General features: G+C 62.8%; 208 protein-coding genes, 2 tRNA genes, 6 pseudogenes and 1 riboswitch (2 of these 217 running past the window's edge). Of the genes and pseudogenes, 120 read left to right on the top strand and 96 right to left on the bottom strand.

From position 1 onward, the window contains the following. Window positions 1-1401 (top strand): annotated as a pseudogene (locus EJ071_RS32460) (glycine--tRNA ligase subunit beta) (it extends 1175 nt beyond the left edge of the window). Between the two features lie 268 nt (window positions 1402-1669). Further along, entirely contained in the window at window positions 1670-1999 is a 330-nt protein-coding gene (locus EJ071_RS32455) for an ATPase (RefSeq protein WP_126101503.1), read from the top strand. A gap of 87 nt (window positions 2000-2086) precedes the next feature. On the opposite strand, the gene EJ071_RS32450 is transcribed toward EJ071_RS32455, so the two are convergent. After that, complete coding sequence (locus EJ071_RS32450; protein ID WP_126101502.1) at window positions 2087-2596, bottom strand: hypothetical protein; 510 nt, start codon at window positions 2594-2596, stop codon at window positions 2087-2089. Window positions 2597-2883: 287 nt separating this feature from the next. On the opposite strand from EJ071_RS32450, the gene EJ071_RS32445 reads away from it, so the two are divergent. The 3 genes from EJ071_RS32445 to EJ071_RS32435 all read left to right on the top strand — a co-directional run bounded on the left by EJ071_RS32445 (window position 2884) and on the right by EJ071_RS32435 (window position 6059). After that, on the top strand, window positions 2884-3846 hold the full coding sequence (locus EJ071_RS32445) for an L-threonylcarbamoyladenylate synthase (protein WP_189521585.1): 963 nt from the start codon (window positions 2884-2886) through the stop codon (window positions 3844-3846). An 18-nt stretch (window positions 3847-3864) separates the two neighbouring features. Further along, the gene (locus EJ071_RS32440) at window positions 3865-5307 is read left to right on the top strand and encodes an FAD-binding oxidoreductase (RefSeq protein WP_126101501.1); all 1443 of its coding nucleotides are present in this window, start codon (window positions 3865-3867) and stop codon (window positions 5305-5307) included. A 185-nt stretch (window positions 5308-5492) separates the two neighbouring features. Continuing rightward, entirely contained in the window at window positions 5493-6059 is a 567-nt protein-coding gene (locus tag EJ071_RS32435) for a DUF6101 family protein (RefSeq protein WP_126101500.1), read from the top strand. Between the two features lie 250 nt (window positions 6060-6309). On the opposite strand, the gene ubiA is transcribed toward EJ071_RS32435, so the two are convergent. Both ubiA and EJ071_RS32420 read right to left on the bottom strand, forming a co-directional pair. Next, window positions 6310-7293 (bottom strand): 4-hydroxybenzoate octaprenyltransferase, encoded by a 984-nt coding sequence (ubiA, locus tag EJ071_RS32425; RefSeq protein ID WP_126101498.1) that lies wholly within the window; start codon window positions 7291-7293, stop codon window positions 6310-6312. Window positions 7294-7344: 51 nt separating this feature from the next. Then, window positions 7345-8256, bottom strand: a complete 912-nt coding sequence (locus EJ071_RS32420; RefSeq protein WP_126101497.1) for a LysR family transcriptional regulator — start codon at window positions 8254-8256, stop codon at window positions 7345-7347. A 90-nt stretch (window positions 8257-8346) separates the two neighbouring features. Between EJ071_RS32420 and EJ071_RS32415 the strand changes: the two genes are divergently transcribed. The 3 genes from EJ071_RS32415 (at window position 8347) to EJ071_RS32405 (ending at window position 11354) form a co-directional block, all read left to right on the top strand. Further along, window positions 8347-9141 (top strand): phytanoyl-CoA dioxygenase family protein, encoded by a 795-nt coding sequence (locus EJ071_RS32415; RefSeq protein ID WP_126101496.1) that lies wholly within the window; start codon window positions 8347-8349, stop codon window positions 9139-9141. A 557-nt stretch (window positions 9142-9698) separates the two neighbouring features. Next, the gene (gene purD / locus EJ071_RS32410; protein WP_126101495.1) at window positions 9699-10982 is read left to right on the top strand and encodes a phosphoribosylamine--glycine ligase; all 1284 of its coding nucleotides are present in this window, start codon (window positions 9699-9701) and stop codon (window positions 10980-10982) included. A gap of 60 nt (window positions 10983-11042) precedes the next feature. Next, window positions 11043-11354, top strand: a complete 312-nt coding sequence (locus EJ071_RS32405; protein ID WP_126101494.1) for a hypothetical protein — start codon at window positions 11043-11045, stop codon at window positions 11352-11354. Between the two features lie 39 nt (window positions 11355-11393). Here EJ071_RS32405 and EJ071_RS32400 read toward each other — a convergent pair whose 3' ends face one another. The 6 genes from EJ071_RS32400 to EJ071_RS32375 all read right to left on the bottom strand — a co-directional run bounded on the left by EJ071_RS32400 (window position 11394) and on the right by EJ071_RS32375 (window position 20301). Next, window positions 11394-12764, bottom strand: a complete 1371-nt coding sequence (locus EJ071_RS32400; RefSeq protein WP_126101493.1) for an alpha-glucosidase/alpha-galactosidase — start codon at window positions 12762-12764, stop codon at window positions 11394-11396. Between the two features lie 20 nt (window positions 12765-12784). Further along, window positions 12785-14455, bottom strand: a complete 1671-nt coding sequence (locus tag EJ071_RS32395; RefSeq protein WP_126101492.1) for an ABC transporter ATP-binding protein — start codon at window positions 14453-14455, stop codon at window positions 12785-12787. Between the two features lie 9 nt (window positions 14456-14464). Further along, the gene (locus tag EJ071_RS32390; RefSeq protein WP_126101491.1) at window positions 14465-15604 is read right to left on the bottom strand and encodes an ABC transporter permease; all 1140 of its coding nucleotides are present in this window, start codon (window positions 15602-15604) and stop codon (window positions 14465-14467) included. Then, complete coding sequence (locus EJ071_RS32385) at window positions 15605-16612, bottom strand: ABC transporter permease (protein ID WP_126101490.1); 1008 nt, start codon at window positions 16610-16612, stop codon at window positions 15605-15607. A 113-nt stretch (window positions 16613-16725) separates the two neighbouring features. Continuing rightward, on the bottom strand, window positions 16726-18738 hold the full coding sequence (locus EJ071_RS32380; protein ID WP_126101489.1) for an ABC transporter substrate-binding protein: 2013 nt from the start codon (window positions 18736-18738) through the stop codon (window positions 16726-16728). 96 nt (window positions 18739-18834) lie between these two features. Further along, the gene (locus tag EJ071_RS32375; protein WP_126101488.1) at window positions 18835-20301 is read right to left on the bottom strand and encodes an alpha-glucosidase/alpha-galactosidase; all 1467 of its coding nucleotides are present in this window, start codon (window positions 20299-20301) and stop codon (window positions 18835-18837) included. A gap of 247 nt (window positions 20302-20548) precedes the next feature. Here EJ071_RS32375 and EJ071_RS32370 point away from each other — a divergent pair, with 247 nt between their 5' ends. Next, the gene (locus EJ071_RS32370; protein ID WP_126101487.1) at window positions 20549-21391 is read left to right on the top strand and encodes an AraC family transcriptional regulator; all 843 of its coding nucleotides are present in this window, start codon (window positions 20549-20551) and stop codon (window positions 21389-21391) included. A 15-nt stretch (window positions 21392-21406) separates the two neighbouring features. On the opposite strand, the gene EJ071_RS32365 is transcribed toward EJ071_RS32370, so the two are convergent. Then, entirely contained in the window at window positions 21407-22516 is a 1110-nt protein-coding gene (locus EJ071_RS32365) for a glycoside hydrolase family 25 protein (protein ID WP_126102810.1), read from the bottom strand. 128 nt (window positions 22517-22644) lie between these two features. Beyond that, the gene (locus EJ071_RS32360) at window positions 22645-22881 is read right to left on the bottom strand and encodes a hypothetical protein (protein ID WP_126101486.1); all 237 of its coding nucleotides are present in this window, start codon (window positions 22879-22881) and stop codon (window positions 22645-22647) included. A 379-nt stretch (window positions 22882-23260) separates the two neighbouring features. On the opposite strand from EJ071_RS32360, the gene EJ071_RS32355 reads away from it, so the two are divergent. The 3 genes from EJ071_RS32355 to EJ071_RS32345 all read left to right on the top strand — a co-directional run bounded on the left by EJ071_RS32355 (window position 23261) and on the right by EJ071_RS32345 (window position 27005). Then, entirely contained in the window at window positions 23261-24187 is a 927-nt protein-coding gene (locus tag EJ071_RS32355; RefSeq protein WP_245460373.1) for an IS110 family transposase, read from the top strand. A 265-nt stretch (window positions 24188-24452) separates the two neighbouring features. Next, a complete protein-coding gene (locus EJ071_RS32350) occupies window positions 24453-26222 on the top strand; it encodes an acyl-CoA dehydrogenase family protein (RefSeq protein ID WP_126101484.1) in 1770 nt (589 codons plus the stop codon). 27 nt (window positions 26223-26249) lie between these two features. Then, complete coding sequence (locus EJ071_RS32345) at window positions 26250-27005, top strand: crotonase/enoyl-CoA hydratase family protein (RefSeq protein WP_126101483.1); 756 nt, start codon at window positions 26250-26252, stop codon at window positions 27003-27005. A 6-nt stretch (window positions 27006-27011) separates the two neighbouring features. On the opposite strand, the gene EJ071_RS32340 is transcribed toward EJ071_RS32345, so the two are convergent. Continuing rightward, on the bottom strand, window positions 27012-27644 hold the full coding sequence (locus tag EJ071_RS32340; RefSeq protein ID WP_126101482.1) for a LysE family translocator: 633 nt from the start codon (window positions 27642-27644) through the stop codon (window positions 27012-27014). Between the two features lie 246 nt (window positions 27645-27890). On the opposite strand from EJ071_RS32340, the gene EJ071_RS32335 reads away from it, so the two are divergent. Genes EJ071_RS32335 through EJ071_RS32320 form a run of 4 tightly spaced genes read left to right on the top strand, consistent with a single transcriptional unit; the run spans window position 27891 to window position 30957 of the window. Beyond that, window positions 27891-29216 carry a hypothetical protein gene (locus EJ071_RS32335; protein WP_126101481.1) on the top strand — a complete coding sequence of 442 codons (1326 nt, stop codon included), beginning with the start codon at window positions 27891-27893 and terminating at the stop codon, window positions 29214-29216. After that, on the top strand, window positions 29209-29802 hold the full coding sequence (locus EJ071_RS32330) for a hypothetical protein (protein WP_126101480.1): 594 nt from the start codon (window positions 29209-29211) through the stop codon (window positions 29800-29802). The genes EJ071_RS32335 and EJ071_RS32330 overlap by 8 nt, the downstream gene beginning before the upstream one ends. Continuing rightward, window positions 29799-30377 carry a hypothetical protein gene (locus tag EJ071_RS32325; RefSeq protein ID WP_126101479.1) on the top strand — a complete coding sequence of 193 codons (579 nt, stop codon included), beginning with the start codon at window positions 29799-29801 and terminating at the stop codon, window positions 30375-30377. Before EJ071_RS32330 ends, EJ071_RS32325 begins: the two co-directional genes overlap by 4 nt. A gap of 10 nt (window positions 30378-30387) precedes the next feature. Next, window positions 30388-30957: a hypothetical protein gene (locus EJ071_RS32320; RefSeq protein ID WP_126101478.1), complete on the top strand. Its 570-nt coding sequence runs from the start codon at window positions 30388-30390 to the stop codon at window positions 30955-30957. Between the two features lie 99 nt (window positions 30958-31056). Here EJ071_RS32320 and pdxH read toward each other — a convergent pair whose 3' ends face one another. Further along, on the bottom strand, window positions 31057-31674 hold the full coding sequence (gene pdxH / locus EJ071_RS32315) for a pyridoxamine 5'-phosphate oxidase (RefSeq protein WP_126101477.1): 618 nt from the start codon (window positions 31672-31674) through the stop codon (window positions 31057-31059). A 40-nt stretch (window positions 31675-31714) separates the two neighbouring features. Between pdxH and EJ071_RS32310 the strand changes: the two genes are divergently transcribed. The 4 genes from EJ071_RS32310 to EJ071_RS32295 all read left to right on the top strand — a co-directional run bounded on the left by EJ071_RS32310 (window position 31715) and on the right by EJ071_RS32295 (window position 34802). Further along, window positions 31715-32179: an RT0821/Lpp0805 family surface protein gene (locus tag EJ071_RS32310; RefSeq protein WP_126101476.1), complete on the top strand. Its 465-nt coding sequence runs from the start codon at window positions 31715-31717 to the stop codon at window positions 32177-32179. 119 nt (window positions 32180-32298) lie between these two features. After that, window positions 32299-33231, top strand: coding sequence for a J domain-containing protein (locus EJ071_RS32305; RefSeq protein WP_126101475.1), 933 nt, complete (start codon window positions 32299-32301; stop codon window positions 33229-33231). Between the two features lie 108 nt (window positions 33232-33339). Further along, the gene (fabI, locus tag EJ071_RS32300) at window positions 33340-34158 is read left to right on the top strand and encodes an enoyl-ACP reductase FabI (protein WP_126101474.1); all 819 of its coding nucleotides are present in this window, start codon (window positions 33340-33342) and stop codon (window positions 34156-34158) included. Between the two features lie 56 nt (window positions 34159-34214). Continuing rightward, complete coding sequence (locus EJ071_RS32295; RefSeq protein ID WP_126101473.1) at window positions 34215-34802, top strand: histidine phosphatase family protein; 588 nt, start codon at window positions 34215-34217, stop codon at window positions 34800-34802. A gap of 291 nt (window positions 34803-35093) precedes the next feature. Here EJ071_RS32295 and EJ071_RS32290 read toward each other — a convergent pair whose 3' ends face one another. Then, a complete protein-coding gene (locus tag EJ071_RS32290) occupies window positions 35094-35348 on the bottom strand; it encodes a DUF1344 domain-containing protein (RefSeq protein WP_126101472.1) in 255 nt (84 codons plus the stop codon). A gap of 211 nt (window positions 35349-35559) precedes the next feature. Between EJ071_RS32290 and aroC the strand changes: the two genes are divergently transcribed. Together aroC and ribB are read left to right on the top strand one after the other, a co-directional pair. Next, window positions 35560-36675 (top strand): chorismate synthase, encoded by a 1116-nt coding sequence (gene aroC / locus EJ071_RS32285; protein ID WP_126101471.1) that lies wholly within the window; start codon window positions 35560-35562, stop codon window positions 36673-36675. A gap of 84 nt (window positions 36676-36759) precedes the next feature. Next, window positions 36760-37860, top strand: coding sequence for a 3,4-dihydroxy-2-butanone-4-phosphate synthase (gene ribB, locus EJ071_RS32280; protein ID WP_126101470.1), 1101 nt, complete (start codon window positions 36760-36762; stop codon window positions 37858-37860). A 350-nt stretch (window positions 37861-38210) separates the two neighbouring features. On the opposite strand, the gene EJ071_RS32275 is transcribed toward ribB, so the two are convergent. After that, window positions 38211-39431, bottom strand: a complete 1221-nt coding sequence (locus EJ071_RS32275; RefSeq protein ID WP_126101469.1) for an MFS transporter — start codon at window positions 39429-39431, stop codon at window positions 38211-38213. Window positions 39432-39552: 121 nt separating this feature from the next. Between EJ071_RS32275 and EJ071_RS32270 the strand changes: the two genes are divergently transcribed. Then, window positions 39553-40143 (top strand): TetR/AcrR family transcriptional regulator, encoded by a 591-nt coding sequence (locus EJ071_RS32270; protein WP_126101468.1) that lies wholly within the window; start codon window positions 39553-39555, stop codon window positions 40141-40143. Window positions 40144-40273: 130 nt separating this feature from the next. Further along, window positions 40274-41254, top strand: coding sequence for a hypothetical protein (locus EJ071_RS32265; RefSeq protein ID WP_126101467.1), 981 nt, complete (start codon window positions 40274-40276; stop codon window positions 41252-41254). 31 nt (window positions 41255-41285) lie between these two features. Here the strand turns inward: EJ071_RS32265 and bluB are convergent, their stop codons facing one another. Then, entirely contained in the window at window positions 41286-42023 is a 738-nt protein-coding gene (bluB, locus tag EJ071_RS32260; protein WP_126101466.1) for a 5,6-dimethylbenzimidazole synthase, read from the bottom strand. Window positions 42024-42066: 43 nt separating this feature from the next. Further along, window positions 42067-42245, bottom strand: a riboswitch (cobalamin riboswitch). A gap of 115 nt (window positions 42246-42360) precedes the next feature. On the opposite strand from bluB, the gene EJ071_RS32255 reads away from it, so the two are divergent. The 6 genes from EJ071_RS32255 (at window position 42361) to EJ071_RS32230 (ending at window position 47383) form a co-directional block, all read left to right on the top strand. Beyond that, window positions 42361-43287, top strand: a complete 927-nt coding sequence (locus tag EJ071_RS32255) for a histone deacetylase family protein (protein WP_126101465.1) — start codon at window positions 42361-42363, stop codon at window positions 43285-43287. Window positions 43288-43290: 3 nt separating this feature from the next. Next, window positions 43291-43542 (top strand): exodeoxyribonuclease VII small subunit, encoded by a 252-nt coding sequence (locus tag EJ071_RS32250; RefSeq protein WP_126101464.1) that lies wholly within the window; start codon window positions 43291-43293, stop codon window positions 43540-43542. Between the two features lie 100 nt (window positions 43543-43642). Further along, window positions 43643-43909: a DUF2277 domain-containing protein gene (locus EJ071_RS32245; RefSeq protein ID WP_126101463.1), complete on the top strand. Its 267-nt coding sequence runs from the start codon at window positions 43643-43645 to the stop codon at window positions 43907-43909. A gap of 9 nt (window positions 43910-43918) precedes the next feature. After that, window positions 43919-44839, top strand: coding sequence for a pirin family protein (locus EJ071_RS32240; protein ID WP_126101462.1), 921 nt, complete (start codon window positions 43919-43921; stop codon window positions 44837-44839). Between the two features lie 137 nt (window positions 44840-44976). Then, window positions 44977-46890 carry a 1-deoxy-D-xylulose-5-phosphate synthase gene (gene dxs / locus EJ071_RS32235; protein WP_126101461.1) on the top strand — a complete coding sequence of 638 codons (1914 nt, stop codon included), beginning with the start codon at window positions 44977-44979 and terminating at the stop codon, window positions 46888-46890. Window positions 46891-47098: 208 nt separating this feature from the next. Continuing rightward, entirely contained in the window at window positions 47099-47383 is a 285-nt protein-coding gene (locus tag EJ071_RS32230) for a hypothetical protein (RefSeq protein ID WP_126101460.1), read from the top strand. Here EJ071_RS32230 and EJ071_RS32225 read toward each other — a convergent pair. Continuing rightward, complete coding sequence (locus tag EJ071_RS32225; RefSeq protein ID WP_126101459.1) at window positions 47380-47781, bottom strand: GFA family protein; 402 nt, start codon at window positions 47779-47781, stop codon at window positions 47380-47382. The two genes, EJ071_RS32230 and EJ071_RS32225, sit on opposite strands and share 4 nt — an antisense overlap. A gap of 110 nt (window positions 47782-47891) precedes the next feature. On the opposite strand from EJ071_RS32225, the gene EJ071_RS32220 reads away from it, so the two are divergent. The 3 genes from EJ071_RS32220 to EJ071_RS32210 all read left to right on the top strand — a co-directional run bounded on the left by EJ071_RS32220 (window position 47892) and on the right by EJ071_RS32210 (window position 52765). After that, entirely contained in the window at window positions 47892-48665 is a 774-nt protein-coding gene (locus tag EJ071_RS32220) for a TlyA family RNA methyltransferase (protein WP_126101458.1), read from the top strand. Further along, window positions 48662-49903 (top strand): class I SAM-dependent RNA methyltransferase, encoded by a 1242-nt coding sequence (locus tag EJ071_RS32215; RefSeq protein ID WP_126101457.1) that lies wholly within the window; start codon window positions 48662-48664, stop codon window positions 49901-49903. The genes EJ071_RS32220 and EJ071_RS32215 overlap by 4 nt, the downstream gene beginning before the upstream one ends. A gap of 195 nt (window positions 49904-50098) precedes the next feature. Further along, complete coding sequence (locus tag EJ071_RS32210) at window positions 50099-52765, top strand: caspase domain-containing protein (protein ID WP_245460052.1); 2667 nt, start codon at window positions 50099-50101, stop codon at window positions 52763-52765. A gap of 265 nt (window positions 52766-53030) precedes the next feature. Here EJ071_RS32210 and EJ071_RS32205 read toward each other — a convergent pair whose 3' ends face one another. The 4 genes from EJ071_RS32205 to EJ071_RS32190 all read right to left on the bottom strand — a co-directional run bounded on the left by EJ071_RS32205 (window position 53031) and on the right by EJ071_RS32190 (window position 56221). Further along, window positions 53031-53696 carry a transglutaminase-like cysteine peptidase gene (locus EJ071_RS32205; RefSeq protein ID WP_189521314.1) on the bottom strand — a complete coding sequence of 222 codons (666 nt, stop codon included), beginning with the start codon at window positions 53694-53696 and terminating at the stop codon, window positions 53031-53033. Window positions 53697-53831: 135 nt separating this feature from the next. Then, the gene (locus tag EJ071_RS32200; RefSeq protein ID WP_126101455.1) at window positions 53832-54101 is read right to left on the bottom strand and encodes an AbrB/MazE/SpoVT family DNA-binding domain-containing protein; all 270 of its coding nucleotides are present in this window, start codon (window positions 54099-54101) and stop codon (window positions 53832-53834) included. Between the two features lie 34 nt (window positions 54102-54135). After that, window positions 54136-55548 carry a metalloprotease TldD gene (gene tldD / locus EJ071_RS32195; protein ID WP_126101454.1) on the bottom strand — a complete coding sequence of 471 codons (1413 nt, stop codon included), beginning with the start codon at window positions 55546-55548 and terminating at the stop codon, window positions 54136-54138. A gap of 130 nt (window positions 55549-55678) precedes the next feature. Next, window positions 55679-56221: an invasion associated locus B family protein gene (locus EJ071_RS32190; protein WP_126101453.1), complete on the bottom strand. Its 543-nt coding sequence runs from the start codon at window positions 56219-56221 to the stop codon at window positions 55679-55681. A 327-nt stretch (window positions 56222-56548) separates the two neighbouring features. On the opposite strand from EJ071_RS32190, the gene coxB reads away from it, so the two are divergent. From coxB to EJ071_RS32130, 12 genes are all read left to right on the top strand, one after another. Next, complete coding sequence (gene coxB, locus EJ071_RS32185) at window positions 56549-57433, top strand: cytochrome c oxidase subunit II (protein ID WP_126101452.1); 885 nt, start codon at window positions 56549-56551, stop codon at window positions 57431-57433. 38 nt (window positions 57434-57471) lie between these two features. Next, window positions 57472-59121: a cytochrome c oxidase subunit I gene (gene ctaD / locus EJ071_RS32180; protein WP_126101451.1), complete on the top strand. Its 1650-nt coding sequence runs from the start codon at window positions 57472-57474 to the stop codon at window positions 59119-59121. Window positions 59122-59191: 70 nt separating this feature from the next. Further along, window positions 59192-60136 carry a heme o synthase gene (locus EJ071_RS32175; protein WP_126101450.1) on the top strand — a complete coding sequence of 315 codons (945 nt, stop codon included), beginning with the start codon at window positions 59192-59194 and terminating at the stop codon, window positions 60134-60136. Continuing rightward, window positions 60133-60315 (top strand): hypothetical protein, encoded by a 183-nt coding sequence (locus tag EJ071_RS32170; protein WP_126101449.1) that lies wholly within the window; start codon window positions 60133-60135, stop codon window positions 60313-60315. The genes EJ071_RS32175 and EJ071_RS32170 overlap by 4 nt, the downstream gene beginning before the upstream one ends. A 7-nt stretch (window positions 60316-60322) precedes the next feature. Then, window positions 60323-60955: a cytochrome c oxidase assembly protein gene (locus EJ071_RS32165; protein ID WP_126101448.1), complete on the top strand. Its 633-nt coding sequence runs from the start codon at window positions 60323-60325 to the stop codon at window positions 60953-60955. A gap of 1 nt (window position 60956) precedes the next feature. Continuing rightward, window positions 60957-61838 (top strand): cytochrome c oxidase subunit 3, encoded by an 882-nt coding sequence (locus EJ071_RS32160; RefSeq protein WP_126101447.1) that lies wholly within the window; start codon window positions 60957-60959, stop codon window positions 61836-61838. An 86-nt stretch (window positions 61839-61924) separates the two neighbouring features. Next, window positions 61925-62356 (top strand): DUF983 domain-containing protein, encoded by a 432-nt coding sequence (locus tag EJ071_RS32155; protein WP_126101446.1) that lies wholly within the window; start codon window positions 61925-61927, stop codon window positions 62354-62356. After that, complete coding sequence (locus tag EJ071_RS32150) at window positions 62353-63108, top strand: SURF1 family protein (RefSeq protein ID WP_189521313.1); 756 nt, start codon at window positions 62353-62355, stop codon at window positions 63106-63108. Before EJ071_RS32155 ends, EJ071_RS32150 begins: the two co-directional genes overlap by 4 nt. A 138-nt stretch (window positions 63109-63246) precedes the next feature. Continuing rightward, window positions 63247-64251: a 4-hydroxy-3-methylbut-2-enyl diphosphate reductase gene (ispH, locus tag EJ071_RS32145; RefSeq protein ID WP_126101445.1), complete on the top strand. Its 1005-nt coding sequence runs from the start codon at window positions 63247-63249 to the stop codon at window positions 64249-64251. Between the two features lie 6 nt (window positions 64252-64257). Next, window positions 64258-65220, top strand: coding sequence for a homoserine kinase (locus EJ071_RS32140; RefSeq protein WP_126101444.1), 963 nt, complete (start codon window positions 64258-64260; stop codon window positions 65218-65220). Then, window positions 65217-65747: a ribonuclease HI gene (rnhA, locus tag EJ071_RS32135; protein ID WP_126101443.1), complete on the top strand. Its 531-nt coding sequence runs from the start codon at window positions 65217-65219 to the stop codon at window positions 65745-65747. Before EJ071_RS32140 ends, rnhA begins: the two co-directional genes overlap by 4 nt. 33 nt (window positions 65748-65780) lie before the next feature. After that, the gene (locus EJ071_RS32130; protein WP_126101442.1) at window positions 65781-66362 is read left to right on the top strand and encodes a histidine phosphatase family protein; all 582 of its coding nucleotides are present in this window, start codon (window positions 65781-65783) and stop codon (window positions 66360-66362) included. Here the strand turns inward: EJ071_RS32130 and EJ071_RS32125 are convergent. From EJ071_RS32125 to EJ071_RS32115, 3 genes are all read right to left on the bottom strand, one after another. After that, window positions 66359-66835, bottom strand: coding sequence for a DUF2938 domain-containing protein (locus tag EJ071_RS32125; RefSeq protein ID WP_126101441.1), 477 nt, complete (start codon window positions 66833-66835; stop codon window positions 66359-66361). The two genes, EJ071_RS32130 and EJ071_RS32125, sit on opposite strands and share 4 nt — an antisense overlap. Further along, window positions 66835-67317 carry a peroxiredoxin gene (locus EJ071_RS32120; RefSeq protein ID WP_126101440.1) on the bottom strand — a complete coding sequence of 161 codons (483 nt, stop codon included), beginning with the start codon at window positions 67315-67317 and terminating at the stop codon, window positions 66835-66837. Before EJ071_RS32120 ends, EJ071_RS32125 begins: the two co-directional genes overlap by 1 nt. Window positions 67318-67396: 79 nt before the next feature. Further along, window positions 67397-68203, bottom strand: a complete 807-nt coding sequence (locus EJ071_RS32115; RefSeq protein ID WP_126101439.1) for a protein-disulfide reductase DsbD domain-containing protein — start codon at window positions 68201-68203, stop codon at window positions 67397-67399. Window positions 68204-68330: 127 nt separating this feature from the next. Between EJ071_RS32115 and EJ071_RS32110 the strand changes: the two genes are divergently transcribed. After that, window positions 68331-68936, top strand: coding sequence for a YqgE/AlgH family protein (locus EJ071_RS32110; protein WP_126102807.1), 606 nt, complete (start codon window positions 68331-68333; stop codon window positions 68934-68936). 90 nt (window positions 68937-69026) lie between these two features. Here the strand turns inward: EJ071_RS32110 and EJ071_RS32105 are convergent, their stop codons facing one another. Genes EJ071_RS32105 through thrC form a run of 4 tightly spaced genes read right to left on the bottom strand, consistent with a single transcriptional unit; the run spans window position 69027 to window position 75235 of the window. Beyond that, a complete protein-coding gene (locus EJ071_RS32105; RefSeq protein WP_126101438.1) occupies window positions 69027-71915 on the bottom strand; it encodes an EAL domain-containing protein in 2889 nt (962 codons plus the stop codon). A gap of 3 nt (window positions 71916-71918) precedes the next feature. Beyond that, window positions 71919-72515, bottom strand: coding sequence for a GNAT family protein (locus EJ071_RS32100; RefSeq protein WP_126101437.1), 597 nt, complete (start codon window positions 72513-72515; stop codon window positions 71919-71921). A 15-nt stretch (window positions 72516-72530) separates the two neighbouring features. Further along, window positions 72531-73823, bottom strand: a complete 1293-nt coding sequence (locus tag EJ071_RS32095; RefSeq protein ID WP_126101436.1) for a pitrilysin family protein — start codon at window positions 73821-73823, stop codon at window positions 72531-72533. Between the two features lie 14 nt (window positions 73824-73837). Continuing rightward, window positions 73838-75235 carry a threonine synthase gene (gene thrC / locus EJ071_RS32090; RefSeq protein WP_126101435.1) on the bottom strand — a complete coding sequence of 466 codons (1398 nt, stop codon included), beginning with the start codon at window positions 75233-75235 and terminating at the stop codon, window positions 73838-73840. A gap of 128 nt (window positions 75236-75363) precedes the next feature. On the opposite strand from thrC, the gene EJ071_RS32085 reads away from it, so the two are divergent. Next, window positions 75364-76107: a hypothetical protein gene (locus tag EJ071_RS32085; RefSeq protein WP_126101434.1), complete on the top strand. Its 744-nt coding sequence runs from the start codon at window positions 75364-75366 to the stop codon at window positions 76105-76107. 30 nt (window positions 76108-76137) lie between these two features. On the opposite strand, the gene EJ071_RS32080 is transcribed toward EJ071_RS32085, so the two are convergent. Then, window positions 76138-76827 (bottom strand): HAD family phosphatase, encoded by a 690-nt coding sequence (locus EJ071_RS32080; RefSeq protein ID WP_126101433.1) that lies wholly within the window; start codon window positions 76825-76827, stop codon window positions 76138-76140. Window positions 76828-77116: 289 nt separating this feature from the next. Between EJ071_RS32080 and EJ071_RS32075 the strand changes: the two genes are divergently transcribed. After that, window positions 77117-78250 (top strand): site-specific DNA-methyltransferase, encoded by a 1134-nt coding sequence (locus EJ071_RS32075; protein ID WP_126101432.1) that lies wholly within the window; start codon window positions 77117-77119, stop codon window positions 78248-78250. Window positions 78251-78398: 148 nt separating this feature from the next. Here the strand turns inward: EJ071_RS32075 and EJ071_RS32070 are convergent, their stop codons facing one another. Further along, window positions 78399-79010 carry an HAD family phosphatase gene (locus tag EJ071_RS32070; RefSeq protein ID WP_126101431.1) on the bottom strand — a complete coding sequence of 204 codons (612 nt, stop codon included), beginning with the start codon at window positions 79008-79010 and terminating at the stop codon, window positions 78399-78401. A 10-nt stretch (window positions 79011-79020) separates the two neighbouring features. Continuing rightward, window positions 79021-80139: an A/G-specific adenine glycosylase gene (gene mutY / locus EJ071_RS32065; RefSeq protein WP_126101430.1), complete on the bottom strand. Its 1119-nt coding sequence runs from the start codon at window positions 80137-80139 to the stop codon at window positions 79021-79023. 32 nt (window positions 80140-80171) lie between these two features. On the opposite strand from mutY, the gene EJ071_RS32060 reads away from it, so the two are divergent. The 3 genes from EJ071_RS32060 to smc all read left to right on the top strand — a co-directional run bounded on the left by EJ071_RS32060 (window position 80172) and on the right by smc (window position 85117). Continuing rightward, window positions 80172-80672, top strand: a complete 501-nt coding sequence (locus EJ071_RS32060; RefSeq protein ID WP_126101429.1) for a DUF721 domain-containing protein — start codon at window positions 80172-80174, stop codon at window positions 80670-80672. Window positions 80673-80869: 197 nt separating this feature from the next. Next, window positions 80870-81598, top strand: coding sequence for a DsbA family protein (locus tag EJ071_RS32055; protein WP_126101428.1), 729 nt, complete (start codon window positions 80870-80872; stop codon window positions 81596-81598). A gap of 60 nt (window positions 81599-81658) precedes the next feature. Then, window positions 81659-85117, top strand: a complete 3459-nt coding sequence (gene smc, locus EJ071_RS32050) for a chromosome segregation protein SMC (protein WP_126101427.1) — start codon at window positions 81659-81661, stop codon at window positions 85115-85117. A gap of 28 nt (window positions 85118-85145) precedes the next feature. Here smc and EJ071_RS32045 read toward each other — a convergent pair whose 3' ends face one another. Beyond that, the gene (locus EJ071_RS32045) at window positions 85146-86858 is read right to left on the bottom strand and encodes an HAD family hydrolase (RefSeq protein WP_126101426.1); all 1713 of its coding nucleotides are present in this window, start codon (window positions 86856-86858) and stop codon (window positions 85146-85148) included. Between the two features lie 343 nt (window positions 86859-87201). Here EJ071_RS32045 and EJ071_RS32040 point away from each other — a divergent pair, with 343 nt between their 5' ends. After that, window positions 87202-87663, top strand: a complete 462-nt coding sequence (locus EJ071_RS32040; protein ID WP_245460051.1) for a DUF1772 domain-containing protein — start codon at window positions 87202-87204, stop codon at window positions 87661-87663. Between the two features lie 87 nt (window positions 87664-87750). Here the strand turns inward: EJ071_RS32040 and EJ071_RS32035 are convergent. Both EJ071_RS32035 and EJ071_RS32030 read right to left on the bottom strand, forming a co-directional pair. Beyond that, window positions 87751-87825, bottom strand: a tRNA-Gln gene (locus tag EJ071_RS32035). Between the two features lie 131 nt (window positions 87826-87956). Continuing rightward, the gene (locus EJ071_RS32030) at window positions 87957-88301 is read right to left on the bottom strand and encodes a VOC family protein (RefSeq protein WP_126101425.1); all 345 of its coding nucleotides are present in this window, start codon (window positions 88299-88301) and stop codon (window positions 87957-87959) included. A gap of 218 nt (window positions 88302-88519) precedes the next feature. Here EJ071_RS32030 and ppdK point away from each other — a divergent pair, with 218 nt between their 5' ends. From ppdK to EJ071_RS32015, 3 genes are all read left to right on the top strand, one after another. After that, on the top strand, window positions 88520-91204 hold the full coding sequence (ppdK, locus tag EJ071_RS32025) for a pyruvate, phosphate dikinase (RefSeq protein WP_126101424.1): 2685 nt from the start codon (window positions 88520-88522) through the stop codon (window positions 91202-91204). Window positions 91205-91325: 121 nt separating this feature from the next. Then, window positions 91326-92429, top strand: coding sequence for a glycosyltransferase family 9 protein (locus EJ071_RS32020; protein WP_126101423.1), 1104 nt, complete (start codon window positions 91326-91328; stop codon window positions 92427-92429). Window positions 92430-92685: 256 nt separating this feature from the next. Further along, window positions 92686-93426, top strand: a complete 741-nt coding sequence (locus EJ071_RS32015; RefSeq protein ID WP_126101422.1) for a polysaccharide deacetylase family protein — start codon at window positions 92686-92688, stop codon at window positions 93424-93426. A 310-nt stretch (window positions 93427-93736) separates the two neighbouring features. Here the strand turns inward: EJ071_RS32015 and EJ071_RS32010 are convergent, their stop codons facing one another. Together EJ071_RS32010 and EJ071_RS32005 are read right to left on the bottom strand one after the other, a co-directional pair. Next, on the bottom strand, window positions 93737-94126 hold the full coding sequence (locus EJ071_RS32010) for a DUF427 domain-containing protein (protein WP_126101421.1): 390 nt from the start codon (window positions 94124-94126) through the stop codon (window positions 93737-93739). Between the two features lie 113 nt (window positions 94127-94239). Next, complete coding sequence (locus tag EJ071_RS32005) at window positions 94240-94596, bottom strand: hypothetical protein (protein WP_126101420.1); 357 nt, start codon at window positions 94594-94596, stop codon at window positions 94240-94242. 193 nt (window positions 94597-94789) lie between these two features. Here EJ071_RS32005 and EJ071_RS32000 point away from each other — a divergent pair, with 193 nt between their 5' ends. Beyond that, entirely contained in the window at window positions 94790-96418 is a 1629-nt protein-coding gene (locus EJ071_RS32000; RefSeq protein WP_126101419.1) for a fatty-acid--CoA ligase, read from the top strand. A gap of 79 nt (window positions 96419-96497) precedes the next feature. Next, window positions 96498-97283 (top strand): DUF1499 domain-containing protein, encoded by a 786-nt coding sequence (locus tag EJ071_RS31995; protein WP_126102805.1) that lies wholly within the window; start codon window positions 96498-96500, stop codon window positions 97281-97283. Here the strand turns inward: EJ071_RS31995 and EJ071_RS31990 are convergent, their stop codons facing one another. Beyond that, a complete protein-coding gene (locus EJ071_RS31990) occupies window positions 97284-98192 on the bottom strand; it encodes an MBL fold metallo-hydrolase (protein ID WP_126101418.1) in 909 nt (302 codons plus the stop codon). 203 nt (window positions 98193-98395) lie between these two features. Here EJ071_RS31990 and EJ071_RS31985 point away from each other — a divergent pair, with 203 nt between their 5' ends. From EJ071_RS31985 to EJ071_RS31930, 12 genes are all read left to right on the top strand, one after another. Continuing rightward, complete coding sequence (locus tag EJ071_RS31985) at window positions 98396-98989, top strand: biotin transporter BioY (RefSeq protein ID WP_126101417.1); 594 nt, start codon at window positions 98396-98398, stop codon at window positions 98987-98989. A 429-nt stretch (window positions 98990-99418) separates the two neighbouring features. Then, complete coding sequence (locus EJ071_RS31980) at window positions 99419-100846, top strand: phosphomannomutase (protein WP_126101416.1); 1428 nt, start codon at window positions 99419-99421, stop codon at window positions 100844-100846. A gap of 6 nt (window positions 100847-100852) precedes the next feature. Further along, complete coding sequence (locus EJ071_RS31975) at window positions 100853-102265, top strand: mannose-1-phosphate guanylyltransferase/mannose-6-phosphate isomerase (RefSeq protein WP_126102804.1); 1413 nt, start codon at window positions 100853-100855, stop codon at window positions 102263-102265. A gap of 52 nt (window positions 102266-102317) precedes the next feature. Further along, window positions 102318-103307 (top strand): GDP-mannose 4,6-dehydratase, encoded by a 990-nt coding sequence (gene gmd / locus EJ071_RS31970; protein ID WP_126101415.1) that lies wholly within the window; start codon window positions 102318-102320, stop codon window positions 103305-103307. Continuing rightward, the gene (locus EJ071_RS31965; RefSeq protein WP_245460372.1) at window positions 103282-104286 is read left to right on the top strand and encodes a GDP-mannose 4,6-dehydratase; all 1005 of its coding nucleotides are present in this window, start codon (window positions 103282-103284) and stop codon (window positions 104284-104286) included. Before gmd ends, EJ071_RS31965 begins: the two co-directional genes overlap by 26 nt. A 28-nt stretch (window positions 104287-104314) precedes the next feature. Beyond that, complete coding sequence (locus EJ071_RS31960) at window positions 104315-105100, top strand: ABC transporter permease (RefSeq protein ID WP_126101414.1); 786 nt, start codon at window positions 104315-104317, stop codon at window positions 105098-105100. A 2-nt stretch (window positions 105101-105102) separates the two neighbouring features. Then, the gene (locus EJ071_RS31955) at window positions 105103-106338 is read left to right on the top strand and encodes an ABC transporter ATP-binding protein (protein ID WP_126101413.1); all 1236 of its coding nucleotides are present in this window, start codon (window positions 105103-105105) and stop codon (window positions 106336-106338) included. Then, window positions 106335-107195 carry an FkbM family methyltransferase gene (locus tag EJ071_RS31950; protein ID WP_126101412.1) on the top strand — a complete coding sequence of 287 codons (861 nt, stop codon included), beginning with the start codon at window positions 106335-106337 and terminating at the stop codon, window positions 107193-107195. Before EJ071_RS31955 ends, EJ071_RS31950 begins: the two co-directional genes overlap by 4 nt. Then, on the top strand, window positions 107195-108568 hold the full coding sequence (locus EJ071_RS31945) for an FkbM family methyltransferase (protein ID WP_126101411.1): 1374 nt from the start codon (window positions 107195-107197) through the stop codon (window positions 108566-108568). Before EJ071_RS31950 ends, EJ071_RS31945 begins: the two co-directional genes overlap by 1 nt. Window positions 108569-108665: 97 nt before the next feature. Beyond that, window positions 108666-112370: a glycosyltransferase gene (locus EJ071_RS31940; RefSeq protein ID WP_189521312.1), complete on the top strand. Its 3705-nt coding sequence runs from the start codon at window positions 108666-108668 to the stop codon at window positions 112368-112370. A 53-nt stretch (window positions 112371-112423) separates the two neighbouring features. Beyond that, a complete protein-coding gene (locus tag EJ071_RS31935) occupies window positions 112424-113548 on the top strand; it encodes a glycosyltransferase family 1 protein (protein WP_126101409.1) in 1125 nt (374 codons plus the stop codon). Next, complete coding sequence (locus tag EJ071_RS31930; RefSeq protein ID WP_126101408.1) at window positions 113545-114663, top strand: glycosyltransferase; 1119 nt, start codon at window positions 113545-113547, stop codon at window positions 114661-114663. The genes EJ071_RS31935 and EJ071_RS31930 overlap by 4 nt, the downstream gene beginning before the upstream one ends. An 8-nt stretch (window positions 114664-114671) precedes the next feature. Here the strand turns inward: EJ071_RS31930 and EJ071_RS31925 are convergent, their stop codons facing one another. From EJ071_RS31925 to EJ071_RS31890, 8 genes are all read right to left on the bottom strand, one after another. Further along, complete coding sequence (locus tag EJ071_RS31925; RefSeq protein ID WP_126101407.1) at window positions 114672-117011, bottom strand: YfhO family protein; 2340 nt, start codon at window positions 117009-117011, stop codon at window positions 114672-114674. Between the two features lie 35 nt (window positions 117012-117046). Continuing rightward, window positions 117047-117391 carry a hypothetical protein gene (locus tag EJ071_RS31920; RefSeq protein ID WP_126101406.1) on the bottom strand — a complete coding sequence of 115 codons (345 nt, stop codon included), beginning with the start codon at window positions 117389-117391 and terminating at the stop codon, window positions 117047-117049. Window positions 117392-117582: 191 nt separating this feature from the next. Next, on the bottom strand, window positions 117583-117945 hold the full coding sequence (locus tag EJ071_RS31915) for a hypothetical protein (RefSeq protein WP_126101405.1): 363 nt from the start codon (window positions 117943-117945) through the stop codon (window positions 117583-117585). Window positions 117946-117965: 20 nt separating this feature from the next. Next, window positions 117966-118865, bottom strand: a complete 900-nt coding sequence (locus EJ071_RS31910; protein WP_126101404.1) for a methyltransferase domain-containing protein — start codon at window positions 118863-118865, stop codon at window positions 117966-117968. A 16-nt stretch (window positions 118866-118881) separates the two neighbouring features. Continuing rightward, window positions 118882-120132: a polysaccharide biosynthesis protein gene (locus EJ071_RS31905; RefSeq protein WP_126101403.1), complete on the bottom strand. Its 1251-nt coding sequence runs from the start codon at window positions 120130-120132 to the stop codon at window positions 118882-118884. Between the two features lie 42 nt (window positions 120133-120174). Beyond that, a complete protein-coding gene (locus EJ071_RS31900; protein ID WP_126101402.1) occupies window positions 120175-121152 on the bottom strand; it encodes a glycosyltransferase family 2 protein in 978 nt (325 codons plus the stop codon). Continuing rightward, window positions 121149-122048: an NAD(P)-dependent oxidoreductase gene (locus tag EJ071_RS31895; protein ID WP_189521311.1), complete on the bottom strand. Its 900-nt coding sequence runs from the start codon at window positions 122046-122048 to the stop codon at window positions 121149-121151. The genes EJ071_RS31900 and EJ071_RS31895 overlap by 4 nt, the downstream gene beginning before the upstream one ends. Continuing rightward, window positions 122045-122752, bottom strand: coding sequence for a sugar phosphate nucleotidyltransferase (locus EJ071_RS31890; protein WP_126101400.1), 708 nt, complete (start codon window positions 122750-122752; stop codon window positions 122045-122047). The genes EJ071_RS31895 and EJ071_RS31890 overlap by 4 nt, the downstream gene beginning before the upstream one ends. Window positions 122753-123443: 691 nt before the next feature. Here EJ071_RS31890 and EJ071_RS31885 point away from each other — a divergent pair. Next, window positions 123444-125492, top strand: coding sequence for a nucleoside-diphosphate sugar epimerase/dehydratase (locus tag EJ071_RS31885; protein WP_189521310.1), 2049 nt, complete (start codon window positions 123444-123446; stop codon window positions 125490-125492). Window positions 125493-125575: 83 nt separating this feature from the next. Further along, window positions 125576-126073 carry a sugar transferase gene (locus tag EJ071_RS31880; RefSeq protein WP_126102801.1) on the top strand — a complete coding sequence of 166 codons (498 nt, stop codon included), beginning with the start codon at window positions 125576-125578 and terminating at the stop codon, window positions 126071-126073. A 60-nt stretch (window positions 126074-126133) separates the two neighbouring features. Here the strand turns inward: EJ071_RS31880 and EJ071_RS31875 are convergent, their stop codons facing one another. Beyond that, window positions 126134-127069, bottom strand: coding sequence for an NAD-dependent epimerase/dehydratase family protein (locus tag EJ071_RS31875; protein ID WP_126101399.1), 936 nt, complete (start codon window positions 127067-127069; stop codon window positions 126134-126136). After that, window positions 127066-128358, bottom strand: coding sequence for an O-antigen ligase (locus EJ071_RS31870; protein ID WP_126101398.1), 1293 nt, complete (start codon window positions 128356-128358; stop codon window positions 127066-127068). The genes EJ071_RS31875 and EJ071_RS31870 overlap by 4 nt, the downstream gene beginning before the upstream one ends. 450 nt (window positions 128359-128808) lie before the next feature. Between EJ071_RS31870 and cysD the strand changes: the two genes are divergently transcribed. From cysD to cysQ, 3 genes are read left to right on the top strand one after another with little or no spacing between them, the layout of a single operon-like run. Beyond that, on the top strand, window positions 128809-129714 hold the full coding sequence (gene cysD / locus EJ071_RS31865; RefSeq protein ID WP_126101397.1) for a sulfate adenylyltransferase subunit CysD: 906 nt from the start codon (window positions 128809-128811) through the stop codon (window positions 129712-129714). Between the two features lie 2 nt (window positions 129715-129716). After that, window positions 129717-131654 (top strand): sulfate adenylyltransferase subunit CysN, encoded by a 1938-nt coding sequence (cysN, locus tag EJ071_RS31860; protein WP_145965085.1) that lies wholly within the window; start codon window positions 129717-129719, stop codon window positions 131652-131654. A 10-nt stretch (window positions 131655-131664) separates the two neighbouring features. Beyond that, the gene (gene cysQ, locus EJ071_RS31855; protein WP_189521584.1) at window positions 131665-132450 is read left to right on the top strand and encodes a 3'(2'),5'-bisphosphate nucleotidase CysQ; all 786 of its coding nucleotides are present in this window, start codon (window positions 131665-131667) and stop codon (window positions 132448-132450) included. A gap of 162 nt (window positions 132451-132612) precedes the next feature. On the opposite strand, the gene EJ071_RS31850 is transcribed toward cysQ, so the two are convergent. The 4 genes from EJ071_RS31850 to EJ071_RS31835 all read right to left on the bottom strand — a co-directional run bounded on the left by EJ071_RS31850 (window position 132613) and on the right by EJ071_RS31835 (window position 136639). Then, on the bottom strand, window positions 132613-133755 hold the full coding sequence (locus EJ071_RS31850) for a DegT/DnrJ/EryC1/StrS aminotransferase family protein (RefSeq protein ID WP_126101394.1): 1143 nt from the start codon (window positions 133753-133755) through the stop codon (window positions 132613-132615). 288 nt (window positions 133756-134043) lie between these two features. Then, window positions 134044-134967, bottom strand: coding sequence for a carbohydrate kinase (locus EJ071_RS31845; RefSeq protein WP_126101393.1), 924 nt, complete (start codon window positions 134965-134967; stop codon window positions 134044-134046). Further along, a complete protein-coding gene (locus tag EJ071_RS31840; protein ID WP_126101392.1) occupies window positions 134964-135410 on the bottom strand; it encodes an RbsD/FucU domain-containing protein in 447 nt (148 codons plus the stop codon). The genes EJ071_RS31845 and EJ071_RS31840 overlap by 4 nt, the downstream gene beginning before the upstream one ends. Before the next feature lie 2 nt (window positions 135411-135412). Continuing rightward, on the bottom strand, window positions 135413-136639 hold the full coding sequence (locus EJ071_RS31835) for an ROK family transcriptional regulator (RefSeq protein ID WP_126101391.1): 1227 nt from the start codon (window positions 136637-136639) through the stop codon (window positions 135413-135415). 210 nt (window positions 136640-136849) lie between these two features. Here EJ071_RS31835 and EJ071_RS31830 point away from each other — a divergent pair, with 210 nt between their 5' ends. The 12 genes and pseudogenes from EJ071_RS31830 (at window position 136850) to EJ071_RS31775 (ending at window position 154634) form a co-directional block, all read left to right on the top strand. After that, complete coding sequence (locus tag EJ071_RS31830; protein WP_126101390.1) at window positions 136850-137884, top strand: sugar ABC transporter substrate-binding protein; 1035 nt, start codon at window positions 136850-136852, stop codon at window positions 137882-137884. A gap of 161 nt (window positions 137885-138045) precedes the next feature. After that, entirely contained in the window at window positions 138046-139110 is a 1065-nt protein-coding gene (locus EJ071_RS31825) for an ABC transporter permease (protein WP_126101389.1), read from the top strand. A 2-nt stretch (window positions 139111-139112) separates the two neighbouring features. Continuing rightward, complete coding sequence (locus EJ071_RS31820) at window positions 139113-139895, top strand: ATP-binding cassette domain-containing protein (RefSeq protein ID WP_126101388.1); 783 nt, start codon at window positions 139113-139115, stop codon at window positions 139893-139895. Window positions 139896-140040: 145 nt separating this feature from the next. Further along, window positions 140041-142503: a glycogen/starch/alpha-glucan phosphorylase gene (locus EJ071_RS31815; protein ID WP_126101387.1), complete on the top strand. Its 2463-nt coding sequence runs from the start codon at window positions 140041-140043 to the stop codon at window positions 142501-142503. A 310-nt stretch (window positions 142504-142813) separates the two neighbouring features. Further along, a pseudogene (glgB, locus tag EJ071_RS31810) lies at window positions 142814-145026 on the top strand (1,4-alpha-glucan branching protein GlgB). A gap of 61 nt (window positions 145027-145087) precedes the next feature. Beyond that, the gene (gene glgC / locus EJ071_RS31805) at window positions 145088-146353 is read left to right on the top strand and encodes a glucose-1-phosphate adenylyltransferase (RefSeq protein WP_126101386.1); all 1266 of its coding nucleotides are present in this window, start codon (window positions 145088-145090) and stop codon (window positions 146351-146353) included. A gap of 96 nt (window positions 146354-146449) precedes the next feature. After that, window positions 146450-147895 carry a glycogen synthase GlgA gene (gene glgA / locus EJ071_RS31800; protein ID WP_126101385.1) on the top strand — a complete coding sequence of 482 codons (1446 nt, stop codon included), beginning with the start codon at window positions 146450-146452 and terminating at the stop codon, window positions 147893-147895. 3 nt (window positions 147896-147898) lie between these two features. After that, the gene (locus tag EJ071_RS31795) at window positions 147899-149527 is read left to right on the top strand and encodes an alpha-D-glucose phosphate-specific phosphoglucomutase (RefSeq protein ID WP_126101384.1); all 1629 of its coding nucleotides are present in this window, start codon (window positions 147899-147901) and stop codon (window positions 149525-149527) included. A 271-nt stretch (window positions 149528-149798) separates the two neighbouring features. After that, entirely contained in the window at window positions 149799-150404 is a 606-nt protein-coding gene (locus tag EJ071_RS31790; RefSeq protein WP_245460050.1) for a nucleotidyltransferase domain-containing protein, read from the top strand. Between the two features lie 127 nt (window positions 150405-150531). Beyond that, the gene (locus EJ071_RS31785) at window positions 150532-150813 is read left to right on the top strand and encodes a hypothetical protein (RefSeq protein ID WP_245460049.1); all 282 of its coding nucleotides are present in this window, start codon (window positions 150532-150534) and stop codon (window positions 150811-150813) included. Between the two features lie 184 nt (window positions 150814-150997). Next, complete coding sequence (gene glgX / locus EJ071_RS31780; protein ID WP_126101381.1) at window positions 150998-152998, top strand: glycogen debranching protein GlgX; 2001 nt, start codon at window positions 150998-151000, stop codon at window positions 152996-152998. Beyond that, window positions 152991-154634 (top strand): alpha-glucosidase family protein, encoded by a 1644-nt coding sequence (locus EJ071_RS31775; protein WP_126101380.1) that lies wholly within the window; start codon window positions 152991-152993, stop codon window positions 154632-154634. The genes glgX and EJ071_RS31775 overlap by 8 nt, the downstream gene beginning before the upstream one ends. Before the next feature lie 7 nt (window positions 154635-154641). On the opposite strand, the gene EJ071_RS31770 is transcribed toward EJ071_RS31775, so the two are convergent. Continuing rightward, window positions 154642-156411 (bottom strand): pilus assembly protein TadG-related protein, encoded by a 1770-nt coding sequence (locus tag EJ071_RS31770; RefSeq protein ID WP_126101379.1) that lies wholly within the window; start codon window positions 156409-156411, stop codon window positions 154642-154644. Next, window positions 156408-156773 (bottom strand): TadE/TadG family type IV pilus assembly protein, encoded by a 366-nt coding sequence (locus EJ071_RS31765; protein ID WP_245460048.1) that lies wholly within the window; start codon window positions 156771-156773, stop codon window positions 156408-156410. The genes EJ071_RS31770 and EJ071_RS31765 overlap by 4 nt, the downstream gene beginning before the upstream one ends. A 371-nt stretch (window positions 156774-157144) precedes the next feature. Between EJ071_RS31765 and EJ071_RS31760 the strand changes: the two genes are divergently transcribed. The 4 genes from EJ071_RS31760 (at window position 157145) to EJ071_RS31745 (ending at window position 162589) form a co-directional block, all read left to right on the top strand. Next, window positions 157145-158737, top strand: coding sequence for a peptide ABC transporter substrate-binding protein (locus EJ071_RS31760; protein ID WP_126101377.1), 1593 nt, complete (start codon window positions 157145-157147; stop codon window positions 158735-158737). A gap of 174 nt (window positions 158738-158911) precedes the next feature. Then, entirely contained in the window at window positions 158912-159835 is a 924-nt protein-coding gene (locus EJ071_RS31755) for an ABC transporter permease subunit (RefSeq protein ID WP_126101376.1), read from the top strand. Then, window positions 159828-160952 (top strand): ABC transporter permease subunit, encoded by a 1125-nt coding sequence (locus tag EJ071_RS31750; RefSeq protein ID WP_126101375.1) that lies wholly within the window; start codon window positions 159828-159830, stop codon window positions 160950-160952. The genes EJ071_RS31755 and EJ071_RS31750 overlap by 8 nt, the downstream gene beginning before the upstream one ends. 17 nt (window positions 160953-160969) lie before the next feature. Beyond that, the gene (locus EJ071_RS31745; protein ID WP_126101374.1) at window positions 160970-162589 is read left to right on the top strand and encodes an ABC transporter ATP-binding protein; all 1620 of its coding nucleotides are present in this window, start codon (window positions 160970-160972) and stop codon (window positions 162587-162589) included. 23 nt (window positions 162590-162612) lie between these two features. Here EJ071_RS31745 and EJ071_RS31740 read toward each other — a convergent pair whose 3' ends face one another. The 19 genes and pseudogenes from EJ071_RS31740 to EJ071_RS31645 all read right to left on the bottom strand — a co-directional run bounded on the left by EJ071_RS31740 (window position 162613) and on the right by EJ071_RS31645 (window position 177702). Beyond that, window positions 162613-162948: a hypothetical protein gene (locus tag EJ071_RS31740; RefSeq protein WP_126101373.1), complete on the bottom strand. Its 336-nt coding sequence runs from the start codon at window positions 162946-162948 to the stop codon at window positions 162613-162615. Between the two features lie 134 nt (window positions 162949-163082). After that, window positions 163083-163511 carry a hypothetical protein gene (locus EJ071_RS31735; protein ID WP_126101372.1) on the bottom strand — a complete coding sequence of 143 codons (429 nt, stop codon included), beginning with the start codon at window positions 163509-163511 and terminating at the stop codon, window positions 163083-163085. A gap of 721 nt (window positions 163512-164232) precedes the next feature. Then, a complete protein-coding gene (locus tag EJ071_RS31730) occupies window positions 164233-164688 on the bottom strand; it encodes a CopG family transcriptional regulator (RefSeq protein ID WP_126101371.1) in 456 nt (151 codons plus the stop codon). 5 nt (window positions 164689-164693) lie between these two features. Next, window positions 164694-166664: pseudogene (locus EJ071_RS31725) on the bottom strand (conjugal transfer protein TraG). A gap of 22 nt (window positions 166665-166686) precedes the next feature. After that, window positions 166687-168426: a VirD2 family relaxase/mobilization nuclease gene (locus tag EJ071_RS31720; protein ID WP_126101370.1), complete on the bottom strand. Its 1740-nt coding sequence runs from the start codon at window positions 168424-168426 to the stop codon at window positions 166687-166689. A gap of 243 nt (window positions 168427-168669) precedes the next feature. Continuing rightward, window positions 168670-169335, bottom strand: coding sequence for a lytic transglycosylase domain-containing protein (locus EJ071_RS31715; RefSeq protein ID WP_245460047.1), 666 nt, complete (start codon window positions 169333-169335; stop codon window positions 168670-168672). A gap of 111 nt (window positions 169336-169446) precedes the next feature. Beyond that, a complete protein-coding gene (locus tag EJ071_RS31710; RefSeq protein WP_126101369.1) occupies window positions 169447-169782 on the bottom strand; it encodes a DUF736 domain-containing protein in 336 nt (111 codons plus the stop codon). 69 nt (window positions 169783-169851) lie between these two features. Then, a complete protein-coding gene (locus EJ071_RS31705; RefSeq protein WP_126101368.1) occupies window positions 169852-170394 on the bottom strand; it encodes a S26 family signal peptidase in 543 nt (180 codons plus the stop codon). Continuing rightward, complete coding sequence (locus tag EJ071_RS31700) at window positions 170391-170909, bottom strand: DUF2840 domain-containing protein (protein ID WP_126101367.1); 519 nt, start codon at window positions 170907-170909, stop codon at window positions 170391-170393. Before EJ071_RS31700 ends, EJ071_RS31705 begins: the two co-directional genes overlap by 4 nt. A gap of 95 nt (window positions 170910-171004) precedes the next feature. Beyond that, the gene (locus EJ071_RS31695; protein ID WP_126101366.1) at window positions 171005-171286 is read right to left on the bottom strand and encodes a helix-turn-helix domain-containing protein; all 282 of its coding nucleotides are present in this window, start codon (window positions 171284-171286) and stop codon (window positions 171005-171007) included. A gap of 127 nt (window positions 171287-171413) precedes the next feature. Continuing rightward, window positions 171414-171905 carry a DUF2285 domain-containing protein gene (locus EJ071_RS31690; protein ID WP_245460046.1) on the bottom strand — a complete coding sequence of 164 codons (492 nt, stop codon included), beginning with the start codon at window positions 171903-171905 and terminating at the stop codon, window positions 171414-171416. After that, entirely contained in the window at window positions 171892-172179 is a 288-nt protein-coding gene (locus EJ071_RS31685; protein WP_126101364.1) for a DUF6499 domain-containing protein, read from the bottom strand. Before EJ071_RS31685 ends, EJ071_RS31690 begins: the two co-directional genes overlap by 14 nt. A gap of 129 nt (window positions 172180-172308) precedes the next feature. Next, entirely contained in the window at window positions 172309-172563 is a 255-nt protein-coding gene (locus EJ071_RS31680; protein WP_126101363.1) for a DUF2285 domain-containing protein, read from the bottom strand. 184 nt (window positions 172564-172747) lie between these two features. Next, window positions 172748-173074 carry a DUF736 domain-containing protein gene (locus tag EJ071_RS31675; RefSeq protein WP_189521583.1) on the bottom strand — a complete coding sequence of 109 codons (327 nt, stop codon included), beginning with the start codon at window positions 173072-173074 and terminating at the stop codon, window positions 172748-172750. Window positions 173075-173645: 571 nt separating this feature from the next. Then, window positions 173646-173906, bottom strand: a pseudogene (locus EJ071_RS39745) (hypothetical protein). Between the two features lie 15 nt (window positions 173907-173921). Continuing rightward, a pseudogene (locus EJ071_RS39740) lies at window positions 173922-174188 on the bottom strand (prevent-host-death family protein). 205 nt (window positions 174189-174393) lie between these two features. Next, a complete protein-coding gene (locus EJ071_RS31655; protein WP_126102799.1) occupies window positions 174394-175329 on the bottom strand; it encodes a DUF2493 domain-containing protein in 936 nt (311 codons plus the stop codon). A 352-nt stretch (window positions 175330-175681) separates the two neighbouring features. Next, on the bottom strand, window positions 175682-176743 hold the full coding sequence (locus tag EJ071_RS31650; RefSeq protein WP_126101362.1) for a toprim domain-containing protein: 1062 nt from the start codon (window positions 176741-176743) through the stop codon (window positions 175682-175684). Beyond that, window positions 176743-177702 (bottom strand): zincin-like metallopeptidase domain-containing protein, encoded by a 960-nt coding sequence (locus tag EJ071_RS31645; protein WP_126101361.1) that lies wholly within the window; start codon window positions 177700-177702, stop codon window positions 176743-176745. Before EJ071_RS31645 ends, EJ071_RS31650 begins: the two co-directional genes overlap by 1 nt. 851 nt (window positions 177703-178553) lie before the next feature. Between EJ071_RS31645 and EJ071_RS31640 the strand changes: the two genes are divergently transcribed. Together EJ071_RS31640 and EJ071_RS31635 are read left to right on the top strand one after the other, a co-directional pair. Further along, the gene (locus EJ071_RS31640; RefSeq protein ID WP_126101360.1) at window positions 178554-179864 is read left to right on the top strand and encodes a tyrosine-type recombinase/integrase; all 1311 of its coding nucleotides are present in this window, start codon (window positions 178554-178556) and stop codon (window positions 179862-179864) included. A 278-nt stretch (window positions 179865-180142) separates the two neighbouring features. Further along, entirely contained in the window at window positions 180143-180340 is a 198-nt protein-coding gene (locus EJ071_RS31635; protein WP_126101359.1) for a DUF680 domain-containing protein, read from the top strand. Window positions 180341-180391: 51 nt separating this feature from the next. Here EJ071_RS31635 and EJ071_RS38850 read toward each other — a convergent pair whose 3' ends face one another. Genes EJ071_RS38850 through EJ071_RS31620 form a run of 3 tightly spaced genes read right to left on the bottom strand, consistent with a single transcriptional unit; the run spans window position 180392 to window position 182270 of the window. Then, window positions 180392-180664, bottom strand: a complete 273-nt coding sequence (locus tag EJ071_RS38850; protein WP_126101358.1) for a hypothetical protein — start codon at window positions 180662-180664, stop codon at window positions 180392-180394. Between the two features lie 41 nt (window positions 180665-180705). Beyond that, the gene (locus EJ071_RS31625; RefSeq protein ID WP_126101357.1) at window positions 180706-182016 is read right to left on the bottom strand and encodes a type II toxin-antitoxin system HipA family toxin; all 1311 of its coding nucleotides are present in this window, start codon (window positions 182014-182016) and stop codon (window positions 180706-180708) included. After that, on the bottom strand, window positions 182016-182270 hold the full coding sequence (locus EJ071_RS31620) for a helix-turn-helix transcriptional regulator (protein ID WP_126101356.1): 255 nt from the start codon (window positions 182268-182270) through the stop codon (window positions 182016-182018). The genes EJ071_RS31625 and EJ071_RS31620 overlap by 1 nt, the downstream gene beginning before the upstream one ends. Before the next feature lie 303 nt (window positions 182271-182573). On the opposite strand from EJ071_RS31620, the gene trbB reads away from it, so the two are divergent. The 11 genes from trbB to EJ071_RS31565 are packed head-to-tail and all read left to right on the top strand — an operon-like array spanning window position 182574 to window position 192223. Next, window positions 182574-183557 carry a P-type conjugative transfer ATPase TrbB gene (gene trbB / locus EJ071_RS31615; protein WP_126101355.1) on the top strand — a complete coding sequence of 328 codons (984 nt, stop codon included), beginning with the start codon at window positions 182574-182576 and terminating at the stop codon, window positions 183555-183557. Further along, window positions 183554-183886: a TrbC/VirB2 family protein gene (locus EJ071_RS31610; RefSeq protein WP_126101354.1), complete on the top strand. Its 333-nt coding sequence runs from the start codon at window positions 183554-183556 to the stop codon at window positions 183884-183886. The genes trbB and EJ071_RS31610 overlap by 4 nt, the downstream gene beginning before the upstream one ends. Then, window positions 183886-184167 (top strand): VirB3 family type IV secretion system protein, encoded by a 282-nt coding sequence (locus EJ071_RS31605; RefSeq protein ID WP_126095122.1) that lies wholly within the window; start codon window positions 183886-183888, stop codon window positions 184165-184167. The genes EJ071_RS31610 and EJ071_RS31605 overlap by 1 nt, the downstream gene beginning before the upstream one ends. A gap of 10 nt (window positions 184168-184177) precedes the next feature. Further along, on the top strand, window positions 184178-186634 hold the full coding sequence (gene trbE / locus EJ071_RS31600) for a conjugal transfer protein TrbE (RefSeq protein WP_126101353.1): 2457 nt from the start codon (window positions 184178-184180) through the stop codon (window positions 186632-186634). Further along, entirely contained in the window at window positions 186631-187389 is a 759-nt protein-coding gene (gene trbJ, locus EJ071_RS31595; protein WP_126101352.1) for a P-type conjugative transfer protein TrbJ, read from the top strand. Before trbE ends, trbJ begins: the two co-directional genes overlap by 4 nt. Before the next feature lie 11 nt (window positions 187390-187400). Beyond that, the gene (trbK-alt, locus tag EJ071_RS31590) at window positions 187401-187724 is read left to right on the top strand and encodes a putative entry exclusion protein TrbK-alt (protein ID WP_126101351.1); all 324 of its coding nucleotides are present in this window, start codon (window positions 187401-187403) and stop codon (window positions 187722-187724) included. Between the two features lie 2 nt (window positions 187725-187726). Next, window positions 187727-189103, top strand: coding sequence for a P-type conjugative transfer protein TrbL (trbL, locus tag EJ071_RS31585; protein ID WP_126101350.1), 1377 nt, complete (start codon window positions 187727-187729; stop codon window positions 189101-189103). 3 nt (window positions 189104-189106) lie between these two features. Further along, complete coding sequence (gene trbF, locus EJ071_RS31580; protein WP_126101349.1) at window positions 189107-189796, top strand: conjugal transfer protein TrbF; 690 nt, start codon at window positions 189107-189109, stop codon at window positions 189794-189796. After that, entirely contained in the window at window positions 189793-190854 is a 1062-nt protein-coding gene (gene trbG / locus EJ071_RS31575; protein ID WP_126101348.1) for a P-type conjugative transfer protein TrbG, read from the top strand. Before trbF ends, trbG begins: the two co-directional genes overlap by 4 nt. After that, a complete protein-coding gene (locus EJ071_RS31570; RefSeq protein ID WP_126101347.1) occupies window positions 190851-191996 on the top strand; it encodes a TrbI/VirB10 family protein in 1146 nt (381 codons plus the stop codon). Before trbG ends, EJ071_RS31570 begins: the two co-directional genes overlap by 4 nt. 2 nt (window positions 191997-191998) lie before the next feature. Continuing rightward, a complete protein-coding gene (locus EJ071_RS31565) occupies window positions 191999-192223 on the top strand; it encodes a DUF2274 domain-containing protein (RefSeq protein ID WP_126101346.1) in 225 nt (74 codons plus the stop codon). Here EJ071_RS31565 and EJ071_RS31560 read toward each other — a convergent pair. Further along, complete coding sequence (locus EJ071_RS31560; protein ID WP_126101345.1) at window positions 192220-193179, bottom strand: LysR family transcriptional regulator; 960 nt, start codon at window positions 193177-193179, stop codon at window positions 192220-192222. The two genes, EJ071_RS31565 and EJ071_RS31560, sit on opposite strands and share 4 nt — an antisense overlap. A 171-nt stretch (window positions 193180-193350) precedes the next feature. Here EJ071_RS31560 and EJ071_RS31555 point away from each other — a divergent pair, with 171 nt between their 5' ends. The 6 genes from EJ071_RS31555 to EJ071_RS31530 all read left to right on the top strand — a co-directional run bounded on the left by EJ071_RS31555 (window position 193351) and on the right by EJ071_RS31530 (window position 198193). Next, window positions 193351-193572: a helix-turn-helix transcriptional regulator gene (locus tag EJ071_RS31555; protein WP_126101344.1), complete on the top strand. Its 222-nt coding sequence runs from the start codon at window positions 193351-193353 to the stop codon at window positions 193570-193572. Between the two features lie 376 nt (window positions 193573-193948). Then, window positions 193949-194608: an ABC transporter permease subunit gene (locus EJ071_RS31550; RefSeq protein WP_126101343.1), complete on the top strand. Its 660-nt coding sequence runs from the start codon at window positions 193949-193951 to the stop codon at window positions 194606-194608. 14 nt (window positions 194609-194622) lie between these two features. Next, the gene (locus EJ071_RS31545) at window positions 194623-195372 is read left to right on the top strand and encodes an ABC transporter permease (RefSeq protein ID WP_126101342.1); all 750 of its coding nucleotides are present in this window, start codon (window positions 194623-194625) and stop codon (window positions 195370-195372) included. 52 nt (window positions 195373-195424) lie between these two features. After that, window positions 195425-196273, top strand: coding sequence for a transporter substrate-binding domain-containing protein (locus tag EJ071_RS31540; protein WP_126102798.1), 849 nt, complete (start codon window positions 195425-195427; stop codon window positions 196271-196273). 78 nt (window positions 196274-196351) lie between these two features. Next, complete coding sequence (locus EJ071_RS31535; RefSeq protein ID WP_126101341.1) at window positions 196352-197605, top strand: CapA family protein; 1254 nt, start codon at window positions 196352-196354, stop codon at window positions 197603-197605. A 78-nt stretch (window positions 197606-197683) separates the two neighbouring features. After that, window positions 197684-198193, top strand: coding sequence for a helix-turn-helix transcriptional regulator (locus EJ071_RS31530; RefSeq protein ID WP_189521308.1), 510 nt, complete (start codon window positions 197684-197686; stop codon window positions 198191-198193). Between the two features lie 125 nt (window positions 198194-198318). Here the strand turns inward: EJ071_RS31530 and EJ071_RS31525 are convergent, their stop codons facing one another. The 3 genes from EJ071_RS31525 to EJ071_RS31515 all read right to left on the bottom strand — a co-directional run bounded on the left by EJ071_RS31525 (window position 198319) and on the right by EJ071_RS31515 (window position 201758). Next, a complete protein-coding gene (locus tag EJ071_RS31525; protein WP_126101339.1) occupies window positions 198319-199731 on the bottom strand; it encodes a hypothetical protein in 1413 nt (470 codons plus the stop codon). Further along, complete coding sequence (locus tag EJ071_RS31520; protein WP_189521307.1) at window positions 199721-200839, bottom strand: MFS transporter; 1119 nt, start codon at window positions 200837-200839, stop codon at window positions 199721-199723. The genes EJ071_RS31525 and EJ071_RS31520 overlap by 11 nt, the downstream gene beginning before the upstream one ends. 193 nt (window positions 200840-201032) lie before the next feature. Beyond that, window positions 201033-201758, bottom strand: coding sequence for an AraC family transcriptional regulator (locus EJ071_RS31515; RefSeq protein ID WP_245460044.1), 726 nt, complete (start codon window positions 201756-201758; stop codon window positions 201033-201035). 434 nt (window positions 201759-202192) lie between these two features. On the opposite strand from EJ071_RS31515, the gene EJ071_RS31510 reads away from it, so the two are divergent. Together EJ071_RS31510 and EJ071_RS31505 are read left to right on the top strand one after the other, a co-directional pair. Continuing rightward, on the top strand, window positions 202193-203191 hold the full coding sequence (locus EJ071_RS31510) for a class I SAM-dependent methyltransferase (protein ID WP_126101336.1): 999 nt from the start codon (window positions 202193-202195) through the stop codon (window positions 203189-203191). Between the two features lie 103 nt (window positions 203192-203294). Then, on the top strand, window positions 203295-204257 hold the full coding sequence (locus tag EJ071_RS31505) for a LysR family transcriptional regulator (protein ID WP_189521306.1): 963 nt from the start codon (window positions 203295-203297) through the stop codon (window positions 204255-204257). 86 nt (window positions 204258-204343) lie between these two features. Here EJ071_RS31505 and EJ071_RS31500 read toward each other — a convergent pair. Beyond that, a pseudogene (locus EJ071_RS31500) lies at window positions 204344-204598 on the bottom strand (recombinase family protein); the annotation flags it as partial. Between the two features lie 77 nt (window positions 204599-204675). Here EJ071_RS31500 and EJ071_RS31495 point away from each other — a divergent pair. The 3 genes from EJ071_RS31495 to EJ071_RS38845 all read left to right on the top strand — a co-directional run bounded on the left by EJ071_RS31495 (window position 204676) and on the right by EJ071_RS38845 (window position 205872). After that, a complete protein-coding gene (locus tag EJ071_RS31495) occupies window positions 204676-204909 on the top strand; it encodes an AbrB/MazE/SpoVT family DNA-binding domain-containing protein (RefSeq protein WP_126101334.1) in 234 nt (77 codons plus the stop codon). Beyond that, entirely contained in the window at window positions 204906-205310 is a 405-nt protein-coding gene (locus EJ071_RS31490; protein WP_126101333.1) for a type II toxin-antitoxin system VapC family toxin, read from the top strand. Before EJ071_RS31495 ends, EJ071_RS31490 begins: the two co-directional genes overlap by 4 nt. A 403-nt stretch (window positions 205311-205713) precedes the next feature. Continuing rightward, entirely contained in the window at window positions 205714-205872 is a 159-nt protein-coding gene (locus tag EJ071_RS38845) for a hypothetical protein (protein ID WP_189521305.1), read from the top strand. 115 nt (window positions 205873-205987) lie between these two features. Here the strand turns inward: EJ071_RS38845 and EJ071_RS31485 are convergent, their stop codons facing one another. The 5 genes from EJ071_RS31485 to EJ071_RS31470 form a co-directional block, all read right to left on the bottom strand. Next, complete coding sequence (locus EJ071_RS31485) at window positions 205988-207307, bottom strand: tyrosine-type recombinase/integrase (RefSeq protein ID WP_126101332.1); 1320 nt, start codon at window positions 207305-207307, stop codon at window positions 205988-205990. A gap of 331 nt (window positions 207308-207638) precedes the next feature. Continuing rightward, entirely contained in the window at window positions 207639-207782 is a 144-nt protein-coding gene (locus tag EJ071_RS38840) for a hypothetical protein (protein WP_189521304.1), read from the bottom strand. A 79-nt stretch (window positions 207783-207861) separates the two neighbouring features. Then, window positions 207862-208233: a hypothetical protein gene (locus EJ071_RS31480; protein WP_126101331.1), complete on the bottom strand. Its 372-nt coding sequence runs from the start codon at window positions 208231-208233 to the stop codon at window positions 207862-207864. 108 nt (window positions 208234-208341) lie between these two features. Beyond that, window positions 208342-208418, bottom strand: a tRNA-Pro gene (locus EJ071_RS31475). Window positions 208419-208548: 130 nt separating this feature from the next. Continuing rightward, entirely contained in the window at window positions 208549-209430 is an 882-nt protein-coding gene (locus tag EJ071_RS31470; RefSeq protein WP_126101330.1) for an NmrA/HSCARG family protein, read from the bottom strand. 98 nt (window positions 209431-209528) lie between these two features. Here EJ071_RS31470 and EJ071_RS31465 point away from each other — a divergent pair, with 98 nt between their 5' ends. Both EJ071_RS31465 and EJ071_RS31460 read left to right on the top strand, forming a co-directional pair. Beyond that, entirely contained in the window at window positions 209529-210428 is a 900-nt protein-coding gene (locus EJ071_RS31465; protein ID WP_126101329.1) for a LysR family transcriptional regulator, read from the top strand. 47 nt (window positions 210429-210475) lie between these two features. Next, window positions 210476-212713: an AGE family epimerase/isomerase gene (locus tag EJ071_RS31460; protein ID WP_126101328.1), complete on the top strand. Its 2238-nt coding sequence runs from the start codon at window positions 210476-210478 to the stop codon at window positions 212711-212713. 223 nt (window positions 212714-212936) lie between these two features. Here EJ071_RS31460 and betB read toward each other — a convergent pair whose 3' ends face one another. Genes betB through betI form a run of 5 tightly spaced genes read right to left on the bottom strand, consistent with a single transcriptional unit; the run spans window position 212937 to window position 219231 of the window. After that, window positions 212937-214400, bottom strand: a complete 1464-nt coding sequence (gene betB, locus EJ071_RS31455; protein WP_126101327.1) for a betaine-aldehyde dehydrogenase — start codon at window positions 214398-214400, stop codon at window positions 212937-212939. Window positions 214401-214451: 51 nt separating this feature from the next. Further along, complete coding sequence (betA, locus tag EJ071_RS31450; RefSeq protein ID WP_126101326.1) at window positions 214452-216104, bottom strand: choline dehydrogenase; 1653 nt, start codon at window positions 216102-216104, stop codon at window positions 214452-214454. A 3-nt stretch (window positions 216105-216107) separates the two neighbouring features. After that, window positions 216108-217118, bottom strand: a complete 1011-nt coding sequence (locus EJ071_RS31445) for a threonine/serine dehydratase (RefSeq protein WP_189521303.1) — start codon at window positions 217116-217118, stop codon at window positions 216108-216110. Further along, window positions 217115-218644 carry a choline-sulfatase gene (gene betC, locus EJ071_RS31440; RefSeq protein ID WP_126101325.1) on the bottom strand — a complete coding sequence of 510 codons (1530 nt, stop codon included), beginning with the start codon at window positions 218642-218644 and terminating at the stop codon, window positions 217115-217117. Before betC ends, EJ071_RS31445 begins: the two co-directional genes overlap by 4 nt. Continuing rightward, entirely contained in the window at window positions 218641-219231 is a 591-nt protein-coding gene (gene betI, locus EJ071_RS31435; protein WP_126101324.1) for a transcriptional regulator BetI, read from the bottom strand. Before betI ends, betC begins: the two co-directional genes overlap by 4 nt. 187 nt (window positions 219232-219418) lie before the next feature. Between betI and EJ071_RS31430 the strand changes: the two genes are divergently transcribed. After that, window positions 219419-220585: an acetyl-CoA acetyltransferase gene (locus tag EJ071_RS31430; protein WP_126101323.1), complete on the top strand. Its 1167-nt coding sequence runs from the start codon at window positions 219419-219421 to the stop codon at window positions 220583-220585. Window positions 220586-220641: 56 nt separating this feature from the next. Further along, entirely contained in the window at window positions 220642-221646 is a 1005-nt protein-coding gene (locus EJ071_RS31425; protein WP_126101322.1) for an asparaginase, read from the top strand. Window positions 221647-221695: 49 nt separating this feature from the next. Here the strand turns inward: EJ071_RS31425 and EJ071_RS31420 are convergent, their stop codons facing one another. The 3 genes from EJ071_RS31420 to EJ071_RS31410 form a co-directional block, all read right to left on the bottom strand. After that, the gene (locus tag EJ071_RS31420; protein ID WP_126101321.1) at window positions 221696-222181 is read right to left on the bottom strand and encodes a GNAT family N-acetyltransferase; all 486 of its coding nucleotides are present in this window, start codon (window positions 222179-222181) and stop codon (window positions 221696-221698) included. Next, on the bottom strand, window positions 222181-222462 hold the full coding sequence (locus EJ071_RS31415; RefSeq protein WP_126101320.1) for a DUF1778 domain-containing protein: 282 nt from the start codon (window positions 222460-222462) through the stop codon (window positions 222181-222183). The genes EJ071_RS31420 and EJ071_RS31415 overlap by 1 nt, the downstream gene beginning before the upstream one ends. 179 nt (window positions 222463-222641) lie before the next feature. Continuing rightward, entirely contained in the window at window positions 222642-224018 is a 1377-nt protein-coding gene (locus tag EJ071_RS31410) for a TIGR03808 family TAT-translocated repetitive protein (RefSeq protein WP_126101319.1), read from the bottom strand. Between the two features lie 106 nt (window positions 224019-224124). Here EJ071_RS31410 and greA point away from each other — a divergent pair, with 106 nt between their 5' ends. Further along, window positions 224125-224607 (top strand): transcription elongation factor GreA, encoded by a 483-nt coding sequence (gene greA / locus EJ071_RS31405; protein WP_126101318.1) that lies wholly within the window; start codon window positions 224125-224127, stop codon window positions 224605-224607. A 380-nt stretch (window positions 224608-224987) separates the two neighbouring features. On the opposite strand, the gene EJ071_RS31400 is transcribed toward greA, so the two are convergent. From EJ071_RS31400 to EJ071_RS31390, 3 genes are read right to left on the bottom strand one after another with little or no spacing between them, the layout of a single operon-like run. After that, window positions 224988-225233, bottom strand: coding sequence for an AbrB/MazE/SpoVT family DNA-binding domain-containing protein (locus EJ071_RS31400; RefSeq protein ID WP_245460043.1), 246 nt, complete (start codon window positions 225231-225233; stop codon window positions 224988-224990). Between the two features lie 57 nt (window positions 225234-225290). Continuing rightward, window positions 225291-227414, bottom strand: a complete 2124-nt coding sequence (gene scpA / locus EJ071_RS31395; RefSeq protein ID WP_126101317.1) for a methylmalonyl-CoA mutase — start codon at window positions 227412-227414, stop codon at window positions 225291-225293. Then, window positions 227411-228853, bottom strand: coding sequence for a methylmalonyl-CoA mutase subunit beta (locus EJ071_RS31390; protein ID WP_126101316.1), 1443 nt, complete (start codon window positions 228851-228853; stop codon window positions 227411-227413). The genes scpA and EJ071_RS31390 overlap by 4 nt, the downstream gene beginning before the upstream one ends. Before the next feature lie 357 nt (window positions 228854-229210). Here EJ071_RS31390 and EJ071_RS31385 point away from each other — a divergent pair, with 357 nt between their 5' ends. After that, a protein-coding gene (locus tag EJ071_RS31385) for a helicase HerA-like C-terminal domain-containing protein (RefSeq protein WP_126101315.1) crosses the window boundary here: on the top strand, window positions 229211-230686 show its 5' portion. 48 nt of this gene lie beyond the right edge of the window; the window shows 1476 of its 1524 coding nt (coding positions 1-1476); its start codon is at window positions 229211-229213; the stop codon falls past the right edge of the window.

The raw sequence follows: 230686 nt of genomic DNA, 5'->3' as shown, positions 1-230686 counted from the left end.
CAGGACTCAGCGGCGAAGTTCGGCCTGGACCTGAAGAAGCCGCTCGACCAGCGCATGGCGCGCCTCGACCACCTCAACGTGACCTTCCACGCCAAGCTTGGCACCCAGGGCGCAAGGGTCGCGCGCATCAAGCGCCTGGCCGAGGAACTGGCGCCGACGGTCGCGAAGTCGATCTCCCCCCTTGAGGGGGAGATGGCCGGCAGGCCAGAGGGGGTCGCTTCGGCTGGCGCGGCGCATTCTGGCCTTGGGAAGAAAGAGGAAGTCGGCGCTCCACGCGAGACGACCCCCTCTGTCGCCTCCGGCGACATCTCCCCCTCGAGGGGGGAGATTACCGCGCTCGTCGCCCGCGCCGCCGTGCTCGCCAAGGCCGATCTGCAGACCGAGGTGGTCGGCGAGTTTCCCGAACTGCAAGGCGCCATGGGCCGCAAATACGCGCTGCTGCAGGGCGAGGATCCATCCGTCGCGGCAGCCGCCGAGGAGCACTACAAGCCGCAAGGCCCGTCCGACCGCGTGCCGACCGATCCGGTATCGGTTGCCGTCGCGCTTGCCGACAAGCTCGACACGCTCACCGGCTTCTGGGCCATCGACGAGAAGCCGACCGGCTCAAAGGACCCCTTCGCATTGCGTCGCGCAGCTCTTGGCGTGGTCAGGATTTTGGTCGAGAATGCCATCTCCTTTTCACTTCGGCAGCAATTAGCGAATGCGTTCTTTGGACTCACATTCAACGAAGGCGCTCGGTTTTCGGCGGTATGGAAAGCCGAAGACGGAGGCGAATTCACGACAGGAGTCGGCTCGGCCCTTGACCTTCTAGATAAACGCTTTGTCGGCCTCAGTTCAGAGGTGGCTGGCTTGAACCTGGAACGTCCGGCTCCAGAGTTGATTCCCGACCTGCTCGCCTTCTTCCACGACCGTCTGAAAGTCTACCTGCGCGACCAGGGCGCGCGGTACGACCTGATCGACGCCGTCATCACGCCGCAGTCAGACGACCTTCTGCAGATTGTCCGTCGCGTCGAGGCGCTGGGCTCTTTCCTCGACAGCGAGGACGGCAGGAACCTGCTTGCCGGCACCAAGCGCGCTGCCAACATCCTGGCTGCCGAGGAGAAGAAGAAAACATTGGTCGCCGATGGCGTTGAGCCAGCGCTATTCCGCGAAGACGCGGAAAAGAAACTGTTTGCAGCGGTGAATCAGGCCGAGAAGGAAGCTGGACAAGCGATTCAAAACGAAGATTTTTCCACCGCCATGCTGTCGCTTAGCGTTTTGCGTGAACCGGTTGATTCATTCTTTGAAGGCGTTCTCGTGAATGATGAGGACCAGGCCGTGCGCGCCAACCGCCTGGCGCTGCTTGCTCGCATCCGCGCCGCCACCGACCAGGTCGCCGATTTTTCAAAAATCGTCGGCTGACGGCCCAAAAATTGCCGATCCGAAGCTGCCGCGCCTCGTAAGGCGCGGGCGCGCTTCGACAATTTCATCGCCCGAAATTTAATGCGCCGGAGCCGGCTTACGGTCATATGAAGATGACCTCCACGTGGGAGAACCAATGCATGTCGCCCAGAAGTGTGCAGCGGTTCTGGGACAACGACATGCATCAAGCAAAGACTTAAAAGCGCGTCGCCTGAATCCGTTTCAGCGTGACGCGCATTAAGACGTTCCCCAACCATGGAGGCATGCCATGAATTCCGTTCACGATACCGAATTGACTGAAGAGACCCCGGCCGCCGCCGAGGGCATCGTATCCGCTTCCGAAGGCATCCTCGACCATGCCGCCGCCGCGGCGATCGAAGCCGCGGAGCCGTCTGAAGACGACGAGGAAGAATCCCGCGACGAAGACGCCGATGCGGAAGACACTGCCTCGGACGAAGACGAGGATGGCGAGGACGGCGACGAAGACGAAGACGAAGATGATGAAGACGCCGGCGAAGCCAAGGCATCGGCCGACGACGAGGATGAAGACGGCGAGGACGACGAGTCCGACGATGATGACAAGGAAGAAGCGGCCTGAGCCGTTCGCCGCTTGAAAGGAAAGAGGGACGACGCGGCAGGCGTCGCCCCTTCTTTGTCGGTCCTCACGGGCTGCCGCGTGGTCAGCCTACATTGCCTTGCTGAAGCGCGGCAATATCGGGGCTTCTTGCGGTTGAGCTTGTGGTTGGGCTTGCGGCTGCGTCTGGTCGTCTGGCGCCTCCGCCGTCGCGGCGGCCTTTTTGTCGGTCGCTTTGGTGTCGCCGTTGGGAGCAGCCGCGGCCGTGCCGTTCGGAGGTGTCGCCGCAGCCGGCGCGGTGTCGTTTGCCGGTGTCGCGGCCGCGGGCGCGGTGGACTTGGCTGAGGCGGTCGCCGCTGGCGTCGCGGGGGCGCCGCCGACGGTGCCGCCGCGAATGATCATCGGCGCCTGCGCGTGTCTCTGCCCGGATTTCTCCGGGATCGCGGCCACCTTCTCATCGGTGACGGCTGGCACCGGCTCGCCGAGCGCCACCACGGATGGCGTGGAAGCCGCGGAGACCTTGCCGGGCTCGATCGCGGCCGGCCTGACCACGGATGGCGTCGATGTCGAAACGCCGAGCACCACGATGGACGAAGCCTGCGCCGGACCGGCCGTCGCCAAAAGGCCGATACCGACCGTTGCCAGAGCGATTCCAGGAAATGTGTGTAACGGCTGGGCTCGGCGACTTCGCCGTAGCCAGCCATGCGGAATTGCGTCAAAGCAAGGCATACGCATCACGATAACTCCCCGAGCCCAACAACCGGAAATCCGCAGCCTAGTGACGGCCAATTGATGCCGGCTTGCATCGAAACTTAACATTTTAGGGATTGATAAATCGCCAATACCCGCCCTTGCCCCTCGTTCCATGCCGTATTACGGGACCGGCGTGTTCAGGAACGGTGGTGAATTTGGCTGAGATACTTGCCGTCGGCGAGGCGATGGAGCGGGCGCTGGCGCTGCTCGAAGGCGGCGATGTCGTCGCCATCCCGACCGAGACCGTCTACGGGCTGGCGGGCGACGCCACCAACGGCGTTGCCGTGGCGCGTATCTTCGAGGCCAAGGGCCGCCCACGCTTCAATCCGCTGATCGCCCATGTCGCCGATCTCGCCATGGCAAGCCGCATCGCCGACTTCGATCCGCTATCGGCGAAACTGGCCGAGACCTTCTGGCCGGGCCCGCTGACGCTGGTGCTGCCGCAGCGCGCGGAAAACGGCATCCATCCGCTGGTCACCGCGGGGCTGGACACCATCGCGCTGCGCATGCCCAGGGGCTTCGGCGGCGAGCTGATCGCGCGGCTCGGCCGGCCACTCGCCGCGCCCAGCGCCAATTCCTCCGGCAGGATCAGCGCCACGACGGCGGAAGCCGTGGCCGCCGATCTCGGCGAGAGGATCAGGCTGGTGGTCGATGGCGGCGCGACGCCGGTCGGTCTGGAATCGACCATCGTCAAGATCGAGGGCGGCAAGCTGACGCTGCTGAGGCCTGGCGGCATTGCCGCTGATGAGATCGAAGCCGTTGCCGGGATAAAACTGCTGCGCGGCGCCGCCGGCATCGAGGCGCCCGGCATGCTCGCCTCGCATTACGCGCCGGGCGCAGCGATGCGGCTCAACGTCGGCAAGATCGCCAGCGGCGAGGCGCTGCTCGCCTTCGGCCGAGATCGCGCCGAAGGCTGGCAGGATGCGGCCGCGGTGCGCAATCTTTCCGAGGCGGGCGATCTGCGCGAGGCGGCCACGAATCTGTTCGCCTATATGCAGGCGCTCGACCGCAGCGGTGCCGCCGTCATCGCCGTCGAGCCGATCCCGCAAGACGGCCTGGGCGAGGCGATCAACGACCGGCTCGTCCGCGCCGCCGCCCCGCGTGACAAGATCGCCTGAGCGCCATAGGTTCTGCGCATGAACGATCTGACCGACGACCAGCCCTTCGAGCTCGATCCCGCCCTTATCGACCGCTTCGCGGCCATCGTCGGCGAGAAATACGCGCTGCGCGATCAGCCTGATATCGCGCCCTACATCACCGAGCGGCGCGGCCTCTGGCATGGCCGGACATCCCTGGTGCTGAGGCCAGGCAGCGTCGAGGAAGTGAGCCGCATCATGCGGCTCGCGACCGAGACCGGAACGCCCGTTGTGCCGCAGAGCGGCAACACCGGCCTGGTCGGCGCCCAGGTGCCGGACAAGTCCGGGCACGACATCGTGCTGTCGTTGTCCAGGCTGAACCGCATCCGCGAGATCGATGTGCTGTCGAACACGGTCACCGCCGAGGCCGGCGTCATCCTGCAGACGCTGCAGGAAGCGGCCGACGCCGCCGGCCGGTTGTTTCCGCTGTCGCTTGCCGCGCAAGGCTCCTGCCAGATCGGCGGCAATCTTTCTTCGAACGCCGGCGGCACCGGCGTGCTTGCCTATGGCAATGCGCGCGAGCTCTGCCTCGGCGTCGAGGTGGTGCTGCCGACCGGCGAAGTGTTCGACGATCTGCGCAAGTTGAAGAAGGACAACACCGGCTACGATTTGAAGAACCTTTTCGTCGGCGCCGAAGGCACGCTCGGCGTCATCACCGCCGCGGTGCTGAAACTCTTTCCCAAGCCGAAGGGCAGGGAGGTCGCCTTTGCCGGCCTGTCTTCGGCTCAAGCGGCGCTTTCGCTGTTCACCTTGGCGATGGACCGCGCCGGCGCGGCGCTCACCGCCTTCGAGCTGATCGCCAAGAGGCCTTACGACTTCACGCTTCGGCACGGGCAAGGCGTCACGCGGCCGCTGGCCGACGACTGGCCATGGTATGTGCTGATGCAGGTTTCCTCCGGCCGCTCTGAAGAGGACGGCAGGGCGCTGATCGAGGAGATTCTTTCGGCCGGTCTCGAGCAAGGCATCGTCGGCGACGCGGTGGTCGCGGCCAGCCTTGCCCAGGGCGACGCCTTCTGGAATTTCCGCGAGACGCTGCCCGAGTGCCAGAAGCCGGAGGGCGCCTCGATCAAGCACGACATCTCGGTGCCGATCGCCGCGATCCCGGATTTCATCGAGGAGGCGGCTGTCGCGGTCGCGTCCGTCAGCCCCGGCGCGCGCGTCGTCTGCTTCGGCCACATGGGCGACGGCAATTTGCACTATAACATTTCGCGCCCCGAAGGCGGCGACGACGAAGCGTTCCTCGGTCTCTACCGCCCGATGAACAACGCCGTGCACGAGGTCGTGCGCTCCTTCCACGGATCGATATCGGCCGAGCACGGCATCGGCCAGTTGAAGCGCGACGAGCTGATCGCCACCGCGCCGCCGATGGCGATCGACCTGATGCGCCGCGTCAAGGCGGCATTCGATCCGGCCGGCATCATGAATCCCGGTAAGGTTATCTGATCCTTCCAACATCTGGGGGCTGGTCGCATTCCGATAACCATCGGCTCCGATCAGCAAAATTTAACCGACTTTCTTAAGCGCGGCGGTAAGAAGCGAGCGCTAATGTTTCTGCCCATAACGAGGCCGGAAAAACCGGCCCGGAGAGAACCGGAAAACGGCCCTCAGGAGAAACAGGAAGGCATTCGATGAACACTGGACTGAAGCCAGTCTGGGCGGGGCGCAACATGCGTCTCGACCCGTTTCGCCTGCCGCAAATGGTAAGCTATGCCACGCGCGACGACTATGGCGATGTCACCTTCACCATCGATCAGCGCGGCGCCGTCATCCGCCGTATGCTGGAGATGAGCAACCTGCCGGCGATCATCGCGCTGCCCGCCAATGCGTTCCGCGGCGTCGCCGCCCGCGCCATGGAAGATCCGGACGGCAACGTCACGGTGACGCTGGAACTTCTGCACAATGATCCGATGCTTTCGGTGCCGCTTCTGGTCGCCGACGATCTCGACGACGTCGCCGCCGACTGGCGAGCCTGGGCCGACGCCTATCGCCTGCCGATGCTTTTGATCGAGGCCGACGGCATTGCCCGCACGCTGGAAGAATCGCTCGGCGCCGCCATCAAGGCGCTGCCGCCGCAGGAACGCCGCAAGGGCCGTGTCTCCAACATGCGCCGTCCGCGCTTCCTCGCCCGCCGCAGGACCGGCAATCTCGGCCTGCGGCTCGTCATCGGCGGTGAGGAGATTATCGCGCGCGAGTAATAGTCGGCTTCTCACGCTGGCGATTGGCGAAACCGCCGATGACAGCCTTCTTCTCCCCGTCACTATACGGGGAGAAGTGCCCGGCAGGGCGATGAGGGGCGGCGCCGACCTGGCATTTTGGCCACCTCAAACTCGATCCCACGCACGAGCTATATCACCGCTGCAAATTTCACCTTGCCTCCAAGGTTGGCGCTGCCCCTCATCCGGCTGCCGCCATCTTCTCCCCGCATAGTGACGGGGAGAAGGAAGGCTACACCAGCGGCTTCAGCGCCACCCACAGCGCGCCGCCGATCAGTCCCAGAAAGATCAGCCAGCCGACCTGGTTGTTCGATTTGAACAGCTTCAGGCATTGGTCCGGATCGTTGATGTCGAGCCGGATGATCTGGCGCGCCATATGCGCGCCGGCGGCGATCAGTCCGGCTAGCGCCGGCATCGGCACCTGCGCCGAGGCGAAGGCGATGGCGAAGCAGACGAGGGTGCCGCCATAGAGCCCGACCAGCCAGGTCTTGGTGTTGTCGCCGAACAGCCGGGCCGTCGAGCGCACCCCGACGATGGCGTCGTCTTCCTTGTCCTGATGCGCATAGATAGTGTCGTAGCCGATCACCCACAGGATCGAGCCGATATAGAGCATGATGGCGGGGCCATCGAGATCGCCGAACTCGACCGCCCAGCCCATCAGCGCACCCCAGGAGAAGGCGAGCCCGAGCACGAATTGCGGCCAGTTGGTGATGCGTTTCATGAATGGATAGACGGCGACGATGGCGAGCGAGACGATGCCGAGCGGGATGGCGAAGCTGTTGAACTGCAAGAGCACCGCCAAGCCCACCAGCGCCTGGATGACTAGGAACGCCCATGCCTGGCGGCGCGTCACCTTGCCGGCCGGCAGCGGCCGCGAGCGGGTGCGCTCGACCTGGTTGTCGATGTCCTCGTCGACAATGTCGTTGTAAGTGCAGCCGGCCCCGCGCATGGCGACGGCGCCGACAAAGAACAGCAACAGGTACCAGGGTGCCGGCAGCAGCGTCAGCAGCGGATCCGTCGGGCGCGGATAGGCGCTTGCCGCAAGGGCCGCCGACCACCAGCAGGGCCATAAGAGCAATTGCCAGCCGATTGGCCGGTCCCAGCGCGCAAGCTGCGCGTAGGGCCACAGCCAGCGCGGCAGCACCCGGTAGACCCAATGGCCGCTCGGGGCATCGGCGACGCGGCCCTGGGCCGCTTTCGACTGGATGGGTTCCATTGTGCTGGAGTGGCAGCAGCGGCAGGCGGCGTCAAGCGGCCGCGTTGTCGCTCAAGCAGTGAAAACATCGTGACTGGCGAACCACGCTTTTGCGACCTCGATAAAGGCCAGCGCCGCCTTCGGCAGGCGCTGGCGCGTATCATGGGTCAGGATGATGCGCTGCATGGGAAGCGGATCGGAGAGCGGTTTGCAGACCAGCGGCAGGCCGTCATAGCTCCTGTCGCCATGCGGCCTGGTGTAGCTCACCGCCACGCCGAAGCCGTTGGCCACCATGGAACGCTGCAGCTCGAACGAGCTCGTCGATGACTGCGCGATGGGCGACAGGCCGCGGCTGAGGAAAAGATCGAGCATATGCTGCCAGCTGTGCGGCTGGTCGGTGCTGATCAGCGGATGGGCGGCGAGATCCGCCAGGCTGACGGTCCGCTTGTCCGCCAGCACGTGACCGGCCGGCAGCAGCGCGTGCGGCCGAAGCTCATGCAGAAGGACGCGCTTGAAATGCGCCGGCAGGCCGAGATCGTAGGTCAGGCCGAGATCGATGGCGCTGTCGGCCAGTCGTCGTCCGAGCGTCTCGAAGCTCTCGTCGCGGACAATGACGGCAACTGATGGACAGCGCTCGGAGAAAGAGCGGATCAGCGCCGGCGCGAAGTAGGGCGCCAGATCCTCGAAGCAGCCGAGCACCAGCTCGCCGCCGACATCGGCCTCGCGCGATCCGAGCGCGGCCAATTCATCCGCCTCGCCTAGAACCTGCCTGGCCTTCGCCACGGCGCTGCGGCCGAACGACGTCAGCGCGATGCCGCTCCCGCGCTGACGCACGAACAGTTTTTGGCCGAGCGCATCCTCGACATTGTCGATCGCTACCGAGATCGAAGGCTGCGACACATTCAGCGCCCTGGCGGCCATGGTGACGCTGCCATAGCGCGCCACGGCGACGAGATAGCGCAACTGCGTGAGAGTCAAAGCCATAGAGTAAAACTATAAGTGAGATGAGAAGTTATTATTTTACTCGATATTGGGCGCCTGCGATAGTCGGCCATCGATCCCACGGAGAGTGCGATGGCCAACCCAAAAATCGATGCCGGAACGATTGCCGACTACCAGCGCGACGGCGCGGTCTGCATCCGCGGCGCCTTCAAGGACTGGGTCGGCGTCATCGCAGACGGCATCGAGCGCAACATGCAGAACCGCAGCGCCACCGCCTCCGACATCGCCGGCGGCAAGGGCAGCTTCTTCGACGATTACTGCAACTGGGAGCGCATCCCGGAATTCGTCAGGATCGTGCGGGAATCGCCGGCCGCCGAACTGGCGGCAGCCGTCATGCTGTCGCGCAGCGCGCAATTCTTCCACGACCACGTTCTGGTCAAGGAGCCCGGCACGCAGAAGCCGACGCCCTGGCATCAGGACATTCCCTATTATTTCGTCGACGGCAGCCAGACGGTGAGCTTCTGGATTCCGATCGATCCGGTGAAGGAGGCGACGCTCAGGCTGATCGCCGGCTCGCATAGATGGGAAAAGATGGTCCTGCCGGTGCGCTGGCTGAACGACGCCAATTTCTATGCCGGCGAAGGCGACTATCTGCCGGTGCCCGATCCCGACAACGACCCTTCGATGAAAGTGCTTGAATGGGAGATGGAGCCGGGCGACGCCATCCTGTTCGATTTCCGCACCGCGCATGGGGCGCGCGGCAACATGACCTCGGCCAGGCGCCGGGCGCTGTCGCTGCGCTGGGTCGGTGACGACGCGCATTTTGTCGAGCGGCCGGGCCGCACCTCGCCGCCCTATCCGGGCCACGACATGAAGCCCGGCCAGAAACTGCGCGAGGACTGGTTCCCTATCGTCTTCCAGAGCTGAACGGCCCTGCCTCGTCATCCACGGGCGGAGCAAGGAGCGTAGCGACGCAGCGCAGACCCGAGGATCCATGCCGTAACCTTGAAGCGTCGCTACGGTGCAGAATTCTGCTCCGTCGCTGTGCCGGGGAATTAGTTCCTCTGCACAGGGATTTTGACCAGTCGGCTCTGTTTGCGTTGGCAGATGGCATGCGTTGGACTTTGGCCGAAACGCTCTTCGCGATCGTCATTCTAGGGCGGAGCAGGAGCGAAGCTCCGTCGCGCAGACCCTAGAATCCATGCCGTTACCTTAGCCAAGGAGCGCAACGGAGCAAAATTCTGCACCGTGGCGGCGCTTCCAAGTCACGGCATGGATTCTATGGTCTGCGCGCGTCGCTTCGCTCCTTGCTCCGCCATAGAATGACGAGGTTGGGGAAGGGCTAGCCGAACGCGGGACTTATCTTATCCCTCTTGATGCGGGCCATGTTCCCGTGTGCAATCGCCACCAAAACGCCAAGACGCCTTGACCCGTCGCTCGCGGACCAATAGCGGGTTCAGGGAGACGATCAGCAAGAGGTGGCCATGAACGTTCTTCTTCTCGGCTCGGGCGGCCGCGAACATGCGCTTGCCTGGAAGATCGCCGCCTCGCCGCTGCTGACGAAGCTTTATGCCTCGCCCGGCAATCCCGGCATCGGCGGCGTCGCCGAACTGGTCAAGCTGGATATGTCCGACCATTCCACTGTGGCCGCCTTCTGCCAGGAAAAGAAGATCGATCTCGTCGTGGTCGGTCCGGAAGGCCCGCTGGTGGCCGGCATTGCCGATGACCTGCGCGCCTGGGGCATCCGCGTCTTCGGCCCGTCCAAGGCGGCGGCGCGGCTCGAGGGCTCGAAAGGTTTCACCAAGGACCTGTGCGCGAAATTCAACATCCCGACCGCCGCCTATGGCCGCTTCGGCGACCTCGCCTCGGCCAGGGCCCATGTCGAGAAGACGGGCGCGCCGATCGTCATCAAGGCCGACGGGCTCGCTGCCGGCAAGGGCGTCACCATCGCCATGACGCTGGAAGAGGCGCTCGCCGCGCTCGAGGCCTGTTTCGAAGGCGCTTTTGGCGCCGCCGGCGCCGAGGTGGTCGTCGAGGAGTATCTGACCGGCGAGGAGGCGAGCTTCTTCTGCCTGTGCGATGGCACCACCGCGCTGCCCTTCGGCACGGCGCAGGACCACAAGCGCGTAGGCGACGGCGATACCGGTCCGAACACCGGCGGCATGGGCGCCTATTCGCCGGCGCCGGTGATGACGGCGGAAATGACCGAGCGCACCATGCGCGAGATCGTCGAGCCGACCATGCGCGGCATGACCAATATCGGCTCGCCTTTCGCCGGCATCCTGTTCGCCGGACTGATGATCACCGACCAGGGCCCGAAGCTGATCGAATACAATACCCGCTTCGGCGATCCAGAGTGCCAGGTGCTGATGATGCGGCTGAAGGACGATCTGCTGGTCCTGCTCAATGCCGCCGTCGACGGCCAACTCGCGCATATGTCGGCGCGCTGGAGCGGCGAGGCGGCGCTCACCGTGGTGATGGCGGCGAGGGGCTATCCGGGAACGCCGGAGAAGGGCTCGGTCATCCGCGGCCTGGAGCAGGCGGAAGGCGAGGGGGCGGAGATCTTTCACGCCGGCACCGCCATCAATGGCGGCGCGCTGGTCGCCAATGGCGGCCGCGTGCTCAACGTCACGGCAACCGGCGCCACCGTCGCGGAGGCCCAGAAGAAGGCTTATGCGGCGGTCGACCGTATCGACTGGCCGCAGGGCTTCTTCCGCCACGACATCGGCTGGCGCGCCATCGAGCGCGAGAAGGCCGGCGCCAAGTGAATGAAAGTCTGACGCTTTTACCCAATACTCAACACGGTCATACGAGCAAGGACGCCACGGATGATTGCCGATGAAGAACTCGATCTACTACGATTGCTGCCCACCGCAGGCGACCGTTGTTGGGCGTTCAACGCCTTGCCGCAAGTGAAGCAAGAAAAATGGCGCATCTATCGACGTATCAAGTTCCTGAGCGACCATCTCGGCATCAATCCTGAGAATGCGAAGATCGAAACTTACGGCTATTTCTACAACCGAGGGAATCGCGAGGCGGCCAAGCTCAACGCGCACCCGAAGGAGGGCAAGGGCGACATATACGCCCGCCCAGACAAGTCAATGAAGCTGGTCGACGACAAGACCGTCATCGACTTCTGATCGGCCTGAAGCGGGCCGCTGACGCCGGAACTTCGCTGATCAGGCGGCCTTGCTCCTGCCGCCCTTGCGCGCCCAGGCCGGCAGCCAGTCGCCGTGAGCGGCGATGAGGTCGTCGACCAGTGACCAGATCTGGTCGAGGTCGAGCTCGGCCGCCGTGTGCGGGTCCATCATCGCCGCGTGGTAGATGTGCTCGCGGTTTTCGCTCATCAGCGCCCGCACCGTCAGTTCCTGAACGTTGACGTTGGTGCGGATCAGCGCCGTGAGCTGCGGCGGCAGCTCGCCGATATAGGTCGGCTGGATGCCGGAGGCATCGACCAGGCACGGCACTTCCGCCGCGCAGTCGAAAGGCAGCGAGGTGATGCAGCCATTGTTGCGGACATTGCCGTAGATCACCGACGGCTCGCCGGTCCACACCGAATTCATGATCGAGGAGGCGTATTCCTTGGATTGCTCGACCTCGATGCGGTCGGCCGAGCGATAGGCCTCCGCTTGGCCCTTCCAGCGCTCGATCTGCTCGATGCAGCGTTTTGGATATTCGTCGAGCGGAATGCCGTATTTCTCGATCAGGTCGCCGCGCCCGTCCTTGATGAAATAGGGCGTGTATTCGGCGAAATGCTCCGAGCTTTCGGTGACGAAATAGCCGAGCCGGGTCAGCATCTCGTAGCGCACCTTGTTCGGGCAGCGCGGGTTCCAGCCCGGCTTCGGCGCCCGCCCTTCGCGATAGGCGCGGACGAGATCCGGATAGAGGTCGCGATAGGACCCGTCCGGCTGGCGATGCTCGAACTTGAGATAGAAGGCCATGTGATTGATGCCGGCCGAGCGGTAGCGGATCTCCTCATAGGGAAGGTCGAGATCGTGCGCCAATTCCATCGCCGTGCCCTGCACCGAATGGCAGAGCCCGACCTGCCTGATCGTGGGGTACTTCTCGGCGATCGCCCAGGTGTTGATCGCCATCGGGTTGACATATTGCAGCATGATCGCTTCCGGGCAGACGGCGAGCATGTCCTCGCAGATCTTCCACAGATGCGGCACGGTCCTTAAGCCCCGCATGATGCCGCCGACGCCGAGCGTATCGGCGATCGTCTGGCGCAGGCCGTATTTCTTCGGCACCTCGAAATCGGTGACGGTGCAAGGCTCGTAGCCGCCGATCTGGAAGGCGACGACGACGAAGTCGGCGCCGGAGAGCGCCTTGCGCTGGTCGGAATAGGTCTCGGCCTTGGCCTTCACGCCGAGCGTCGCGATCAGCTTGTTGACGACGATGGCGCTTTCTTCCAGACGTTGCGGGTTGATGTCCATCAGCGCGATCGTCGCGCCCGACAGCGCCGGCCGCTGCAGCACGTCGCCGACGATGTTCTTCATGAACACCGTCGAGCCGGCGCCGATGAAGGTGATCTTGGGGTTTCTTGCCACTGTGAGCCTCCGGCACTTTTCTAAGCCACGTCGAAAGCGGCCCTGACAAGCCGTTCGGTGTAGGCGGTCTTGGGATTGGTGAGGACCTCGTCGACGGGGCCCTGCTCGACGATCTTGCCGTGCTGCATGACGATGACGCGGTGACACAGCGCCCGCACCACCTTGAGGTCGTGCGAGATGAAGAGATAGCTCAGGCCGCGCTCGTCCTGCAGCTTGCGCAACAGGTCGATGATCTGCGCTTGCACCGAAAGGTCGAGCGCCGATGTCGGCTCGTCGAGCAGGATGAATTCCGGCTCCAGCGCGATGGCCCGCGCGATCGCGATGCGCTGCCGCTGGCCGCCGGAGAATTCATGCGGAAACCGCGACAGGATATCGCCGGGCATGCCGGCGCTGACCAGCGCTTCGCGCACCCGCTCGATGCGCTCGCGCCGTGTCGCGCCTAACCTGTTGACCACCAGCCCTTCCTCGATGATCTGGCCGATCGTCATGCGCGGGTTGAGCGAAGAGAACGGATCCTGGAAGACGATCTGCATGCGCGAGCGCAGCGGCCGCATCTCGGCCCGCGACAGGCTCTCGATCGGCTTGCCGTCGAAGCGGATTTCGCCGCGCTTGGCGTCAAGCAGCCGAAGCAGCGCCTGGCCGAAGGTGGTCTTGCCGGAGCCGGATTCGCCGACCAGTCCGAGCGTCTCGTGGCGGCAAAGCTTCAGGTCGAGGTCGTCGACGGCGACCAGTTCGCGCCAGTCGGGCTTGAGGAAGTTGCCGTGGCGCAGCGTGAAGCAGACGCGCACGCCATTGGCCTCCAGGATGGTGCCGGAGCCCTCGGGCAGCGCTTTCGGCCGTCCGCGCGGCTCGGAGGCGAGCAGCCGCTGCGTATAAGGGTGCTGCGGATCGGCGAAGAGCCGTTCGGTGACGTTGTGCTCGCGCATCTCGCCATGCTGCATGACGTAGACGTAGTCGGAGAACTTGCGCACCACGGTCAGGTCGTGCGTGATCAGGATCACCGCCATCCGCAGTTCCTTCTGCAGGTTGCGGATCAGGTTCAGTATCTGCGCCTGCACCGTGACGTCGAGCGCCGTCGTCGGTTCGTCGGCGATCAGCACGTCGGGCTCGTTGGCCAAAGCCATGGCGATCATCACGCGCTGGCGCTGTCCGCCGGAGAGCTGATGCGGATATTGCTTGAGCCGCGCTTCCGGCTCGGGGATTTGGACATGCCGCAAAAGTTCGAGCGCCCGCGCCCAGGCTTGCCTGCGGCTCACCTTGCGATGCACCCTGATCGCCTCGACGATCTGGCTGCCGACCGTGTAGATCGGGTTCAGCGAGCTCATCGGCTCCTGGAAGATCATCGAGATGCGGTTGCCGCGCAGCTTGCGCCGGGCGCGCTCGGAGAATTTCAGGACGTTCTGCCCGTGATAGTCGACGCTCGACCGCGCCGAGACCGTCGCCCGCCGCGACAGCAGCCCCATCACGGTGCGCGCCGTCACCGATTTGCCGGAGCCGGATTCGCCGACGATCGCGATCGTCTCGCCGCGATAGAGCTGGAACGAGACGTCCTTGACCGCCTCGACGATGCCGTGCTCGACCTTGAAGGCGACCTCGATGTTGCGGGCGTCGATGACGGGCTGGTCATGGCGGCCATTGTGATCGTGCCTGACGGCTGGAGCGAAGGATTCGGCTAGCGCGACGGTTGTCATCCAACCACCTCAATAAGGATCGACGGCATCGCGCAGGCCGTCGCCCAGCGCGTTGAAGGCAAAGACGGTGACGAGCACGAAGCCGACCGGCGACAGGATCCAGGGATAGGTGCCGATGACCGAGTAGGTCGCGGTGTCCTGCAGCATCAGGCCCCAGGAGATCAGCGGCGGCTTCACCGCAAAGCCGAGGAAGCCGAGGAAGGATTCCAGAAGCACCACAGTCGGGATCGCCAGCGTCACGGCGACGATCACGTGGCTCATCACATTGGGGAAGATGTGCTGCATGATGATGCGCCGGTCGGTGGCGCCGACCGCCATGGCGGCGCGCACATAGTCGATCCGCGCCAGCGCCAGCGTCTTGCCGCGCACCTCGCGCGACATCTGCGCCCAGCCCAGCGCCGACATGACGATGATGACGAAGGCGAGGAAGACGTTGGTCGGCGCGGTGACCGGTATCAGCGTCGTCAGCGCGAGATAGAGCGGCAGTTGCGGGAAGGCGAGCACAAGCTCGACGAAGCGCTGCGTCCAGACGTCGAACCGGCCGCCGAAATAGCCGGAGGCCATGCCGACGCTGGTGCCGATGACGGTGATGATGAAGACGACGGTGAGCGCGATCATCAGCGAGACGCGCGAGCCATGGATGGCGCGCGACAGCACGTCGCGGCCGAACTTGTCGGTGCCGAGGAAATGTACCGGCTGGCCGTCCATCGAGCCGAAGAAGTGCCGGTTCGCCGGGACGAGCCCGAGGAGCTTGTAGGGCGCGCCCTCGACGAAGAAGCCGAGCAGGCGCGGATGGTCATAGTCGGGGCCGAGGATCGGCTGGAAGGTCACCGGGTCGAGGTCGGTCGATTCTGCCAGCGCATAGATCCTGGGACGCGCGATGAAATTGCCGTCCTTGTCGTGGAAGCTTGGCACCTCCGGCGGCGCGAAGGCGATATCGGTCGCCTTAGGGTCCAGAGGCGCCAGGAATTCCGCGAAGACCGCCATCAAAAGCAGCAGCACGACCAGGCAAAGTCCGGCCATGCCGGTCCAGGAGCGCTTCAGCCGGCGCCAGACCAGCGCGATGTAGCTTTCATTGCCGTGCGCGGGCTCAGCAACGGCGACGCCTTCGGCCGGCATTGGTGGGGGTGAGGGATCGCGCGCCAGCATCTAACGCTCTCCGAACTGGCGCACGCGCGGATCGAGCAAGGCGAGCAGCATGTCGGCGATTATGTTGCCGACGATCAGCGTTGCCGACAGCACCATCATGAAGGTGGCCGTCACATAGACGTCGCCCACCGCCATCGACCCGACGATCGCGGGGCCGACGGTCGGCAGCGCGAAGATGATCGCAGTCTCGATCTCGCCGGTCAGCATGTAGGGCAGCACCACGCCCTGATACATGACCAAAGGGTGCAGCGCGTTTGGCACGGCATGGCGCATGACGACGGCGCCGCCGGTCAGACCCTTGGCCTTTGCCGTCTCGACATATTGGGCGTTGAGCGTGTCGAGCAGGTTGCCGCGCATGACGCGCATATTGTAGGCGAGCCCGCCGAAGGTCGCGATCGCCACGACCGGCCAGACATGCTTGACGAGGTCGACGAATTTCGCCCACGACCATGGCGCGCCGCCATATTGCGGCGAGAAGAACGAGCCGATCTCCGACACGTTGAACTGGAAGACCAAGAGATAGACGATGATCAGCGCCATCAGGAAGCGCGGCACCGTCATGCCGAGGAAGGAGATGGCCGAAAGTGTGGAGTCGATCCAGGAATATTGCCGGGTCGCCGCCCATATGCCGAAGCTTATGCCGAGCACCGAGGCGAGCAGGTGGCAGACCAGCGCCAGAAGCAGCGTGCGCGGCAAGCGCTCGCCGACCACGTCGGCAACCGGCTTGTTGTAATAGAGGCTATAGCCGAAATCGCCGCGGGTGACGATGCCGCCGATCCAGTTGAGATACTGGACGGGCAGCGGCTTATCGAGGCCATGCTCCTTCCGATAGGCCTGCGCCTGCGCTTCGGCCTCGGCGTAGGAGGCTCCGCCCTGGTTGATCAACTGCGAGCGGATATAGTCGGCATAGTCGCCGGGCGGCGCCTGGATGATGGCGAAAGTGACGAGGCTCAAGATGGCGAGGACGGGAAGCGCCGACACTATGCGCATGAGCAGGAATCGCAGCATGGACGGTCCGCTTCCTTTGTCTGGCCGGTCGCTCCCTCGGGTGCGTTCGGAGGTTCTATTTGTCCGGCCGCGCCGCGGCGCGGCCGGACGTCTCTTCGTCAGGGAGGTAAACCTTACATCGGACCCTTGTCACCCGGTTTGCCGGGGAGCTCTTCCGGGTACAATTCATACTTGGCCTGCTTGTCGGCCGCGACGAAGATGCGTTCGCGGACGATCGAATCCTCGGCCCAGTTGAACATGAAGATCGGCGTTCCCTGCGGGATGTTCGAGAAGCGCTTGTTGATGATCAGCGCGCCCGGATATTCCGTCAGGCCGACATTGTAGACGTTTTCCGTCGAGATCTTCTGGAATTGCCTCATCAGATCCGCGCGCTGGTCGTTGTCCTGCGTCGTGACGAACTTGTTGACAATGTCGACGAGGTCCTTCTCGAACGGCATCAGATCGACTTCGCCGCTTTCCGGCGCGCGATGGTTCCAGCTGGTTTTCGGGCCGACGGGAGCGAGTTGCTCCGTGTTCTGCACGACTGAGGTGAGCTCCTGGTCGTTGCGCCGGATCAGCCAGTCGAAGCGGCCGGAATATTGGATCGCGTCGCGCTGCGTGCCGTTGACCCCGTTGAGCACGACCCTCAAGCCCAGTTTCTCCATCTGCGCCACGACGCCTTCGGCAAGGCTCTTGTCGGTGGTGTAGTCGTTGTTGACCAGCATCACGATCTCGACATTCTTGCCGCCGGCGGTGCCGGCCAGGAAGTTCACGAAGGGATAGTAGACGGTCGACTTGCGGTCATAGAAGCTGGTGCCGGAGGAGAAGCCGCCGGGATAGATGGCGGTGAACGGTCCCTTGACCAGCGAATCGCCGAGCGCCTTGCGGTCGACCGCCATAGTGACGGCCTTGCGGAAATCCTCGTTGCGGTTCAATTCGCGGATCGCCTGGCCGCGCTCGTCCGGGTTGCCCCAGCCATTGGCGGAAAAGTTCATACGCAGATTGTAGCCGATCAGTCGCGGGCCGAAGGCGAGGCGCGCAGGTGCATTCTTGTCAGCCGCGCGCTTCAGCGAGGCGACGAAATTCTCCGGTTGTTCGAGGTTGGAAAAGTCGCCCGAACCCGCCACAGCCTGCACGTCTCGATCGGCCCAGGTCGAGAGCTTGTATTGCAGCTCGTTGAGATAGGGCAGCTGGTTGCCCTTCTCGTCGACCTTCCAATAGTAGGGGTTGCGGCGCATCACGATGATGTCGTCCGGCCGGTATTCGACCGGCACCCAGGCGCCCATTACCGGCAGGTTCATGTATTCCGGCGGGAAGGCGTTCTTGAACTGGTCGTAGGTGTTCTTCGAATATTTCGGATGCTGCGGCTTGAGGATATGCGCCGGGCCGGGGCAGAAGGTGCCGTAGGCCATCGCGTAGAGATACTGTCGCGGGAAGGCCTCCTTGAAGGTCCACTCGACGGTGTAGTCGTCGACTTTCTTGAGCGTCGTGCCAACGCCGAAGGTTTCCGGTGTCGCGCCGTTGAGCGGCGAGACGTTCGGATCGACCACTTCGTCGTCCCAGTAGAACATGACGTCGTCGGCGTTGAAGGGCACCCCGTCCGACCATTTGGCGCCTTCGATCAGATGCATGGTCAGCTTGTGGCCGTCGCTCGACCAGTCCCAGCTCTTGGCAAGGTTCGGCAGCGGCTCGGTGTCCTTCGCCTCGACCTGGAACAGCGGCGCCGTGCGCGTCAGGCATTCGGAGAGGCCGATATCGATGCCGCCCCAGCCTTGCGTCTGGCCGGCGCCGTAGTTCCAGCCCTCCGGCCGGCCGCCGATGACATGGCGCATCGTATCGCCATAGACGCCCGTGCCGTCCGTCATGTTGGCGGTTTTGAAGACCAGCGGCTCCTTCGGCAGCCTGTCCTTCACGGGCGGCAGCTTGCCGGTCTTGACGTATTTCTCCGTCACCCAGTCCGGCTCGTGATATTCGGGCAGCGCCTTGAACTCCAGGATGGAGTCGCGCGCCACATAGTGGATCTTGCCCTCGGCCGGAAACGTCGCCGGCTCGGGCGGGATCGTCGGCTCGGATGCGAAGGCGTGTGCCGGAACGGCAACGCTCAGCGCCAGTCCGGCGGCAAAGCCAATTTTGCGTAAGGTCCTCATCGTCTCCTCCCAGTTGTTTGGACGCCTGCTGCTGCCCGCCTCTTGTTCTGGACGGCTGATTTGGCGGACGTGCCTCCTGCACGTGCGCCTGCCATCTCAGCCGGCCTGTTTGAGTGCCGCCTTTTCGGCGCGCAATTCCTCGATCGAGCGTACGCTTCGCCGCGCCGCGCCCGCCCATTCGCGTGTCTTGACCTTGGATTTCGAAAGCCGCTCCTTTGCTGCCGGAACGGCATCTGCGTATTGGGGCAGCCAGGCGGCCTGGGCGACGACCATCTCGTCCACCATCTGCCAGACCTCCTCCGGCGTCGACACCGCGCCGACCAGCGGGTCGTGCAGCACCGCGAGCTTCAAGAGGTCGATGTCGCCGGCGATCGCGGCATGCACCGCCATTCTCTGCACGTTGATCGAGGCCATGCAGGTGGCCGCGCACGCCTCCGGCAGCGTGATGCCCGCGGCCATGTTGATGCCGAAGCGGTCGACGAAGCCGGGCGATTCGATGATGGCGTCCTGCGGCAGGTTGGCGATCACGCCGTTGTTCTTGACGTTGAAATGGCCGCGATAGACGCGGTTGGTCTCCAGCGCCTCGAGGATGTGGCTGGCATGCTCGTTGGAGCGCTTGGCCGGGTCGATCGGCTTCGACGCCGCTTCGAGGAATTGCGGATATTCCGTCTCGAACCAGTTGCGGGTTTCGGTCGAGTAGCGCAGATAGCCGCCCGTCTCGCCATGGATCCAGTCCGACATGTCGATCCAGCGCGTGATCTCGTCGGGGCGCTTGCGGTACCAGGGCAGATATTCGGATAGGTGGCCGTTGCTTTCGGTCGAATAGACCCCGAAACGCTTCAGCACGTCGATGCGAAGCTTCTCCTGTTTCGAATAGACCGGATGGGCCTCGAAGGCGGCGACCAGCTCGTCCTTGCCGATCGGCCGGCCGTTCAGCCGCAACTCGATGAACCAGGTCTGGTGGTTGATGCCGGAACAGACATAGTCGAGCTCCTTGGGCGACTTGGCGCCGAGCACTTCGGCGATCTGTTCGGCGCCGTGCTGGACGCCGTGACAGAGCCCGACCGTGTCGACCTTGCCGTATTCGATTGCTGCCCAGGTGTTCATCGCCATCGGGTTGGCGTAGTTGAGGAACCTGGCGCCGGTTTCCGCGACCTCGCCTATGTCCTTGCAGAAGTCGAGGATCACCGGAATGTTGCGCTGGCCGTAGAGGATGCCGCCAGCGCAGATCGTGTCGCCGACGCATTGGTCGATGCCATATTTCAGCGGGATGCGGATGTCGTCGGCATAGGCTTCGAGGCCACCGACGCGCACGCAGCTGATGATGTAGCGCGCCCCCTCCAGCGCCTGGCGGCGGTTCGTGGTCGCCGTCACTTTGGTCGGCAAATTGTTCGCTTCCACGATCCTGTCGAGGATCGCCTTGATCATCCCGAGATTGTGCTCGCTGACATCGGTCAGCGCGAATTCGATGTCCTTGAACTCCGGGACGCATAGAATGTCGGTGAACAGCTTCTTGGTGAATCCGACGCTGCCGGCGCCGATAATAGCGATTTTGAAGCTCATCACCTTCACCTCGATCCAATCAAATGCTAGGCAAGGAGCAGCAAGGGAGGATATGGCCGCCGCCCAACGGCGTGCGTGCCATTCAAGCCGGAAATCCGGCTTTTTCTCCTCCCGCCCGCTCCTCGACCGCGGGTCTTTCGCGTTCTGAGAAGCCGGATTATGCGCTTATTCGCCGGCGCGGCCAGAGAAGGATTATGCTTTCGAGGGTAATTTTGTGCTGCGAGACCTGATCGCCAATGGAAAGTTGATGCGCACGATCTCGCTGCCGCGCGGCCGCCAGCGCCTGCATGCCATGCCGACCAGCACCGGCTATGAGGTGCGCGAGGACGAGACCTATGACTGGGACGGGCGAAGGCGTGGCCAGACGCCGTTCACCGTGCTCCAGCACACGATCAGCGGCACCGGGCAGTTGCGCTACGAGGGCCGCAACTATCGCCTGCAGGCGAACGACACGCTGCTGGTGCTGGTGCCGCACAACCATCGCTACTGGTTGGCCAAGGGCGACCGCTGGGAATATTTCTGGATTTCGATGAACGGCGAAGAGGCGCTGCGCATCCACAAATCCATCTTAAGCGTCTCCGGTCCCGTGTTCCGGCTGCAGCCGGCGACCATCGATCACCTAGCAGATTGCAGTCTCCGCCTCATCAAGGGTGCCGCTTCGCCCGGCGCCGCCTCTGCGGTCGCCTACGAGGCGGCGATGGCGCTCTACGACGATGTCTTCGGCTCGCACGCTTTCGCGGAAAAGCAAAGCGCCATGCAGCCGGTCATCGACCACATCAACGCCAATCTCGACAAGCCGCTGCCGGTGACGGAGCTGGTCGAGATCAGCGGCCTCAGCCGCGCCCATTTCTCGCGCTGCTTTGCCGAGAGCGAGGGCTTGCCGCCGGCCGAATTCGTGTTGCAGCAAAGGCTGCAGCGCGCGGCGAAGTTGCTGACCAAAGCCGATTTCCTGCCGGTCAAGGAAGTCGCGATGCTGTGCGGCTTCGAGGACGCGAATTACTTCTCCAAGGTGTTTCGCCGTTGCTACGGCATCACGCCGACGCAGTTTCGCACGACCGGCATGTATGCCAGCCTGGGCAACCATCGCTGATGGTATCTAGAATGATCAGCGGCGGGACCGATCGGGTGTCGTCGATGCGGTGCTGACCGGGTCGGCAGCGGCGAAGGCTGCGTCAAGCTGTTCAGGCGTGCGCTGCCCGGCCCGCTTCCAGGCGACATATTGGACGATGCCGAAACCTGGGCGCTGCGGCACCGTCTTCACCACCGGCATGCGGAAACCGTCGCGGAATTTGTTCCAGCGCGCGCCGAGGACCGCGACCAGTTCCTCGACGGTCGGCGGCGTCGCGACATCGGCGTAGGTGATGGTGACCTTGCCGGCGAGGCCCGCTTCGCGCGGGATCGGCACCGGGATCGAGGCGAGGTAATCCGGCGGCACATCGATCAGCCCGCCGACGGCCCATTGCCGGCGCAATTCTTCCGCCTTCATCGGCGCGACGCTGACGTCGATATCGTTGGGCGTGCCCGGCACGCGATAGGGGCACCTGAAGCGGCCGCAATTCGCCTTCGCGGAAAACTGCCAGAGCGCGTAGCCCTGCCAGTTGCCCATCGGGAAATGCACCTCGATGTCCGGCTTGTAGCGCGCGTACCAGAGCGGCAGCCGTGACAAGAGCCGGTAAGTGTAGCGGTTGTCGGCGATGTACTGGGCGGTCTTGCCGTTCGAGTAGAGCACCGGGAAGCGGCCGAGCCGCCTGTGCACCTGACGCACGAATTCTTCCGCGTCCTCGAGCGACATCCATTGCGTCGGGTCGATGCCCTCGATGTCGAGGGCAATCAAATCGTCCGGCGCCGGCTCGGCGAAATCGACGAAATTGTTGGCCTGCTCGACAGGATTGCCGGGACGGGCAAGGTGATAGGCGCCCCATTTCAGGCCGAGCGCCTTGGCCACCACCTTGCGCGTCTGGAACAGCTCGCGCGTCACCGCGTATCGCTTCCACAGTGCCTTGCAGAGTTTGATGTCGGTCTCGCCGCCGAAGCAGAAATAGGGCGGCGGCAGCCCGTCGGAGGCCTTGTTGATGAAGCCGACGACGCGCTTGTCGGTGGCAAGCTGCGCCCAGTCGATTGCGTTGTACTCGTAGGCGTCGATCACCAGCGCCCGGTCGGCATTCTTCCACGGCTCGGAGAAATCCGAGGCCTTTGCCGCCGTGCCCAGCGCCATCGCCGCTGCGAGAAGCGCCAGGCGGCGAAGAGGGCGCGCCGGCTTTTTCAATCAGGGTGTCCCCACTGACCAGGGGACGATCCTGAACCGCTATGGTTAAGGAATTGCTTTCAAAGCCGATCGGGTGCTCAGCGCCGGAACAGCGACTGCACCTCGAATGGATCGGGCGCCGGCTCCTGCGGCAGCGTGCCGTCGGCGGCGCGCTTCTTGTGATGCGCCAGCGAGCATTGCGGCGAGCACAATATGCCGCGATCGGTCCAGTAGGCCGGTCCATGCTCGATCTTGCCCTCGTGGTACCAGAACCCCGTGGCCCGGTAAGGGAGGCCGCATTCGATGCAGCGATAGACTTCAGGTATGGCAAGCATGGGAGTTCCCAGTGCACGATGTCTCTCTGGTCTGCCAACGGCAGATAATACCAGTCGGATGTAGTCCGTTATCGCAGAAATTTCGAGAGATTGGATTGTACCCTTCAGTAGCAATCAGCAGCCTTGAAAATTAGCGAAAGCCTTCGCGATTTCGTCATCCACGGGCGGAGCAAGGAGCGAAGCGACGCGCGCAGACCCGAGGATCCTGTGTGTTGGTTCTGGTGTATGGTTGAAGTGGGAAGGAGACCGAGTGGATCCTGGTCGTCCTTTCGGACAGGCCGTGGCATGGCCCGGTCCCTTCCCACCGGTGAACCATCAACCTGAACAGTTGCACGGGGCTGTTCCAAGCAGACCCCGCACCACAGGAAGAGGCGTGGACATGATAATGCAGAACTATGTCGGCTGCGACATCTCAAAGCAGTGGCTGGACTTTTTTGATGAGGCAAGCGGCCGTTTCCGGCGCATCGACAATCAGGCCGACGCGATCGCGGCCTATGTGGCGGGCCTTGATCCCAGTCGGGACTTTGTCGTCATGGAGGCGACGGGGGTGCATGACCGGCTGCTGCGCCATGCGCTGGCCAAGGCCGGCGTGCCGTTCTCGCGGCACAACCCGGCCCATACCCACCACTATGCCAAGTCGACGAGACGGCGCGCCAAGACCGATCCTCTCGATACCAGGATGCTGAGCGACTACGGCCGTCGCTATCACCCTGAGGCCGAGCCGGCGCCGAGCGAAGAAGTCGAGCGGCTTCAATCGCTTGCCGGCCACCGCGATCACCTGGTCAATATGCGGGCAACGGCGAAGAAGCACCTCGCCGAGGCCTTCAATGAGATCGTCATTGCCGATCTGGAAGAAACGATCGCTCACTTCGACACGCGCATCAAGGCGCTCGAGAGCCTGATTGCCGAAGTCATTCGTCAAAACCAGGGCACCGCTCGCGACCATGCGCTGATGGTCTCCGTGCCCGGTGTCTCCAAGGTCGGCGCGCTCTCGCTGCTGGCGCTCCTGCCCGAGCTCGGCCAGCGCTCACCCAAGGCGATCGCCGCGCTCGTCGGCCTTGCCCCGTTCGACAACAAGAGCGGCAAGCTCACACGCAGGAGCCAGATCCAGGGCGGGCGATCACGCGTGCGCCGCGCCCTCTACATGGCAGCCCTCACAGCCATCAGAACCTGTGACCGGTTCAAGTCCTTCTATACCGCACTTGCCGCCCGATCAGGCTCCAAGAAACTTGCTATCATCGCCGTAGCAAGGAAGCTCCTGGTCGTCCTCAACGCCATCATCCGCGACAAAACCGCATTCGCATGAACACAGTTGCCATTCCGTAACGTTGAGGCGGTTTCCACGGTCCAGAATTGTGCTCCGCTGCACCCTTCGCCCGAGGTCACGGAATGGATCCTCGGGTCTACGCGTCCGCTTCGCTCCCGCTCCGCCCGTGGATGACGAAGTTGCAAAATCCGCGTGACAAAGTTTGACGTTTACGTAAAAAGAAGGTGTTGGGCCGGCCCAAAGGCGCATGGCCTCGCTTTGGCTACGCGACTACCATCGGCCGGAACGGAGGAGGAGCAGCAAAATGTATCGCGCACCGGTCGAGGACATCGCCTTCACGCTGAAGCATGTGGCCGGCCTGAAGCCGGCATTGGACGCCGGCACCTTCGGCGATCTCGGCGAGGACCTTGTCGACGCGATCCTTTCCGAGGCCGGTCGCTTCGCCAGCGAGGAGGTGGCGCCGCTCTACAAGATCGGCGACGAGCATGGCGCGGTGCTGAAGCACGCTTCCGTCACCACGCCGCCCGGCTGGAAGGAGCTTTACCGCCGCTGGATCGACGGTGGCTGGAACGCGCTGTCGGGGCCGGAGGAATTCGGCGGCCAGGGCCTGCCCACAATGCTCGCCGTCGCCGCGCTCGAAATGTGGAACTCTGCCGCCATGGCCTTCGGCATCGGCCCGACGCTCACCATGGGCGCGGTGGAAGCCCTCGACAAGCATGCGTCGGAGGATCTCAAGGCGAAGTATCTCGCCAAGCTTGTCTCCGGCGAGTGGATGGGCACGATGAACCTGACCGAGCCGCAGGCCGGTTCGGACCTCGCGGCGCTGCGCACCCGCGCCGAGCCCGCCGGCGACGGCACCTACCGCATCTTCGGCCAGAAGATTTTCATCACCTATGGCGAGCACGATTTCACCGACAACATCGTGCATCTGGTGCTGGCCAGGCTGCCCGACGCGCCGGCCGGCACGCGCGGCATCTCGCTGTTCCTGGTGCCGAAATTCCTGGTCAATGACGACGGCTCGCTCGGCGCCCGCAACGACGTCTTCTGTTCCGGTCTCGAGCACAAGCTCGGCATCCACGCATCTCCGACCTGCACCATGATCTACGGCGACGGTTTTGAGGGCGCGGCCCCGGGCGCGATCGGCTGGCTGGTCGGCGAGGAGAACAAGGGTCTCGCCTGCATGTTCACCATGATGAACAACGCCCGCCTTGCCGTCGGCATGCAGGGCGTGGCGGTGGCCGAGACGGCGACGCAGAAGGCGATCGCCTATGCCAATGAGCGCCTCCAGGGCAAGGCCTCGGATTATGCCGGCTCAGGCATGGCGCCGATCGTCCATCACCCGGACGTGCAGCGCAATCTTTTGACCATGCGGGCGCTGACCCAGATCGCGCGCGCCATCGCCTATTCCTGTGGGCACGCCATCGACAGGGCGCGCGTCGCCGAGGGCGAGGCCGCCGCCACCTGGCGCGACCGCGCCAATCTGCTGACGCCGCTGGCGAAAGCCTTTTCGACCGATGTCGGCGTCGAGGTTGCATCGCTTGGGCTGCAGGTGCATGGCGGCATGGGCTTCATCGAGGAAACCGGTGCGGCGGCGCTTTATCGCGATGCCCGCATCGCCCCGATCTATGAAGGCACCAACGGCATCCAGGCGATCGACCTCGTCTCGCGAAAACTGCCGCTCGGCGGCGGCGAGCATGTGCATCGCTACATCGGCGAACTGAAGGCGATGGCCGACGCGGTGCGCACCTCCAACATCGAGGGTTTTGGGCGCACCGCCGACAATCTCGATCGTGCGCTCGCCGATCTCGACGAAGCGACCCGCTTCCTGCAACGGCTTCTTGCCGACGGCAAGAGCGATACCGCGATGGCCGGCGCAACGCCCTATCTGCGCCTGATCTCACTTGCCGCCGGCGGCGCCTATCTGGCGCAGGGCGGGCTGGCCGACCGCGGCCGAGTTCCGCTTTGCCGCTTCTTTGCCGAAAACCTGCTTGGCGAGACGCGTGCCCTGAAGGAGCGCGTCATCGACGGCGCCGATAGCCTCGCCGCGGCCGGCAAGATGCTGATCTCCGCCTGAACATCCTGGCATTCGAAGGAACCGACCGTGACCGACCATATCCTCATCGAGCGCCGGGGCGCCGTGCAGATCATCCGCATGAACCGGCCGGACAAGAAGAACGCGCTAACGCGCGCCATGTACGCGAAAATGTCGGCCGCTCTTGCCGAAGGCGACGCCGATCCGGCGGTCCGCGTCCATGTCTTCCTCGGCGTCCCCGGCGCCTTTTCCGCCGGCAACGATCTCGCCGACTTCCTCGTCATCGCCGGCGGCGGCGAGGGCGGCAACGAGGTCTGGGATTTTCTCATGGCGCTGGCCAAGGCGGAGAAGCCGATGGTCTCGGGCGTCGACGGCATCGCGGTCGGTATCGGCACCACGCTCAATTTGCATTGCGACCTGACCTTCGCCACGCCGCGCACGCTCTTCCGCACGCCCTTCGTCGACCTCGGCCTGGTGCCTGAAGCCGGCTCGAGCCTGCTGGCGCCGCAAATCCTCGGCCTACAGGGCGCCTTCGCGCTGCTGGGTCTCGGCGAAGGCTTTTTGGCCGAGCGCGCCAAGGCCGCCGGCCTGATCTACGAGGTGGTCGCGGAAGAGGCGCTGGAAGGCGCGGTGCTGGCGGCCGCCAACGAAATCGCCGCCAAGCCGCCGCAGGCGCTGAAGATCGCCCGCGACCTGATGCGTGAGCCGCGCGAGGAATTGATCGCCCGCATCAAGGTCGAAAGCGAGCATTTCCGTGAGCGGCTGAAGTCGGACGAGGCGCGCGCCGCGCTCACCGCCTTCATGACGCGAAAGAAGGCGAGCTGAGGGGATCTAGCGCTGCTCGGCCGCGATTCGAATGCCAAGGGCAATCAGCAGCGTGCCGCTGATTGCTTCGACGGCGCGGCGCACATTCGGCCGGCGCAGCCAGTCGCCGGCCTTGGCGATGATGGTCGCATAGATGGTCAGCCAGGCGAAGGTGATCAGCGCAAAGACGATGCCGAGCAGCAAAAGCGACAGGAAGGACGGCTGACCGGCCGGCACGAATTGCGGCAACAGGCTGGGGAAGAACACCGCTATCTTCGGATTGCTGAGATCGCTGACGAAGCCCTGCCGGAACGCGGCAACCGGGGCGAGCCGCATATGCGGCATGGTCGGTGACCGCGCATGTTGGCTTTGCGCCGGCCAGATTGCTTCACGCAGTGCTTGCATGCCGAGATAGATCAGATAGGCGGCGCCGGCATATTTGACGGCTAGGAAAAGCGGCTCGGAAGCCGTGAGCAAGGCGACCAAACCAGCGCTTGTCGCCAGTGCCCAGATCGTCAGCCCGCAGCCGACACCAAGCGCAGTCAAGATTCCCGCAGAACGGCCGCCGAGCAAGGTGTTGCGGATGGTGATCGCGGTATCCGGACCGGGTGTGACGATCACCACGATAGAGACGCCAAGGAATGCCAGGAAGATTGCCATGCCGAACCTCCGAAGGCCTGAAGCCTTTGCGACAGTATGGCCGGAAATGGCACCAAGCGTAAGGCGAGGCGGCCGGCCAATTTCGCCTAAAGGTTGGTGCAGGGGTGTCAAAGCAATCCGGTTTGCCCTATGTCTCGACGACGCGTGGCGGGGGCTCGTGGAATGGAGGGGACATGATCCGACACGCTGCCGCCGAACCCGCCAGAGCGGTTGGAGGACGTTCACTGACGCATTGAACGCCTCGACATGCTTGCCGATGCCGCAAAGCCGCTGGTGCTGACATTCAGGCTCTGGTGGCGCTTCTGGCCGCAACTGGTCGCCATGGTGCTGTTGGGCATCGTGTTCGGCGACCTGTTCATGCAGATCGCCGCGCGTACCGCCCTTGTCAACCACATGGCGGGGCTCGCCTTGCTGACGCTTGTCGCGCTGACCCAGCTCATCGTCACCGTCGCCATGTTCCAGACGCTGCTGCCGGCTCTGCCGGCGACACGTGCCGCGCAGCAGGCGGCGCGTGGCGAAAGCACAGGCGAACCTCGGACCGGCGGCGCGCGGCTGGCGCGCATGGTCACCGTCGCGCTGCTGCCCTTCTTCGCCTATTACGCCGCCTGGGGCTTTCTCGGCGACACCGTGCGGCAGTATTCGCGCGTCGCGCTCGACATGGCGCCCTTCGGCGAAGGGGCGGGCAACGTTCTCGACGTGCTCGATTCGCGCTGGCTGATCTTTTCGGTCGTGATCTCCTGGCTGATCCGGCGCTTCGCCATCATGATGCAGGCGCGCGGCGCATCGCGCTCCTTCTGGCAGATCGTCGTGGTTATCTGCGAGACCAACTGGATCTTCATCGGTCTCTACGTGATCTCGCGCTGGAAGGACGAGGCCGTCGGCTGGATCATGAGCCGCAACATTTTTTCCGTCCTGCAGGCCGCCGCTGAAGGGATCGCCAATCCGATCGCAAGCGCCTTTGCCGCTCAGTTGGTTCCCGTCGAGGTCACGTCCATCGACACGACCGCGAGGCTGGTCAACCTGTTCTTCTACATGCTCCTGCCGGTGATCTGGCTGGTGCTCGCCGCGCTGATCTACGGCTACGACGTGCGCGACGACAAGGAGCTGATGCGCATGCATCGGCGCATCGTGCATTTTGGCGAGCGCTACCGCGCCATTCCGAAATTCCTGCGCGACTTCGTCGAGCATTTCATCTCCGGCTACCGCTCTCGCTATTTGCCGATCGCCAACGGCATGCGCATCACGCTGAGCTCGGGCGTGGTGCTGATCGTCACGCTGATCGTCGGCTACCGGCTGATCGACTGGTTGGCGGCCTGGGCATGGCTCGGCATGACGCGTCTCATCGGCCCGCATGAGCTCGATGTCTGGCAGGTGCTGTCCGAGGGCGTCTCGCTGCTGTTCGGCAGCCCGTTCCAGGACTCATCGACCGGCATTCTCGTCGAGCCGTTCAGGATCTGCTTCCTCGCCGCGATCCTCGAAACGGCCTTCGCGCTGCCGAAGCGCCGGACCGGCGAAGACGCTCGACCGGCGGGCTCCCCCGGCGGTGCGGAAGTAGGGGCCTACAATGCTTGAGAATGCCGGTTCCCGCCTGAAAGCCTGGCTGGTGGCCGGCATCGGCACCGCGGCGGCGATTGCCGTCGCCGGCGTCATGGGCGCATTCGGCGTAAGGCACGAGCCGCTGCCTGTCCTGGCGCCGGCCAGCCAGATTGAAACGGGCGAATGGCTGCTGAGACCGCTCAAGGCTTATGCCGCCGAAGGTGATAACCTCTACGGCGTGCCGCTCAAGCCCGGCGCGAAGGCGCTCGTCCTCGAGGTCGAGATGACCAACCGGACGGCCAGATCGACAAAGGACTATTTCGACGTCCTGCAGGCAAACCAGGCAACGATCGATCCGGCGGCGAAACCCTTCATCGCGCTGATGCGCGATTCCACGCTGTCGCCGGAACTGCACCCCGGCTTGCCGGAACGCATGGCCTATATCTGGCAACTGCCGGACGGAGCGGCGCCGCCGGCGAAACTCGACCTGACCGTCATCCGCAAGACGTACAAGCAGCGCGACAATCTCTATGGCCTGCCGGGCTGGTTCAATCCGGCGCCGATCGGCACGCTGAAGCTGCCTGTTGGCAGCGGGCCCGACACAGCGGATATCCAGCCATGATGCGCAAGCTCGCCAACATCGTGCTGCTGCTCGCCGCTGTCTCGCTCTGCTACGGCCTGCAGGTCTCGAAGCCGCATTATGGCGACCTGATCGGACCGATCCCTGCGCGTGGCGATCTGGGTGACACGGTCGTCGGGCGAAGCTTCGAGGTGCGCGCCGAAAAGGTGGAATTCGCCCGCAAGCTGAAAGTGGACAGGTTCGGTGACAGCAAGGTTCTGACCACCGGCGGCATCTGGGCCGTAGTCACGGTGGAGTTTGCGGCGCAGGCGCAATCGACGACGGTGGCGGTCGCGTCCTGGCGCGGAGCGACCGGCCTGACCTACGACCAGACCGAGCGGCTGTCCTTCGCCGATGGGCTCCTTCCGGTGGCCATCGATCCCGGCCTGCCGAAAAAGGCGAGGCTGATCTTCGAGTTGCGGCCGGATGAGGTGAGCGATGCCACTTTGCTGATTTCGGAAAAGCTGATGTCCGCGCTCGACTCGCAAGCCGAAATATCGCTCGGGCCGGTCGCCATTGGACCCGACGGCTTGCCGCCCGGCACGGTCGGCATGCTGGATATGGCTGAGCCGATCTGAGAGGTATCGAATGACGGCACAGGTTCTGGATCCCGAGAGCGGGACGAGCGAGCGGAAATGGCGCCGCCGCGGCCTTTGGTCGCTTGTTCTGCTCATCCCGCTGAGCCTGGCCATTGAGTCCTATGACAACGTCAAGGCGCTGCTTGGCGACAACGACCTCTTCCCGCGCCGCGTTGCCTGGGGCGAGAGCGCCCGTTTCGGCGGCAGCGACTGGAAGCTGACGGATCTGCGCGGCGCTTTCGGGATGTCGAAGCTGCCGCCCGATTCGGTGCCGGTGCTGGCCGACTTCCAGGTGAGGATCGGCGATCCCGATCTGCAGCGCCGATGGCTCGGCTGCAAGGTGATGCTGATTGATAAGGACGGCCGACGCTGGCTTCCGACATCCATCGCGTCGCTGAAAACCACGGACAACGTGCAGACCTGCACCTCGGCGACCTTCTCCGGCGCCAAGAGCGGCGACACGCTCAATCTGCGCGAGACGTTTCTGGTCCCGAAGGAGGCGACCAAATCAATACGCCCGGCCGTCGGTGTCGCCAGCGAGCGGCCGCATTTCCTGCTGTTCCAGCTGGAAAAAGATTAAGGCATGTCTCCCGAAAGTGGGACCGGTTTCGGGACAAAGACATGCGTAAAATCAAAAACCTGAAGCGCACGGAGCGAATCTGAAAGATCGCGACGCGCTTTAGGGGTACAGCCGCGTCTTGTCCCAGCCGCCCTTGGCGTTGCGCGAGAAAACGATGCGGTCATGCAGCCGGAACGGGCGGTCGTGCCAGAACTCGATCGTCTGCGGCAGGATGCGGAAGCCCGACCAGTGTTTCGGCCGCGGGATCTCGCCGATCGCGTAGCGCGCCGTGTACTCGGCCACCGCCTTCTCCAGCGCGAAGCGGCTTTCCAGCGGCCGCGACTGTTTCGAGGCCCAGGCGCCGATGCGGCTGCCGCGCGGCCGCGTCGCGTAGTAGGCGTCGGCCTCGGCGTCGCTGACGATCTCCACCGGCCCGCGCACGCGCACCTGGCGGCGCAGCGATTTCCAGTGGAAGCACATCGCCGCCTTCATGCTGCCAAGAATCTCGCGGCCCTTGGCGCTCTCGAAATTCGTGTAGAAGACAAACCCCTTTTCGTCGAACCCCTTGAGCAGCACCATCCGCACATCCGGCATGCCGTCGGCATCGACGGTTGCCAGCGCCACGCCGTTGGGGTCGTTTGGCTCGCTCTTGGTGGCATCCGCCAGCCATGCGGCAAAGAGCCGGAACGGCTCCGCCGCCTCGGTGAAGTCACTGCTTGTTAACTCGGTTTCGTTCATAGTTTTCCAAATTTTTAACATTGCGGGAGGAGTTCGCCGATTGTCGCGTATCGCGCAAGCTTTTGACAGCGGGCAATGGAGCGTTATCGCTTCGGCCAGTGCCAAGGCTGCGCTGCTGACGTTGGCGCTCCCCCTTGCAGGTTGCGGTGCCGGCGGCTTCAGCCTCGAGAAAGCGGAGGTCGACCGCTCGATCATCACCTCCAGCGCGCCTTACTCGCCAGTCCAGCCGGCAAGCAGCGACAAGGATTCGGACCAGACTACCATCGGCAACGCTGTCTCCTCCGCCGACATCCAGGAACTCGGCGGCCAGGCCGTGCCATGGGCCAACGCCGGCACCGGCTCGCGCGGCGCGATCACCGAGCTGGTGGAACTCAAGGATGGCGGCCTCAGCTGCCGTCGCTTCACCGCCACGCGCGAGAGCTTCGACGGCGTCGCCTTGTACCGGGGCGAGCTTTGCATGGCTGGCGCCGGCGGCTGGCGCATGCAAGAATTCAAGGCGCTCTGATTTAGTTCGGGGCGCTCTGATTTTCGCTCGCCGATCCCACTTGCGCTACTGGAATTTCTTCCTATCCGAGCGCATATAGGGGGCAACCGTGGACCCATTCTCTCTTTCAGGCAGGAAGTATGCGCGACCCCTATGAGGTGCTGGGCGTTGCCAGGAACGCATCGGCCAAGGACATAAAATCGGCGTACCGCAAGCTCGCCAAGCAGCATCATCCGGACCAGAATCCGAATGATCCGAAGGCGAAGGAGCGTTTTGCCGCCGCCAACCAGGCTTACGAGATCGTCGGCGACGAGAAGACGCGCGCCGCTTACGATCGCGGCGAGATCGACGCCGACGGCAAGCCGAGATTCCAGGGCTTCGAGGGCACGGCCGGCGGCGGCGATCCTTTCGCCGGGTTCCGCCGTCAGCAGGGCCCTGGCGGCGCGCCGCATTTTGAATTCCGCACCGGCCGTCCGGGCGGCGATCCGTTCGACGGCAACAGCGACATTTTCAGCCAGATCTTCGGCGATGCCTTTTCGGGCGCCCGCGGCGCCGGCCGCGGCGACCGCCGCCAGCCGGTCCAGGCGCCGGACCTGAACGTCACGCTGGACATCAGCGTCGAGGAGGCGGCCACCGCCGAGAAGGTGACCGCGATGTTCCCCGATGGCCGCAAGATGGCGGTCAAGCTTCCTGTCTATGTCGAGGACGGGCAGACCATCCGGCTCAAGGGCCAGGGCGAGCAGGGGCCTGGGCAACCCGGCGACGCGCTGGTCAAGATCCACATCCGCCGCCATCCGCGTTATCGCATCGAGGGCCGCGACCTGCATGTCGACCTGCCCGTCGATCTGGCCGACGCCGTGCTTGGCGCCAAAGTGGCGGTCGAAACGCCGACCGGCAAGCTCGCGGTCAACGTTCCGGCATGGTCGAGTTCCGACAAGGTGCTGCGCCTGAAGGGCAGGGGTTTGCCGGAAAAAGCCGGCGGCCACGGCGACCTCTACGCCCATGTGCGGCTGATGCTGCCGGAGGGTGGAGATGCCGATCTCGAAGCCCTGATGCGCAACCGAAAAGGCTGATCGAGGCGATTTTCTCGTCAGGCCAGTCTGTTTTCGACGCTTGAAGGGGCCTTGTGCCTGTGCGATAGGGCTCCACACGAAGCAGACATTCTTGCGGAGAACGCGCACATGGCGGGTGGACAGGGCCTGATGGCCGGTAAGCGGGGCCTTATTCTCGGCGTCGCGAACAATCGGTCGATCGCTTTCGGCATCGCCAAGGCTTGCGTCGATCATGGCGCCGAAATCGCGCTGACCTATCAGGGCGAGGCCTTCAAGAAGCGCGTCGAGCCGTTGGCGGCCGAGCTCAACGCGCATGTCGCCGGCCATTGCGACGTCACCGATCCGGAAAGCCTCGACGCCGTCTTCGCCGACATTGCCAAGCACTGGGGCAAGATCGATTTCCTCGTCCATGCCATCGCTTTCTCCGACAAGGACGAGCTCACCGGCCGTTATGTCGAGACGACGCGCGACAATTTCCTGCGCACCATGGACATTTCGGTGTTTTCCTTCACCACCATCGCCAAGCGCGCTGAACCGCTGATGAGCGAAGGCGGCTCGCTTTTGACGCTGACCTATTACGGCGCCGAGAAGGTGATGCCGCACTACAACGTCATGGGCGTTGCCAAGGCGGCGCTCGAGGCCAGCGTGCGCTATCTCGCCGTCGACCTCGGCGCCAAGAAGATCCGCGTCAATGCGATCTCGGCCGGCCCGATCAAGACGCTCGCCGCCTCAGGCATCGGCGACTTCCGCTACATCCTCAAGTGGAACGAGTACAACGCACCGCTCAAGCAGACGGTGACGCAGGAAGAAGTCGGCGATTCCGGCGTCTACTTCCTGTCGGACCTGTCGCGCGGCGTGACAGGTGAGGTCCACCATGTCGATTCCGGCTACCATGTCGTCGGCATGAAGGCGGTCGACGCGCCGGACATCTCCACCGTCAAGGACTAACTCTCTCCACCTTTTCCTTCTCCGCCCAGGCCGTGGCCCGACCTCCGGGAGATCCGATGTATCCGCTCGTCTACATCGTGCGCCACGGCCGGACGCAGTGGAATGCCGAGGGTCGGCTGCAGGGCCAGGCCGACACCGACATGAATGCGCTTGGCCGCGAGCAGGCGACGCATAATGGCGGTCGGCTGGCAGCGCTCGTCAGAAATCCTGCGGATTTCGACTTTGTCGCCAGCCCGATGCGGCGCACGCGCGAGACGATGGAGCTGATGCGCGCCGCGATGGGGCTCGATCCGCTCGCTTACCGGACAGAACCGCGTCTGGTGGAATTGAGTTTCGGCGACTGGCAGGGCTTTACTTTCGCCGAGCTCGAGGCCCGGCATCCTGGCTCAACGCATGGCCGCCGCGCCGCCAAATGGGATTTCCAGCCGCCGGGCGAGGGCGCGGAAAGCTACGAAATGCTACTCGAGCGGATCAAGCCGTGGTTCGACGCGCTTGACCGGCAGACCGTCTGCGTCACCCATGGCGGCGTCATGCGCTGCCTGTTTCGCTTTGTCGAAGGGATGTCCAACAAGGAAGCGGCCAGTCTCGAGATCCCGCAGGACCGTCTGCTCCGGCTGAAGGGCCGGAGCCTGGAGTGGTTGTGAAGCAGACGCCTCAACCTCGTCATCCTAGGGCGAAGCAGGAGCGAAGCTCCGTCGCGGAGACCCTAGGATCCATGCCGTGACCTAGGCCAAATGGCAAAAGCGGCGCAGAACAGAGATCGTTTTGCACCGCGGCAAAGCTCCGACGCAACGGCATGGATTCTAGGGTCTGCGCGCGTCGCTCCGCTCCTTGCTTCGCCCTAGAATGACGAAGCTTTCGGCGTTCCGGCCAATTTCTAAAGTGGTCCTTACCGGCGCACTGCGTTGGCCGAAACCTCGCGGCGCAGGGTAATTCTAGTCGCTGTCCGGCAATTGCATATCGGTCACGACGTTCTCGCCATTGGTCACGTCGTATGCGATCACGATATCCATGCCGGGCTTCAGCGCGTCGAGATCGGTCTCGGCGTTGAGCTTGTAGGACTTTCCGTCGTCAAGCGTCAGTGTCAGCGTGTCCTTGTCGACCTTCTTGATCAGGCCTTCGGTCTGGCCGGCGAACGCGGCTGTGGAAATCATGAGCATGGCGCCAACAGCGCCAATCAGGGTACGCATCGTCGTCCTCTTTGGTCATTGCGCCGGCATGAGCAACGGCGGATCCTCAACGGCGGATGGAAGAGAGCAGAAACCAACCGAATGTGTCAAAACTAAATCCGCCAGATCACGGATTGCTGCATCCGATCACCGTTTGACCGCTGTGGAAAACGCCAATAGAAGGCACCCTTGAACCGGCGAACCGGCTCCGCCGCCGGGCAGGGCGTTTTCCATGTCTCACAACACATTCGGCCATCTTTTCCGCGTCACCACCTGGGGTGAAAGCCACGGCGCCGCGCTCGGCTGCGTCGTCGACGGCTGCCCGCCCGGCATCCGCTTCAAGCGCGAGGATATCCAGGCCGAGCTCGACAGGCGCCGCCCCGGCCAGTCGCGTTTCGTCACCCAGCGGCGTGAGCCGGACGAGGTGAAGATCCTCTCCGGCTTCATCCTCGACGAGGACGGCGAGACGATGATCACCACCGGCACGCCTATCTCGATGCTGATCGAGAATGTCGACCAGCGCTCCAAGGACTACGGCGAGATTGCCCGCCAGTACCGGCCGGGCCATGCCGACTACACCTATGACGTCAAATACGGGTTGCGCGACCATCGCGGCGGAGGCCGCTCCTCGGCACGCGAGACCGCCGCGCGGGTGGCGGCAGGCGCTCTCGCCCGCAAAGTGGTGCCTGGCATGGTGGTGCGCGGCGCGCTGGTCTCGATGGGCGAAAAATCCATCGACCGCGCCAACTGGAACTGGAATTTCGTCGGCGATGCCGAAAACCCGTTCTTCACCCCCGATCCAGCCTCGGTTCCCGTATTCGCCGCCTATCTCGACGGCGTCCGCAAGGCCGGATCCTCGGTCGGCGCGGTGATCGAGATCGTCGCCGACGGCGTGCCGGCCGGTCTCGGCGCGCCGATCTACGCCAAGCTCGACCAGGACATCGCCTCCGGCCTGATGTCGATCAACGCGGTCAAGGGCGTCGAGATCGGCAACGGCTTCGAGGCGGCGCGCATCACCGGCGAGCAGAACGCCGACGAGATGCGGATCGGCAATGACGGCAAGCCGGTGTTTTTGTCCAACAACGCGGGCGGCATTCTGGGCGGCATCTCGACCGGCCAGGCGATTATTGCCCGCTTCGCCGTCAAGCCGACCTCCTCGATCCTGACGCCGCGGAAATCGATCGACAAGGACGGCAAAGACGTCGAGGTCATGACCAAGGGCCGGCATGACCCGTGCGTCGGCATCCGCGCCGTGCCGATCGGCGAGGCCATGGTTGCCTGCGCGATTGCGGACCACTATTTGCGGCATAGAGGACAGACGGGGAAGGGAATAGGCAGTAGGGATTAGGCAGTAGGCGTCCCGACTTTTTTCTCCCTACTGCCTACTGCCTACTGCCTAATTCCTATTCCCTGCGAGCGAAGCGAGCGCACCATGCCATACGACCAGAAGAAGATCGTCGAAGCGATCCGCGCCTTCGAGCGCGGCGAGATCGTCGTCGTCATGGATGATGACGGGCGCGAGAACGAGGGCGACCTGATCGTCGCCGCCGTCCATTGCACGCCGGAAAAGATGGCCTTTATCGTGCGCAACACGTCGGGCATCGTCTGCACGCCGATGCTGCGCGAGGATGCGAGGCGGCTGAACCTGGCGCCGATGGTGGCGGACAACGATTCCGCCCACACCACGGCCTTCACCGTCAGCGTCGACTTCAAGCACGGCACCACGACCGGCATTTCGGCCGATGACCGCACGCTTACCGTGCGCAATCTCGCCAATGGCAATGTCGGCGCCTCCGATTTCGTGCGCCCCGGCCACATCTTCCCGCTGATCGCGCGCGAAGGCGGCGTGCTGATGCGCTCGGGCCATACCGAAGCCGCAGTCGATCTCTGCAAGCTCGCCGGCCTGCCGCCGGTCGGCGTCATCTCCGAGCTGGTCAACGACGACGGCACGGTCAAGCGCGGGCCCGAGGTTCAGGCTTTCGCCGAGCAGCATGGCCTGAAGCAAGTGTCGGTCGCCGACCTCATCGCCTACCGGCAGCGCAAGGAAACGCTGGTCGAGCGCGTCGCCTGCTCGGACATCGATACGCCCGGCGGCAAGGCGCAGGTCTTCACCTACACGCTGCCCTGGGATTCCATGCATCACGTCGCGGTCGTCTTCGGCGACATACGCGACGGCGAGGAAGTGCCGGTTCGGCTGCATTCGGAAGATGTCGTGACCGACGTCTTCGGCACCAGCCACCGGCTGGATACCATCATGAAGGCGATGGGAGAGCGCAAGCGCGGCGTCATCGTCTATCTGCGTGAAGGCTCGGTCGGCGTCGCCCATCAGGAGCGCAAGCGGCCGCAGAGCGGCGATCGCGAGGATCATGAGGAAGCCCGCCGTCGCGAGAACGAATGGCGCGAGATCGGCCTCGGCGCCCAGATCCTCAAGGACCTCGGCATTTCCTCGATCAACCTGATCGCCTCGCGCGAGCGCCACTATGTCGGCCTCGAAGGGTTTGGCATTCATATCGCCAAGACCGAGATTCTTTAGGCCGTCGAGGGATTGACGCGCCGGAGGTCCTACGGCAGCCCGCCGGCGTTGCTGGCTGACCGAAGCCTCCGCGACGTAGGCGATTGGCCGAAGCCTCTGCGAAGTCGTCATCCACGGGCGGAGCAAGGAGCGAAGCGACGCGCGAAGACCCGAGGATCCATTCCGTGACTTCGAAGCGTTGCGACGGTTCAGAATTCTGCTCCTCTGCGCTTTACGATCAAGGTAACGGAATGGATCCTCGGGTCTGCGCTCCGCTTCGCGTCGCTCCGCCCGTGGATGACGAAGTCCCGGAGGCCACGGCCAACTTCCGACCTCTGCAATGATCATCGGATGGCTGTACGCTCGTACCGTCACTCAGCGGGCATTACCGCTTCACCCCTATCCACGTCGCAGTCTTTCGTCGCCAGCCGGCATTGGCCGGCGAGCACGGCGGCCAAAGCAATGGCGCCTGCCGCGACCGACACAAAGAACCCGTTCTGCGGTCCAAAAGTGTCGACCACCCAGCCGGCGGCGAAGGAGCCCAGCGCCATGCCGATTCCGATCCCGGTCGTCACCCAGGTGACGCCTTCGGTCAGCATCGCCGCCGGTACATGGCGCTCGATCAGGCCGAAGGCGGTGATGAAGGTCGGCGAGATCGCCACACCGCTGACGAAGACGGCGAGCGCCAGCGTCGGCACCGTATCGGCAAAGAGCAGCGGCAGCGTGGTGAGCGCGATAACGGCGACCGCGATCGCCAGTTGCCGCTGCAGCGGCGCCTTCAGGTTGAGCGCCCCGACGATGATGCCGAGCACGAAGGACCCCAGCGCATAGACGCCGATGACGATGCTCGCCGCCTCAGGCTGGCCTAGCTCTTTGGTGATGGCCACCGTGGTGACTTCCGTGGTCGCGAAGGTCGCGCCGACGAAGATCAGGGCAAAGGTGATGATCTGGACCGGCCGCAAGCGGATCGCCGAACCGGCCGCGCCATGCTCCGCCGGACGTACTGGCGGCTCCGTCGAACGCTGCAGCAGGAATGCCGCCGAGCCGAGAGCGAGCAGCAGCGTGCTCACCAGCATGCCGGCTTCCGGAAACAGCGCGGCGCTCAGGCCGACTGAGAGCGACGCGCCGGCGACATAGACCAATTCGTCCGCCGCCGATTCGAAGGCGAAGGCGGTGTTGAGCTCGGGGCGATTGCGGAAAATCTCGGTCCAGCGCGCCCTGACCAGCGCCGGAATGCTGGGCATGGCGGCGGCAAGCAGCGCGGACAGGAACAAGGTCCACACCGGCCAGTGCTGGTTCGCCGCCGCGATCAGGGTCGCGAAGGAAAGCACCGAAACAAGGGTCGTGGGCACGGCAACCCGGCTTTGGCCGAGCCGGTCCACGAGCCGCGAGATCTGCGGCGACAGGAAGGCGTTGACCAGCGCGTAGGTCGCCGAAACGGCGCCGGCCAGCCAGTATTCACCATGCGTCTGCGACAGCATCGCCACGATGCCGATCGGCGCCATGGCGATCGGCAGCCGTGCGATGAAGGCCGCCGCGGCAAAGCCTTTCGTGCCGGGAGCCTGGAAGATTTCCGAATAGGGGTTTCGCATGGTCCTGCTCCTCGACAAGGGAAGGCGCCGCAATTACATACGCAGCGTATGAACGTCAGATAGTTCATACGTCGTGTATGTCAATTGGCATACGTTGCGTATGTGAATAGGGCCAGAAGCAATGCACCGACCCCGCAAGGAGATGATCGCCGAGACGCGCGCCAAGCTGATCGCAGCCGCCCGCCACGCCTTCGGCACGATCGGCTACGCCGAGGCCTCGATGGACGATTTCACTGCCTCGGCTGGCCTGACGCGCGGCGCGCTCTATCATCACTTCGGCGACAAGAAGGGGCTGCTGCAGGCGGTGATCGCCGAGATCGACGGCGAGATGGCTGCGCGGGTGAACGAAGTTGCCGCGCGGGCGCCGACGCGATGGCAGCACTTCGTCGATGAATGCACCACCTATATCGAGATGGCGCTGGAGCCGGAGATCCAGCGCATCATGTTCCGCGACGGCCCGGCGGTGCTGGGCGATCCGGCGCAGTGGCCGAACGCCAACGCCTGCACGGCTTCAATGACCGATCACCTGACCAAGCTGCAGGAAGAGGGAGTCGTCGTTCCCGACCTCGACCCCGAGACCGCGGCGCGGCTGATCAACGGCGCCAGCAGCCAGGCCTCGCAACGCATCGCCAATTCGGACGAGCCGGAAGCGACATCGAAACAGGTGGTGGCGGCGTTCAAGCAACTGCTCGAAGGCTTGAAAAGTAAGTAGCATCCGGCAGGCGGATGAGGGGCAGCAACTTCTTCAATAATTGTCCCCCGCTCAAAATCGCGCCGACATTGACAATGGCAGGGGTGAGCGCATCCTTCCCGGCCATTCTCTGAGGCGGGGAGTCGGGGCCATGTGGGACTTCAGCATCGGCCGGTCGGTGTCCATCATGATGCGGACATGGCCGTTCATCGTCTTTCGTATGATCGTCTATTTCGGCATCACGGTCGCCTACATCATGGCGACCGGCACCGGCGCCAGCGTCGGCTATGGCGTCGGACACATCTCGACCGATCCCGACGGGCCGATGTCGTTTGCCTTATGGGGCGGCGTCGTCGGCTTCGGCGTCGTCTCGATCGCCGTCTACTGGATCCGCGAATACATCCTCTATGTGCTCAAGGCCGGCCACATCGCCGTCATGGTCCATCTGATCGACGGCCACGACGTTCCCGACGGCCAGAACCAGATCGCCTATGCGAAGGAGGTTGTCACCCAGCGCTTCGCCGAGGCCAACATCCTTTTCGTCGTCGACCAGCTGGTGAAGGGCGCCATCCGCGCCATCACCGGACTGCTCGGCGGCATCGCCGCCTTCCTGCCCATTCCAGGCTTGAGCGGCCTCGTCAGCTTCATCAACACAGTGATCCGCCTGTCGCTGACCTATGTCGACGAGATCATCCTCGGCTACAACATCCGCATCAATTCCAACTCGCCTTTCGAGACCGCCAGGCAAGGCGTCGTGCTCTACGCGCAGAACGGCAAGCACATGGTCAAGAACGCCGTCTGGCTGGCGGTGATCATGTGGGGTGTGTCCTTCGTCATCTTCCTGCTGATGCTGGCCCCGGCAGCCGCCATCCTCTGGGTCATGCCCGGTCAGCTCGCCGGCTGGGCCTTTGTGCTGGCAATCGTCTTTGCCTGGGCCTTCAAGGCGGCCTTCATCGAACCCTTCGCCATCGCTTCGCTGATGCAGGTGTATTTCGACACCATCGAGGGCCAGGTGCCCAATCCGGAGTGGGATCTGCGGCTGGCAGAGGCCTCGTCGAAATTCAGGGAGCTTCGCGACAAGGCCCTCGGCTCCTTCGGCGGCTCGCGCTGGGATGCGCCCCGGGCTGCTTGATCAGCAGCCTGACCTACGAAGGACAGCATGATCACGGCTTCGGCAGCTCTATGCCACGAAGCTTTGCAATCGCCGACTTGAGCGGCGCCTCGCCGGCGCCGCAAAAGGTCTCGCTCATCACCAGCTCGGGCAGCGACAGGCGCCGGCCCCAGCCATGCGCTTCGAGATCCGGCCGCGGCGCGAATTCCGAGACGCGGCCGACGCAGAGATAGGCGATCGGCGTGACATGCTCGGGAATCGACAAAAGCCGCTTCAGCGCCTCTGTCTCGATGATGCTCACCCAGCCGACGCCGACGCCCTCGGCCCGCGCCGCGAGCCAGAAGTTCTGCACCGCGCAGACGGTGCTGTAGAGGTCCATTTCCGGATTGTGCCAGCGCCCGAGCGGCGAGTTCTTCGAGCGCTGCCGGTCGCAGGTGACGCAGAGGTTGAGGGCGCTTTCGCAGATGCCCTCCAGCTTCAGCTTGCGGTAGAGCGCCTGCCGTTCTGCCTCGATCGCCGGCAATTCCAGCTCACGCGCGGCAAGGAACAGGTCGCGCACCTGCCGCCGCCGCTCGGAATCGCGGATGACGATGAAGTTCCATGGCTGCATATAGCCGACCGATGGCGCGTGGTGCGCGGCCGTCAGCAATCGCGCCAGCACGGCATCGTCGAGTTCGTCCGAAACGAAATGGCTGCGCACGTCCCGCCTGGTGAACATCGCCCGGTAGACGGCGTCGCGCGCCAATTGGTCAAAGTCATCGCCGCCGGTGGCGGCCGCTTGTGCCTGCATCGCTTTTTCCCTTGGCGATAAGCAGTCCTCCGCCTGACCATGCGGACGACCATGTCTGCCGGGCCGGTCTTCTGGCTTGGGATCGTCCCGCGTCCGGCGCCTTCCCGTCTGAGACAGTGGCTTTTGCCGGCGCGGTCCCCCTTACAGCGTTGGGCACGCCACGGAGTTCAACCGTGTTCCCGATTCTCCCGCGTTGCGGGCACCAGGCAGCGGCGCGACCTTATCGCGAAGCTTCGGCCGCGCCAATGCCGTCGGCGACATATCAAGACGCGATTTTCCCCAGCCATTCGGCGCTGAAACATGGCCATCCGGGCTAGGCATGCCTAGATTAGGCGCCATGACCACCCGTCTCTATACCCATCCGGTATTCCTGGAACACCTGACGCCGCCCGGCCACCCCGAGCGGCCGGACCGTTTGCGCGCCATCGAGCGCGTGCTGGACGACGAGGCTTTTTCGGCGCTCGACCGCGTCAAGGCGCCGGAAGGCGACGAGGCGACCATCCTTTATGCGCATCCGGCGGATTTTGTCGCCCGCATCCGTGCGGCCATCCCCGCGAGCGGCATCGTTTCGATCGATGCCGATACCAGCGCCAGCCCGAAGAGCTGGGAGGCCGCAGTGACCGCGATCGGCGCCGCCAATGCCGCGGTCGACGACGTCTTCGAAGGCCGAGCCGCCAATGTCTTCGTTGCCGCGCGTCCGCCCGGCCACCATGCCGAGAAAACGACCGCAATGGGCTTTTGCCTGTTCAACACCGCGGCGATCGCCGCCCGCCATGCGCAGAAGAAGCATCAGGCCGAGCGCGTCGCCATCGTCGACTGGGACGTGCATCACGGCAACGGCACGCAGGACATTTTCTGGGACGATCCGTCGGTCCTCTATTGCTCGACCCACCAGATGCCGCTTTATCCCGGCACCGGCGCCAAGAGCGAAACCGGCGCCGGCAACATCGTCAACGCGCCGCTTGCGCCGAGCAGCGGCAGCGAGACGTTTCGCGACGCGTTCCTGTCGCGCGTGCTGCCCTCTGTCGATGCGTTCGCCCCCGACCTGATCATCATTTCCGCCGGGTTCGATGCACACCATCGCGATCCGCTGGCCGAGATCAACCTGACCGAGGATGATTTCGACTGGGCGACCGGCCAGCTGATGGACCGCGCCGGGCGCCACAGCGGCAATCGGCTCGTCAGCCTGCTGGAGGGCGGCTACGATCTGCAGGGACTGGCATTTTCGGTCGCCGCCCATGTCGGGCGGCTGATGAAGGGATGAATTATGGCTGATGAAGCTAACCAGGACGTCAAGGCGATGAGCTTCGAACAGGCGCTCGACGCGCTGGAGAAGATCGTCGATGATCTGGAGCGCGGCGATGTCCCGCTCGACCAGTCGATCCGCATCTACGAGCGCGGCGAGGCGCTGAAGGCGCATTGCGATCGGCTGCTCAAGGCGGCCGAGGACAAGGTCGAGAAGATCAGGCTCTCGCGCGACGGCAAGCCGGTGGGAACGGAGCCGCTCGACGCCGAGTAAGCTGTATTGATATTCAGGTGAGGCCGGCCTGACCTGAATCTCAACACACCTTGGTGCATAATCTCGACGGCGGGAAACGATAGACAGGAGGCAAGCAAGCATGTGCCGCAACATCAAGACCCTGTTCAACTTCGAGCCGCCGGCGACCGACGACGAGGTCCATGACGCGGCGCTGCAGTTCGTGCGCAAGCTGAGCGGCTCGACCAAGCCGTCCAAGCGCAACGAGCATGCCTTCCACCACGCCGTCGAGGCGATCGCCGCCGCCGCGCGCGAGCTCATCGATTCGCTTGAGACGACGCAGGAGCCGCGCAATCGCGAGGAGGAGGCCGCCAAGGCGAAGGCCAGGTCCGCGCTCCGCTTCGCCTGAGGTCGTGACATGAGCTTCTTCCCGGGCAACGATCCCGAGGCCGGCGACGCCTTCGCCTGCGACCAGATCGAATTGATGGTCATCCCCAACGCCAAAGACATTGGCGGCTTCGAGGTCCGCCGGGCCTTGCCGACCGCAAAACGCAGGCTGGTCGGACCGTTCATCTTCTTCGACCGCATGGGGCCGGCGATCCTGCGCGCCGGCCACGCGATCGACGTGCGCCCGCATCCGCATATCGGGCTTTCCACCGTCACCTATCTGTTCGACGGCAGGATCAGGCATCGCGATTCGCTCGGCACCGAAATGGTGATCGCGCCCGGCGACGTGAACCTGATGACCGCCGGCCGCGGTATCGTTCATTCCGAGCGCACGCCCGAGGAATTGCGCGGCGCGCCGATGTCGATCTCCGGCCTGCAGACTTGGCTGGCGCTGCCGGATAGCCAGGAAGAGATCGCCCCGGTGTTCGCGAACACATCGGTGATCCGCCTGCCCGCGATCGATGCCGAAGGCGTCAGCGGCCGCGTCGTCATCGGCGAATTTTCCGGGCTGCGCTCGCCGGTCGAGACCGCCTCGGAGACGCTTTATGCCGATCTGCGGCTGGCGGCTGGCGCAAGCGTGAAAATCCCCGCCGATGCCGAGGAACGCGCCATCTATACGCTGGAAGGCGAGGTTTCGATCGCCGGAGATCGTTTTCCGGCTGAGCGGCTTCTGGTGTTCAAACCGGGCGAGGAAATCGTCGTCTCGTCCGAGCGCGGCGCGCATTTCATGCTGTTCGGCGGAGCGTCGCTGGGTTCCAAGCGTTATATCTGGTGGAATTTCGTTTCGTCCTCGAAGGAACGCATCGAGCAGGCCAAAGAAGAATGGAAGACGGGCCGCTTTGATATCGTTCCTGGCGATGAGGAAGAATTCATTCCGCTGCCAGAAGGTTAGAGCAGGATGGACGTCCTGCGCCAACCGCGTCACTGCACGCATTTACTGGCGCCCGTCAGCCATTCTGCGTAAGTATCTAAAGCGCATATTTTTGAAGGTTAACCCAAGGTTAAGTACATGAACAGGCCCGTCCCAAAGTGAACCCGAAGCCTGACACGCCGCTCCTCGACAAGGTCCGCATTCCTGCGGATTTGCGGGCGCTCGAGGAAAGCGAGCTGCCGCAGCTGGCGAGCGAACTGCGCACCGAGTTGATCGACGCCGTGTCGCACACGGGCGGCCATCTTGGCGCCGGGCTGGGCGTGGTCGAGCTGACGGTTGCGCTGCACTACGTCTTCAACACGCCGCAGGACCGGCTGATCTGGGATGTCGGCCATCAGGCCTATCCGCACAAGATCCTGACCGGCCGCCGCGACCGCATCCGCACGCTTCGCCAGGAGGGCGGCCTCTCCGGCTTCACCCGGCGGGCCGAGAGCGAATACGACCCCTTCGGCGCTGCGCATTCCTCGACCTCGATTTCCGCCGGTCTCGGCATGGCCATGGGCCGCGACCTTTCGGGCGGCCGCAACAACGTCATCGCCGTCATCGGCGACGGCGCCATGTCCGCCGGCATGGCCTATGAGGCGATGAACAATGCCGGCGCGCTCAATGCCCGCCTCATCGTCATCCTCAACGACAACGATATGTCGATCGCCCCGCCGACCGGCGCGATGAGCGCCTATCTGGCCCGGCTCGCCTCCGGCAAGGCCTATCTCGGCCTGCGCGATTTCGGCAAGAAGCTGACCTCCTATCTCGGCAAGCGCGCCGACAGCGCCATCACGCGCGCCGTCGAGCACGCGCGCGGCTATGTCACTGGCGGCACGCTGTTCGAGGAAATGGGCTTTTTCCACATCGGCCCGATCGACGGACACAATCTGGAGCACCTGATCCCGGTGCTGAGGAACGTTCGCGACAATGCCGACGGCCCGGTGCTGATCCATGTCGTGACCCAGAAGGGCAAGGGCTACGCGCCGGCGGAAGCCGCCGCCGACAAATATCACGGCGTCAACAAGTTCGACGTCATCACCGGCGCGCAGGCCAAGGCGCCGGCCAACGCGCCGAGCTACACCAAGGTCTTCGCCGAAAGCCTGATCCAGGAGGCGCGCGAGGACGACCGCATTGTGGCGATCACCGCCGCCATGCCGAGCGGCACCGGCCTCGACCTCTTCGGCGAGGTGTTCCCGACCAGGACCTTCGACGTCGGCATCGCCGAACAGCACGCGGTGACCTTCGCCGCTGGGCTCGCGACCGAAGGCTACAAGCCCTTCGCCGCTATCTATTCGACCTTCCTGCAGCGCGCCTACGACCAGGTCGTGCATGACGTGGCGATCCAGAAACTGCCGGTGCGTTTCCCGATCGACCGCGCCGGCTTCGTCGGCGCCGATGGCGCCACCCATTGCGGCGCCTTCGACACCACCTTCCTGGCCTCGCTGCCTGGCTTCGTGGTCATGGCCGCCGCCGACGAGGCGGAGCTACGCCATATGGTGCGCACCGCAGCCGACTACGATGGCGGCCCGATCGCCTTCCGCTATCCGCGCGGCAATGGCGTCGGCGTCGACATGCCTGAGCGCGGCTCGGTGCTTGAAATCGGCAAGGGCCGCATCCTGAAGGAAGGCACCAAGGTGGCGCTTCTCTCCTTCGGCACGCGGCTGCAGGATTGCCTGCTGGCGGCGGAAGAGCTCGGCGCGGCGGGCCTTTCCACCACCGTCGCCGACGCCCGCTTCGCCAAGCCGCTGGACGAGGATCTCATCCGCCGCCTCGCGCGCTCGCACGAGGTGCTGGTGACCGTGGAGGAAGGCGCGGTCGGTGGCTTCGCCAGCCAGGTGCTGCATTTCCTCGCCCATGAAGGGCTCTTGGAAAACGGCCTCAAGGTCCGCCCGCTGATCCTGCCCGATGAATTCACCGATCACGCCAAGCCCGAAAAGATGTATGCCGACGCGGGCCTCGACACCGCCGGCATCGTGCGCACCGTCTTCGCCGCCCTTGGCCATGGCGTTCAGGCGCAGCGCGCCTGAATCGAAATCTCAACGTGCTGAAGCTCTTTGCCGGCTTCGGAAGCAATTCCAGTAAAAATGTTAGGCGGTTTTACGTCCCTAATTGCGTTAAGCTGGAATCGTAACTATTTGTTAACGCTTCTGTTTTGCGGTTCGGTTACCGTATCTTTTGGCCGATTTTCAACGGCGCCCTGGTAAGACCTTGGTCTGAGGCAGGGAGATAAGAACAATGAAATCGTTGCTTTGCGGCATGGCCCTTTCAATGGCCGTGGCCGCGCCGGTGGCAGCCGAAACGCGTTATGACCGCAACCTCGAAAAGGCAGTGGTCGACATCGTCGCCGGCAAGATCGGCAAGATCCGCGGCGGCTTTTCCTACAGGCAGGTTCCTCAACTCGTGGTGCTGCCGGACGCCGCACCGGCCGCGCCCGTTTCGGTTGAGCCGCGCAAGCAGGCTTCCAACAATGACGGCCTGATGCCGGCCGTCGAGCGCCCGGTCTCGCGGACGGTTTTCTAAAACCACATATCGCGCACGCAGCGGCCGTCGCGCGGCAGGTCGTCGAATGTTTCGAGACCGTCGAAATGGTCGATCGGCAGGTCGGCGACGGCCTCCGGCGGCGCCAGCCTGACATTGACGGCAATACGGGTACGGCCACTGGAGCTGGAGCGCAAACCGCGCCAGGCGAGCACGCAGGCGCATTTCGGGCAGAACAGGATTTCGAGCGCGGGCTCGGTCACTTCGGCACGCCTATAGGAACTCACCGGTCCCGCAACGCGGATGCGCTCGTCGACATAGTCGTAGGCCCAGAGCGTGCCATAGCGGCGGCAAAGCGTGCAGTTGCAGGCCGTGATCGGGCCCGGATCGCCTTCCAGGGTCCAGTGGGCAGCGCCACAATGGCAGGTTCCCTTCAGCATCGCGTCCTCCCAAGGTGAAACGGCTTTTCGCCTCCGCATTCTGCCGCGTCATGCGCCATATTCAACACGCTGCCATTGCCTTCGCGGCTTGGTTTCGCCAATGAAGGCCGATGAACTCTCCGTTGCCAGCCAGCCAGCGCCAGCGGCTCGACGAATTGCTCGTCGAGCGCGGCCTGTTCGCCAGCCGTTCGCGCGCCCGCGACGCGATCGAGCGCGGCACGGTCACCGTCGACGGTGCTGTTGCCCGCAAGCCCGGCCAATCCGTCGTGCCGGACTGCCTCGTCGCCATCGACGATCCCGCGCAGGCCTATGTGTCGCGCGCGGCGCTGAAGCTGATTGCCGGCCTCGATCATTTCGGGCTCGATGCCTCGGGCAGCGAAGCGCTCGACATCGGCGCCTCGACCGGCGGCTTCACCCAGGTGCTGCTCGAGCGCGGCGCTGCCCATGTCACGGCGATCGATGTCGGCCATGGCCAGATCCATCCCGACATTGCCGGCGATCCTCGTGTGACGGTGATCGAAGGGCTGAACGCCCGCGACCTGACCGCCGCCGATCTCGGCGGCCATATCCCGGATTTCCTCGTCTGCGACGTCAGCTTCATCTCGCTGAAGCTGGCGCTGCCGCCGGCGCTCGCCTTGGCGGGCGAGGGCGCCAGGGCGCTGCTTTTGGTCAAGCCGCAATTCGAAGCCGGCCGCGAAGCCATCGGCAAGGGCGGGCTGCTCAAGGACCCAGGCGATGCCGAGCATGTTGCCGTCGATTTGCGCGACTGGCTTGCCGCTGTGTCGGGCTGGCGCGTGCTCGGGCTGCACCCGTCGCCGATCGCAGGCGGCGATGGCAATCGCGAATTCCTGCTTGCCGCGATCAAGGACGCGGGGTCGAAATGAGCGCGCGCTTCACTATCGCCAGGCTTGGCGCGCAGGGCGACGGCATCGCCGCTGCCGACGGCGGCGAGGTCTTCATCCCGTTCACGCTGCCGGGCGAGACGGTCACCGCGGCGCGCCAGAAGGATCGCGCGGCACTGATGTCGGTTCTGGAAGCCTCGCCGCTCCGGGTCGAGCCGCCCTGCCGGCATTTCACCGAATGCGGCGGCTGCGCGCTGCAGCATTTCGAGGCCGAGGCCTATCGCAAATGGAAGCGCGAGCGGGTGGTGCAGGCGCTGAAGGCCAAGGGCATCGCCTGCGAGATCGAGGCGCTGGCGCCATGCGCGCCGCACACCCGGCGCCGCGTCGTCTTCAGCGCCCGGCGTACCGATGCCGGCATGCTGCTCGGCTTCGTGCGCGCGCTTTCTTCCGAGATCATCCCGATCGAGGAATGCCCGATCTCGCTGCCGGCGATCGTTGCGTCGCTCAGTCGCCTGCGGCGGCTGGCCGATCTGGTTTGCGCGACGCCGAAAGCCTTCCATATGACGGTCACCGTCACGGCGTCCGGCCTCGACGTCGCCGTCCAGGATGCCGGCAAGCTTGGCGAGAACCAGCGCCGCATCGCCTCCAATTTCGTGATGGCCGAGGGTTTGGCGAGGCTTTCCGTAGATGGCGAGATCATCGTCGAGCCGAAGAAGCCGGTGGTGCAGTTTGGATCGGTCGCCGTCGCCGTCCCGCCGGGCGCCTTCCTGCAGGCGACGGAGGCCGCCGAGCAGGCGATGGCCGGTCTCGTCGGCCAGCACCTTTCGCGGGCGAAGAAGGTCGCCGACCTGTTTGCCGGCTGTGGCAGCTTCGCGCTCAGGCTCGCGGCGAAGTCGGAGGTCCATGCGGTGGAGGGAGACGCGCCGGCGCTCGCGGCGCTCGACCGCGCCTTCCGTTTCGCCAGCGGCCTCAAGCGGGTAACCAGCGAGCGCCGTGACCTCTTCCGGCGGCCGCTGACCTTCAAGGAATTGAACGGCTTCGACGCTCTGGTCTTCGATCCGCCGCGTGCCGGCGCCGAGGATCAGTCGAAGCAGATCGCCCGTTCGGACGTGCCGCTGGTCGCTGCCGTGTCCTGCAATCCGGTGACGCTGGCGCGCGACCTGCGCATTCTCCTCGACGGCGGCTATCAACTGAAGAGCGTGACGCCGATCGACCAGTTCCTGTGGTCGCCGCATGTCGAGGCCGTCGCGCTGCTGGAGAAACCGAGACGACGCCGGTAGTTCACAACCGGTGGTTCGCGGAAATTTTCTGAAGCCTCTGTTCTTTCGGCGAAATTGCGCCCTAAAGGCGCCTTTATGCGGGCTCTTAATTTTGCGCTTTAGGGAAACATTCCTGCCTCTGCGGCGTTACTAATATGAGCGGATGGCGATAACGGACGGCGGATTGCAGTGCAGACGCTTCGGAAGTTCATAAGCTTGGTCGTCGTTCTCATCGCGTTCGCCGCCGTGTCTGCGACGGGTGCGCTCGCGCAGGAGCAAAAACGCCTCGCTTTCGTCATCGGCAACGGCGCCTATCAGTCCGGCCAGCTCGCGACTGCCGCCAATGACGCCGGCCTGATCGCGCAAACTTTGCAGGCGGCAGGATTCGACGTGGTCGGCGCGCGTGATGTCGATCAGGACTCGTTGCGCGGTGCGCTGCGCGACTTCCTCGGCAAGGTTTCTGCCGCCGGTCCCGACGCGGTCGTCTTCGTCTATCTCGCCGGCCACGGCGTGCAGTTCGAGGGCGAGAATTACTTCCTACCAGTCGATGCCCAGATCGCCAGTCCGGCGGACGTGCCGCTTCAGGCGATGCGGCTCTCCGATGTCACCAGGTCGCTGGCCGGATTACCGACGAAGGTAAACATCGTCGTGCTCGACGCGGCGCGGCCCAATGCCTTCCCGAAGATGAGCCAGCCTCTGGCCGGTGGCCTCGCGCTGGTCGATCCCGACCCGAACATGCTGATTGCGTTCAACGCGGCTCCGGGAACGGTCGCGCCGGAAGGCAAGGGCCCCTACGACGCCTATGCTCAGGCCCTCGCCGAGATGATCCGCGAAGGCGGCTTGTCGCTCGACGAAGTCTTCGACCGCACACGTCTGCGCGTCAACGAGGTGACGCAAGGCGCGGAAGTGCCGTGGAACGCCTCGAAGATCACCACGTCGTTCGTTTTCTTCGATCGTGCTGCGGACGCGCCCGCGCCCAGGGTTTCGGAGGCCGAATCCCGGTCCAACCGGACCAGAGCGATCCGTGATTTCAACGCTCGTGACGCTTATGTCGCGGCTCTCGACCGCGACACGATGCGCGGCTACGAGGATTTCCTCGTCGCCTATCCACACGATCCGATGGCTAAGCGCGTGCGCGCTATCATCGCTGCGCGGCGCGAGGCGATCACCTGGCGCGAGACCTGGCTGCAGGACACGCCCGAAGCCTACTGGTCCTACCTGGAGCGCTACCCGCATGGCCCGCATGCGTGGGACGCGCGCCGGCGGCTTGAACATTTCGATGCTGCCCTGGAGCCGCCGGAGGAGTTCACCGTCATTGTCTATGATGTGTCGCCGCCGCCGGAGGAGGAAATCATCTATGTCGATAGGCCGGTGCTCTATTTCGACGATCCCGATTTCGACTTCGAGCCGCCGCCGCCGATCACTGTGATCTTCCTGCCGCCGCCGCCGCCGGAATTCGTCGTGCTTGAGCCACCGCCGCCGCCGGTCGACATCTTCGTGCTGCCGACGCCGGTGTTCGTGCCGATACCCGTGTTCATCAACCCACCGCGCCACATCGTGCGGCCGCCGAACGACATCATCTTCAACAACATCCACAACACGACCGTCATCAACAACATCAATACGACGATCAAAAACGAGACCATCAATCGGGCGGCGCAGCCTAGCGCCGGTATCCAGGTGGACCGCAGAACAGGCCAGAAGACGATGGAAGGCGCCGTTGGTGCCCGCGCGGATGCGCTGGCGGCCAAGGTCGCGTTGCCGCCGCTTCTGCAGAAGAGGGCGGCCAAGGTCCGTCAGGCCCCATCCAATCAGCAACAGGGCGCCTTGCCGCCGAAGCCTGGCCAGCGTGTTATCCAGCGCCAGCAGCCTGGCACAGCGACTCCGCAGCCGGAGACCCTGTCCAGAACCGGCAAGCTCTCAACCGATCACGCCTTGCCCGGAGCCAATGGCAAGAGGCTGCCGCTCGTCAACGGCAAGCCGGCGCTGAATGGCGAGAATTTGCCAAGCAACAAGTCCAGGAAGCAGCTCGGTAAGCAAGGCATAGTAGGCGGCAACCAGGAGGCGACGGGAAATGCCGGTGCCACCGTGACCGGAGAGCAGGACACCGGTCAGCGGAAGGGCAAAAAGCTCCGCAAGCTGCCCACCGTCAACGGCATGCCGGCCGACAACGGGCAGAACGCGCAGGAGAAGTTCAGGCAGAACAATCCCAAGGCATTATCCGATCGCAACAATGGCAAGCCGAGGAAGCTGACGCGCAAGGATTTGTCCGCAGGCCAGTCCGTTGTCGAACCGAACGATCAAGGTTCGGCCGGCGCACGCGAAAGGGGCAGGAAGTTCCGCAAGCTGCCTGCCGTCAACGAGATGCCGGCCGAGAACCGGCCGAGCGTGCGCGAGCGACTCAGGAGGAACAATCCCGACGTGTTCTCCGATGAAAATCAGGGCTCCGCCAACGCCAAGAGCAGGAAGTTCCGCAGGCTGCCGACCGTCAACGGTGAGCCGGCCGACAACGAGCCGAGCATCCAGAAGCGGCTCAGGAGGAACAATCCGACCGTGTTCTCCGACGAGAATCAGGGCTCGGTCAGCGGAAACGACAGGCGCAGGATGTTGCGCCGGCTGCAGAACGAAGAAGGGGCCGGCGGCCCGGAGGTCAACGTCCAGCGCAACTTCAAGGTCAACAGGCCGAACGAGAATGCGCAGCGCCAGTTCAGGCAGGAAAGGCCTGACGAGCAGGTGCTGCGGCGGCAGAGATCGGAGCCACGGCCGGAATTCCGTTCGCAGCCGAGACCGCAGATGCAAGAACGGCGTCTCCCGCAGGAGCAACCGCAGCTCAAGAAGAAGCCTTCTTGCGGACAGCAGGGCGAGCCGGCCTGCAACCAGTAGGCTGGCGCGGTCGGACCTGCGCCTTACCTTTGCGAACCGATTTTTCGGCCATGAACTTGCAAGGCAGGGGCGCCGGTCTGTAGCGCGTATCAACCGTCAAAAGCGGAATGTCTAGGCTAAAGCAGGTCGCGTGAAAAAGGATTCACGCGACCTTGCTTTAGGTTCTTGATTTTAGGCATGTCTTCGTCCCGAAACCGGGCCCACTTTCGGGAGATATGCTTTAGGCTCTCGCAGGCCGCTCAGCCTGCACGCCTGGCGGCGTCCGTCAGGTTTTCGGCGTGCCGCCGCGCTGGTTGATCGACACCCAGATGTTCGGGTTCTGCTGCGACTGGCGTTTCAGGAAATAATAGCCGGTCGCGTTCCAGGGCCTGATTTCATCGACCAGATTGTCGAGCACGAGATCGCCCTTATCCGTCTTCACCGTCAGTATGGTGTGACCCTCATTGTTGAGGTCGCGCACCACGGTCATCAGCAGCGCCTGCCTGGGAAACCCCGCTTCCATGAGAAGCTTGCGCTTGTAGAGCGCGTAAATCTTGCAGTCGCCCTTGCCGTCCACCGGATAGTCCCAGTGGTCCATCATCGTGCCCCAGTGATCGTAATTGCTGACGGGCTTGATGGCGCGGTTCGCCTTTTGGTTTATCCGCTTGAGGGTGCGCAGGTTCTGCGCGGTCAGCTTGACGTGAGCGGCCGGCAAAGCCGCCACCTTGCATTCTTTCGGCCGGCGGCCGCAGAAATCGAGCCAGCCATAGGGAACGCTGGTGCGCCCCCCGACCGAGGCGGAGCGAACGCTATCTGCGGAAGACTGAGTCGATGGCCGCTTGAACAGTGTCGACTGCGCCGCTGCCGTGTCTACGGATAGCGACGTCGTACCAATCAACGAAACGAGGCCGAGGAGGAAAGAAGAGGTCAGGACGCCAGGGAAACGCAGCACTGCCAACACCGCAACGAGAAGACTGGTGACGAGTTAACGCGGAAACGGCGGTCCAATCAATTGAACAATTAATAATTTCCTAACATGATCGTGTTCGCGTCCGACGAGGCCGCTACGCCTCTTCAAGGATTGGCATCAATCGCGAGCGTGGCGCCGCTGCGCTTCGGCAAGGACGCCGGCGTCCATTTCTTCCAGCGTCTTCGCACCATGCGGCAGGACGCCAAACACGTCCTCCGGCCGCGTCGGCGCAAAGGCCGGCACCGGCCTCAAAAGAACGCCCTCTGGCGTGTCTTCGACCTGCAGGTGCGTGCCAGCAGCCCAGCCCCTTCGTTCCCGTATGGCGCTGGGCAGGGTCACCTGTCCCTTGGTCGAGACGGTCGTAGTGAGTTTTTTGGAGCCGGTCATTTGGGCTTGATAATACCGAAACGGCCCCCATGCCTCAAACCCTGGTGCCGCCCACCGTCATCTGGTTCATCCTCAGATGCGGCTGGCCGACGCCGACAGGCACGCCCTGTCCAGCCTTGCCGCACATGCCGATGCCGTTGTCGAGCTTCATGTCGTTGCCGACCATGGTGACGCGATGCATGGCATCCGGCCCATTGCCGATCAGCATCGCACCCTTGATCGGCTGCGTCACCTTGCCGTCCTCGATCATGTAGGCCTCGGTGCAGCCGAACACGAATTTTCCCGAGGTGATGTCGACCTGGCCGCCGCCGAAGGAGACGGCATAGATGCCGTTCTTGACCGAGGCGATGATCTCTTCCGGCGGCATGTCGCCCGCGGTCATGTAGGTGTTGGTCATGCGCGGCATCGGCTGATGCGCGTAGCCCTCGCGGCGGCCGTTGCCCGTCGCCTTCATGCCCATCAGACGAGCGTTCTGGCGGTCCTGCATGTAGCCGACCAGTCTGCCGTCCTCGATCAGCACGTTGCGCGCCGAAGGTGTTCCTTCGTCGTCGACGGTGAGCGAGCCGCGCCGCTCGGCGATCGTGCCGTCATCGACCACGGTGACGCCCTTTGCCGCGACCTGCTGACCCATAAGGCCGGCGAAGGCCGAGGTCTTCTTGCGGTTGAAGTCTCCTTCCAGCCCATGGCCGACCGCCTCGTGCAGCATCACGCCCGGCCAGCCGCTGGAAAGCACGATGTCGAAAGTGCCCGCCGGCGCCGGTACGGCCTCGAGATTGACCAGCGCCTGCCTCAGCGCCTCGCCCGCGGCGTGCTTCCAACTCTCCTCGGTGAGGAACTCGCCAAAGCTCTTGCGGCCGCCCATGCCGTAGGAGCCGCTCTCCTGCCGGTCGCCGTCGCCGACCACCACCGAGACGTTGATCCTGACCAGTGGGCGGATATCGCGCACCACCTGGCCGTCGCCGCGCACGATCTCGACATGCTGCCAGGAGGCCGCGAGCGAAGCCGTCACCTGGCGTACGCGCGGATCGGCGGCGCGCAGCCAGGCGTCGATCTCCTGCAACAGCTTGGCCTTGGCCTCGAAACTGGGCGAAGGGATGGGGTTCTCGTCGCCATAGAGGTGGCGATTGGTGCGGGCGGGCGCCGCGGCGAGCGTACCGGAGTAACCGCCCTTGACCGCCGAGACGGCATCGGCCGCGCGCAGCAGCGAGGCTTCGGAAAGATCGCTGGAATGGGCATAGCCGCTGGCTTCGCCTGCGACGGCGCGCAAGCCAAAACCCTGGTCGGTGTTGAAATTGGCCGTCTTCAGCCGGCCGTTGTCGAACATCAGCGCTTCGCTCTCGCTGTATTCGAGAAACAGTTCGCCGTCGTCGGCGCCCTTGATGGTGTCGGCGACGATCTCTTTGACGCGGTCGTCGGAAATGTCGAATTGGCCGATCAGGCTGTTCATGGCAGGGCTGTCCGCTGGCGGTTTCGTCTTTCCCCGATGTAGGGGCGAAGACAGGTCAAGACAATCGCCGCCGTTCACACGGGATCGTCGTCGCCGCGGGCCGGCTGACGACCGCATTGCAACGCAGGGCTCAGGGCAGGGCGGCGAAGCCTTCGGCGAATCCCTTCAGATCGACGGGAATGCCGATGCCTTCCTCCGGCGTCTGGAACACGATGAAGGTGGCCGAGGTGCCGCTCTTCAGCGTGTCGAGCAGCGGCTTCTCGAGGATCACTTCCGCATAGCAGCCGTCCTGGAAGCAGCGCACGAAATAGGCGCGGCCGATGTCCTTGCCGTCGACATTGAGGCCAAGCCCGTTGGGCAAGAGCACGCCGAGCGGCGCCAGCACCCGCAGGATCTCGGCCTTGTTGTCGGCGGTGCGCAGCACCACCACCGAAAGCCCCATTTCCGGACGGTCCTCGGCGACGACGTTCTGCATCATCACGCATTGCTCGGAGGTCGCGCCGGCCGGCGTGTCGCAGATGATCGACCACGCTCCATGCGTCGACTTGACCGTGCCGCTGGGCGGCGCGGCGGTCTGAGGCGGCGCGGCGCTCGCCACGCCGGTCAGGCCGGCGCCAAGCAAGGCGGCAAGGAAGACGACCTTCGCCAAGGGTCTCGAAAGCCAGGAAGTCATGACGGCTCCATTGCGAATCAGGGCACTTTAAGCTGCGCCAAGGCCAAGTAAAGGACGAGACCGTCGCCGGCCCGCCCAGATACCGGCAATTACGCGCTTTTCCAGAGCAAATTCGCCCGAATTGCGACCGCCCCGCGCGCACCGCCCCGATGGCCGGGGATGCCCTTTAGGTTGCGCGCAAAAATGCCGCACAGTTTCGCCCGCTCCTTCCTTGCGGAGGGAATTAGAGTATGGTTTGAACCAGCTAGGGACTGACCGGGATTCCCAATCCCGGCGTCGTTCGTTATTGGTGCGATCCGATTGCAGGAAGTGGGAGACGAGAGGGCGATGAGAAAATTCATGGCAAGCGCCAGGCTTCTGGCAGGTGCCGCGGCTGCTGGCGCGCTCCTCTCCGGCGTGCCCGCCTATGCGGATCAGCCGCAGCCTTGGGAGACCGCCTTCCAGGCGCCCGCGACCGAAATGATGCGGCAGATCGAGTGGTTCGGGAACTACACGATGTGGTTCGTCGTCCCGATCACGGTCCTGGTGCTGGCGCTGCTTGCCGTTTGCGTCCTGAGGTTCCGCGCCAGCGTGAACCCGGTTCCTTCCAGGACCAGTCACAACACGCTGATCGAGGTGATCTGGACGGTCGGGCCGGTGATCGTGCTGTTGCTCATCGCTATCCCCTCCTTCCAGCTGCTCACCGCGCAGTACACGCCTCCGGAAGAAGCCAAGCTCACCGTCAAGGCGACCGGCAACCAATGGAACTGGGACTACGAATACCAGATCGACAAGAGCTTCTCCTTCAACTCGGCCGTTCTCCAGGATGCTGACCGCGCCAAGGCCGGCAAGGAAGACCGCAATCTTTATCCGCGCCTGCTCGCCGTCGACAACGAGTTGGTGGTGCCGGTCAATACGACGACCCGCGTGCTGATCACCGCCACCGACGTCATCCATTCCTTCGCCGTTCCGTCCTTCGGCATCAAGATGGACGCCGTGCCCGGCCGCACCAACGAGACCTGGTTCAAGGCGGAGAAGGAAGGTCTCTACTATGGCCAGTGCTCGCAGCTCTGCGGCAAGGATCACGCCTTCATGCCGATCGCGGTCCGCGTCGTCTCCGACGCGCAGTTCAAGACCTGGCTGGAGACGGCCAAGACCGACGTGCCTGCCGCCAACAAGGCGCTGATGGCCGCGATCGATGGTACCAACAAGGTAGCGGCCGCCGGCAACTGACGCCGCGGGTTAGCAAGATTTAGGGAACGGAGCGGAATATGGCAGAGGCTGCAGCTCACGACCACCACGACCACAGGCCGCATGGCTGGGTCCGCTGGGTGTACTCGACCAACCACAAGGACATCGGCACGCTCTACCTGATCTTCGCGATCATGGCCGGCATTGTCGGCGGCGCGCTTTCGGTCGCCATCCGCATGGAGCTGCAGGAGCCGGGCATCCAGATCTTCAGCGGTCTGGCGCAGATGGTCTACGGCATGCAGGGCGATGCCGCCATCGACGGCGGCAAGAGCATGTACAATGCCTTCGGCGCCGCGCACGGCCTGATCATGATCTTCTTCATGGTGATGCCGGCGCTCATCGGCGGCTTCGCCAACTGGATGGTGCCGATCATGATCGGCGCGCCGGACATGGCCTTCCCGCGCATGAACAACATCTCCTTCTGGCTGCTGCCGCCGGCCTTCCTGCTGCTGCTCGGCTCGATGTTCGTGCCGAGCGCACCGGGCGCATTCGGCGTCGGCGGCGGCTGGACGATCTACCCGCCGCTCTCGACCTCCGGCCAGCCTGGCCCCGCGATGGACCTGGCGATTCTGTCGATTCACATCGCCGGCGCCTCGTCGATCCTCGGCGCGATCAACTTCATCACCACCATCTTCAACATGCGCGCGCCTGGCATGACCATGCACAAGATGCCGCTGTTCGCCTGGGCGGTGCTGATCACGGCCTTCCTGCTGCTCTTGTCGCTGCCGGTTCTGGCTGGTGGCATCACCATGCTGCTCACCGACCGCAACTTCGGCACCTCCTTCTTCGTGCCGGACAATGGCGGTGATCCGCTGCTCTTCCAGCACCTGTTCTGGTTCTTCGGCCACCCCGAGGTGTACATCCTGATCCTGCCGGGCTTCGGCATCATCAGCCACATCGTCTCGACCTTCTCGAAGAAACCCGTCTTCGGCTATCTCGGCATGGCCTACGCCATGGTCGCGATCGGCGCTGTCGGCTTCATCGTCTGGGCGCACCACATGTACACGACCGGCCTGTCGCTCGACACGCAGCGCTATTTCGTGTTCGCCACCATGGTCATCGCGGTGCCGACCGGCGTGAAGATCTTCTCCTGGATCGCCACGATGTGGGGCGGCTCGATCTCCTTCAAGCCGCCGATGCTGTGGGCCCTGGGCTTCATCTTCCTGTTCACGATCGGCGGCGTCACCGGCGTCCAGCTCGCCAATGCCGGCCTCGACCGCTCGCTGCACGACACCTATTTCGTGATCGCCCACTTCCACTACGTGCTGTCGCTGGGCGCGGTGTTCGCCATCTTCGCCGGCTGGTACTACTGGTTCCCGAAGATGACCGGCTACATGTACTCGCCGGTGATCGCCAACACCCACTTCTGGGTCACCTTCGTCGGCGTCAACCTGATCTTCTTCCCGCAGCACTTCCTCGGTCTCGCTGGCATGCCGCGCCGCACCGTCGACTATCCGGATGCGTTCGCGGGCTGGAACATGGTCTCGTCCTACGGCTCCTACATCGCGGCCGTCGGCGTGGCGATCTTCCTTTATGGCGTGTTCGAGGCCTTCCAGAAGAAGCGCGTCGCTGGCGCCAATCCGTGGGGCGAGGGTGCCACCACGCTCGAATGGCAGCTGCCTTCACCGCCGCCGTTCCACCAGTGGGAACAGCTGCCGAAGATCAAGTAAGCAGCGATGCATGCGAGGCCGCCGGTGAGCCGGCGGTCTTGGTCAACGGAATGATGGACTTTAAGTACGCATGGCCCTTGCCGACGACAGATTGATGGAGAAAGCGGGCTTTCACATGTCGGAAGCGACCGCGGGCGATTTCTTCGCCCTCCTGAAGCCGCGCGTCATGTCGCTGGTCGTCTTCACGGCCTTTGTCGGCATGGTCGCGGCGCCGGTGGCCATCAATCCGCTGTTGGCGGTGATAGCCATCCTGGCAATCGCCATCGGCGCAGGCGCCTCGGGCGCGCTCAACATGTGGTACGACGCCGACATCGACGCGGTGATGACCAGGACCGCCGGCCGTCCGGTGCCGGCGGGCCGCGTCACGCCCGGCGAGGCGCTGAGCTTCGGCCTGGTGCTCTCCGTTCTGTCGGTGATGACGCTTGGCGTGCTGGTCAACTGGCTGTCTGCGGCGCTTCTTGCCTTCACCATCTTCTTCTATGCCGTAGTCTACACGATGTGGCTGAAGCGCTGGACGCCGCAGAATATCGTCATCGGTGGCGCCGCCGGCGCCATCCCGCCGGTGATCGGCTGGGCGGCGGTGACCGGATCGGTCAGCCTCGAAAGCCTGATCCTGTTCCTCATCATCTTCCTCTGGACGCCGCCGCATTTCTGGGCGCTGGCGCTGTTCAAGTCCGATGATTACGCCCGCGCCGGCATTCCGATGATGCCGAACGTTGCCGGACCTGCCTCCACGCGTCGCCAGATATTTGCCTATGCGCTGATCCTCGCGCCGGTTGGCGTGCTGCCCTGGCTGCTCGGCTATACCACCGCTGCCTATGGCGCCGTATCTGCCGTGCTGGGCGCGGGCTTCGTCTGGTATGCCTGGAAGGTGCTGTGGATGAGCGACATCGACCGCGCGATGAAGCCGGCCAAGGCGCTGTTCGGCTATTCGCTGCTCTATCTCTTCGCAATCTTCGCCGCCTATCTCGTCGACAGCGTGGTCGGGCGCGCCCTCATGACGGGGGGAGCATGATCGTGGCCGACAAGAACCTCGAACTGGTCACCTTGACCGAGCGCCAGCGGAAGGCGCGGCGCAACCGCTCCGTCGCCATCGGCGTGGCGCTGGCCGCGCTGGTCATCATCTTCTACGTCGCGACCATCGTGAAGTTCGGCCACAATGCTTCTGGCCTCACGCCTACGAACTTGATGTGAGGCGGCGATGAGCGGCGAGATCACCACCAGGCCCGTCAGGAAGAACAGCAACCGCGTCGTCGTGGCGGTCTGCCTGGCTTTCTTCACCGGCATGGTCGGCATGGCCTACGCGGCGGTGCCGCTTTACAAGATGTTCTGCCAGGCCACCGGCTATGGCGGTACGACGCAACGCGCCGAGAAGCAATATGCCGGCCGCGTGCTCGACCGTGACATCACCATCCGCTTCGACGCCAACACCAACGGCATTCCGTGGCAGTTCGAGCCCGTCGCCCGCTCGGTGACGATCAAGATCGGCGAGACCACGCAGGCGCATTACAGCGCGACCAACAAGTTCGACCGCCCCATCACCGGCCGCGCCTCCTTCAATGTGCAGCCGGAAATGGCAGGCGCCTATTTCAACAAGGTGGAGTGCTTCTGCTTCACCGACACGACGCTGAAGCCCGGCGAGACGCTGGACATGCCGGTCGTGTTCTATGTCGATCCAGACATCGTCAACGTGCCGGAACTGAAGGACTTGAAGACCATCACCTTGTCCTACACGATGTTCCCGGTCGAAAAGAAACAGCCGGTCGCGTCGTCGGCGCCGGCCGCTGGCAGCAGCAACAAAGTTCCAGATTCCGAAGCAAGCCTCGGGGGTTGATATGGCAGACGCGCACGCAAAACCGAACCACGACTACCATCTCGTCAATCCGAGCCCCTGGCCTTTCCTGGGCTCGATCGGCGCGCTGGTCACGGCCATCGGCGGCGTCTGCCTGATGCAGTATCTGAAGGCGGGCAACTTCCCGATCTTCGGCCACAACATCGCCAATCCGTGGCTGTTCTTCATCGGCCTGATCATCGTGCTCTACACGATGTTCGCCTGGTGGTCGGACACCATCAAGGAAGCGCATGAGGGCCACCACACGCGCGTCGTGTCGCTGCACCTGCGCTACGGCATGATCATGTTCATCGCCTCCGAGGTGATGTTCTTCGTCGCCTGGTTCTGGGCCTTCTTCGACGCCAGCCTGTTCCCCGGCGAGGCGGCGCAATATGCCCGCACCACCTTCACCGGCGGCGTCTGGCCGCCGAAGGGCCTGGAGGTTCTCGACCCCTTCCACCTGCCGCTCTACAACACCATCATCCTGCTCCTGTCGGGCACGACGGTGACCTGGGCGCACCACTCGCTCATCCATGGCGACCGCAAGGGCCTGATCAACGGCCTGGTGCTGACCGTCGGTCTTGGCATGCTGTTCACCATGGTGCAGGCCTACGAGTACATGCACGCTCCGTTCGGCTTCAAGGATTCGATCTACGGCGCCACCTTCTTCATGGCGACCGGCTTCCACGGCTTCCACGTCATCATCGGTACCATCTTCCTGCTCGTCTGCCTGGTGCGCGCGATGCGCGGCGACTTCACCCCAAAGCAGCATTTCGGGTTCGAGGCGGCCGCCTGGTACTGGCACTTCGTCGACGTGGTCTGGCTGTTCCTGTTCAGCGCGGTCTATGTCTGGGCCTCGAACGGCGCCATGATCGAAGCCCATTAATATCAACGGCTTTCGGAATCCCAATAAGGCGGCTGCGGCGACGTGGCCGCCTTATCTTTTTGAGTGAAAGGGTCTAGGGTGCGGACATGAGCGAAGACAAGGCGATCGAAGATAGGGCGATCGAAGACAAGGCGATCGCAGACAAGGCGATCTGGCCCCCCATCGACCCGGTTTCGGCCGGACTGCACGGCCGCTGCCCGCGCTGCGGCGAGGGCAAGCTGTTCTCCGGCTTCCTCACCGTCGGCAAGCGCTGCTACAATTGCGGCCTCGACTATTCCTTCGCCGATGCCGGCGACGGCCCGGCTGTCTTCGTCATCCTGATCATCGGCTTCATCGTCGTCGGCCTGGCGCTGTGGATGGAAGTGACGCTCAGCCCGCCGCTCTGGCTGCATTTCATCTTGTGGATACCGCTGGCGCTGGTGCTGTGCCTGACGGCGCTGCGCCTCATCAAGGGCGTGCTGATCACACTGCAATATTCGAAGAAGGCCGCGGAAGGCAGGCTGGACAGCGGCCAATGAGCGAAGCGACCAGTTCGGCTGCCGGCCGTTCGCGGCCGCGCAACGCCTTGCTGCTTGGGCTCGGCCTTGTCCTGTTCGCCATTCTCCTCGGTCTCGGCACCTGGCAGGTCCAGCGCCTGCACTGGAAAGAAGGGCTGATCGAGACCATCGACAGGCGCACCCATGCGGCGCCTCGGCCGCTGGCCGATGTCGAGAGAGAGCTCGCCGCCACGCATGATGTCGACTACACGCCGGTGACGGTGACCGGTATTTTGCTGCACCAGGGCGAGCGGCATTTCTTCTCGACCTGGGAAGGCGATACCGGCTTCAACGTCTACACGCCCCTGCGGCTCGACGACGGCCGTTTCGTGCTCGTCAACCGCGGCTTCGTTCCCTACGATCTCAAGGATCCGGCCAAGCGCCGGCAGGGCGAGGTCGCCGGCAAGGTGACGGTGACCGGGCTCGCCCGCAATCCGCTGCCGGAAAAGCCCTCGATGATGCTGCCCGACAACGATGTCGCCAAGAACATCTTCTACTGGAAGGACCGCGACGTCATGGCCTCGACCGCGGGCTTGCCTGCCGGCGCCGTGCTGGTGCCGTTCTTCATCGACGCCGACAAGACGCCGAACCCCGGCGGCCTGCCGGTCGGCGGCGTCACCATCATCGATCTGCCGAACAACCATCTGCAATATGCCGTCACCTGGTACGGCCTTGCCGCCGCCCTTGCCGCCGTGCTCATCCTCAGGCTCCGCCGCACGGCGAAAGAAGGGTGAACGCCGCCGCTCTTGACAGGGCAGGGGTGCACGTCTCATTTCGCCTACATCAAAGAGATAGAGCATGATGTCGTCCGAAAACCGCTTCACACTTTTCGGCATCATGCTCTTGATTCCGATTGAACCGGTTTCGCATTCATGACCGAGAAAAAGCCACCGCTGACCATCAGGCTCTGCCAGCCGCGCGGCTTCTGCGCCGGCGTCGACCGCGCCATCCAGATCGTCGTGCTGGCGCTGAAGAAGTACGGCGCGCCGGTCTATGTCCGCCACGAGATCGTGCACAACCGCTATGTGGTCGAGGGGCTGCAGAGCCTGGGCGCCGTGTTTATCGAGGAACTATCCGAGATCCCGCCCGAGCATCGGCGGTCACCGGTCGTCTTTTCCGCGCATGGCGTGCCGAAATCGGTGCCGGCCGATGCCGAGGCGCGCAACCTCTTCTATCTCGACGCCACCTGTCCGCTGGTGTCGAAGGTGCACAAGCAGGCCATGCGCCACCAGCGGCTCGGCCGCCACGTGCTCTTGATCGGCCATGCCGGCCACCCGGAGGTGATCGGCACGATGGGCCAACTGCCGGAAGGTGCTGTGACCCTGATAGAAACCGAGGCGGACGCGGCGCGCTTTGTGCCGGTGGACCCGGCGGCGCTTGGCTTCGTCACCCAGACGACATTGTCGGTCGAGGACACCGCCGGCATCATCCGGGCGCTTGAGCAGCGCTTCCCCGAATTGCATGCGCCCGCGGCCGAATCGATCTGCTATGCCACCACCAACCGCCAGGAGGCGGTGAAGGAAACGGCCGCCGGCGCCGACCTCTTCCTCGTCGTCGGCGCGCCGAACTCGTCCAACTCGCGGCGCCTTGTCGAAGTGGCGGAACGCGCCGGTGCCGCGATGTCGCTTCTCGTGCAGCGGGCTTCCGAAATTCCGTGGGATGAGATCGGCGAGATTTCGACGCTCGGCCTGTCGGCCGGCGCCTCGGCGCCGGAAATCATCGTCGACGAGATCATCGACGCGTTCCGGCAGCGCTTCGACGTCACCATCGATCTGGCCATCACGGCCACCGAAACGGAGGATTTTCCGGTGATGCGGGTGTTGCGCGATGTCGAACTGACGGCGGCCGACATGGCCTTCGTCAATGGAGCCGCGTAAACCCAAATGGCTGTCTACACCGACGTCAACGAAAACGAGCTCAGCACGTTCCTGAAAGCCTATCCGGTGGGCGAGCTCTTGTCCTACAAGGGCATCGCCGAGGGCACCGAGAACTCGAATTTCCTCGTCCACGCCTCCACCGGCTCCTACATCCTGACGCTCTACGAGAAGCGCGTCGACAAGGCCGATCTGCCCTTTTTCCTCGGCCTGATGGGCCATCTGGCGCGAAAGGGCATTTCCTGCCCGCTTCCGGTCACCGCGCATGACGGCACCGTCATCGGCACGCTCGCCGGCCGCCCCGCCGTCATCATCACCTTCCTCGAGGGCCTCTCGCTCAGGCGCCCGACCGCGGCCCATTGCGCCGAGGTCGGCAAGGCTCTGGCCGCGCTCCATCTCGCCGGCCGGGATTTTCCGATGAAGCGGCCGAACGCTCTTGCCATCGATGGCTGGCGCAAGCTCTGGGCCGCATCGCGCGACCGCGCCGACGAGGTCGAGCCGGGGCTGGCGGCCGAGGTCGATGCCGACTTCGCCGACTTCGAGCGCAACTGGCCGGCCGGCCTGCCGCAAGGCATCATCCATGCCGATCTCTTTCCGGACAATGTCTTCTTCCTTGGCGAGAAGCTGTCCGGCCTGATCGACTTCTATTTCGCCTGCGACGACCTCTACGCCTATGATGTCGCCACCTGTCTCAACGCCTGGTGCTTCGAGAAGGATTTTTCCTTCAACCTCACCAAAGGCACGGCGCTGCTTGCCGGCTACAAGTCGGTGCGGCCGTTGGAGAGCGAGGAAAAGGCGGCGCTGCCGATGCTGGCGCGCGGCTCGGCGCTGCGCTTCATGCTGACCAGGCTCTATGACTGGCTGACCATTCCCAATGGCGGCCTGGTGATGAAGCGCGATCCGACCGAATATATCCGCCGCATGCGTTTCCACCGCGCGATCAAATCTCCTTCCGAATACGGACTGACATGAGCAAGCAAGTCGAGATCTTCACCGACGGCGCCTGCTCCGGCAATCCCGGACCTGGCGGCTGGGGCGCAGTGCTGCGCTACAACGGCGTCACCAAGGAGCTGTCTGGCGGCGAGGCGGAGACCACCAACAACCGCATGGAGCTGCTTGCGGCAATCACGGCGCTGAATGCGCTGAAGGAACCCTGCACGGTCGACCTCTACACCGACAGCAAATACGTCATGGACGGCATTTCCAAATGGATCCATGGCTGGAAGAAGAACGGCTGGAAGACCGGCGACAAGAAGCCGGTCAAGAACGGCGAGCTCTGGCAGGCGCTCGATGAGGCCAACAGGCGCCACAAGGTTATCTGGCACTGGGTGAAAGGCCATGCCGGCCACCCCGAGAACGAGCACGCCGACGAACTGGCGCGGCAAGGCATGGCGCCGTTCAAGAAAGGGCCGGTCAAACCTGTTGCTGCTTCGCAGCCGGTTACGCGCGCAAAGCAACCGCCGGTCGCAAAGGCGCGGCGCTCGACCCAGAGCTATTGATCTCCGCAGCTCTCTGACCGGAGGAGTTCTGTCGTGCCGATCGCCTACTACATCACGCACCCCCAGGTTCAGATCGACGCCAGCATCCCGGTGCCGGAGTGGGGCCTTTCCGACACCGGCAGAGCGAGAGCATTTGCAATGCTCGATCAGCCTTGGGTCGGGTCGATCCGGCGCATCGTGTCGTCGGGTGAACGCAAGGCAATCGAAACCGCCGAAATCCTGGCAAAGCATCTCCGTCTTGCGGTCGAGGTGAGGGAACGCATGCATGAGAATGACCGGTCGGCAACCGGCTTCCTGCCCCCACCAGAATTCGAAGCGGTCGCGGACCAGTTCTTCGCCAATCCGAACGAAAGCATCCGAGGATGGGAGCGAGCTGTCGATGCGCAAGGTCGTATTGTGAGCGAAGTCGAGGTGACGCTCGCAACCAATGACGGCAACGACATCGCTTTCGTCGGCCATGGAGGAGTGGGAACGCTCTTGCTGCTTCATCTCAGCGGACGGGAGATCAGCCGCGAAGCGGATCAACCGGGCGGCGGCAATTATTTCGCTTACGATGTCGGCGCACGGCGGATCATCCACGGATGGCGGCCGATCGACAGCCAGAGCTCTGACTAACGGACCAGTAGCGCCGTTGAGAACAGGCCGAGCGCGAACACCGTGTGCGAGGCGAGGTTGAGCGTGCGGACCAGCATCGGGTTGGGCAGTTTGGACGCAGCCCAGCCGGCGCCCATGCCGGGCGCCAGCAGGAACCAGCCGGCGCCGACGGTGACGATACCGAGGATGAAGGCCGGCAGGAAGGTCGGCGCGGCAAGCCAGCCCGCTCCCGCAAGCACGACCAGGATGACGCCGTAAAGCATGCCGACGAGATAGTGGAACGCCCAGCCCAGCGCCTTCTCATGCGCATAGGGCGCGGCCTTCCCGATGTCGTCGTGGAACACCTTCTCCGGCAGGTGCCGCACCCAGCGTCCGACCAGGCCCCAATTCGGCCTGGGCAGGCCGAAGGCCTTGTTGAGTAAAATCGCCCAGACGTCCATGAAGACCGTGGCGCCGATGCCGATCGCGACGGCGCGCCAGACGATGTCGAGCATCAGAGTTGCTCGAGGATCTTGGCCGCGCCGCTCTCGTCGACACCCGGCTTGGTTTCCACGTTGAGCGCCGTAACCTTGCCGTCGTCGACGATCATCGAAAAGCGCTTCGAGCGCAGCCCCATCCCGTTTGCGGAGAGATCGTTGTCGAGCCCGACCGATTTGGCGAAATCGCCGCTTCCGTCGGCGAGATAAAGGATCTTGCCTTCGCCGCCGGTGAAGCGCGCCCAGGCGCCCATGACATGGACGTCATTGACCGAGACGACCGCGATGGTGTCGACGCCGCGCGCCAGGATGGCGTCGTGGTTCTCGAGGTAGCCGGGCAGGTGGTTGTTGCTGCAGGTCGGCGTGAAGGCGCCTGGCACGCCGAACAGCACGACCTTCTTTCCGGCAAAGATTTCGGCGCCTGTGATCGGCTTCGCGCCGTCGGCGGTCATGATCTTGAATGTCGCCTGGGGCAGTTTTTCGCCAACCGAAATGGTCATGGGTTCCTCGCTTGGGAGATTGGAAGGATCTGTGCGTATCGGACCGAGCTGCTTTCCGCAATCACCGAGCGAGCCTGGATCAAGGGAAAGGCAGCACCCCGTCGACCGAACCCTCGGCGCTGGTCAGCGTGTAGTAGAGCCCGCCATCCGTGGGCGTCGCCGACGGCCGGTCGAGGATCGGCACAGTGAAGACGACCTTGCCGTCCTTCTCGCTCCGCACCGGCGCGCCGAACATGTAGTCGCGCTCGCCGGCGATGAAGAAATCGACGGAATCCGGATCGCCTGGCGAATGCGCCTCGACGACAAGGGTTTCGTGGTCGCCGGGCAGCACGCGGACGCCGAAATCCGGCCGCGCGGGAGAGGGAAGCGTTGCAAGCGCCGTTTTCACCAGTGCTGCGTCCGTGGCGTTGTCCGGATCGGACGCCGGATCGACGCTGAGCCGCGTCTGCACCGGAATGCAGATCGTCTCGCATATTCCGAGAAAGACGTTTGCATCGATGGTCGCCGGCTGGTCGGGCGCCGACAGCGTGAAGGTCACCGGCAGCGACACCGGGCGGTCGTAGCCGGACCATTTGCCATAGCCGTCGTCGTGGCGCTGCGGCGGCGGAAACGACAGCCTTGCGTCGGCGATGTTGGTGCTGGCCGAGATATCGAGCTGCGGCGGCACGCCGGCGTCGCCGGGGTCGCGCCAATAGGTTTTCCAGCCGGGCTTCAGCGCGATGTCGAGCACGCCGTGGATCTTGCCCGCCTCGTCCGGCTTGCCGCTGGTCACCAGCCGCACTCTGCCGCCTTCGCTGTTGTACCAGGCCGAGGACGATGCCTCGGCAGGCAGGCCCGCACCCAGGCCGATGACGGCGCCGAGCGCCACAATGTTCAGGTATCGCATGGCGGTGATTTGATCGCCCGTTCTTGGCCGCGCAATGATTTCATGTTCCAGCCGGTATCATATTTGCGTGACATCCGGCAGCCTCACCATCTTTTCGGCGCGGCGGAAACGCGTTACGCTCAGCCTCATGGACCTATTGCGCCACAAGAAGAGGGCCGGGCGCGGCTTTCTCGACGATCAGTTCCTGATTGCCATGCCCGGCATGAAGGACGACCGTTTCACGCGCTCGGTCATCTATATCTGCGCCCACAGCGACGAGGGCGCGATGGGCCTGATCATCAACCAGACGCAGCAGATGCTGTTCCCGGACCTTCTGGTGCAGCTTGGCATCATGAACGAGCAGGAGGCGATCCGCCTGCCGGCGCATGCCCGCGACTTCGTCGTGCGCAATGGCGGGCCGGTCGATCGCAGCCGCGGCTTCGTGCTGCATTCCGGCGACTATCGCGTGGAATCCTCGCTCAGCGTCTCCGACGACATTTGCCTGACCGCCACGGTCGACATCTTGCGTGCCATCTCGACGGGCCGCGGACCGCGGCACGCGCTGATGGCGCTCGGTTATGCCGGCTGGGGTGCCGGCCAGCTCGAAAGCGAGATCGCCGAGAATGGCTGGCTGACCTGCCCGGCCACGACCGAGCTTTTGTTCGACGCCGACATCGAGCGCAAATACGACCGCATCCTCGCCTCGATCGGCATCGACCTCGCCCACCTCAGCGCCGCCGCCGGCCACGCTTAGGCGCCGCGTCGCTTCGCTCCTTGCTCCGCCCTAGGATGACGAGTTGGTAGGGCCCCCGCCAGTCTGTAAGCGCTGATGTGCTACGCCAACCTAAGCCTGCGTCAGAGGATACTGCTCCCGCAGCGTCTTCAGCACCTGGTCGCCGGGCATCGGCGCGCCGAACATGAAGCTCTGGACATATTCGCAGCCCATCTGGCGCAGCTCCAGCGCGTCGCTCTCGTCGGAAATGCCTTCGGCGACGACCGACAGGCCGAGCTCATGCGCCATGTTGACCATGGATTTGAGCAGCACCGCCCGCTTCGGCGTCGCGTCGTCGACGAAGCTCTTGTCGATCTTGATCGTGTCGAAGGGGAAGCGCGTCAGATAGGACAGCGAGGAATAGCCGGTGCCGAAATCGTCGAGCGATAGCCCGATGCCGAGCTGCTTGAGCTTGGTCAGCACATGCGCGGTCTGCTCGGGGTTGTCCATCACCAGGGATTCGGTGAGCTCGAGCCGGAAGCAGCGCGGTTTCAGATTGGCGCGCGCGATGACCGAGCGCACGTCGCTGACGAGATCGCGGCGGATGAGCTGCCGGCTGGAGAGATTGACCGAGACCGATAGCGGCGCGTCGCCGATCTGCTTCTGCCAGGCCGCCAGGTCCTCGGCGGCCTGCTGCATGGCAAACAGGCCGAGCTGCACGATCAGCCCGCAATTTTCGGCCACCGGGATGAAATCCCCCGGCGGGATCATGCCGCGCCGCGGGTGATCCCAGCGCAGCAGCGCCTCGAAGCCGGCGACGCTGCCGTCCTCCAGCCGCACGATCGGCTGGTAGGCAAGGGTGAATTCGCGTCGCTCGATGGCGCGGCGAAGGTCGGATTCGAACTGCAGCCGGTCGGTGCCGACGGTGCGGAAGGCCGGCCGGAACGGCTCGATCCTGTCGCCGCCGAAGCGCTTGGCCTGGTGCATGGCGAGCTCGGCGTCCTTGACCATGTCCTCGGACGAGGTCTGCGCCGTCGTCCAGGTGATCAGGCCGATCGAGGCGGTCAGCACGATCTCGCGCTTGGCGAAGGTGATCGGATTGTTGATCGCATGTTTCACGGCGTCGGCCATTGCGGCGATGCGGGCCGGATCCTGCTCGGAAAGCAGCATCAGCGCGAACTGGTCGCCGGCAAAGCGCGACAGCGAATCCTTGGGCTTGAGCAAACGGTGCAGCCGGCGCGCGATGGTGAGCAGAATGGTGTCGCCGGCCGAGATGCCGAGACCGTCATTGACCTGCTTGAAGCGGTCGATGTCGATGACGAAGACGGTCGGGCGCACCTTGTCCTCGGTGCGGGCGATCGAGATGATCGCCTCCAGCCGGTTCATGAACAGCTCGCGGTTCGGCAGGCCGGTGAGGTTGTCGTGCACGGCGTCGTGCAGCAGCCTCTCCTCGGACTTCTTCTGCTCGGTCACGTCGACCATGGTGCCGACGCAGCGGATCACTTCGCCGTCCGAGCCGATCACCGGCCGTGCGCGCAGCGAGAACCAGTGATAGTGGCCGTCGGCGCCGCGCAGGCGGAAGTTCTGTGCCACCCGGCCTCGGCGGTGCTCAAGCACCACGTCGAGCGTGGTGCGGAAGGTGTCGCGGTCGTCGGCATGCAGCACCGGCAGCCAGTTGCGCGCCGCGCCCGACAGGCTGTTGGGGGCAAGCCCGAGCTGAATGCTGATGTCGGGCTTGGTCACCACGCGGTCGCGCAGCACGTCCCAGTCCCACACGATGTCGCCCGACCCGGCGACGGCGAGCGCCTGGCGCTCGAGATCCGAGAACAGGCCCTGGTGCAGCGCGCCGCCGGCAAAGGCGTGCTGCATGACGGTGAAGCCGATCAAAAGGATGATCAGGATCAGGCCGCCGCCCAGCGCCGGCTGGGCGATGTCGTTGTCCAGCATGCCGGTGATGGCCATCCACGAGCCGCATAGCCACAAGAGCACCATCACCCAGCTCGGGACCAGCATGATCGCGCGGTCATAACCGCGAATGCCGAGGAAGATGATGAGGCCAAGGCCGGTGAGCGCGGTGGCGGCGAACGAGATGCGGGCGATGCCGGCGGCCACCGCCGGATCGACGATGGCCACACCGGCAATCAAGAGCAGCCCGAGGATCCAGACCAGGGCGCCATAGCTGAAATGGCCGTGCCATCGGTTGAGATTGAGATAGGCGAACAGGAACACCACGAAGGTTGCGGCCAGAGCCACCTCGGTGCCGGCACGCCACATCTGTTCGTTGCCGGGCGAGATCTCGATGACCTTGTTGAGGAAGCCGAAATCGACGCAGATGTAGGCAAGCACCGCCCAGGCGAGCGCGGCGGTTGCCGGGAACATCGAGGTTCCCTTGACCACGAACAGGATCGTCAGGAACAGCGCCAGAAGCCCGGCGATGCCGATGACGATGCCGCGAAACAGCGTGTAGGAATTGACCGAGTCCTTGTAGGATTCCGGATCCCAAAGATAGACCTGCGGCAGCTTCGGCGAGGCAAGCTCGGCGATGAAGGTGACGACCGTTCCGGGGTTCAGCGTCACCCGGAAGACGTCGGCGTCCGGGCTGGTCTGGCGGTCGAGCGCGAAGCCTTCGCTGGGTGTGATCGCCGCGATGCGGGTCGAGCCGAGGTCCGGCCAGAAGATGCCGGAATTCACCAGGCGGAAATGCGGCGCGACGATCAGCCGGTCGAGCTGCTGGTCGGTGGTGTTGGCGAGCGCGAACACCGCCCAGTCGCCGGTCGAGCGCGCGTCATTGGCCTCGACCTCGATACGCCGCACGATGCCGTCGGGCCCGGGCGCGGTCGAGACCTGGAAATTCTCGCCCTGGTTCCGGTAGATCTCGACGGCGCCCGAAAGGTCGAGCGCCTTGTCGTCGCGGGCGATCTTGATCGGCTCGACGGCAAGCGCCGGCGCGGCCGCCGATAGGGTGACGACGACCGCAAGGATGAGGGCGAACAGCGACGCGATTCGCGAAAAATTCGTCACATATCAGCCCTTCGTTCCATCACCCGGCGGATCGTCCGCGATCCGGGCGTAGAGGTAGTGATCCTGCCAGACGCCGTTGATCCTGAGGTAGGATCGCAAAAGTCCTTCGCGCCGGAATCCGGCTTTTTCAAGCACGCGGATCGATCGGGCGTTTTCGGGAATACAGGCAGCCTCGATCCGGTGCAACCTCAGCGTATCGAACGCAAAACGCGACACCAGCTTGACGGCGTCGGTCATCAGCCCGCGGCCGCCGAAGCGCTCGCCGATCCAGTAGCCGATGTGGCCGCTTTGCGCGACGCCGTGGCGGATGTTGCCGAGCGTGATGCCGCCGGCCAGCTTGCCGCTGGACTTCTCGAAGATGAAGAAGGCGATGGCCGTGCCTTGCGCATAATCCTCGCGGTAGCGGCCGATGCGCAGCCGCCAGGCGGTGCGGTCGAGCTCGTCCGGTTGCCAGCGCGGCTCCCATGGCTCCAGGAAGGCGCGGCTTTCGCCGCGCAGCGTCGACCATTCGCGGTAGTCGTTGGTCAGCGGCACGCGCAGCGTGACCTTTTCGCCCTTCAGTGCCGGCAGGTCGCGGCGAAAGAAAGGGAGCGCGAACATGGCGCGTGACGAAGTTTAGACGGCGAGCCTGCGGGCCGTCGTCTGCGGACCCGCAAGCGAATCGAGGATCGCCTCGTAGGGCGCCAGCGTGCCGACGGGGCCGACCGCAGTCAGCGTTGGCTTGGTCGAGAACAGCCGCGAGGAGAGGTCGGTCAGCCGGTCGACGGTCAGCGCCGCCAGCCGCTCCATCAGCTCCTCCTTGGCGATCGGCCGCCCGAACAGGAGCAGCTGCCTGGCGATCTGCGAGGCGCGGCTTGCCGGGCTCTCGGCCGACATGATCAGGCCGGCGCGATATTGCGCGCGCGCCCGGTCGAGCTCTTCCTGCTGGATGCTTTCGCCGGCCTTCTGCAATTCGTCGATGATCACCGGCACCAGCTTGGCGATATCGCTCTGCCCGGTCGCGGCGTGCACGCCGAAAATGCCGGTGTCGGAGAAGCCCCAGTGGAAGGCATAGACCGAATAGCACAGGCCGCGCTTCTCGCGCACTTCCTGGAACAGCCGCGACGACATGCCGCCGCCGAGGATCATCGACAGCACCTGCGAGGCGTAGAAGTCGCGCACATGATAGGCGCGGCCCTCGAAGCCGAGCACGATCTGCGCGTCCATCAGGTCGCGGTCCTCACGGAAGTCGCCGCCGACATATTGCGCATATTGCGGAATGTTGCTGGAGGCCTTGGCGCGGAAGCCGCCGAGCTGTTTTTCGACCTCACGCACGAAATTGTCGTGCTTGATGTCACCGGCGGCCACGATCACCATGCGCTCGGCGCCGTACTGCCGTTCGATGAAATCGTGCAACTGCCTGGAGGTGAAGGATTTGACCGTCTCCGGCGTGCCGAGGATCGAGCGGCCGATGGTCTGGTGGCGGAAGGCGGTTTCGGTGAAACGGTCGAAGACGATGTCGTCGGGTGTGTCGTGCGCGGCGCCGATCTCCTGCAGGATCACATGCTGCTCGCGCTCCAGCTCCTCGGGGTCGAATTCCGATTCCTGCAGGATGTCGGCCAGGATATCGACGGCCAGCGGCACGTCGTCGGAGAGCACCCTGGCGTAGTAGGAGGTCGTTTCGACGCTGGTGGCGGCGTTGATCTCGCCGCCGACATTCTCGATTTCCGAGGCGATCTGGAAGGCGCTGCGCCGCTTCGTTCCCTTGAACGCCATATGCTCGAGCAGATGGGCCATGCCATGCTCTTCATCGCGTTCATTGCGGGCGCCCGACTTTACCCAGGCACCAAGGGCAACGGATTCGAGACTTGGAAGGGTTTCGGTGGCGACTGTCAGGCCGTTCGACAGACGGCTTACCTCAACACCCATATGGCAACTACTCCCTAACGGGCCGCCCGCGTGTGGCGGCTCACGTAATCTTCCACCATTTTCAGCTCGGATGGAAGTATCGTGTATTTTTCGTCGGCTGTCATCAAGCCACCTAGCCATGCGGGCAGGGCAGGTGAAATGCCGCTGGCAGCCTCGACCGCTGCCGGGAACTTCGCCGGATGCGCGGTTCCGAGCACCACCATGGGGACAGTGCCGGAATCGTGAGAGGCCGCCACATGCACGGCGGCGGCCGTATGCGGATCGAGCAGATAGCTGGTTTTTTCAAGCATCTTGCGGATGGTTGCGGCGACCTCGTCGACGCTGGCGCGGCCGGCGTCGAACTCGGCGCGGATCCTCGCCATTTCGCCGGCCTCGATGGTGAAGGCGCCGGATTGCTTCAGCCCGTTCATGTAGCGCCTGACCGTTGCGGCATCGCGGCTAGCTGCCTCGAACAGCAGGCGCTCGAAGTTCGACGACACCTGGATGTCCATCGACGGCGAAGTGGTGGCGAACACGCCCTTGGTGCGATATTCGCCGCTCGACAGCGTGCGCGCCAATATGTCGTTGTCGTTGGTGGCGATGATCAGCCGCTCGACCGGCAGCCCCATGCGCTTGGCGGCGTAGCCTGCGAAAATGTCGCCGAAATTGCCGGTCGGCACGGTGAAGGACACCGGCCGCTCGGGCGCGCCGAGCGACAGCGCCGAGGAGAAGTAATAGACGATCTGGGCCATGATGCGGGCCCAGTTGATCGAATTGACGCCCGACAGCGACACACGGTCGCGGAAGGCGTGGTCGTTGAACATGTCCTTCACCAGGCCCTGGCAATCGTCGAAATTGCCTTCGATCGACAGCGCATGGACGTTCGTAGCAGCCGACGTCGTCATCTGCCGCTGCTGCACCGGCGAGACCTTGCCGTTGGGGAAAAGGATGAAGATGTCGGTGCGGTCGCGGCCGGCGAAGGCATCTATTGCCGCGCCGCCGGTGTCGCCGGAGGTGGCGCCGACGATGGTGGCGCGCTGGCCCCGTTCGGCAAGCACATGGTCCATCAGCCGCGCCAGCAGCTGCATCGCCACGTCCTTGAAGGCGAGCGTCGGGCCGTGGAAGAGCTCGAGGACGAAGCTGTTGGCGCCGGTCTGCACCAGCGGGCACACCGCATCGTGCCGGAAAGTCGCATAGGCCTCGCGCACCAGCCGCTCGAAGACGGGTGCCGCGATCTCGCCGCCGAGGAAGGGCGTGAGCACGCGGATGGCAAGGTCGGGATAGGCGAGGCCGCGCATGGCGCGGATGTCGGCGGCCGAAAATTGCGGCCACTCGCGCGGCACGTAAAGCCCGCCGTCGCGCGCCAGACCGGCCAGCACCGCGTCGGAAAATCCAAGCATGGGCGCATCCCCGCGGGTACTCACATATTGCATCGTAAAAGACCCATTGCTGCCGGCCGCGTCATCCACGGCAAATTGCTTAATTTTCCGAGCCGGCTCAGTCGCATTTTTGCCGTGGCGTTGATATACGTCACCGGCTTTGTGAGAGGGAAGAGCAGTTCATGGCGTTTAATTCGGTCAACCGTCGTTTTGTCGCGGGTCTGGCGCTTGCCGGCTTTATGCTTGCCGCCGCCGGCTGCCAATCGAGCGACAACGGCATTCTGAACTTCGGCTTCGGCAAGAAGGACCCGACCGCGCCGCCGCCGCCGCAGGACCCCAAGGTGCTCGCCAGCCAGCTGCGCGCCTACTGCCCGAAGGTGACGCTGCGCGACGGCACCGCCTTCTTCAACACCTACGCCAAGGGCACGGCCGCCAAGCCGAAGAAAAAGAAGGCTGACGCTGCCGCGGACGCCGACGCGGCAGCCGCCGCGGCCGCGCAGACCGGACCCGACGGCGCGCCGGTCGATCCCAATCGCGATCCCGCCAAGGTCATCTACCAGGCCTCGATTACCGACGTGACGCGCGACTGCACACACGAAAACGGCCAACTGACAATGAAGATCGCGGTCGCCGGCAAGGTCGTGCCAGGCCCGATGTTCGCGCCGGGCACCGTCACCATGCCGATCCGCGTCGCGGTCCAGCACGGGCCTGACGTGCTCTATTCGCAGCTCCACCAGTACCAGGTGCAGGTCACCGACCCGTCTGCGGCCACGCAGTTCGTCTTCACAGACGCCAATGTCGTGGTGCCGGAGCCCAGCGCGACCGACTACCAGGCCTATGCCGGCTATGACGAGAACGCGCCGGCAGTCACGGACAAGTCGAAGGGCAAAAGGAAGAAGCGGGTCGCCGCAGCGGCGACGAACTAGCCGAGGGTTAGCTAGAGTTTCCAACGAACCCTAAGCGTCTTCCGACCATTCCGACAAAGCCGCGATCGTGCTGTTCAGCTCCGCCCAGCGGCGGATGACCGTCTCGGCGCCGGCTTCGGTCAGCGCGTCGGCATGGCCGGGATAGCTGTGTCCGGCGCCGGTGAAGCCGATGACGCGCATGCCGGCCGCCCTGGCGCCGGTGACGCCGTGCACGGAATCCTCGATGACGAAAGTGTTCTTCGGGTTGGCGCCCAGCTTTTCGGCGGCATAGAGGAACACGTCCGGCGCCGGCTTTGTCTTCTTGCTGGGGATGTCGAGCCCTGAAAAGATGCGGCCGGCGAAGAACGGCAAAAGCCGCACCTTCTCCAGCATGAACTCGATCCGCTCGGTGCGGGAATTGGAGCAGACGGCGCGCGGCGCGGTGACGGCCGCCACCGCCTCGTGGGCGCCGTCGATGACGCGCACGTCGGCGCGCAGCTTGCGGTCGACGAGCTCCTCGGCGCGGTCGATCAGCGAGGCCTGGAACGGAATGTGGGACTTCTCTTCGAGCCGCAGCATGATGTCCTTGAAGGTCAGCCCGGCATAGGTCTCGAAAATCTCCTCCGCCGAGATCTCGAACCCGGCCGACGTCAGAAGCTCGGCCTCGACGCGCGCGGCGACGATTTCGGAATCGACGAGCACGCCGTCGCAATCGAAGATGACAAGGTCTGGCTGGGGCATGGCAATCCGGAAATTGGCAGGGAACATGGCCTGACTGGCTTAGAGCATGATGCCGAAAAGTGTGGAGCGGTTTTCGGACGACATCATGCTCTATTTCTTTGATTTGGAGCCGGATTCAGATTTCAAGTCGAACAGACCTGAAATCATCCGGCTCTAGGCGGCGCGGCATACACCAATGGGCCGGTCTTCGCAAACCGCCGGCGCAGGCTCGCTCGGCCTTCACCGAATGTTTACGCTGATCGGTAACCATAACAGCCAGTAAACCGTAACGCGTGCTTTGGGTGTTTCGATGTCTGCCGTGCGTCTTCTCGACGAGCTTTCCCACGCTCCCCAGCCGTCCGAATGGCTGGACACGATCCTGAAAGGCGACTGCGTCGCGGCCCTCGACAGGCTGCCGGAAAAGTCGATCGACGTCATCTTCGCCGACCCGCCCTACAATTTGCAGCTCGACGGCGACCTGCACCGGCCCGACCAGTCCAAGGTCGACGCCGTCGACGACGACTGGGACCGGTTCGAGAGCTTTGAGGCCTATGACGCCTTCACCCGCGCCTGGCTGCTGGCGGCGCGCCGCGTGCTGAAGCCCAACGGCACGATCTGGGTCATCGGTTCCTATCACAACATTTTTCGCGTTGGCGCCCGCATGCAGGACCTCGGCTTCTGGATCCTGAACGACGTCGTCTGGCGCAAGACCAACCCGATGCCGAACTTCCGCGGCCGCCGTTTCCAGAATGCGCATGAGACGATGATCTGGGCCTCGCGCGACCAGAAGGGCAAAAGCTACACCTTCAACTACGAAGCGCTGAAGGCCTCGAACGACGATCTGCAAATGCGCTCCGACTGGCTGTTCCCGATCTGCACCGGCGGCGAGCGCCTGAAGGACGACAACGGCAACAAGCTGCATCCGACGCAGAAGCCGGAAGCGCTGCTTGCCCGCATCATGATGGCTTCGACCAAGCCGGGCGATGTTGTGCTCGATCCCTTCTTCGGCTCCGGCACCACGGGCGCCGTCGCCAAGCGCCTCGGCCGCCATTTCGTCGGCATCGAGCGCGAGCAGGCCTATATCGACGCCGCCAATGAGCGCATCGCGGCCGTTCGTCCGCTGGAGGACGCCGATCTCACCGTGCTTTCCGGCAAGCGCGCCGAGCCGCGCGTCGCCTTCATCAGCCTGATCGATACCGGCCTGATGGCCCCGGGCGCCACGCTCTACGACGCCAAGAAGCGATGGGCCGCAAAGGTGCGCGCCGACGGCACGCTGGCCATCGGCGACAGCGCCGGCTCGATCCACAAGATCGGCGCCGAGGTGCAGGGGCTGGATGCCTGCAACGGCTGGACCTTCTGGCATTATGAGCGCAGCGGCGGCCTCACCCCGATCGATGAATTGCGCCGTATTGCCCGTCTCGGCATGGAGCGGGCAGGGGCCTGATCCGCCAGAGCAATTCCAGGAAAAGTGCACGGCGGTTTTCCGTCCGGAATTACGGAAGAACAATATTCAAGAGCGGTTCGGCGATCCCATGGAATCGCCGAACCGCTCTTGAATCAAGACTTCAACGGATCGCCTCAAGCGATTCAGATCAGGCCGCAATCCCGAACCGCTCAAGGTCCGCTTTAAGCGTCTTGGCGTCGGTGAACAGCACCGCCTGCCAGCCGGCGGCCTTGGCGCCGTCGACATTCTTTTGGCTGTCGTCGATGAACAGCGTAGCCGATGGCTCAAGGCCGAACGCGGCCACGTGATGATCGTAGATGGCGCGGTCGGGCTTGATCTGGCGGATGTCTGCCGACACCGTGACGCCGCGCGGTCGGCTGAGAAAGTCGAAGCGCTGCCTGGCTTCGGCAAGCGTGTCGGCGGCGAAGTTGGTCAGCAAGGTCACATCGTGGCCGGTCTCGATCAGGCCGAGCATGATGGCGACGCTGTCCTCATAGGCATGCGGCACCATCTCATGCCAATGGCGGCGGAAATTGCGGATGTTTTCCGCGTGAGCGGGGTACTCGGCAATCAGCAGCGCTTCCGCTTCTTGCCATGTGCGGCCGCGATCCTGCTCGATGTTCCAGTCATGCGTGCAGACGTTGTCGAAGAACCACTTGCGCTCCTCGGCATCCGGAATGAGGCGGCTGAACGGGATATTCGGGTCATAGTGTAGCAGCACCCTGCCGATGTCGAAGACGATGTGGCGGATTTCGGTCATGCCTGTCCTTTCAATGAGCGCGTTGTTTCCTGGTCGCGCCCGGTATCGCCGCCTCGATTACCTTTTTCATGACGGTTGGCAGCGCTTCACCGGAAATTTCATGGGCCAGCGACCAGAAATGCCCATCCGGGGCACCACCCTCGATGTGGGCATGGAAGACGTCGAGTTCGAGCGCGAAATGGGTGAAGACATGGCCAATCCGCCCGGCGCGTCGCCAGCCGGCCGGGAAGGGCGCGGCGTCTTCCGTGGTCGCTCCGTCCGCCCGCGCCGTCCAGGCCGTGGTCGGCACCTCCGTCATGCCGCCGAGCAGGCCCTTTTCCGGCCGCTTGCGCAACAGAATGGCGCCGTCGCCGCGCTCGGCGACGAAGGCGGCACCGCGCCTGAGCGGCTTGTCGTCCTTCGGCAGGCGTACGGGAAAACGCTCCGGGTCGCCTGCGAGCATGGCGCTGCAATCCTCGCGCAGCGGGCACAGCATGCAGCGCGGCCGCTTCGGCGTGCAGATCGTCGCGCCAAGGTCCATCGTCGCCTGGGCGAAGTCGCCGGGTCTCGTCTCAGGCACCAGTTTCTCGACCAGCGCGCGGATTTCGGGTTTCGCCTCGCCGAGCGGCGTCTCTATCGAATAGAGCCGCGAGATGACGCGCTCGACATTGCCGTCGACGACGGCGGCCGGACGGTCGAAGGCGATCGCCGCGATCGCCGCCGCCGTGTAGGCGCCGATCCCCGGCAATTCCTTCAGCCCGGCCTCGGTGTCGGGAAAGCGGCCGCCTCGCTGCGCCACGAGGTCGGCGCAGGCCTTCAGGTTGCGCGCCCGGGAATAATAGCCGAGCCCGGCCCAGGCCTTCATGACGTCCTCGACGGGCGCGGCGGCCAGCCCTTCGACGGTCGGCCATTTTTCCAGGAAAGAGCGGAAATGGGCCTTCACCGCCTCGACCGTGGTCTGCTGCAGCATCACCTCGGACAGCCAGACGCGATAAGGGTCAGGCCTTGTCCCCCGCGCGAACGCGCCCGGCGTCACGCGCCAGGGCAGGTCGCGGTGATGCGCGTCGTACCAGCCAAGCAGGCTGGCGGCGACGCTGCTGTCTCCGGATACGGCCTTGTCGGCCTTGCGGGTCTGGTCTTGCGGTGCCATTGATCGGGTGAACCGGGGATTGGAGAACGCACATGGCAGGGAAAAGGCCCTTCGGCAATCCCGTTCCGGTGAGCGACCTCGCGACCGAGATCCTCGATCCGGTGCTGAAGAAGCGCGCCGGCATCTCGATCGGGCTGGTGCAATCCTGGGAAGAGATCGCCGGACCGCGCCTGGCCAGCCACTCGCGTCCGGAAAAGATCCAGTGGCCGCGCCGCCTGCATGAGGACGATCCCTTCGAGCCGGCGACGCTGATCGTCGCCTGCGAAGGCATGGCGGCGCTGCATTTGCAGCACGAGGCCGGCGAGGTCATCAACCGCGTCAACGCTTTTCTGGGCTTCAACGCCATCGGCCGCATCAAGATCTTGCAGAAGCCGGTCCTTTCGGCAAAGGCCCGGCCCAAACCGGCGCCTCGACCGCTGAGCGAGGCCGAGAAATCGAAGCTGGCGCGCACGGTCGGCAAGATCGAGGACGATGGCTTGCGCGCCTCGCTCGAGCGGCTCGGGGCGACCATCCTGGGACAAAAAAGGCCATGAGCATGTCTTCCGAAAGTGGGCGACGGTTTCGGAAAAGGCATACGCCGTGCTGCAAAATTGTCGCCAATATCGCGTATTCGTGATCGTCCCCGAATAATTTGGCGATTGGATTGGGGACGGCGATGCCTTAATTCGCGCCAACTCTCGCCTTTTCTAGCCCTTGCATTGCAAAATCCAACCGATATCAGGTGATTCGCATGAACCGTTCTTTGTCCCGCAGGAACCTTTTGACTTGGCTGGCCGCCGTTCCGGCGGTGGCGTTGCTTGCCGCATGCAGCGACTCGGGCGAGGACGCAAAGGCGGCCGATGTGAAGCCTGCCAATCCGTCGACGCCGGCCAAGCCTGCGTCGCCGGCTGCCGTCCAGGTGCCGGAAGCGCAGGGCACGGTCGACATGGCGGAGCTGCTGAAGCCCGGCGCGTTGCCCGACAAGCAACTCGGCAAGGACGATGCCAAGGTCACCATCGTCGAATATGCCTCGATGACTTGCCCGCATTGCGCGCATTTCAATGAGGCAACCTTCCCGCAGTTGAAGTCGAAATACATCGACACCGGCAAGGCGCGCTACATCCTGCGCGAATTCCCGTTCGACCCGAGCGCCGAGGCCGGCTTCATGCTGGCGCGCTGCGCCAAGGACAACTACTTCGCCATGGTCGACGTGCTGTTCAAGCAGCAGCCGAGCTGGGTTGGCGTTAGCAACACCAAGGAAGCGCTGTTGCAGATCTCCAAGCTTGCCGGTTTTACACAGGAGTCCTTCGAGGCCTGCTTGACGGACCAGAAACTTCTGGACGATGTGAGAGCAGTCCAGAAACGCGGAGCGGACGAGTTCAAGGTCGACTCGACGCCGACCTTCTTCATCAACGGAAAGACCTACAAAGGGGCGATGTCGATTGAGGAAATGTCGGCCATCATCGACCCTCTGCTCTGACGTCCAGGCCGCGCCGAAGCGGCCTAGCTTCGGCGCGTTCGCCTGTATGGGGCGGCGCGAATGAAGTTTTCGCGCCTTCGCCTCCTCGGTTTCAAGTCCTTCGTCGAGCCCGGTGAGTTCGTCATCGAACGCGGGTTGACCGGCATCGTTGGGCCGAACGGCTGCGGCAAGTCGAACCTCGTCGAGGCGCTGCGCTGGGTGATGGGCGAAAGCTCCTACAAGAACATGCGCGCGTCCGGCATGGACGACGTGATCTTTTCAGGCTCCGGCGCGCGGCCGGCACGAAACACCGCCGAAGTCACGCTTTTTCTCGACAATAGCGACCGCACGGCGCCCGCCGCCTTCAACGATGCCGATGAATTGCAGGTGTCGCGCCGCATCGAGCGCGAGGCCGGCTCGCTCTATCGCATCAACGGCAAGGAGGCCCGCGCCAAGGACGTGCAGCTGCTCTTCGCCGACCAGTCGACCGGCGCCCGCTCGCCCTCCATGGTCGGGCAGGGCCGCATCGGCGAGCTGATCCAGGCCAAGCCCCAGGCCCGCCGCGCCCTCCTCGAAGAGGCCGCCGGCATCTCCGGCCTGCACACGCGCCGCCATGAAGCCGAGCTGAGGCTGAAGGCGGCGGAGCAGAACCTCGAGCGGCTGGACGACGTCGTCGGCGAGCTGGAAAGCCAGATCGAGAGCCTGAAGCGCCAGGCGCGCCAGGCCTCCCGCTTCAAGAACCTGTCGGCCGACATCCGCAAGGCCGAAGCGACGCTACTGCACTTGCGCTGGACATTGGCCAAGACCCAGGAAGGCGAGGCGCGCTCGGCGTTGGCTATTGCCACCACGCTGGTCGGCGACCGCGCCGCAGCGCAAATGGCGGCCGCCAGGGAGCAGGGCATCGCCGCGCACCGGCTGCCCGACCTGCGCGACGCGGAAGCCGCCGCGGCCGCCGCTTTCCAGCGCCTGTCGATCGCCAAGACGCAGATCGAGGAGGAAGCCGGCCGCATCCGCTCGCGCCAGGCGGAGCTGGAACGCCGGCTGCAACAGCTCGACGCCGACATCGCCCGCGAGGAGCGGATGGTGCGCGACAACGCCGATATCCTGGAGCGCCTGCGCGCCGAGGAGGCCGAGATCAACTCGGAAAACGCCGGCGCCGCCGAGCGCGAAGCCACCACGCGCGCCGCCTTCGAGCAGGCCGGCGCGACGCTGTCGCAAAGCGAGGCAAAGCTCGCCGCGCTGACCGCCGAACGGGCCGAGGCGGCCGCCTCGCGCCACCAGATCGAGCGCACTTTGCGCGAGACCGCCGAGCGCCGCGACCGCTTCGCCCGCCAGCTCGCCGAGGTCGACCGCGAGCTCTCCGACATCGTCGCGCGCATTTCCGGCCTGCCCGATCCGGCCGAGAAGCGGCTGCTGGTCGAGGACGCGCTGGCCCGCCTCGAAGAGAGCGAGGCCGGCGCCATCGCCGCCGAGCAGGCCGTCGCCGAAGCGCGCGCCACCGAAAGCGCCGCTCGTCCGCCGCTGCAGGACGCCAAGGCTGAGTTGCAGCGCATCGAGACCGAAGCGCGCACGCTGGCCAAGATCCTCAACGCCGCGAGCGGCGATCTTTTCCCCTCGGTGCTCGAGCAGATCAGCGTCGAGCGCGGCTATGAGACTGCATTGGGTGCGGCGCTGGGCGAGGACCTCGATATCCCGCTCGACCGCAGCGCCCCGGTGCACTGGGGCGAGAGCGCGGTCCAGCCCGGCGATGCGGCGCTGCCCGAAGGCGTGAAGAGCCTTGCCAGCGTGGTGCGCGCGCCGGCGCAGCTTGCCCGCCGCTTGGCGCAGATCGGCATTGTCGATGCCGCCGACGGCCGCCGGCTTCAAGCGTTGCTGACGCCTGGACAGCGGCTGGTGAGCCGCGACGGTGCGCTCTGGCGCTGGGACGGCTTGACGGCCAGCGCCGACGCGCCGACCGCCGCCGCGCAGCGGCTGGCGCAGAAGAACCGTTTGGCCGAGCTCGATGCCGAGGCGGTGCAGGCGACCCGCGTCGTGCGCGAGGCCGAGGAGGCGCTGGCGCGCGCCGAGCAGGCGATGCGGCAGGCGAGCGAAGCCGAGCGCAACGCGCGCCAGGCCGGCCGCGATGCCCAGCACGGGCTGGACGCCGCGCGCAATGCGCTGGCCGAGGCCGAGAAGGCCGGCGGCGAATTGGCGAGCCGGCGCGCCGCTCTAGAGGAGGCGCGCGCGCGCATCGTCGACAGCCACGAGGAAACACAAGCCACGTTCCTCGAAGCCGAGGAAATGCTGAAGGACGCACCCGATCTCGGCGACCTGCAGCTCCAACTCGAACAGGCTTCAGCCAATGTCGCGCGCGACCGCGCCACGCTCGCCGACGCGCGCGCCGTGCATGAGGGCCTGCGGCGCGAGGCCGAGGCGCGCATACGCAGGCTCGACGCGATCGGCGCCGAGCGCAGGAACTGGCTGGAGCGCGCCGAGAACGCCTCGACGCAGATCGCCGCACTTGGCGAGCGCAAGGCCGAGGCCGAAGCCGAGCGCGAGAGGCTGGCCGATGCGCCCGACGAGATCGACGCCAAGCGCCGCGCGCTGCTTTCGCAGCTTTCCGAGGCCGAGGCGCTGCGCCAGGCGGCCGGCGACCGGCTGCAGGAAGCGGAGAACAAGCAGGCCGAGCTCGACAAGGCGGCGACCGCCGCAATCCAGTCGCTTGCCGAAGCGCGTGAGACCCGCGTCCGCGCCGAGGAGCGGCTGACGGCGGCGGACGAACGGCGCGCCGAGGTCGAGGCACGCATCCAGGAAGCGCTGAACACGCCGCCGCATCTCGTCATCAAGCATACCGGCCTCGAAGCCGACGATCCGATGCCCGACATGGCCGAGATCGAGCGCCAGCTCGACCGGCTGAAGATCGAACGCGAGCGGCTCGGCGCCGTCAATCTGCGCGCCGAGGAAGAACAGAAGGAGCTGTCCGACAGGTTGGAGACGATCGTTTCCGAGCGCGAGGACATCATCGAGGCCATCCGCAAGCTGCGCCAGGCGATCCAGAGCCTCAACCGCGAAGGCCGCGAGCGGCTGCTGTCGGCCTTCGAGGTGGTGAACGGCCATTTCCAGCGGCTGTTCTCGCACCTCTTCGGCGGCGGCACGGCCGAATTGCAGCTGATCGAGTCGGAAGATCCGCTGGAGGCGGGGCTCGAAATCCTCGCCCGCCCGCCCGGCAAGAAGCCGCAGACAATGACGCTGCTTTCCGGCGGTGAGCAGGCGTTGACGGCGATGTCGCTGATCTTTGCGGTCTTCCTCACCAATCCGGCGCCGATCTGCGTGCTCGACGAGGTCGACGCGCCGCTCGACGACCACAATGTCGAGCGCTTCTGCAACCTGATGGAAGAGATGGCGAAGACCACCGAGACGCGCTTCGTCATCATCACCCACAACCCGATCACCATGGCGCGCATGGACCGCCTGTTCGGCGTCACCATGGCCGAGCAGGGCGTCAGCCAGCTGGTCTCGGTCGACCTGCAGGCTGCCGAAGCGATGCGCGAGGCGAGCTGAGGCAACGCGCCCGTCCGGATCGACTAAGTTACTTCTCCGGTGCCGTGGCCGGCGCGGTGTAGCGGCGGCGCACAGCCTCCAGCACGCGCTTGCGGCTTTCCTCGGGCGAGAGACGCTTGTCCTTCTCGGCCTCGGCCGTCTCGCGCGCCAGCTCCTTGTCCCTGATCTGTTGGCGGAACCATTTGGAATAGTCGCCGGCGCGCAGATGGTATTCCCAGGTTTTGTCGTCGATGCCTTCCGCCATCCGGGCGAAGATGATCAGATTGTGCGCCCTCAGATTCATCGCCTTCTTCGGTCCGGTAAAATAGAAGCTGCCGGCCTCGTCGAGCTCGCCTTCTGCATATTTGCGGCTGTGCCGCTTCAGCGATTGGTCGGGCTCGATCGCCTTGACGGTGAAAGGCTTCTTGTCGTCCTGCGGCCGCCACAACAGCACACGATCGCCCTTCGGCGTGGGGATATTCTTGGGCGCCTCCAGTCCGGCCTCCTTGCAGAAGGTCTTGATGACGCCCTTCGCCTTTGGGCCGAGGGCAATGACCGCCGTCACCAGGCGCAAGGCGCCCGTCGAGATCGCCTCCGGATGCACTGTGATCAGCACCGTGCCCGGCAGCTCGAGCGAAAGCACCGCGCGGGTGTCCTCGCGCTTTTTGGGCAAGAGATGGTGCGCCTCGTCGATGATCAGCCAATTCGGCCTTGCCGTGCGGTAGCGGACGCTGCCCAGGCCTGGCAGCAACTCCGCAAAGAAATCGGGCCGCTCGTCGACCTTCAGCGCCAGCCCGTTGACCACGATGTTGTTGTCCGGCTTGTCGATCAGCTCCAGCAACTGGTCCTTGCTCGGCGCGCTTGAGGCATCGCCGAGCGGCACCGCGCCCTGCAGCCCGTCATAGTCGCCTTCCGGATCGAAGATGCAGAACTGCAAACCTTTTTCGACGAGCCGCTCGGTCAGCGCCGTGGCCAATGTGGATTTGCCGATGCCGGAGCTTCCGGCAATGAGAACGGTCTCGACGGGCGACAGATAGATCTTCTTGCCATGGGCCGTTCCCAACAGGACGCCGCGTGAGCGCTTTCGAGCGATCAGATGGTCGAGCTTGATCAGCTTGCGGATCAGGTCCTCGACGCCCTTGCCGCGCGCGCCTTTGGTGACGAAGTCGGCTGTTTCCTTCACCGCCGGCAAGGCGTTGGCGACGGCGACGCTCAAGCCCGCGGCCCTGAGGAAGGCATGGTCGTTTTCGGCATCGCCAACGGCCACCACATTGTTCGGCGACAGTTTGAGATCGGTAAGCGCGGCCCCCAGTCCCGTCGCCTTGTTGATGCCTGAGGGCAGGATCATCACAGCGCCCTTGTTGAAGATGATTTCCAGCTCCAGCCCGAGTTTCTTGATGACGTCGAGCACCGTGGCCTGGTGGGGTTCCCAGGTGGCGACGATCGAACGGCCGACCGACAGCGGCTTGACGCCGCGTCTCTTCAGCCTGTCGACAAGATCGGCGGACGGGGAGGGCGAAATCGTGCGCTCCTCTTCGCTGGCAGGCGTGTAGATCAGCGCGCCGTTTTCGGCCACGACCTTGTCGAACATGCCGATCTCCGGGAACACTTCCTTGAGGTCGGGCAATTCGCGGCCGGTGACCAGGATCAGCTTGCGGCCGGATCGCTTCAGCTTTTCCAGTGCCGAGAGCGTGCTTGCGGCGACCAGGCCGTTATGCGCCAGCGTGCCATCGTAGTCGGTGGCCAATGCCATGAAATACATCGGATGGTCCTCTCCGCTGGCGATCGCTCGTCTGGAACGAACAACGCCTGTCGGCGCAAAAGGTTTAAGCCGATGGTTTGCTTCGAAACGACCGGGCGTTCGGCCCTGCGCACGGCGCATCCAGCGCGCCATGTGCGACTGGTGCGGGACGCCTGCGGGCGAGACCTCTTCCGGCATTGCTCCCCGGCAGGCCCTACTTGCTCGATGGAACCTCGCCAGCGCGCCTACGTTCGGTCTGGAGCGTCGCTCGAAATCGTCGAGGCCGCCTCGCGGAGCCGCAATGAGAGGCCCATCCATGTATGTTTTCCTGGAGGTCCTGACCGTTATCCTCGTGGCGAGCGCGATGGCCATGGCGCTCGCCCATGCGCTGGAACTGCCGGGCAAAATGCGGCTCGGCAGGCAAGAGTATTTTGTCGTGCAGCAAATCTATTATCCGGGTTTCACGATCGGAGGCGGCATCGCCGAGGTCGGCGGGATCGTTGCGACGTTTGCGCTGATGCTGACGTCGGGCGGCGCTGTCCGGTTCTGGCTGACCGCCGGCGCTTTGGTTGCGCTCCTCGCCATGCAGCTTGTCTTCTGGCTCATAACCCAGCCGATCAACAAACACTGGCTGCAAGAGGTGGAATTGACCGCGCCGGCGAAGCGCTTCTTCGCAACCGAAGGCAGTGACGGAACCCCGCTCGCGCCAACCGAAGAGTGGACAGCGCTTCGCAACCGGTGGGAACTCTCGCACGTTCTCCGCGCGGCGTTGGCGATGCTGAGCCTGATCCTGCTGACCACGGCAATCGCCGTCCAAGGCGCTTGACGTTCGGCCGGGCCTTCGATCAACCCGCACGAATCTTCAAGGCAACGCGCGGCCAATCATCGGTCGTGGTAAATCTTCGTTGGAGGATGGCTGGGGCGCCAGGATTCGAACCTGGGAATGTCGGTACCAAAAACCGATGCCTTACCACTTGGCGACGCCCCAGCAGGCGGGCCGTGCCCGCTGCGCGCGGCCTTATAGGACGAGCCGCTGGAAAGCTCAATGGTAGGAATAGGGGAATAAGGCAGTAGGGCAGTCCATGGCGCTGTTCCCTACTTCTCTACTCCCATACTGCCCTATTCGCCCCAGACGGCGAGCTCGTTGCCGGCCGGGTCGGTGAAATGGAACCGCCTGCCGCCGGGAAAGGAGAAGATCGGCTTGACGATCGCGCCGCCGGCATTCTCGACCGCGTTGAGCGTCTCCTCGAGATTTTCGGAATAGAGCACGGGCAGCGGTTTGGCCGGCGCCTCGCCGGCGTCGGCCTGGAAGCCGCCGTCGAGCCCTTCGGCAAAGGCGGAGTAGGTCGGTCCGTAGTCGGTGAACGACCAGGAAAACGCCGCGCTGTAGAAGGATTTGACGCTGTCCAGCGTCCCGCCGGTGGCCGGCAGTTCCAGATAGTCGAGTTTTCCGTTGAGTTTCATTGCGCTACTCCATTCTGTTCTTGTTATGTTCTATATCGCGACGCCGATACCGGCAAGTCTTTTTGACGCAGCTTTTGCTTAATCGATTGTAGCGGCGGCGCTTGCTTTGCCGACACCTTGCCTTTCGCACTGCAGCATCCTATCGCTCGGATCGGAAGGGCGGGGAACCGGGCCTTGGTCCGGGTGTTGTCTATCTTCCAAGGACCTGGAGGGCGAGCATGACCAAGTGGGTTTACACCTTCGGCGACGGCGCCGCCGAAGGCCGTGCCGGCGACCGCAACCTTCTCGGCGGCAAGGGCGCCAACCTGGCCGAGATGTGCAGCCTCGGCCTGCCGGTGCCGCCGGGCTTCACCATCACCACCGATGTCTGCAACGCCTATTACGCCAACGGCCGCACCTATCCGGCAGCGCTCGAGACGGATGTCCTGTCGGCGCTCGACCATATCGGCAAGATCACCGGGCGCCGTTTCGGCGACCCGTCCAAGCTGCTCCTGGTCTCCGTGCGCTCCGGCGCCCGCGCCTCGATGCCCGGCATGATGGACACCGTGCTCAATCTCGGTCTCAACGACGAGACCGTCGAGGCGCTGGCGGCCGATTCCGGCGATGCGCGCTTTGCCTATGACAGCTACCGCCGCTTCATCCAGATGTATTCCGACGTGGTCATGGGCCTCGACCACGAGGTATTCGAGGAAATCCTCGAGGACCGGAAGGCGAGCCTCGGCCATGAGCTCGACACCGAGCTTTCGGCCATCGAATGGCAGGACGTGATCGGGCTGTACAAGGCCAAGGTCGAGGAGGAGCTCGGCAAGCCGTTCCCGCAGGAGCCGCGCGAGCAGCTCTGGGGCGCGATCGGCGCGGTGTTTTCGAGCTGGATGAACAACCGCGCCATCACTTACCGGCGCCTGCACGACATCCCGGAAAGCTGGGGCACCGCGGTCAATGTCCAGGCCATGGTGTTCGGCAATATGGGCGATACCTCCGCCACCGGCGTCGCCTTCACCCGCAATCCCTCGACCGGCGAGAAGCAGCTTTACGGCGAATTCCTCGTCAATGCGCAGGGCGAGGACGTGGTGGCCGGCATCCGCACGCCGCAGAACATCACCGAGGCGGCGCGCATTAACGCCGGCTCCGACAAGCCGTCGCTGCAGAAGCTGATGCCGGACGCCTTCCAGGCTTTCGTCGACATCTCCGACCGGCTGGAAAAGCACTACCGCGACATGCAGGACCTCGAATTCACCATCGAGCGCGGCAAATTGTGGATGCTGCAGACCCGCTCCGGCAAGCGCACCGCCAAGGCGGCGCTGAAGATTGCCGTCGAGATGGCCAAGGACGGGCTGATCACGAAAGAGGAGGCGGTCGCCCGCATCGATCCCGCCTCGCTCGACCAGCTCCTGCACCCGACCATCGATCCGAAGGCCGCGCGCGATGTCATAGGCATGGGCCTGCCTGCCTCTCCCGGAGCCGCCACCGGCGAGATCGTCTTCTCCTCCGGCGATGCCGAGGACGCCAAGGCGCAGGGGCGCAAAGTCATCCTGGTGCGCATCGAGACCAGTCCCGAGGACATTCACGGCATGCATGCCGCCGAAGGCATCCTCACCACGCGCGGCGGTATGACCAGCCACGCCGCCGTAGTCGCGCGCGGCATGGGCAAGCCCTGCGTGTCGGGCGCCGGCTCGCTGCGCGTCGACTACAAGGCCGGCACGCTGATCTCGATGGGCCAGACCTTCCACAAGGGCGACATCATCACCATCGACGGCGGCAACGGCCAGGTCCTGAAGGGCGCGGTCGCCATGCTGCAGCCGGAACTGTCGGGCGACTTCGCCGCCATCATGGAATGGGCCGACGCCGCCCGCCGCATGAAGGTGCGCACCAACGCCGAAACGCCGCTCGACGCGCGCATGGCGCGCTCCTTCGGCGCCGAAGGCATCGGGCTTTGCCGCACCGAGCACATGTTCTTCGAGGGCGACCGCATCGTCGCCATGCGCGAGATGATCCTGGCCGACACCGAGAAGGATAGACGCTCGGCGCTCGACAAGCTCCTGCCGATGCAGCGCTCCGATTTCCTCGAGCTGTTCGAGATCATGGCCGGACTGCCGGTGACGATCCGCCTGCTCGACCCGCCGCTGCACGAATTCCTGCCCAAGACGGAAGCCGAGCTCGCCGAGGTCGCCTCCGCCATGAACGTATCGGCCGACAAGCTCAGGCAGCGCACCGAGGCGCTGCATGAGTTCAACCCGATGCTCGGCCATCGCGGCTGCCGGCTTGCCGTCTCCTATCCGGAGATCGCCGAGATGCAGGCGCGCGCCATTTTCGAGGCGGCGGCCGAAGCCGGCCGCAAGGCCGGCGCGCTTGTCGTGCCCGAAATCATGGTGCCGCTGGTCGGCCTGGTGAAGGAGCTGCAATACGTCAAGGCGCGCATCGACGCGGTCGCGCAAAGCGTCATGCAGGAAACCGGCACGAAGATCGACTATCTCACAGGCACGATGATTGAGCTCCCCCGCGCGGCCATCCGCGCCCATGTCATTGCCGAAGCAGCCGAATTCTTTTCCTTCGGCACCAACGATCTGACGCAGACGACCTTCGGCATCTCGCGCGACGACGCCGCCTCCTTCCTCGAGACCTACCGGCAGAAGGGCATCATCGAGCAGGATCCGTTCGTTTCGCTCGATGTCGACGGCGTCGGCGAGCTGGTGCGGATCGCGGCGGAAAAGGGCAAGGCGACGCGGCCCGGGATCAAGCTCGGCATCTGCGGTGAACATGGCGGCGACCCGGCCTCGATCCGCTTTTGCGAGGAGGTCGGCCTCGACTATGTGTCGTGCTCGCCCTACCGCGTGCCGATCGCCAGGCTGGCCGCCGCCCAGGCCGCCGTGCAGGCCGCGAAGGACAAGGCAAAGCGCGCCTGAGCGGCGCGCGACACCTTACGATTTTGTATGGAAACTCACGCGAACGTGCGCGTGACGGTTCCCAATCCCGACATCGTTGCCCGGCAGTTTCTGGTTCCGAATTCCTTGGTGCCAGAAACAGATGCTGCAGATTTCCCCCACCTCTTTCCGGTCGATCCTGATCCTGCAGACCAAATTCGTCGGCGACATCGTGCTCGCCTCGGCATTGGCCAAGAACCTGCAGCTCGAATATCCAGGCGTCAGCATCGTCTTCCTCTGTGAGGCGCGCTTCGCCGGCTTCCTCACGGCGCACGGCATCGCGGCCGAAGTCGTCACCTTCCGCCGTGCCATGATGCGCGGCACGCCGCTGCAGCGCGGGCGCGAGCTGTTCCGGATGGTGCGCGAGTTGCGGCAACAGCGCTTCGACATGGCCATCGACATAACCGACTCGAAAACCTCGCGGATCCTTTCCGGCTTGGTCGATGCCCCGGTCCGGCTGGGTTACCACCCGACGGAACGGCGCATGCGCTGGTATGAACGCCAGCCTGCCAATGTCAGGATGAGGCCCTACGCTTTCGGCGAGCGGCACTATCTCCACCGTTATCTGTCGCCGCTCGAGGCGCTTGGCGTGGACCTGCGGGTCAGGGCGCCGGCCATCCGCCCGCTGCCCCTCGAAACGACCCGGGTCCTCGCTGTGCTGGGCAAATATCGTCTGCGGCCCCATGGCTTCGTGGCGGTGCATGCCGGAGCAAGCTTCCCCGGGCGCCGCTGGCAGCCCGAGCGCTTTGCCGCCACGATCGACCGGATATCGATGGAAACCGGTCTGGACGCCGTTCTGGTCGGCGGTCCCGACGAAAACGAGGCGACGGACAAGATCATGGCGGCCGCGAAAACGCCGGTCGTCAATCTGGTCGGCGCGCTCCCGCTCGAAACGCTGTTGGCGCTGCTCAAGGAGGCCAGGTTGTTCGTCGGCAATGAGAGCGGCCCGATGCATATGGCGGCGGCGGCCGGCACTCCCGTCGTCGGCCTGTTCGGCCTGACCGATCCGGTTCAGTGGGGGCCCGTCGGCGTTCCCAGCATCTCGTTGCGCCCGCCGATGCCTTGCGATTGCGTCGGTGGCGACTTGTGCCGGCGCATCGATCCGAGCAAGGCATGCTGTGTGTGGCGCCTGGACGTGGATTGCGTGGTCGATGCGGTGCGGGAACTTCTGGCGCGGACCGAGATGGCGCTGGAGCAGGCAGTCTAACGCATGTCGTGCAAAAGTGCGCAGCGGTTTTGCGAAAACGACATGCATAAAAACAAAGACTTAAAGCGCGTCGCCTGAATCCGTTTCGGCGCGACGCGCTTTAATGCATCGCAGCGACATACTTAAAAACAGCCGGCCCACGCAAATTGTCGCGTGCTTGCTTTTCGGGTGCGAGCCGTCCCGATTTTCGCCTAGATGCGGGTCTTGTTGACGCCAGCTTGCGGCTGAGTGGCTCGACATGCGGGGCTTGGAAATAATGACGTATTTGTTTCGGAAATCTCTTTGCGCGCTCGCTTTGTCGTTCGCGCTGGTCTCAGTTGGCAATGCCGCGGCGCTGGTCGAGCCGACATTGCATCTGAAGCTGCAACGGGGCGGCGGGCGCGTAGCGCTCACGCTGGACGCCTGTGGCGGCAAGACCGATACGCGCATTCTCTCGGCGCTGGTCGAGAATAGCATCCCCGCGACCATCTTCGTCACCGGCATCTGGCTGAAGCGCAACGCCGCCGCTGTCGAGATCCTGCGCGCGCATCCGGACCTGTTCGAACTCGAAAATCACGGCGGCCGCCATATCCCGGCGGTCGACACGCCGCGCAAGATCTACGGCATCAGCAGCGCCGGCAGCCCCGATGCCGTCCAGGCCGAGGTCGAGTCCGGCGCCGCAGCCCTCGCCAGCGCCGGCGGCCCGGCGCCGAAATGGTTTCGCGGCGCCACCGCCGAATACAGCCCGTCGGCGATCGCCATGATCCGCAAGTTGGGCTTCAAGATCGCCGGCTTTTCCGTCAACGGCGACGGCGGCTCGCTGCTCGGCGCCAAGGAAACCGCGCGGCGCATCGCCGCCGCCAAGGATGGCGACGTCATCATCGCTCACATCAACCAGCCGACCCATGCGGCGGGTGAAGGCGTCATCCAGGGCCTGCTTGCCCTGAAGCAGAAGGGCATGACCTTCGTTCGCCTGGACGATGCTGAGGACGTCGGTAACGACGGCACCACGGATTAATTCTCTGGCGGAGAAGCCTAGAGTTGTAGGCATGTCCTAAACTTCGGAAATTGGCCGAGACGCCCATCGCTTCGTCTTCGAGGCGAACACGATGCGAGCGGACGGCGGCGGGCAGACCCGAGGATCCATTCCGTGACTTCGACGCGCCGCAGCGGTTCAGAATTCTGCTCCGCTGCACTCTACGATCCAGGTAACGGCATGGATCCCAGGGTCTCCGCGACGGAGCTTCGCTCCTGCTACGCCCTGGGATGACGACGCTGGGAGGCTTCGGCTAATCCCGGATGTCTGCTGTGGCTCCCGCCGCTGTCGCTCAATCCGCCACGGCTTCGACCGTCACCTTGCTCGTGTAGAACGCGCCGTGATCGCGGATCTCGAGCGTTTCGTCAAACGGCTGCTCATAGGCCCACATCGCGTCCTTGCCGCTTTCGCCGGCCGTCAGGACACTCCAGTAGCTCGCATCGCCCTTGTAGGGACAATGCGTCGAATGATCGGTCCTGGCGAGTTTGGTGAAATCGATGTCGTCGAAGGGAATGTAGAAAACCGCCGGGTAGGGTGGTTCCGACAATAGCCTGGCGCGGGTCGACCTGGCGACGACGACATCGCCGGCGCGCACCGTGACGGCGCCGCGGTAAGGTTCGATCGTCATCACCTTGTCTGGATTGCGTTGAAAGCCGGGGGCGGGGTTGGCGCGCTTGTCCATGACGGTTCTCCTTACTCTACCATAAGATGTGGCGGATGAGCGCCTCGCGCAAGACCGAGCCATGGCGCGAAATCGCGCCCCGGACGAAATAATGTTCCAACCGATGCTGGCGGTCAGGCAGCGGCCTTGAACGCGTCCATGAGGCCCGCATAGGCAGCGGCGATGCCGGCGACCGGATTGGTGCTTCTGGCCGCTGTCTCGACCTTCAGCGCGCCGCCTGTGGTCGGCAGCGTCAGCAGCAGGAACTGGCGGTTGCCGCCGTCGCCGACGCATGCGGCCGCGACATGCTGGGCCTCGCCTTCATTCTCGACGCACATTCTGAACAACAGCGTTCCGCCGACGGCCTCCAGAGCGCCGCCGACGACTTCGGCAAACTCGTCGTCGGAAACGGTTTTGGAGTCCGGCGTCAGATCGTCCAGACTTTCGGCAAGCGTGCTTTCGAGGGCTTTGTCGTCGAGCTGCGCGTCCATGCGAACCTCTCCATCCGCCAATCTCACCCAGCCCATTAATGAAACTTAACGCCGACGATGGCCGGATTATGGCGGGTTTCACGGTTCGTTCGATCCAAACACCGCCTTGGACTTATGGTGGCTGGACAATCCGCCGGATCATTCCACAATGCGTGAAACAATGACGCGAAAGCGCGAAAGGGGAGGAGCCGAGATGCTCGGACTGATGCAGGAATGGCCGTTGCTCTGCCACAAGCTGATCGATCACGCCGAACGCCAGCATGGTGGGCGCGAGATCGTATCGCGCTCGATCGAAGGCCCGATCGTGCGCACGACTTTTGCCGGCATCCGTCGTCGGGCGCTCAAGGTGGCGCAGCGGCTGGAGCGTGACGGCTTCGGGCTCGGCGACCGCATCGCCACGCTTGCCTGGAACACTGCCCGCCATATCGAGGCCTGGTACGGCATCATGGGCATCGGCGCGATCTACCACACGCTCAATCCGCGGCTCTTTCCCGAGCAGATCGCCTGGATCATGAACGACGCCGAGGACAGGGCGATCTTCGTAGACCTGACATTCGTGCCGCTGCTGGAAAAAATCGCCCACGGGATCAAGTCGCTCAGACAAGTGATCGTGCTGACCGATCGTGCGCATATGCCGCAAACCTCCGTGCCGAATGCTGTCGCCTATGAGGAATGGCTGGCCGAGGCCGACGGCGCCTTCGCCTGGAAGAGCTTCGACGAGAACACCGCCGCCGGCATGTGCTACACCTCCGGTACGACCGGTGACCCGAAAGGCGTCCTCTACAGCCACCGCTCGAACGTGCTGCACGCCATGATCGCCGCCATGCCCGATGCTATGGGTGTTTCGACGCGCGACGTCGTTCTGCCCGTGGTGCCGATGTTTCATGCCAATGCCTGGGGTCTCGGCCAGACCGCGCCGATGATCGGCGCCAAGCTCGTCATGCCCGGCTGCAAGATGGACGGCGCCTCGATCTATGAACTGCTCGACACCGAAAAGGTCACCTTCAGCGCGGCGGTGCCGACGGTGTGGATGATGCTGCTGCAATATCTCGAGGAGACCGGCAAGAAATTGCCTTATCTCAACAAGGTCGTCATCGGCGGCTCGTCCTGCCCGCGCGCCATCACTGCAAAATTCCAGGACAAATACGAGGTTCAGGTCGTGCATGCCTGGGGCATGACCGAAATGTCGCCGCTCGGCACGCTGTGCACCATGAAGCCGGAATATGAAGGGCTGACGGGCGATGCCCGGCTCGATATCCAGGGCAAGCAGGGCCATCCTCCCTTCGGGGTCGAAATGAAGGTGACCGACGACGATGACAATGCGCTGCCCTGGGACGGCAAGACCTTCGGGCGCCTCAAGGTGCGCGGCCCGGCAATCGCGCGCGCCTATTACGGCGGCGTCGGCGCCGAGCAGTTCGACGCCGACGGCTGGTTCGACACCGGCGATGTCGCCCATATCGACGCCAGCGGCTATATGCAGATCACCGACCGCGCCAAGGATGTCATCAAATCGGGCGGCGAATGGATCTCCACCATCGATCTCGAGAACCTCGCCGTCGGCCATCCCGATGTGGCGGAGGCGGCGGCCATCGGCGTGCCGCATTCCAAATGGGGCGAGCGGCCTTTGCTGGTCGTCGTGCGCAAGCCGGGCAAGGAGCCGAGCAAGAGCGACATCCTCGCCTTCATGAGCGGCAAGGTGGCCAAATGGTGGATGCCCGACGATGTCGCCTTCGTCGGCGAAATTCCCCACACGGCCACCGGCAAGATCCAGAAGACCATCTTGCGCCAGCAATTCAGGGAGTATCGGCTGCCGACGGATTGAGGAATATATTCAATCGGCGATTCCACCGAACGCTGAACTGCGCTAACTCTCGGCGCGGGTTGGGGTGATACGGCAGATGATGGCTACAATTCCTGAACGGCAGACGTCGAGCGCGGCCGGCTGGTCGCGGCGGATCGGGGCATTCTCGCTCGTCCTTTTGCTGACCGTCCTTGCCGGCTACCGGCTCGACCTTGTCGACACGCCGCCTTTCCTGTGGGTGCTGGCGCTCGTCGCGCTGCTTGCGGCGCTCGCGCTGCTGCTCGCCGGGCTTGCCCTGTCGAAACTGTGGAATTTCGGCGATCGCGGCGGCCGCGATCTTAGCATCGGCGCGCTGCTGGCGCTGCTGGTGCTTGCCCCTTTCGGCATCGCCGCCTACTGGGCGACGATCTATCCGCCGCTGCGCGACATCTCGACAGACCTCGACGACCCGCCGGTGCTCGACGCCGGTGACCGGACGGGTGACATGAACGCGCTGTCGCCGCCGACCCCCGGCGAGCAGGCCTTGCAGGCGGAGGCCTATCCGCTGGTCACCGGGCGCAGCTACAACCTGCCCTTCGAAACCGTGGTCGATGCGGTCGAGACCGTGCTCGACCGGCGCGACTGGCAGCTGACCGCGCCCTATCCCGATATCAGCGGGCAGAACCAGGCGACGATCAACGCGGTCGCGCGGGGCTTTGTGCTCGGGCTGCCGGCCGACGTCGCCATCCGCGTCGCCGACGACGGCGAGCAGGTCATCGTCGACATGCGCTCGGCTTCGCGCTACGGCCGCTACGACCTCGGCGACAATGCCGCCCGCATCACCGATTTCCTCGGTGAGCTCGACCAGGAGGTCGCCGGCCAGGTCGGCGCGGCGCCGGCCGAGTGATTAACCGGCAGGGCTGAAGATGCCGTCGATCGCCGGATCGCCTTCGGTGGCGACGAGGCCGCGGGCCACCAGGTCCTCGAGATGGGCAAGCACCGAGAGGCCGGCGGCGCCGTGCAGCCGCGGATCGGTGTCGCGATAGATCGCCGCGACCATATCTTGAATCCTCCGATCGCCGCTGCGGATGCGCTCCAGGATCGCCCGCTCGCGCATCTTGCGATGCGTCTTCAGCCCGCGCATGAACTTTCGCGGCGCGGTGACCGGCCCGCCATGGCCGGGCAACAGCAAACGGTCGCCGCGCTCGATCAGCCTGTCGAGCGACTTCATATAGTCGGCCATAGCGCCGTCCGGCGGCGCGACGATGGAGGTTGCCCAGGTCATGACATGGTCGGCCGAAAACAGGACGCCGGTCCCTTCGAGCGCAAAGGCCGCGTGGTTGGCGGTATGGCCTGGCGTCAGCACCGTTCGGATCGTCCAGCCGTCGCCATGGATAAGGCTGCCGTCGGCCAGCGCGACATCGGGCGCGAAGCCGAGGTCGGCGCTGGCGTCGAGCGGGTTGACCTCGCCGATGCGCAGCGGCCGCGCCGGCCGGTGCGGACCTTCGGCGAGCACGGTGGCGCCGGTGCGCTCTTTCAGCCGCGCCGCGAGCGGCGAATGGTCGCGATGGGTATGGCTGACGAAGATGTGGCTGACTGGCCTGCCGCCGATCGCCGTGAGCAGCGTTTCGAGATGCGCATCACCATCCGGCCCCGGATCGATCACGGCAAGCGTGTCGCGGCCGACGAGATAGCTGTTGGTGCCGTGGAAGGTGAACGGGCTTGGATTTCTGGCGGTGATGCGCAGAACGTCGGGCGCCACCGTGACCGACTGGCCATAGGCGGGATCGAAGCGTGTGTCGAATTCAAGTGCCATGCCGGGTCCTGCTGCTCGTGCGGCAAAATGATTGCCGCATCCTCCGGAAGCCAATATAGGAAAATCAATGCATGTCGCCCAAAAGTGCGCAGCGGTTTTGGGAGAACGACATGCATCAAGATAAAATTTTTAAGCGCGTCGCCTGAATCCGTTTCTCCGCGACGCGCTTCAAAGTCAGCAAATCAGCCACAACGGGGAAGACCATGGCAACTGCAACCACGATGCGTCCGCTCGTTTCTCTCGCTCTGCCCGACCAGGGCGCGGCCCGGCTCGCCACGCAGCTCTTTCTGGCGCTTGTCGGAACTCTGCTCCTCACGCTGTCGGCGAAGACGAAAGTGGTGCTCGGCCCGGTCGACATCTCGCTGCAGACGCTTGCCGTCCTGCTGATCGCCTCGGCCTTCGGCATGCGCCTCGCCGTCGCGACGCTCCTTCTCTACCTCGCCGAAGGTGCTTTTGGTTTGCCGGTCTTCCAGGGCACGCCGGAGAAGGGCGTCGGCATCGCTTACATGCTGGGCTCCACCGGCGGCTATCTCGCCGGCTTCGTGGTGATGGCGGCGATCGCCGGCTGGGCCGCCGATCGCGGCTGGGACCGTCATCCGGTGAAGCTGTTCGGCGCCATGCTCGCCGCCGAGATCGTCATGATGGCGATGGGCTTTGCCTGGCTTGCGGTCCTCATCGGACCGGAAAAGTCTTGGCAGTTCGGTGTCGCGCCCTTCATCGCCGGCGATCTGATCAAGGTGGCTTTGGCCGCCAGCCTGGTGCCGGCCGTCTGGGCGCTGCTGCCGAAGCGGCCCTGAAAAATCCGCTCGAACGGAACCAGCAAAGCCGGCGCTCACCCGCCGGCTTTTTGTTTGGACGGTGTTGACGCTTCGGTGCCCGCCATCTGGCCGAAACCAGCGGGACGGCTGTGCGCTGGTTCAGCCGGAGATTGACAAGCCAGTTCGCGAAACCTAAGCACGGGCAGCTTGCGGGGCCGGGGGGTTCGGCAACTCAAGGAGACCTTCTTGAAAGGAACTATCCTTGCTGGAGACAGAGGAACGCTCCTTTGTCCGGTAGTATTAGAGAAATCTAACGAAATACTCAGCCAGCCGCTTAAGTGGCTTTGCTCTGTAGGGACGCGTTGTTCGATGCTCCACGCACGCGCCACGCTGCCGCAGGCTGTGTAAAGTGATGTCGGTTTGCCTGACTTGCGCCGGGCCGACTTTCTCCGGAAAGGATGGCCAAGCGTGACTTTGAAGTTCGGCACCAGTGGACTGCGCGGTCTCGTCAGCGAGCTTCGGGGGCCGCCGGCATTTATCTACACAGCCGCTTTCGTGCGCATGCTCCAGGATCGGGGCTCGTTGAAGGAAGGCTCGAAGGTCTATGTCGGGCGTGATCTTCGCGCCTCCAGCCCCGAGATCGCGCAGCTTGTTCATGCGGCGGTAGCCGGGGCCGGGCTGGTGCCGGTCGACTGCGGAGCGTTGCCTACGCCTGCGCTCGCGCTTTATGCCAACAGCGAGAATGCGCCGGCAATCATGGTCACCGGCAGTCACATTCCCGAAGACAGAAACGGGCTCAAATTCTACCGGGCGGACGGCGAGATCGACAAGCGCGATGAGGGCGACATTGTCCAAATCCACGCGGGCATGAAGGATACGGTCCCCCCACGCTCGCCGGTTGAACCCGCACGGTTGGGCGCCGAGCCGTCGCGCCGCTACGCCGAACGGTTTCTTGGCTTCTTTGAGAAGGGCAGCCTTTCTGGGCTGCGCGTCGGCGTCTACCAGCATTCGTCCGTGGCGAGAGACATCATTGTCGACATTCTTCGCGGGCTTGGGGCCGAAACGATACCTCTGGGCAGGGCCGACCATTTCATTCCGGTCGACACCGAAGCGCTCAGGCCGGAGGATGTGGCGCTACTCAAGGACTGGGCCGCGGCAGAGCGGTTCGACGCGATCGTGTCAACGGATGGCGACAGCGACAGGCCGCTCATTGCGGACAACGACGGCATTTTCGTACGCGGCGATCTGGTCGGCGCAATCACTGCAAATGTCCTGGGCGCCGACTGCGTCGTCACACCGGTCACGTCCAATTCGGCCCTGGAACATTGCGGGCATTTCGCAAGGGTTCTTCGCACGCGCGTAGGGTCGCCCTACGTCATTGAAGGTATCGGCACAGCTCTCGCCGAGGGCGCAAGACGTGTCGTCGGGTTCGAGGCGAATGGCGGCGTTCTCCTGGGTTCGACCGTCGAGAAGGACGGGCGCAGCCTTCCGGCCTTGCGAACGCGGGATTCGCTATTGCCGATTCTGTGCGCTCTTTCGGCGATTGCGACGACCGGCCGCCCGCTCGCTCGGATCGCGGCCGACTTTCGCTTTCTTGCCGGCGCAAGCGGTCGGCTCGAAGGCGTGCCGAGCGAGAACAGCGCGTCCTTTCTCGGCAAGCTGGCAACTGACGCGGCCTATGCCGACAAAAGCTTCGCGGTTCTCGGCGGCGTCGCGAATATTGACAACCGTGACGGTGTGCGTATCACCGCCCGCAACGCAGAAGTTGTGCACTTCCGCGCGTCGGGCAATGCTCCCGAATTGCGGTGCTACGTCGAAGCGGAAGCGCAATCCCGCGCGGACGAATTGCTGGGTTGGGGCCTCGCCCTCGGCCGAGCTCAAATCTTGGAAAGTTGAAGTTTGATCAACATCGTTCCCGTCATCATAAGCGGCGGTGTCGGTTCCCGGCTCTGGCCGATTTCCCGCGCGCTGCATCCAAAACCCTTTATCCCGCTGCCGGAGGGCGGGACGCTCATCCGCAAGACCTTCGCCCGCGCCGTGGAGATCGAAGGCGTCGACCATGTCGTGACGGTCACCAACCGGGATCTGTTGTTTCTCACGGCGGATGAATATGCGGAGGTAGCCGCGCCAGGCGTGAAGAACACGTTCCTGCTGGAGCCGTTCGGCCGCGACACCGCGGCCGCGGTCGCGCTCGCGGCATTGCATGTCGCGCGTGAGAACCCGGACGCCATTCTCGTCGTGCTTCCCGCGGATCACCTGATATTGGATCAGGCCGGCTTCCGCGCCAGCGTGGCGAAAGCGGCGGCGCTTGCGGCTTCGGGCCGGATCGTCACGTTCGGCGTGAAGCCTGACCGCCCTGAAACAGGTTTTGGCTATGTCGAGGCCGAAGGGGATAAGGTCCTCCGGTTCGTGGAAAAGCCGAATGCGGCGACCGCTGGCCAATTCATCGCCAGCGGCCGTTTCTTCTGGAACTCGGGCATGTTCTGTTTTGCCGCCCGCTCGATGCTCGAAGCCATGCAGGACCTGTGCCCGGATGTCTTGTCCAGTGCGCGCGCGGCACTCGAGAAAGGCAGGGCAAGCGATGCGAGGGACCGGCTTACCGTTGAGGTGGACAGGGACAGCTTCGCTGCTGTTCCCGCCGTTTCCATCGATTATGCCGTGATGGAGAAGGCAGGGAACGTCGGTTTCGTCCCCTGCGGTTTCGATTGGTCGGACATCGGCTCATGGTCCGTGCTGTCGGAGCTTGTTTCGGCCGACGACAGGGGCAACCGCGCCACCGGCGAAGCAATCCTGCACGACGCCGCGAACTGCTATGTGCACAGCGAGGACCGGCTGGTCGGTCTCGTTGGCGTCTCGGACCTTTTGATCGTCGACACGCCGGACGCGCTTCTGGTCGCGCACAAGGACAAGGCGCAGGAAGTGAAGGACCTCTACAACCGCCTCAAGGCGGACGGACACGAGACCGCGACGCTGCATCGCACCGTGCATCGCCCCTGGGGCACCTACACCGTCCTGGAGGAGGGGCATCGCTTCAAGATCAAGCGGATCGAGGTAAAGCCGAACGCCCGCCTCAGCCTTCAGGCGCATCATCACCGCTCCGAACACTGGGTGGTGGTGAGCGGGACGGCGAAGGTCGTCAACGGCGAGAGCGAAATCCTGCTCACGACCAACCAGTCCACCTATATCCCCTGCGGCCACAAGCATCGCCTGGAAAACCCGGGTATCCTGCCGCTCGTCATGATCGAGGTGCAAAGTGGGGAATATCTGGGCGAAGACGACATCGTGCGATTCGACGATGTTTATGGACGCGCCTGACGATTCATTGGCCGGCAAGGCGGGCAATCATCAGTTACATCGAGAGCATTAGATGACAAAGACAGCATTGATAACCGGCATCACCGGGCAGGACGGCGCCTATCTGGCGGAGCTTTTGCTTGAAAAGGGCTACGAGGTCCACGGGCTTGCGCGACGATCCAGCACGGCCGACGTCAACACGACGCGCCTGAAGTGGCTGGGCATCGAGAAGGACGTCCGGATCGTCGACGGCAACCTGACGGACCTGTCCGGCCTGGCGCGGACGATGCGCGACGTAAGGCCGGACGAAGTCTACAACCTTGCCGCTCAATCCTTCGTCAAATCCTCATGGCAGCAGCCGATCCTGACCGGCAACGTCACCGGCATGGGTGTGACCAACGTGCTCGAGGCGCTGCGCCTCGAAATCCCCGAGGCGCGTTTCTATCAGGCCTCGTCGTCGGAAATGTACGGCCTTATCCAGGAGCCGATGCAGTCGGAGGCCACGCCCTTCTACCCGCGCTCCCCTTATGCGGTCGCGAAGCTCTATGGTCACTGGATCACGGTCAATTATCGCGAGAGCTTCGGCCTGCATGCCTCGAGCGGCATCCTGTTCAATCACGAATCGCCGCTTCGCGGCATCGAGTTCGTGACCCGCAAGGTCACCGACGCGGTCGCGCGCATCAAGAAGGGCATGGCCACGGAATTGCGGCTCGGCAACATCGACGCCAAGCGCGACTGGGGCCATTCGAAGGATTATGTCCGCGCCATGTGGCTGATGCTGCAGCAGGACCAGCCGGACGACTATGTCGTCGCCACCGGCAGGACGACGACCGTGCGCGACATGTGCCGCATTGCCTTCGAGCATGTGGGGCTGAAGATGGACGACCACCTTGTGATCGATCCCGATCTGTTCAGGCCGGCGGAAGTCGAGGTGCTGCTGGGAAATCCGGCCAAGGCCAAGGCAAAGCTGGGATGGGAGGCGACGATCTCGCTGGAAGAGATGATTTGCGAAATGGTGGATGCGGATCTTGAGCGGCATGCCAACCCGCCGAGACGCGGGTGAGCGGAAAGCCCTTTTTGCCAACATGGTCGGTACGTTGACGCATCGCATCCTGATAACCGGCGCCGGCGGGTTTGTCGGCACGGCACTGTTGCAGTTGCTGGAGCGGGAGCACGCAGGCTGCAAGGTGTTCGCGCTCGGCCATGGCGAGGGGCGGCGAAACCCGATCGATCTGCGGGATCGGGAAGCGATCGATGATGCCGTCCGCGAAATCCAACCCACCGCGCTTGTTCATCTGGCCGCGGTCGCGGCTCCTTCCGATGCACGCAACGAGCCGCGGCATGCCTGGGACGTCAATGTGACGGGGACGATGAATCTGGCCGAATCCGTGATGCGCCATGCTCCGGAGACCAGGTTCGTGTACGTTGGCAGCTCGGAAGCCTACGGAGCCTCTTTCCAGAACGCGGCTGGTCCCCTGACGGAAAACGCCCCGCTCCGGCCGGTGAACGTTTATGGCGCCACCAAAGCGGCAGCCGACCTGATGATCGGGCAGATGTCCTATGATGGCTTGCGCGCCATTCGCTTTCGCCCGTTCAATCACACCGGCCCTGGCCAGTCCGACACCTATGTGGTCTCCGATTTCGCGCGCCAGGTCGCCGAAATCCTGTCGGGCAAGCGCGAGCCGGTCATTCATGTCGGAAATCTGGAGGCCGAGCGCGACTTTCTCGACGTTCGTGACGTCGTGCGCGCCTATGCGATCGCCGCGGTCTCAAGTCCGGATTCCGGGCCCAATTGTGTCTACAATATCGCGTCCGGACAACCTCGGAGGATCCGGGATATTCTGGACTTGCTTATCTCGCTGTCGGGCATCGACATCGAGGTGCGCGCGGACCCGGAAAGGCTCCGGCCGAACGAGATCCCCGTTGCATGCGGTGATGCATCAAAGGCACGCGAAAGGCTAAACTGGACGCCTTTGGTGCCATTCGAGCAGACAATTGCCGAAGTTCTCGGCTATTGGCAGCGGATGAGCAGCGCCCGCTGACGCTGTCGGCGCGCAAAAGGTCGAACATATGTTCCGAAGCCTCTGGCAATATCGCCATTTCATCTTCTCCTCGATCAGGGGCGACCTGAAAGGGCGCTTCGTGCGGTCGCGACTTGGCGGTCTCTGGTTCATTCTTCACCCGCTTGCGCAGGCGCTCATCTTCTCGATCGTGCTTTCGGAAGTGCTCAAGGCTCGGCTTCCCGACACGGACAGTCCCGCCGCCTATCCAATCTATCTCCTGTCCGGCATGGCCGCATGGACGCTATTCAGCGAGATCCTCACCCGCAGCATGACCGTTTTTATCGAGCAGGCGCCGGTGATGAAGAAAATCGCCTTTCCGCGCCTATGCCTGCCGGTTATCGTCGGAGGGACGGCGCTGATTAATCATCTGCTGCTGCTGGTCGCGCTCTTCGTCATCTTCATTTTCCTTGGACATGTGCCAGGCCGCGCATTGATTCTGCTGCCGATCGGGATCGTGCTGATCGCGGCAATCGGGTTCGGTCTCGGTGTCATCCTCGGGGTCGTGAATGTGTTCATTCGCGATATCGCGCAGGTCATGGCGATCTTGCTCCAGCTCTGGTACTGGCTGACGCCGATTGTCTACCCGGCCAACGTGCTGCCGGAACAATACCGGTTCATGCTCGGCCTCAATCCGATCGCACCGCTGGTTGGGCTCTACCAGGACGCGCTGTTGTTCAACCGCTGGCCGGACCCTGAAAGCCTGATCATGCCGGCCGTTCTGGGGCTGCTTAGCATGGCCTTCGCCATGGTGTTCTTCCGCCGCGCAAGCCCCGAACTCGTCGACGCGTTGTAGCCATGATCCTGCTTTCCGTCAGCCACCTGTCGAAACGCTATGCGAACTATGCCAGTAGTCTGGAGAGATTTGCTGGCTGGTTCGGAGCGCCTGTCACGCCGACTGAGGAATTCTGGCCGGTCAAGGACATCTCCTTTTCCCTTTCGGCGGGAGAAGCGCTCGGCTTGATAGGGCAGAACGGCGCCGGCAAGAGCACGCTTTTGAAGCTTATCACCGGGACGGTGCGGCCGACCCAAGGAGCGGCCCATGTCTTCGGCCGCGTCAGCGCCATCCTGGAACTCGGCCTCGGTTTTAATCCAGAGTTCACCGGGCGACAGAATGCTTATCATGCCGGCGGGCTGATGGGCCTTTCGCAGACGCGCCTGGGCGAATTGATGCCGGGTATCGAGGACTTCGCCGAGATTGGCGAGTTCTTCGACCAGCCGGTTCGAACCTATTCGAGCGGCATGCAGGCGCGGTTGGCCTTCGCGCTGGCCACCGCCGAACGGCCGGACGTGCTGATTGTCGACGAGGTGCTTTCGGTCGGCGATAGCTATTTCCAGCACAAGAGCTTCGATCGTATCCGCAGCTTCAAGGCCGCAGGCACGTCGATCATTCTCGTCACCCATAGTCTGGGCGATGTGAGGGCACTCTGCGACAGGGTGATCCTACTGGACAAGGGGCATGTCCTAAAGGACGGTCGGCCCGACGAGGTAGTCGACTATTACAACGCCCTGATCGCGGCCAAGGAGAACGAAAAATTGACCGTAGAGCAGCTACGAGAAAAAGACGGCTGGGCGTTCACTAGGTCGGGGACGTTTCAGGTCAGGGCGTCGGCGCTGGAACTTCTCGACGCGGAGAGCCGAGAGCCAGTAAAGGTCGCGCAGGTAGGACAGTCTCTGGTATTGAGGCTGATGGCGAAAGCAGAGGCGGATGTTTCTCGCCTGGTACTGGGCTTCATGCTGCGTGACCGCACTGGCCATGTAGTTTGGGGCAGCAACACCTGGCACACGCAGCAGCTGCTTCAGAACATCAAGGCAGGCCGAGAGATTGAATTCCAGTTGCCTTTCACCTGTGCCCTGGGGCAGGGCTCTTATTCCTTCTCGCTGTCGCTCGCCAGTTCGGACACACACCTAGAGAACAATTACGAGTGGCAGGACAATGCGCTGGTGTTCGACGTAATAAATGCGACCCAGCCAGTCTTCATCGGAACGTCCGCGCTTGACGCTCGGTTCATCATCAACGGGGCTGGGGCATGAACGAACTCGAGCGTTCCATAATGACGAGCAGTTGCATCGATTGCGACAGCATCGCGAAAGTGCAGGAAGCAGGACGCATTCTCGACACGCCGAATGGCCCGATTCAGGTTATGCATAACGGCCTGCGGGTAAAGGCGGGCGGATATCACGGCGACTGGATGGCGCAGATCATCCGCGCTCTGCAGGGGCATCACGAGCCGCAGGAAGAACTCGTCTTTCACCACATGCTACGCTACGTGCGCCACAATTCACTGATTGTGGAGCTCGGTGCCTTCTGGTGCTATTACACGATGTGGTATCTGCATGAAATCGCCAATGCATCGGCGATCTGCATTGAGCCGGATCCAAACAATCTTCAACTGGGCAAGGACAATGCGAGCCTGAACCGGCTAGAAGATCGTATCAGCTTTCACAACGGCTGTGTCGGCGGCGAAAGCCTCGAAAGCGTAGAGTTGCGCTGTGAGTCGGACGGACGAATTCGCGCGTTGCCCTGTTTCGATATGGCTGCGGTATCCAAGTTGGCGAATGGGCGGACTATCGAGATCCTGCACATGGACGTACAAGGGGCAGAGTTGCCTTTCATTCGCTCGATGGCAGCAACGGTGGAAAGCAAGCAGGTGCGGTTTGTGGTCGTATCGACACACCATAGCAGCATTTCCGGTTCGCGAACGACGCATGCCGATTGCAGGGAAGCGTTGCTGGATTTCGGAGCCGTCATCCTGGCCGAGCACGACGTGCAGCAGTCCTACAGCGGCGATGGACTGATTGCGGCGAGTTTCTTTCCTGAGGACCGGCGCATCGAGCTTCCGCCCGTGTCGCTAAACAAGGCCACTCTTTCATTGTTTCCTGAACGCTGATGTTCACCTCATACGCACAAAATTTCGAAGATGTGATCCTTTGGCGTGCCCTTAAGCATGTAGAGAACGGTTTCTATATTGACATCGGTGCCCAAGATCCGGTGGAGGATTCGGTAAGTCTCTCCTTCTATGAGCAAGGTTGGCGTGGGGTGCACGTGGAGCCAACATCCCACTATGCCGCCAAATTGCGCGCTGCGCGAGCTGATGAGGAGGTGATCGAGGCAGCGATCGGAGCAGGAACAGGTATCCTGACTTTCAATGAATTTTCGGGAACGGGTCTCAGTACCGGGGATTCCGCCATTGCCAAACAGCATGCCGAAGCCGGACTTGAGATGAAAGAGATTCCGGTGCCAGTTGTCGCCCTCCAGCACCTTCTGGATCGCCACGCCGATAGGGAGGTTCACTGGCTCAAGATCGATGTCGAGGGCATGGAATCGACGGTTATAGAAAGCTGGGGTTCTTCCCCGGTGCGCCCATGGATCGTCGTGGTGGAAAGCACCTTGCCGCGTTCGAACGAGAAAAGCCACCAGAAGTGGGACCCCCACCTGAAGGGGCTTGGTTATGAATTTGTCTACTTCGACGGCTTGAATCGCTTTTATGTCAGCGAAGAACATTCAGAGTTGAAAGTGTCATTCGGGCCCGGCCCAAATTTCTTCGACGAGTTCGTTTTTCCCGCTTCCAGCACATCTCACATGCTTGCTCCCATGAGGCAGCAATTGAGTATGCGCGATGCCAAAATCGATCTCCTTCATCAGCATATCGCGGATGCGGATATCGCGAACACGGAACAACTGACCCTCAAAGAAACCACGATCCACGAGCGTGATATCGAAATCGAACGGCTTCGTCGGCGTATCGCGGACGCAGGTATCGCAAATACTAGGCAGTTGGCTGATAAAGAAGCTGCCATCCAGGAGCGAGATGCCGAAATCGCCCGCCTGAGCGAAAGCATCACGACGCTGATCGAACAAGTCGAACAGTTGGCGGCCCTGACAGACGCCTTTCGGAGTTCGACCTCGTGGAAACTTACCGCACCATTCCGTGGTCTGAAAGTCACTGCATCGCTCCTGGCACAATCACCTCGGGCATTTGCCAATTGGCTGATACCGCATGCCCGCCTCTGGATTAGACGAAGACCTTTGGCCAAACGGATTTTGGTTCGCAGCCTACGGGCAGTTCCGCCATTACACCATGCTATATCCAAAGCGGTTAGCGAAGCTCAATTAGCGATTTCGCCGGACGATTTCGACCATCGGACGGCACGAATAAGCACTCTGACAACTTTATCCTTGAATAACGAGTCTCAACGGATTCAAAGACATTATAGTCTCCTGCAGTCTCTGTTAATTAGAAACAAAACAAGGAAAGGTTGAGAGCGTATTAATGCGATTAGTAATAGACTTGCAAGGCGCTCAAACCGCTAGTGCGAAGCGCGGCATCGGCAGGTATACTCTGGCGCTGGCTGAAGCAATGGTGCGGAGCCGTGGCCAAAATGAAGTTTTTGTGGCGCTTAACGCGAACTTTCCTGAACGCCTATCAGAGCTGAAGTCGCTCTTTGGCGAAATTATGCAACCTGAAAATATTGTTGCGTGGAATACGGATCTTCCTGTCGCGTCGCGCGATAAGAGAAATATATTTCGGCAAAGAAGCGGCGAGATTATACGAGAAGCTTTTCTTTCCTCGCTTAAGCCAGATTTCATCCACGCTGCGAGTCTATTTGAGGGAGTAATAGATGACGCTGTAACTTCTGTTGGCCTTCTTTCTAGTGGCGATTTGACTGCTGTTACGCTTTATGATTTAATTCCTTTGACAAACAGAGAGGCCTATTTAGCTAACCCTTTGATTTATGCTGAATATATGGATAAGATCGAGCATTTGAAGAAGGCAGGGTTGCTATTTTCGATTTCCGAGTCATCGAAGCGCGAGGCGATCGATTTTCTTGGAATAGGTCAGCATAAAATATTTAATATATCCGCCGCTGCCAGCGAGAAATTTAAAGTTTTAAAAATTGGTGAGAGAGAACGGCGGCATATCCTGTCCACGTATGGGATTCAAAGTGAGTTCGTGCTTTATGCGGGCGCTCTTGATCCGAGAAAAAATGTTGAGCGTCTATGCAAAGCCTACGCAATGCTGTCGCTCGAGGTAAGGAGACAACACCAACTGGTTCTGGTCTGCGCAGCCGGCGAACGTGAAGTAAATTCTATTTATAGTATTGCAGAAGAATACGGTTTGAGACGCAACGAAATACTTACGATAAGTAACATTCCAGACTCAGATCTAATTCTTCTCTACAATATGTGCAAGGTGTTCTGCCTTCCCTCGATGCACGAGGGTTTCGGGCTTCCCGCACTGGAAGCTATGCAATGTGGCGCGCCTGTGATCGGTTCGGATCGAACCAGCATTCCGGAAGTAATCGGACGCACCGATGCCCTCTTTGATCCATCCAGCGAGCGCGACATTGCCCGGATGTTAACGCTTGTTCTGACCGACGACGGTTTCAGAGGCGAACTTATGCGACATGGCGTGATGAGGGCAAAAGAGTTCAGTTGGGCCAAGAGCGCACAATTGGCGTGGGATGCTCTGCAAGAGCACCACGAACGCCGAGTTCGACAAGAGAGCGCCGCGCCTCGGCCTCGACTTGCATACATATCTCCGCTTCCGGGCGACCGGACGGGCATTGCAGACTACAGCGGCGAGCTTCTGCCCGCATTGGCGGAGCATTACGAAGTCGATGCGATTGTCCTTAGCAAGCCAGCCGCAAGCGTTCCGGCGAGTTTTTCAGAAATGACAATAGAGGATTTTGAAACATTCAAATCTAACTATGGTGATTACGAAAGAGTCATTTATCAGATTGGTAACTCTGTTTTTCACACACACATGCTTGACTCTATAGCGGCCTATCCAGGCGTCATAACTCTGCACGATTTCTTCCTGAGCGGCGTTAGTGCGCATTTGGAACTTGCCGCCGGACGGAAAAATTACTGGAAGAAAAGAATATATGAATCTCACGGATATTCGGCGCTAACGGATTACCAATACGGCAATCACCAAAAATTGCTTGCGGAGTTTCCTGCGAACGCTGCCCTAATCATGGATTCGCTCGGCACAATTGTGCACAGTGATCATGCGATCAGTTTTGCAAGCCATTTCTACGATCGATCGTTCTACAGATCGTGGAGAGTAATTCCACAAATGCACAGCCTACCAGGGGCGGCCGATCGACTTTCCATACGCGCCAAACATGGCTTCGGGGCAAACGATTTCCTATGCTGCTGCTTCGGAATGATGGCAGACACCAAGCTTAACCACCGTCTTCTTCTGGCTTGGCTTGAGGCTGAAATGGATAAAAAGGGTGATTGCCATCTCATTTTCGTGGGAGAGATGGACGGTGGCGAATATGGAGATTATATTTCAAATCTAAAAGAAAAATTCAGAAATAAAGCTAACTTGATAATTACCGGTTTCTGCGATCGGGATGTATATGAAGAGTATTTGGCTATTACTGATATCGCAGTTCAACTGAGAGCCAAATCTAGAGGAGAGTCATCTCGGGCGATATTGGATTGCATGGCATACGGTATACCTAGTATTGCTAATTCGCATGGGTCGATGGCTGAGTTGCCGAGCAATTGTGTTTTCATGCTTGCCGATCAATTTTCTGACACAGACTTAGCGGATGCGATTGTCCGGCTACGCTCCGATCAACAATTGAGAAACAAACTCGGAGCGGCGGCAAGGGCCTACGTAGAGAGCAATTTAGCGCCAAGACGCATCGCCGAGCGTTATAGGGACGCCATCGAAGAATTCTATGCGTCTGGACCCGAAGGGCTGAAGCTCAGAGCTTTGAAGGCATTCGCACTGATGGAGTGCGCCAACGTGTCGGAACAAGATTGGTTACGGGCAATTAAACTACTGGATCAGAATCTGCCATCCTTGAGACCGCAAAGGCAGTTGCTCGTTGACGTTTCCGCCAATGTGCTGACACATCTGCACAGCGGAATTGAACGGGTAGTCCGAAATCAGCTGATAGAGTTATTGCGCAGCCCGCCGAGGGGTTTTCGGGTGGAGCCTATTTACCTATTCGGAGATGGAGACGAAATCCACTATCGCTATGCTCGAGCGTTCACGTCGCGGTTGCTGGGTCTGGGTGAAATAGGCGTAGACGACGACCCGGTGGACGTAGGCAAAGGAGATATTTTCTTTGGAGCGGACTATGCGCCAGTGAAAAGCGCTCAGGCGGCAAAAAGAGGCATCTACAGCTACTGGCGGTCTCGTGGGGTGTCGATACGATTTCAGGTATATGACTTGCTGCCGATAAAAAGCCCCGAATTCTTTCCGGAGTTTCTGGGAGCTGTGCATGAAAAATGGTTGAGCGCAGTAAGCCGAAATTCAGATCAGTTGATATGTATATCGAGGGCTGTTGCCGTCGACGTGTTGGGCTGGCTCGATGATGAAGCTGATATTCACGCGGATAGACCCTTGGTAAGTCATTTGCACCTCGGCGCAGATTTTGACCGTAAACCTGCGGCACGGCCGAAATTTGGCAAGCGACTTAATGAATTTCTCCGCATGCTGGAGCGGCATCAAACGTTTTTGATGGTTGGCACAGTTGAGCCCCGTAAGGGTCACGCCGATGTGTTAAGCGCGTTCGAATATCTGTGGAATACGAACGAAGAGCTACTGTTGGTTATCGTGGGTACAGAAGGGTGGAAAGGCGTCCCCGATGATCAGCGCAGAACGCTTCCTTCATTGATCGAAAGACTGCGCACTCATCCTCGACTCGGTAAGAATCTTTTTTGGCTCGAGGATGTAAGCGATGCCTATTTGGACCAGTTGTACCGTTCGAGCACCTGCCTTATTGCGGCGTCCGAGGGAGAAGGCTTTGGATTGCCTATCATTGAAGCGGCTCAACATGGATGCCCCGTCTTGGCCCGTGACATCCCGGTGTTTCGAGAAGTTGCCGGATCCGGCGCTGCATATTTTTCCTGCGATGACGACAAAGGTCTCGAAGGCGCGATAAGGAATTGGCTGGACCTACGTCAGCGAGACGAACATCCGAAGCCCGAACAGATAGCGTGGATGAGTTGGTCGCAGAATGTTGAGGAACTAAAGTCTATTCTCTTGACGGAGACCCAGCCTATTGGGCCGGACGGGCCGATAGCGACGCTGGATTAGCTCTTGATTTCGTCTTCCGGAATCCGTTGCTTAAATCATTTCCGGAGAGAATCTTGAAAATAGGCATCGATGGCAGAAACCTAGCATCGGCCACCGATGGAATCGGCCGGTTCGTCCATAATGCGATCCAGGCTCTGGCGGCGCAGGGCGCTGACGTGATGGTTTATGCGCCGGATTCGATCAGCGCGAGCTATGATATTCCGTCTGGCGTTTCCATGCAGCTTGCCGGCTTCAAGGGGCCTCTCGCCAGAACCTTCTGGGGACAGTCGGTGCTGCCCTCCCTGGCGTTGCGCGATCGCGTAGAGGTCCTCTGGGGGCCCTCGCATCGGCTACCTTTCGTTCTCGATCGCAGGATCGCACGGGTGGTTACGGTCCACGACCTCGTCTGGCTGCATGCGGCCGAGACCATGCGAACCCGGACCTGGATGGGCGACCGCCTGCTGATGAAGCCGGCGTTGAAGGCCGCCGATGCCGTTGCCGCCGATTCGACGGCCACGGCGACCGCATTGACGCGCGTATTCCCCTGGCTGAGATCGCCGGTCAGCACGGTCGCGCCCGGCACGGCCGCGCTGCCGGCTCCAGGCGATGCTTCGAGCTTGGAGCCGCTCGGTGTAACCAGGCCCTACGCCCTTTTTGTCGGCACGCTCGAGCCGCGCAAGAACCTCGCCAATCTGATTGCGGCCTATAGCCTGCTGCCGGCCGGTGCTCGCTCCGGCTGCGACCTAGTTATCGTCGGCGGCAAGGGATGGAAGCAGACGGGCCTCGTCGACCAGGTGCGCGGCGACGGGCTCGAGACGAGCATCAAGTTCACGGGGTTCGTCGACGACAGCGTGCTCGCCACTCTATATGCAAACTGCCTTTTCTTGGCGATGCCGTCGCTTTATGAAGGCTTCGGCTTCCCGATCGTCGAGGCCCAGTCATTCGGCAAACCGGTGCTGACGTCGAACACGTCGTCGATGCCTGAAGTCGCCGGAAACAGCGCGGTCCTCGTCGACCCGAACGATCCCGCGGCGATCGCCGTGGCATTCGAACGCCTTTGTAGCGACGCGGAATTCCGCAACAGAATCGCCGCCGGCGCGCGTAACAATGCCGGACGATTTACCTGGGAGAATCACGCCAGGGGCATGCTGCAAATCTTCGAGCAGGCCATCCGGCTAAGACGAAAGTTCCGTGCTTGAAAGTCCTGCATTTCTTCAAGACGTACTGGCCGGATACCTTCGGCGGCGTAGAGCGGACGATCCACGCCATCGCCGAGAGCACGGCCGGGCACGGCGTCGAAACGCAGGTGCTCTCGTTGAGCCGCGCGCCGGAAGAAAACACGCAATGCCTCGACGGGCATGTGGCCCAAAAAGCCAGGCTGGATTTAGAGCTGGCGTCGACCGGGTTCTCGCGCGAGGTTTTTCGCAAGTTCGGTGCGCTCGCCAGGCAAGCCGACCTGGTCCACTACCACTTTCCATGGCCGTTCATGGATGTCGTGCATTTTCAGTCCCGCCATGGCAAGCCGGCTGTCGTCACCTATCATTCCGACATCGTCAAGCAGCGGCTCATCCTGCCCTTCTACCGGCCCTTGATGATGCGCTTCCTGGGGGATGTCGACGCGATCGTTGCGACATCGCCGAACTATCTCGAGTCGAGTCCTGTTCTCAGGGCATTCAGGGCCAAATCGAAGGTCATCCCCATCGGCATCGAGGAGGGCATTTATCCGACGCCAAGCGAGGCCGACGACGCCTGGTGCCGATCGACGGTCACGGAGCCCTTCGTGCTGTTCGTCGGTGTGCTGCGTTACTACAAGGGACTGGATGTTTTGATCCAGGCTGCCTCTCAGGCGCGGTGCAAGATCGTCATCGCAGGGTCGGGGCCAGTCAAGCAGGAACTTAGGCAACAGGCCGCGACACTGCGCCTCGATAATGTGCTTTTTGTTGGTGAGACAGCCGAACCACGCAAGATGGCTCTGCTCCGCAACTGCCTCGGCTTCGTTTTTCCTTCGAACCAGAGATCGGAAGCCTTCGGTCTTTCGCTGGTCGAGGCGGCCATGTGCGGCAAACCGTTGATTTCTTGCGAAATCGGAACGGGCACAAGCTACGTCAACAAGGCCGGCCAGACCGGGCTTGTCGTTCCTCCGTCGGACCCGATGCGGCTAGCCGAAGCAATCAACCGGTTCGTCGATTCGCCGGTCGAAGTGGCGAAGTGGGGCAAGGCTGCTCGAGATCGGTACGCTCGCCTCTTTACCGCCGACAGAATGGGGAAGTCTTACGCCGATCTCTACCATCAGCTCGATAGCCGCCGACCCTGAAAGGCGGGCTAGCTCTCATCAACAGGCGCATTCTCTCTACCCTCCCCAGACTGCAAGCTCGTTCTGGACTGAGTCGACGAAGCGCTCGCTCTGGGGAACAAGTAATCGACATGCCTACCTCTGACAAAAAAACAGCCTCCGAGGATCAGCAGGGCGATAAGACTGATCAGCCCGCCCAGCTTCAGGCTAAGAGGGTCTAGTACGAGGGTTACCTCGCTCGTACCCGCCGGTACGACGACGCCCTGAAATGCGGCGTTAGCGCGATAGAGCGGCATCTTTTGCCCGTTCACGTAGGCCACCCAGCCAGGGTGGTATGAGTGGCTCAGAAACAGAAATGACCGGGAGGGCGCGTCTACCCGCAGGGAAAGACGCGCACCGTCCTCTGAAATCGGCGTGACCTTCCCTCTTTGCCCGACCGAAGCTGGAACTGAGTCCAGCTTCGGCGCGAGCCCGTCAACCAGTGCTACAGTGTCCGGGTCGAATGGCTGCCCATTGGGGAACATACCGGTGCGCACGGTCTGCGCGGCAACGTCCGTAGGAACCGATCGGACCTCGCTGACGAGCCAGGCGAGCCCACCGGGTTCCGTTCGGAGTTTTGCGACTGACAGGTCTTCGTCCATCTTGCGAATGGTTGCGGAGCTTCCCAGCTTCAGCGCGTTGGGGTTCAGCGGATACACCGTGCCGTTCTCCGCGTTCGTCAGCTCGAGCTTCCGCACACTCAGAATTCCGCCGTGATTTCCCAGAAAGCGCAGCGACAGCCGCCGTACGTCGATCGGACCGGATGTCGCTAGCGGCAATTCCGCTTGGTACACGTGGCCGCTAAAGCCTCCCGCGTTGAATGAACTCTCGATCGGCGCCCGCGCATGCTTGATTACGTCTCGCACGTCGGAGCGGTCGTGTGCCCATTCCGACGTATCACGTCCTGCGAGGAGAGCGACTTCGCCGCCTTTTTCCTCTGGCGTGACGTCAACAGTGAGGACCGGATCGCCATCGGGACGGGTTACCGAGCAAGACATGTTCGAGATAACTCGGATTCCCGTTGCTCGTACCGGGGCTGGAAGATCAAACTGCAGGATCGCGTCGGGTGCTTCCGCAGCACACGAGCCAAATTGGAGGCTGCCTGACATATCGCGGTTGAAAACGACGTGAGTTATCCCGAGCACGCGCTGCAGACTGGGATTTGGGACGTCCTGAATGGCGCCCGCCGTATCGATTCCGGTTGCCTCTTGGTAGGCTTTCGGCTCCAGAGGACCATAGCCGCTGACCGAGGGTATCCCGTATAGGGCGTTTCGTATCGGATGAAGGTCATCGTCAACGAACGTCTCGGGCATCGCCAAAAGGCGCCCGTTCGAACTCAACAAATCGTCCCGTAACGCATTCAAACTAGTCGATGCTGGCTTTTGAACTGGCGAGAGCCGCCATTCGTAATTCCAGCCGAAGAGACCGACATCGACAACTATCGCAGCAATCAGCAGGATCGCTCGAAAATAGCGGCCGCCCAGCTTGTTCCATGACAAGAGGAGGCAAATCATTGCGATGAGGCTTGCAAATGGGGGCAAAATGGCCCCCTTGATGATTGCCCGGGGCTCCACACCGGAATCGCGAAGCGCCTGCGCCCAAGACGCTGATGAAAGCGTCAACAGTCCGGCCCCGATTGCGAGCCCAAGCGTGATCCCGCCGGCCAACGCAATATGGCGGCTTTTGAGTTCGCCATGCTGCAGGCGAGCTATCGCCATGCCGGCCAGAACAGCGATCGCAAAAGTGAAAACTATTGCGCTTCGGGCGCTGGCGCGAAAGCTGTTGACGATGGGAATCTGATAAAAGAGATGGCCAAGGTGATTTTCACCGACCGTGGCCAGTAGAATTGAGGCGACTACTGCCGCAAGCCAGAAGACAGCACCATCATTGCGTTTCCGCGCTAGCAGCCCACAAGCAGCCAAGAACAGGGTCCCCAGGCCGGCATAGGTCGCGAGCTCGGTCTGATTGAATCCTCCGAAGTAGGCTATGGGGCCGTTTGTTGCACCCCCATAGAGATATGGGAAAAACAACGTGGCGATCTGCCGAAGCGGTAATGAATACGTGACGAACTCCCCATAGCTCCACGCATCGGAACGTGCGCTAAGTTCGCGAAATTCCAGGAGCGGCAAGAGCTGAACGGCGCATGCAGCCACGCCCAACACAACCAGACCTGCATAAGTGGTGGCCAGCCCGATGGCAGTGGTGGAATCGTCGGCACAGGTGACCCACAGATTACGCAAGGCCAAGCCGCCGGCCAGCAGCATGGCGTAGACAAAAATCTGAGGATGGCCGCTCAGAAGGCACAGAGCGACTGTAAGGGCGCCAGTCACGAACCGGGCTGCCGTCCTGCGCTCGGCCAGCGCCTCTATTGACCAGACGATAAGCGGCAGCCACCCGCGTTTATGATGGACGTATGGCCAAGATGCCCCATCATAAAGCTACCGGTGCCGTAGATTATGCCTGCTGCTAGAGCGGCGGCAACCGACCGCGTCTTCCAGTGAACGTAGCCAAAGGTGAACGAACTTGCGGCCACATACGCAAAGATGATGAACGCGTTGTAGTTTCGAAAAAACCAACGCGGTGGGTACCAAAGGAAGAACTGTGGATCGGCGAAGACCGGGTAGCCTGAGAGGATGTTTGCTTCCCACAAGCGCCACGGGATGGTAACAGCCGGATAATAAAAGACATATCCGTCGCCCGGGGCAAGCACTCTTCCCTCTAGGAGGGCCGGTGAAAAAACAAGACATAGAAGAACGCGTAGAAAAGCACTGCCGATAGAAAAGGCAGGTACGCGGCGGAACCCGTATTGATGCCCGGGCGAGGCGGTATTCTTTCGGCACCCGCGACTTCAGACTTTTGCAACAGATTCTCCTGCGAATCTTGACCCACCGGGATCACGATTCAAGCTCGAACGACAAGGACGATACCTGCAAAAATCAAGGCAATCCCACCGAGCTTCGCTAGTGACAGTGTTTCCCCGAGTAGAAATGATGCCGCCAAGCTGGAAAAGACCAGCGTCAGACCAATGGCTGTCGGGTATGCTAAAGTCAGATCATAACGTGCTAAGATAAACATCCATATCAGGAAGCTAACTACGTATAGCGCGGCTCCAGAAATTACTAGAATCGCCGGCAATCCTAAAAAAATCCCTTCACTCCAATTGGTTCTCGCAACCGGAAGCCACATTTTAACCACAAGCAAGCTTGTAACGCTCGAAAAAGCATACGCGCTGAACAAAAGAATATCTGTCAGTGGTATTCGCAAGCGCATTCTCCCGCTTTTCTCTAACGTCGCTGCGCTATAATATACATTATATCAAACAGGTTGATCGTGATCGAAAAGTTGAATAGGCCTATTTTCTGCAAAGCCGCGTAGATCGCAGGGCGTTTCATGCGCAGAACGAAAATGTAATACAATACTGAACGGAATTTCCGCGAGTTACCTGGATGGCTCGCATGAATTACGTCGAAACCGTGACGATTCAGGAGCTTGGTGATGGTCGCTGTTGAAAAGTAGTGAAGGTGCGTCGGGGGATGGATCATCCGCCATTTTTTGCCTCGCAATCTTGCGTTCAGGCTTTGGATGTCGCCAGTGGTCAAGGCAAGAATGCCGCCGGTGCGCAGATCTCTCGCCGCCTTGGAAACAAAGAGATCCGGACGTTTTAGGTGCTCTATCGTGTCCCACATGGCAATGATATCGACGGGCCGGGGGAGATCGAATTTGAGATAGTCGCCACAAACCGCGTCAACGCCTCTCTCGCCCTGCGCAGAACGAACCGCATCGGCGGAGATGTCGATTCCGGATGCCCGCCTCACAACGGGTGCGACCTCTTGTAAGAAGAAACCGTAGGCGCAACCTATTTCGAAAAGCTCCTTGTCGGCCAAGTCGGATACAAGCGAGCGCAATGTGGAAATTCGATTTCGAAAGTTAAGACGAAGGCTTTCTTCTTCCGCGATGTAGTCCAAATACTCATTGCCGTGGAAATAGTCCTCGCCGTAAATGGTCGCGAGTTCTTCATCGGATATGTCGAGATTTGCGGCCACAAAACCGCACGCCTTGCAGCGAACCAGACCGGGAAACCTGCTCTCCTCGTAACGGCCGCCGCAGACCAGGCACATTTTCGGTACCTGTGTCCCCGTTGCGACACGCTGTGAAGAATGTTGCTCGTCCAAAGATGGGGTCATCGTCCCATACGCCCAATCATAACCGCTGGTCCAAGTTGCGGCCTGTCTCGATATGTCGAAAGTTGGCCAAAACGCTCGCAAAGATACGAACGACCTCTTCCTTTCCGGTTGCGGGATTGGGGTCGTTGACCAGTTCCTCAAGCTTTTCGAATAAGTGACGACCTACCGCGGGCGTCTGCACGTGGCGGAGGGCAGCGAGGGACGGGAGGCCGATCTCAACCGCTTTTTCTCCGTGGCCAAGAAATTCCTCGTAAGGTTTCTCTCCGCTCGTATCGAGCGGAGTCAGCAGAACCGGCCAGCGATCCCGCGCAGCGGCGGAATCGACCGCGTTGCGCGCCTGGTCTTCGTCCTCGTAGAATTCGGGTTCAAACCCGAAGTGCGCTAGAAACCGTGCCGCGATATTCTCCAGGGGTTGGAGATGGACCTCCGCCTCCATATGCGGGAATACGATGTGTCCGTCAGGGGCGAGAAACGTTGCGAGCACACAGATCTCTGCAGCCTCGGCCTGCGTGACAAAGTAGCGGCGGGTGTCCCTGGGAACGGCAATCGGCTGGCGGGCAGCAAGCCGAAGCCCGAAGTTCTGGAGTAGACTACCGTTCGAGAAGGCGACATTGGCAAAGCGGGCCGAGGTAGTTCGCCCATTTTCAGGAGCACCGACGGCAAAGATTAGGTCTTCCATCAACCGCTTGCTAGCGCCCATCAGGCTGGTTGGGTTGGCCGCCTTGTCCGTCGATACAGCAAAATATGTCGAGGCGTGACCGTAACGCTTCAGCCACTCCTTGAAACGGGCGTGGCGGACCAAGTTCGTATCTATCATTTGGAGAAGGGAGAAAATATCCTTTTCCGACCTGACATGCTTCAATGCTGCGAAGTTAAGGACCGCATCGTAGGCGCGCATGTCCGCCAACAGACGCGCGGCAATCGGGCTTCCATAATCTAGCGGGAAGGTACGAAAATCCAAGCCGTCAGCTATGCCCTCTCGCCTTCCACGGAGATTCCGGACCAACTCGGCGAGATAATTTTCGCTATGATCGACTACATGGATTGCCGCGGGTTGGAAGCGCGTAAGCAAGGCGGTTGTGGCCGAACCGATAGAACCGCCGCCGCCGATCACGAGAATGCGCCGACCTGAGATCCGATCGAGCAATTTCGAGGAACTCGCGGAGATATCGTTGGCAAAAAGCGACTCGCTTCGACCTGTGACGAGCGTGTCGAGGTCGGCGGCGGCCGGGTTGCGCGGAAGGCGAATGGGGAATGCGATGGGCATGCCTACGAGAGTCCTTGATGTATGAGAGTCCTTGATGTCACATTAGCCATGGCGGTCGCCGACGGCAGCTGAATCGAAGCCAGATACGCGGCCAATATGTCGCGAGACAATATAACGAGGACGATTCTTCACTTCGTCGAATATCAAGCTAATGTACTCTCCAAGGACTCCAAGGAAAAAAAGTTGAACTCCACCGATAAAGATAACGGCAGCAAACAAAGAGCTCCATCCTGGGACATCCACCGTTTTCGTGAAGTAAAAAGCGATTTGGAGTGCACCTACGATCAGGCTCAGCACCGACAATATCAATCCGGCGCCAACGCAAAAGCGCAGAGGTACCTTTGAAAAGGAACAGACGCCATTTAGCGCGAAATTGAGCAACGTGGAGAGGCGATATTTTGATTGGCCCTGGGTGCGAACGGCCGGCACAAACGGAACATAGTCAACCCGGAATCCGACCCATCCGACCAGTCCGCGCAGGAAAGGATTATGTTCGCGAACCTCGTTTCGGAAGATCTCGACAACACGGCGTGACAGCAGTCGGTAGTCCGCCGCGCCGACTTGCAATCCGACGCCGCCCAGCTTTTGGAACAACCTATAGAACCAGCGCGATGTCGTCCTTTTCAGCATATGTATTTCGCCGGGGTCTTGACGTAGGGTCTGAACAATATCGGCTCCGTCCGCCCATCGCCGAATGAGGTCTGGGATAAGCTCGGGCGGATGCTGAAGGTCGCTATCAAGCATGATCACCGCTTCGGCTTCGCTGCAGTCTATCCCTGCCACCAACGCAGCTTGATGTCCAAATCTCCGCGACATGACGAGAAGTTCAATGCGCTCGTCAGCCTCTGCGATCGCTTTCAAAATGGCCTCTGTCCGATCGCCTGAAGGGTCAAGCACATATCGCACGCGAAATCGATGGTCGCCTCCATGGCAGTTCAGCACGTCCATCAGCCGCTCATGAAATGAGCTGATCGCCTCTTCTTCCCGGAATACCGGACAGATTATGTCGATTCTTTTCATGGCTGCCCCATACTCTCAATTAGCTTCCGCAGACCAGTTACGAGAGATATATGCGGTTCCCAGCCGGTGGCAGATCTCAACGCAGTAGTATCCGCTACGACGCAGTCGATTTCGTTTCTCCGCCGCTGCTCGATCGATCGGTACGGCTTCTCCACCCCAGCGGCCGCCATGGCCGCCTGTATGATCTCCTCGACCGAGTAAGCAAAACCGCTGCCGATGTTGAAAACGGAGCCTGACGGTGCGGTTGAGGTCGCCAAGATCGCATCGATCACGTCATCGATATAGATGTAGTCCCGCTTTGGCGCCAAGTCTTTTACCTCGACAGTTGGTTGCCCACGATCGAGTATTTGCCCCACTATGAAAGGCACGAGAAAATCGGGGCTTTGTAGAGGGCCATATGTATTAAAGAGCCGGAGTGTGACACAGGATACGCCGTAGTATTGAACGAAGAAGTCACAAACCTCCTCGGCGATCCGCTTCGAAAAAGCATACGGATTGTTGGCGCTGACAGGGTGATCCTCGGCAATCGGCAGATGCCGGGGCAGGCCATAAATGTAAGCGCTGAGAAACGTAATGGCGCAGCCATGTCGCCGGCACTGATCGAGCACGCGCATCGTGCCCAACGCGTTCGTCTCGAAGAAGTTGAGCGGCTGCTCCCAAGCACTGGGCACGCCAGTCAATCCAGCCAAATGGAATATCCTGTCCACTCCCTCCAACGGCAATTCGTCGCGGCAGACGTCGAAACCCCGACTGCGCGAGAGTTCGAGTACCTCCACGCCTGCCGTTTGTAGCCGTTGGACGAGGTGACTGCCGACAAAACCGCTGGCACCCGTTACGGCGACGCGCTTCCATCTGCGTGCCGGCTCGACACTGGACTGCGGGACGCTTGTGATCACAAGTCGAGCACCTTTGACAAATTGGGCCAGTCCTCTGTGGCCTTTTGATAGTCTTCCGGCCGGCCGATATCCAACCAGTAGCCCTCATGTTGCCGGACAGCTATCGGCAGGTCGGATGCCAGGAACCGGAGGACGAGATCATCAAAACCGTACGGTTGATCCTCGGGAATTCTGGCAATCACGGAATGGTTCAAGCAATAGACGCCCATACTCACCAGATAGGGAATGCTGGGCTTTTCCTCGAAACCACGGAGTTCTCCGGACTCCCGTACATGCAAGACGCCGTAATCAATCCGCTGCTCTCGCCTCGCGGCGGATATCATGAACAGGGAGCGATCTTCAACGTGCTGCCGATAGAATGCGCCATAGTCCATGTCGGTCAGAATGTCCCCATTCATCACAAGAAAGTTCTCGGGCAAATCAGGGATGAGCCTCAATGGAGCCATTGTCCCTAGAGGGCGGGTTTCCAGCGAGTAATCAATCTCGACCCCCCATTTCGAACCATCGCCAAAGTAAGCGCGCAGGATGTCGGCCTGATGATTGACGGCGAAAGTCAAGTGATCAAAACCGCTTCGGGCAAGCTGCCGGACGATAATCTCCAAGATCGGAGTATCGACGATCGGCATCAAAGGCTTTGGCAATGATACGGTGTAAGGCCGCAGTCGGGTGCCACGCCCCCCCGCCAAAATTACAGCTCTTGCCATCCGCGTCCCTCTGCAATCCTAGACCCTCCGCAATTCCAACAGAGCGATCCCTGCAGACTGCGAATTCCGGCGCGGTCTATATCGTCTGATCCCTACTGGCAAGGTTGCCTCCATACCGGGGAGACGAAGAGACGGTCATAGCGATTGGAGGCTCCATCATGATCGTGAACTTGCTGGTCGGTAGCGCCCGGTAAAGGCCTTTCTTGATTCAGTTCACCCGTCCAGCTCTTGCTAGCATTGTTCATCTGCAATCAGCTTTGCCATAAATGGAAGTGCAAGCTCGGGCCGGATAGCGGGCTCTGTGGGTGGCGCGACGCAGTAGCGGAAAACCGCACGTTGGAAGCTCCGTTGTGATGCTTTTGCGCATCAACGTTCCTTCTTGGCCACGGTTGTGCTCCTTCAGATGTCGTTTGACGCCCATCGTTCCATCCGGAAAGCGAGTTTGGCAGCCCAGTCGCAAGGGCATTGATGTCATAGTCGGAGAATTTGATATCAATTCTCCCTGATCCGACCTCGCGACGTGGTCTAGATCAAAATGGCCCCAAAAAACATCTGGCGATCCACCCAACTCCGCGCTAATGCGGTAGGCGGGTGATGGGGTCGGGTATTTGCAATTCAGAGTGGTTGCGGACAATGGTCGATCCTGCGCCGTTCTGATAGTATTCCCGCGCCTGGAGTTCAGTACTACCCAATGACCGCCTATGTAGAAGCCGTATCGGGAATCCGACCGAAGATGCGGCGCGCCATCATCATGGTTCAGGACTTGATCATGGTCCTGATCGCGGTGACGCTCAGCCTCACGCTCTCGCAGTCGCGGCTTTCGTTCGATGCGTTCTCCTCCGGCGGGCTGGTCTGTTGGGCGGTCATCGTGCTCGCAGCCCATCTGTTGTTCCGCGCTAGCGGCCTCTACAGCACCGTTTGGCGCTTTGCCTCCACGCCCGACTTCTTCAACATCCTGAAGGGCTGCGGCAGCCTGACTATCGTCCTCTATCTGGCCGCGGTTGCCTTCCGTTCCTTCTATCAGCCGGTCGCCGGCCTCAACGAGCGCCAGTTCATCGTCTTCTTCCTGGTTTCCTTCACCATCATTTCGGCGCCCAGGCTCTACTATCGCTTTCTTCGTGACGGCGCGTCCTGGCGCATCCTGCGCCGCGCCGCCAGCGACGCTTCGATCAAGCAGGCGCTGTTTATCGGCCGGTTGAGCGAGGCCGACGTGATCGTGCGCTTCACGCGCACGTCAGCGCCGGTCGAATACGCCATCGCCGGCATCATGGCGACCGAGAGCGATGCGCCGCTCGGCACGCAGATCCAGGGCGTCCCGGTCGTGGCGCTCCGGCCGCGGCTGGTCGAGGTGCTGGAGGAATATGTCAAGGGCACGGAAAACCTCGACCTTTTGATCTTCGGCAACGGGGTCGAGCGCGAGATCGAGGACTATGCCGAGCTGGTTCGCGTCGCCCGCCACAGCGGCATCGCCGTCGTCCAGTTTTCCGGCCTTTCGGAGCTGGGGCAGGGCGGCAAGCTGGTTCTCGATGCCGTCGAGATGGAAACCATCATGCGCCGTTCGGCGGTCGCCACCGACACGGCGCGCATCAGCGCCTTCGTCGGCGGCAAGCGCGTGCTGGTCACCGGCGGCGCCGGCTCCATCGGTCGCATCCTGGTCAAGCGCGCGCTGGAGCTCGGCGCCGAGGCGGTGCTGGTGGCCGACAATTCCGAGTTCGGCATTTTCCAGCTCGATCAGCTGATCGACGAAAAAGACCGCGGCCGCCTGACCAGCCGCATCGTCGACGTCACCGACAAGCCGCACATGATGCACCTCGTCAGCGAGTTCAAGCCCGCCATCCTCTTTCACGCCGCGGCGCTGAAGCACGTGCCGCTCTTGGAAGAGAACTGGGAAGCGGCGATCGAGACGAATGTCTTCGGCACGCTCGCCTGCGCCGAGGTCGCGGCCGAATGCGGCGTGCCGCAGTTCCTGCTGATTTCCAGCGACAAGGCCGTCGACCCGACCTCGGTGCTCGGCGTCACCAAGCGCGCGGCTGAGCAGATCGTCTCCTCGCTGCATGAAACCCACGCCGCGCCATTCCATGCCGGGGAGTTGAACGGGCACCAGGCCGGCGCGCATCACGTCCATCACGTGGGCGCGCATCGTCCCGGCACCAAATTCATCGCCGTGCGCTTCGGCAACGTCTTCGGTTCCAACGGCTCGGTGGCGACCATCTTCCAGGCGCAGATCAAGGCCGGCGGGCCGGTCACCATCACCGACCGCCGGATGACACGCTATTTCATGACGGTTGCCGAGGCGGTCGACCTCGTCATCATGTCGGCCGCCGATGCCGAGCAGCGCCAGGGCAGGGACGACTACGCCATCTACATGCTCGACATGGGCAAGCCCGTGCCGATCCTCGAAGTCGCCGAGACCATGATCCGCATGGCCGGCAAAAGCCCCTACACCGACATTGCGATCCGCTTCACCGGCATCAGGCCCGGCGAGAAGCTGCACGAGACGCTGCATGGCGAGAACGAAGAGGTCGTCAAGCTCGACACCGCTAAGATCTTCGGCCTCAGGACCGACGTCGTGGAATGGCCGAGGATCGAGGCCGCGCTGCCGGCGCTGGTGGCCGCCATGCGGGATCGGGACAAGGCTGCCGCGCTTGCGATCCTAGCCGGGCTCTACCGGGCGGAGGAAGGCATCGGCGGCGCGCCGCGCGAGCACGCGGTGCCGAAAACGGCCGGACAGATCGGCTAATAGATGTTGCGCAAAATGCGCTGCATTGGCGCCGGATCTGAGCCGTGACGACAAAGCGGGCTTTCGACCTGACTGTCGCGACCATGATGCTGGCGGTGACGTCGCCTGTCGTGCTCACCGCCATGCTGGCGATCAGGGCGACATCGCCCGGGCCGGCCATCTTCTCGCAGCCGCGCCTCGGGCGCGGAGGCGCTGTCTTTGCCTGCCACAAGCTGCGCACCATGCATCGCGACACCCCGTCCTTGCCCACGCATGAGGCGCCGGTCAGTTCGGTCACCGCGGTCGGCAAGCTGCTGCGCCGGACCAAGATCGACGAACTGCCGCAGCTCTGGAACGTGCTCAAAGGCGAGATGAGCCTTGTCGGCCCCCGGCCATGCCTGCCGACGCAGGCGGAACTGATCGGGTACCGGCAACGGCTGGGTGTGCTGGCAGCACTTCCGGGCATCACCGGGCTGGCGCAGATCAAGGGCATCGACATGTCCGACCCAAAGCTCTGCGCCGAGACCGACGCGGCCTACCTGAAGGCCGCTTCGATCGGCCTCGATCTGCGCATATTGGCGGGCACGTTCTACCGTGCCTAATGCATGTCGCCCAAAAGTGTGTAGAGGTCTTGGGACAACGACATGCATCGAAATGAAAATTTAAGGCGCGCTGCGCTTTAACCGACGCGCCAATTCGCGAAGCCGGTCGACGGTATCGGTTTCCGCCGTCCAGCCTTCCGACACGAGCAGCGACGAATCGCAGATCTGGGTCGCGGTCAGGGCCTGCCATGAAGCCGGCCTGCCAAGCAGCGTTGTCGCCAGCCGCAGCGGCAGCGCTGGCACCGGAACAAGGCGCTGCGGGCGGCCGAAACCCTGCCGGGCCGCGGTGATGATTTGCGACATCGCAAGAGGGGCAGCATTGCCCGCGACATAGGCTGGGCGGAGCGGTCCCCGGTGGTTCAGAAGATGCAGCACCGCGCCTGCGGCCGTCTCGGAAGAGATCAGCGAACGCACACCCGCAAGCGCGCCGGCCGGCAGCGGCAGGCCCGTGTCGGCAAGCCGCATCAGCTCCGCCATGCTGCCCCTCATGCCCTCGCCGTAGACGGGCGGCAGGCGCAGCGCCGTGGCATCCGGCCGTCCGGCGTAAGCCTCGAGTATCCTGATCTCGCCTTCGCGCTTGGAGCGGCCATAGGCGCATTGCGGGGCAGGGGGCGTCGCCTCATCGATCGTGCCGCTGAAGCCGGGACCGGCCACGGCCCGGATCGAGGAAAGATAGATGAAGCGCACGCCGGTTGATGCGGCCGCTGCCTTGGCCAGTCGCCCGGTCAGCGTCGCATTGGTGGCACGATAGTCTGCTTCGCCGGCGTCCCGGTCGTTGTTCAGCGCTGCGCAGTGGACGACGTGACTCACATCGCGCATCAGCGCCAGGAAGGCCGCGTCCGGTGCATCTGTGCCGGGCAGCGGAAGCGCATCGCCGGCTGCCGGCAGTCTTTCTGGCTGGCGGGAAACGATGCGTATGTCGAATCTGGCCTGGCGCAGCCGGTCGATCACCTGGCGTCCGATCAGCCCGGTCGCGCCGGTGACCAGCACCTTCATGATCGCTGGCCGGCGGCCGATGAAGTGGCGGCGGCGCTCTCGGCGATCGGCGACACCGTTCGTCCGCAAGCCAGGTAGGTTCCGGAAACTAGGAATACCATCAGCGTCGAATCGAGAAGGTCCTGGCCGACCAGGATGCCGGTCAGTCCACCGATGAGATAGGTGATGACCGTGACGATGATCATCGTTGCGCCGAACCATTCCGCCGGGTCGGCGCTGAGGCGCAGCGTCTTTGCCGCATTCCGGGCTGCGACCACGAATATGGCCGCGAGGGACAGCGCTCCCAACAAACCGGCCTGCACCGCCGCGGTCAGAAAGCCGTCGTGATAGTGGTTGTAACCTGCGGTCATGCCGAATTGATCGTGGAAACCCTGTTTCATCAGCGCCCGGCTGCCCGAGATGCCGTGGCCGAAAATCGGCATCTCACGGAAAGCGCCGACCCCGATCTCCCACATCGCCACGCGCAGGCCGATCGCAGTCGAGTGATCGCCCTTGGTCGTCAATGCGTCCAAGTCGCTGAACAGGAAGTCGGCGCGGTCCATGATGACGGGGAAGCCGATGGCCGCGACGAGCAGGCAGGCCGCACCTGCGATCAAAGCCAAACGCGTCAGATTGGCGCCGGCGAAGCGGCGGCGGTTGATCAGCAGGACGGCGATGGCGGCGATCGGCAGGGCAACCCAGATGATGCGCGATCCGGAAAGGAGGATCGCCGCCACCCCAGCGAGCGCCGCACCGGCGAGCGCCTTCCAGCCCTTCACGATCCCTGAGAGCGCGCCGGCAAGGCACATCATGGCGGCAAGACAGGTGACCGTCGCGAACACGATCGCATTTCCGGCGCCGCCCTCGGCCCGCATGCCGACCCAGTGATACTGAACGACGGCGATCGCCAGCGCGCCGCAACATGCCGCGGCACTTGCAAGCACGGCTATGCGCGCAAGGGTGAGCTTGTCAGTGATGCTCCAGGTCGAATAGGAAAACGGGAAGAACAGAAAGGTGATCAGCGGCAGGAAGTATTTCAGATCCGCCCCGAGCGCACCGTTGACGATCGAAGCGAGGACCATGGCCACGCAATAGGCATAGATCGCCACCGTCATGGCGAGCATCGGCCCGTCGATGTTGAATCGCCGCCGCCCGAAGGCGAGCAGGAAAACGGACCACAGCCCGCCGCCGTTGAAGACGAAGCTCACCACCGATCCCAGCACAGGCGGCGAGAAGAAGCAGATGATCGAGAAGTAGATGTTGATCTGTTTCGGCGCGAGGTGGCGCCGGAGCGATGTAAACGGGTTCAATGCCTTGCTTCGCAATCTTCCAGGTTGTGCGCAGACCCGCGGCGGTGGCAGTTGCCCTCGACCCCGTTCTGTCGCGCCTCGCCCCGTTTCCCGCGCCGGTATAGCGTCTGGCGCCGATCTCCGATAGGGCGGCCGAAGGATGTTCAGTCAAAAATCGCCGACGTGGTCGAAAGCCGTTGGAAAGTCAATCTAGCCGATCGAGGCAACAGGTTTGTTCGGCGCCTCTCCATTGCTCAGCTTGTCTGGGAGGATTTTCCGTCTAATCTGGCTTACTTGGAAAATTCATTCCCGAACCGCAGTGCCCGGCGCGCGTCTTGCATTGTTATGGATAATGGCGATCTGCTAGAACGCCCGCCAGAATGTCCAGGGCTTGACGGGCTGTTTGAGGGAAACCGCGCCAATCGCCTGCAGCAAGGTTCTGGCCAGGCACGAAAGAACGCTCAACAGTCCATGAACATCGCGCTCACCCATCTGCAGCGGCTCGAGGCCGAATCCATCCACATCTTCCGCGAGGTTGCGGCCTCGTTCTCCAAGCCGGTGATGCTCTATTCGGTCGGCAAGGATTCCTCGGTGCTGATGCATCTGGCCATGAAGGCCTTCTATCCGGCCAAGCCGCCATTTCCCTTCCTGCATGTCGACACGACCTGGAAGTTCCGCGAGATGATCGCCTTTCGCGACCAGATGGCGCAGAAGCTAGGCTTCGACCTGCTCGTCCATGTCAACGAGGACGGCGTACGCGACAACATCAATCCGTTCGATCACGGCTCCAACACCCACACCCATGTGATGAAGACGGTAGCGCTGCGCCAGGCGCTCGACAAATACGGCTTCGACGCGGCCTTCGGCGGCGCCCGCCGTGACGAGGAGAAGTCGCGCGCCAAGGAGCGTATCTTTTCCTTCCGCAACGCGCAGCATGCCTGGGACCCGAAGAACCAGCGGCCGGAAATGTGGAAGATCTTCAACACCCGCATCGCGCCGGGCGAGTCGATCCGCGTCTTTCCGCTGTCCAACTGGACCGAGCTCGACATCTGGCAGTATATTTTGCAGGAAAATATCCCGATCGTGCCGCTCTATTTCGCCAAGGAACGGCCGGTTGTCGAACGCGACGGCATGCTCATCATGAAGGATGACGATCGCATGCAACTGCGCCCCGGCGAAACGGTCGAGAACCGTCTCGTGCGCTTCCGCACGCTGGGCTGCTATCCGCTGACGGGTGCCATCGAATCGGATGCCGATACGCTGGAAGCCATTGTCGGCGAGATGCTGACCGCCCGCACATCCGAGCGCCAGGGCCGCCTCATCGACCGCGACGAGGCCGGCTCCATGGAAAAAAAGAAGCGCGAGGGGTATTTCTGAGCATGCGTCACATCCTGGCCAAGAGCCTCGCCCCGACCGACTCGATCCGCGACTACATGACCGCGCAGGAAAAGAAGTCGCTACTGCGCTTCCTCACCTGTGGCTCGGTCGACGACGGCAAGTCGACGCTGATCGGCCGGCTGCTTTCCGACACCAAGCAGATTTTCGAGGACCAGCTCGCCGCGCTCGAGCGCGATTCGCGCAAGCACGGCACCACCGGCGAAGACGTCGACTTCGCGCTCCTGGTCGACGGGCTGGAGGCCGAGCGCGAGCAGGGCATCACCATCGACGTCGCCTACCGCTTCTTCGCCACGCCGAAGCGCAAGTTCATCGTAGCCGACACGCCCGGCCACGAGCAGTACACGCGCAACATGGCGACCGGCGCCTCGACCGCCGATCTTGCCATCGTGCTGATCGACGCGCGCCAGGGCGTTCTGCGCCAGACGCGCCGCCATTCGATCATCGCTTCGCTGCTCGGCATCCGGCACATCGTGCTTGCCGTCAACAAGATCGACCTCGTCGGCTTCGACAAGACCGTCTTCGACAGCATCGTGGCGGATTACACTGACTTCGCGAAAGGGCTGGGCTTCACAAGCATCATGCCGATCCCGATGTCGGCGCGTTTTGGCGACAACGTCACCACGCGCTCCGAGAGCACACCCTGGTATTCCGGGCCGTCGCTGATCGAGCACCTGGAAGCCGTGTCGGTCGACGAGGCGGCCGTCGAACTGCCGTTCCGCTTCCCGGTCCAGTATGTAAACCGTCCGAACCTCGATTTTCGCGGCTTTGCCGGCACCATCGCCTCGGGCACGGTTTCTGAAGGTGACGAGGTCGTGGTCGCCAAGTCGGGCAGGGCCTCCCGCGTCAAGCGCATCGTCGCGCATGGGGGCGATCTTGAGCGGGCGGTTGCCGGCCAGGCCATCACGCTCGTCCTGGAGGACGAGGTCGAGGTGTCGCGCGGCAACATGCTGGTGTCGCCCGCGATGCGTCCGCAGGTCGCCGACCAGTTCGCCGCCAACATCGTCTGGTTCGACGAACAGGCGCTGCTGCCGGGCCGTTCCTATATCCTGCGAACTGAAACCGACCAGGTCAGCGCCACCGTCACCGAACTGAAGTACCGGGTCAACGTCAACGATTTCGCGCACGAGGCGGCGAAGTCGCTCGACCTCAACGAGGTCGGCGTCTGCAATCTCTCGACGCGGGCGCCGATCGCCTTCGATCCCTTCGCCGAGAACCGCACCGCCGGCGCCTTCATCCTGATCGATCGCATCAGCAATGCCACCGTCGGCGCCGGTATGATCCTGCATTCGCTGCGCCGTGCCGAAAACATCCACTGGCAGTCGCTCGATGTCGGCAAGCGCGGCCGCAGCGACCTGAAGAACCAGCGCTCGGCCGTGTTCTGGTTCACCGGCCTGTCCGGCTCGGGCAAGTCGACCATCGCAAATCTCTTCGAGAAGAAGCTGTTCGCGTCCGGCCGTCACACCTATATTCTCGACGGCGACAATGTCCGCCACGGCCTCAACCGCGATCTCGGCTTCACCGACGCCGATCGCGTCGAGAACATCCGCCGCGTTGCCGAGGTGGCGAAGCTGATGGCCGATGCCGGCCTGATCGTCATCGTCTCCTTCATCTCGCCCTTCAGCGCCGAGCGGCGCATGGCGCGTGAGCTGATGGGCGAGGGCGAGTTCGTCGAAGTGTTCGTCGACACGCCGTTCGAGGAATGCGCCCGCCGTGACCCGAAGGGCCTTTACGCGCGCGCATTGAGCGGCGAGATCAAGAATTTCACCGGCGTCGATTCCCCCTATGAGGCGCCGGAGAATCCCGAAATCCACCTCGAGACTCTCGGCAAGAGCCCGCAGGAGATGGCGGAAGCCCTGGAACACTGGCTGAACGAGCGCGACATTGCCGAAGAGCAGTATGACAGTGGCGGCGGTATCTGACGACGAGGCCATGCTCGGGGTCTTCGAGCGCCTGGCGTTAGACGCCGGGCGCGAGGTCATGCGCGTCTTCCACGAGGGCTGCGCGGTCGACAAGAAGTCCGATTCTTCGCCAGTGACCGAAGCCGATCGCGAAAGCGAGAAGATCATCCTCGCCGGCCTGCGCTCCGCTTATCCTGACATCCCTTGCGTGGCCGAGGAGGAGGTTGCGGCGGGCATCGCCACCCCCGACCTCGGCGGCGCTTTCTTCCTGATCGATCCGCTCGACGGCACCAAGGAATTCGTCAACCGCCGCACCGATTTCACCGTCAACATCGCGCTCGTGCGCCATGGCGTGCCGGAAGTCGGCGTCGTCTTCGCGCCTTGCACCGGGCGTTTTTTCTCCGGCCGGCCGGGCAAGGCGGAAGCGATCGAAGTGGATGGCGACTATCGCATTGTCGGCCGACGGCCGATTGCCGTGCGGGCATCGGGCACGCCGCTCGCCGTCGTCGCCAGCCGCTCGCACAACACGCCGGAGACCGACGCCTTCATCCGCGATCTCGGCGCCGCCGAGATCGTCTCCATAGGCTCGTCGCTGAAATTCTGCCTGCTCGCCGCCGCCGAGGCCGACGTCTATCCGCGTTTCGGCCGCACTATGGAATGGGACACCGCGGCCGGCGATGCGGTGCTGCGCGCCGCCGGCGGCATGACGCGCACGCTGGATGGCGAGCCGCTCGTCTACGGCAAGCGCAACCAGGCCAGCGACACCGATTTCGCCAACCCGCATTTCATTGCTACGGGCAAGAGCGTTGCTGTTTAATCTCCCCCCTTGAGGGGGAGATGTCGCCGAAGGCGACAGAGGGGGTCGCCTCAACTGGCGCGACGCCATTCGTGCAGCCGTCGCGCTGAAAACGAAGTCGGCGCTTCACGCGCAGCGACCCCCTCTGGCCTGCCGGCCATCTCCCCCTCAAGGGGGAGATCATCAAGCCGCCGCGACGTGCGCGGAGTTCGAGCCGATATAGTTGCGGATCACCTCGATGATCCGGTCCTGGTTGGCTTCGCTCAGATAGGCGTGCATCGGCAGGCACAGGATCTGTTTCGGCAGCTTTTCCGAAACGGCGAGGCCGGCCGGCGTGCGCGGATAGTCGCGATAGGCGACCTGCTCATGCAGCGGCTTCACATAGTAGATGACCGACGGGATGCCCTTTTCGCCGAGATGGGCCTTCAGCCCGTCGCGCTTCGGCGTCTCGATGGCGTATTGCGCCCAGGCCGAGCGGCCGTGGCCGAGGTTGCGCGATGCCTTGACGATGTCGCCAAGCCCTTTGGCATAGCGGTCGGCGACTGCTTGGCGGGCCACCATCTCTTCCTCGAGGATGGCGAGCTTCTCGATCAGGATCGCCGCCTGCAGCGTGTCGAGGCGCGAATTGATGCCGACGCGGACGTTGTCGTATTGCGTCTCGCCCTTGCCGTGGAAGGCGAAGGATCTGAGCTTGTCGGCCAGCGCAGCGTCATTGGTGAACATCGCGCCGCCGTCGCCATAGCAGCCGAGGGGCTTCGCCGGGTAAAAGCTGGTCGAGCCGACATGGCCGAAGGCGCCGCACATTTTGCCGTCGGCGGAGCCGCCCATCGACTGGGCCGCGTCCTCGATCACCAGCAGGTTTTCGCGCTTGGCGATCGCCATGATCGCCTCGTAGTCGGCGCAAAGCCCGAACAGGTCGACCGGGATGATCGCCTTCGGCGTCAAGCGGCCTTCCTTCTTGATCATCTCGATCGCCGCCTCGAGGCTGGCGATGTCGATGTTGTAGGTGTCGGGATCGACGTCGACGAAGACCGGTTCGGCCTTGGCGAGCGCCACCACTTCGGCCGTCGCGGCGAAGGTGAAGCTCGGCACGAACACGGCGTCGCCCGGGCCGATGCCGGCGGCAAACAGCGGCAGAAGCAGCGCATCGGTGCCGTTGGCGCAGGCCACCACATGCTTGACGCCGACGTAAGCCGCGAGCTTGTTCTCGAATTCGGTGACCTGGGGCCCGAGGATGTAACGGCCGTCTTCGACCACTCGGTCGATCGCGGTCTTCAACCGGTCGCGGATTCGTTCGCGCTGCGCGCCAAGATCAATAAACTGCATGTCGGCCTCAATGGCTTCAAAATGCTGGAGCGTGCTTTCCGGATGGACGCACGTCGCTGCTATCAATAACCGGCCCGCTGGTACCAGACTTGGCACGGCTGAAAAAGCCGGCCACGGCCGAGGCGAATTGCGCAAGTGTCGCAGCCTGTTACCGTCTTTTGCCGGCCTATTGCCCGAAGAAGCAGGAAAATCCGGGCTTCCGGGTGCATTCTCGGAGCCTTCTATCGCGCTGTTCCGGCCTTTCGAAACATAAAGTGATTGGTCGGGAAGGACCTCGTGGACAGCCGATCAGGCGATTTCGTGCCGCCAGGGCGGGTTGGCGCCGGCCCGCGATACCGTCACCGCGGCCGCCTTGGCGCCTAGCTCCAACGCCTTGCGGATCGCGTCCTCCGGTAGGCCGCCGATCGCCGCCTTGGTGAGCAGGCCCTGCTCATGCAGCGAGGCGAGGATGCCGGCATTGAAGGTGTCGCCGGCGCCGACCGTGTCGACCACCTTCACCTTCTGCGGCACGACCGTGACCTTGTGTTCCCGGCTATAGCCGACCGCGCCTTCGCTGCCATGGGTGACGACGATCAGCTTGGGCCCGCGGTCCAGCCAGTTGCGCACGACGTCCTCATGCGAGCCTGCTTCGTCGAACCAGTTGAGGTCTTCGTCCGAGAGCTTGACGATGTCGGCCATCGCCATCATCTCGCGGATGCGTCTGAGATGCTTGGCCTTGTCCGGGATGAAGTTCGGCCGGATGTTGGGGTCGAGCATCATCACCCGGCTCTTGTGCTCGCGCCGCATGAACTCCTCATAGGCGGATCCCGCAGGTTCCGAAATCAGGCTGATGGCGCCGAACAGCATCGCCTCGATCTCGGCGCCCAGCTTCGGCAGGTCCTCGATGGTCAGCATCCGCCCGGCGGTGTTCTCGTCATAGAAGGTGTAGGTCGCCTGGCCGTTGGTGAGCCGCACGAAGGCGAGCGTCGTGGGTTTTGGCGAGGTGTGGGCATAGGTCGAGCTCACCTTGCTTGCGCCGAGCGCCTCGCGGAGCTGGCCGCCGAACAGGTCGGAGGAAAGGCCGCAGAAGAAGCCCGCCGGGGCGCCGAGCCGCCCAAGCGCGATCGCGCTGTTGAACACCGCGCCGCCGACATAAGGCGCGAAGGCCGCTTCGCCTTCTGTCGTCGTGCGCGGCAGCATGTCGATCAGGGCTTCGCCACAGCAAAGGATCATGTCTTGTCGGTCTCCGGCGGTTGGATCACGCCCTTGCGGATGATGATGTTGGCATAGAGCCTGGGTTCGCTGGTCGCGACGATCGCGTGCGCGGCCTTGACCCGTGCATAGAAGTCGGCGCCGGCCAGCGCAATCACCTTGTGGCGCGGCGCGCGCCTCGCGCAGACCGCTTCCATCTCACGATGCACGGGATCGGCGAGCACCGGATCGCCTTTGACCGAGGCGCGAAACAAAGCCTCCGGCGCCGTCTCGTCCACCGGAAGCACGCTCAAAACGGCATCGAGCACCGGAATGACGTGGTGGCCGTCGGCGCGGATCAGCCTGCGCGCCTGTTCCTCGGCGGGATAATTGCCGTCGACGATGGCGATCTCGTCACCATGGCCCATGGCTCGCAGCGTCGCCAGAAGCTGTGGGCCAAGCAGCGGCGGGATGCCGATCAGCATGGTCAGGCGCTCCTGGAAATCGTGGTCGGTCCGATCAGGAAGCGCTCGGAAAGCGGCAGGCTGGCGCCACCCAGCGCCCGCGCATGGATGCCGACCGTTCCTTCGCGTACGACGGGCAGTTTCAATCCTTCGGCGTCGATGCCGGCAATCGCATCCGTGACCGCATCGACAAGCCGCCGCCGCACCTCGAGCGGCATCCAGCCGTCGATCACCGCCGCTTCGAAATCGATGACCGAGGAGGCGGCGACGATCGCATAGGCCAGCGCCTGCGACGCGCTGGTGATCCAGTCATCGAGCTCGGCGCCGATATCGCCCCATTCCTGCGGTGAGGTCCAAAGATATGAGCCGTCGATGCCCTTGGCGCTGAGCGCCTTTTCCAGGATGGCGATCGAGGCGACGTCGATGAGCTGCGTCGGCTTGCCGTCCCGCCCGGGCACCGGCATCGAGCCCAGCGCGCCTGCGTTTCCGGTCGGCCCGCCGAACAGGCGGCCGTTGAGCACGATGCCGCCGCCGGCAAAGGCGCCGATGTAGAAATAGACGAAGTCGCGCGCCGCACCCGCCTGGCCGAAGACGAGCTCCGCCCCGCAAGCGGAAGTGGCGTCGTTCTGCAGATAGACCGGAAATTCGCACTGCGCCTGGATGTCGGCACGGATATCGCGGTGGCGCCATTCGTCCATGATCTCGCGCGGCGCGCCGGCGGTGTCGGCCCAGCTCCAGAGCTCAAACGGCATGGCGATGCCGAGCCCGGCGATGCGCTTGTCCTGCGCCGGCGTCAGTTCGCCGCGCATCTTTCCGATCCCCGCGGTGACGAACTGGACAGTCTCGCGCGGCGCCGGATAGCGGTAGGAATTCTGCAGCATCGCGCGCACATTGCCGAGGAAGTCGATCAGCACCAGCTCGGCGCTGCGGCGGCCGATCTTGAGGCCGATGAAGAAGGCGCCTTCCGGGTTGAGCGCCATCGGGATCGACGGCTGGCCGATCTTGCCGCGCAGCGGCGCCTGGCGGACGAGCAGCTTGTCGTCTTCGAGCTCGCGCATGATGACCGACACTGTCTGCGCCGACAGCCCTGTCATGCGCGCAATGTCGGATTTGGCAAGGCTGCCATGCTGGCGCACCAGCGACAGCACAAGCCGTTCATTGTGGTCGCGCATACCGCTCTGGTTGGTGCCGCGATGCAGGCGACTCTCCAGAGCCTCGGGCGAACCGTGCCTCGCAATGCCGGTCTCCACCCTGTTCCTCCCGTCGGTTTCCCCACACTGCTTTTCGTTCAGAATGAGTGAACGGCGCAAGCCTGTCAATAATAAATAAGAGTGATTTAATTATTGACAGACGCGCTGGACTGGTGTCTTTTGAGGTGGCGTCCACGCTGGGAGAATGGTTGGATGCGCTTGAGGCGCCGGGTTGGCCGGCGTCCGGAATGGTTCCATTGGGAGGAAATCGTGACCAAGAAATCGCTGCTGAAGTCCACCGTGTTCGCGGCGGCCGGGCTGGGCCTGCTCGCATTCGCTTCGTCCGCGTCGGCCGCCGGCGTCGGCGCCTGCCTGATCACCAAGACCGACACCAATCCCTTCTTCGTCAAGATGAAGGAGGGCGCGACCGCCAAGGCAAAAGAACTCGGCGTCGACCTCAAGACCTATGCCGGCAAGATCGACGGCGACAGCGAGAGCCAGGTCGCGGCGATCGAAAGCTGCATCGCCGACGGCGCCAAGGGCATCCTGATCACCGCCTCCGACACCAAGGGCATCGTGCCGACGGTGAAGAAGGCGCGTGACGCCGGCCTGCTGGTGATCGCGCTCGACACGCCGCTCGATCCGATCGATGCCGCCGACGCCACTTTCGCCACCGACAATCTGGAGGCCGGCAAGCTGATCGGTGCTTGGGCCGCCGCCACGCTCGGCGACAAGGCCAAGGACGCCAAGATCGGCTTCCTCGACCTGACGCCGTCGCAGCCGACGGTGGACGTGCTGCGCGACCAGGGCTTCATGATGGGCTACGGCATCGACGTGAAGGACCCGAACAAGATCGGCGACGAGGACGATCCGCGCATCGTTGGTCATGACGTCACCAACGGCAACGAGGAAGGCGGCCGCAAGGCGATGGAGAACCTCCTGCAGAAGGACAACACCATCAACGTCATCCACACCATCAACGAGCCCGCCGCCGTCGGCGCCTACCAGGCACTCAAGGCCGTCGGCCTCGAAAAGCAGGTGCTGATCGTCTCGGTCGATGGCGGCTGCCCCGGCGTGAAGTCGGTGACCGAAGGCGTGATTGGCGCGACCTCGCAGCAATATCCGCTGCAGATGGCGGCACTCGGCATCGAGGCGATCGCCGCCTTCGCCAAGGACGGCACCAAGCCGAAGCCGACCGAAGGCAAGAACTTCTTCGACACCGGCGTCAACCTCGTGACCGACAAGCCGGCCAACGGTGTGAAGTCGATCGACACCAAGGAAGGCCTCGCCAAGTGCTGGGGCTGATGCTGGCCTGACCGGCAACAAACCTTGCGGCCGGGGGCTTGATCCCCGGCCGCATCGGGTGGACGATGCGCTTTCGTAAGCGCTGACAATCCTGGCGACAGACCGGATAGCGTGGACGGCGTGTGGGGCAGTGAGCAGGCTCCGCACAGACGGGAGGAGACATGTCTCAGATTCAGGAATTCGAGAAAGTACTCTCAGGCAGCGACACAAATGTCGCCGCCTTCGAGGAGCACGGCAAGTCGTTCGTCAAGCGCGCCCAGCACTTCCTGCATTCCACGCCGGCGGCGGTGCCGCTGATCGTGCTGGTGCTGTCGGTCATCATCTTCGGCATTGCCATCGGCGGACGTTTCTTCTCGTCCTACACTTTGACGCTGATCCTGCAGCAGATCGCCATCGTCGGTATTCTGGGCGCCGCCCAGACGCTGGTCATCCTGACCGCCGGCATCGATCTCTCGATCGGCGTGATCATGGTGATTTCAGCCGTGATCATGGGCAACTGTGCCCTCACCTACGGAATGCCGACCCTTCTCGCGGTGGTCGTAGGGCTTGCCGCTGGCGGCGCCTGCGGCCTGCTCAACGGTCTGCTGGTCGCTTACATGAAGCTGCCGCCCTTCATCGTCACGCTCGGCACCTGGAACATCGTCATGGCGACGAACTTCATTTATTCCGCCAACGAGACGATCCGCGACGCTGACGTCGATGCCCAGGCGCCGTTGCTGCACTTCTTCGCGCTGAGCTTCAGGGTCGGCTCCGCCGTGCTGACGGCCGGTGTCATTGCCATGGTCCTGCTGGTGCTGCTGCTCTGGTACGTGCTCAACCACACGGCCTGGGGCCGCCATGTCTACGCCGTTGGCGACGATCCGGAAGCGGCGAAGCTCTCCGGCATCCAGACCAAGAAGGTGCTTATGGCCGTCTACACGCTTGCCGGCCTGATCGCCGCCTTCGCGGCCTGGGTCTCGATCGGCCGCAACGGCTCGATCTCGCCGTCCGCCGCGGTCACCGACTACAATCTGCAGGCGATCACCGCGACGGTGATCGGCGGTATCTCGCTCTTCGGCGGCCGCGGATCGATCCTCGGCACGCTGTTCGGCGCCATGATCGTCGGCGTCGTCTCGATGGGCCTCAACATGCTGGGTGCCGATCCGCAATGGAAAGTGCTGCTCACCGGCGTCCTGATCATCGGCGCCGTGGCGATCGACCAGTGGATCAGAAAGGTTTCGGTGTAACCATGACTGAGCAGGCTGTCCTCACCGCGCGCGGTCTCACCAAGCGCTATGGCCGCGTGACCGCGCTCAACAACTGCGACTTCGATCTCTATCCAGGCGAAATCCTGGCGGTGATCGGCGATAACGGCGCCGGCAAGTCGACGCTGATCAAGGCGATCTCCGGCGCTGTGCATGCCGACGAGGGGGTGATCGAGCTGGACGGCAAGCAGGTCCAGTTCAAATCACCCATCGAGGCCCGCGAAGCCGGCATCGAGACCGTTTATCAGAACCTGGCGCTGTCACCGGCGCTGTCGATCGCCGACAACATGTTCCTCGGCCGCGAGATCCGCAAGCCCGGCCCGCTCGGCAGCTGGTTCCGCATGCTCGACCGTCCGGCGATGGAGAAGCGCGCCCGCGACAAGCTGACCGAGCTTGGCCTGATGACCATCCAGAACATCAGCCAGGCGGTGGAAACGCTCTCGGGCGGCCAGCGCCAGGGCGTCGCGGTTGCACGCGCCGCAGCCTTCGGCTCGAAGGTGGTGATCATGGACGAGCCGACTGCAGCGCTCGGCGTCAAGGAAAGCCGCCGCGTGCTGGAGCTGATCCTCGACGTCAAGAAGCGCGGCCTGCCGATCGTGCTCATCTCCCACAACATGCCGCATGTCTTCGAGGTTGCCGATCGCATCCACATCCACCGGCTTGGGCGGCGCCTTTGCGTCGTCGATCCCAAGCAGATTTCCATGTCGGATGCCGTCGCCCTCATGACCGGCGCCAAGAAGCCGCCGGAGGATGCGCTGGCGGCCTGATCTCCACCCACCACGGTAAACAGCCGAAGGAGCCCCTCATGGACATCACGGCCTAAATCGATTTAGTATATGCTGCAGCGCGGCATAGTGGGGTAGGAGAAACGGTGAAAGCCGGTATGATCAGGCCAACCGAACGAGAGGCGATATGACATCCGCCATGACCATCGAAGCCCCCGCTCTCGACAATCCCGATCCCAAGACGCTCGCCGAAGAAGTCTTGATGTCGCTCAAATACCGGGTCGGCAAGGACACCACGGTCGCCACGCCCTATGACTGGCTGACCGCCTCGATCAAGGTTGTGCGCGACCGCGTCGTCGATAACTGGATCCAGGCGACCAAGGAAGCCTACGACCAGCAGGAAAAGCGCGTCTATTATTTGTCGCTCGAATTCCTGATCGGGCGCCTGATGCGCGACGCCTTCTCCAATCTCGGCCTGATGGAGAACATGCGTGAGGCGCTGGCCTCGCTCGGCGTCGACCTTGACCTGATTGCCGGCCTCGAGCCGGACGCAGCCCTTGGCAATGGCGGCCTCGGCCGGCTCGCAGCCTGCTTCATGGAAAGCATGGCGACGGTCGATATTCCTGCCCATGGTTACGGCATCCGCTATGCCAACGGCATGTTCCGCCAGGAGATCCATGACGGCTGGCAGGTCGAGCTGCCGGAAACCTGGCTCGACCATGGCAATCCGTGGGAGTTCGAGCGGCGCGAACGTTCCTTCGAGGTCGGCTTCGGCGGCTCGGTGGAATCGATCACCTCCAAGGACGGCCGGCTCGAACGCCATGTCTGGAAGCCGACCGAGCACGTGCTGGCCGTCGCCTATGATACGCCTGTGGCCGGCTGGCGCGCCAGGCGCGTCAACACGCTGCGGCTCTGGTCCGGCATGCCGATCGACCCGATCCTGCTCGACAAGTTCAATGCCGGCGACCACATCGGCGCGCTCGCCGAAAGCAACAAGGCCGACGCGCTGTCGCGCGTGCTTTATCCTGCCGATTCGCACATGGCCGGGCAGGAGCTGAGGCTGAGGCAGGAATATTTCTTCTCGACCGCCTCGCTGCAGGACATCGTCCAGCGCCATCTCAGCCAGTATGGCGACCTGAAGTCGCTGCCCGACAAGGCAGCGATCCATTTGAACGACACCCATCCCGCGGTCGCCGTGCCGGAGCTGATGCGGCTCTTGATGGACGTCCACGGCATGGATTTCGACCTCGCCTGGGACATCACCACGCGCACCTTCGCCTACACCAACCACACGCTTCTTCCCGAAGCGCTGGAAAGCTGGCCGGTGCCGCTGTTCGAGCGGCTGCTGCCGCGCCACATGCAGATCGTCTACGCCATCAACGCGCAGGTGCTGCTCGAGGCCCGCGCGACCAATCAGTTCTCCGGCGAGCAGATCGCTCGCATCTCACTGATCCAGGAAAATGGCGACCGTCGCGTGCGCATGGGCAATCTGGCCTTCGTCGGCTCGCATTCGATCAACGGCGTCTCGGCGCTCCACACCGAGCTGATGAAGGAGACGGTGTTCGCCGATCTCCACAAGCTCTATCCGGACCGCATCAACAACAAGACCAACGGCATCACGCCGCGGCGCTGGCTGATCCAATGCAATCCCGGCCTGACCGCGCTCGCCCGCGAGGCGATCGGCGGCCGCTTCATGGACGACATCGAGGCGATCAAGGATCTCGATCCTCTCGCCGACGATGCCGTTTTCCGAGAGAAGTTTGCCGCCGTGAAGCGGCAGAACAAGGCGAGGCTTGCGAACCTCGTCGCCGACCGGCTCGGCATCAAGCTCGACCCGTCGGCGCTGTTCGACATCCAGGTCAAGCGCATCCACGAATACAAGCGCCAGCTGCTCAACATCCTGGAGGCGATCTCGCTTTACGACCAGATCCGCTCGCATCCCGAGCGGGACTGGATGCCGCGGGTAAAATTCTTCGGCGGCAAGGCGGCGCCCAGCTACCACAACGCCAAGCTGATCATCAAACTGGCCAACGACGTCGCCAGGGTCATCAACCGCGATCCGGCGGTGCGTGGCCTGCTGAAGGTGGTGTTCGTGCCGAACTACAATGTCAGCCTGGCCGAGCTGATGATGCCGGCCGCCGATCTTTCCGAGCAGATCTCGACCGCCGGCATGGAGGCCTCCGGCACCGGCAACATGAAGTTCGCGCTGAACGGCGCCCTGACCATCGGCACGCTCGACGGCGCCAATGTCGAGATCAAGGAGCATGTCGGCGACGACAACATCTTCATCTTCGGTCTCACCACCGCCGAGGTCGCAGACCGGCGCAACAATGGCTACAATCCGCGCGGCGTGATCGAGGCCTCGCCGGAGCTGGCCCAGGCGGTAGCCGCGATCTCGTCCGGCGTCTTCTCGCCCGACGATCCCGACCGCTATCGCGATCTCATGAACGGCCTCTATCAGAGCGACTGGTTCATGGTGGCGGCCGATTTCGATTCCTACGCTGCCTGTCAGCGCGAGGTCGATGCCGTGTGGCGCAACAGCCCCGACTGGTACGCACGCGCCATCCGCAACGTCGCCCGCGTTGGCTGGTTCTCGTCCGATCGCACCATCCGCCAATATGCGAAAGAAATCTGGAACGTGCCTGCCTGATGTGATTGCATGAGGCCACGAACGATGCGCCCCCGGTGCATGCCGCCCAAAAGTGCACAGCGGTTTGGGATCACGGCATGCACCAAAACAAAGATCGGTGCATGCCGCCCAAAAGTGCATAGCGGTTTTGGGATCACGGCATGCACCAAAACAAAGATCGGTGCATGCCGCCCAAAAGTGCATAGCGGTTTTGGGATCACGGCATGCACCAAAACAAAGATCGGTGCATGCCGCCCAAAAGTGCATAGCGGTTTTGGGATCACGACATGCACCAAAACAAAGACTGGTGCCCGGGGAGGGCGACCGCCTGATGAGGAAGCCGCGCGCGACCGCTGCGACAAGCGGGCCGGACGGACTGGCGCCAGCCGGCGATGTCGCGGCGATTGTCGCCGGAACGCATGGCGATCCCTTTGCCGTCCTGGGCCTGCATGAAGCCGGCAAAGGCTTCGTCGCCCGCTGCTTCGTGCCCAATGCCGAATTCGTCACCGCCTATACGCTGACCGGCAGGGAGGTCGGAGACCTCATCCGCAGCGATGATGCCGGCTTCTTCGAAGGCAGGCTCTCGATCCGCAAGCGCCAGCCGCTGCGCTATCACGCCAGAAATGCCGGCGGCGATTGGTGGCTGACCGATCCCTATTCCTTCGGCCCGGTGCTGGGGCCGATGGACGACTACTACATGGCCGAGGGCTCGCATCTAAGGCTCTTCGACAAGCTCGGCGCCCATATCATCGAGCATGAGGGCGCGACCGGCGTGCATTTCGCCGTCTGGGCGCCCAATGCCCGGCGCGTCTCGGTGGTTGGCGCCTTCAACGAATGGGACGGCCGCCGGCACACCATGCGCGACCGCAAGGATACCGGCATCTGGGAGCTGTTCATTCCCGACCTCGGCCCCGGCCAGCCCTACAAGTTCGAGATCATCGGCCCCGACGGTGTGCGGCTGCCGCTCAAGGCCGACCCCTTCGCCTTTGAATCCGAGCTGCGCCCGGCGACCGCTTCGGTGACGGCGCCGCCGATGGCGCATCAATGGGGCGACGAGGCGCATCGCGGCTTCTGGCAGAAGGCCGACCCCAGGCGCGAGGCGATCTCGATCTACGAGGTCCATGCCGGCTCGTGGCAGCGCCGCGACGACGGCACGTTCCTCACCTGGGACGAGCTCGCCGCGCGGCTCATTCCTTATGTGGTCGACACCGGCTTCACCCATATCGAGTTCCTGCCGATCTCCGAGCATCCTTACGACCCGTCCTGGGGCTACCAGACGACCGGCCTCTATGCGCCGACCGCCCGCTTCGGCGATCCTGACGGCTTCGCCCGCTTCGTCGATGGCGCCCATCGCGCCGGCGTCGGCGTCATCCTCGACTGGGTGCCGGCGCATTTTCCGGTCGACGAGCATGGGCTGGTGCAATTCGACGGCACCGCGCTCTACGAGCATGCCGATCCGCGCCAGGGCTTCCATCCCGACTGGAACACCGCGATCTACAATTTCGGCCGCCGCGAGGTGGTGTCGTTCCTCGTCAACAATGCGCTGTTCTGGGCCGAAAAATACCATGTCGACGGTCTGCGCGTCGATGCGGTCGCTTCGATGCTCTACCTCGACTATTCGCGCAAGGCGGGCGAATGGATCCCCAACGAGAAAGGCGGACGCGAGAACCTGCAGGCCGTCAGCTTCCTGCAGAAGATGAACAAGGAGCTCTACGGTCACCATCCCGGCGTGATGACGATCGCGGAAGAATCGACCTCATGGCCGAAAGTCTCGCGGCCGGTGCATGAAGGCGGGCTCGGCTTCGGCTTCAAGTGGAACATGGGCTTCATGCACGACACGCTGGAGTATTTCTCCAAGGAGCCGATCTATCGCAAGCACCACCACAACGACATCACCTTCGGCCTGGTCTACGCCTTCTCCGAGAATTTCGTGTTGCCCCTCTCCCATGACGAGGTCGTGCACGGCAAGGGCACGCTGCTTCACAAGATGGCCGGCGACGACTGGCAGAAGTTCGCGACGCTGCGCGCCTATTACGCCTTCATGTGGGGATATCCCGGCAAGAAGCTTCTGTTCATGGGGCAGGAATTCGCCCAGCGCCGCGAGTGGAGCGAGGAACGCGCGCTCGACTGGAACCTGCTGGACTTCCCACCGCATCGCGGCGTCTGGCAGGTGGTGCGGGACCTGAACTACCTCTACCGGTCGCGCCCGGCGCTGCATGCCCGCGACTGCGAGCCGGAAGGCTTCTCCTGGCTGATCGTCGACGATCGCGACAACTCGGTCTTTGCCTGGCTGCGCAGCGCGCCGGACGGCAATCCGATCGCCGTCATCTCCAATTTCACGCCGGTGCCGCGCGAGAACTATCGCGTGCCGCTGCCGAAGGCGGGCGAGTGGCGCGAGATCATCAACACTGACGCCGCCGATTATGGCGGCTCCGGCATGGGCAATGGCGGCATGGTCGCAGCCAGCGAGGAAGGGGCGGCACGTCGGCGATGGTGTTGTTGCCGCCGCTGTCGACGATCATGCTGGAATTCGTCGCGGACTGAAGCAGATGATATCTCATCTTGCTGAAGCAAAGTTCCGGACAGCTTAGGAGGGAGGCAAACAATGGCAGAGATCAAGAGAACCCAGCCGCTGGCGCGCGATGCCATGGCCTATGTGCTGGCTGGCGGCCGCGGCAGCCGCCTCAAGGAGCTGACCGACCGGCGCGCCAAGCCCGCGGTCTATTTCGGCGGCAAGACGCGCATCATCGATTTTGCCCTGTCCAACGCGTTGAACTCCGGCATACGCCGTCTCGGCGTCGCCACCCAGTACAAGGCGCACTCGTTGATCCGCCACCTGCAGCGCGGCTGGAACTTCCTTCGGCCCGAACGAAACGAGAGCTTCGACATCCTTCCCGCGTCGCAGCGCGTGTCGGAAACGCAGTGGTATGAGGGCACGGCGGACGCGGTCTACCAGAACATCGACATCATCGAGGCCTACGGGCCCGAATATATGGTGATCCTGGCCGGCGACCACATCTACAAGATGGACTACGAGCTGATGCTGCGCCAGCACGTCGACGCCAATGCCGACGTGACCGTCGGCTGCCTCGAAGTGCCGCGCATGGAGGCGACCGGCTTCGGCGTCATGCATGTCGATGGCAAGGACAACATCATCGCCTTCGTCGAAAAGCCTGCGGATCCTCCCGGCATCCCCGACAAGCCGGAGTTTGCGCTGGCCTCGATGGGCATCTACGTCTTCAAGACGAAGTTCTTGATGGAGCAGCTGCGCCGAGACGCGGCCGAGCCTGGTTCCAGCCGCGACTTCGGCAAGGACATCATCCCTTACATCGTTGAGCATGGTAAGGCGATCGCGCACCGTTTCGCCAAATCCTGCGTACGCTCCTCGCATGAGGCCGAGCCCTACTGGCGCGATGTCGGTACGGTGGACGCCTATTGGGAAGCCAATATCGACCTCACCGACGTCACGCCAGAGCTCGATCTCTATGACCGCGACTGGCCGATCTGGACCTATGCCGAATTGAAGCCGCCGGCCAAGTTCGTGCATGACGAGGATGGTCGCCGCGGCGAGGCGATCTCCTCGCTGGTGTCGGGCGACTGCATCGTCTCCGGCGCATCGCTGCGCCGCAGCCTGATCTTCACCGGCGCGCGCATCAATTCCTATTCGAAGCTCGAGGAAGTGGTGATGCTGCCCGACGTCCAGGTCGGCCGCAACGCGCGCCTCAACCGCGTCGTCATCGACCACGGCGTCCATATCCCCGAAGGACTGGTGGTGGGCGAGGATCCGGCGCTCGACGCCAAGCGCTTCCGCGTTTCGGAAAAGGGCATCTGCCTGATCACCCAGGACATGATCAACAAGCTGTCGACCTGATCAGCAAGTTGTCGACCTGATAAGGTCGAGCAACAAGCTGTCAACCTGACAAGATTGATCAACAAGCTGTCACTTTAAGTTCGGAATGTAGAGCGCATGCAGGTTCTGTCGGTCACGCCCGAAATCTTCCCGCTGATCAAGACCGGCGGGCTTGCCGACGTAACCGGCGCGCTGCCGATCGGGCTCGCCGGCAAGGGCGTGGCGATGCGTACGCTTATTCCCGGCTATCCTGTGGTGATGGAGGCTTTCAAGAAAAAGAAGGCCGTCTACCAGTATCCGCTGCTGCAGGGCGGCAAGGCTTCCGTCCACGCCGTAAAGGTCGGCAGGCTCGATCTCTTCGTGCTCGACGCGCCGCATCTCTTCGACCGCCAGGGCGGGCCTTACGGTACTGCCTCCGGCTCCGACTGGCCGGACAACTGGCGGCGCTTCGCGGCGCTCAGCCAGGTCGGCGGCGACATCGCCGGCGGCGCGATCTCCGGCTATCAGCCCGACCTCGTGCATGCCCATGACTGGCAGTCGGCAATGACGCTCGCCTACATGCGCTACGGCAAGGCGGTCGGCGTGCCGTCGCTGATCACCGTGCACAACCTTGCCTTCCAGGGCCAGTTCGGCGCCGGCATCTTTGGCGAGCTCGGCCTGCCGGGCGTGGCGATGCAGCTCGACGGTGTCGAATATTATGGCGGCGTCGGTTTTCTCAAGGCCGGCCTGCAGGCCGCCTGGGCGATCACCACGGTGAGCCCGACCTATGCGCAGGAGATCCGTTCGCCGGAATTCGGCATGGGCCTCGACGGCCTGATCAACATGCGCGCCACCGACCTCCACGGCATCGTCAACGGCATCGACGTCGACATCTGGAACCCGGCGACGGACAAGCATCTGGTGGCCAACTATTCTGCCGAGACGCTGGAGGCGCGGGGCCTTAATCGCAAGGCCGTCGAGGATCGCTTCAATTTAGAGAATGACGACAGCCCGATCGTCTGCGTCGTCAGCCGGCTGACCTGGCAGAAGGGCATGGACATTTTGGCCTCGGTCGTCGACGGCATCGTTCAGCGCGGCGCGCGGCTGGCGATCCTCGGCTCCGGCGATGCCGGCCTCGAAGGCTCGCTGCTTGCCGCCGCCGCGCGGCACCGCGGCCGCGTCGGCGTCGTCATCGGCTATGACGAAGCGCTTTCCCACATCATGCAGGGCGGCTGCGACGCCATCGTCATCCCTTCGCGCTTCGAGCCCTGCGGCCTGACCCAGCTCTACGGCCTGCGCTATGGCTGCGTGCCGGTCGTCGCTCGCACCGGTGGCCTCGCCGACACCATCATCGACGCCAACGAGGCGGCCCTTTCGGCGAGCGTCGCCACCGGCTTCCAGTTTGCGCCGAACAATGGCGGCGCGCTGCTGCATGCCATTCGCCGGCTGGTCGAGGCGCATGCCAGGCCAGCGACCTGGGCCTCGATCCAGCGCCAGGGCATGAAGGCCGATGTCTCCTGGGACAAGAGCGCCGAGAAATACGTCGAACTCTATCGCTTGCTGCTTTCGAAAAGGGCTGCCTGAGGCATGATCAAGACCGTCCCCACCAAATCCTATACCGACCAGAAGCCCGGCACGTCCGGCCTGCGCAAGAAAGTGCCCGTCTTCCAGCAGGAGCACTATGCGGAAAATTTCATCCAGTCGATCTTCGACGCGCTGGAAGGTTTTGAAGGCAAGACGCTGGTGATCGGCGGCGACGGCCGCTTCTACAACCGCGAAGTCATCCAGAAGGCCATCGCCATGGCCGCCGCCAACGGCTTCGGCAAGGTGATGGTAGGCCAAGGTGGCATTCTGTCGACGCCGGCCGCCTCCAACATCATCCGCAAATACAAGACTTTTGGCGGCATCATCCTGTCGGCCAGCCACAATCCGGGCGGCCCGCACGAGGATTTCGGCATCAAGTACAATGCCGGCAATGGCGGCCCGGCGCCGGAGAAGATCACCGACGCGATCTTCGAGAAGACCAAGACGATATCGAGCTTCAAGATCGCCGACATCGGCCAGATCAACATTGACAAGATCGCCACCGTCAAGGCCGGCGGCATGACGGTGGAGATCATCGATCCGGTCAAGGACTATGCCGAGCTGATGGAAAGCCTGTTCGACTTCGACGCCATCCGCGCCAACTTCAAATATGGCTTCCGCATGCGCTTTGACGCCATGCATGCGGTGACCGGCCCCTATGCCAAGGAAATCCTCGAGCGCCGGCTCGGCGCGCCGAACGGCACCTGCCGCAACTTCAAGCCGCTGCCCGATTTCGGCGGCCATCATCCCGATCCGAACCTGGTGCATGCAAAACATCTCTATGACGAGATGATGGGGCCGGACGCGCCGGATTTCGGCGCGGCCTCAGACGGCGACGGCGACCGCAACCTGATCATCGGCAAAGGCATCTTCGTCACGCCGTCGGATTCGGTGGCGATGCTTGCCGCCAACGCCCATCTGGCGCCTGGCTACAAGGAAGGCCTGAAAGGCATCGCCCGCTCGATGCCGACCAGTGGCGCTGCCGACCGCGTCGCCGAAAAGCTCGGTATCGGCATCTACGAGACGCCGACCGGCTGGAAATTCTTCGGCAACCTGCTCGACGCCGGCATGGCGACGATCTGCGGCGAGGAAAGCGCCGGCACCGGCTCCAACCACGTGCGCGAGAAGGACGGGCTGTGGGCCGTGCTTCTGTGGCTCAACATCCTCGCCGTGCGCGGCGAGAGCTGCAAGGACATCGTCACCAAGCACTGGCAAACCTACGGCCGCAACTACTATTCGCGCCACGACTACGAGGAGGTCGAGACCGACCGCGCCAACGCGCTGGTCGACGAGTTGCGCGCCAAGCTCGGATCGCTGCCCGGCACCACCCTGCGCGGCCTGAAGATCGCCAACGCCGACGATTTTGCTTATCACGACCCGGTCGATGGTTCGGTGAGCAAGAACCAGGGCATCCGGATCCTGTTCGAGGGCGGTTCGCGCGTCGTCTTCCGCCTCTCCGGTACCGGCACGTCCGGCGCCACGCTGCGCGTCTATATTGAGCGCTACGAGCCGGACAAGGCGAGGCACGATCTAGACACACAGGAAGCGCTCGCCGACCTGATCGCCGCCGCCGACGACATCGCAGGCATCAAGAGCCACACCGGCCGCAACAAGCCGAGCGTGATTACTTGAGGGTGCGCCAGGGGCTCCGCTTCTTCCACTTGTGGGAGAGGGTGGCCGAGCGAAGTTCGGTCAGATAAGGGTGCTCCAGCTTGGCACAGACCTGCGCAATTTAATAGCAACCGCTACCCGATGCACTTCGAAGGACGCGCTATCATTGACAACGTCAATTTGCCCGAATATCAAGTAAATTAGCTAGATATCAAGGCAATTGACCAGATATGGAGGCGGGCTCTTGGCTCGTTCGGAACGGGAAAGCGCGATACGAAGGCCACTTACTGCCATGCTCGGCGTCGACTCGAACCTTAGGGTTCTCCGCACGCTGGTGGAGCATGGTGGCCTGCTTGCGGCCTCGGAGATCGTTCGCAGGAGCCGGCTATCTCGGGAAAGCGTACGGCTCGGACTTGTCGCGCTCGAAACCCTGGGGATTGTAGTCGCATCGGGATCGGGGCATTCGAGGCTGTACCGCTTTGATGACAGCCACTATCTCGCCCCTAGGTTGGCCGCCCTCTTCAAAGCCGAGAGCAACCGTTTTACGGCGATCCTGGACGCTGTGCGCCAAAGTGCGGCGCAAAGACCCGTCTTCAGCCTTTTCGTCTATGGCAGCGCGGCGCGCGGGGATGACGGTCCAGACAGCGACCTCGACATCGGCCTCATTGCCCGAGCGGATGATCTTGCCGAAGCGGTGGAAGGCCTCCGGCAAGCGCTCAGGGATCCGGCGGAGAGGCTGGTCTTCCTCCCCAACGTCGTCGGCCTCGACTTCGATGATGTCCGACGCCTCGCGAGGGACAAGGATCCGTGGTGGGAAAACATCAAGCAGGACGCGATCGTCCTTGCTGGAAGCCGCCCCGAAGACGCAGTGTCGTTGCAAGAGGCGTTGCATGGCTAGGGTCAGATCCACCAAAAAGAAAGACGCCGCTTATGTCACTAGCAGACTCCTGATCGCCCGCGGGTTCCTTAAAGATGCACGAAACAGCAACCTCGTTGCTGATCCAGGTGACATCGGAAACCCTTCCATGTCGACGGTTATCAACTGTGCGATAGCCTATTCCGATGCCTTGACGGCCAAGCTCCGCGGCGAAATCAACCAGGACGACCACCAGGCCGTCGTCAAGCTCTTGCGGGCGGCTCTGGGCAAGGCCCTCCCTGCCAAGCAGGAGACGAGTCTGCGTGCACTTCTGGAGCAGAAGGACGAGGTCCAATACGGATCAAGGGCCAAGACTCGAAATGATGCCGAAAAGGCATTGGAGCGCCTAGAAGAGTTCGCCGCATGGGCCGAGCAACAACTCGCTCTTTGAGATGGACCGGTAATGCTGTTTTCTGTCGTCCTCGCATTGTGTTGGCGGCGGTTGCTACCAAATTGCGCAGACCTGCGTTCAACTCGCTAATGCCTCGTTCCTTCCAAAACCCCTCATCTGTCTCGGCGCTGCACGCCAATCCGGCTTTTCCGGCAAGGGGAGAAGGGAGGGGTGGGAGGTGCCCGTGAGCCAGCTCGGCGCCATAGTCACCAGCGAAGGCATTCGCTTTGCGGTGTGGTCATCGTCGGCGAGACGCTCGTGGGTCTCTATCTTCGATGACACCGGCGCGTGCGAGGTCGAACGGCTGGAGCTGCGGCCGGAAGGCGAGGGTGTATTTGCGCTGTTTGCCCCCGGCCTTGCCGCTGGCACACGCTATGGTTTTCGCGCCGATGGCGACTACGCGCCTGAACGCGGCCTCTGGTTCGACCCGGGTAAGCTTCTCACCGACCCCTACGCCGCCGAAATCGACCGGCCATACCAATATCACTGGCGACTTGCAGCCAAACGCAACGAAGGTGCCGATACCGCTCCCTTGATGCCAAAGGCGATAGCGTGTCCGCTGCCCAAGCCGCTGCCTTCGAAGCCACCGCTGTTCCAGCCCGGCGGCCTGATCTACGAACTCAATGTCCGCTCCTTCACCAAGCTGCATCCAGATGTACCCGAAGCGCAGCGCGGCACCGTCGCGGCGCTCGCCCATCCGGCCGTCATCGAGCATCTGAAGCGCCTCGGCGTCTCGGCCGTCGAGCTGATGCCGATCACTGCGTCGATCGACGAGCGCCATTTGCCGCCGCTGGGACTGAAGAACGCCTGGGGTTACAACCCCGTCACCTTCATGGCGCTCAACCCGCGCCTGGCTCCCGGCGGCCTGAGCGAATTGCGCGACACCGTCGCGGCGTTGCGCGAGGCAGGCATCGGCACCATCCTCGACCTCGTCTTCAATCACTCAGGCGAAAGCGACAGGCTGGGGCCGACGCTGTCGTTGCGCGGCCTCGACGCGCAGGCCTATTACCGCCACTTGCCGGATGGCCGTCTGGCCAACGACACCGGCACGGGTAACACGGTCGCCTGCGATCATCCGGTCGTGCGGGAAATGGTGCTCGACACGCTCCGCCATTTCGCCCGCTTCGCTGGCGTCGACGGTTTCCGCTTCGATCTGGCGCCGGTGCTCGGCCGCGTCGACGGCGCGTTCGAGCCCGACGCACCGCTGCTCCAGGTCATCGCCCGCGATCCCGTGCTCTCCGACCGCGTGCTGATCGCCGAGCCATGGGATATCGGTCCGAATGGCTATCAGCTCGGCAATTTTCGGCCGCCTTATCTCGAATGGAACGACCGCTACCGTGACGATGTCAGGCGCTTCTGGCGCGGGGATGCCGGCGTGGTGGGCGCACTCGCAACACGGCTTGCCGGTTCCTCCGATGTGTTCGGCAGGGCCGGACAGCCGGTGAGCCGCGCGGTCAACTTCATTGCCGCGCATGACGGCATGACGCTGGCTGATCTCGTCGCGTACGAGCGCAAGCACAACACGGCCAATGGCGAGCAAAATCGCGACGGCCACAATGACAATCTGTCGTGGAACAATGGCATCGAGGGCGAGACGGATGACGCGGCGATCACCAAGGCTCGCTTCGACGATCAATGCGCGCTGCTTGCGACGCTGTTTGCCTCGCGCGGCACGATCATGGTGACCGCCGGCGATGAGTTCGGCCGCGCGCAAAAGGGTAACAACAACGCTTATGCACAGGACAACGCCATCACCTGGCTCGACTGGGCCCGCCGCGACGAGGCGCTGGAGCAATACGTCTCATCGCTCTCGGCACTGCGCCGTGCCTACCCGATCTTGTCAGACACCCATTTTCTGACCGGCGAGCCTGCCGCCGAATCGGAAATCCCCGATGTCCTCTGGCTGACCGAGACCGGCGCGCCGCTTGGCGACGCCGACTGGAACGATCCCCGGCGACATCGCCTCGTCATGCTGCTCGGCGACAGCAGGGGCGGTCGCCTTGCCGTCATGGTCAATGGCGACCGTCGCCAATGCGTCTTCACCTTGCCGGCGCGGGAAGGCTTCGTGTGGCTCTCGGCTATAGAGACGCAAGCGGTCGACCTTATGCAGCCGCTGCCTGGCCGCAGCGTGAATCTCATGATCGAGCGGCGCGCGACCGCGCCGGAAAGGGTTCGTGATGGCTGACGGCAATTCGGAATGGTGGCGCGGCTGCGTGATCTACCAGATCTATCCGCGCTCCTTCCAGGACACCACCGGCGACGGCAGCGGCGATCTCAAGGGCATCACCGCGCGTCTCGCCCATGTCGCTTCGCTCGGCGTCAATGCCGTCTGGCTCTCGCCCTTCTTCAAATCGCCGATGGCCGACATGGGCTATGACGTGTCGGACTACCGGGACGTCGATCCGATGTTTGGCACGTTGGAGGATTTCGACGCGCTGGTCGCCGAGGCGCACAGGCTCGGCCTGAAGCTCATCATCGACCAGGTGATCTCGCATTCGTCCGACAAGCACGAATGGTTCGTCGAAAGCCGCACCAGCCGCGACAATGCCAAGGCCGACTGGTATGTCTGGGCAGACGCCAAGCCGGACGGTAGCGCGCCCAACAATTGGCAATCGCTGTTCGGGGGCCCCGCCTGGGAGTGGGACGCCACCCGCCGGCAGTACTACATGCACAATTTCCTGGCCGCGCAGCCGGACCTAAATTTCCATGCTCCGGAAGTGCGGGACGCGGTCCTCGACACCGTGCGCTTCTGGCTGGAGCGCGGCGTCGACGGCTTCCGGCTGGACACGGTCAACTACTATGTCCACGACCGCTGGCTGCGCGACAATCCGCCGCTGGCTTCAAGCGTCGCCGGCACCAATGGCGCCACCACCACCTACGCCTTCCAGGAGCATCTCTTCGACAAGACGCGGCCTGAGAATCTCGACTTCCTGAAGCGTTTCCGCGCGCTGCTCGACGAGTACCCGGACCGTGCCGCGGTCGGCGAGGTGGGCGACGAGGAGCGCTCGCTGCAGACGCTCGCGGCCTACACGTCCGGCGGCGACAAGCTGCAGATGTGCTACACCTTCGACCTGCTCGGACCGCAATTCTCGGCCGCCCATGTGCGCGGCTGCGTCGAGGCTTTCGAGAATGCCGTTGCCGACGGCTGGGTCTGCTGGGCCTTCTCCAACCACGATGTCACGCGCCATGTCAGCCGCTGGACGCGGCCAGGCGAGAATCCGGACACGGTGGCGAAATTCTCGATCGCGCTGCTTTGCTCTCTGCGCGGCTCGATCTGCCTCTACCAGGGCGAGGAACTTGGGCTCGAGGAAGCCGAACTCGCCTATGAGGATCTGCGCGATCCGCTGGGCATCCGCTTCTGGCCGGGCGTGAAGGGCAGGGACGGCTGCCGCACGCCGATGGTCTGGGAAGCAAGCGCCGAAAATGGCGGCTTCTCTACCGCCAAGCCCTGGCTTCCGGTGCCGCAGGCGCATCGTGGCCGGGCGGTTGACGTGCAGAACGGCGAGGATGGTTCGGTGCTTGCCGCCTATCGCTCGATCCTGGCCCTGCGAAAGCGCCACCCGGCGTTGATCGCCGGCTCGATCCGTTTTCTCGAGGCAGAGGGCGATGTGCTGGCTTTCATCCGCCAGCGCGACGGCGAGAAATTGTTATGCGTCTTCAACTTCGCCGGTGAGCCGGCGAGCTGGACGCTGCCGGCGGAGATCAGGGATGTCGAGATAGCGGCTCTTGCTGTTGACGTCGCCGGCGTTCTTGGCGGTGTTCTCGAAGAGATTGCGCTGGCACTGCCGCCTGTGGGTTGCTTCGTCGGGAGAATTGGCTGACGGTCTGCTATTGGACGAGAACCGAGCGTCCGCAGGTCGCGCCGGTGACCCGCACATCGGCCTCGCCGACATGCACGCCAAGTGTGGCAAGCACGTTGTAGACGAGGTCGTCGACCGGCGCGGTCACGCCGTTGAGCAGTGTCGTCACCGCCGGCTTCACCGTGCCGAGCAAGGCGGTCACGTCGAGACCGAGGCCGAGCGCGTTGACTGTCAGCGACAGGTTGTTCACCAGCGAGGTGCTGAGCGACTGCGTCAGGTTCTTCGTCGACACCGTCTTGGTTGCCTTGCTGGCGATATCGGTGGCGCTGAAGGTGAGGTTGGTCGGCGCCGTGTTTGTAACCGAAAAGGCCGACGATCCTTTGATCTGCAACAGGTTGAGGTTGATCAGGAGCAGCTTGATGCTGACATCGGCGATCTCGGCGTCGCTGAAGGATTGCGGCTTGGTGAAATCCGCGAAGCCGCTGGCGTTGCTGTTGGCAAGATGCGCGGCGACGACGCCGGGTTGTGCGGCGATGGTAACCTTGATGCTGGACGGGCCGGTCGGGCAGCTGATGTCGGTCAGCTTGGCTTCGGCATAGGCGACCTCGACATTGAGCGGCAGGTTGACGGCAAGCAGATTGATGCCGCCGCCGAGATTGGGAGTGCCGACGGTGACGCTGGCATTGAGCTTGATGCGCGTCTGCGCGGTGCGAACCACCGTGCCCAATTCTCCCACGGCCAGCCAGGGCGAAGCTTGCGGCGGCTCGCCGATGGCGATTGAAAGCGTCGTCGATGTCAGCCCCGGTATGGTGGCGCCGAGATCGACCGCGACCTGGTTCGTGCCGTTGGCAAGGGCGGCCGCCGCGGTCAGCATGCTCATGGCGCTGGCGCCGACCGAAAGCCCGGCGGGCTTCTGTCCGAGGCCGAGTTTGCCGACCGAGCCGAGGTCGATGAACTGGCTGAGCGGGATCTTGACCGAGTTGGTGGCGCTCGAGGCCATGGTCTGCAGCGCGAGCTTGGCGGTGTGGTCAAGCCCGGGCACGTTGGCCATCGCGGTGGCGATCTGGCCGACCGTTGCCTTCGAGGCCAGCACGTCCGAATAGGTCACGCCGGTCAGATGCAGTTGCGTCGCCAACGCATCTGTGAAGGAGAGCACGTCGACATCGGCCGCGATCAGCGAATTATAGTCCATCACGCTGAGCGAGATATTGCCGCCGAGAAGTCCGCCGAGCAGCGCGTTGAGAATGCCGCCATTGACACTGGCAAGGCGCGACCCGACCGAGAACGCCGCTTCGGGCTGGGCGCTGGCGGTGGCCGTCGTGCCGATCACCGGCGGCGCCATCACCGAGGCGGCTAAATAGAGCGTTCCCTGCTTCTTCAGCGACACCTGGACAGCGTTGTGGGGCAGCTTGCCTGCCTCGAAACGGCTGCCTGCCGCGATCGAACTGACCCCGGAATAGCGCCCGGGCACGACCTGCACGACGGCTTTGCTGGCGGTTGGCGCAACGGTCGTGCCTTCTTGCTGCACGGCGACCGATGTGATTCCGTTGTCCTTCAGCGTCGTCAGCACCGCTTGCTCGGCATTGTTGATGTGGCCGGCGGCGGTGATCGCGGCGAGGTCGACGATCGACTGCGCGGCGCGGCGTTCGTTGTAAAGCGAGCCCTCGTCGACCGCGAACGCGGTCAACGCCAGCGCCACCGGCGTGCAGAGCGCGGTCATGACCGCGAAATTGGCGCGCCGGTCGGCAATCAGCCGTCGGGTCGCGCCCATCAGTCCCCCCGCGGAATTGCGCATCATATGCCTCCGACCCGGATCGTCGACTGACGCTGGATCGTGGTGCCCGGCAACGGCAGCGTCCGGAACAGGCTCCAGATCGGCAGGTTGCGCGCATCATAGCTGACCGAGACGACGAACTGGCTGCCGTCGACGGCACTGTCCTTGGCGTCGACCGTCAGCTTCTTCGGGTCGACAAAGGCATAGCCCGAGACGTCGTGGGTGATGAAATCGGTGACCAGCGCCTGGCGCTCGGTCTGGTTGAGGCCGGCAATCGCCGTTCGGGCCGCGTCGGCTGCGATCTGCTGGACCGAATGGCTGGCGCCGAAATAGATTCCGTATGCAACCATTCCGAGCAGAAGCAGGATGAAGATCGGCGCCAGCATGGCAAATTCGACCGCTGACGTGCCTGCGGCGTCAGCCCGGAAACGAGACCACGGAACAAGCAAATTTCGGTTCTTCAGCATGGCGCGGAGAATGCCAATGGCCGCCTGCAAAAACAGAAAACGGCGGGAACAACCGAAGGCTGCACCAAGTTGAACGGCATGCTTAAGCTTTAGATTTCGCTGTTTTAGCGGGGTCCCGCTCACTCAACGTCAAGCAGCGGGCAGTTGAAATGAGATGATCCTCTGTCTAGTCTCCCGCCACCAGCCGCCGGAAGGGACCGGCGGCGCGCTCAAAAGGAACCCGTTGGACGGTTCCGGGGCGTCAACACTCAAGGCGTGGTTGAGGGGCCGCGTCCAAAGGGAGAGACTTCATGCTGAAAAATCTGCTGAAGGCGACTGTGTTCGCCACCACCATGGCCTTGGCCGCCGGCACCTTCTACACGCCGGCCTTCGCCGAGACCGTCTACAACCGCGGAGCCGCCGCTGAGGCGGAGACGGTCGATCCGCACAAGACGTCGACGGTCTACGAAGCCGATATTATACGCGACCTGTTCCAGGGCCTCGTCATGCATGACCAGAAGACGAATCTCATTCCGGGCGCCGCCGAAAGCTGGACGGTGTCCGACGACGGCACAATCTACACCTTCAAGCTGCGCAAGGACGGCCTCTGGTCGGATGGCAGCCCGGTGACGGCGGACGACTTCGTCTATTCGTTCCATCGGCTGGAAGATCCGGCGACCGCCGCCGAATACGCTTCCATGCTCTATCCGGTGAAGGGCGCTGAGGACTTCAACACCAAGAAAGGCAAGGCCGAGGATATGGGCGTGAAGGCGGTCGACGCCAACACGCTGGAAGTCACGCTGAAGGCTCCGACGCCCTACTTCCTGGAGATGCTGACCCACCAGGCGACCTATCCGGTCAACAAGGCTTCCATTGACAAGCTCGGCGCCGACTGGATCAAGCCGGGCAAGCTGGTCTCCAACGGCGCCTATACGCTGGCGGAGTGGGTTCCCAACGACCATATGAAATTGGTCAAGAACCCGAAGTTCTGGGATGCCGCGAGCGTCAAGCTCGACGTGGTCAACTACATCCCGACCGAGGATCGCTCGTCGGCGATGAAGCGCTTCGAGGCCGGCGAACTCGACAGTTATGGTGACCTGCCGACCGAACAGCTCGCCGATCTCAAAACCAAATTCGGTGACCAGGTCCGTGTCGGGCCATATCTCGGTACCTATTATTATGCGGTCAAGACCGACAAGGCGCCTTGGGACAATGTCGAGCTGCGCAACGCCATCTCGATGGCGATCGATCGCGACTTCCTCGCCGAGAAGGTCTGGCAGAACTCGATGCTGCCCGGCTATTCGATGGTGCCTCCGGGCATCGAGGGCTACACGCCGGCTCTGGCCAAATACGCCGACATGTCGCAGATCGACCGCGAGGACGCGGCCAAGAAGATCCTGGAAAAGCTAGGCTATACGCCTGAGCATCCTCTGAAGATGGAAATCCGCTACAACACCTCGGAGAACCATAAGAACACGGCGGTCGCCATCCAGGAACAGCTGAAGCCGCTCGGCATCGAGGTGACGCTGCTCAACACCGACACCAAGACCCACTATGGCTTCCTCGAGCAGAAGGGCAACTACGACGTCGCCCGCGCCGCCTGGATCGCCGACTACAAGGACCCGGAGACCTTCCTCGGCATCTCGCGCAAGGCGAGCGGCAACAACTACTCGAACTACGACAGCAAGGCCTACGAGGCGGCGATGGACAAGGCAGCCGCCGCCGGCGGCAAGCCTGAGGAGCGCATGAAGGACCTCGCCGAGGCCGAGCGCATCCTCGTCGACGATGTCGGCCAGATCCCGCTGCTCTACTACAGCTACCACGACATCGTTTCCTCGAAGCTGCATGGCTTCGAAGACAATGTGATGGACATTCATCCGTCCCGCTTCATCTCCAAGGACTGACAAGGAACCTTGGCCGTGCCGCCGCTCCCGTTTTGGGAGCGGCGGTCGCGGTCTGTCGTCGCGCCGGGCCGAAAGTCTGATTGGATTTTCGGCAATGCCGGTGCGAAGATCAGAGATGCCAGCGCGCCACGATCTCGTCTGGAGAGCCGTCGCCCTGGCTGAAGCGGGGCGCCGATGCTGCGTTATGTCTTCCGGCGGCTATTGACCGCCATCCCGACGCTATTCGTCATCGTGACGGTGGCGTTCTTCCTGATCCGCGTCGCGCCAGGCGGCCCGTTCAACCAGGAGCGGGGCTTGAGCCCCGAGATCAGGGCCAATCTCGAAGCCCAGTTCGGCCTCGACGATCCGCTCTGGCTGCAATATGTCCACTATCTCGGCAATCTTTTGCGCGGCAGTTTCGGCCCGAGCTACAACCTGCCGGATTTCACCGTCACCGAACTCTTCGCCAAGGGCCTGCCGATCTCGGTGCAGATCGGTACCTCGGCACTGGTGCTGGCGCTGCTGCTCGGCTCGATCCTCGGCACGATCGCTGCGCTCAACCAGAACAAAATAGCCGACTATTCGGTGATCGCTTTAGCCACCGCCGGCAGCACCATCCCCACCTTCGTCACCGCGCCGGTGATCCAGCTCGTCTTCGGGCTTTCCTGGAGGCTGTTGCCGATCGGCGGCTGGGGCGACGGCGCCTTAATCAACAAGGTTGGGCCGGTGCTGACGCTCGCCTTGCCGCAGATTGCCATCGTCGCCCGCCTGATGCGCGGTTCGATGATCGAAAGCCTGCGCTCGCACCATATCCGCACCGCCCGCGCGCTCGGCCTGTCGGACTGGTCGGTGGTGGTCAAGCACGCATTGCGCGGCGCCGTCCTGCCGATCGTCTCCTTCACCGGCCCGGCGGCGGCGGCGCTGCTCACCGGCTCGATCATTGTCGAGACCATCTTCTCCATTCCGGGCGTCGGCCGCTATTTCGTCGATGCAGCCCTCAACCGCGACTACACGCTGGTCATGGGAACCGTGGTGGTGATCGCGCTCTTCACCATCGTCTTCAATCTGATCGTCGATCTCCTCTACGCGGTGGTCGATCCGAGGGTGCGCTATGACTGACCTTGCCGTCGCCGTTCCGGAGCCGATCGTCGGCCGCTCGCTCTGGGGTAATGCCTGGGCACGGCTGAAGCATAACCGCGCCGCCATGTTCAGCCTCTATTACCTGGCGTTCATTGCCGTCATCAGCGTGTTCGGCCCGACGGCAGTGCCCCATGAATACACGACCATCTACGGCGACTATGTGCGCACGCCGCCGAGCTTCTCGGCCTACCCAAAGCCCGACATGATCCAAACCGCGCTGACCGACGCCATCAAGCGCATGCGCGTCGACATCAAGGAATGGCATCAGGACGGCAGCCGCGTGATCGTGACCGTCACCTCCAAAAAGCCGGTCGACGAGCGAAACATCCGCTATCTCGACCGCTCCGACGCCTTCGACGACACCAGGATCGAAAGCAAGTCGCCCGATGGGCTCGAAGTGACGATGAGCTCCGCCATCAAGCAGCAATATTTCTTCTTCGGCACCGACAACACGGGACGCGATCTCTTGTCTCGTACGCTGATGGCCGGGCGCATCTCGCTCGCCATCGGCCTGCTTGCCGGTGTCGTCGCCGGCGTCATCGGGGTGATCTACGGCGCGACGTCCGGCTTTGCCGGCGGCAAGGTCGACGAGGTGATGATGCGCATCGTCGACGTGCTTTATTCGCTGCCCTTCATCTTCTTCGTCATCATGCTGGTGGTGTTCTTCGGCCGCAACTTCGTGCTGATGTTTTTGGCCGTCGGCGCGGTGCTGTGGCTCGACATGGCGCGCATCGTGCGAGGCCAGGCGCTGTCGATCCGGCGCCAGGAATATGTCCAGGCCGCCGAGGCGATGGGCGTCGGCCAGCGCGGCATCCTCGTGCGCCACGTCATTCCCAATTTGCTCGGCCCGGTCGTCATCTACATGACGCTGCTGGTACCGCAGGTGATCATTCTTGAGAGTTTCCTGTCCTTCCTCGGCCTTGGTGTGCAGGAGCCGATGACCAGCTGGGGCGTGCTGATCTCGGTCGGCGCCAAGAACATCGGCTATGCCAACTGGCTGCTTTTGTTCCCGGCCTTCTTCCTCGTCTCGACACTGTTCGCGCTGAACTTCGTCGGCGACGGCCTGCGCGACGCGCTCGACCCAAAAGATCGGTAAAGATGGGGATCGCTGAAATGACCGCTTCCGAAACGATCCTCAGCGTCAAGGACCTGCGCGTCCGCTTCCAGACCCTCGACGGCACGGTCGAGGCGGTCAAGGGCATCAACATCAAGGTCAATGCCGGCGAAACGGTCGCCGTCGTCGGCGAATCCGGCTCCGGCAAGAGCCAGACGATGATGGCCGCGATGAGCCTGCTGTCCTCCAATGGCGAAGCGACCGGAGCGGTCGACTATCGCGGCCGCAATCTTTTGGAGATGACCAAGAGCGAGCTCAACAAGGTTCGCGGCCGCAAGATCAGCATGATCTTCCAGGAGCCGATGACCTCGCTCGATCCGCTCTACACCATCGGCAACCAGCTGATCGAGCCGATCCGCCGGCATCGGGGGTTGAATGCCCAGGCGGCGCGTGAAGAGGCGCTGAAGCTGCTCAAGCTGGTGCACATCCCCGATCCTGAGCGGCGGATGAAGTCCTACCCGCACGAAATGTCGGGCGGCCAGCGCCAGCGCGTCATGATCGCCATGGCTCTGGCCAACGATCCCGATATCCTGATCGCCGACGAGCCGACGACCGCGCTCGACGTCACCATCCAGGCGCAGATCCTGATGCTGCTTGCCGAGCTGCAGCGCAAGCTCGGCATGGCCATCGTCTTCATCACCCACGATCTCGGCATCGTGCGCCGCTTCGCCGACCGCGTCTATGTCATGCGCCAGGGCGAGGTGGTGGAGGAGGGCGATGCGGAAGCGCTCTTCGCCAACCCGCAGCATGCCTACACCAAGATGCTGCTCGCGGCCGAGCCGACCGGCACCAAGGCGGCGCCACCCGCCAGTTCGCCGGTGCTGCTCGAAGGCAGGAATGTCGAAGTGGTCTTCAGGATCGGCGGCGGCTTCCTCGGCGGCGAGCCGCTGATGCTGCGCGCCGTCGACAAGATCTCGATCCGGCTGAAGCGAAACCAGACCATCGGCATCGTTGGCGAGTCCGGCTCCGGCAAGTCGACGCTCGGCCGCGCGCTGCTGAGGCTTTTGCCCAGCGATGGCGTGATCCGCTTCGGCGACCGCGACATCTCGGAAGCGGATCGCCATGCGATGCGACCGCTCAGGCGCGAATTGCAGCTCGTCTTCCAGGATCCGTTTGGCTCGCTGTCGCCGCGCATGACGGTCGGCCAGGTGATCACCGAAGGACTCTTGGTGCACGAGCCGTCGCTGACCGGCAAGCAGCGCGACCAGCGCGCCGTCGAGGCGCTGCGCGAGGTCGGCCTCGACCCCAATGCGCGTAACCGCTATCCGCATGAATTTTCCGGCGGCCAGCGCCAGCGCATCGCGATTGCCCGCGCCATGATCCTGAAGCCAAAGGTGGTGGTGCTGGACGAGCCGACCTCGGCGCTCGACCGCTCGGTGCAGAAGCAGATCGTCGAGCTGCTGCGCAAGCTGCAGGCCGATCACCAACTGTCCTATCTCTTCATCAGCCACGACCTCGCGGTGGTGCGCGCCATGGCTGACTACATCATCGTCATGAAGCAGGGAAAGATCGTCGAGGAAGGGCCGACGGAAGAAATCTTCGGCAATCCGCGCGAGGCCTACACGCAAACGCTGATGAACGCGGCGATCGATACGACCAGGTTCCGGATCAGCGCATAAGTCCGCCACCGGTCGCTGCTAGCTCATTGCGAGGATGGGCACCTTTGCTTCCTTGCCGCGACGATCGCCTGCTGCTGTTGTTGCAGCTTTTCGATTCGGGCGGTATCGCGATTGGTCACAACCGTCTTGACCCGCTCGCCGCCGAGCAGCCAGCTCGGCACGCTGGTATTGGCGACCTTGCCGCGGCTGATGGCAGTCCGTGAGATATCGGTGGCGGTGTCGCCGAGCGCGCTGTTGAGCTCGGCACAACTCATCCTGTCGTATTTCGCTGGATCGATCGACGCGACAGTCGATGAGCAGCCCGCGGCGGAAAGCAGCGTCGCGATTACCGGCAAAATGGAAGTCGGCGTGAACTTCATTCTCCTACCTGGCCGCGCCGATGGCTTGGATTCCGTCGAACTGGGGCAGGATGCCATTAGGTCAAAGTAAGAGCGCGCTGTCGAGCACAATGGCCGGCAGCAGCCATTCAGGCTCGCCATTCGGTGCTGAATGGTTAATGCGGGAGACGGGAAGACAAGCATCCTATCTTCCTAAGAGACCGAGACGCCAAGCGCGAGATGGCGCGGTTTTGATATGATGCAACTGGGCAGCCGTCCTGGATCTTACAGTATCGATTCAATCCGAAGACGCAGGCAACGTCGCAGACGCTTCCACCAAAAACTCTCAGGCGGATCTTCCGGGCGGGACTGGCCGCCGTGGCCCTGTCTGCCTCTCCATCGAAGATCACGGCGCGGCCGCGCCGACCGCTCATCCGCACGATCAGCGTCTCGAGCTCTTCGTCGGTCATATTGGTCGAAGCATGCCGGCGGCGTTCGGCGATCGTCTCGGATACCGAAATCCCCGCCTCCTCGGGCGCATCATCGAGTATGCGCCCGATTTCGATAACGACGTCGGCATCGATGTTTCTAGGCAAATCCTGCATGGCACTTTCCCTTCGAATGTAGCCCGCCGGTCTGGAGAATTTTCGAGAACGAATTCCAGGCTGCGCTCTCGTCTGCAAAAAAAATGCGGATCGTCCGCTGACCTTTGGTGCGATTGAAGATCGCAGCCAAGCACACAAGGCTCGTGGCCGCGGCAAGAGCGGCGGCCCGACCTGAGAACGATGTGCGGACCTCTGTCGATGGTAGTCGCGACAGGAGCGCATATGGCTTCCTATCGTGGCTCAAGGAGCGGAAACATTTGACGAAGGTCACGGTCGGTGGTGACCAACGTCATGTGGAAGGCATGTTTTGCACACCTCAAAGCTAGAAAAATGGATCGCAGTTATACTGCCGGCGTTGATCGCTGATCCGGCCTTCGATCGAGTCCTGCCGCAAGGGCGATCTGCATACCCCTGCTTGAAGTGCGGATATGCGTGCCGTCAAGGATGACCGTGTCACTGTCGAGAGCAATGGCAGAACCTGAAGGCACGAAATGCGGCGACTAGGATCGGATGGCCGGCCTGCGCGCATGGCTTCAGGCGAATATCGGGAGGGAGATGGAGGGCTGAAAGTAACCGGGGCAAAAGCGCTGGCAGACGCCGCGTCATGACTCGGGTGTATCCGGTTGGGATGGGTGGCCGATTGACCTAACCCATTGTTGTTTCGGGTCGTAGTGGTGCATGGCGGCTATGAACCCGATGAGCTGCCGGCGCGAACAAGGGCCTACACGCCGGCTGGGGGCGGCATTTTCTCGCCGTCGATTGGATCGATATCCTCCGATATCTCCTGCCGCAGTTTCGGTCCCTTGGCCAAACGCCTGCCCAAGGCCGCGACGAAAGCCTCATAGCGTTCGGCCGCCTTGGCGCGAGCCGCCTGTGCCGCAGGTTCCGGCAAAGCTGGCGTGGTCGCGAGCCAGAACCGCACGAACACCGCCAGGGTTTCGATCCCGATACCGATATCGCGCTCCTGCCGGGTGAGGCGGCGATCAACTGAATCGAGGCGTTTGGCGATAGCAGCCTCACGACGTTCCTCGGCATCCGGCGACAGGAACGACGCGATCGCCGCCTCCGCGATCATGGATTGGGATTGTTCCCGCCGCGCCGCAAAGTCCGCAAGCATCTTCATGATGGCCGCATCCAGATAGACGGAGATCTGCACTTTCTTCTTGCGATCGGCCATGGCGCCTAGACCCCCATGCCATCATTGGGATCGAGAGAAACCTGCCTGGCGACTCCCTGCATGAGGCGTGCCTGGCGACGATTGTGGACCGCATCGTCGTCAGTGTCGTCGCCGGCCGCGTCGAGTTCGAACTCCTTTTCGATCGGAGCGGCTTTCTCGATCGGCTGCCCACGCTCCAGTTCGGGTTGTTGGCGCCGTTCGGACCCGATCGGAACTTCCCCGTCGTGCGTGTCGGGAGCTTCATCGACCTCAGGCGTTCAGGATCGGTAGGCTGCTCCAATCGCAAGGTCGAGCCTTCTCGGATCGGGTCAGCTCGGGCGGCGGCAGGACGCGATCGCGGAGCGGGCATCCTCGTAGTAGTGTGCCTTCTTCGCCCTGATCGGTGGTGTGCCCGCCACCATGACGATTTCGTCGCTCGGCGGAAGCTGCATGATCTCGCCAGGTGTCATCAACTGGCGGGCTGTCTCTTGCCGCGACACCATCAAATGTCCGAGCCAGGCGAAGCCGGTGGCCGGCATAGTTCTTCATCGCCCGCATCTCGGTTGCAGTGCCGAGCGCGTCAGACACACGTTTGGCGGTCCTTTCATCATTCGTTGCGAAGCTCACGCGCACATGACAATTGTCGAGGATGGAGTGTTCGGGCCGTAGGCCTTCTCGATCTGGTTAAGCGACTGCGCGATCAGGAAGCTCTTCAGCCATAGCGGCCATGAAAGCCAAGGCGGTTCGAAGAAGTCGAGGCGACCGAGCGCAGGAACTCGTCGAGCATGAGCAAAAGCCGATGCCGATTGCTCTTCGCCTGAAGCTCCTCGGTCAGGCGACGTCCAATCTGGTTGAGGATAAGGCGATGAGTGGCTGGTCCGATTGATGTCCGAAGGCGGCACGACCAAGTAGAGTGTCGCTGGTTTGATGCCGCCGACGATGTCGCTGATCCGCCAATCGCAGCGGCTCGTTACCTCGGCGACGACGGGGTCACGATAGAGGCCGAGGAAGGACATCGCCGTGGAGAGCACGCCTGACCGCTCATTGTCAGATTTGTTGAGCAGTTCGCGCGCCGCGCTGGCTATGACCGGGTGCGGGCCTGCTTCTCTCAAATGGGCGGTCTTCATCATTGCCGCCAGCGTGGACTCGATCGGGCGCCTCGGGTCCGAAAGGAAGGCGGCGACGCCGGCGAGCGTCTTGTCCTTCTCGGCATAGAGGACGTGGAGGATCGCGCCGACCAGCAGTGCGTGACTGGTCTTTTCCCAATGGTTTCGTTTTTCCAGGCTGCCTTCCGGATCGACGAGGATGTCGGCGATGTTCTGCACGTCGCGGACCTCCCATTCACCACGGCGCACCTCCAATAAAGGATTGTAGGCCGACGATTTTGAATTGGTGGGGTCGAAAAGCAGGACACGACCGTGCAGAGCACGGAACCCGGCGGTGATTTGCCAATTCTCGCCTTTGATGTCGTGGACAATCGCTGAGCCCGGCCAGGTCAGCAGCGAAGGCACCACCAGGCCGACGCCCTTGCCGGATCGGGTCGGGGCAAAGCACAACACGTGTTCCGGACCGTCGTGGCGGAGGTAACGGCGCTCATAGTGGCCTAGCACCACGCCGTCGGTGCCGAGCAGCCCGGCGGCCTTTACCTCTGTCCAATGGGCCCATCGCGCCGAACCGTAGGTCACGACATTCTTGGCTTCGCGTGCGCGCCACACCGACATGCCGATTGCAACAATGATCGAGAGGAAGCCACCGGACATGGCGATCAGTCCGCCCTCCACGAAAATGGTAGGCGCGTAGGCATCATAAAAATACCACCACCAGAACAGGGCGGGTGGGTAGTAGACGGGCAGGCCTGCGAGATCGAACCAGGGCGGGCCAAGTTGGGCCTGGAAGCCCAACCTCCATGCGGTCCATTGTGTCGCCGACCAGGTCGTCACCAGAATGATCAAGACGATGGTGAGGATCTGTCCCCAGAGGATTTTCGTGGCGGACATAAAAGCTCCTTCTTCTTCTTTGTCAGAGACCGAGCCCACGCTTGCGGGCAAAACTCCAGTCGACGCTTCCGTCATCGCGAACGACACCGCAGACATGCCGGCCGAGTTGCCTTTCGAGCGAGGGCGTCCACGGCACGAGCTGAAAGCTGAGGCTGTCGTCGAGCATCGCGAAGCGGCCTGAGGCGAGCGTGATCCGCCGACGGTACATTCCGGCAGCAAAGTCGCCGCTGGCGGCGTGGCTGAATGGCAGTCCGGTCTCGGCCGCGAGCTTCCCACCAAGCACGTCAAGTTCCCGGCGGCGCAGCGTATCGATCAGATTGCTGGTGAATACGACCCGCCTGCCTTGCCGCTCGGCGAGTCCCTGTTCGACCAGGTGATCAGAGCGGGCCCTCATGGCCTCGCGTGCTACGGCGCCGAAGCCGCCGTCGGACAAAGAGACTGGCTCTCGCGCGATATTCTGCCGATCGAGCCAGGTCGCCCCCAATGCCATGACCTGCTCATCCACACCAAGATCGGAGCAGACGGCGAGCACAACACGACGTTGGCCTCTTGCGTCATCGAACTTGTATAGTTCGACAATCGAGCCCGGCGGGCTGTCGCCTGCTGCCTCCAGGTCGCCAAGTTTGATGTGGTGTATGCGTCCGTCGATGCCGTCGACCACGGCATATGCAGTGCCACTCAACGCGTTATCGAGCCCGCGATCGACCAGTCGGCCGACAACGGGTGTGTCGAGGCTTTCGGCGGCGAGCACGTAGCTTGCTGGGCTGCGCTCGATGCCGCGCTCGGTGAGCGCGTGGTGCAACCGCTTGATAATGTCGCCACGCTCACCGAGTTCACGCAGCGTTGTTTCGGCCTTCTCGTCAATCACCCACTGGCTTGGCGCAACCTGATCGGCAAGACCAAACGCTTCGAGCCTGCGCAAACGGCCGAGCTTCAGCGTGTCATACTCATCCGGCCGCTTATGCGCAGATGGGGCGAGATCTATGACGCCGGTGTCGCGGGCATCGCGAACCAACTGGCGATCGAGTTGTGTCCAGCGCTCCGCCGCAATCTGGCTTTCGAGCGAGCGGCGGATGTCGAGATCGGTACGCAGCCCCAACTCTTGGGTAATCAGATCGCGCGCCCGATCGCGCATCCCTTCCTTGATGTAATTGCGTGCGATGACCAGGTCCTGGCCGTCGTCCCGAACGCCGCGCACGATCAGATGAACATGTGGATGCTCGGTGTTCCAGTGATCGGCCGCGATCCAATCGAGGCGCGTGTCGAGGTCCTTTTCCATCTGCCGGACCAGATCGCAGGTGAAGGATTTGAGGTCCATCATATCGAGGGCGTCGTCCGGCGAGACGATGAAGCGGAAATGGTGCCGATCGTCCTCGGCGCGCGTGGCGAAGGCCGCGCCATCGGAATTCTGCGCCTGCGGTCCGAACAACCTTGCCTTCTCCCCGTCTCGGGTCACGCCTTCGCGATGCAGATAGCTGAGATGCCTGGCAAGTGGCGTTGCGCGTACGCAACGACGGACAACGCGCGCCTTGACGACTGCGCCGCGCGATCGCGAGGTGATCAGGCGATTGGCCTGGATGCTGGCGCGCTGACCGTGGCCAAAGCGGGAGCGGTTGCCGGGTATGACTCGTCCCGAGCGCGAGATGCCACCGCCGGCTTTTCTTGCCGCGGCCAGCGCCTGGGCGATGAAGGGCCGTGCCTGCTGGGCTCTAGTCGAGCGAATGCGCCCGGGGCGAATGCGAAACTCGCGCTCATCGGCCATGGCGCTGTCCCGCAATGTGGCCAGGAGTGCCCAAACACAAGGGTTTGGGCCATTGGCGCAAATTGCGCCGAGCGGCCACAATGTGCGCAGTGGCCCCGAATGCCAGACAAACGCTGCCGTTCGACCACGGCGCAATGTGCGCCCTTTTATCCTGCCATCCCTCGGTCGTGGCGCCTGTGCCTGTCCGCTCCGCTCGCCACGGCACGCTTGAGTACGAAATGATGCAAACGGTGCCCGGACGTCTCATGGGGTGGACCTCGCACTCGCTTTGGGCACGAACAGGCCAGTTGGCGGCGGTGCTGCCCTAAGCGGTCCGTCCTTTGTCTTAGACATTGAGACGTCACCTGGTGAACGCCCCGGTTGCATCATATGGTAGGCCGGGCTGCCGTTCGGCCACGCGGCAAAGAGCGCCGTGTGCTTCCAGCCAAACGGCGACAAAGTTGCCGGGCTGATGGCTTTCGTTGTGCCGTCGTTGCCAATGGCCGCCGCAACGGTGGCGACATAGGCGCGCGTCTCCGCTGGCAGCCGCCGCCCTTGCAACGATGCTTCGTAGCGTCCAGGGCCCGCATTGTAGGCGGCAATCCAGGCGGGCGATCCGTAGCGATCAAGCAGCTCGCGAATATAGGCCGAGCCGGCAATGATGTTGTCGCGCGGATCGTAAGGATCGCCGCCAAGGCGATAGCGGGCGCGCAGATCGGACCAGGTCTCGGGCATGATCTGCATAAGGCCCATGGCGCCCTTGCGCGACGTGGCACGCAGGTCGCCGGCACTCTCGGCGCCAAGGACGGCGCGGATCCAGGCGGGCGGAAGCCGGAAGCGCCTCGCCGCTTCCGCGATGTGGGCTTCGTAATGATTGCGCGCCGACGGCGTCACGACTGTCGGGCTCTGCGCCAGTACGACCGCAGGCACAAAGCATGTGATTGAAAGGCCGCAGACCAATGCCAGAGCCGACCATGGAGCGGGGCGAGGCGTGGCTGGCGACCCCGATTGGTTCTTCGACCGACGGCGCGCCGACATCGGTCAGTCCTTCTCGGCGTGGTCGCGCGGACGCGACCACTGCAAGGACCAGGACGTCTTGTCTTCACCGTTCTGGAACAGATTGCAGCGGATCGGTTGCGCGAAGGTCGGGTCGTTTATTTGCAGCGACACGAACTCGCCCGCCTTTTCGCCGGAGCGTTTCCAGCCGGCGCCAATCGTCGGGCCGTCCACGACGCCAGCGTGTACCAGATAGTCGGGCGCGTTTCCCGCATCGCGCACTTCGGCCGCGACGATCGTAACGTCGAGGTCAAGGCTGAGCGTGCGCGTGTGCCCCGAATACCCGGCTTCATTGCGCGTGAATTCTCCAATCTGTGGCATGCCCAATCTCCTGTGGCTGATGGTCCGTGGTGAAGAAAGGCGGCACCAAGAGGCTGCCCGGGGGCGCGCTCACCGCCTTGGCGAACGCCATTGAAAGCGACCGTCGCTTTGCTCGTCGGTCCACAGCGGAACCGCGCGGCCAATGATGTGATCGGTGGTCACGAAGCCGAAGTAGCGACCGTCGAGGCTGTCTCGGACCTGACGGTTCATCAGGAAGACAGCGCCTGGCGGGATGCGTTGGCAGCCCTGCCAGCTCGGCAGGTCACGCCCGCTTCGATCGCGCACAAGTGCTGTGCCGACTTCAGTGCCATCGACTGAAACGTTGAGATTGTTCCGACAGACGGTTTGACCCGAAATGGCAAGGATGTGCTTAAGCAAAAGCACGCCCTTTGGTAGATAGCCCCGGTAGGCTAGGAGCGTTGCGAGCGATTCCGGCGGCTCGACGGCCACGAGATCGCTCACCGAAAACGACCCGCTATCAATCCAATAGAAGCCGATCGGAGCGCTGGCCGAAGCATTCCAGACGAACTTCGGCGGCACCGTCTCGATAACAGTGCAGGCCAGGCCTGTTGCCACGACTGCCGTCACAACGGCGATTTCTGATCGAGTCATGGCTGGATCTGCCGCCGCAGCAGGTAAGCCCGATGAAGATCAAGCGTATAGGCGCGAGGATCTTGGCCGGCCGCAATCTGGTTGTGGACGTGCCGCCAATGATCGGGCGAGACCGATTCCGGCTCGATGCCGAGCTGCTCGATCCCGTCGATCGTCCGCAGCACGCGCTCGACCTTGGGCCCGCCTTCGACCTTGAGCAGGATATCGCCGCCAGGTCGCACGAAAGGCAGCGTCTGATAGGCTTCGCCCAGCGCGACCGCGCGCACGATATCGACACGGGAAAGGATTGTGCCGAAGTCGTTGGCGGCCCAGCGAACAAAGGCGAAGGCGGTGCCAGGACGAAACGAAACAAGGCGCCGGCGCCCGTCGAGTATTGTCTGTCTAGCGACTGAACCGAAGCGGATCCAGTACTCGATCTTGTTCTCGACCCACGTTAGTTCGACATGAATGAGGCCTTCGTCCTGTATGGCGCCGAGCGCCGATCCGCCTGAGCGGAAGTCAACGATGATGGCCATCGTTTGTCTCCTGATCTTGCGAGCGTGATTGCGTTGCGCTGTTCCGGTTGGTGCGGGCCCCGCGTGATGGACCCGCTGCGCGGATCATACGAAACTCAGCGCCCATACCGCCCGACCGGCGCAGGAGCCGCTGGTGAATGGCGCTTGGCTGGAAGCACGGAGCCGCGCGGGTCCGAAGTCGAAGTCATCGCGCCGCGCTGCGCCCAGGCCTGCAGGTCGTCAACGCCATAGACGACGCGGCCGCCAAGCTTGCGATAGGCAGGACCGGTGCCGTAGGTGCGGTGCTTTTCGAGCGTACGCGGTGACAGACTAAGGAACGCGGCGGCTTCCTTGGTGCGAAGAAAGCGCGGCGGCAAAACTGCTAGATCAGGTCGCATTTGTCGGGCCTCCGTGGAGCTTCGGTGAACCGCTGGCGCTCAGCGGTGGATTGCGATCACGGTGGCGGAAAAGCGGCTTCGTTAGGGATGGGGAAGATTGGGGTCCTGATATTGCCACCCCCTGTCGTTAGGACCGCCTACGATGGCGCAGCATTTGTAGGTAGCCGCCAGCAATCATCGCTCCGCCGCTCTTGACGAGACCAATCACGGTGTCGCGCAGGGACGAGGTTTTCCACGGGTTGGAGGCAACACGTCCTGTCCCATAGAAAGCAGTAGCGATCTCGCGGTAGCTGGCGCCGTTCGTGCGACCATCGGAGGCCTGCAGCATCAGGCGCAGGCGGCTCCGCTGCTGAATCGTCATTCGCGTGTCCGGCGGCACGGGCCGCCTGTGACAGGAGCGCCAGAAACGCACGAGAGCCTCTACGCGTCCGAGCGTGTGGGAATCGAGCGGGATCAAGGCCGTGAGGGAACGGCTCGCCGCGGTCCCTGGAAGCAGGAGAAGCTGCGTTGCGATCCCGCTGTCATGCACGGCATGGGCTCCCTGCGGGCTGTCGCGTTGGACGTCAATCCCGGCGAGCGCCGTGGGCGGCTCGGACGACAGGAAATCAGGTGATGCCATGAGGGTCACCATCGCGGGGTTGGCGAGAGGTGACCACAGGACGTCTTGCGTCAACGCGGACAAGTCGGGCCGGGCCGCGAAATCGCAACCCCCAGCGTTTCTGGGCTTCGGTTGGGAAAGGATCCCTTTCAATTCCCTCACGCACAAGGGCCAGATAGTGCCGCTGATAAGAGCCTGAGCGGCGCAGACACTCCCAAGCCAAGCCCTCGATTGGAAGGTCGTCGAAGAACTCGTAGCTGCTGTTGTCTCGCCAATGCGACGTGTCGAGCTTCATCGTGCAGCTCCTCGCTAAAACCGCAAGTTGTGCACGAATCGATTCCCGAGTCTGGCGACTGGTGGAAGGCCCCTTAAACGCATCGCGTGATGCCTTTTCAACATCACCCTGGAAATATTCGCTATGGTGTCATTTTGGGCGCAGAAGGTGACGGTACCCAGTGCGCGTCATCCAGCGCGCCCGCGTCAAGTGGGTATCGTGGACATGTCGAGCGCGCTGCGGCTCCTTTGCCGCATCGATCCCGAAGAGGATTTTGACCACCTCACGCCAATCAGCACCGTCGGCATTGGCGTCGAACAAGCGCATGTAGAGCTTAACGTGGCTGCGATCATAGTCTGTGAGTTCGTCCCCCGTGGGAGCGGTGTCGTCGAACGGCTCAATCATGATTTTCATTCCCAACAAGCGAGACCTAAAACACGAATCTTACAGATGTCACCTCCGCGGTGGAGGCGCTCAAAGAGCGTCATGCGATACTGTACTGGCATCGCTCCGGCCGTTCGCCGTACCACTCCAGTTGGCCACTTGAGGTTCCGCCCGGTTGGCCTGGGCGGAACCTGGTGTTTTCCTCCTATTCTGCGTTGCGGCGGCTCGGGCGGGACCAGATCAGGCTGTAGCCCTCACCGTCTTCGTCGTCGAACAGGTTTGCGAAGATCGGGGCGGTGAAGCTCGGATCGTCGAGCTTGAGGCCAAGATAGTTGCGGCCCTCATTGGACTGCTTGGCCCAGGCGGCGCCGATCTCTACTCGGCCAACGAAGACCCGGTGGCTGGGGGCGTTCTCGCCGTTGGCGCGATTTTCGGGTACGATGCGCACGCCGCGGGCCTGGACGCTGAGGGTGACGATCTCGCCAGTGAACTCATTGTTCCCGGACTTCTTGAAGGTGCCGATGGTGGCCATTGTAGATCTCCTTTGATCCTGTCTGTCTCGAGCCCGCACCATTGCGGTCTCGATGGTGATCGACAGGCCGGAGGCGATCGCCGGCGCACCCCGTGGGCCGAAGCGGTCAGCGGAGGACGGCGCGAGACGACTTTGTTGCGTCGCGAGGAATGACGGCACAGCCGTCAGGGGAAGAAAGTCGTGGTGCGCCGTTGCGTCGAAGGCGATCGAGGCGAGCCGCCCTTCGGCCAGATACATCCATCGATGAGACCGCTTAGGTGCGCTCGGTGTGGCGGCCGGTATCAGATGGGTCGCGATGGCTACCCATTGCAACCTCCTCTAGCCGCCAAGCGGATGCTCAGCCGATCGTCCCCTCTTAGCTGCGTCCAATTGCCTGAGTTCGCATCTCCGAGCCAGCCTGCGCCCAGCTGGACAGGCTCCGCCTCATGATGAGGTATCCGGCACCGGCTTCGGGCTTGCCGCCTCAGTCAGCGTTCCAACGCTCCCGTTCTAGGGGTTGGTGCCCATCACGCGCCACTCGTCAGGTGCCTGCAATTGTTTTGACGATGAGGTGGTGCGCTACGCTCGTGACTTATCCGAAGCGGCTAACTTCGGTGGAGGATTTCCGGCGAAATCGCGCAGCAGCGGCAGGAAGAATGCCTTTCTGAAACGGCCAATTGGAGGATCGGGTTCAAGCTAACGATTTTCCGACGATGTCGGTATTGAACTCGTCCAGAATGATCCAAAGGTGGAGATCCTGATCAAGGCCAGCGCGCCGCTCCTATATGCGAAATATCTGCGCTGAAACGGCTCGGCTCGGCTGCTTGGTCGTGATCGGAAAGAACAGGATCAAATCGCCGCTGGAAACTCAAGACCGGCTGCCTTCGTCATCTTGAGCGTAGGTGTCGACAGCGCCTCTCGAACTCGCCGAACAGGGCATCTGGCATTGTCTCGATTGTTGCGTACATCCGATGGTCGGACCGGCGCAGCCGCCGCTCGTAGACTTCGATATCGAGCAATACCGGGCGTGGTTGTTGCGCTGGGACGTCACCGGATGGCGGAGTGCTTCGGCGATGATGTCGCCAGACTTTCGGGAGAGATCGCTGGTCGAGTGGAAGATGTCGGATTGGGGCATAAGGGCAGCCCTGTGAATTTGAAAGTTGCTGTAAAATAGATATAGGATTGTTGGTAACCGCTTTGCCTTCCGGCTGCATGTATTCGGAGCGCCTTCGGGCTTGCCCGCCGATACGAGGGTTTGGCTGGCCTAGATTACGCTGCAGCCTCGCCCGCCACGTCATTGCCGAGGTGGCTCGGTGTCCGGCTCCTGAAGTAGGCGGCGCTCATGCCCCGCCCGACTCAAATCGATATACTGGGATACCGAGCCTGCGGGCCTTGTCTGCTAGATTGTCCTGGATGCCAGTGCCCGGATAGACGATGACGCCGATCGGCATTGCATCTAGCATCGCGTCATTGCGTTTGAAGGGTGCGGCCTTGGCGTGCTTTGTCCAGTCGGGTTTGAAGGCGATCTGAGGCACCTTGCGATTGTCGGCCCATTTCGCCGCGATCAACTCAGCGCCCTTCGGCGAGCCGCCGTGCAACAGAACCATGTCCGGATGCTTGGCACGTGCCTGGTCGAGCTTTGCCCAGATCAGAGCGTAGTCGTTGAAGTCGAGGCCGCCGGTGAAGGCTACCTTCGGGCCAGGTGGCAGGAAGACCTGATTGTCGGCATGCTTCTTGGCGGCGAGGAACTCGCGGCTGTCGATCATCGCGGCCGTCAGATTGCGGTGATTGACTATGGAGCCGCTACGTGGACGCCAGATCGAGTGTGTGTGGCGCTCGAAGTGCTCGGCAGCCTGGTCGCGCATCAGTTCGAAGGCGTTGCGGCGTTCGATGAACGTCCGCCCCTGAGCGATAAGGAGCTCCAGCTCCACGGATTTGACCTCGGAGCCGTCCTGTTCGCGCTGCAGCTGCCGCTGGGAGAGTTCGTTGTCATCGAGTTCGCGTTCGATCCGGTTCGTTGCGCGATGGAAGAGGTTTACCGTGCCCCAAAGCAGTTCCTCCAGGTCGGGCTCAAGGCGCGTGTCCGACAGCGCCACTACCATGGCGTCGAAAATGTCGGCGATGCTGGTTGCGATGACATGGGCCTCCGGAAGCGGTCGCGGATCTGGTTCGTCTTCGAACGGACGGTAACCGTAGAGCTGGAGTTCCTGGAGGACGTGATCGGTTGGGGACGATGCGTGTTGCAGTTCGAACTCGGTGTCGTGCTGGTTGCTCATGGCGGCTTCCTTCGGCGGATCGGCCGCGCCCATCGCGGCCTTCATGGCGACGAAGGCGACGGCCGGTCCGGACTTGCACCCGCAGCATCAGCGCAGGGCCGGAACGCCAGTGGAGGATGGCGAAGCCTGGCTATTTTGCTTCGCGATGGAAAGGCCCGAAAACGGGGCCCCATGCGGCCCGCCCGCATGGGGTGGAAAAGGGTCGCCGGAAAATAGCCTGGCGAAGCCATTGCCGGTCCGGGCAGGCTGTCGCCCGATCGCCCTCTGGAAGGCCGTGGGCCGGTCCTTTCCCGACAAGGAAACACCATCAGCGCAAGGACGGCGACATGCCGCCTGTCGCTGTCTCTTCCTGTCAGGCCGAGAGCACCATGAAGCGGGCGACATCCTGCGGTGCCATCTGAACCCGCAAGGTTGCCCTGAGGGCATCGGAACCGAGCAGACGCAGATCCTCGTTGAAGTCGCCGAGTTGCGGCGTCAGCACGATCGCCTCGATGCCGGCCGAGCTGGCGCGTCGCATGAGGGTCGCAGTTGCCCTATCCCCCGCCGGATCGTTGTCGCGGGCGATGTAAAGACGCCGCAGCATGTCAGGAAAAAGGATGGCTGACAGATGTCCCGCGGACAGGGCCGCGATTGCCGGCATGGCGGGCAGTACCGAGCGTTGCGACAGCATGGTCTCGATGCCTTCGCCGGCGGCCATCACGTCGCAGCCGATGCCGAAGCGGACCGCGTGCCCCAACAGTTCGCCCATGGCTCGCCTCGGCGTGTCGATGGGAGCTCGGCCGAGACCAGCCTCACTGAAACCGTTCGGATCAAGCCAGGTACGGTGCGCACCGGTGAGTTTCCCGTTGAGGTCGGTAACGGCCGCGATCATCGCGGGCCAGGTTTCGGCCGGGCCGTCCTCGTCGGGCCGATAGTAGCAGCGCGGATGAAAGCTAAGGCTGCCGGTTTTGTGGAAGGCCGTTATGCCGCGTGCACGCAAATATGTCTCGACAAGCGTCCGGCAGATCGGCTGCGACATGGCAACCAGCCGTCTCGCTGCTTCGACAGAGCCTGCTACAGCGCGAGGTGCTTGCGTGTTGCGTTCGGCTGGATCGGACGTTGGCTGAGGCATGGACAAAAAGCTGCGCGCCTCATCGGCAACGTCCCTGACGTCGATCAAACCAAGTGATTCGCGAATGACGTCGAGCAGGTCACCGTGCTCGCCGGTGGCGGCGTCGGTCCACTTGCCTGCCGCGCCCTTGCCGAAATCCGGTCCCCTGAGGCGCACAAACATGGAGCGCCCCGACGTGTTGCGAGCATCGCCAACCACCCAATACCGCCCTACGCGACGACCATTGGAAAGATAGCGTCGGCACACTGCCTCGGCCTGTCGGCCGAGACAGGAAGCCAGTTCGGAGAGATCGCGCCGCGACATCAGGCTGCCCTCCTGTTCTGATCGGCATCCACCTCGATAGGCTGCGCGATTTCTTCTGGCAGATGGCAAAGCAGCCAGTCGGCCGCCTTGCCGGCCAGGCTGGCGGCGCGCAAGACTGCGCGATTGTCCTCCCGCAACACCTCCAGCCAGGATCCGATGTAGTCGGCATGCCGCACGGTCGGAACGATACCCACAGCAGCGCACGAGAAGGCGGCGCTGATTTCTGCCACCAATTCCTCGAACGCATACTTTCTGGTTCCAAAGGAACCGGAGAAGTCGCGAGCAAGACGTGAGGGATGGCCTGTGGCATGGCCAAGTTCATGCAGCGCCGTGCGATGCCAGTTGATAGGCTCGAAGTAGGCTTGAGGCGGCGGTACTTGAACGCGGTCCTGGGTTGGCGAGTAATAGGCGCGGTCGCCACCGATGCGGAAATCGATGCCTGTGGCCTTGATCAGGGCTTCGACCCGTGGCTCGATCAGGGCCGGATCCGGTGGGGGGCAAACTGCGATGTCTGCCGGCAAACCTTCACATTGCTCGGCGTTGAACACAGTGAACCGCTTAAGGAATGGAACGGTTCGGGCGTCTTCGCCGGTATCTCTGGCGCGTTTCTTCTCATCGTCAGGAACAAAGCGATCGGCATACACGACGGTTGTGCCGTGCTCGCCCTCGCGAACATTTCCGCCGAGCGCGAGGGCTTGGCGGAAAGTCAGCCAGCCTTGGGCTGTATAGCCCTGCTCGACGACAGCGCCCCAGAGGATAAGCACATTGATGCCGCTATATGCTCTGCCGGTGCTGGCGTTCTGGGGCAGCGAAAGCGGCGCCTTGGCCGCCGCGCTCCCCCATGGCTGAACCCAAGGAAGCCGACCCGCCTCCAACTCCGAGATGATCTTGTCTGTTATCTCCTGATAGAGACTCGCCCGGCCGGCAGCGGCTCCGCGTCGGTGATGGTGACTGGACATCGTGATTGCTCCGCGACAGGCGCTGGAGGACTCTCCCCAGCTTTCGACCCGTCGTGGAAAAGCCAATCCGCACTCTCACTTTTGTGGGGCCCACCTCTGTCAGGAGGGCACAGCGCAGCAATCCGGCGCCCCCTGAGAACCCGCGCCCTGTATTCGTAAGCGCGGCCTTCCGTCGCCAGGATGTTCGTGGCAAGGGCGTGGCAAGAGCCGGTCACCGGCTCGACTGTTACCCGGTCCGGCAACTCTGGCCAGCGGCAGTGCGGCAAGAGGTCCAGACAAAGAGATCGTTTTCACCATCGTTCCAGACAGGTGCAAACGATCCCAGGATCGAACGGCCGCGCGATTTTCATAAGACCTTCCTGCCTTATGCGCCGCCGTTTTTTACGCCAGAGCGTCCTAATCACAGGATAAGAGGTTTAGTGTCGTTCACATAAGGCTCTTAGAGGCGTACTTTTCGAGCGCATAACCATCTGGTGGCGAGAATGACCACGGGATAGTGCCAGCTATGCTTTCGCTATTTGATACCGATTGATCCCGCACTTACTGGCGAAAACTTTCGATCACGTCGGACAACTGTCTGGCAGTGTCGGATCATCTGAGAAGCTCAAACACTAAGCGATGACGCCGAGTTTGTCCTCGGCGTCAAACAAGAGGCATGCAATGAGCATTCCAGAGCAGTTGCACGACAATATGCCGCTCCGCCTCAACGCTGCTGCCGAGATCGCGTTCCCCGACGGCTCTATGGGCGCGGCAGGCCTGCGAAAAGAACGAGATGCTGGCCGCCTTCAGACAGAGCTGATCGCAGGCAAGGAATACGTGACCTTGGCCGCAATTGCTAAGATGAGAGAGCTATGCCGCGGACGTCGAAAGGGGCGCGCCTGGTCTGGCGCGCTGAAAGCAGAAAGGCGGACGGCAGCTTGCGCAGCCGGGCCGGCTGGTTTCTCCGCGATGGCACAACCTTCATCAGCGCTTGCGGTAGCACTGGCGACAGCGAACGCGCTGAGAAACGGCTCGCCCAACACATCATCGAAAAGTACCGGCCGGTCCGCGAGCGCGGCCGTGATCCGGCCACCGTACCGGTAGCCGACGCCGTTAGTGTTTATCTTACTGACGTAGCGCCTTTACACGCCAAACCAAAGGAAACCGCCGAACGGCTTATCGTGGTGCTAAAGTGGTTCGGCAACACGAAAATCGGCGACATCAATGGCAAGGTCTGTCGCAATTACGCGAAGGCGCACGGCAATGGCGCCGCTGCCAGACGTCAGTTGGAGGATCTGCGCGCGGCGCTAAACCACTATCGTCGAGAAGGCTATTCAAGCTTCGCGCCCGCGATCGTGCTGCCAGCAAAGCCTGTACCGCGCGACCGTTGGTTGACACGCGATGAAGCAGCCGCTCTGCTGCGCGCTGCATGGCGCATGCGCCAGTCATGGAAGGGCAAGCCAAGCGACCGCCGCACCGCCCGCCACCTCGCGCGATTCATCTTGGTTGCTCTATACACCGGCACCCGGTCGGCCGCGATCTGCGGCGCCGCCATCCGGCCGACACAGGGCGTCGGACATGTCGACCTCGAACGCGGCATTTTCTACCGCCACGCCGCCCACCGCTGCGAGACGAACAAGCGCCAACCACCGGTCAGGTTGCCTGACCGGCTGCTTGCACATATGCGTCGCTGGGCGGCAACGCCATTAGAGATCAAGACCAAGGGCCGAGGGAAGAGCGCAAGCATCGGCCGAATGATCGCGCACGACTACGTCGTGGAGTGGAACGGCAAACCAGTGCGCTCGATCAAGAAAGCCTTTCATTCCGTGGTTAAGGCGGCGGGGCTCGGCTGGTATGACGACATAACAGCACCTGACGGTAGCATTCGGCGCCTGTTCCGCACTGACATCACGCCGCACGTCTTGCGCCACACAGCCGCGACCTGGCTGATGCAGCAGGGTACCGACCGGTGGGCGGCCGCCGGCTTTCTCGGCATGACAGTCGAAATGCTGATTGAAACCTATGGGCATCATCACCCCGATTTTCAGGTCGAAGCCGCCCGGGCTATCGTCTCCAAGTCGTGTTGGCGAAACCTGCCCAAAAACACGGTCGGGACGCTTGTGGTACAGAAAGAGAACATTCCCGCCTACCCCACAGTTACCCCACAGAATCGCTGGAAATAAACGCGAACAAAGGCCGTCTGGCATCACAAGAAATGGTGGAAAACCGGGCTTTTGCCGGCCAACCACATCGTTCGGGACGATGGGGTCGCAGGTTCAAATCGTCACCTATGTCTCGAGTCGCTCAAGCACATCACACACCTCAACCTCAAATGTAATCCTATCGGGCCGGGTCATCCGAATTCCCTTCAATATCCTTGCGGCGGCGAGCTTGCCGAAAGTGATTTTGCGGTCGTTGCATGGCGGGTTACGCTGCGTCATCCACGAATAAGGAGGATCGGATGAAAACCTTCCTTGCGACACTCGCAGCATTGGGACTGTCGATGTCGGGCGCAGCCGCAAAGTGCGCGTATCACCAATCCATGGCATCAGCAGCACAGGTCGACACGACCAAAACGGCCAGCGTTGAAAAATCCGACGTGGCAAAGACAACTGACGCGCAGCAGATCAAGAAACCAGCGCCGCCCAAGACGCAGTAGCGCCTTGCCTGAAACAGTGGAGCGGCGAAATTCAGACGCCCTCCGCAATATTTAGCATTTGAGGTTGCCGTTAGAAGCCCGTTTCTGCCGGCGGTGCTCGTGTATGACTTGATGAAGGAGCCGTGGGCCAACGGAATGAAGGAACGCAACAGCCGAGACAGCGGCGAGCGCAGCTTTTCGCTGCAGGCGCGCACCTACGCTCGCCGCCGCGGTGCTGGTCGCGATCGATATTGCCAAGGTGCGCACATGATCCCGGCCGATGCCCCCCTCCAGCGCCGCCCCGCCTCCATCCGATGGCATGCCAGCCGAATCGTCGATGTTCATGTAGGCGATCGATGGCCTGGAATGCCTCTTCTGATCTCGGATCAATTTGCACCAGCAAGAAGCATCGCACGCCTGCCTATGGCCAATCTGACCGAATCGACAACCTGTCCAGGAAAGCCACGCGGTAGTGAGGAGATCACGGTATCAGCCTGCTTCTCCGCGTTTCCGGCAATGTCTTCGAAAATTCGGCGCATGACAGGGGTGCCTACGCCAGCAATGTCAGCGGTCTGTATGAAGTGGCGGGGCACAATCTCATGCACCGAATAGTGCCGACTTTTGCCGACCGCCATTGCCAACTTGAATTTTTTGCGAGTGATCTGGCCGGCATCAAGGCTGGGCTGCGCGGTCAGCACGTCGTAGAGCGGCGCCATGCGAAACCGCCCGCCTGGGCCTAGAAAGATGCTGAAATTCTTGGCGTGGCCGTCGGTCGCCGAGATCAGCCAGAATACGATGCAAGCGCGCAGAAAGACCGCTATGTCGTCTTCCGGCCAGTCACTGCCCTTCAGAAGCTCGATAATCTCTCGCATACCGGGTCCGCCCTCTGACTGGTACTTACGTGTCGGCGGGACCGACAGCGCTTGACACATATCCTCTTGAGGCAGGCGCAGGAGGCGGCCGTCCCTGGCCCACAGCCTGTCGAAGCGCTCGACGATCAGCGTGCGGCGCTCCCCGAAATCCGCGATCTCCGTCTTGGCGGCAGGAACGCCGAACGCCTCAAGCAGCTTGAGGCACAGAAACTCGTTCTCGACGCTATTGGAGAGGTCGATGCCGTTGGGCAACCTGCCGATCTGCGGCTTCAGGATATGGGTGGTGGCAGCCGTGCCGATCGGCTTGAACCAGCGTCCGTCCTTGCGCAACAGCGCCGTCTTTTCCTGGGCGCCGGCGATCGAGATGCGGAAATCCTCATCCTCACCCAGGCCGAGAGGAGCGGCGGTAAGGTTTTCGATTATTCCGGCTATGTCCGTTTTGCTGACTGGCTTGCCATCGCTGCTGCCCGCATTGCCAGGATCAATGCCGTCAGGCAGGAACTGCAGCGCACCGACGCAATCGTGGCCCAGCACGGCGAGCAGGCTGTAGGCATCGGTGCCAGCCGCGCCGACGCGTTCGGCAACCCGCTTGCGGATGGCTTCATTGTCAGGAAGCAGGTTGTCGAAGACGTTGATCACAGGCGCGCCAATATAGCGGTCCTCCCGCAAAGGAAGTGAGAGCGAAACCGGGAAGGTACCGTGCCAGTCCAGCCATTCGCGGGCGTATTGGAAGTCCACGGCGCCGTTTGATTGCCTGCGCAACACGCCCACGAGACGCCCGTTCAGGAAGACATTAAGCGGTGTGTGAGCCGGCCGCCTCGCCATCAGAACAAGTCTTCCATCTCGGTGGCGCTGCTTTTGCTGCGCGGGCGAACGACGAGTTCAAGGTCGAGGGCGGAGAGAGCGGCCATCAACGTGCTGAGCTGCACCGCTGGCTCGCCGGCTTCAAGGCGGGACACGGTGGCCTGGCGCAGGTGGATTTGATTGCCAAGCGTCTCTTGCGTGAGGTCGGCCTGCCGGCGGGCGCGACGCAGGATGGCGCCGAGTTGCTTCTCGTTGCGAGCGATCTGGTCGGTCATGATAAGCCTCCAGAGGGCCATATACGCGTTAGCGTATTTCTTGTCAATATACGCGATCACGTATGGAAGAGGTTTATACGCAAATGCGTATGATATGTCAATATACGCGGTCGCGTATGGAATCTGCCATTGCAATCCCCAACCTCATGGAAAGGCTGTACGCGCGAGCGCCGTCCTTCTCCTGTATTTACACGCCACGCTACTACGCCTCGATAAACCTGTTGCAGCAGCTAAGAATACCGTTCTCTTAATCATCCCCGACCGGGGACCGCCTGCATTGTTCCCGACCGATACGGGGACAAAATGGCAGCTTTGCACAACAACACCGAACGACGCGCGCGCAGTTCGCGCATGCTGCGCACCGCGCTCGGTCAAGCCATCAGCCGGTTCCTCGACGATCCGGCAATCGTCGAAGTGATGTTGAACCCGGACGGCCGAATCTGGGTGGATCGGCTTTCGGAGGGTCTGGCTGACACGGGCCAGATGCTGCCGGCCGCCGATGGCGAGCGCATTGTGCGTCTGGTCGCTCACCATGTCGGCGCTGAGGTGCATAGCCGTTCCCCGCGCGTCTCGGCTGAGTTGCCGGAAACCGGCGAACGCTTCGAGGGGCTGCTTCCGCCCGTCGTTTCAGCGCCCGCCTTCGCGATCCGCAAGCCGGCAGTCGCTGTGTTCACGCTCGAGGACTATGTCGCGGCGGGCATAATGACCGCCGGCCAGAAGGCCACGTTGCGCGCCGCAGTAGTGGGCCGCGCGAACATCCTTGTGGCGGGTGGCACGTCCACCGGCAAGACGACGCTGACCAATGCCCTGCTCGCCGAAGTGGCGAAGGGGTCGGATCGCGTCGTCATCATCGAGGACACGCGCGAACTGCAATGCTCCGCGCCCAACATGGTCGCCATGCGCACCAAGGATGGGGTCGCATCGCTCGCCGACCTGGTCCGCTCCTCGCTCCGCCTTCGTCCTGACCGCATCCCCATTGGCGAAGTGCGAGGCTCGGAGGCGCTTGACCTTCTGAAGGCTTGGGGCACCGGACATCCCGGCGGCATCGGCACCATCCACGCCGGCTCCGGCATCGGCGCCCTGCGGCGTCTCGAGCAACTCATCCAGGAAGCCGTCGTCACCGTTCCGCGCGCCCTGATAGCCGAAACCATAGACATGGTCGCCGTTCTATCCGGACGCGGTTCTGCGCGCCGGCTCACCGAGCTCACCCGGGTCGAAGGACTTGGTCCCGACGGCGACTATCGCACTTCCCAAGCCAGCCAGAACAATGAAGGAGACAATTCATGATCCGCGCTCTCTCGCGAGGCTACCGGCGTATCGCCGCTTCAGGCACGACGCTCTTCATCAGTCTCATGGCCGCCTCGGCCGCCAACGCCGCCGGATCGTCAATGCCGTGGGAGCAGCCGCTGGAGAAGATCCTTCAGTCGATCGAAGGTCCGGTCTCCAAGATCATTGCCGTGATCATCATCATCGTGACCGGACTGACGCTCGCCTTCGGCGATACTTCCGGAGGTTTTCGGCGACTGATCCAGATCGTCTTTGGCCTCTCGATCGCCTTCGCGGCGTCCAGCTTTTTTCTGTCGTTCTTCTCGTTTGGCGGCGGAGCGCTGATCTGATGGCGACCGCTTTCGAACAGATCGATGCGGTGCCGGGATATGTGGTCTCCGTTCACAGAGCTCTGACCGAGCACATCCTGCTCGCCGGCGCGCCGCGTTCGATAGCGATCATGAACGGCACCCTCGCGGGCGCGGTCGGCCTCGGCCTGCGGCTCTGGCTGGTCGGTCTCCTTCTCTGGGCGCTCGGACACTTCACGGCGGTGTGGGCCGCAAAGCGCGATCCGCTCTTCGTTGAAGTCGTCCGGAGACATCTGCGCCTTCCCGGCCACCTGTCGGTTTGAGGGCGCGGCCATGATGAACCTTGCTGAGTTTCGCCGGGACGCCAACCGCCTGGCCGACTACCTGCCTTGGGCTGCGCTCGCGGCGCCTGGCGTGTTGTTGAACAAGGACGGGAGCTTTCAGCGCACCGCAAGGTTTCGCGGTCCAGACCTGGATTCCGCCGTGGCGGCAGAACTGGTGGCGGTCGCCTCGCGCATCAACAACGCCTTCCGTCGTCTGGGCTCCGGTTGGAGCATTTTCGTCGAGGCGCAGCGCCATAAGGCGGCGACCTATCCCGACAGCCAATTTCCCGATCCCGCCTCCGGCCTGGTCGACGCCGAGCGCAAGGCCGACTTCGAGGAGGAGGGCATCCACTTCATATCGAGCTACTTCCTCACCTTCCTCTACCTGCCGCCGGCTGAAGATGCGGCGCGGGTGGAGACCTGGCTCTACGAGGGGCGCGAACAGTCCGGCGTGGATCCTCATGAGATCCTGCGCGCGTTTGTCGACCGCACCGATCGCGTTCTCTCGCTTCTCGACGGCTTCATGCCGGAATGCCAGTGGCTCGACGATGCCGAGACGCTGACCTACCTGCATTCGACTGTCTCGACGAAACGCCATGGGGTGCGCGTCCCGGAGACCCCGATCTATCTCGATGCGCTGCTGGCGGAGCAGCCGTTGACTGGGGGACTCGAGCCACGCCTTGGCGACCAGCATCTACGCGTTCTCACCATTGTCGGCTTTCCGACCGCAATGACGCCAGGCCTGCTCGACGACCTCAACCGGCTCGCTTTTCCCTATCGCTGGACGACACGCGCGATCCTGCTCGACAAGTTCGACGCTACCAGACTGCTGACGAAGATCCGACGGCAATGGTTTGCCAAAAGGAAGAGCATCGCCGCGATCCTGAAGGAAGTCATGACGAACGAGGCGTCCGTGCTCGTGGACACGGACGCCGCCAACAAGGCCGCGGACGCCGATATCGCCTTGCAGGAACTCGGCGCTGACGTTTCGGGCATGGCCTACGTCACCGCGACCATCACGGTCTGGGACGCCGATCCGCATTTGGCGCAAGAGAAACTGCGCCTTGTCGAGAAAGTCATTCAGGGTCGCCACTTCAGCGCCATGCTGGAAACGGTCAATGCCGTCGATGCCTGGCTTGGCTCATTGCCCGGACATGCCTACGCCAATGTCCGCCAGCCGCCCATCTCGACACTCAATCTCGCCCACATGATCCCCCTCTCTGCCGTGTGGGCGGGGCCGGAACGGGACGAGCACCTTGGTAGTCCTCCCTTGCTATATGGCAAGACCGAGGGCTCGACCCCGTTCCGGTTGTCCTTGCATGTCGGCGACGTCGGCCACACTTTGGTGGTCGGACCCACCGGCGCTGGCAAGTCCGTGCTGCTCGCGCTGATGGCGCTGCAGTTCCGACGCTATCTGCACAGCCAAGTCTTCGCTTTCGACTTCGGTGGCTCAATCCGGGCCGCGGCACTCGCGATGGCCGGGGATTGGCACGATCTCGGGGGTGGCTTGACCGAGGGCAGCGATGCCTCCGTCTCGCTCCAGCCTCTCGCCCGCATACACGATACTTATGAACGCGCCTGGGCGGCCGACTGGATCGTTTCGATCCTTGCGCGTGAAGGGATCCCGATCAACCCGGATGCCAGGGAGCATGTCTGGACCGCGCTGACGTCGCTCGCCACAGCGCCGGTCGAGGAGCGCACCATCACTGGCCTCAGCGTGCTGTTGCAGGCGAACGACTTGAAGCAGGCCCTGCGGCCATATTGCGTTGGAGGCCCATACGGGCGGCTGCTAGATTCTGAAGCCGAGCATCTCGGCGCGGCATCCGTGCAAGCCTTCGAAATCGAGGGTCTTGTCGGCACCGGAGCAGCACCTGCTGTTCTGTCCTACCTGTTCCACCGCATTGGCGACCGGCTCGATGGGCGGCCGACTCTTCTGATCATCGACGAGGGATGGCTCGCCCTTGATGACGAAGGTTTTGCCGGCCAACTGCGCGAGTGGCTGAAGACGTTGCGCAAGAAGAACGCCAGCGTCGTCTTTGCCACCCAGTCATTGTCCGACATCGACAGCTCCGGCATCGCGCCGGCGATTATCGAAAGCTGCCCGACCCGGCTGCTGCTGCCCAACGAACGCGCGGTCGAACCGCAGATCACGGCGATCTACCGCCGCTTCGGCCTCAACGACCGCCAGATCGAGATCCTGGCGCGCGCGACGCCAAAGCGCGACTACTATTGCCAGTCGCGGCGCGGCAACCGTCTCTTCGAGCTCGGCCTTTCCGAGGTCGGTCTCGCGCTCTGCGCCGCTTCGTCCAAGACCGACCAGGCTCTCATCGCCAGTGTTGCCGCCGAGAACGGTCGCGACGGTTTCCTCGCGGCCTGGCTGCGCGCCAGAAACGTTGCCTGGGCCGCCGACCTCATCTCCGCCCCGCCAATCTCTACCCCGCAACCCGAAAAGGAGGCCCAATCATGATTACCCGTCACGCCCGCGCACGCGCCCTTACGCTGGCCGCGGCCATGCTCGCCTTGCCCCTCTCGGTATCGCCCATCGCTGTCAGGCCGGCGCACGCCTTCATCGTGTTTGATCCATCGAACTATGCCCAGAATGTGCTGACGGCTGCGAGATCGCTCCAGCAGGTCACCAACCAGATCACCTCGCTGCAGAATGAAGCCCAGATGCTGATCAATCAGGCCCGCAATCTGGCGAGCCTGCCCTTCTCCTCGCTCCAGCGATTGCAGCAATCGGTGCAGCGCACCCAGCAACTGCTCAACCAGGCGCAGAACATCGCCTTCGACGTCCAGCAGGTCGACAAGATCTTCCAGCAGCAATACGGCAGCGTGTCCCTGTCCACGTCCGATCAGCAACTCGTCGCTGATGCGCGCTCGCGTTGGCGAAACACCGTCGGCGGTCTTCAGGACGCCATGCGGGTTCAGGCCGGGGTCGTTGGAAACATCGACACCAATCGCGCCCAGATGTCTGCGCTGATTGGCGCCAGCCAATCGGCGATCGGCGCGCTCCAGGCGACGCAAGCCGGCAACCAACTCTTGGCACTTCAGGCTCAGCAAATCGCCGACCTCACCGCCGTCGTCGCTGCCAACGGTCGCGCCCAGACGCTGACCGACGCCGAGCGCGCCGCCGCGGCCGAACAGGGCCGCGAGCAACGCCGTCGCTTCCTCGCAGCCGGCTCTGGGTACCAGGCTGGCAATGCCTCAATGTTCAACCGCTGAGGATCACGACGGTGGATGGCAAGGCGCTCGTTCGCATAACCGCCGCGATTTTCGTCGCCGTCGCAGTCACCGCGACAGCGGTCGAGATGATCCGCAAGGAGGACAAGTCGGGCTCAGCAGTGCTCGAGGCGCCGGCGACGTCGCAGAGCCCGCTCCGCAAGGGCCTTCGCCGTTGCCAGGTGCTCGGCGAGGGTGCGCTGCGCGATAGCGACTGTTTGCGACTGTGGACCGAACAGCGCGACCGTTTCCTCAGTTCCAAAACGCCATTTGTGAGGTCGACTTCACAGTCGTTCACCCCACAGTCGCCGGATGCGAACTCGCCGGGGGCTCGATAGGCATGGGCAGCACTGGCATTATCGACCAATTCCTCGGCACGTTTACGCGTTACATAGACAGCGGCTTCGGCTTGCTTGGCGGCGAAGTCGCCTTCGTCGCCACCACCTTGATCGTCATTGATGTGACGCTCGCGGCCCTCTTCTGGAGCTGGGGCGCCGATGACGACATCCTCGCGCGGCTCGTCAAGAAGACGCTGTTCGTCGGCGTCTTCGCCTACCTGATTTCCAATTGGAACAGTCTTGCCCGGATCGTCTTCGAAAGCTTCTCCGGCCTCGGCCTCAAGGCAAGCGGCACCGGCTTCTCAGTGCAGGACCTGCTGCGGCCTGGCAAGGTGGCGCAGACCGGGCTCGACGCCGGACGACCATTGCTCGAGGCGATCTCGGGGCTGATGGGCTATGTGTCCTTCTTCGAAAACTTCATCCAGATCGCTTGCCTGCTCTTCGCCTGGGCGCTCGTCCTGCTCGCCTTTTTTATCCTGGCCGTACAGCTCTTCGTCACGCTGATCGAATTCAAGCTGTCGACGCTGGCCGGCTTCGTCCTGATCCCTTTCGGCCTCTTCGGCAAGACGGCATTCATGGCCGAACGCGTGCTCGGCAACGTCATCTCGTCCGGTATCAAGGTGCTTGTTCTTGCCGTCGTCATTGGCATCGGCTCGACGCTCTTCAGCGAGTTCACCCAAGGCTTCGGTGGCGAAAGCCCAACAATCGATCAAGCCATGGCGATCGTGCTGGCGGCCCTATCGCTGCTCGGTCTCGGCATCTTCGGCCCCGGCATAGCCAACGGCCTCGTCTCCGGCGGCCCGCAGCTTGGCGCCGGTGCTGCCGTCGGCACCGGTCTCGCCGCTGGCGGCATGGGGCTCATCGCTGGCGGGGCTGCCGGCCTCGCGACGAGGGGCGGAGCGGCGGCTTTCTCTGGAGCGACATCTGCGGCCCGAGGCGGCTCGTACTTGGCCGGGGGCGCATCGACTGCCTATACCTTAGGCTCTATCGGCCAGACTGGCACCGCCGGTGTCGCCTCAGGCCTGAGCAGCGTTGCAAGCGCCGGCATGTCGGCCGCTGCCTCGCCGCTTAGGCGCGCCGCCGCTCAGGCCAGTCAGTCGATGAAGTCAAGTTTCACATCCGGCGTCAATTTTGCCGTCGAGTCCACCGGCGGATCGTCGACTCTGGGAACGCTGGGCGGGGCCGCCGCTTCGGCTAACCATCCTTCGTTCGGCCGCGCCACTCAGGCCAGGGCTGAGGCGCAAAGCCCACCTGACTGGGCCAAACGCATGCAGCGATCCCAGCGCCTGTCTCACGGCGTCCAAACCACTGCCCATGCCGTGCGCTCAGGCGAGGCCCACGGCAGCGGAACCTCCATTTCTCTTTCTGAAGGCAAGTGATCTATGAACATCTTCAAACGCCCCGCCGTTCACTACGGCAAGACACCGCAACCGGAAACGCCTTACCAGAAAGCAGCGCAGGTTTGGGACGAGCGCATCGGTTCGGCCCGCGTGCAGGCAAGGAACTGGCGCATTATGGCCTTCGGATCGCTGATCCTGTCGGCTGGCCTTGCCGGCTCACTCGTGTGGCAGTCGAGTCGAGGCACGGTCGTGCCATGGGTCGTGCAAGTCGATACGCTCGGACAGGCGCAGACGGTCGCGCCTGCGGCCGCCGACTACAAGCCGACCGATCCTCAAATAGCATGGCATCTTGCCCGCTTCGTCGAACAGGTCCGATCGATCCCGGCCGATCCGATCATCGTGCGCCAGAACTGGCTGCGCGCCTATGAATGGACGACCGACCAAGGTGCTGCGGCGCTAAACGACTATGCCCGCGCCAACGAACCCTTCGCCAAGATCGGCAAGCAGCAGGTCGCGATCGAAGTGTCCTCGGTCATCCGCGCTTCTGCGGCTTCCTTCCGCGTCGCCTGGACCGAGCGTCATTACGAAGACGGCCAGCTCTCCACCACCCAGCACTGGACAGCCATTTTGACAATCGTGGTCCAGCCGCCAAACGACGCTGACCGGCTTCGGGCCAATCCGCTCGGCATCTACGTCAACGCCATCAACTGGTCGCGGGAGATGACCCAATGAAGCTGGCATTCCGTGTTTTGACCACTCCTGCTTTTCATGGATGCGCGTGCGCGGCGGTTTTGGTTTCGGGGGCCATACTCGGAGGCTGTGCCACACCTCAAAAGCCACCGCAGATCGCCTATGATACCTTCGTGCCACCTTTGCCATCGGTCCCGGCTCTCGCGACTGATGAGAAGCCGAAACCGTTGCATGTGCCGCCGAGCTGGTCCCCGACGCATGGCGGTGCCGCCGGCAATACCCCGACAGCGCGTGTCGAAAATGCCAACGCCGCCGCCCGCATCCAGCCGCGGCGCGAGGGCTATTATAACGCCATCCAGATATATCCTTGGAGCGAAGGAGCCCTCTACCAGGTCTATGCCGCGCCAGGGCAGATAACAGATATCGCGCTCGAGCCGGGTGAGAGCCTTACTGGAACGGGGCCAATCGCAGCGGGCGACACTGCACGCTGGATCATCGGCGACACCGAAAGCGGTGCCGGTGTTACGCGGCGCGTCCATGTACTGGTGAAGCCCTCGCGCGCCGACATCACTACCAACCTCGTCATCACCACCGACCGTCGCATCTACATGATCGAGCTTCGGGCGGATCAAAAGCCTTACATGCCGGCCGTGGCATGGGCGTATCCGGTTAAGCCGGCCGGACACCAGCCGACCAGCCTTGCGATGCCAATCATCCCCGACCTCACCGCGCGCAACTATCGTTATGGCCTCACCGGCGACACGCCACCGTGGCGGCCGGTCGCCGCCTACGACGATGGCAGGCGCGTCTACGTCGAGTTTCCGCGCGGGATCGTGCAGGGCGAGATGCCACCGATCTTCGTCATTGGTCCGGATGGCGAAGCCCAGATCGCCAACAGCCGTGTCTTCGGAAACGTCCTAATCGTCGACCGTCTCTTCGGCGCAGCTGAACTTCGTCTTGGCGGCGGCAAGCAGCAACAGACGGTCAGGATCGTTCGTAGTGATGGGGCGGCAACCGGTCGACTGCCGTGGATGCCACGCTTCGGCCTAGCATCGAAAGTTCACAACACGCCAAGGCAGAGGGGAGGGCAGGGGTCATGAACGAGAACGAAATCGCCGCCCAGTCCATGCGGCTTCGCGCCGAGCCGCCGCGTGTCACGCGCCTGTCACGCAAGGTGCTCGCTGGCATCGGCTTCGTTGCGTCGCTCGGCATTGGCGGCGCGCTGATATACGCGCTTCAGACCCGCAATACTGGCTCGCGTAGCGAGGAACTTTATTCGACCTCCAATCGCCAGCCCGCCGATGGATTGGCGAATCTGCCGCGCGATTATACCAGCCCGATCCTTGGGCCGCCGCTGCCCGGCGATCTCGGGCGGCCGATACTTGACGCCCAGAACAAAGGGCAGCCCGTGGTGCCGCCAAGCATCGCGCCCCCCACGGTCGACGAGGCAGAGCAACGCCGGCTGGCTGAAGAAGAGGCCGCCCGGACGTCGCGTGTCTTTTTCCAGACGGGAGCGGTGGCCGCAGCCGCGACCGAGGGGCCCGGCAATAGCGCAGTGCCGGACCTCTCCGGAGCCGGCATGGCAGGAGGCCAGACGGCGCAGGATCGCCAACTGGCATTCCTGAACGCGGCGGCCGACCGACAGACGGTGGCGCCCGATCGCGTCATGCCTCCGGCATCGCCATATGTTCTTCAGGCTGGCGCCGTCATCCCAGCGGCGCTGATAACTGGCATTCGCTCCGACCTGCCCGGTCAGATCAGCGCGCAGGTGACGGAGAATGTCTATGACAGCCCAACAGGCCGGGCGCTTTTGATCCCGCAAGGGACGCGCGTCATCGGTCAATACGACAGCGGGGTTGGTTTCGGGCAACGACGCGTGCTGCTCGTTTGGAGCAGGCTCATCTTTCCGAACGGCCGCTCGATTGTTCTAGAGAGGCAACCTGGCGCGGACGGGCAGGGCTATGCCGGCCTGGAGGACGGCGTCGACTACCACTGGAGCGAGCTCTTCAAGGCGGCCGCGCTCTCGACCATACTCAGCGTTGGGGCGCAGGCTGGCTCATCGAGCCAGGAGAGCGACATTGTGCGCGCTTTGCGAAGCGGCGCCTCCGATAGCGTCAGTCAGGTCGGCCAGCAGATCGTCCAGCGCCAGCTCGAAATAGCGCCGACGCTCACCATTCGGCCCGGATTCCCGGTTCGCGTGATCGTTACCCGCGATCTTATGCTCGAACCCTATAGAGGTTGAAAATGGCCAAGCTGAAACTCGGACCAATCGCCGACGACAAACCAGTCAAAGTCACCGTGGAACTGCCAGCACCACTGCATCGCGACCTTACCAGATATGCTGAGCTCCTTGGACGCGAAGCAGGGCAGCCGTCTGCCGATCCCGTGCGCCTGATCGTGCCGATGCTCGAGCGCTTCATGGCCACGGATCGCGGCTTTGCAAAAGCGAGGCATGAGCGAAAGGCTTAGCGTCGGATCGCTAGTGCAGGCCGAACCATATCGGGAGCTATATCGTTTGCCGAGAGACAGTCCGCGAAGGCCGATCGGATCGCGTCGAGAGAGATCTCAAGGGTGCTGGAAAACGGCCTGCCTCTCTGCCAGATGGCGACGTAGTGATAGAGCGCGGATGGGTCGACCGGTCTTGCTTCCAACTCGAACGCTGAATACTCGCGTGCAATGATCTCGTTGGTGATGGATACGCCAAGACCGGCCGAAACGAATCCAACTTCGTAACCGTTGCAGTCATATTCCACCAGTATGTCCGGCTCGACACCAGCGAAGCGCAAGGCGTTGAAGTTCATTTGGTGCGACGCGAATTCAGGGTCAATATCAACGATCGTTTCGCCTGCCAGGTCGTTCGCTTCGACACAAGCCTGCTTTGAGAAGCGGTGCTTTGGATGAAAGATGCATACGTTGCGCGCCGAGCCGAGCGGCGCCCACTCAAACAGGCAAGGATCCAAAGGCAGCCGAGAGATGCCTAGGTCGGCTCGGCCAGACAGGATGTGCTCGCCCACCTGGTGATAGTTTCCCGAAATTGACCGGACACTCGCACCAGTCTTCGAATGGATTGTCGCGACGACCTTCGGCAAGGTCACGAAACCGAAGACCGCGGGTGCGGCGATTGCGACTTGTTGCCTCTCTTCGTTCTTCATCGCGAAGATCGACGCTTCCAGACGATCCAGGGACGTCAGCGCAAGATCGACATTGCGCAGGAGTTCCCAGGCCTCTCGCGAAGGAAGGATGCGGTTGGTGGATCTCTCAAACAGCGCGATGCCGAGGAGCGCCTCAAGCTGTTTGATGTGTTGACTCACCGCAGGTTGGCTAATCCCGAGCGCGATGGCTGCTTGTCTCGTTGATCCGGCCCGCAGCACTGCGCGAAAGACCTGCAATTGTCGAAGCTTCAAGCCGCTCTGCAGCAATTCCATTTCGCGCCCTTCCAGAGAACGCCCGGGTGAACTGACCTGGCGGACCCGTTGAGAATTGGCTCGGACCTCGAGCGCTCCAAAACTTAGGTCGCCAAGCAAGCTCCGAATCTATCAGCATATAGTCACTATAGTGACTGGTAAAGGGGAGGGTTTGCTTGTCGCTATGCGCGCATGCGCCTTGCGGAGATTTTTGGAGCTAACGTTCGTAGAGTCCGGAAGGAGCGCGGCATGACCTTGGAATCTCTGGCAACCGAGGCTGGCCTTGCGTACAGCTACATGGGTGGCATCGAACGGGGGCAAAGGAACCCCTCACTCAATGTGGCGGAGAGGATCGCAACAGTGCTGGACTGCGAACCGGCCACCTTGTTCTGCCAGCCCCCTAAGTCAAAATAGCCGAACACCAGTCTCGTTAAAGCCTGGCTAATTCGAGAGCAGACGCCAGTTCCCAAGCGATTGAGCGCTTGTTGCGCGGGGACAAGGCATGGCTTGAAAACCCAGTTGCGGATTCTTCCGCTACGATGTCGCGAAACGTCGGAGAACGACTTCACACAACAGCGCAAGGCCTCGGTCCTATATAATCGGCCATTATCGCAAAGATTCCGAAAATTATAGATTGAATTAACGGGCAACGTCGATAGCGTTGGGAAATACTGCAAACCAAATGCAGTTTGCCTATAATTGATTTCGTGACCTTTGGGACGTAAGCCGAAGGAAATAGCGCCAAAGACGCGACGTTAAGCGCGAAATCCAAAATCGATGGAAGAGTCCAATGGGCGGTTTTACTGCTCAGTTTGCTGCCGCCTTCGGCGTTACCGTGAGCCTTGGTCTCGTTAGCGGGCTCCTCGGGACGGCAATCGGGCTTTTGTTGGCCATGTCGAAGAGCTCTCCGGCTTCCCGTTTCAAAGCTGCGGTGACGGCTTACACCACGGTCGTTCGAGGTGTTCCAGAACTCCTCATCATCCTGCTCATCTACTTCGGGGGAACCACCCTTGCCAGCAAGGTCGCCGGCCGATACGTGGAAGTGAATGCCTTTACCGCTGGGGTAATCGCGCTCACGGTTGTCTTCAGCGGCTATGCCACTGAAGTCTTCCGTGGGGCGATTGCGGCAGTTCCAGCGGGACAAACCGAGGCGGCGAAGTCGCTTGGGTTGAACGCCTGGCAGCGGTGGGCATTTGTCATTGGACCGCAGATGCTTCGGCTGGCATTGCCGGCCTACGGCAATCTTTGGATATCGCTCTTCAAGGATACCGCGCTGGTTTCGATCGTCGGCCTGACCGACATCATGCGTGTTGCATTTGTGGGCGCCGGATCGCTGCGCGCGCCGTTGACCTTCTATCTAGCGGCTTCCGCGCTTTATCTCTCTCTGACGACGATCACCCTGCTGTCGATCCGCCTGACGGAGCGGCGCTATCCGGCTCTCGGTCGATAGAGGGGGATGCTCCCATGAACTTCAGCCTGATGTTGGACGCGATGATGGTTCTCCCGTCAGGCATTAGCCTCACCTTGGCCCTGACAGTCCTATCGCTGGCGGCGGGATTTCTGCTGTCGGTGCCGCTGGCCTTTGTCCGCGCGTTTGGTCGCCCCAGCCTGTCTCTCGCAGTGCTGGCCTACACCTATGTCATTCGCGGGACGCCAATGCTCGTGCAACTCTTCCTGCTCTATTACGGGCTGGGCCAGATCGCGGCAGTGAGGGCAAGCGTCTTTTGGGTGGTCCTGCGAGATCCGTTCTGGTGCGCCTTGCTCGCTTTCTCCCTAAACAGTGCAGCGCATACAACCGAAATTCTGTGCCGGGGCCTCCAGTCCGTGCCGAAGGGCGTCGTGGAGGCTGCCGTAGCGCTTGGCCTGAAACGCATCCAGATCGCCCGCCTTGTCACTTTCCCGATCGCTTTCAGGATATCGCTCCCGGCTTACGGAAACGAGGTGGTGGGGATGATCAAGGGCTCGTCCCTGGCGAGCACCGTAACGCTGCTCGAGATAACCGGCATGGCCCGACAACTAGTGTCGTCCACGTTCGCACCCTACGAGGTCTTTATTGTTGCTGGAGCGATCTATCTGGCGCTCACGACACTCGCTGTGAAAGCGACCCAGTTCCTGGAACGTCGACTTTCCTCTGGCGACCATTCAAAGCAACGACGAAAGGCGCGGTTCCGACCGGCCTTGCCTAGACACCGGATCACCACGCCAGTGCCGTGACGCCGCAGCTTTGCGGCTGCCTTCCCACCGACCCAAACAAATGAGGTGCCTCATGCGCATTCGTCTAGCTGTTGCCGTTTCCATCGCCGGCTTGATTGCAGCAATCCCAGCCCGGGCCGGGACCGAGAGAACGATATCGATCGCCACCGAAGGCGCATCGCCGCCCTGGGACGGGACCGATGAGAACGGCAAACTTTACGGGTTCGATGTCGATGTCGGTCTCGAACTGTGCAATCGCATGAAGGTCAAATGCAGCTTCGTCGCACAGGATTGGGACGGGATCATTCCCGCACTGCTGGTCGGCAAGTACGACGTCATCATGTCTGGCATGGCCATCACGGACAAGCGCAAGCAGCAGATCGCCTTCTCGATCCCCTACGCCAGCGGCTTCAACCAATTCGTAGTGCGCAAGGAGCTTGGGCTCGATGCCGGCGACACCAAGGAACAGGTCAATCTCTCGACCATAGGTGACAAGGAGAAGACGACTATTGAGCGTGTCAGATCGACGCTAAGCGGCAAAGCCATTGGTGTCCTTCGTTCATCGAACTCTGAGGCTGTGGTGAAGCAGCTTCTCGGGGATGTCGTGACGATTCGCAGCTATGACAGCCTCGACAATTTGAAGCTCGATCTTGCTGCTGGGCGTGTCGACGGCGGTCTCGCTGACTATTTCACATGGCGCGACTTCCTCGAGACCCCTGATGGTTCCAGTGCAGTGTTCTTCGGTCCGGAACTGAAGGGTGGTCTTTGGGGGCCGGGCGTCGGCGCCGGTATGCGCAAGGACGATACCGAGTTGGTCAACAAGTTCAACGCGGCGATCGAGGCTGCAACCAAGGACGGAACCATCAAGGCGCTGAGCCTGAGGTGGTTCAAGGCCGATATCGCCCCAGCCTTGTCGAAATAGCCGAAGAACCGGCTTCGACTTCGACCGGGCGCTGGACGCGTGCCGGCGCCACTCGTTGACACCCACAGGGTGAGTGAGATGAAAGACCCTTTTTGCGCCGTCGTGACCGGCCAATCTTTGATCACGCACGACATCCGTCATGTCCGGGCCGAGCGGTTCGCCGAGGTTGAACGGTTCCTACAACGGGGCGACGTCGTTTTTACGAATTTCGAGTCCACGATCCTCGGAAAACACGGCGGTTGGCCGACCAAGGGTAAATACTTCGGTTACTCAAGGCCCGAGATGCTGGACGCCTTGCAAGACATCGGCTTCAACGCGCTTGCCTTGGCGAATAACCACGCATTCGACCTCGGCCCTTGCGGCATCCAGTCCACGCTGGAGGAAGTAGAGGCGCGGGGCTTTCTTCATGCTGGGATCGGGATTGACGAGACACATGCCGCGAAGCTCGGCCGGCGCCATCTGGGCTATCGGCAGGTCTCTTTGCTTGCGGTCGATGCAGGCCCTGGCCCGGCCAATATGTATGCCGCCGACCGTACCGCTTCCCGGCCTGCTCGGCCTGGCGTCAATCGGCTGACCACAGTTCGCAAGATCGGGGTGCCCGATGGGCATTTTAGGAGGCTGGCAAAGCTTGGCGGCCACTTGCAAAGCTCGCACTTCGAACTGACCAACTATGCGCAACCGGACGATCCGCCGGAAGTGGCGGGCCGCACCGAGATAAATTTCTACGGCACCGTATTTTCACAGGCAGCTGACTTCGGTCGCCTGATCGAAATAGATCCGCAAAGCGCGGAAATCCATTTGTCCGCCATCCGTCGGGCGGTCTCGCAGGGCGACTTCGTAATTGCTTATCTACACCACCACCATTGGGAACCGGGTTGGCAGGACGTGCCGCGCTGGGTGCATACCTTTGCCCGGATGTGCGTTGACGCCGGCGCTGACCTTTTCGTCAGCCACGGCGCTCCAGTGCTTCAGGCAGTAGAAATCTACAATGGCTCGCCGATCTTTTATGGTCTCGGCAATTTTCTGTTCCACGTGCATCCCGACGAGAACGAGTGGGATCCGCCGGAAGTTTGGCAAAGCATTGTCGCAGCATGTCGATACGATGCAAGTGGAAGCCTTCACACGATAGACCTTCTGCCTGTCGTGATTGGTGGGGAAGATCAGCCTCCAGGATCCGGATCAGGCAGATTGGTTCCAGCCGCCGCGACCGGAAATGTAGCACGAGATATTCTCGACGGTTTCGCGATGCGCTCTCGCACCTTTGGCACCGCAATCTCGATTTCCGGATATTGCGGCACCATCGTTGTGCCGCCTACAGGCAGACTCCGCTGACGATTCAATCCACAACCAGGTCCGCCTGCGACGGATTCCCTATCCGAGAAACAACTTCGTGGAGCATCGAAAGCACTGTTGAAACCGAACCGCTCTAGCCCTTTCCAGGCAGCACAAAAGCCCAGGATCGAACGCGACCCTCACCCCGCCGATCTTCATGTCGGCAGGCAGATCGCGACGGTTCGCGTGCAGTCGGACGTATCCCAGGGTCAGCTTGCCCGATCAATAGGTGTCAGCGTTCAACAACTCCAAAAATACGAGAATGCAAGGAACCGCGTGAGTGCTTCAATGATCTACGAGATCGGCAAGTCACTCAGCGTCCCCGTCAGCCGCTTCTTCGAAGGTCTCCCTGAGAACGGTGAGAACGACCGTGCGACTTCACCCCCGCTGGTCGATGAGCGCATTGACTTCATTGCAAGCGCAGAAGGTCGGCACTTGATTGGGCGTCTCGTTCGACTGCCCCCGCGTGTGCGCGCCCGCGTGTCTGCCTTGATCGCCGCAATCGGGGAAGAATTGAGCATCTCTGAATGCGACGAAGAGCGACGAGATGGCGGGCGAAGTGGCGTCGCCCGAACGCTCGATACTTGACGACCGGTTTGTGACACAGGTTCGAACACGCTTGGCTCCGTCGGCTCTGTGCCGTGCAGATCACCTTTGCCGGTCCCCTGAAAGCCTGAAAGCGGACTGTATGCGATTACACTCCGGCACCTAACTCACGAAAATGCCCATTCGGCATCTGTCGCGGTGACCGCTTCCTCTCGCAATCGTCTCTGAAGCTTTTGCCACGAGGTGTCCGAAACAAAGCTACTCATACTTCCACATGCCTCTGTGAAAGGCATATTGCCGAAGCGGTCAATGAGATCGCGGGTTCCGAGGGTGCCATGAGCGCGTAATAGCTCGAGAGGATCGTCATCGCATTCAATTACGCGGTGCCCCCAAGCTCCAGGCAAATCGTCCGTCGCGAGGGCATGTCGAAGATCTGGATCCAGGTTCGACGCATCGAGCGCGCGGCAGACAACGTAGCGCATCAACGGATAGTAAATTGGCTGATGACTGCCTCCGAGCGCGCGCACGCCGGGGAGGATCGACAAGACAAGGAAAACAAGGAGCAGGTTGGGGATCAGGTTGCGGTTTGCAAGGCGCTCAAGTATGTCCGGCGTGGCGAACCGGGCCACCTTCATTCCAGTTTCCACGTGTACGAGTTCCCCCGCCCGCAGCCTTAGCGGCAGGCGCTTGCCGTTTTCATAAAGCCAGAAGAAATCGGTGCCACGTGCGAGCCAGCCGCTCCAGGGGCTGGTCGCCAGCCTATCGATCTCGGTCAGGATGTCCGAGGCGAGGTTCGGTTCTTCGATCAGCCTCGTTCGCAGCCACGAATCCTCGTCCGACAGATGGTCTGCCACCAGATCGGCGACATCTTCGTCATCGACTTGGAGGAAGGCGATACGGCTTCCGAACAGTTTCGGCCAAAGACTGAGATTGGCTGCCTTAATGGCATGTGCTGGCCGCTCAAATTGCGATTTCGGCAGAAGGAGGCGAAGCAGCGTGAGCGCCTCTCCATCAGAGTGTGGTTCCGCAGGAACCATCTCGAACCGGTAGGGTCCTAGCCCGGCTAAAAGGCTGTATCCGATCATCCGGCTTCGGCTGAGGCCGAAAACGTTGATCGGCTTCCCGTCGACGGTCAGCCAGCCTGGCCCCTTGCGCGGTTTTTCAACGAGGCTCACCGTCGAAACGGCATAGGAGACGTAGGTCGAACAGCCATGGGCCGAGAGGCCGAGGAGGCTGAAAAGATGCGTGTAGTAAGCTTCAGGCTCCATAAGGAGGAACAAATGCGGGCCTGTCTGCAAGACGCGGCGCTTCTCGAAATCCCTGCAGATTTCTGCGGCGGCGTCGATCGATAGTCCGTTTCGTCTCGCCGCCTTCCTCATGAAGGCGAGCAGTTTGGTGAAGGCCCGAAGTCGGATTTCTGGCACGGGACCCGGAGCAGGCGTCTCGAAGAGGCGAAACGCGTAGTCGCGGACCGGTCGGGACTGAAAGGGTCTCGTCCAGGGGTGGAGCGCCGCCAATGACCCGAGGATGGCCTGTTTGCCGTCTGCATCTGCTGCTAGCTCGTCCACCTCACGATTCATCCTTTTGCTGCACGACACCTAAGGCCAAACAAGAAACTCCAATGAGGAGCACCACTGCGAAGCTGAAGAAGATCGTCGAAGGAAATACCCGGTCGCCCGCGGCCGCGGTGATGCTGAAAATGAGCAGACCCAGCGCCACAGCGAAGCAATGCATGAGGCCTTTGGCCCTACCCAATGCATTATCACACACGCGCGACTGCAATATGCCTTCGACACTGACTCGCCCAAGATTGTACACAAACCCAAGCGCCGCAAAGACGATCAGCGACCAAGATAGAGACAGGAGTGGCAGCGCCATCAGCGAGAGCGCGGTTGCACCTAAAAGCACGAAATGCAGTTTATGAAGACTTATAGTTCGTGTCAGCCTGACCGCAAGAACAGCTCCCATCAGCGAGCCAACCGACCACGTCGCCTCGACATGACCGAAATCGACGGCCGTACCGTTCTGTTCTTCGAACACAAAGGCTGATCCCGTCGCACTGACCAGCACCGCGCCTCCATAGAGGAGAGCGTACACGGCAAAGAGGCGAAGTAGGCCCAGGTCAACGTTAAAGGCGAAGCTTTTGGCCCCGCTGACATTGCCCGATGCCACACTGAGCCGCATCGAAGATAGGGCTGTCGCTGATACAAGGAAGAACACAGCAATGACGGTGAATGCCGGGGCAGGGGAGCGCTCACTGAGCAAGGGTCCGAAAAGCAGAGCCGCCCCGAGACATCCGAATTGCATGACGAAGAAGACAGTGGAATTTGCGGCCGCGAGATCGCCGTCCCGCGCCACGACCGGGATCATCGACTGCGAACTCGTAAGAGCCATACGGTCACAAAATGCGAAGAGGACCGCTGAGAGGCAGATCGTTGGAAACACGTCCTTGTAGAGAAGCGCGCAAGCTGTTGTGAGCATGATAGCAAAGCGACTGAGGTCCGCCGCGATAGCCAGCCGTCGTCGGTTGAACCGATCCGCCGCCACGCCGACCAGAGGGCTCGCGACGAATTCCACCGCACTGACGATCGCAAGCGTTGTCGCCACACCGGTGCTCCCGCACCCCGCATCGACCAGGATCCATGCGGATGCAATGTAGTAGCCGTTGCGTCCGATGGCCGCCGACAACGTGCTGACCAAAAACCCGAGGAACACCCGGGACCGGGTGGTCGATGTTTGGTCACGATAAATTCGACATGTCGCTGACATGGGCGGCGCATCCAACCATACAGCCGCTCGTCATACGCTTTGCAGCGAAGCCAGCTTTACAGCGATGCTGGACTTTTCAGATTCTTGCTCAAATCAGCAAGACCGCCGGCGCCTATGTTTTGCACTTGCGCCGAAATTCGATCGGATTGGCGCCGAAGGCTCGCCTGAAAGCGGTCGTCAAATGGCTCGAACTGCTGAAGCCGCATTCCATCGCAATTCTGGTCGCCGACAAGTTGGTCGATCGAAGCATATCCGCGGACTGCTCCAGTCGACGCCGCGCGATGAACGCATGCGGCGTCATTCCCGTCGACTGCTTGAAGGCCCTGCTGAAATGAAACCGGCTGATACCAACCTCTTTTGCGAGGTCGGCCAGCGTGGGCCTGCCGTCTGATGATGACTCGATCATTGCCATCACGCGTTTGAGATCGAAAGCCGACAGACCGCCCTTTGCCGGCTGATGGTACGTTCGGTTCAACCTGACCAAATGCACGAACAGCTGTGCGACCTGGCTCTCCACCATTGTGACGCTGATCGGATCGGGATACCTGAGCTCGGCCGCTATTGTCTGCAGCCCCATCTCTATGGTGTTGTCTCGAAATCCGATCCACGGTGGCAGTTCCGCCGGGCGGCAGAAGGCCGTTCCTGCAAAAGTCTGTTCGGCGAATCCCCGTTCGATCGACACCAGCAGGTAGGACGCTATCGCATCGCCCTCATCCCAGCCTGTCCACTCGCTCTCGGCAGGGATGTAGATTATCGAGCCAGGCCGCCTCGCCGCGAACGAAACCCGGCGCCCGTCGATGAAGTCTTCTCCGCGCAGGGCCGCACCCTTCAGGTTCATCAGGAACATATGCCAGGGGAACGCAACCCTCGTTTCCTGTCGTTCTAGTCCGGTCCTGCTAATTAAGTCCGCCCGTATATTTCCCCAGCTCTCATACTGGTGAGCCAATGTCCGATGCCGTGAAGGGCGTATGCTGTTCGGATCCAGGTAAAAAGTCTCCGCCAATCGAAACGGCCTCCCTATTACGAGGAGCTCGCCTTCCTGTTTTCTTGTCGAACCATAGGTTGCAAGACAAATCACAAATAATTCTGAGTTGGTAGAAGATGTGGCTTTTGCGAAAAAACGGCAAACCAGTGAAAGCCGTTTCTACCATGCCGGTCTATCGGTTCATCCGCCTATACTCGACAGTGTGGAATATTAAACCACGCTAATCATTGTTTCTCAGTCGAGCTTTAGGCGTCTCACCGATTAAACGGTTGTGGAGGCACACTGCTATGCGGGGACTCGACGATTTTTTGGCCGAATGCGACCGTGGCCCGCGGATCAACGAACTTACAGGCTTCTTTGCGGCGACCGCCGCCGGCCGGAGCGGAATGCCAATCCGCAAGCCCTCGGCCGACGCGCGGCTGCTTCCCAGCGATGATCTGCTTCGTGGTCTGGTCGGCTTGCATGCGGCCCGGCAAGGCTTTTTCGACCAGCACTACCACTCCAGCATTCCTTATCGGTTGGAGGAGGAATGCCGAATGGCCTATGCCATTTTGAAATACGCGCGTTATTGCCAAGCCCCGCTATCGCTATACAGCCTTGGGACAGCAGAGGGCACCATGGCGAGAACACTGTCGGAGTTGTCCGGTGGAAAGATCCATAGCCTATCGTGCAGCCCCAACGCGGAAAACTACAAATGCTTCATGGCATATGGCGAACCGCGAGACGCCCACTTCTTCGTCGGGCCGTTCCATCGGCTGACCAAGGGCGTTCTTAGCTCAGACGCAGAGCTGGCAAAGTTCGGGTCCGGATTCGATTTCATCCTGGAGGACACCACCTTCCAGATGTACTCGCCGAACAGAGCAAAGCAGATCGAGTTTGTCACGCAGCACCTTAAGGAAGGAGGCATCTTCGTTTTCGTCGAAAAATTCCGGGCCGTTGACGAAAACGACTACGCCCGCCGGGAGTGGCAGAAGGATTTCGGTTTCAAGGCTCGATATTTTCCACAAGAGGAGATCGAGAAAAAGAAGACCGATGTTCTCAAGACGATGTTCAACAACGAGGTGACGCTGGAAGAGATGTTCCACGCAACGGGCACGCATTTCAACCACTGCGTCATGACGTGGAATAGCGGAAATTTCTGCAGCCTTGCTGCGAGCAATAACAGAGAAAATCTCAACCTGTACCTTTCTCAGATGGCAGGCCCTGCCATTCCAAATGAGTATGTTTACGAGACCAGCTTATATCAGGCCAACACCGATTATGCTGCCGCCTTGCAACAAAAGTGATGCTCAAGCGGTGCCCCTCCAGACCGACCGAGTCATGCGGCAAATGCACACCAATTGGCGCGATGCGTGCGGAGCACCCCGAACACGTTTCGCCGAAACAGATATGATCGTGACGACATCCGCAGAGCGCCCTCATGACAAAAACGGCAACGCCCTTCGGTTGTTGGCCTGCGCCTTGGCGGCAGCCGATTGCGGCAGTCTGCGGCAGGCTGCAACAGCGCTGAGAGTCCGTGAATCCAGCGTAAGTCGCAGCGTCGTTAAACTCGAACAGCTTTTGGAGATGCAACTGTTCGAGCGCGACGTTCGCGGCGTCCGTTTGACCGAGGCAGGCCGAGCCTGGACCGACGTCGCTCGGATACATTACGAAGGTTTGCAGGCAGTTTTTCGGGACGCCCGCAACAGTAGGGACGCAAAGACACTCAGGATTGGCCTGTGCGCTGTGGGCGGTGGACAATTCCTGAAGCGCCTCATCGATCGCTTCCGCAAATCATATCCAAATGTCAGTTTGGCCATTGAGGATATTTTGCGTGAACAATGCCTGACAGCCGTATGCCGTCGGCGCTTCGACATCATCTTTGCGCCTGGGTTCGGCGAAGTCACCTCTTGCAGCGCCGAGATGTTCTGGCAGGAGCGTATTTTTGTTCTCGTGCCCACTGGTCATTCCCTTGCCGAAAAGCGAGTGGTCACGTGGGCAGATCTTGCGGGGATGCAACTGCTCGTGCCGGGCGGAACCAGCGGACCGCTGCTGGATTTGCCTACCCTGGAAGGCATCGTTACCGACGGGTGCCGCCCAACTGTCAACATGTGCCAAGGTGGCCAAGCGAGTGTCATCTTCAATGTGCAGCTAGGTCAAGGCGTTACGCTAGCCGGTGAGAGCTTCGCGCGAAATGTCGCCTTTGATGCAACGGTATGGAAACCTATTGATGGCCGTAACGGTCTCTGTTCAATCAAAGCTTTCTGGCTTGAAACCAATCCGAAACGTGCCGTTTTGCGGCTGATTGGCCTTGCCAGAAAGATGGCGAATACGATTCCGGGTCCGCCACACTCGCAAGGCGCAAGCTGCTAGTTAGCCATGTCCCGATCACTTCCGCGGCTGGGATTTTCCGAGCAGGGCCGGATCGCCCAGGTACACGGCAACCTGCCATTCGACGTCGGATCCCGCAACGAGCGGAAATGCGCATTCTTGGCCCCGAATTCTCGATGACCTCGACAAGATGGCTGACGGATCGCGCCAGACGATCAAGTTGCGCGACGACGAGCGTGTCGGCGGCGCCTATCTTGCGGAGCAGCTTGGAGAGGGCAAGGCGGAGCCGTGCTTCTGGATAATTGTCTCGCAGCCGGCCGAACGCAGTTCCGTCTTCTGTGTTGCGGTCGCCTGTTCGTCAGTAGAACGCGTGCATAACCGATCCACTGGACTAACCGGGGTTGAAAATTGACCTTTCATGTAATACCTATTTGGAGTACGGTATTACCAAGGAGCAGACATGACCACCACCGTCACAGCCAAGGGACAGGTGACCATCCCGAAGCCGGTTCGTGATCTTCTCGGCATCGTTCCCGGGAGCAAGGTCGATTTCCGTCGCGCTGCCGATGGCAGCGTGGTGCTTGCGCGCGCCGACAAGAAGCAGCCCGCGAGCCGCTTCGCCAGATTGCGTGGCCATGCCGGCAAGGGGCTCGATACCGACGCGATCATGGCGCTCACTCGTGGCCAATCGTGACGCTTGTCGATACCAACGTCCTCCTCGATCTTGTCACCGATGATCCGAAGTGGGCGGATTGGTCACTTTATCAGCTTGAAGCAGCGAGCCTTGATGGCCCCTTGCTGATCAATGACGCGGTTTATGCTGAGCTTGCTGTTCGCTATGAACGCATCGAGCATCTCGAGGCGTTTGTCGATGGGGCTGGGCTCGAAATGACTTCCATGCCGCGGGCCGCCCTGTTTCTGGCGGGAAAGGTCTTTACACACTATCGGCGGGCCGGTGGATCAAGGACCGGCGTGCTACCTGACTTCTTCATTGGTGCGCATGCGGCTGTCGCCCAGCTGCCGCTGCTGACGCGCGATGTGAGGCGCTACCGGACGTACTTTCCGTCATTGAGACTGATTGCGCCGAATGTGTGAGTCGCCGCAGATCGCATCTCCTCCAGAGGAGGCCGTAAGAAACAGTTTCATGCACCCTCTGAAGCTTTTCGCCAACGAGTCCAGCCGCACTTGGAACATTATCTAATCTAAGGCGATTGTCGGAGGACGATGGATCAGGCAGGGCGGTAAGGGTCAGCAGGACGAAGCACTGGGCAATCGGCCAGAAGTGGAGCTGCACGATGGGCTTTCTCGCATTGACGCGAAGTCAGTGTAGTGATCGAGCCAAGCTGCTTAGTCTATAGTGGCTATCAGTGCCAGGCATTGATGCTCATTCCGATCTCGCGTTGGCCGGTATCTTTTTGCGTGGATCGGAAGGTTTTGAATCGAGAATTCGCACGAGAGGCTTCCGTTCCATCGACTCAGCTCCGTCGGAGCCTCAAGTTTGCTTCGTGAAGGTTCCGCTCATGGCAGCAGCTCCTTCGTCGGCCCGACCAAGAGCGATGGCAATTTCATGATTGAGAGCAAGGACGGCAGGGAACTAACCGGCGGCTCCTATGAGCCGTTCAACTTGGAGATCCGCGAGGCCGCCGACGCGCAATAAGCGATGTGTCCCCGGCGAGAACACAGAAGCAGGACTTCAACCTGCGACCCCCATCGTCCCGATGGGGGCAGCCGGCAAAAGCCCGGCATTTCTTGTCATGCCTGGCGGCTTCAGTTCAGCTTTGTTTCCAACTTGACCGTGGAGGTTTGTGTGGCGAGTGGCGGGAGCGTTCGCCTTCTGTCCATGCCGCCATTCTCACGACGTTTTTAGGCAGGTTTCGCGAGCGAGACTTGGAGACGATCGCCCGGATGGCATCTGCCTGAAAATCGGGGTGATGGTGGCCATAGGTCTCAATCAGCATCTCGACCGTCATCCCGAGAAAGCCGGCGGCCGCCCAGGGATCGGAACCCTGTTGCATCAGCCAGGTCGCAGCTGTGTGGCGGAAGACATGCGGCGTGATGTCGGTGCGGAACACGCGCCGATTGCCACCTTCAGGTGTTGCCAAATCGTCATACCAGCCGAGCCCGGCCGCCTCGACCACCGAGCGGAAAGCCTTCTTGATCGATTGGACGGGCTTGCCGTTCCACTCCACGACGTAGTCGTGGGCGATCATGCGGCCGATGCTTGCGCTTTTGCCGCGTCTCCTGGTCTTGATCTCCAGCGGCGTGAGCGCCCATCGCCGCAGATGGGCAAGCAAGCGATCGGGCAGGCGCATCGGCGGCTGGCGTTTCTTCGTCTCGAGGCGACCAACTGCACGACGATAGAAAATGCCGCGTTCGAGATCGACATGGCCCGCTCCGTCGGTTGGTCGGATGGCGGCGCCGCAGATCGCGGCCGAACGAGTGCCGGTATATAGAGCAACCAGGATGAAGCGCGCGACGTGGCGTCCCGTGCGACGGTCGCTGGGCTGCCCTTTCCAGGACTGGCGCATGCGCCAAGCAGCGCGAAGCAATGCCGCGGCCTCTTCACGTGTAAGCCAGCGGTCCCTAGGCGCGGACTTCGGTGGCAGCAAGATCGGCGGCGACAAGGTCACATAGCCTTCTCGATGATAGTGGTTCAGCGCTGCTCGCAAGTCCTCCAGCTGCCGCCTGGCGGCGGCACCATCGCCGTGCGCTTTGCCATAGTCACGGCAGATCTTACCGTCGACGTCGCCAATCATCATGTCGCCGAACCAGTTCAGCACCGCGGCCATACGAGAAGCGGTTTCTTTCGGCTTGGCGTGGCCGCACGCGACGTCTGCCAGGTAGACGCTGACGGCGTCAGCTATCGGCACGGTGGCCGGATCACGGCCGCGCCCGCGGACCGGCCGGTACTTTTCGATGATGTATTGAGCGAGCCGTTTGTCAGCGCGTTCGCGGTCGCCAGTGCTACCGCAAGCGCTGATGAAGGTTGCGCCATCGCGGATGAACCAGCCCGCCCGGCTTCGCAAGGCTCCGTCCTGCTTTCTACTTTCATCGCGCCAGACAAGCCGTGCCCCTTTCGACGTCCTCGACATCGTTTCCTCTTGCCGTGAGTTCCAATTAGGATTTTAGTGAAAGCGAATAGGTGCCTTGTTCAGTAGAAATATACCTAATAACATAGATACTTACCAGAATAACTCAATAGGTAGAGCTGGATTTTATTTGGAAAAGATATGCTTTTTGAGTTGAATACGAAGTCGAATAACACAGTGGGTCGAACGAGATTTTTGGCGGAAAATATTCGGAAGAGGGAGGACGGGGGGAACGGCTGGCCAGCGGCTTCTCAAGACCAAGCTGAAGCTGCAGAACCTGAGCTATGCCGATCTGGCTGATAGCTGGCCGCAATCGGGGCCGAGGAGAAGGACATCAGCAACAAGCTTTCACGCGGCCGCCGTATTCTTCGTCCAGCGCCTCAAGGCGATAGAGCCATAAAGAGGGTTCGACATATTTTGCGAGAAAATCGCGCCTGCGCCACTTCCACGCCGCGACGCTGAAGAAGAGGTCGCACACCACTAGCAGCCTTCCGATCCGGTTCTGCCTCAGGCTTAGGGGCTGGCGGGTAGGCAACCGCCGCAAAGGCGCTGGCCACTTACGCGCCTACGCCAGGCGAAAAAACGTCGTGGCTGCCGTTTTGTTTCAGCAGCTGGTTTAGGGGGCCGGCGGGGCAGTTGGTCGCGGTGACCGCGTGTGTGATGCCATCGGACGATTCCCCCGATTGTCGCATGGTCGAAGAAGGCAGGAGCAGAAAAACGCCCGCCCCATCGGCGGGCCTTGTCGCGAACGCCGGATCGATCGTGCTGATCGGCTTGGCTGTTTTTTCCATCTGACCTTCGAAATCCAGGAGCTTGCGAACCGCAAGATAGGTCTGGCCGTCGAACTGGTTGGGCTGCAGGGCCTCAATCGGGAAATGTCGGGGGCCGGCTTTGGTCTTAAGTTTCCCCGGCGGCAGTGGTTGTCCCACTCATACCGTTTGGGTCCTGTCCGCAGACCGGGCGCCTGACTGCTTGTCTATTTCTGTGGGGATATCTGTGGGGTAGCGAAGTACGGTGTTGCTAACCCATTGTTTTTCTGGTCGGAGTGGCAGGATTTGAACCTGCGACCCCATCGTCCCGAACGATGTGCGCTACCAGACTGCGCTACACTCCGTGACCAGACCGCGGGCTTATAGCCGCCACTTTCCGATCCTGCAAGCGCCAATGGCTGCACTTGTGTCGCATTTTTTCGGCTTTAGCCAGGGCGCCTCGGAAGGCGCCGGATCGAGCTCGAGCCGCAACCCTCAGTGGGAGGTCCGGCCGAGGGTGCTCCAATCGAATTCGCTCGCCCAGTCGGCAAAGCTGTGCCAGCGTACCTCCGGGAATTCCCTGTGCAAGGCGGCTATGTCGACATCGTAGCCGACACGGTCGAACCACTCGAACATGAGCGCCGCATCCTCGCTCTGCTGGCGGGCCACGGCGATCGGGATTTCCTGATAGCTGATCGGGCGGCCGATGGCCTTCGACAGGATTTTCGCTTGCTCTTCGCCGGTCAATTCGTCGCCGGCGAAATCGAGGCGCTTGCCGAACACGCGCTCGCGCCGCTCGACGAGCGCGGCGACGAAAGCGCCGATGTCCGAAAGCGCAATCAACTGAAGCACGCGCTTCGGGGGCATCGCGAAGGCCTGCGTGCCTTGGCTGAGCGCGCCGATCGACCAGGGCGCGACGATATTCTCCATGAAGGCGACCGGGGCGCTGATCGTGTAGGGGATGCCAAGCCGCTCGATATGTTGCTCGACGCGATATTTGCTGTCGAAATGCGGGATGCCGGTCCTCTTGTCGGCATCGGCAACCGACGAATAGATGAGGTGCCCGACGCCGGCAGCCTTCGCCGCATCGGCCGCAATGATTCCCTGGCGCGTTTCCTCCTCGAAGCCGGCTTCGTAGCTGTTGCCCATCAGGAACATGGTGTCGATACCGCTTGAGGCCTTCGCGATTGCGGCCGCGTCGGAGAGATCGCCGGCCACGACCTCGGCGCCCGTCGATGCCAATTGCCGCGCGCCATCACTGTCGGGCCGACGCGTCAGCGCCTTGACCCGATGCCCCTTCGAAAGCAGTGCGCGCACGACGGCACCGCCTTGCTGGCCGGTGGCGCCCGTCACCAGAACGTTCAACTTGCTGGTCATTGCTTCTGCTCCTTTGGTTTGGTGGAGCAAAGTTAGGGACTCCTCGATTGATGCATAATGATCTATAATTGGAAAACTTTGTCCCAATTTGAGATATAATGCTTGATCTTAACGACATCGCTGTGTTCGCACGCGTCGCGGAAGCCGGCAGTTTCACTGCCGCAGCGCGGCTCCTCGCCATGCCCAAGACAACTGTCAGCCGCCGCATTGCCGCGCTCGAGCGCGAGGTCGGGGTTCGCCTGCTGCAGCGAACGACACGCAGCCTCAGCCTGACGGACGCCGGCCGTCAATATTACGAGCAAAGCAGCCTGGCTCTGCGCGCGCTTGAAGAAGCAAATTCGCGCCTCTCGGAAGCACGCGCGGAACCCTCGGGCACGATCCGCATTTCAGCGCCCGTTGGCTTCGGGGCCTACTTCCTCAATGGGGCCGTTGTCGATTTTCTGGCGATGTACCCGAAAACCAAGGTCGAGCTTCGGCTGACCGATGACTGGCTCAATCTGGTCGAGGACGGAATCGATCTCGCCTTCCGCACCGGGGTGCTTCAGGATTCGACACTGATCGCCCGCAAGCTCGGCTCAACCCACAGGCTGTTCTGCGCCAGCCCGGAGTATATAGCGCGCCGAGGAGCGCCGGAGCGGCCGGCCGATCTCGCCGGGCACGATTGCGTCATCGCAGGCTCGTCGGCTGCCGGCATCAACTGGGTGCTTGATGGTCCAAACGGCCATGAAACGGTCACGGTTGCCGGGCGTTTTGCCGCCAATGAAATGCAGTCTGTCGTTGCGGCCACGCTCGCTGGATTCGGCATCGCCCAATTGCCTCACGGCATGGCCGAGGCGTTCATCGATGAGGGGCGGCTGCGACGCGTTCTTCAGGGCTACACGACGCCTGCCGGCGGCCTCCATGTCCTCTATCCGAGCAGCCGGCATCTTTCGCCCCTGGTCAAGGCCTTCATCGATTTGGCGGCAGGGCAGATTTCGAACCGGGCAAACACCGCTTAAGGCATGTGTGTTACCCAATTGAGTTCCAACCCTTGAGCGAGGCCCGAATGAGCCAGCGCATCGTCAGTTTCGTCATGAGCGGCGGCGTCGGCTCGCGGCTCTGGCCGCTATCGCGCGAGGACAATCCCAAACAGTTCCACGATTTTTCCGGCGACGGCTCGATGCTGGCCAAGACGTTGCGCCGGCTGGCATCCAGGTCGGAAGGTGAGACGCCGATCTTCCTGATCGCTTCCGAGCGCCATGCCGAACGCGTTCATGCCGATTTTGCCGGCCTCGATCTCGCTGGCGGCGGTCCGCTGTTCGAGCCGACCGGGCGCAACACCGCCGCCGCGGTCGCGCTGGCCAGCCTGCGCACGCTCTCCGAATATGGCGACGAGCTGGTGCTCGTGGTGCCCTCCGATCACGAGATCTCAACCGCGCGCCAGTTCTGGCAGAGCATCGAGGCGGGCGCTGCCGCGGCCAGCGCCGGACGCCTGGTGGTGTTTGGCATCAAGCCGACGCAGCCCGAGACGGGCTATGGCTATATCGAGGTCGCGGCCGAGCGGGACGGTGTGTTCGACGTCTCGCGCTTTGTCGAGAAGCCCGATCCCGCCACTGCGCAGACCTATTTCGACGCCGGCAGTTTCTACTGGAACACCGGCATCTTCCTGTTTCGCGCCGGCGCCATGCGCGACGCCTTCGCCGCCTTCGAGCCGAAGATCTGGCAAGCGACGGAAGCCGCCTATCACGCGGCGACCAGCGATCTCTCCGGCCTCTATATGCCGCTGGAGCTCTATTCGGCCATCCCCTCGACCTCGATCGACTACGCCATCATGGAGCGCGCCAACGACATCGCCATGGTGCCGGCCGGCTTCCGCTGGAACGATCTCGGCTCTTGGCAATCGCTGCTCGATGTCGGCCCCTCCGACAGGCAGGGCAACGTCATCCTCGGCGATGTCGTCGCCATCGATTGCGAGAACTCTTATATCCGCGGTGACGGCCGTCTGCTTTCGGCGATCGGCATGAAGGATGTGGCGATCGTCTCCACCGCCGACGCCACTTTCGTCGCGCCGGTCAGCCACAGCCAGCACGTCAAGAAGATCGTCGAGCAGCTGGAGAAATCCGGCCGCCTGGAGACCAGGTTCACGCCGGCGCCTGACCGGGTGATCGAGAGCGGCGCCTGGCGGCGGCGGGTGCATCATTGGCTGCTCGACGAGACGCTGCCGCTGTGGTCGACATCAGGCGTTGACGAGCATTATGGCGGCTTTCACGAGGCGCTGGGCTTCGACGCCTCACCGCTGATGAAACCCAAGCGCATGCGCACGCAGGCCCGCCAGGTCTATGCCTTCGCGGTCGCCAAGGAGCGTGGCTGGACCGGCCCGGCCGACCGGCTGATCGCGCACGGCATCGACTTCATGGCCGGCAAGGGCCGAACGGAAAGGGGCGGCTGGGTGCGCACGCTCAATGTCGATGGCTCCGTCGCCGATCCTGTGGAGGACGCCTACGATCATTCCTGCGTGCTGCTGGCGCTGGCGCACGCCCATATATCCGGCCATCCCGATGCTTTGCGGCTAGGGGAGGAGACCTTTGCGTTCCTCGATGCCCATCTCGAGGACAGCCGCATGACCGGCTTCCTCGAAACGTCCGACGGCGCGGGCGAGCGGCGCTCCAACCCGCACATGCATCTGCTCGAGGCGTTCCTCGCCTGGCATCAGGCGACCGGCGAGCGCGCCTATCTGCGCCGCGCTTCGCGCATCATCGATCTCTTCCGCAGCCACTTCTTCGACGCCGACAGCTGGACGCTGGGCGAATATTTCGACGATAGCTGGAAGTCGGTGGCGGGCGACAAGGGCACGTGGACCGAGCCCGGCCATCATTTCGAATGGGCCTCGCTGCTTGTCGATTTCGCCGCTCGCAGCGGCCAGACCGAGCTCACCGCCTTCGCTCGCAAGCTCTATGCCTCGGCGGTCGCCAACGGCCTCAATCGCGCCACCGGCCTTTCCTACGGCGCCGTCTCGCGCCAGGGCCTGCCGCTCGACACGGTCTCGCGCAGCTGGCCGCAGGCGGAAGCGGTGAAGGCCGCGATCGCGCTCGACGGCTCGGGCGGGCCGGACCTCAAGCCCGAGATCGAGGCGCGCGTCGGCCGTCTGTTCCGCTGGCACGTCGATCCGGCGCCGCTCGGCCTCTGGATCGATCGCATCGACGAGCGCGGCCGCTCACTGGCGACCGACGTGCCCGCCAGCATCTTCTATCATCTGGTCTGCGCCCTGATGCAGTATCTGGATGGGACGGCGGGGGAGGGGTGAAGGGGTGGAAGCTGCTGATCTCCCCCCTTGCGGGGGAGATGCCCGGTAGGGCAGAGGGGGGTGCTGTCCCGCAGGCCTATCAACTGTTGACGGTCACCATGCAGGTCAGATGAATGATTCACGCCAACGTTGGCGATCCTTCACACCCCCCTCTGTCCTGCCGGACATCTCCCCCGCAAGGGGGGAGATTGGCCGTCACTGTGGCTTTCGCCAATCATCGACCTTAGTAAGGCGCCGCCACGTCCCCCATTTCGACATAGACCGCCTTCAGTTGCGAGTAGTGCGCCAGCGCCGCTAGCGAATTCTCGCGGCCGATGCCGGACTGCTTGACGCCGCCGAAGGGCATTTCCACCGGCGTCAGATTGTAGGCGTTGACCCAGCAGGTGCCGGCCTGCAGCTCGGCGATGATCCGATGCGCGCGCGGCAGGTCGCGGGTGAACACGCCTGCGGCCAGGCCGAATTCTGTATCGTTGGCGCGCTCGATCACCTCGTCCTCGCTGTCGAATTTCAAGACGCTCATCACCGGCCCAAAGATTTCCTCGCGTGCGATGCGCATACCGTCGGTCACGCCGGTGAACACCGTCGGCTCGATGAAGAAGCCGCCCTCGAAGCCTTGCAGCGAGGGCACGTTGCCGCCGCTGGCGAGCGTCGCCCCTTCCTGCTTGCCGGCCGCGATATAGGAAACGACCTTGTCCTGCTGCGCCTTGCTGACCAGCGGCCCCATCTGCGTTTCCGGATCGAGCGGATCGCCGATGCGGATTTTCTTCGTCCGCTCGACCAACCGGTCGACGAAGCGGTCATGCAGGCCTTTTTGAACGAAAACGCGCGTGCCGTTGGAGCAGATCTGGCCGGTCGAGTAGAAATTGCCGAGCATGGCGCCGCCGATGGCGTTTTCGAGATCGGCGTCGTCGAACACGATCAGCGGCGACTTGCCGCCGAGCTCCATCGTCGCGTGCTTCATCTTCGAGCCGGCGAGCGACAGCACCTTGCGGCCGGTCGGCACCGAGCCGGTGACCGAGACCTTGGCCACGACATCGTGGCCGACAAGGCCGGCGCCGACGTCGCCGTAACCCTGCACGACGTTGAACAGCCCGTCGGGCAGGCCCGCCTCGCTGTAGATCTCCGCCAGCGCCAGCGCCGAAAGCGGCGTGTTCTCCGAAGGCTTGAACACCATGGCGTTGCCCATGGCTAAAGCCGGCGCCGATTTCCAGCCGGCGATCTGGATCGGATAGTTCCAGGCGCCGATGCCGACGCACACACCAAGCGGCTCGCGCCTTGTGTAGGCAAACGGCCCACCGAGATCGATCATCTCGCCATTGAAGGCTGCCACCGCGCCGGCGAAATATTCCAGGCAATCGGCGGCCGATGGGGCATCCGCCACCAGCGTCTCCTGGATCGCCTTGCCGGTATCGAGCGTCTCGATGCGGGCGAGGTCGGCATTGCGCGCGCGAAGAATATCGGCGGCGCGGCGCAGGATGCGGCCGCGCTCGACTGGCTTCAGCCGTGCCCAGGCCGGCTGCGCCGCGCGAGCGGCTTCGATTGCGAGCTCCAGCACATTCGGCGTCGCCGAATGCAGTGTGGCGATAGTCTCACCGGTCGCAGGATAGATCACCGGCAAGGGCGCGCCGCCTTCGTCCTCGATGTAGCGGCCGTTGACATAATGCGATGCCGTTGGCTGGGCGCGCATGGCGGTTCTCCAGTTCTCTTCGAGGGCGGAGCGATCCGCCCGGATCATGCGCTATCTGTCGGCCACCTGCCAGCGCGGATTGATCCAGGGTTCCTGGTTGGACGGCGCAAGTGGCGTGCGGCCGAGGATATGATCCGACGCCTTCTCGCCGGTCATGATCGAGGGCGCGTTGAGATTGCCGTTGGTCACCCGCGGGAAGATCGAGGAGTCGGCGACGCGCAGGCCCTCGATGCCGATGACCCGGCATTCCGGATCGACGACGCTGGTCAGATCGTCGGCGCGGCCCATCCTGCAGGTGCCGCAGGGATGGTAGGCGCTCTCGGCGTGCTCGCGGATGAAGGCGTCGAGCTCGTCGTCGGTCTGCACGTGGCTGCCCGGCGAAATCTCCTTGCCGCGGAAACCGTCGAAAGCCTGCTGGCCAAAAATCTCGCGCGTCAGCCGGATGCAGTGGCGGAACTCGTTCCAATCGTCCGGATGCGACATGTAGTTGAAGCGGATCACCGGCTTGGCCTTCGGGTCGGGCGAGCGCAGGCTCACCGAGCCGCGCGACTTGGAGCGCATCGGCCCGACATGCGCCTGGAAGCCATGCGACTTCGCCGCCTTTTTGCCGTCATAGCGCACCGCAGCCGGGATGAAGTGGTACTGGATATCGGGATAGTCGACGCCGGCCTGCGAACGCACGAAGGCGGCCGCCTCGAAATGGTTGGTCGCGCCGAGGCCGGTCTTGAAGAACAGCCATTGCGCACCGATCATCGCCTTGGAGAACGGGTTGAGCACCGAATTCAACGTGATCGGCTTGGTCGCTTCCTGCTGGATGTAGAGCTCCAGATGGTCTTGCAGATTGCCGCCCACGCCCGGCCGGTCGGCAATCACCTTTATGCCGTTCTCCTGGAGATGCGCGCCCGGGCCGATGCCGGACAGCATCAGGATCTTCGGCGAATTGATCGACGATGCCGCAACGATCACCTCACGTCGCGCCTTAACGACCTGAATCTGTTTGTTAGCTTCGATTTCGACGCCGATGGCGCGTTGATTCTCGATCACCACACGTCGGGCGAAGCCCTTGACCAGACTCACATTCTTTCGCCTGAGCGCCGGCTTCAGATAGGCGTTGGCCGCCGACCAGCGGCGGCCGCCCAAAATGGTCTGCTCCATCGGGCCGAAGCCTTCCTGCTTCGATCCGTTATAGTCGTCGGTCAGCTCGAAACCGGCCTGGCGGCCGGCCTCCATGAAGGCGCCGTAGAGCGGGTTCTTGCGCGTGCCGCGCTGCACATGCAGCGGGCCGCTCTTGCCCCGCCAGCCGTCCTCGCCGCCGTCGGAATCCTCCATGCGCTTGAAATAGGGAAGCACGTCTGCAAAACCCCAGCCGACGGCGCCCTGTTCAGCCCAATGGTCGAAGTCGCGCGCATGGCCGCGCACATAGACCATGCCGTTGATCGAGGACGAGCCGCCGATCACCTTGCCGCGCGGCGTAGCGAGCACCCGGCCGCCAAGATGCGGCTCGGGCTCGCTGGCAAAACCCCAGTCGTAAAGGCTCATGTTGAGCGGGATCGACAGCGCCGACGGCATCTGGATCAGCGGTCCGATATCCGTGCCGCCGAACTCGATGACGATCACCGAATGCTTGCCGTCTTCCGACAGCCGGTAGGCCATGGCCGAACCGGCCGAGCCGGAGCCGATGATGACGAAATCCGCTTCAAGCATTGTTCATATGCGCCCATCGTTCATATGCGAGATGAAATCGGCGAGCGAGACATTGCCGCCGGTTGCTACCACGAGGACGGTTTTGCCCGCCACATCCACCTTGCCGCCCAGCAGTGCCGCCAGCGACGCCGCGCCGGACGGTTCGAGCACCAGCTTCGTCCGCTCGAAGGCGATCTTCATTGCCCGCCGCACCGCGGCGTCGTCGACGGTGATGCCACGCACACCCGCCGTGCTCACAGCCGCGAAGGGCGCATCGCCGGGCTTGCGCGCCATCAACCCGTCGCAGATCGATTTCGGTCCGATCGGCATGGTTTCGATCGCGCCATGCGCCAGCGACGAGCCCATGCCGTTGAAGCCTTCAGGTTCGACGGCAATGATTTCCGTATTCGGCGACAGATAGTGGAACGCGAGCGCGACGCCGCCGATCAGCCCGCCGCCGCCGACAGAGCAGAACACGAGGTCGGCATGCGTCTTCTTCGCCGCCAACTGGTCGAGCGCTTCCAGCCCTGCACCGGCCTGGCCGGCGACGATCTCGGGGTCGTCGAAGGGATGGAGCAAAGTGAGATGCTCGGTCTCGGCGATCTCGCGCGCCTTGGCGGCGGCCACTTCCTCACGGGCGCGGTCGCCGTGGTCGGTGAGCACGACGCGCGCGCCATAGCCGGCGGTGGCATCGCGCTTGGCGGCCGGCGCATCGATCGGCATGACGATGGTGACTGGAATGCCGAGCGCCTGTCCGGCGGCCGCCAGCCCCTGCGCGAAATTGCCGGAGGAATAAGCGACAACGCCCGTCCTCGCTTCGTCGGGCGACAGCCGCTTCAGCCGCCAATAGGCACCGCGCACCTTGAAGGAGCCCGCCCATTGCAGCGATTCCGGCTTGACGAAGACGCGCGTCGCGCCCGTCTCTTTGGCGAGTGCCGCCGACTCCAGCAGCGGCGTCACCTGCGTGGCCGCAGACGTCACGGCATAGGCCTGTTTCAGATGGTCGAGGGTGGGAACGAGAACGTCTGCCATCATTCGCCTCGCGGATACCTTTTGCTCTCTTCGAGATTGTCGAGGTTCATGTGATTGCGCATGTAGCGCTCCGAGGCCTTCTGCAGCGGCTGGAAATCCCAGGGGTAATAGGCCCCGTTGCGCAAAGCCGGGTAGACGACCCAGCGGCGCGCCTGGCTTTCGCGGACCGAGGCGTCGAAGCCGGCCATGTCCCAGCGGGCCCGGACCTTCTCCATGAACGCGGCAACCAACGTAGCATTCGCCGGATCGCCGGCGAGGTTGTCGCGCTCGAGCGGGTCGGCCTCGAGATCGAACAGTTGCGGCGCATCGAGCTCGCAATGGACGAACTTGTATTTGCCGTCGCGGATCGCGACCAGCGGCGCGTAGGAGCCTTCGGCGGCGTATTCCATCAGCACCGGCGCGGTGCGCGCCTCGCCGTTGAGAAGCGGCAGCAGCGACTGGCCGTCGGTCCACGGCGCGATTGCAGCGATGTCGATGCCGGCGAGGTCGCAGAGCGTCGGCGTCACGTCGAGATTGGAGACCGGCGCCTCGACGAGGCCGGCCGGCACGCCTTCGCCCGCGATCATCAGCGGCACGCGCGCGGAACCCTCGAAGAAGCTCATCTTGAACCACAGGCCACGCTCGCCCAGCATGTCGCCGTGATCCGAGCAGAACAGGATGGTGGTGTCGCCGAGCATGCGGGTGCGCTTGAGAACGTCCAGAAGCTCGCCGAGCTTGTCGTCGACATAGGAAATGTTGGCGAAATAGCCGCGCCGGGAACGGCGCACCTGCTCGGGCGTGATCTCGAAGGCCTGATAGTCGCTGGCGCGATAGAGCCGCTGCGAGTGGGTGTCCTGCTCGTCATGTGGGATAAAGCCCGTCTCCGGGTCGAGCGCCTGGCAGTTCTCATAGAGATCCCAATACTGCTTGCGCGCGACATAGGGGTCGTGCGGGTGGGATAGCGATACCGTAACGCACCAGGGCCGACGGTTGGCATCGTCCTGCTCGCGCGAAAGCTGGTAGAGCTTCTGCGAGGCCAGGAACACCACCTCGTCGTCATATTCCATCTGGTTGGTGGTCTCGGCGACGCCGGCTCCGGTGACCGAGCCCAGATTGTGGTACCACCAGTCGATGCGCTCGCCGGGTTTGCGGTAATCCGGCGTCCAGCCGAAATCGGCGGGATAGATGTCGGTGGTCAGCCGCTCCTCGAAGCCATGCAACTGGTCCGGCCCGACGAAATGCATCTTGCCGGACAGGCAGGTGTAGTAGCCGGCGCCGCGCAGATGATGCGCGAAGGTCGGGATCGACGAGGCGAACTCGGCGGCGTTGTCATAGACCCCGGTGCGCGACGGCAGCTGGCCGCTCATGAAGGAGGCGCGGCCGGGCGCGCAGAGCGGCGAGGCGGTGTAGTTGTTGGCAAAGCGCGCCGAGCGGGCGGCGAGCGCCTTGAGGTGCGGCACGTGCAAGAAATCCGCTGGGCCATCAGGGAAAAGTGTGCCATTGAGCTGATCGACCATGACGATCAGGAAATTGGGTCGTCGAGTCGTCAAGGCAGGTTCCGTCCGTTGAGCTTGGTTTCGAGATAGTCTTCGATGAGTGCGATCGCGCTCTGCGCGTTAGGCACGCCGTCCTTCAGCGCGCGCCGGATGTAGAGCCCGTCGATCAGCGCCGCTGTCGCCTCCGCCACACGGTCAGCCTCGGCCCTCGGCAGGATGCCGGTCAGCCCGCTCATCAGGTTGGAATTGAGCCGCCGCGCATAGACGCGCAACAGGCGCCGCAAGGCGGAAGACTGCTGCGCCTCGACATAGAAGGCGAGCCATGCGGCTATTGTTTCGGGCTGGAACTGCTCGTCGGAGAAACTGACCGCGACCATGGCCGAGACGCGCTGGCGCGGTGTGGCGGCGAGGCGAAGCGCGCGCCTTGTATCGGCGTTGAGCGCGGCAAGGATGTGCCGCATCGTCGCGAACAGCAATTCGTCCTTGGCGCCGAAATAGTGATGCGCGAGCGCCGAGGACACGCCGGCGCGGCCGGCGATCTCCGACATGGTCACGTCCAGCGAACCGCGCTCGCCGATCGCCGAGATCGTCGCGTCGATCAGCGCCTTTCGGCGCAGCGGTTCCATTCCGATTTTCGGCATATGGTAGATCCAGTTCCCGTTGAGATTATTTTTTATTGACGGATCAATCAATAAAAAATCGGCAGGGGATCAACCGATCGTGTTGCTCTGGCCCATGCACTCGACTGGAAAACGGTTCACTGTTGAACAATATTGAGTCCGTGCCGCGGCAGGAACGTGCTAGGCTGCGCGGCAAATGGAGGCTGCCATGACCGCATGCATCGTCGGCTGGGCGCATTCGCGCTTCGGCAAGCTCGAAGGCGAAACGCTGGAGGGCTTGATCACCAAGGTCGCCGTGGACGCGCTCGACCATGCGGGCATCGGCCCGGACGATGTCGACGAGATCGTGCTTGGCCATTTCAACGCCGGCTTCTCGCCGCAGGATTTCACCGCAAGCCTGGTTCTGCAGGCCGATGACCGGCTGCGCTTCAAGCCGGCGACGCGCGTCGAAAATGCCTGCGCCACCGGTTCGGCCGCGGTGAGGCAAGGGATCCGCGCCATCGATTCCAACGCCGCCCGCATCGTGCTGGTAGTCGGCGCAGAGCAGATGACCACGACCCCCGGCCCGGAGATCGGCAAGAACCTGCTCAAGGCCTCCTACCTGCCCGAGGAGGGCGATACGCCGGCCGGTTTCGCCGGCGTCTTCGGCAAGATCGCTCAGGCCTATTTCCAGCGCTATGGCGACCAGTCCGATGCGCTCGCCATGATCGCCGCCAAGAACCACAAAAACGGCGTCGACAATCCTTATGCCCAGATGCGTAAGGATTTCGGCTACGAGTTCTGCCGCCAGGAGAGCGAGAAGAACCCCTTCGTCGCCGGTCCGCTGAAGCGCACTGACTGCTCGCTTGTTTCGGATGGCGCGGCGGCGCTCGTGCTCACTGACACGGCGACGGCGCTGAGGATGCGCCGTGCGGTCACCTTCCGCGCCAACGAGCACGTCCAGGATTTCCTGCCGATGTCGAAGCGCGACATCCTTGCCTTCGAGGGCTGCGAGCGGGCCTGGGAGCAGGCGCTGAAGAAGGCCGGCGTCACGCTCGACGACCTCTCCTTCGTCGAGACGCATGACTGCTTCACCATCGCCGAGCTCATCGAATATGAGGCGATGGGCCTGGCCAAGCCCGGCGAGGGTGCGAAGCTTGCGCTTGATGGCACGACCGCGAAGGACGGCCGCCTGCCGGTCAACCCTTCCGGCGGATTGAAGGCCAAGGGCCATCCGATCGGCGCCACCGGTGTCTCGATGCATGTGCTGACCGCCATGCAGCTGACCGGCGAAGCCGGCGGCATCCAGGTGCCGGGCGCAAAACTCGGCGGCATCTTCAACATGGGCGGCGCCGCCGTCGCGAACTACGTTTCCATCCTCGACCGGATCAGGTAGAAGCGGCCCGCATTAAAGCGCCGCGCCCCCTTGGGCGCGTGCGTGCGGGAGGCAGCATGTCCAATCCGGTTTTGGTAGAAGTTCTGCGTGGCGCGGTGGTTGAAAGCGCCCATCGCGGCGCGGTTTCTGTCTTCGATGCCGACGGCAAGCCCGTCTGGGAGATCGGCGACACGACCCGACCGGTGTTTCCACGCTCGGCGGTGAAGGCGATCCAGGCGCTGCCGCTGGTCGAAAGCGGGGCTGCCGATGCCTATGGCCTCGGTGACCGTGAACTGGCGCTCGCCTGCGCCTCGCATTCGGGCGAACCGGCGCACGTCGAACTGGCGGCAGCGATGCTGGCGAAAGCCGGCTTGGACAAGTCCGCGCTCGAATGCGGCGCGCACTGGCCATCCAGCCACGATGCGACGATTGCGCTGGCGCGGGGCGGCGGCACGCCGAACGCACTGCACAACAATTGTTCCGGCAAGCATTCTGGCTTCCTGTGCACCTGCGCTCACTCGGGCATCGAGCATCGCGGCTACGTCAAGGCTGGCCATGCGCTGCAGGACATGGTGCGCGACGTCATGCAATCGGTGACCGGCGCCGCGCATGATGTCGACCATTGCGGCACGGATGGTTGCTCGATCCCCACCTATGCCGTGCCGCTGAAGAACTTCGCGCTCGGCTTTGCCCGTATGGTGACGGGCAGGGGCTTTCTGCCCGAACGCGCCAAGGCCGCGAAGCGGCTGCTCTCGGCCTGCATGGCCGAGCCGTTCCTGGTGGCCGGCACCGGCAAGGCGGATCTCGCGCTGATGCAGGCCGCCCCCGGCCGTATCTTCGTCAAGACCGGCGCCGAGGGCGTCTATTGCGCCGCTGTTCTCGAACTCGGCCTCGGCATTGCTTTGAAATGCGATGACGGCGCCGGCCGCGCCGCCGAAGTGATGATCGCGGCGGTGCTGGCAAAACTGCTGCGCAGCGACGAAGCGCTCGCGGCGAAGCTTACCCAACTCGCCCATCCGCCGATCGAAAGCCGTATCGGCGCCAAGGTCGGCACACTGCGGCCGACGGTGGCGCTCAGCTAGCGCGGACAATGCGACACGCATATGCTGCTTCCCGGGCGAGCCAGGACAGTTACCCCTTCTGAGCCATCTTCAGCGATAGCACCAAAGTCATCGGACTTTTTGGAGAAGCCTGGAAGCCATACCGCTCATAAAACGCTTTGGCTTCGTCCGATATGGCGTGAACCAAGAGACCACGAATGCCGAGAATGGCTGCCGCTTGACCGGTCCGCAGCACCGCGTCCTGCAACAAAGCGACGCCCAGGCCCTTTCCCTGCCAGCTTGCATCGACAGCCAAGCGGCCAAGTACGGCCATGGGCACGGGATCGGGCATATTACGCCGGATCGAACCGGGCGCATCCGCCAGGTCAAGTCCGCCTGATGAAAGGCAATAGTAACCAACAACGCGCGCGCTTTCTGCAATCACATAGGTTCTGGACGCCCCGCTGACTTGATTGGCGCGCGCCCGCCGTCGAAGCCATTGATCCAGGCTGTCGGTCCCGCTTTGAAAAAGGTCGAGTTCGTGACTATCGGCAAGAAGGGCTGGTGCCGATAGCATCAGTCCCGCCAAGGCTTAGGCGCATTCATCAGACGGGCAAATCCCTCGCCGCTCGGTGGCCGATCGAGGATATCGAGATAATGCTGATAGCTTTCGGCATCGACCTTGACGAGCGTCTGGTCGAGCAGCGTGTCTTCGGCTGCACGATAAGCGGCGTCGATCATGAAGTCGGAGCGGGTCTTGCCGCGTATCTTCGCGGCGCGGTCGATCAGGATGCGGACATCCTCGCGGATGCGCAGATTGACGGGCTTGGCGTGGGTATCCTGGTTTTTCGTGGCCATGCGGTGAATCCTTCCGCTATCGACATAGCATATTTGCATACACAATGTGTATCTAAATCTAAGATGCCAATTTGCGGCTAGGGAGGCAGGAAGGATTGCAATCGACTACGCCGAATCCGTGATTGTTGACAGACGAGGCCGCCGCCAAAAGTCCAGGCAGGCATTTTCGAGGCTGTGGTCTAGCTGACCTTGTTGCGCTCGACAGTGAGATGCGCGTAGCCCGTATCGGCAGATCGGGCGAGGTCGCCGGTCACCGGGTCGGCCCAGCGCTGGCCGATGATGGCGCCGTTCTTTGCGCCGTCGATGACATTGTCAGAGATGACGGCGCTGCCGGAGCCTTCGACGACGCTGACGACGATGCCGGTGCCTGCCTTGCGGATGACGTTTCCCGTCGCCACGACATTGCGCAGATAAGGTCCCCAGCCGAGCTGCATGCCGTAGAGCGGCGCGTTCTCGACCACATTGCCCGAAACCGTGGTGTCGGCCTCGGCGCTGATGCCGACGCCGAAGCCCGGTGGGTCGGCGGTATAAGGGCCGACCGTCGAAAGGTTGCGCACGATGTTGTTCGAGCATACGGCCATGCGGCCGCCCTCGTTGAAGTTGACGATCGAGATGCCGTTGGCGGCGCCGTCGACCAGATTGTTGCTGAGGATCGCGCCTTCGAAGGAGAATTCCGAATAGATCCCCGTCTCGCCGGAGCGCGCGCAGGTGTTGCCGGTGATCTGCAGGTTGCTGGAGCTGTTGGCGCGGATCGCCGTGAAGGCGCAATCCGAGACGACGTTGCCGGAGATGATGACATTGCCGGCGCGGAAGGCATTGATGCCGTTGCCGTTCTGGCCTGTGCCGCCGCTCCTCGCGCCGATGCGTTGCACGCGGTTGCCGCTGACGATGGTGCCGTCCTCCGCAGCCTGCCAGCGATGCACCAGAATGCCTCCATTGGCGCAGTCGGATACCGTGTTGCCCGAAATCTCCAGTCCGCCGGCCTCGACCGAATAGATGCCGGCATCCGCCGCGCCCGAAATATCGGAGCGGCCGACGCGGCCGGCGACATGCTCCAGCGCCATCCCGTTCTTGCCGCTGCCGGTGACCTGGCAATTGTCGATGGCGAGATGGGCGACGCGGCGCAGATCGAGCAATCCTTGCGTATAGTCGGCCAGCCAGCGGTTGCTGCCGTCGAGCACCAGTCCGCTGAGCTCGATATGTTCGGCCTGCTCGGCCATCATAAGATGGCCGTTGCCGCCATAGACGATGCGGGTTGCTCCGGGCACGCCCGACAGGCGCACCCGCGCCGGCAGCTTCAGGTTGGAGACGAGATAGGTGCCGGGCGGCAGGAACACCGGCGCGTCGCGGTCGCTGGCTTCAGCGAGCATCTTGGCGAAGGCCTTGCTCTGATCGTCCAGCGAGCCGGGTTGCACGCCGATTTCGATGGCGTTGATTGAGCCGCGCATCGCGGCCTTCTCGATGCCGGGCAGCATTTTCGCCGATGCCTTGCCGGCAAAGAGCCCGGCAACGGCGAGGCCTGCGGTCTGGGCAAGCAGCGTTCGTCTGTTCAACATCGGCACAGGTCCTGGCGTTTCGCCCGGTTCGTCGCAGGAATCGTGCCAAGGCATGCTCGCAGGCAAATCGCTTGTGCAGCAGCCTCACCAAGCCTAAGGTCGTTGAATGAGCAGAGCTTTCACGCGCGAAGAAGACAGCGAAAACGCCATCGCCGGAGTCGGCGAACGGCCGATCAGTTCGCACCGCAATCTGGTGACGGAGCGGGGCCTGGCGATCATCGAGGAGAACCTCGCCGAGCTGCGCGACCTGATGGCCAAAGCCGAAAGGCGCGGCGATCGCGAGCGCCTTGCGGTCGTGTCGCGCGACCTGCGCTACTGGACCGCGCGGCGCGAGAGCGCCGAGCTTTCCGTGCCGGAGCCGGGCAGCGACGTTGTCCGCTTTGGCATGGGCGTCACGCTGGAAGGCGACGACGGCAAGAAAGTGCATTGGCGCATCGTCGGCGAGGACGAGGCGAATCCGTCAAAAGGCAGTATCTCCCATGTCTCGCCGATGGCCGTGGCCTTGTTCGGCAAGAAGGTCGGCGAGGTCGTTGCCGTCAACGGCAAGGAATGGGAGATCGTCAAGCTCTCGGACAAGGTCGAGAATTAGTTCCTCAATACAGAAGTTTTGACCGGTTGGCTGGTGTGCGTTGGCAGATCCCATGCCTTGGCGATTGGCCGAGACGCCTATCGCGATCGTCATCCACGGGCGGAGCAAGGAGCGAAGCGACGCGCGCAGACCCGAGGATCCATGCCGTGACTTGGAAGCGCCGCGGCGGTCCAGAATTCTGCACCGTTGCACACTTCGGTCCAGGTAACGGCATGGATTCTAGGGTCTGCGCGCGTCGCTACGCTCCTTGCTCCGCCCTAGAATGACGAGTTTCGGGAGCCTTCAGCTCATCGCCAGCGTTTGCGCTGACTTATCCCGAACGGAGGTTGATAGCCTTGCCCGACAAGCCTGCAATCTTTCAAAATCACTGTGTTGAGGAACTAGCTGTTATCCAACGTTGAAAGCTTCCGCAGTGCAGCTTCGTATTTGTCCATGACATCGCGAGCGGCGTTCATTTGCCGCTTGTAGTTGTCGTGGCGGACTGGCCTTAGAATGAGGCCGTCGTCGGTCTCGATGATCTGCAGCTCATCGCCAACTTGAAGGTCCAAGCTGTCAAGCATTTCGCGTGGCAGCAGCAAGGCCCCCGATCCGTCCTCAAGCCTGTGGATGATCGTCTTAAACATCATCGCGCCATGGTTGTATCTATTTCCACAGGACAACCTTCCTGCCAAGTCAGCAAGCCCTCACTGATCGGCCAGCAACCGATCCATCAGCCGGTCTGCCGCCTGCGGGATGACGGTCCCCGGCGGGAAGATTTCCGCCGCCCCCGCCTTCAGCACCGCGTCATAGTCCTGCGGCGGGATGACGCCACCGGCGACGATCAGCATGTCGCCATGGCCGAGCTTCTTCAGCGCTTCCTTGAGCTCGGGGATCAGCGTCAGGTGCCCGGCCGCCAGCGACGACGCGCCGATGATATCGACATCGTGCTGCACTGCCAGCTTCGCGATCTCGTCCGGCGTCTGGAACATCGGCCCTACGGTGACGTCGAAGCCGAGATCGGCAAAGGCGCTGGCGATCACCTTCTGGCCGCGGTCGTGGCCGTCCTGTCCCATCTTGGCGACCAGGATGCGTGGCCTGGCGCCGGACTTCTTCTCGAACGCTTCGATCTTTTCCTTGAGCCGGTCGACCGCCGGATTGTCGCCAAGCGCGTCGCGATAGACGCCGGAGATGGTCTGCACCGTGGCCGCATGGCGGCCGAACACCTTCTCCAGCGCCAGCGAGATCTCGCCCACGGTTGCGTTGGCGCGCGCGGCGCGGATCGCGAATTCGAGCAGGTTCTCGCCGCTCTCGGCAGCGCCAGAGAGCGCCGCCAGCGCATCCTCGAGTGCCGCGACGTCGCGCGTGCCCTTCAGCCGCTGCAGCTTCGCCAACTGCCTGGCCTTCACCTCGGCATTGTCGATCTTCAGCACATCGACCTCGATATCGGCTTCCGGGCGATGCGCATTGACGCCGACCAGCACCTGCTCGCCGGAATCGATGCGCGCCTGCGTGCGCGCGGCAGCCTCCTCGATGCGCAGCTTCGGAATGCCTTTCTCGATCGCCGCCGCCATGCCGCCGAGGTTTTCGACCTCCTCGATATGGGCGAGCGCGCGGGCCGCCAGATCGTGCGTCAGGCGCTCGACATAGGCCGAGCCGCCCCACGGGTCGATCATGCGGGTGGTGCCGGATTCCTTCTGCAGGATGAGCTGCGTGTTGCGGGCAATGCGGGCCGAATGGTCGGTCGGCAGCGCCATCGCCTCGTCGAAGGAATTGGTGTGCAGCGACTGTGTGTGCCCCTGCGTCGCCGCCATCGCCTCGATCGTCGTGCGGGTGATGTTGTTGTAGGGGTCCTGCGCAGTCAGCGACCAGCCGGACGTCTGGCAATGGGTGCGCAGCGACAGCGAGCGCTCGTCCTTCGGCGCAAAATTCTTCTTCATCAGGCTCGACCACAAAAGCCGCGCGGCCCTGAGCTTGGCGACCTCCATGAAGAAGTTCATGCCGATCGCCCAGAAGAAGGAGAGACGGGGCGCGAAGCGGTCGATGTCGAGCCCGGCGGCGACGCCGGCGCGCGCATATTCGATGCCGTCGGCAATGGTGTAGGCGAGTTCGAGGTCGGCCGTCGCGCCCGCTTCCTGCATGTGATAGCCGGAGATCGAGATCGAGTTGAACTTCGGCATATGCCGCGAGGTGTAGGCGAAAATGTCCGACACGATCCGCATCGATGGCTTCGGCGGATAGATGTAGGTGTTGCGGACCATGAACTCCTTCAGGATGTCGTTCTGAATGGTCCCCGCCAGATGCTTCTCGGCGACGCCCTGTTCCTCCGCCGCCACGATGTACAACGCCATGATCGGCAGCACCGCGCCGTTCATCGTCATCGACACCGTCATTTCGTTGAGCGGGATGCCGTCGAACAGCTGGCGCATGTCGAGGATGGAATCGATCGCCACGCCCGCCATGCCGACATCGCCGGCGACGCGCGGATGGTCGCTGTCATAGCCGCGATGGGTTGCGAGGTCGAAGGCGACCGACAGCCCCTTCTGCCCGGCGGCGAGGTTGCGCCGGTAGAAGGCGTTGGATTCCTCTGCCGTCGAGAAGCCGGCATATTGCCGGATCGTCCAGGGCTGCTGGACATACATGGTCGGGTAGGGGCCGCGCACGAAAGGCGGCAGGCCGGGATAGGTGTCGAGATTGGCGAGGCCCTTGAGGTCGCCTTGGCCATAGAGATGCTTCACCGCGATGCCTTCCGGCGTCATCCGCTGGCCCTTGAGCTCGACCGGCGCGCGGCGCGGCTCCGACCAGCCGATCTGGCTGAAATCCGGGATCATGATCCGGCTCCGATCGACTGGTCGATGCGCACCGGAAAAAGCGGCTCGCACACGGCGACGCCTTCCGTCAGCGCCGGCCGGCGCTCGGCCGTCGATGTCTCGACCGGGCGTTCGCCCGTGGTGCGGTAAAGGGTCGTTCCGATGATGCCGCGTTCGCCTGCCCTGTAGGCTGCATTGCGCTTCGCGGCGGCGGTCTGCACCCGGTTCTGGATGTAGCCCTGCTGCAGGCTGTTGAGCACCCCGCCTTCGGCCTCGATGCGCTGGAACTCTTCCCAGGCCGCCGCGGCAAGCTCGTCGGTCAGCGCCTCGACCGCGCCAGCGCCGCTGGCCGGATCGGCGACATGATGGAGATGGCTTTCATGCGCCATGATCAGCTGCGCATTGCGGGCGACGCGGCGCGCGAAACCGGCGGGCAACCCATGTGCGATGGTGTGCGGCAGGATCGAGACCGAATCGGCGCCGCCGGCGGCTGCGGCGAAGGCGGCGATCGCGGTGCGCAGGATGTTGGTTTCCGGGTCGGCAACCGTCATCATGCGATAGGAGGTCTCGGCGTGGACGTTTGCCGTCGAGCCGGGGATCGAGCAAGCTTCCTGGATCCGCGCCCAGAGTTTGCGCAACGCCCGCACCTTGGCGATCGACAGGAACTGGTCCTGGTCGACGCTGAGCGCGAAGCCGATATAGGGCGCGGCATAGACCAGCGGCTGTCGCGCCTTCTCGAACATCCTGAGATAGGAGACGGCAGACGCCATCATCGTGCCGAGCTCCTGCGCCTCGGTGGCGCCGGCATTGTGGAAGACGCGGCCATCGGCTTCGAGCAGCGCGCCCGGCACGCCCATCGAGAAGAAATGCGCCAGCGATTGCGGCATCGATTCCTGCAGCGCCTCGATCGAGGTGCGCAGCCGCCCGGTTCCTGCGAAGATCGCCGCCGGGTCGATGCCGAAGGAGAGGTTGAGCTTCGTCGGATCGGACCGGCGCCGGGTCAGGAAGGCGAGCAACCAGTCGGCCACGGCGCGGCTCCACGGATGCGCGTCGATGCGCACCTGCACGCGGTTGAGCGGCACGCCGTCGAGCACTGTTTCCAGCGCCTCCGCGGTGCGCGGAAGACCGTAGCCGAAGGCGTTCGGCGCGCCCTCGAAAACCAGCGACAGGCCGGTCGCCCCCTGCGCTATATCCTCCAGCGCCTGGGCGCTGGCGCGGGCGATGTCGGGATCGTCGACGCGCTGGCTGACGATCCATGGCGACTTCGGATTGGTACGCACCAGCGGCTCGGCGGTCGTCGAGCGTTCGCTGAGCGGCTCGATGCGGATGCCGTCATCGGTGTGCGAAACGAGCTTCTCCTCGAAGGAGCCGCCGGCAAGCGCTTTTTCCGCCAGCGCCAGCCAGCGCTTGGCGTCCGGTTTCGGAAGGTCGACATCCCTGGTCAAGGCGCCGGCGCCCATCGCACTCCTCGTCTCTTGCCGCATCAGCCACCAGTCTAAAGCATGTCTCCCGAAAGTGGGAACCGGTTTCGGGATAAAAGACATGCGTAAAATCAAAAACCTAAAGCGCACGAGCGAATCTGAAAGATCGCGACGCGCTTTAAGGTCCTCGGACGGATATCACAATGCGACATCCGCCGCGGTCGCCTCGGCGGCCGCTAACCGATTGCCAAACATGCTCGAAATCCGCAAGCTTCGACAGCTCGATTTCGATGGTGGCCCAAATTCGATCATGGCATTGTCGCTCGACGATAGCGTTACTATACCTCGAATGAGGCTCGGGCTTTTTCGGCGGAACAGATTGCGGAGACCGGACATATGGCTGACGACACCAGTATCTTTATCGGCGCCAGCCGCAAGCCCGACGATTCCTACCAGCGCGCCGAGGAGCTGCTGCTGCGCTACGGCAACCGCCACGGATTGATCACCGGCGCCACCGGCACCGGCAAGACGGTCAGCCTGCAGGTCCTGGCCGAGGGCTTTTCCAACGCCGGCGTGCCGGTCTTCTGCGCCGATATCAAGGGCGATCTTTCCGGCATCGCCATGATGGGCGAGGCCAAGGATTTCCTGGTCAAGCGCGCCGAGCAGGTGAAGCTCGATCCTTACCGGTTCCAGGAATTCCCGGTCATCTTCTGGGACCTGTTCGGCGAGCAGGGCCATCCGATCCGCGCCACCATCTCGGAAATGGGGCCGCTGCTCATGTCACGGCTGATGAACCTCACCGAGGCGCAGGAAGGCGTGATGAACATCGCCTTCCGCATCGCCGACGAAGAGGGTCTGCTGCTGCTCGACCTCAAGGATCTGCAGGCGCTGCTCGCCAACATGGCCGATCGCGCCGACCAGCTCAGCGCCCGCTATGGCAATGTCACCAAACCGTCCGTCGGCGCCATCCAGCGCACGCTCCTGGTGCTGGAAAGCCAAGGTGCTGCGAACTTCTTCGGCGAGCCGGCGCTGCGCATTGCCGATCTCATGCGCACCACCCGTGACGGCCGCGGCGCGGTCAGCGTTTTGGCCGCCGACAAACTTATGATGAACCCCAGGCTCTACGCCACTTTCCTGCTCTGGCTGATGTCCGAACTGTTCGAGGAACTGCCGGAAGTCGGCGATCTCGAACGGCCGAAGCTGGTCTTCTTCTTCGACGAGGCGCATCTCTTGTTCGAGGACGCGCCGAAGGTGCTGATCGACCGCGTCGAGCAGGTGGTGCGGCTGATCCGTTCCAAGGGCGTCGGCGTCTATTTTGTCACCCAGAACCTGCTCGACATTCCGGAGAAGGTGCTGGCGCAGCTTGGCAACCGCGTCCAGCATGCGCTGCGCGCCTATACGCCGCGCGAGCAGCAGGCGGTGCGGACCGCGGCCGAGACCTTCCGGCCCAATCCCGATTTCGATTGCGCCACCGCCATCACCCAGCTTGCCACCGGCGAGGCGCTGGTCTCGATGCTGGAGGACAAGGGCGTGCCGGCCATGGTCCAGCGCACCTTGATCCGGCCGCCGTCCTCGCGGCTCGGCCCGATCACGCCGGACGAGCGCCGCAAGATCATCGCCGAGAGCCCCGTCGCCGGCCAGTACGACCAGGCGGTCGATCGCGAATCGGCCTTCGAGATGCTGCAGAAGAAGGCCAAGGAAGCGCAGGACGCCGAGGCGCAGGCGCAGCAGCAGAACAGCGGCGGCTCGCGCTGGACCATTCCGGGCTTCGACGATGTTTTGGGGACGAGCGGCAGGCGGTCTTCCAATCGCCAGACGGTGGCCGAGGCCGCGATCAAGTCGGTGGTGCGCTCGGTCGGCTCGTCCGTCGGC

The organism is Mesorhizobium sp. M1B.F.Ca.ET.045.04.1.1 (assembly GCF_003952465.1).
Taxonomy (GTDB): Bacteria; Pseudomonadota; Alphaproteobacteria; order Rhizobiales; family Rhizobiaceae; genus Mesorhizobium; species Mesorhizobium shonense.
The sequence above is the reverse complement of the archived record's forward strand: the minus strand, read 5'-3'. Positions and strand labels throughout refer to the sequence as shown.

Bases quoted from the DNA above. Each gene is read 5' to 3' on its own strand.
- EJ071_RS32455 (WP_126101503.1), top strand. From the start codon at position 1,670: ATGAATTCCGTTCACGATACCGAATTGACTGAAGAGACCCCGGCCGCC.
- EJ071_RS32440 (WP_126101501.1), top strand. From the start codon at position 3,865: ATGAACGATCTGACCGACGACCAGCCCTTCGAGCTCGATCCCGCCCTT.
- EJ071_RS32435 (WP_126101500.1), top strand. From the start codon at position 5,493: ATGAACACTGGACTGAAGCCAGTCTGGGCGGGGCGCAACATGCGTCTC.
- ubiA (WP_126101498.1), bottom strand. From the start codon at position 7,293: ATGGAACCCATCCAGTCGAAAGCGGCCCAGGGCCGCGTCGCCGATGCC.
- EJ071_RS32420 (WP_126101497.1), bottom strand. From the start codon at position 8,256: ATGGCTTTGACTCTCACGCAGTTGCGCTATCTCGTCGCCGTGGCGCGC.
- EJ071_RS32415 (WP_126101496.1), top strand. From the start codon at position 8,347: ATGGCCAACCCAAAAATCGATGCCGGAACGATTGCCGACTACCAGCGC.
- purD (WP_126101495.1), top strand. From the start codon at position 9,699: ATGAACGTTCTTCTTCTCGGCTCGGGCGGCCGCGAACATGCGCTTGCC.
- EJ071_RS32405 (WP_126101494.1), top strand. From the start codon at position 11,043: ATGATTGCCGATGAAGAACTCGATCTACTACGATTGCTGCCCACCGCA.
- EJ071_RS32395 (WP_126101492.1), bottom strand. From the start codon at position 14,455: ATGACAACCGTCGCGCTAGCCGAATCCTTCGCTCCAGCCGTCAGGCAC.
- EJ071_RS32390 (WP_126101491.1), bottom strand. From the start codon at position 15,604: ATGCTGGCGCGCGATCCCTCACCCCCACCAATGCCGGCCGAAGGCGTC.
- EJ071_RS32385 (WP_126101490.1), bottom strand. From the start codon at position 16,612: ATGCTGCGATTCCTGCTCATGCGCATAGTGTCGGCGCTTCCCGTCCTC.
- EJ071_RS32380 (WP_126101489.1), bottom strand. From the start codon at position 18,738: ATGAGGACCTTACGCAAAATTGGCTTTGCCGCCGGACTGGCGCTGAGC.
- EJ071_RS32375 (WP_126101488.1), bottom strand. From the start codon at position 20,301: ATGAGCTTCAAAATCGCTATTATCGGCGCCGGCAGCGTCGGATTCACC.
- EJ071_RS32370 (WP_126101487.1), top strand. From the start codon at position 20,549: ATGCGCACGATCTCGCTGCCGCGCGGCCGCCAGCGCCTGCATGCCATG.
- EJ071_RS32365 (WP_126102810.1), bottom strand. From the start codon at position 22,516: ATGGCGCTGGGCACGGCGGCAAAGGCCTCGGATTTCTCCGAGCCGTGG.
- EJ071_RS32360 (WP_126101486.1), bottom strand. From the start codon at position 22,881: ATGCTTGCCATACCTGAAGTCTATCGCTGCATCGAATGCGGCCTCCCT.
- EJ071_RS32355 (WP_245460373.1), top strand. From the start codon at position 23,261: ATGATAATGCAGAACTATGTCGGCTGCGACATCTCAAAGCAGTGGCTG.
- EJ071_RS32350 (WP_126101484.1), top strand. From the start codon at position 24,453: ATGTATCGCGCACCGGTCGAGGACATCGCCTTCACGCTGAAGCATGTG.
- EJ071_RS32340 (WP_126101482.1), bottom strand. From the start codon at position 27,644: ATGGCAATCTTCCTGGCATTCCTTGGCGTCTCTATCGTGGTGATCGTC.
- EJ071_RS32335 (WP_126101481.1), top strand. From the start codon at position 27,891: ATGCTTGCCGATGCCGCAAAGCCGCTGGTGCTGACATTCAGGCTCTGG.
- EJ071_RS32330 (WP_126101480.1), top strand. From the start codon at position 29,209: ATGCTTGAGAATGCCGGTTCCCGCCTGAAAGCCTGGCTGGTGGCCGGC.
- EJ071_RS32325 (WP_126101479.1), top strand. From the start codon at position 29,799: ATGATGCGCAAGCTCGCCAACATCGTGCTGCTGCTCGCCGCTGTCTCG.
- EJ071_RS32320 (WP_126101478.1), top strand. From the start codon at position 30,388: ATGACGGCACAGGTTCTGGATCCCGAGAGCGGGACGAGCGAGCGGAAA.
- pdxH (WP_126101477.1), bottom strand. From the start codon at position 31,674: ATGAACGAAACCGAGTTAACAAGCAGTGACTTCACCGAGGCGGCGGAG.
- EJ071_RS32305 (WP_126101475.1), top strand. From the start codon at position 32,299: ATGCGCGACCCCTATGAGGTGCTGGGCGTTGCCAGGAACGCATCGGCC.
- fabI (WP_126101474.1), top strand. From the start codon at position 33,340: ATGGCGGGTGGACAGGGCCTGATGGCCGGTAAGCGGGGCCTTATTCTC.
- EJ071_RS32295 (WP_126101473.1), top strand. From the start codon at position 34,215: ATGTATCCGCTCGTCTACATCGTGCGCCACGGCCGGACGCAGTGGAAT.
- EJ071_RS32290 (WP_126101472.1), bottom strand. From the start codon at position 35,348: ATGCGTACCCTGATTGGCGCTGTTGGCGCCATGCTCATGATTTCCACA.
- aroC (WP_126101471.1), top strand. From the start codon at position 35,560: ATGTCTCACAACACATTCGGCCATCTTTTCCGCGTCACCACCTGGGGT.
- ribB (WP_126101470.1), top strand. From the start codon at position 36,760: ATGCCATACGACCAGAAGAAGATCGTCGAAGCGATCCGCGCCTTCGAG.
- EJ071_RS32275 (WP_126101469.1), bottom strand. From the start codon at position 39,431: ATGCGAAACCCCTATTCGGAAATCTTCCAGGCTCCCGGCACGAAAGGC.
- EJ071_RS32270 (WP_126101468.1), top strand. From the start codon at position 39,553: ATGCACCGACCCCGCAAGGAGATGATCGCCGAGACGCGCGCCAAGCTG.
- EJ071_RS32265 (WP_126101467.1), top strand. From the start codon at position 40,274: ATGTGGGACTTCAGCATCGGCCGGTCGGTGTCCATCATGATGCGGACA.
- bluB (WP_126101466.1), bottom strand. From the start codon at position 42,023: ATGCAGGCACAAGCGGCCGCCACCGGCGGCGATGACTTTGACCAATTG.
- EJ071_RS32255 (WP_126101465.1), top strand. From the start codon at position 42,361: ATGACCACCCGTCTCTATACCCATCCGGTATTCCTGGAACACCTGACG.
- EJ071_RS32250 (WP_126101464.1), top strand. From the start codon at position 43,291: ATGGCTGATGAAGCTAACCAGGACGTCAAGGCGATGAGCTTCGAACAG.
- EJ071_RS32245 (WP_126101463.1), top strand. From the start codon at position 43,643: ATGTGCCGCAACATCAAGACCCTGTTCAACTTCGAGCCGCCGGCGACC.
- EJ071_RS32240 (WP_126101462.1), top strand. From the start codon at position 43,919: ATGAGCTTCTTCCCGGGCAACGATCCCGAGGCCGGCGACGCCTTCGCC.
- EJ071_RS32230 (WP_126101460.1), top strand. From the start codon at position 47,099: ATGAAATCGTTGCTTTGCGGCATGGCCCTTTCAATGGCCGTGGCCGCG.
- EJ071_RS32225 (WP_126101459.1), bottom strand. From the start codon at position 47,781: ATGCTGAAGGGAACCTGCCATTGTGGCGCTGCCCACTGGACCCTGGAA.
- EJ071_RS32220 (WP_126101458.1), top strand. From the start codon at position 47,892: ATGAACTCTCCGTTGCCAGCCAGCCAGCGCCAGCGGCTCGACGAATTG.
- EJ071_RS32215 (WP_126101457.1), top strand. From the start codon at position 48,662: ATGAGCGCGCGCTTCACTATCGCCAGGCTTGGCGCGCAGGGCGACGGC.
- EJ071_RS32200 (WP_126101455.1), bottom strand. From the start codon at position 54,101: ATGACCGGCTCCAAAAAACTCACTACGACCGTCTCGACCAAGGGACAG.
- tldD (WP_126101454.1), bottom strand. From the start codon at position 55,548: ATGAACAGCCTGATCGGCCAATTCGACATTTCCGACGACCGCGTCAAA.
- EJ071_RS32190 (WP_126101453.1), bottom strand. From the start codon at position 56,221: ATGACTTCCTGGCTTTCGAGACCCTTGGCGAAGGTCGTCTTCCTTGCC.
- coxB (WP_126101452.1), top strand. From the start codon at position 56,549: ATGAGAAAATTCATGGCAAGCGCCAGGCTTCTGGCAGGTGCCGCGGCT.
- ctaD (WP_126101451.1), top strand. From the start codon at position 57,472: ATGGCAGAGGCTGCAGCTCACGACCACCACGACCACAGGCCGCATGGC.
- EJ071_RS32175 (WP_126101450.1), top strand. From the start codon at position 59,192: ATGGCCCTTGCCGACGACAGATTGATGGAGAAAGCGGGCTTTCACATG.
- EJ071_RS32170 (WP_126101449.1), top strand. From the start codon at position 60,133: ATGATCGTGGCCGACAAGAACCTCGAACTGGTCACCTTGACCGAGCGC.
- EJ071_RS32165 (WP_126101448.1), top strand. From the start codon at position 60,323: ATGAGCGGCGAGATCACCACCAGGCCCGTCAGGAAGAACAGCAACCGC.
- EJ071_RS32160 (WP_126101447.1), top strand. From the start codon at position 60,957: ATGGCAGACGCGCACGCAAAACCGAACCACGACTACCATCTCGTCAAT.
- EJ071_RS32155 (WP_126101446.1), top strand. From the start codon at position 61,925: ATGAGCGAAGACAAGGCGATCGAAGATAGGGCGATCGAAGACAAGGCG.
- EJ071_RS32150 (WP_189521313.1), top strand. From the start codon at position 62,353: ATGAGCGAAGCGACCAGTTCGGCTGCCGGCCGTTCGCGGCCGCGCAAC.
- ispH (WP_126101445.1), top strand. From the start codon at position 63,247: ATGACCGAGAAAAAGCCACCGCTGACCATCAGGCTCTGCCAGCCGCGC.
- EJ071_RS32140 (WP_126101444.1), top strand. From the start codon at position 64,258: ATGGCTGTCTACACCGACGTCAACGAAAACGAGCTCAGCACGTTCCTG.
- rnhA (WP_126101443.1), top strand. From the start codon at position 65,217: ATGAGCAAGCAAGTCGAGATCTTCACCGACGGCGCCTGCTCCGGCAAT.
- EJ071_RS32125 (WP_126101441.1), bottom strand. From the start codon at position 66,835: ATGCTCGACATCGTCTGGCGCGCCGTCGCGATCGGCATCGGCGCCACG.
- EJ071_RS32120 (WP_126101440.1), bottom strand. From the start codon at position 67,317: ATGACCATTTCGGTTGGCGAAAAACTGCCCCAGGCGACATTCAAGATC.
- EJ071_RS32115 (WP_126101439.1), bottom strand. From the start codon at position 68,203: ATGCGATACCTGAACATTGTGGCGCTCGGCGCCGTCATCGGCCTGGGT.
- EJ071_RS32110 (WP_126102807.1), top strand. From the start codon at position 68,331: ATGGACCTATTGCGCCACAAGAAGAGGGCCGGGCGCGGCTTTCTCGAC.
- EJ071_RS32100 (WP_126101437.1), bottom strand. From the start codon at position 72,515: ATGTTCGCGCTCCCTTTCTTTCGCCGCGACCTGCCGGCACTGAAGGGC.
- EJ071_RS32095 (WP_126101436.1), bottom strand. From the start codon at position 73,823: ATGGGTGTTGAGGTAAGCCGTCTGTCGAACGGCCTGACAGTCGCCACC.
- thrC (WP_126101435.1), bottom strand. From the start codon at position 75,235: ATGCAATATGTGAGTACCCGCGGGGATGCGCCCATGCTTGGATTTTCC.
- EJ071_RS32085 (WP_126101434.1), top strand. From the start codon at position 75,364: ATGGCGTTTAATTCGGTCAACCGTCGTTTTGTCGCGGGTCTGGCGCTT.
- EJ071_RS32080 (WP_126101433.1), bottom strand. From the start codon at position 76,827: ATGCCCCAGCCAGACCTTGTCATCTTCGATTGCGACGGCGTGCTCGTC.
- EJ071_RS32075 (WP_126101432.1), top strand. From the start codon at position 77,117: ATGTCTGCCGTGCGTCTTCTCGACGAGCTTTCCCACGCTCCCCAGCCG.
- EJ071_RS32070 (WP_126101431.1), bottom strand. From the start codon at position 79,010: ATGACCGAAATCCGCCACATCGTCTTCGACATCGGCAGGGTGCTGCTA.
- mutY (WP_126101430.1), bottom strand. From the start codon at position 80,139: ATGGCACCGCAAGACCAGACCCGCAAGGCCGACAAGGCCGTATCCGGA.
- EJ071_RS32060 (WP_126101429.1), top strand. From the start codon at position 80,172: ATGGCAGGGAAAAGGCCCTTCGGCAATCCCGTTCCGGTGAGCGACCTC.
- EJ071_RS32055 (WP_126101428.1), top strand. From the start codon at position 80,870: ATGAACCGTTCTTTGTCCCGCAGGAACCTTTTGACTTGGCTGGCCGCC.
- smc (WP_126101427.1), top strand. From the start codon at position 81,659: ATGAAGTTTTCGCGCCTTCGCCTCCTCGGTTTCAAGTCCTTCGTCGAG.
- EJ071_RS32045 (WP_126101426.1), bottom strand. From the start codon at position 86,858: ATGTATTTCATGGCATTGGCCACCGACTACGATGGCACGCTGGCGCAT.
- EJ071_RS32040 (WP_245460051.1), top strand. From the start codon at position 87,202: ATGGCCATGGCGCTCGCCCATGCGCTGGAACTGCCGGGCAAAATGCGG.
- EJ071_RS32030 (WP_126101425.1), bottom strand. From the start codon at position 88,301: ATGAAACTCAACGGAAAACTCGACTATCTGGAACTGCCGGCCACCGGC.
- ppdK (WP_126101424.1), top strand. From the start codon at position 88,520: ATGACCAAGTGGGTTTACACCTTCGGCGACGGCGCCGCCGAAGGCCGT.
- EJ071_RS32020 (WP_126101423.1), top strand. From the start codon at position 91,326: ATGCTGCAGATTTCCCCCACCTCTTTCCGGTCGATCCTGATCCTGCAG.
- EJ071_RS32015 (WP_126101422.1), top strand. From the start codon at position 92,686: ATGACGTATTTGTTTCGGAAATCTCTTTGCGCGCTCGCTTTGTCGTTC.
- EJ071_RS32010 (WP_126101421.1), bottom strand. From the start codon at position 94,126: ATGGACAAGCGCGCCAACCCCGCCCCCGGCTTTCAACGCAATCCAGAC.
- EJ071_RS32005 (WP_126101420.1), bottom strand. From the start codon at position 94,596: ATGGACGCGCAGCTCGACGACAAAGCCCTCGAAAGCACGCTTGCCGAA.
- EJ071_RS32000 (WP_126101419.1), top strand. From the start codon at position 94,790: ATGCTCGGACTGATGCAGGAATGGCCGTTGCTCTGCCACAAGCTGATC.
- EJ071_RS31995 (WP_126102805.1), top strand. From the start codon at position 96,498: ATGGCTACAATTCCTGAACGGCAGACGTCGAGCGCGGCCGGCTGGTCG.
- EJ071_RS31990 (WP_126101418.1), bottom strand. From the start codon at position 98,192: ATGGCACTTGAATTCGACACACGCTTCGATCCCGCCTATGGCCAGTCG.
- EJ071_RS31985 (WP_126101417.1), top strand. From the start codon at position 98,396: ATGGCAACTGCAACCACGATGCGTCCGCTCGTTTCTCTCGCTCTGCCC.
- gmd (WP_126101415.1), top strand. From the start codon at position 102,318: ATGACAAAGACAGCATTGATAACCGGCATCACCGGGCAGGACGGCGCC.
- EJ071_RS31965 (WP_245460372.1), top strand. From the start codon at position 103,282: ATGCCAACCCGCCGAGACGCGGGTGAGCGGAAAGCCCTTTTTGCCAAC.
- EJ071_RS31960 (WP_126101414.1), top strand. From the start codon at position 104,315: ATGTTCCGAAGCCTCTGGCAATATCGCCATTTCATCTTCTCCTCGATC.
- EJ071_RS31955 (WP_126101413.1), top strand. From the start codon at position 105,103: ATGATCCTGCTTTCCGTCAGCCACCTGTCGAAACGCTATGCGAACTAT.
- EJ071_RS31950 (WP_126101412.1), top strand. From the start codon at position 106,335: ATGAACGAACTCGAGCGTTCCATAATGACGAGCAGTTGCATCGATTGC.
- EJ071_RS31945 (WP_126101411.1), top strand. From the start codon at position 107,195: ATGTTCACCTCATACGCACAAAATTTCGAAGATGTGATCCTTTGGCGT.
- EJ071_RS31940 (WP_189521312.1), top strand. From the start codon at position 108,666: ATGGTGCGGAGCCGTGGCCAAAATGAAGTTTTTGTGGCGCTTAACGCG.
- EJ071_RS31910 (WP_126101404.1), bottom strand. From the start codon at position 118,865: ATGACCCCATCTTTGGACGAGCAACATTCTTCACAGCGTGTCGCAACG.
- EJ071_RS31905 (WP_126101403.1), bottom strand. From the start codon at position 120,132: ATGCCCATCGCATTCCCCATTCGCCTTCCGCGCAACCCGGCCGCCGCC.
- EJ071_RS31900 (WP_126101402.1), bottom strand. From the start codon at position 121,152: ATGAAAAGAATCGACATAATCTGTCCGGTATTCCGGGAAGAAGAGGCG.
- EJ071_RS31890 (WP_126101400.1), bottom strand. From the start codon at position 122,752: ATGGCAAGAGCTGTAATTTTGGCGGGGGGGCGTGGCACCCGACTGCGG.
- EJ071_RS31885 (WP_189521310.1), top strand. From the start codon at position 123,444: ATGACCGCCTATGTAGAAGCCGTATCGGGAATCCGACCGAAGATGCGG.
- EJ071_RS31880 (WP_126102801.1), top strand. From the start codon at position 125,576: ATGATGCTGGCGGTGACGTCGCCTGTCGTGCTCACCGCCATGCTGGCG.
- EJ071_RS31875 (WP_126101399.1), bottom strand. From the start codon at position 127,069: ATGAAGGTGCTGGTCACCGGCGCGACCGGGCTGATCGGACGCCAGGTG.
- cysD (WP_126101397.1), top strand. From the start codon at position 128,809: ATGAACATCGCGCTCACCCATCTGCAGCGGCTCGAGGCCGAATCCATC.
- cysN (WP_145965085.1), top strand. From the start codon at position 129,717: ATGCGTCACATCCTGGCCAAGAGCCTCGCCCCGACCGACTCGATCCGC.
- cysQ (WP_189521584.1), top strand. From the start codon at position 131,665: ATGCTCGGGGTCTTCGAGCGCCTGGCGTTAGACGCCGGGCGCGAGGTC.
- EJ071_RS31850 (WP_126101394.1), bottom strand. From the start codon at position 133,755: ATGCAGTTTATTGATCTTGGCGCGCAGCGCGAACGAATCCGCGACCGG.
- EJ071_RS31845 (WP_126101393.1), bottom strand. From the start codon at position 134,967: ATGATCCTTTGCTGTGGCGAAGCCCTGATCGACATGCTGCCGCGCACG.
- EJ071_RS31840 (WP_126101392.1), bottom strand. From the start codon at position 135,410: ATGCTGATCGGCATCCCGCCGCTGCTTGGCCCACAGCTTCTGGCGACG.
- EJ071_RS31825 (WP_126101389.1), top strand. From the start codon at position 138,046: ATGTCTCAGATTCAGGAATTCGAGAAAGTACTCTCAGGCAGCGACACA.
- EJ071_RS31820 (WP_126101388.1), top strand. From the start codon at position 139,113: ATGACTGAGCAGGCTGTCCTCACCGCGCGCGGTCTCACCAAGCGCTAT.
- EJ071_RS31815 (WP_126101387.1), top strand. From the start codon at position 140,041: ATGACATCCGCCATGACCATCGAAGCCCCCGCTCTCGACAATCCCGAT.
- glgC (WP_126101386.1), top strand. From the start codon at position 145,088: ATGGCAGAGATCAAGAGAACCCAGCCGCTGGCGCGCGATGCCATGGCC.
- glgA (WP_126101385.1), top strand. From the start codon at position 146,450: ATGCAGGTTCTGTCGGTCACGCCCGAAATCTTCCCGCTGATCAAGACC.
- EJ071_RS31795 (WP_126101384.1), top strand. From the start codon at position 147,899: ATGATCAAGACCGTCCCCACCAAATCCTATACCGACCAGAAGCCCGGC.
- EJ071_RS31790 (WP_245460050.1), top strand. From the start codon at position 149,799: ATGCTCGGCGTCGACTCGAACCTTAGGGTTCTCCGCACGCTGGTGGAG.
- EJ071_RS31785 (WP_245460049.1), top strand. From the start codon at position 150,532: ATGTCGACGGTTATCAACTGTGCGATAGCCTATTCCGATGCCTTGACG.
- EJ071_RS31775 (WP_126101380.1), top strand. From the start codon at position 152,991: ATGGCTGACGGCAATTCGGAATGGTGGCGCGGCTGCGTGATCTACCAG.
- EJ071_RS31770 (WP_126101379.1), bottom strand. From the start codon at position 156,411: ATGATGCGCAATTCCGCGGGGGGACTGATGGGCGCGACCCGACGGCTG.
- EJ071_RS31765 (WP_245460048.1), bottom strand. From the start codon at position 156,773: ATGCTGGCGCCGATCTTCATCCTGCTTCTGCTCGGAATGGTTGCATAC.
- EJ071_RS31760 (WP_126101377.1), top strand. From the start codon at position 157,145: ATGCTGAAAAATCTGCTGAAGGCGACTGTGTTCGCCACCACCATGGCC.
- EJ071_RS31755 (WP_126101376.1), top strand. From the start codon at position 158,912: ATGCTGCGTTATGTCTTCCGGCGGCTATTGACCGCCATCCCGACGCTA.
- EJ071_RS31750 (WP_126101375.1), top strand. From the start codon at position 159,828: ATGACTGACCTTGCCGTCGCCGTTCCGGAGCCGATCGTCGGCCGCTCG.
- EJ071_RS31745 (WP_126101374.1), top strand. From the start codon at position 160,970: ATGACCGCTTCCGAAACGATCCTCAGCGTCAAGGACCTGCGCGTCCGC.
- EJ071_RS31740 (WP_126101373.1), bottom strand. From the start codon at position 162,948: ATGAAGTTCACGCCGACTTCCATTTTGCCGGTAATCGCGACGCTGCTT.
- EJ071_RS31735 (WP_126101372.1), bottom strand. From the start codon at position 163,511: ATGCAGGATTTGCCTAGAAACATCGATGCCGACGTCGTTATCGAAATC.
- EJ071_RS31730 (WP_126101371.1), bottom strand. From the start codon at position 164,688: ATGGCCGATCGCAAGAAGAAAGTGCAGATCTCCGTCTATCTGGATGCG.
- EJ071_RS31720 (WP_126101370.1), bottom strand. From the start codon at position 168,426: ATGGCCGATGAGCGCGAGTTTCGCATTCGCCCCGGGCGCATTCGCTCG.
- EJ071_RS31710 (WP_126101369.1), bottom strand. From the start codon at position 169,782: ATGCCACAGATTGGAGAATTCACGCGCAATGAAGCCGGGTATTCGGGG.
- EJ071_RS31705 (WP_126101368.1), bottom strand. From the start codon at position 170,394: ATGACTCGATCAGAAATCGCCGTTGTGACGGCAGTCGTGGCAACAGGC.
- EJ071_RS31700 (WP_126101367.1), bottom strand. From the start codon at position 170,909: ATGGCCATCATCGTTGACTTCCGCTCAGGCGGATCGGCGCTCGGCGCC.
- EJ071_RS31695 (WP_126101366.1), bottom strand. From the start codon at position 171,286: ATGCGACCTGATCTAGCAGTTTTGCCGCCGCGCTTTCTTCGCACCAAG.
- EJ071_RS31690 (WP_245460046.1), bottom strand. From the start codon at position 171,905: ATGGCATCACCTGATTTCCTGTCGTCCGAGCCGCCCACGGCGCTCGCC.
- EJ071_RS31685 (WP_126101364.1), bottom strand. From the start codon at position 172,179: ATGAAGCTCGACACGTCGCATTGGCGAGACAACAGCAGCTACGAGTTC.
- EJ071_RS31680 (WP_126101363.1), bottom strand. From the start codon at position 172,563: ATGATTGAGCCGTTCGACGACACCGCTCCCACGGGGGACGAACTCACA.
- EJ071_RS31675 (WP_189521583.1), bottom strand. From the start codon at position 173,074: ATGGCCACCATCGGCACCTTCAAGAAGTCCGGGAACAATGAGTTCACT.
- EJ071_RS31655 (WP_126102799.1), bottom strand. From the start codon at position 175,329: ATGAGCAACCAGCACGACACCGAGTTCGAACTGCAACACGCATCGTCC.
- EJ071_RS31650 (WP_126101362.1), bottom strand. From the start codon at position 176,743: ATGTCGCGGCGCGATCTCTCCGAACTGGCTTCCTGTCTCGGCCGACAG.
- EJ071_RS31645 (WP_126101361.1), bottom strand. From the start codon at position 177,702: ATGTCCAGTCACCATCACCGACGCGGAGCCGCTGCCGGCCGGGCGAGT.
- EJ071_RS31640 (WP_126101360.1), top strand. From the start codon at position 178,554: ATGCCGCGGACGTCGAAAGGGGCGCGCCTGGTCTGGCGCGCTGAAAGC.
- EJ071_RS31635 (WP_126101359.1), top strand. From the start codon at position 180,143: ATGAAAACCTTCCTTGCGACACTCGCAGCATTGGGACTGTCGATGTCG.
- EJ071_RS38850 (WP_126101358.1), bottom strand. From the start codon at position 180,664: ATGAACATCGACGATTCGGCTGGCATGCCATCGGATGGAGGCGGGGCG.
- EJ071_RS31625 (WP_126101357.1), bottom strand. From the start codon at position 182,016: ATGGCGAGGCGGCCGGCTCACACACCGCTTAATGTCTTCCTGAACGGG.
- EJ071_RS31620 (WP_126101356.1), bottom strand. From the start codon at position 182,270: ATGACCGACCAGATCGCTCGCAACGAGAAGCAACTCGGCGCCATCCTG.
- trbB (WP_126101355.1), top strand. From the start codon at position 182,574: ATGGCAGCTTTGCACAACAACACCGAACGACGCGCGCGCAGTTCGCGC.
- EJ071_RS31610 (WP_126101354.1), top strand. From the start codon at position 183,554: ATGATCCGCGCTCTCTCGCGAGGCTACCGGCGTATCGCCGCTTCAGGC.
- EJ071_RS31605 (WP_126095122.1), top strand. From the start codon at position 183,886: ATGGCGACCGCTTTCGAACAGATCGATGCGGTGCCGGGATATGTGGTC.
- trbE (WP_126101353.1), top strand. From the start codon at position 184,178: ATGATGAACCTTGCTGAGTTTCGCCGGGACGCCAACCGCCTGGCCGAC.
- trbJ (WP_126101352.1), top strand. From the start codon at position 186,631: ATGATTACCCGTCACGCCCGCGCACGCGCCCTTACGCTGGCCGCGGCC.
- trbL (WP_126101350.1), top strand. From the start codon at position 187,727: ATGGGCAGCACTGGCATTATCGACCAATTCCTCGGCACGTTTACGCGT.
- trbF (WP_126101349.1), top strand. From the start codon at position 189,107: ATGAACATCTTCAAACGCCCCGCCGTTCACTACGGCAAGACACCGCAA.
- trbG (WP_126101348.1), top strand. From the start codon at position 189,793: ATGAAGCTGGCATTCCGTGTTTTGACCACTCCTGCTTTTCATGGATGC.
- EJ071_RS31570 (WP_126101347.1), top strand. From the start codon at position 190,851: ATGAACGAGAACGAAATCGCCGCCCAGTCCATGCGGCTTCGCGCCGAG.
- EJ071_RS31565 (WP_126101346.1), top strand. From the start codon at position 191,999: ATGGCCAAGCTGAAACTCGGACCAATCGCCGACGACAAACCAGTCAAA.
- EJ071_RS31560 (WP_126101345.1), bottom strand. From the start codon at position 193,179: ATGGAATTGCTGCAGAGCGGCTTGAAGCTTCGACAATTGCAGGTCTTT.
- EJ071_RS31555 (WP_126101344.1), top strand. From the start codon at position 193,351: ATGCGCCTTGCGGAGATTTTTGGAGCTAACGTTCGTAGAGTCCGGAAG.
- EJ071_RS31550 (WP_126101343.1), top strand. From the start codon at position 193,949: ATGGGCGGTTTTACTGCTCAGTTTGCTGCCGCCTTCGGCGTTACCGTG.
- EJ071_RS31545 (WP_126101342.1), top strand. From the start codon at position 194,623: ATGAACTTCAGCCTGATGTTGGACGCGATGATGGTTCTCCCGTCAGGC.
- EJ071_RS31540 (WP_126102798.1), top strand. From the start codon at position 195,425: ATGCGCATTCGTCTAGCTGTTGCCGTTTCCATCGCCGGCTTGATTGCA.
- EJ071_RS31535 (WP_126101341.1), top strand. From the start codon at position 196,352: ATGAAAGACCCTTTTTGCGCCGTCGTGACCGGCCAATCTTTGATCACG.
- EJ071_RS31525 (WP_126101339.1), bottom strand. From the start codon at position 199,731: ATGAATCGTGAGGTGGACGAGCTAGCAGCAGATGCAGACGGCAAACAG.
- EJ071_RS31515 (WP_245460044.1), bottom strand. From the start codon at position 201,758: ATGAACCTGAAGGGTGCGGCCCTGCGCGGAGAAGACTTCATCGACGGG.
- EJ071_RS31510 (WP_126101336.1), top strand. From the start codon at position 202,193: ATGCGGGGACTCGACGATTTTTTGGCCGAATGCGACCGTGGCCCGCGG.
- EJ071_RS31505 (WP_189521306.1), top strand. From the start codon at position 203,295: ATGATCGTGACGACATCCGCAGAGCGCCCTCATGACAAAAACGGCAAC.
- EJ071_RS31495 (WP_126101334.1), top strand. From the start codon at position 204,676: ATGACCACCACCGTCACAGCCAAGGGACAGGTGACCATCCCGAAGCCG.
- EJ071_RS31485 (WP_126101332.1), bottom strand. From the start codon at position 207,307: ATGTCGAGGACGTCGAAAGGGGCACGGCTTGTCTGGCGCGATGAAAGT.
- EJ071_RS31470 (WP_126101330.1), bottom strand. From the start codon at position 209,430: ATGACCAGCAAGTTGAACGTTCTGGTGACGGGCGCCACCGGCCAGCAA.
- EJ071_RS31465 (WP_126101329.1), top strand. From the start codon at position 209,529: ATGCTTGATCTTAACGACATCGCTGTGTTCGCACGCGTCGCGGAAGCC.
- EJ071_RS31460 (WP_126101328.1), top strand. From the start codon at position 210,476: ATGAGCCAGCGCATCGTCAGTTTCGTCATGAGCGGCGGCGTCGGCTCG.
- betB (WP_126101327.1), bottom strand. From the start codon at position 214,400: ATGCGCGCCCAGCCAACGGCATCGCATTATGTCAACGGCCGCTACATC.
- betA (WP_126101326.1), bottom strand. From the start codon at position 216,104: ATGCTTGAAGCGGATTTCGTCATCATCGGCTCCGGCTCGGCCGGTTCG.
- EJ071_RS31445 (WP_189521303.1), bottom strand. From the start codon at position 217,118: ATGATGGCAGACGTTCTCGTTCCCACCCTCGACCATCTGAAACAGGCC.
- betI (WP_126101324.1), bottom strand. From the start codon at position 219,231: ATGCCGAAAATCGGAATGGAACCGCTGCGCCGAAAGGCGCTGATCGAC.
- EJ071_RS31430 (WP_126101323.1), top strand. From the start codon at position 219,419: ATGACCGCATGCATCGTCGGCTGGGCGCATTCGCGCTTCGGCAAGCTC.
- EJ071_RS31425 (WP_126101322.1), top strand. From the start codon at position 220,642: ATGTCCAATCCGGTTTTGGTAGAAGTTCTGCGTGGCGCGGTGGTTGAA.
- EJ071_RS31420 (WP_126101321.1), bottom strand. From the start codon at position 222,181: ATGCTATCGGCACCAGCCCTTCTTGCCGATAGTCACGAACTCGACCTT.
- EJ071_RS31415 (WP_126101320.1), bottom strand. From the start codon at position 222,462: ATGGCCACGAAAAACCAGGATACCCACGCCAAGCCCGTCAATCTGCGC.
- EJ071_RS31410 (WP_126101319.1), bottom strand. From the start codon at position 224,018: ATGTTGAACAGACGAACGCTGCTTGCCCAGACCGCAGGCCTCGCCGTT.
- greA (WP_126101318.1), top strand. From the start codon at position 224,125: ATGAGCAGAGCTTTCACGCGCGAAGAAGACAGCGAAAACGCCATCGCC.
- EJ071_RS31400 (WP_245460043.1), bottom strand. From the start codon at position 225,233: ATGATGTTTAAGACGATCATCCACAGGCTTGAGGACGGATCGGGGGCC.
- scpA (WP_126101317.1), bottom strand. From the start codon at position 227,414: ATGATCCCGGATTTCAGCCAGATCGGCTGGTCGGAGCCGCGCCGCGCG.
- EJ071_RS31390 (WP_126101316.1), bottom strand. From the start codon at position 228,853: ATGGGCGCCGGCGCCTTGACCAGGGATGTCGACCTTCCGAAACCGGAC.